The organism is Dactylosporangium sp. CA-139066 (assembly GCF_050936175.1).
Classification (GTDB): Bacteria; Actinomycetota; Actinomycetes; order Mycobacteriales; family Micromonosporaceae; genus Dactylosporangium.
This window is the reverse complement of the sequence record NZ_JBNJNH010000001.1, coordinates 6,810,151-7,031,258: the sequence shown is the minus strand read 5'-3', so window position 1 is coordinate 7,031,258 and position 221,108 is coordinate 6,810,151. Positions and strand designations below refer to the sequence as shown.

The 221,108-nt window shown below is 74.0% G+C and carries 214 protein-coding genes and 2 pseudogenes (2 of these 216 only partly in view); 114 read left to right on the top strand and 102 right to left on the bottom strand.

Features of this window, described 5'->3' with window-relative positions:
* From ACQEVU_RS32300 to ACQEVU_RS32290, 3 genes are all read left to right on the top strand, one after another.
* Positions 1-67 carry the 3' end of an NADP-dependent oxidoreductase gene (locus ACQEVU_RS32300; protein WP_433330223.1) on the top strand. It extends 1,058 nt beyond the left edge of the window, so the window shows 67 of its 1,125 coding nt (coding positions 1,059-1,125); the start codon falls outside the window, past its left edge; its stop codon occupies positions 65-67.
* Complete coding sequence (locus tag ACQEVU_RS32295) at positions 64-417, top strand: DUF1304 domain-containing protein (RefSeq protein ID WP_433330221.1); 354 nt, start codon at positions 64-66, stop codon at positions 415-417. Before ACQEVU_RS32300 ends, ACQEVU_RS32295 begins: the two co-directional genes overlap by 4 nt.
* 219 nt (positions 418-636) lie before the next feature.
* Complete coding sequence (locus ACQEVU_RS32290; protein WP_433330219.1) at positions 637-762, top strand: hypothetical protein; 126 nt, start codon at positions 637-639, stop codon at positions 760-762.
* Positions 763-793: 31 nt separating this feature from the next.
* On the opposite strand, the gene ACQEVU_RS32285 is transcribed toward ACQEVU_RS32290, so the two are convergent.
* The gene (locus tag ACQEVU_RS32285) at positions 794-1,888 is read right to left on the bottom strand and encodes a hypothetical protein (RefSeq protein WP_433330217.1); all 1,095 of its coding nucleotides are present in this window, start codon (positions 1,886-1,888) and stop codon (positions 794-796) included.
* A 323-nt stretch (positions 1,889-2,211) separates the two neighbouring features.
* Here ACQEVU_RS32285 and ACQEVU_RS32280 point away from each other — a divergent pair, with 323 nt between their 5' ends.
* Both ACQEVU_RS32280 and ACQEVU_RS32275 read left to right on the top strand, forming a co-directional pair.
* Entirely contained in the window at positions 2,212-4,938 is a 2,727-nt protein-coding gene (locus tag ACQEVU_RS32280) for a cellulose binding domain-containing protein (protein WP_433330215.1), read from the top strand.
* A 70-nt stretch (positions 4,939-5,008) separates the two neighbouring features.
* Positions 5,009-5,743, top strand: a complete 735-nt coding sequence (locus ACQEVU_RS32275; RefSeq protein WP_433330213.1) for a peptidylprolyl isomerase — start codon at positions 5,009-5,011, stop codon at positions 5,741-5,743.
* A 4-nt stretch (positions 5,744-5,747) separates the two neighbouring features.
* Here the strand turns inward: ACQEVU_RS32275 and ACQEVU_RS32270 are convergent, their stop codons facing one another.
* Positions 5,748-6,668, bottom strand: a complete 921-nt coding sequence (locus ACQEVU_RS32270) for a septum formation family protein (protein WP_433330211.1) — start codon at positions 6,666-6,668, stop codon at positions 5,748-5,750.
* A gap of 191 nt (positions 6,669-6,859) precedes the next feature.
* Entirely contained in the window at positions 6,860-7,756 is an 897-nt protein-coding gene (locus tag ACQEVU_RS32265; protein ID WP_433330209.1) for a hypothetical protein, read from the bottom strand.
* Between the two features lie 107 nt (positions 7,757-7,863).
* On the opposite strand from ACQEVU_RS32265, the gene ACQEVU_RS32260 reads away from it, so the two are divergent.
* Together ACQEVU_RS32260 and ACQEVU_RS32255 are read left to right on the top strand one after the other, a co-directional pair.
* Positions 7,864-8,025 carry a hypothetical protein gene (locus ACQEVU_RS32260; RefSeq protein ID WP_433330207.1) on the top strand — a complete coding sequence of 54 codons (162 nt, stop codon included), beginning with the start codon at positions 7,864-7,866 and terminating at the stop codon, positions 8,023-8,025.
* Positions 8,026-8,090: 65 nt separating this feature from the next.
* A complete protein-coding gene (locus ACQEVU_RS32255) occupies positions 8,091-8,741 on the top strand; it encodes a hypothetical protein (protein ID WP_433330205.1) in 651 nt (216 codons plus the stop codon).
* A 101-nt stretch (positions 8,742-8,842) separates the two neighbouring features.
* Here ACQEVU_RS32255 and ACQEVU_RS32250 read toward each other — a convergent pair whose 3' ends face one another.
* From ACQEVU_RS32250 to ACQEVU_RS32235, 4 genes are all read right to left on the bottom strand, one after another.
* Positions 8,843-11,218, bottom strand: coding sequence for an ABC transporter permease (locus ACQEVU_RS32250; RefSeq protein ID WP_433330203.1), 2,376 nt, complete (start codon positions 11,216-11,218; stop codon positions 8,843-8,845).
* A complete protein-coding gene (locus ACQEVU_RS32245) occupies positions 11,215-11,892 on the bottom strand; it encodes an ABC transporter ATP-binding protein (RefSeq protein ID WP_433330201.1) in 678 nt (225 codons plus the stop codon). Before ACQEVU_RS32245 ends, ACQEVU_RS32250 begins: the two co-directional genes overlap by 4 nt.
* Before the next feature lie 29 nt (positions 11,893-11,921).
* Positions 11,922-12,446: a PadR family transcriptional regulator gene (locus tag ACQEVU_RS32240; protein WP_433330199.1), complete on the bottom strand. Its 525-nt coding sequence runs from the start codon at positions 12,444-12,446 to the stop codon at positions 11,922-11,924.
* A gap of 65 nt (positions 12,447-12,511) precedes the next feature.
* Entirely contained in the window at positions 12,512-13,030 is a 519-nt protein-coding gene (locus ACQEVU_RS32235; protein ID WP_433330196.1) for an SRPBCC family protein, read from the bottom strand.
* A gap of 272 nt (positions 13,031-13,302) precedes the next feature.
* Here ACQEVU_RS32235 and ACQEVU_RS32230 point away from each other — a divergent pair, with 272 nt between their 5' ends.
* Entirely contained in the window at positions 13,303-15,150 is a 1,848-nt protein-coding gene (locus tag ACQEVU_RS32230) for a glycoside hydrolase family 9 protein (protein WP_433330194.1), read from the top strand.
* Here the strand turns inward: ACQEVU_RS32230 and ACQEVU_RS32225 are convergent.
* A complete protein-coding gene (locus ACQEVU_RS32225; RefSeq protein WP_433330192.1) occupies positions 15,147-16,091 on the bottom strand; it encodes a small ribosomal subunit Rsm22 family protein in 945 nt (314 codons plus the stop codon). The two genes, ACQEVU_RS32230 and ACQEVU_RS32225, sit on opposite strands and share 4 nt — an antisense overlap.
* Before the next feature lie 8 nt (positions 16,092-16,099).
* Positions 16,100-17,830: a GTP-binding protein gene (locus ACQEVU_RS32220; protein ID WP_433330190.1), complete on the bottom strand. Its 1,731-nt coding sequence runs from the start codon at positions 17,828-17,830 to the stop codon at positions 16,100-16,102.
* Positions 17,831-18,002: 172 nt separating this feature from the next.
* Here ACQEVU_RS32220 and ACQEVU_RS32215 point away from each other — a divergent pair, with 172 nt between their 5' ends.
* Positions 18,003-19,424 (top strand): WGR domain-containing protein, encoded by a 1,422-nt coding sequence (locus ACQEVU_RS32215; protein ID WP_433330188.1) that lies wholly within the window; start codon positions 18,003-18,005, stop codon positions 19,422-19,424.
* Between the two features lie 789 nt (positions 19,425-20,213).
* On the opposite strand, the gene ACQEVU_RS32210 is transcribed toward ACQEVU_RS32215, so the two are convergent.
* A complete protein-coding gene (locus ACQEVU_RS32210; protein WP_433330186.1) occupies positions 20,214-20,777 on the bottom strand; it encodes a hypothetical protein in 564 nt (187 codons plus the stop codon).
* A 9-nt stretch (positions 20,778-20,786) separates the two neighbouring features.
* Positions 20,787-21,002 carry a hypothetical protein gene (locus ACQEVU_RS32205; RefSeq protein WP_433330184.1) on the bottom strand — a complete coding sequence of 72 codons (216 nt, stop codon included), beginning with the start codon at positions 21,000-21,002 and terminating at the stop codon, positions 20,787-20,789.
* A gap of 62 nt (positions 21,003-21,064) precedes the next feature.
* On the opposite strand from ACQEVU_RS32205, the gene ACQEVU_RS32200 reads away from it, so the two are divergent.
* A complete protein-coding gene (locus tag ACQEVU_RS32200; protein ID WP_433330182.1) occupies positions 21,065-21,256 on the top strand; it encodes a hypothetical protein in 192 nt (63 codons plus the stop codon).
* 143 nt (positions 21,257-21,399) lie between these two features.
* On the opposite strand, the gene ACQEVU_RS32195 is transcribed toward ACQEVU_RS32200, so the two are convergent.
* Together ACQEVU_RS32195 and ACQEVU_RS32190 are read right to left on the bottom strand one after the other, a co-directional pair.
* Positions 21,400-22,551, bottom strand: coding sequence for an aromatic ring-hydroxylating oxygenase subunit alpha (locus ACQEVU_RS32195; RefSeq protein ID WP_433330180.1), 1,152 nt, complete (start codon positions 22,549-22,551; stop codon positions 21,400-21,402).
* A gap of 68 nt (positions 22,552-22,619) precedes the next feature.
* Positions 22,620-24,773 carry an MMPL family transporter gene (locus ACQEVU_RS32190; protein ID WP_433330178.1) on the bottom strand — a complete coding sequence of 718 codons (2,154 nt, stop codon included), beginning with the start codon at positions 24,771-24,773 and terminating at the stop codon, positions 22,620-22,622.
* Between the two features lie 95 nt (positions 24,774-24,868).
* Between ACQEVU_RS32190 and ACQEVU_RS32185 the strand changes: the two genes are divergently transcribed.
* From ACQEVU_RS32185 to ACQEVU_RS32175, 3 genes are all read left to right on the top strand, one after another.
* Positions 24,869-25,504, top strand: coding sequence for a TetR/AcrR family transcriptional regulator (locus ACQEVU_RS32185; protein WP_433330176.1), 636 nt, complete (start codon positions 24,869-24,871; stop codon positions 25,502-25,504).
* Positions 25,505-25,922: 418 nt separating this feature from the next.
* Positions 25,923-26,789: an alpha/beta hydrolase family protein gene (locus ACQEVU_RS32180; protein WP_433330174.1), complete on the top strand. Its 867-nt coding sequence runs from the start codon at positions 25,923-25,925 to the stop codon at positions 26,787-26,789.
* Between the two features lie 84 nt (positions 26,790-26,873).
* The gene (locus ACQEVU_RS32175; protein ID WP_433330172.1) at positions 26,874-27,068 is read left to right on the top strand and encodes a hypothetical protein; all 195 of its coding nucleotides are present in this window, start codon (positions 26,874-26,876) and stop codon (positions 27,066-27,068) included.
* 18 nt (positions 27,069-27,086) lie between these two features.
* Here the strand turns inward: ACQEVU_RS32175 and ACQEVU_RS32170 are convergent, their stop codons facing one another.
* On the bottom strand, positions 27,087-27,449 hold the full coding sequence (locus ACQEVU_RS32170; protein ID WP_433330170.1) for a DUF2203 domain-containing protein: 363 nt from the start codon (positions 27,447-27,449) through the stop codon (positions 27,087-27,089).
* Between the two features lie 184 nt (positions 27,450-27,633).
* Here ACQEVU_RS32170 and ACQEVU_RS32165 point away from each other — a divergent pair, with 184 nt between their 5' ends.
* Positions 27,634-27,960, top strand: coding sequence for an STAS domain-containing protein (locus ACQEVU_RS32165; protein ID WP_433330168.1), 327 nt, complete (start codon positions 27,634-27,636; stop codon positions 27,958-27,960).
* Positions 27,953-28,348 carry an ATP-binding protein gene (locus tag ACQEVU_RS32160; protein ID WP_433330166.1) on the top strand — a complete coding sequence of 132 codons (396 nt, stop codon included), beginning with the start codon at positions 27,953-27,955 and terminating at the stop codon, positions 28,346-28,348. Before ACQEVU_RS32165 ends, ACQEVU_RS32160 begins: the two co-directional genes overlap by 8 nt.
* Here ACQEVU_RS32160 and ACQEVU_RS32155 read toward each other — a convergent pair.
* The 6 genes from ACQEVU_RS32155 to ACQEVU_RS32130 all read right to left on the bottom strand — a co-directional run bounded on the left by ACQEVU_RS32155 (position 28,345) and on the right by ACQEVU_RS32130 (position 35,838).
* Complete coding sequence (locus ACQEVU_RS32155) at positions 28,345-29,853, bottom strand: PP2C family protein-serine/threonine phosphatase (RefSeq protein WP_433330164.1); 1,509 nt, start codon at positions 29,851-29,853, stop codon at positions 28,345-28,347. The genes ACQEVU_RS32160 and ACQEVU_RS32155 overlap by 4 nt on opposite strands.
* A gap of 49 nt (positions 29,854-29,902) precedes the next feature.
* The gene (locus ACQEVU_RS32150; protein ID WP_433330162.1) at positions 29,903-31,183 is read right to left on the bottom strand and encodes an extracellular catalytic domain type 1 short-chain-length polyhydroxyalkanoate depolymerase; all 1,281 of its coding nucleotides are present in this window, start codon (positions 31,181-31,183) and stop codon (positions 29,903-29,905) included.
* A 1-nt stretch (position 31,184) separates the two neighbouring features.
* The gene (locus tag ACQEVU_RS32145; protein WP_433330160.1) at positions 31,185-32,543 is read right to left on the bottom strand and encodes an endo-1,4-beta-xylanase; all 1,359 of its coding nucleotides are present in this window, start codon (positions 32,541-32,543) and stop codon (positions 31,185-31,187) included.
* A gap of 153 nt (positions 32,544-32,696) precedes the next feature.
* On the bottom strand, positions 32,697-33,536 hold the full coding sequence (locus ACQEVU_RS32140) for a carbohydrate ABC transporter permease (RefSeq protein WP_433330158.1): 840 nt from the start codon (positions 33,534-33,536) through the stop codon (positions 32,697-32,699).
* 5 nt (positions 33,537-33,541) lie between these two features.
* Positions 33,542-34,498, bottom strand: coding sequence for a carbohydrate ABC transporter permease (locus ACQEVU_RS32135; protein WP_433330156.1), 957 nt, complete (start codon positions 34,496-34,498; stop codon positions 33,542-33,544).
* Between the two features lie 20 nt (positions 34,499-34,518).
* Positions 34,519-35,838, bottom strand: a complete 1,320-nt coding sequence (locus ACQEVU_RS32130) for an ABC transporter substrate-binding protein (protein WP_433330154.1) — start codon at positions 35,836-35,838, stop codon at positions 34,519-34,521.
* Between the two features lie 153 nt (positions 35,839-35,991).
* Here ACQEVU_RS32130 and ACQEVU_RS32125 point away from each other — a divergent pair, with 153 nt between their 5' ends.
* On the top strand, positions 35,992-36,975 hold the full coding sequence (locus tag ACQEVU_RS32125; protein WP_433330152.1) for a LacI family DNA-binding transcriptional regulator: 984 nt from the start codon (positions 35,992-35,994) through the stop codon (positions 36,973-36,975).
* A gap of 128 nt (positions 36,976-37,103) precedes the next feature.
* On the top strand, positions 37,104-39,428 hold the full coding sequence (locus tag ACQEVU_RS32120) for a beta-glucosidase (RefSeq protein WP_433330149.1): 2,325 nt from the start codon (positions 37,104-37,106) through the stop codon (positions 39,426-39,428).
* Between the two features lie 521 nt (positions 39,429-39,949).
* Here the strand turns inward: ACQEVU_RS32120 and ACQEVU_RS32115 are convergent.
* Positions 39,950-41,068 (bottom strand): carboxylate-amine ligase, encoded by a 1,119-nt coding sequence (locus tag ACQEVU_RS32115; protein WP_433330147.1) that lies wholly within the window; start codon positions 41,066-41,068, stop codon positions 39,950-39,952.
* A gap of 578 nt (positions 41,069-41,646) precedes the next feature.
* On the opposite strand from ACQEVU_RS32115, the gene ACQEVU_RS32110 reads away from it, so the two are divergent.
* On the top strand, positions 41,647-42,483 hold the full coding sequence (locus ACQEVU_RS32110) for a class II glutamine amidotransferase (protein ID WP_433330145.1): 837 nt from the start codon (positions 41,647-41,649) through the stop codon (positions 42,481-42,483).
* Positions 42,484-42,810: 327 nt separating this feature from the next.
* Here ACQEVU_RS32110 and ACQEVU_RS32105 read toward each other — a convergent pair whose 3' ends face one another.
* Positions 42,811-43,785, bottom strand: coding sequence for a twin-arginine translocation signal domain-containing protein (locus ACQEVU_RS32105; protein WP_433330143.1), 975 nt, complete (start codon positions 43,783-43,785; stop codon positions 42,811-42,813).
* A gap of 147 nt (positions 43,786-43,932) precedes the next feature.
* Here ACQEVU_RS32105 and ACQEVU_RS32100 point away from each other — a divergent pair, with 147 nt between their 5' ends.
* Genes ACQEVU_RS32100 through ACQEVU_RS32075 form a run of 6 tightly spaced genes read left to right on the top strand, consistent with a single transcriptional unit; the run spans position 43,933 to position 50,764 of the window.
* Entirely contained in the window at positions 43,933-45,213 is a 1,281-nt protein-coding gene (locus ACQEVU_RS32100) for a LacI family DNA-binding transcriptional regulator (protein WP_433330141.1), read from the top strand.
* A complete protein-coding gene (locus ACQEVU_RS32095) occupies positions 45,214-46,818 on the top strand; it encodes an FAD-dependent oxidoreductase (protein WP_433330139.1) in 1,605 nt (534 codons plus the stop codon).
* Between the two features lie 25 nt (positions 46,819-46,843).
* Positions 46,844-48,103 carry an ABC transporter substrate-binding protein gene (locus ACQEVU_RS32090; RefSeq protein WP_433330137.1) on the top strand — a complete coding sequence of 420 codons (1,260 nt, stop codon included), beginning with the start codon at positions 46,844-46,846 and terminating at the stop codon, positions 48,101-48,103.
* Entirely contained in the window at positions 48,100-48,969 is an 870-nt protein-coding gene (locus tag ACQEVU_RS32085) for a carbohydrate ABC transporter permease (protein WP_433330135.1), read from the top strand. The genes ACQEVU_RS32090 and ACQEVU_RS32085 overlap by 4 nt, the downstream gene beginning before the upstream one ends.
* Entirely contained in the window at positions 48,959-49,789 is an 831-nt protein-coding gene (locus ACQEVU_RS32080) for a carbohydrate ABC transporter permease (protein ID WP_433330133.1), read from the top strand. Before ACQEVU_RS32085 ends, ACQEVU_RS32080 begins: the two co-directional genes overlap by 11 nt.
* Positions 49,790-49,795: 6 nt before the next feature.
* A complete protein-coding gene (locus ACQEVU_RS32075) occupies positions 49,796-50,764 on the top strand; it encodes an acetylxylan esterase (protein WP_433330131.1) in 969 nt (322 codons plus the stop codon).
* 130 nt (positions 50,765-50,894) lie between these two features.
* Here ACQEVU_RS32075 and ACQEVU_RS32070 read toward each other — a convergent pair whose 3' ends face one another.
* Entirely contained in the window at positions 50,895-51,329 is a 435-nt protein-coding gene (locus ACQEVU_RS32070) for a hypothetical protein (protein WP_433330129.1), read from the bottom strand.
* A 104-nt stretch (positions 51,330-51,433) separates the two neighbouring features.
* Between ACQEVU_RS32070 and ACQEVU_RS32065 the strand changes: the two genes are divergently transcribed.
* On the top strand, positions 51,434-52,579 hold the full coding sequence (locus tag ACQEVU_RS32065) for a serpin family protein (protein WP_433330127.1): 1,146 nt from the start codon (positions 51,434-51,436) through the stop codon (positions 52,577-52,579).
* A gap of 5 nt (positions 52,580-52,584) precedes the next feature.
* On the opposite strand, the gene ACQEVU_RS32060 is transcribed toward ACQEVU_RS32065, so the two are convergent.
* On the bottom strand, positions 52,585-54,210 hold the full coding sequence (locus ACQEVU_RS32060; protein WP_433330125.1) for a beta-1,3-glucanase family protein: 1,626 nt from the start codon (positions 54,208-54,210) through the stop codon (positions 52,585-52,587).
* A gap of 149 nt (positions 54,211-54,359) precedes the next feature.
* Between ACQEVU_RS32060 and ACQEVU_RS32055 the strand changes: the two genes are divergently transcribed.
* From ACQEVU_RS32055 to ACQEVU_RS32045, 3 genes are all read left to right on the top strand, one after another.
* Positions 54,360-55,280 carry a hypothetical protein gene (locus ACQEVU_RS32055; RefSeq protein ID WP_433330123.1) on the top strand — a complete coding sequence of 307 codons (921 nt, stop codon included), beginning with the start codon at positions 54,360-54,362 and terminating at the stop codon, positions 55,278-55,280.
* Positions 55,281-55,283: 3 nt separating this feature from the next.
* Positions 55,284-56,192 carry a hypothetical protein gene (locus ACQEVU_RS32050; RefSeq protein ID WP_433330121.1) on the top strand — a complete coding sequence of 303 codons (909 nt, stop codon included), beginning with the start codon at positions 55,284-55,286 and terminating at the stop codon, positions 56,190-56,192.
* A 367-nt stretch (positions 56,193-56,559) separates the two neighbouring features.
* Positions 56,560-57,078, top strand: a complete 519-nt coding sequence (locus tag ACQEVU_RS32045; RefSeq protein WP_433330119.1) for an N-acetyltransferase family protein — start codon at positions 56,560-56,562, stop codon at positions 57,076-57,078.
* A gap of 387 nt (positions 57,079-57,465) precedes the next feature.
* On the opposite strand, the gene ACQEVU_RS32040 is transcribed toward ACQEVU_RS32045, so the two are convergent.
* From ACQEVU_RS32040 to ACQEVU_RS32025, 4 genes are read right to left on the bottom strand one after another with little or no spacing between them, the layout of a single operon-like run.
* Entirely contained in the window at positions 57,466-58,479 is a 1,014-nt protein-coding gene (locus ACQEVU_RS32040; protein ID WP_433330117.1) for a LacI family DNA-binding transcriptional regulator, read from the bottom strand.
* A 20-nt stretch (positions 58,480-58,499) separates the two neighbouring features.
* Positions 58,500-59,330 (bottom strand): carbohydrate ABC transporter permease, encoded by an 831-nt coding sequence (locus ACQEVU_RS32035; RefSeq protein WP_433330115.1) that lies wholly within the window; start codon positions 59,328-59,330, stop codon positions 58,500-58,502.
* On the bottom strand, positions 59,327-60,244 hold the full coding sequence (locus tag ACQEVU_RS32030; RefSeq protein ID WP_433330113.1) for a carbohydrate ABC transporter permease: 918 nt from the start codon (positions 60,242-60,244) through the stop codon (positions 59,327-59,329). Before ACQEVU_RS32030 ends, ACQEVU_RS32035 begins: the two co-directional genes overlap by 4 nt.
* The gene (locus tag ACQEVU_RS32025; protein WP_433330111.1) at positions 60,241-61,542 is read right to left on the bottom strand and encodes an ABC transporter substrate-binding protein; all 1,302 of its coding nucleotides are present in this window, start codon (positions 61,540-61,542) and stop codon (positions 60,241-60,243) included. Before ACQEVU_RS32025 ends, ACQEVU_RS32030 begins: the two co-directional genes overlap by 4 nt.
* A gap of 150 nt (positions 61,543-61,692) precedes the next feature.
* On the opposite strand from ACQEVU_RS32025, the gene ACQEVU_RS32020 reads away from it, so the two are divergent.
* From ACQEVU_RS32020 to ACQEVU_RS32010, 3 genes are read left to right on the top strand one after another with little or no spacing between them, the layout of a single operon-like run.
* Positions 61,693-63,591: a beta-galactosidase gene (locus tag ACQEVU_RS32020; protein ID WP_433330109.1), complete on the top strand. Its 1,899-nt coding sequence runs from the start codon at positions 61,693-61,695 to the stop codon at positions 63,589-63,591.
* Position 63,592: 1 nt separating this feature from the next.
* Positions 63,593-64,159: a DeoR family transcriptional regulator gene (locus tag ACQEVU_RS32015; RefSeq protein ID WP_433330107.1), complete on the top strand. Its 567-nt coding sequence runs from the start codon at positions 63,593-63,595 to the stop codon at positions 64,157-64,159.
* Between the two features lie 47 nt (positions 64,160-64,206).
* Positions 64,207-64,749: a DUF4304 domain-containing protein gene (locus tag ACQEVU_RS32010; protein WP_433330105.1), complete on the top strand. Its 543-nt coding sequence runs from the start codon at positions 64,207-64,209 to the stop codon at positions 64,747-64,749.
* A 28-nt stretch (positions 64,750-64,777) separates the two neighbouring features.
* On the opposite strand, the gene ACQEVU_RS32005 is transcribed toward ACQEVU_RS32010, so the two are convergent.
* The 3 genes from ACQEVU_RS32005 to ACQEVU_RS31995 form a co-directional block, all read right to left on the bottom strand.
* The gene (locus ACQEVU_RS32005; RefSeq protein ID WP_433335162.1) at positions 64,778-65,881 is read right to left on the bottom strand and encodes a glycoside hydrolase family 53 protein; all 1,104 of its coding nucleotides are present in this window, start codon (positions 65,879-65,881) and stop codon (positions 64,778-64,780) included.
* 83 nt (positions 65,882-65,964) lie between these two features.
* Positions 65,965-66,132: a hypothetical protein gene (locus ACQEVU_RS32000; RefSeq protein ID WP_433330103.1), complete on the bottom strand. Its 168-nt coding sequence runs from the start codon at positions 66,130-66,132 to the stop codon at positions 65,965-65,967.
* A gap of 83 nt (positions 66,133-66,215) precedes the next feature.
* Complete coding sequence (locus ACQEVU_RS31995; RefSeq protein WP_433330101.1) at positions 66,216-67,034, bottom strand: tetratricopeptide repeat protein; 819 nt, start codon at positions 67,032-67,034, stop codon at positions 66,216-66,218.
* Between the two features lie 34 nt (positions 67,035-67,068).
* Between ACQEVU_RS31995 and ligA the strand changes: the two genes are divergently transcribed.
* Positions 67,069-69,162, top strand: coding sequence for an NAD-dependent DNA ligase LigA (ligA, locus tag ACQEVU_RS31990; RefSeq protein ID WP_433330099.1), 2,094 nt, complete (start codon positions 67,069-67,071; stop codon positions 69,160-69,162).
* 1,181 nt (positions 69,163-70,343) lie between these two features.
* Complete coding sequence (locus ACQEVU_RS31985; protein WP_433330097.1) at positions 70,344-71,957, top strand: methyl-accepting chemotaxis protein; 1,614 nt, start codon at positions 70,344-70,346, stop codon at positions 71,955-71,957.
* A gap of 137 nt (positions 71,958-72,094) precedes the next feature.
* On the opposite strand, the gene ACQEVU_RS31980 is transcribed toward ACQEVU_RS31985, so the two are convergent.
* The 3 genes from ACQEVU_RS31980 to ACQEVU_RS31970 form a co-directional block, all read right to left on the bottom strand.
* A complete protein-coding gene (locus ACQEVU_RS31980; RefSeq protein WP_433330095.1) occupies positions 72,095-73,567 on the bottom strand; it encodes an FAD-dependent monooxygenase in 1,473 nt (490 codons plus the stop codon).
* Complete coding sequence (locus tag ACQEVU_RS31975; RefSeq protein ID WP_433330092.1) at positions 73,564-74,145, bottom strand: PadR family transcriptional regulator; 582 nt, start codon at positions 74,143-74,145, stop codon at positions 73,564-73,566. Before ACQEVU_RS31975 ends, ACQEVU_RS31980 begins: the two co-directional genes overlap by 4 nt.
* A 113-nt stretch (positions 74,146-74,258) precedes the next feature.
* Positions 74,259-76,322, bottom strand: coding sequence for a DUF6541 family protein (locus tag ACQEVU_RS31970; RefSeq protein ID WP_433330090.1), 2,064 nt, complete (start codon positions 76,320-76,322; stop codon positions 74,259-74,261).
* A gap of 28 nt (positions 76,323-76,350) precedes the next feature.
* On the opposite strand from ACQEVU_RS31970, the gene ACQEVU_RS31965 reads away from it, so the two are divergent.
* Positions 76,351-77,010, top strand: a complete 660-nt coding sequence (locus ACQEVU_RS31965; protein WP_433335160.1) for a class I SAM-dependent methyltransferase — start codon at positions 76,351-76,353, stop codon at positions 77,008-77,010.
* Positions 77,011-77,217: 207 nt separating this feature from the next.
* Here the strand turns inward: ACQEVU_RS31965 and ACQEVU_RS31960 are convergent, their stop codons facing one another.
* Positions 77,218-78,117 (bottom strand): bifunctional helix-turn-helix transcriptional regulator/GNAT family N-acetyltransferase, encoded by a 900-nt coding sequence (locus tag ACQEVU_RS31960; RefSeq protein ID WP_433330088.1) that lies wholly within the window; start codon positions 78,115-78,117, stop codon positions 77,218-77,220.
* A 14-nt stretch (positions 78,118-78,131) separates the two neighbouring features.
* Complete coding sequence (locus tag ACQEVU_RS31955; protein ID WP_433330086.1) at positions 78,132-79,178, bottom strand: LLM class flavin-dependent oxidoreductase; 1,047 nt, start codon at positions 79,176-79,178, stop codon at positions 78,132-78,134.
* Between the two features lie 65 nt (positions 79,179-79,243).
* Here ACQEVU_RS31955 and ACQEVU_RS31950 point away from each other — a divergent pair, with 65 nt between their 5' ends.
* Entirely contained in the window at positions 79,244-79,402 is a 159-nt protein-coding gene (locus tag ACQEVU_RS31950) for a hypothetical protein (protein ID WP_433330084.1), read from the top strand.
* Positions 79,403-79,411: 9 nt separating this feature from the next.
* Here the strand turns inward: ACQEVU_RS31950 and ACQEVU_RS31945 are convergent, their stop codons facing one another.
* Positions 79,412-79,729: a winged helix-turn-helix transcriptional regulator gene (locus ACQEVU_RS31945; protein WP_433330082.1), complete on the bottom strand. Its 318-nt coding sequence runs from the start codon at positions 79,727-79,729 to the stop codon at positions 79,412-79,414.
* A gap of 87 nt (positions 79,730-79,816) precedes the next feature.
* Here ACQEVU_RS31945 and ACQEVU_RS31940 point away from each other — a divergent pair, with 87 nt between their 5' ends.
* Positions 79,817-80,203 carry a hypothetical protein gene (locus tag ACQEVU_RS31940; RefSeq protein ID WP_433330080.1) on the top strand — a complete coding sequence of 129 codons (387 nt, stop codon included), beginning with the start codon at positions 79,817-79,819 and terminating at the stop codon, positions 80,201-80,203.
* Positions 80,204-80,260: 57 nt separating this feature from the next.
* On the opposite strand, the gene ACQEVU_RS31935 is transcribed toward ACQEVU_RS31940, so the two are convergent.
* Positions 80,261-80,491, bottom strand: coding sequence for a hypothetical protein (locus ACQEVU_RS31935; protein WP_433330078.1), 231 nt, complete (start codon positions 80,489-80,491; stop codon positions 80,261-80,263).
* A gap of 291 nt (positions 80,492-80,782) precedes the next feature.
* Here ACQEVU_RS31935 and ACQEVU_RS31930 point away from each other — a divergent pair, with 291 nt between their 5' ends.
* The 5 genes from ACQEVU_RS31930 to ACQEVU_RS31910 all read left to right on the top strand — a co-directional run bounded on the left by ACQEVU_RS31930 (position 80,783) and on the right by ACQEVU_RS31910 (position 86,981).
* Positions 80,783-81,445, top strand: coding sequence for a zinc ribbon domain-containing protein (locus tag ACQEVU_RS31930; RefSeq protein ID WP_433330076.1), 663 nt, complete (start codon positions 80,783-80,785; stop codon positions 81,443-81,445).
* A 1-nt stretch (position 81,446) separates the two neighbouring features.
* Entirely contained in the window at positions 81,447-82,871 is a 1,425-nt protein-coding gene (locus ACQEVU_RS31925; RefSeq protein WP_433330074.1) for a hypothetical protein, read from the top strand.
* 75 nt (positions 82,872-82,946) lie between these two features.
* Complete coding sequence (locus tag ACQEVU_RS31920) at positions 82,947-84,521, top strand: glycoside hydrolase family 10 protein (protein WP_433330072.1); 1,575 nt, start codon at positions 82,947-82,949, stop codon at positions 84,519-84,521.
* A 125-nt stretch (positions 84,522-84,646) separates the two neighbouring features.
* The gene (locus ACQEVU_RS31915; RefSeq protein ID WP_433330070.1) at positions 84,647-86,050 is read left to right on the top strand and encodes an MFS transporter; all 1,404 of its coding nucleotides are present in this window, start codon (positions 84,647-84,649) and stop codon (positions 86,048-86,050) included.
* Positions 86,043-86,981, top strand: coding sequence for an RNA polymerase subunit sigma-70 (locus ACQEVU_RS31910; RefSeq protein WP_433330068.1), 939 nt, complete (start codon positions 86,043-86,045; stop codon positions 86,979-86,981). The genes ACQEVU_RS31915 and ACQEVU_RS31910 overlap by 8 nt, the downstream gene beginning before the upstream one ends.
* On the opposite strand, the gene ACQEVU_RS31905 is transcribed toward ACQEVU_RS31910, so the two are convergent.
* On the bottom strand, positions 86,971-87,408 hold the full coding sequence (locus ACQEVU_RS31905) for a hypothetical protein (protein WP_433330066.1): 438 nt from the start codon (positions 87,406-87,408) through the stop codon (positions 86,971-86,973). The genes ACQEVU_RS31910 and ACQEVU_RS31905 overlap by 11 nt on opposite strands.
* Positions 87,409-87,446: 38 nt before the next feature.
* Between ACQEVU_RS31905 and ACQEVU_RS31900 the strand changes: the two genes are divergently transcribed.
* Positions 87,447-88,721 (top strand): alpha-hydroxy-acid oxidizing protein, encoded by a 1,275-nt coding sequence (locus ACQEVU_RS31900; protein WP_433330065.1) that lies wholly within the window; start codon positions 87,447-87,449, stop codon positions 88,719-88,721.
* 493 nt (positions 88,722-89,214) lie between these two features.
* On the opposite strand, the gene ACQEVU_RS31895 is transcribed toward ACQEVU_RS31900, so the two are convergent.
* Positions 89,215-90,543 carry an NAD(P)H-binding protein gene (locus tag ACQEVU_RS31895; RefSeq protein ID WP_433330064.1) on the bottom strand — a complete coding sequence of 443 codons (1,329 nt, stop codon included), beginning with the start codon at positions 90,541-90,543 and terminating at the stop codon, positions 89,215-89,217.
* An 84-nt stretch (positions 90,544-90,627) separates the two neighbouring features.
* On the opposite strand from ACQEVU_RS31895, the gene ACQEVU_RS31890 reads away from it, so the two are divergent.
* Together ACQEVU_RS31890 and ACQEVU_RS31885 are read left to right on the top strand one after the other, a co-directional pair.
* Positions 90,628-91,149, top strand: a complete 522-nt coding sequence (locus tag ACQEVU_RS31890) for a DUF4232 domain-containing protein (protein ID WP_433335158.1) — start codon at positions 90,628-90,630, stop codon at positions 91,147-91,149.
* A 17-nt stretch (positions 91,150-91,166) separates the two neighbouring features.
* On the top strand, positions 91,167-91,508 hold the full coding sequence (locus tag ACQEVU_RS31885; RefSeq protein WP_433330062.1) for a hypothetical protein: 342 nt from the start codon (positions 91,167-91,169) through the stop codon (positions 91,506-91,508).
* Between the two features lie 10 nt (positions 91,509-91,518).
* Here the strand turns inward: ACQEVU_RS31885 and ACQEVU_RS31880 are convergent, their stop codons facing one another.
* The 3 genes from ACQEVU_RS31880 to ACQEVU_RS31870 all read right to left on the bottom strand — a co-directional run bounded on the left by ACQEVU_RS31880 (position 91,519) and on the right by ACQEVU_RS31870 (position 94,938).
* Positions 91,519-92,370 carry a helix-turn-helix transcriptional regulator gene (locus ACQEVU_RS31880; protein WP_433330060.1) on the bottom strand — a complete coding sequence of 284 codons (852 nt, stop codon included), beginning with the start codon at positions 92,368-92,370 and terminating at the stop codon, positions 91,519-91,521.
* 156 nt (positions 92,371-92,526) lie between these two features.
* Positions 92,527-94,449 carry a discoidin domain-containing protein gene (locus tag ACQEVU_RS31875; RefSeq protein WP_433330058.1) on the bottom strand — a complete coding sequence of 641 codons (1,923 nt, stop codon included), beginning with the start codon at positions 94,447-94,449 and terminating at the stop codon, positions 92,527-92,529.
* 213 nt (positions 94,450-94,662) lie between these two features.
* Entirely contained in the window at positions 94,663-94,938 is a 276-nt protein-coding gene (locus tag ACQEVU_RS31870; protein WP_433330056.1) for a hypothetical protein, read from the bottom strand.
* A 9-nt stretch (positions 94,939-94,947) separates the two neighbouring features.
* Here ACQEVU_RS31870 and ACQEVU_RS31865 point away from each other — a divergent pair, with 9 nt between their 5' ends.
* The 6 genes from ACQEVU_RS31865 to ACQEVU_RS31840 all read left to right on the top strand — a co-directional run bounded on the left by ACQEVU_RS31865 (position 94,948) and on the right by ACQEVU_RS31840 (position 99,701).
* Entirely contained in the window at positions 94,948-95,181 is a 234-nt protein-coding gene (locus tag ACQEVU_RS31865) for an SCO4848 family membrane protein (RefSeq protein ID WP_433330054.1), read from the top strand.
* Positions 95,181-95,930 (top strand): class I SAM-dependent methyltransferase, encoded by a 750-nt coding sequence (locus tag ACQEVU_RS31860; protein ID WP_433330052.1) that lies wholly within the window; start codon positions 95,181-95,183, stop codon positions 95,928-95,930. Before ACQEVU_RS31865 ends, ACQEVU_RS31860 begins: the two co-directional genes overlap by 1 nt.
* Positions 95,931-96,049: 119 nt before the next feature.
* Positions 96,050-97,456: a hypothetical protein gene (locus ACQEVU_RS31855; RefSeq protein ID WP_433330050.1), complete on the top strand. Its 1,407-nt coding sequence runs from the start codon at positions 96,050-96,052 to the stop codon at positions 97,454-97,456.
* On the top strand, positions 97,453-98,544 hold the full coding sequence (locus ACQEVU_RS31850; RefSeq protein ID WP_433330045.1) for an ARPP-2 domain-containing protein: 1,092 nt from the start codon (positions 97,453-97,455) through the stop codon (positions 98,542-98,544). The genes ACQEVU_RS31855 and ACQEVU_RS31850 overlap by 4 nt, the downstream gene beginning before the upstream one ends.
* Positions 98,545-98,818: 274 nt before the next feature.
* The gene (locus ACQEVU_RS31845) at positions 98,819-99,097 is read left to right on the top strand and encodes a GlsB/YeaQ/YmgE family stress response membrane protein (protein WP_433330043.1); all 279 of its coding nucleotides are present in this window, start codon (positions 98,819-98,821) and stop codon (positions 99,095-99,097) included.
* Positions 99,098-99,143: 46 nt separating this feature from the next.
* Positions 99,144-99,701, top strand: a complete 558-nt coding sequence (locus tag ACQEVU_RS31840; protein ID WP_433330041.1) for a GNAT family N-acetyltransferase — start codon at positions 99,144-99,146, stop codon at positions 99,699-99,701.
* A gap of 216 nt (positions 99,702-99,917) precedes the next feature.
* Here ACQEVU_RS31840 and ACQEVU_RS31835 read toward each other — a convergent pair whose 3' ends face one another.
* The 5 genes from ACQEVU_RS31835 to ACQEVU_RS31815 all read right to left on the bottom strand — a co-directional run bounded on the left by ACQEVU_RS31835 (position 99,918) and on the right by ACQEVU_RS31815 (position 104,890).
* Entirely contained in the window at positions 99,918-101,432 is a 1,515-nt protein-coding gene (locus tag ACQEVU_RS31835; protein ID WP_433330039.1) for a DNA polymerase ligase N-terminal domain-containing protein, read from the bottom strand.
* Positions 101,433-102,669: 1,237 nt separating this feature from the next.
* Positions 102,670-103,488 carry a YunG family protein gene (locus ACQEVU_RS31830; protein WP_433330037.1) on the bottom strand — a complete coding sequence of 273 codons (819 nt, stop codon included), beginning with the start codon at positions 103,486-103,488 and terminating at the stop codon, positions 102,670-102,672.
* A 160-nt stretch (positions 103,489-103,648) separates the two neighbouring features.
* Positions 103,649-103,942 (bottom strand): hypothetical protein, encoded by a 294-nt coding sequence (locus tag ACQEVU_RS31825; protein WP_433330035.1) that lies wholly within the window; start codon positions 103,940-103,942, stop codon positions 103,649-103,651.
* A 21-nt stretch (positions 103,943-103,963) separates the two neighbouring features.
* Positions 103,964-104,176 (bottom strand): PspC domain-containing protein, encoded by a 213-nt coding sequence (locus tag ACQEVU_RS31820; protein ID WP_433330033.1) that lies wholly within the window; start codon positions 104,174-104,176, stop codon positions 103,964-103,966.
* A 63-nt stretch (positions 104,177-104,239) separates the two neighbouring features.
* Positions 104,240-104,890 (bottom strand): class I SAM-dependent methyltransferase, encoded by a 651-nt coding sequence (locus ACQEVU_RS31815; protein ID WP_433330031.1) that lies wholly within the window; start codon positions 104,888-104,890, stop codon positions 104,240-104,242.
* Between the two features lie 38 nt (positions 104,891-104,928).
* Here ACQEVU_RS31815 and ACQEVU_RS31810 point away from each other — a divergent pair, with 38 nt between their 5' ends.
* Both ACQEVU_RS31810 and ACQEVU_RS31805 read left to right on the top strand, forming a co-directional pair.
* Positions 104,929-109,326, top strand: coding sequence for an Hsp70 family protein (locus ACQEVU_RS31810; RefSeq protein ID WP_433330029.1), 4,398 nt, complete (start codon positions 104,929-104,931; stop codon positions 109,324-109,326).
* 120 nt (positions 109,327-109,446) lie between these two features.
* Positions 109,447-110,781 (top strand): glutamate-cysteine ligase family protein, encoded by a 1,335-nt coding sequence (locus tag ACQEVU_RS31805; protein ID WP_433330027.1) that lies wholly within the window; start codon positions 109,447-109,449, stop codon positions 110,779-110,781.
* Between the two features lie 7 nt (positions 110,782-110,788).
* Here the strand turns inward: ACQEVU_RS31805 and ACQEVU_RS31800 are convergent, their stop codons facing one another.
* Positions 110,789-110,968, bottom strand: a complete 180-nt coding sequence (locus tag ACQEVU_RS31800; protein WP_433330025.1) for a hypothetical protein — start codon at positions 110,966-110,968, stop codon at positions 110,789-110,791.
* 105 nt (positions 110,969-111,073) lie between these two features.
* Between ACQEVU_RS31800 and ACQEVU_RS31795 the strand changes: the two genes are divergently transcribed.
* Together ACQEVU_RS31795 and ACQEVU_RS31790 are read left to right on the top strand one after the other, a co-directional pair.
* Entirely contained in the window at positions 111,074-112,966 is a 1,893-nt protein-coding gene (locus tag ACQEVU_RS31795; protein ID WP_433330023.1) for a SpoIIE family protein phosphatase, read from the top strand.
* Positions 112,963-113,874, top strand: a complete 912-nt coding sequence (locus tag ACQEVU_RS31790) for an aminoglycoside phosphotransferase family protein (RefSeq protein ID WP_433330021.1) — start codon at positions 112,963-112,965, stop codon at positions 113,872-113,874. The genes ACQEVU_RS31795 and ACQEVU_RS31790 overlap by 4 nt, the downstream gene beginning before the upstream one ends.
* A 380-nt stretch (positions 113,875-114,254) precedes the next feature.
* Here ACQEVU_RS31790 and ACQEVU_RS31785 read toward each other — a convergent pair whose 3' ends face one another.
* On the bottom strand, positions 114,255-115,136 hold the full coding sequence (locus tag ACQEVU_RS31785) for an NADP-dependent oxidoreductase (protein ID WP_433330019.1): 882 nt from the start codon (positions 115,134-115,136) through the stop codon (positions 114,255-114,257).
* 184 nt (positions 115,137-115,320) lie between these two features.
* Here ACQEVU_RS31785 and ACQEVU_RS31780 point away from each other — a divergent pair, with 184 nt between their 5' ends.
* The 6 genes from ACQEVU_RS31780 to ACQEVU_RS31755 all read left to right on the top strand — a co-directional run bounded on the left by ACQEVU_RS31780 (position 115,321) and on the right by ACQEVU_RS31755 (position 121,296).
* A complete protein-coding gene (locus ACQEVU_RS31780) occupies positions 115,321-116,343 on the top strand; it encodes an AraC family transcriptional regulator (RefSeq protein WP_433335156.1) in 1,023 nt (340 codons plus the stop codon).
* Between the two features lie 221 nt (positions 116,344-116,564).
* Complete coding sequence (locus ACQEVU_RS31775; RefSeq protein ID WP_433330017.1) at positions 116,565-116,768, top strand: heavy-metal-associated domain-containing protein; 204 nt, start codon at positions 116,565-116,567, stop codon at positions 116,766-116,768.
* Between the two features lie 277 nt (positions 116,769-117,045).
* Positions 117,046-118,128 carry a nucleotide disphospho-sugar-binding domain-containing protein gene (locus ACQEVU_RS31770; protein ID WP_433330015.1) on the top strand — a complete coding sequence of 361 codons (1,083 nt, stop codon included), beginning with the start codon at positions 117,046-117,048 and terminating at the stop codon, positions 118,126-118,128.
* Between the two features lie 39 nt (positions 118,129-118,167).
* Positions 118,168-119,274, top strand: a complete 1,107-nt coding sequence (locus tag ACQEVU_RS31765) for a DNA polymerase III subunit beta (protein ID WP_433330013.1) — start codon at positions 118,168-118,170, stop codon at positions 119,272-119,274.
* Positions 119,275-119,949: 675 nt separating this feature from the next.
* A complete protein-coding gene (locus ACQEVU_RS31760) occupies positions 119,950-120,162 on the top strand; it encodes a hypothetical protein (protein WP_433330011.1) in 213 nt (70 codons plus the stop codon).
* A 27-nt stretch (positions 120,163-120,189) separates the two neighbouring features.
* Positions 120,190-121,296, top strand: coding sequence for a hypothetical protein (locus ACQEVU_RS31755; RefSeq protein WP_433330009.1), 1,107 nt, complete (start codon positions 120,190-120,192; stop codon positions 121,294-121,296).
* On the opposite strand, the gene ACQEVU_RS31750 is transcribed toward ACQEVU_RS31755, so the two are convergent.
* Positions 121,297-122,541 carry an MFS transporter gene (locus tag ACQEVU_RS31750; protein WP_433330007.1) on the bottom strand — a complete coding sequence of 415 codons (1,245 nt, stop codon included), beginning with the start codon at positions 122,539-122,541 and terminating at the stop codon, positions 121,297-121,299. It lies immediately after the preceding gene.
* 42 nt (positions 122,542-122,583) lie between these two features.
* On the opposite strand from ACQEVU_RS31750, the gene ACQEVU_RS31745 reads away from it, so the two are divergent.
* Entirely contained in the window at positions 122,584-123,690 is a 1,107-nt protein-coding gene (locus ACQEVU_RS31745) for an ROK family protein (RefSeq protein ID WP_433330005.1), read from the top strand.
* Here the strand turns inward: ACQEVU_RS31745 and ACQEVU_RS31740 are convergent.
* Together ACQEVU_RS31740 and ACQEVU_RS31735 are read right to left on the bottom strand one after the other, a co-directional pair.
* The gene (locus tag ACQEVU_RS31740) at positions 123,664-123,993 is read right to left on the bottom strand and encodes an STAS domain-containing protein (protein WP_433330002.1); all 330 of its coding nucleotides are present in this window, start codon (positions 123,991-123,993) and stop codon (positions 123,664-123,666) included. The genes ACQEVU_RS31745 and ACQEVU_RS31740 overlap by 27 nt on opposite strands.
* 112 nt (positions 123,994-124,105) lie before the next feature.
* A complete protein-coding gene (locus tag ACQEVU_RS31735; protein WP_433330000.1) occupies positions 124,106-124,555 on the bottom strand; it encodes an ATP-binding protein in 450 nt (149 codons plus the stop codon).
* Positions 124,556-124,638: 83 nt separating this feature from the next.
* On the opposite strand from ACQEVU_RS31735, the gene ACQEVU_RS31730 reads away from it, so the two are divergent.
* Entirely contained in the window at positions 124,639-125,181 is a 543-nt protein-coding gene (locus ACQEVU_RS31730) for a DUF6939 family protein (RefSeq protein ID WP_433329998.1), read from the top strand.
* A gap of 540 nt (positions 125,182-125,721) precedes the next feature.
* On the opposite strand, the gene ACQEVU_RS31725 is transcribed toward ACQEVU_RS31730, so the two are convergent.
* Positions 125,722-126,387 (bottom strand): hypothetical protein, encoded by a 666-nt coding sequence (locus ACQEVU_RS31725; RefSeq protein WP_433329996.1) that lies wholly within the window; start codon positions 126,385-126,387, stop codon positions 125,722-125,724.
* Between the two features lie 25 nt (positions 126,388-126,412).
* On the opposite strand from ACQEVU_RS31725, the gene ACQEVU_RS31720 reads away from it, so the two are divergent.
* Positions 126,413-126,940 (top strand): YciI family protein, encoded by a 528-nt coding sequence (locus ACQEVU_RS31720; protein WP_433329994.1) that lies wholly within the window; start codon positions 126,413-126,415, stop codon positions 126,938-126,940.
* 193 nt (positions 126,941-127,133) lie between these two features.
* Here the strand turns inward: ACQEVU_RS31720 and ACQEVU_RS31715 are convergent, their stop codons facing one another.
* Positions 127,134-128,006: a fructosamine kinase family protein gene (locus ACQEVU_RS31715; protein WP_433329992.1), complete on the bottom strand. Its 873-nt coding sequence runs from the start codon at positions 128,004-128,006 to the stop codon at positions 127,134-127,136.
* Between the two features lie 76 nt (positions 128,007-128,082).
* Here ACQEVU_RS31715 and ACQEVU_RS31710 point away from each other — a divergent pair, with 76 nt between their 5' ends.
* Together ACQEVU_RS31710 and ACQEVU_RS31705 are read left to right on the top strand one after the other, a co-directional pair.
* A complete protein-coding gene (locus ACQEVU_RS31710) occupies positions 128,083-128,991 on the top strand; it encodes an SDR family oxidoreductase (RefSeq protein WP_433329990.1) in 909 nt (302 codons plus the stop codon).
* A 3-nt stretch (positions 128,992-128,994) separates the two neighbouring features.
* On the top strand, positions 128,995-129,969 hold the full coding sequence (locus tag ACQEVU_RS31705; RefSeq protein WP_433329988.1) for a helix-turn-helix transcriptional regulator: 975 nt from the start codon (positions 128,995-128,997) through the stop codon (positions 129,967-129,969).
* On the opposite strand, the gene ACQEVU_RS31700 is transcribed toward ACQEVU_RS31705, so the two are convergent.
* From ACQEVU_RS31700 to ACQEVU_RS31680, 5 genes are all read right to left on the bottom strand, one after another.
* Complete coding sequence (locus ACQEVU_RS31700) at positions 129,858-130,307, bottom strand: hypothetical protein (RefSeq protein WP_433329986.1); 450 nt, start codon at positions 130,305-130,307, stop codon at positions 129,858-129,860. The genes ACQEVU_RS31705 and ACQEVU_RS31700 overlap by 112 nt on opposite strands.
* A 51-nt stretch (positions 130,308-130,358) precedes the next feature.
* A complete protein-coding gene (locus tag ACQEVU_RS31695) occupies positions 130,359-131,099 on the bottom strand; it encodes a DUF4184 family protein (protein ID WP_433329984.1) in 741 nt (246 codons plus the stop codon).
* A 61-nt stretch (positions 131,100-131,160) separates the two neighbouring features.
* Positions 131,161-131,736 (bottom strand): hypothetical protein, encoded by a 576-nt coding sequence (locus tag ACQEVU_RS31690; protein WP_433329982.1) that lies wholly within the window; start codon positions 131,734-131,736, stop codon positions 131,161-131,163.
* A gap of 32 nt (positions 131,737-131,768) precedes the next feature.
* Positions 131,769-132,317, bottom strand: coding sequence for an FBP domain-containing protein (locus ACQEVU_RS31685; RefSeq protein WP_433329980.1), 549 nt, complete (start codon positions 132,315-132,317; stop codon positions 131,769-131,771).
* A gap of 41 nt (positions 132,318-132,358) precedes the next feature.
* Positions 132,359-132,481: a hypothetical protein gene (locus ACQEVU_RS31680; protein WP_433329978.1), complete on the bottom strand. Its 123-nt coding sequence runs from the start codon at positions 132,479-132,481 to the stop codon at positions 132,359-132,361.
* A gap of 64 nt (positions 132,482-132,545) precedes the next feature.
* Between ACQEVU_RS31680 and ACQEVU_RS31675 the strand changes: the two genes are divergently transcribed.
* From ACQEVU_RS31675 to ACQEVU_RS31665, 3 genes are all read left to right on the top strand, one after another.
* Complete coding sequence (locus tag ACQEVU_RS31675; RefSeq protein WP_433329976.1) at positions 132,546-133,100, top strand: helix-turn-helix domain-containing protein; 555 nt, start codon at positions 132,546-132,548, stop codon at positions 133,098-133,100.
* A 12-nt stretch (positions 133,101-133,112) separates the two neighbouring features.
* The gene (locus ACQEVU_RS31670) at positions 133,113-133,634 is read left to right on the top strand and encodes an N-acetyltransferase family protein (protein ID WP_433329974.1); all 522 of its coding nucleotides are present in this window, start codon (positions 133,113-133,115) and stop codon (positions 133,632-133,634) included.
* 197 nt (positions 133,635-133,831) lie between these two features.
* Positions 133,832-134,527 (top strand): dienelactone hydrolase family protein, encoded by a 696-nt coding sequence (locus tag ACQEVU_RS31665; RefSeq protein ID WP_433329972.1) that lies wholly within the window; start codon positions 133,832-133,834, stop codon positions 134,525-134,527.
* Between the two features lie 157 nt (positions 134,528-134,684).
* Here ACQEVU_RS31665 and ACQEVU_RS31660 read toward each other — a convergent pair whose 3' ends face one another.
* From ACQEVU_RS31660 to ACQEVU_RS31645, 4 genes are read right to left on the bottom strand one after another with little or no spacing between them, the layout of a single operon-like run.
* Entirely contained in the window at positions 134,685-135,242 is a 558-nt protein-coding gene (locus tag ACQEVU_RS31660; protein WP_433329970.1) for a hypothetical protein, read from the bottom strand.
* Positions 135,239-135,856: a DUF998 domain-containing protein gene (locus ACQEVU_RS31655; RefSeq protein WP_433329968.1), complete on the bottom strand. Its 618-nt coding sequence runs from the start codon at positions 135,854-135,856 to the stop codon at positions 135,239-135,241. The genes ACQEVU_RS31660 and ACQEVU_RS31655 overlap by 4 nt, the downstream gene beginning before the upstream one ends.
* A 55-nt stretch (positions 135,857-135,911) precedes the next feature.
* On the bottom strand, positions 135,912-136,934 hold the full coding sequence (locus ACQEVU_RS31650) for a serine hydrolase domain-containing protein (protein WP_433329966.1): 1,023 nt from the start codon (positions 136,932-136,934) through the stop codon (positions 135,912-135,914).
* The gene (locus tag ACQEVU_RS31645) at positions 136,886-138,064 is read right to left on the bottom strand and encodes an FAD-dependent monooxygenase (protein WP_433329964.1); all 1,179 of its coding nucleotides are present in this window, start codon (positions 138,062-138,064) and stop codon (positions 136,886-136,888) included. The genes ACQEVU_RS31650 and ACQEVU_RS31645 overlap by 49 nt, the downstream gene beginning before the upstream one ends.
* A gap of 199 nt (positions 138,065-138,263) precedes the next feature.
* On the opposite strand from ACQEVU_RS31645, the pseudogene ACQEVU_RS31640 reads away from it, so the two are divergent.
* The 7 genes and pseudogenes from ACQEVU_RS31640 to ACQEVU_RS31610 form a co-directional block, all read left to right on the top strand.
* Positions 138,264-139,364: pseudogene (locus ACQEVU_RS31640) on the top strand (lytic polysaccharide monooxygenase auxiliary activity family 9 protein); the annotation flags it as partial.
* Entirely contained in the window at positions 139,347-140,129 is a 783-nt protein-coding gene (locus ACQEVU_RS31635) for a hypothetical protein (RefSeq protein ID WP_433335154.1), read from the top strand. The pseudogene ACQEVU_RS31640 and the gene ACQEVU_RS31635, both read left to right, overlap by 18 nt.
* Positions 140,130-140,188: 59 nt before the next feature.
* A complete protein-coding gene (locus ACQEVU_RS31630; protein ID WP_433329962.1) occupies positions 140,189-143,578 on the top strand; it encodes a tetratricopeptide repeat protein in 3,390 nt (1,129 codons plus the stop codon).
* Positions 143,579-143,746: 168 nt separating this feature from the next.
* Positions 143,747-144,163: a hypothetical protein gene (locus tag ACQEVU_RS31625; RefSeq protein ID WP_433329960.1), complete on the top strand. Its 417-nt coding sequence runs from the start codon at positions 143,747-143,749 to the stop codon at positions 144,161-144,163.
* 5 nt (positions 144,164-144,168) lie between these two features.
* Positions 144,169-144,564: a hypothetical protein gene (locus ACQEVU_RS31620; RefSeq protein WP_433329958.1), complete on the top strand. Its 396-nt coding sequence runs from the start codon at positions 144,169-144,171 to the stop codon at positions 144,562-144,564.
* 85 nt (positions 144,565-144,649) lie between these two features.
* The gene (locus ACQEVU_RS31615; protein ID WP_433329956.1) at positions 144,650-144,994 is read left to right on the top strand and encodes a hypothetical protein; all 345 of its coding nucleotides are present in this window, start codon (positions 144,650-144,652) and stop codon (positions 144,992-144,994) included.
* A 74-nt stretch (positions 144,995-145,068) separates the two neighbouring features.
* Positions 145,069-145,386 carry a hypothetical protein gene (locus tag ACQEVU_RS31610; protein ID WP_433329954.1) on the top strand — a complete coding sequence of 106 codons (318 nt, stop codon included), beginning with the start codon at positions 145,069-145,071 and terminating at the stop codon, positions 145,384-145,386.
* Positions 145,387-145,444: 58 nt separating this feature from the next.
* Here the strand turns inward: ACQEVU_RS31610 and ACQEVU_RS31605 are convergent, their stop codons facing one another.
* On the bottom strand, positions 145,445-145,633 hold the full coding sequence (locus ACQEVU_RS31605) for a hypothetical protein (protein WP_433329952.1): 189 nt from the start codon (positions 145,631-145,633) through the stop codon (positions 145,445-145,447).
* A gap of 16 nt (positions 145,634-145,649) precedes the next feature.
* Between ACQEVU_RS31605 and ACQEVU_RS31600 the strand changes: the two genes are divergently transcribed.
* The 4 genes from ACQEVU_RS31600 to ACQEVU_RS31585 are packed head-to-tail and all read left to right on the top strand — an operon-like array spanning position 145,650 to position 148,138.
* Positions 145,650-146,129, top strand: a complete 480-nt coding sequence (locus ACQEVU_RS31600; RefSeq protein WP_433329950.1) for a hypothetical protein — start codon at positions 145,650-145,652, stop codon at positions 146,127-146,129.
* Positions 146,126-146,299, top strand: a complete 174-nt coding sequence (locus tag ACQEVU_RS31595; protein WP_433329948.1) for a hypothetical protein — start codon at positions 146,126-146,128, stop codon at positions 146,297-146,299. Before ACQEVU_RS31600 ends, ACQEVU_RS31595 begins: the two co-directional genes overlap by 4 nt.
* 5 nt (positions 146,300-146,304) lie before the next feature.
* Complete coding sequence (locus ACQEVU_RS31590; RefSeq protein WP_433329946.1) at positions 146,305-147,972, top strand: AMP-binding protein; 1,668 nt, start codon at positions 146,305-146,307, stop codon at positions 147,970-147,972.
* A gap of 10 nt (positions 147,973-147,982) precedes the next feature.
* Complete coding sequence (locus ACQEVU_RS31585) at positions 147,983-148,138, top strand: hypothetical protein (RefSeq protein WP_433329944.1); 156 nt, start codon at positions 147,983-147,985, stop codon at positions 148,136-148,138.
* Here ACQEVU_RS31585 and ACQEVU_RS31580 read toward each other — a convergent pair.
* Positions 148,128-148,742 (bottom strand): LysE family translocator, encoded by a 615-nt coding sequence (locus ACQEVU_RS31580; protein ID WP_433329942.1) that lies wholly within the window; start codon positions 148,740-148,742, stop codon positions 148,128-148,130. The genes ACQEVU_RS31585 and ACQEVU_RS31580 overlap by 11 nt on opposite strands.
* Before the next feature lie 81 nt (positions 148,743-148,823).
* Here ACQEVU_RS31580 and ACQEVU_RS31575 point away from each other — a divergent pair, with 81 nt between their 5' ends.
* Together ACQEVU_RS31575 and ACQEVU_RS31570 are read left to right on the top strand one after the other, a co-directional pair.
* Positions 148,824-149,276: an Lrp/AsnC family transcriptional regulator gene (locus ACQEVU_RS31575; RefSeq protein WP_433329940.1), complete on the top strand. Its 453-nt coding sequence runs from the start codon at positions 148,824-148,826 to the stop codon at positions 149,274-149,276.
* Positions 149,277-149,343: 67 nt separating this feature from the next.
* Positions 149,344-150,189 carry an SAM-dependent methyltransferase gene (locus tag ACQEVU_RS31570; RefSeq protein WP_433329938.1) on the top strand — a complete coding sequence of 282 codons (846 nt, stop codon included), beginning with the start codon at positions 149,344-149,346 and terminating at the stop codon, positions 150,187-150,189.
* Here the strand turns inward: ACQEVU_RS31570 and ACQEVU_RS31565 are convergent.
* Both ACQEVU_RS31565 and ACQEVU_RS31560 read right to left on the bottom strand, forming a co-directional pair.
* Positions 150,186-150,767, bottom strand: coding sequence for a GNAT family N-acetyltransferase (locus ACQEVU_RS31565; RefSeq protein ID WP_433329936.1), 582 nt, complete (start codon positions 150,765-150,767; stop codon positions 150,186-150,188). The two genes, ACQEVU_RS31570 and ACQEVU_RS31565, sit on opposite strands and share 4 nt — an antisense overlap.
* Before the next feature lie 45 nt (positions 150,768-150,812).
* The gene (locus tag ACQEVU_RS31560) at positions 150,813-151,340 is read right to left on the bottom strand and encodes an AAA family ATPase (RefSeq protein WP_433329934.1); all 528 of its coding nucleotides are present in this window, start codon (positions 151,338-151,340) and stop codon (positions 150,813-150,815) included.
* A gap of 30 nt (positions 151,341-151,370) precedes the next feature.
* Between ACQEVU_RS31560 and ACQEVU_RS31555 the strand changes: the two genes are divergently transcribed.
* Positions 151,371-152,234, top strand: a complete 864-nt coding sequence (locus ACQEVU_RS31555) for a ketopantoate reductase family protein (RefSeq protein ID WP_433329932.1) — start codon at positions 151,371-151,373, stop codon at positions 152,232-152,234.
* On the opposite strand, the gene ACQEVU_RS31550 is transcribed toward ACQEVU_RS31555, so the two are convergent.
* Complete coding sequence (locus ACQEVU_RS31550) at positions 152,154-153,404, bottom strand: MFS transporter (protein ID WP_433329930.1); 1,251 nt, start codon at positions 153,402-153,404, stop codon at positions 152,154-152,156. The genes ACQEVU_RS31555 and ACQEVU_RS31550 overlap by 81 nt on opposite strands.
* A 59-nt stretch (positions 153,405-153,463) precedes the next feature.
* On the opposite strand from ACQEVU_RS31550, the gene ACQEVU_RS31545 reads away from it, so the two are divergent.
* Positions 153,464-154,423 (top strand): ArsR/SmtB family transcription factor, encoded by a 960-nt coding sequence (locus ACQEVU_RS31545; protein ID WP_433329928.1) that lies wholly within the window; start codon positions 153,464-153,466, stop codon positions 154,421-154,423.
* Positions 154,424-154,857: 434 nt separating this feature from the next.
* Here ACQEVU_RS31545 and asnB read toward each other — a convergent pair whose 3' ends face one another.
* Complete coding sequence (gene asnB / locus ACQEVU_RS31540; RefSeq protein WP_433329926.1) at positions 154,858-156,729, bottom strand: asparagine synthase (glutamine-hydrolyzing); 1,872 nt, start codon at positions 156,727-156,729, stop codon at positions 154,858-154,860.
* A 104-nt stretch (positions 156,730-156,833) separates the two neighbouring features.
* Between asnB and ACQEVU_RS31535 the strand changes: the two genes are divergently transcribed.
* Together ACQEVU_RS31535 and ACQEVU_RS31530 are read left to right on the top strand one after the other, a co-directional pair.
* The gene (locus tag ACQEVU_RS31535) at positions 156,834-157,532 is read left to right on the top strand and encodes a response regulator transcription factor (protein WP_433329924.1); all 699 of its coding nucleotides are present in this window, start codon (positions 156,834-156,836) and stop codon (positions 157,530-157,532) included.
* Positions 157,529-159,214: a sensor histidine kinase gene (locus tag ACQEVU_RS31530; protein WP_433329922.1), complete on the top strand. Its 1,686-nt coding sequence runs from the start codon at positions 157,529-157,531 to the stop codon at positions 159,212-159,214. Before ACQEVU_RS31535 ends, ACQEVU_RS31530 begins: the two co-directional genes overlap by 4 nt.
* Before the next feature lie 187 nt (positions 159,215-159,401).
* On the opposite strand, the gene ACQEVU_RS31525 is transcribed toward ACQEVU_RS31530, so the two are convergent.
* The 4 genes from ACQEVU_RS31525 to ACQEVU_RS31510 all read right to left on the bottom strand — a co-directional run bounded on the left by ACQEVU_RS31525 (position 159,402) and on the right by ACQEVU_RS31510 (position 164,898).
* Positions 159,402-161,309 carry a potassium transporter Kup gene (locus tag ACQEVU_RS31525; RefSeq protein WP_433329920.1) on the bottom strand — a complete coding sequence of 636 codons (1,908 nt, stop codon included), beginning with the start codon at positions 161,307-161,309 and terminating at the stop codon, positions 159,402-159,404.
* A gap of 121 nt (positions 161,310-161,430) precedes the next feature.
* On the bottom strand, positions 161,431-161,568 hold the full coding sequence (locus tag ACQEVU_RS31520; protein ID WP_433329918.1) for a hypothetical protein: 138 nt from the start codon (positions 161,566-161,568) through the stop codon (positions 161,431-161,433).
* Between the two features lie 118 nt (positions 161,569-161,686).
* The gene (locus tag ACQEVU_RS31515) at positions 161,687-164,533 is read right to left on the bottom strand and encodes an AAA family ATPase (RefSeq protein ID WP_433329916.1); all 2,847 of its coding nucleotides are present in this window, start codon (positions 164,531-164,533) and stop codon (positions 161,687-161,689) included.
* Positions 164,534-164,592: 59 nt separating this feature from the next.
* Positions 164,593-164,898, bottom strand: coding sequence for an STAS domain-containing protein (locus tag ACQEVU_RS31510; protein WP_433329914.1), 306 nt, complete (start codon positions 164,896-164,898; stop codon positions 164,593-164,595).
* Between the two features lie 171 nt (positions 164,899-165,069).
* Between ACQEVU_RS31510 and ACQEVU_RS31505 the strand changes: the two genes are divergently transcribed.
* The 3 genes from ACQEVU_RS31505 to ACQEVU_RS31495 are packed head-to-tail and all read left to right on the top strand — an operon-like array spanning position 165,070 to position 167,635.
* Complete coding sequence (locus ACQEVU_RS31505) at positions 165,070-165,741, top strand: response regulator transcription factor (RefSeq protein ID WP_433329912.1); 672 nt, start codon at positions 165,070-165,072, stop codon at positions 165,739-165,741.
* Positions 165,738-167,090, top strand: coding sequence for an ATP-binding protein (locus ACQEVU_RS31500; RefSeq protein WP_433329910.1), 1,353 nt, complete (start codon positions 165,738-165,740; stop codon positions 167,088-167,090). Before ACQEVU_RS31505 ends, ACQEVU_RS31500 begins: the two co-directional genes overlap by 4 nt.
* Positions 167,087-167,635 (top strand): GerMN domain-containing protein, encoded by a 549-nt coding sequence (locus tag ACQEVU_RS31495; protein WP_433329908.1) that lies wholly within the window; start codon positions 167,087-167,089, stop codon positions 167,633-167,635. The genes ACQEVU_RS31500 and ACQEVU_RS31495 overlap by 4 nt, the downstream gene beginning before the upstream one ends.
* Positions 167,636-167,641: 6 nt before the next feature.
* Here the strand turns inward: ACQEVU_RS31495 and ACQEVU_RS31490 are convergent, their stop codons facing one another.
* Positions 167,642-168,073 (bottom strand): response regulator, encoded by a 432-nt coding sequence (locus ACQEVU_RS31490; RefSeq protein WP_433329906.1) that lies wholly within the window; start codon positions 168,071-168,073, stop codon positions 167,642-167,644.
* Positions 168,074-168,188: 115 nt separating this feature from the next.
* Between ACQEVU_RS31490 and ACQEVU_RS31485 the strand changes: the two genes are divergently transcribed.
* Positions 168,189-168,698, top strand: coding sequence for a MarR family winged helix-turn-helix transcriptional regulator (locus tag ACQEVU_RS31485; RefSeq protein WP_433329904.1), 510 nt, complete (start codon positions 168,189-168,191; stop codon positions 168,696-168,698).
* A gap of 69 nt (positions 168,699-168,767) precedes the next feature.
* Here the strand turns inward: ACQEVU_RS31485 and ACQEVU_RS31480 are convergent, their stop codons facing one another.
* From ACQEVU_RS31480 to ACQEVU_RS31470, 3 genes are all read right to left on the bottom strand, one after another.
* Complete coding sequence (locus ACQEVU_RS31480) at positions 168,768-169,703, bottom strand: DUF2267 domain-containing protein (RefSeq protein WP_433329902.1); 936 nt, start codon at positions 169,701-169,703, stop codon at positions 168,768-168,770.
* An 84-nt stretch (positions 169,704-169,787) separates the two neighbouring features.
* Positions 169,788-170,123 (bottom strand): S24 family peptidase, encoded by a 336-nt coding sequence (locus ACQEVU_RS31475; protein WP_433329900.1) that lies wholly within the window; start codon positions 170,121-170,123, stop codon positions 169,788-169,790.
* Positions 170,124-170,173: 50 nt separating this feature from the next.
* On the bottom strand, positions 170,174-171,481 hold the full coding sequence (locus ACQEVU_RS31470; protein WP_433329898.1) for a benzoate/H(+) symporter BenE family transporter: 1,308 nt from the start codon (positions 171,479-171,481) through the stop codon (positions 170,174-170,176).
* Positions 171,482-171,544: 63 nt separating this feature from the next.
* Here ACQEVU_RS31470 and ACQEVU_RS31465 point away from each other — a divergent pair, with 63 nt between their 5' ends.
* A complete protein-coding gene (locus ACQEVU_RS31465) occupies positions 171,545-172,105 on the top strand; it encodes a helix-turn-helix domain-containing protein (protein ID WP_433329896.1) in 561 nt (186 codons plus the stop codon).
* Here the strand turns inward: ACQEVU_RS31465 and ACQEVU_RS31460 are convergent.
* Complete coding sequence (locus ACQEVU_RS31460) at positions 172,102-172,578, bottom strand: NUDIX hydrolase (protein WP_433329894.1); 477 nt, start codon at positions 172,576-172,578, stop codon at positions 172,102-172,104. The two genes, ACQEVU_RS31465 and ACQEVU_RS31460, sit on opposite strands and share 4 nt — an antisense overlap.
* A 47-nt stretch (positions 172,579-172,625) precedes the next feature.
* On the opposite strand from ACQEVU_RS31460, the gene ACQEVU_RS31455 reads away from it, so the two are divergent.
* The 11 genes from ACQEVU_RS31455 (at position 172,626) to ACQEVU_RS31405 (ending at position 184,358) form a co-directional block, all read left to right on the top strand.
* Entirely contained in the window at positions 172,626-173,432 is an 807-nt protein-coding gene (locus ACQEVU_RS31455; protein ID WP_433329892.1) for a hypothetical protein, read from the top strand.
* Between the two features lie 78 nt (positions 173,433-173,510).
* The gene (locus ACQEVU_RS31450; protein WP_433329890.1) at positions 173,511-174,125 is read left to right on the top strand and encodes a chemotaxis protein CheW; all 615 of its coding nucleotides are present in this window, start codon (positions 173,511-173,513) and stop codon (positions 174,123-174,125) included.
* Complete coding sequence (locus tag ACQEVU_RS31445) at positions 174,112-175,485, top strand: CheR family methyltransferase (RefSeq protein ID WP_433329888.1); 1,374 nt, start codon at positions 174,112-174,114, stop codon at positions 175,483-175,485. Before ACQEVU_RS31450 ends, ACQEVU_RS31445 begins: the two co-directional genes overlap by 14 nt.
* Complete coding sequence (locus ACQEVU_RS31440) at positions 175,482-176,060, top strand: chemotaxis protein CheW (RefSeq protein WP_433329886.1); 579 nt, start codon at positions 175,482-175,484, stop codon at positions 176,058-176,060. Before ACQEVU_RS31445 ends, ACQEVU_RS31440 begins: the two co-directional genes overlap by 4 nt.
* A gap of 2 nt (positions 176,061-176,062) precedes the next feature.
* A complete protein-coding gene (locus ACQEVU_RS31435) occupies positions 176,063-177,538 on the top strand; it encodes a methyl-accepting chemotaxis protein (protein ID WP_433329884.1) in 1,476 nt (491 codons plus the stop codon).
* Positions 177,535-179,514 carry a hybrid sensor histidine kinase/response regulator gene (locus ACQEVU_RS31430; protein WP_433329882.1) on the top strand — a complete coding sequence of 660 codons (1,980 nt, stop codon included), beginning with the start codon at positions 177,535-177,537 and terminating at the stop codon, positions 179,512-179,514. Before ACQEVU_RS31435 ends, ACQEVU_RS31430 begins: the two co-directional genes overlap by 4 nt.
* The gene (gene cheB, locus ACQEVU_RS31425; protein ID WP_433329880.1) at positions 179,511-180,560 is read left to right on the top strand and encodes a chemotaxis-specific protein-glutamate methyltransferase CheB; all 1,050 of its coding nucleotides are present in this window, start codon (positions 179,511-179,513) and stop codon (positions 180,558-180,560) included. Before ACQEVU_RS31430 ends, cheB begins: the two co-directional genes overlap by 4 nt.
* Complete coding sequence (locus ACQEVU_RS31420; protein WP_433329878.1) at positions 180,542-182,455, top strand: response regulator; 1,914 nt, start codon at positions 180,542-180,544, stop codon at positions 182,453-182,455. The genes cheB and ACQEVU_RS31420 overlap by 19 nt, the downstream gene beginning before the upstream one ends.
* A 345-nt stretch (positions 182,456-182,800) precedes the next feature.
* Entirely contained in the window at positions 182,801-183,448 is a 648-nt protein-coding gene (locus tag ACQEVU_RS31415) for a hypothetical protein (RefSeq protein WP_433329876.1), read from the top strand.
* A gap of 102 nt (positions 183,449-183,550) precedes the next feature.
* The gene (locus ACQEVU_RS31410; protein WP_433329874.1) at positions 183,551-183,682 is read left to right on the top strand and encodes a hypothetical protein; all 132 of its coding nucleotides are present in this window, start codon (positions 183,551-183,553) and stop codon (positions 183,680-183,682) included.
* Between the two features lie 319 nt (positions 183,683-184,001).
* The gene (locus tag ACQEVU_RS31405; RefSeq protein WP_433329872.1) at positions 184,002-184,358 is read left to right on the top strand and encodes a hypothetical protein; all 357 of its coding nucleotides are present in this window, start codon (positions 184,002-184,004) and stop codon (positions 184,356-184,358) included.
* A 115-nt stretch (positions 184,359-184,473) separates the two neighbouring features.
* On the opposite strand, the gene ACQEVU_RS31400 is transcribed toward ACQEVU_RS31405, so the two are convergent.
* A complete protein-coding gene (locus ACQEVU_RS31400; RefSeq protein ID WP_433329870.1) occupies positions 184,474-187,074 on the bottom strand; it encodes a helix-turn-helix transcriptional regulator in 2,601 nt (866 codons plus the stop codon).
* A gap of 96 nt (positions 187,075-187,170) precedes the next feature.
* Here ACQEVU_RS31400 and ACQEVU_RS31395 point away from each other — a divergent pair, with 96 nt between their 5' ends.
* Positions 187,171-188,577, top strand: coding sequence for an MFS transporter (locus ACQEVU_RS31395; RefSeq protein WP_433329868.1), 1,407 nt, complete (start codon positions 187,171-187,173; stop codon positions 188,575-188,577).
* 278 nt (positions 188,578-188,855) lie between these two features.
* On the opposite strand, the gene ACQEVU_RS31390 is transcribed toward ACQEVU_RS31395, so the two are convergent.
* The 3 genes from ACQEVU_RS31390 to ACQEVU_RS31380 are packed head-to-tail and all read right to left on the bottom strand — an operon-like array spanning position 188,856 to position 190,337.
* Positions 188,856-189,038, bottom strand: a complete 183-nt coding sequence (locus tag ACQEVU_RS31390; protein WP_433329866.1) for an antitoxin — start codon at positions 189,036-189,038, stop codon at positions 188,856-188,858.
* Complete coding sequence (locus tag ACQEVU_RS31385; protein WP_433329864.1) at positions 189,035-189,670, bottom strand: pyridoxamine 5'-phosphate oxidase family protein; 636 nt, start codon at positions 189,668-189,670, stop codon at positions 189,035-189,037. The genes ACQEVU_RS31390 and ACQEVU_RS31385 overlap by 4 nt, the downstream gene beginning before the upstream one ends.
* A gap of 52 nt (positions 189,671-189,722) precedes the next feature.
* Positions 189,723-190,337 (bottom strand): TetR/AcrR family transcriptional regulator, encoded by a 615-nt coding sequence (locus tag ACQEVU_RS31380; protein WP_433329862.1) that lies wholly within the window; start codon positions 190,335-190,337, stop codon positions 189,723-189,725.
* Positions 190,338-190,413: 76 nt separating this feature from the next.
* Between ACQEVU_RS31380 and ACQEVU_RS31375 the strand changes: the two genes are divergently transcribed.
* The gene (locus tag ACQEVU_RS31375; RefSeq protein ID WP_433329860.1) at positions 190,414-191,505 is read left to right on the top strand and encodes an FAD-dependent oxidoreductase; all 1,092 of its coding nucleotides are present in this window, start codon (positions 190,414-190,416) and stop codon (positions 191,503-191,505) included.
* Between the two features lie 27 nt (positions 191,506-191,532).
* On the opposite strand, the gene ACQEVU_RS31370 is transcribed toward ACQEVU_RS31375, so the two are convergent.
* Entirely contained in the window at positions 191,533-193,425 is a 1,893-nt protein-coding gene (locus ACQEVU_RS31370) for a hypothetical protein (RefSeq protein ID WP_433329858.1), read from the bottom strand.
* A gap of 142 nt (positions 193,426-193,567) precedes the next feature.
* Positions 193,568-194,470: an aminoglycoside phosphotransferase family protein gene (locus ACQEVU_RS31365; protein WP_433329856.1), complete on the bottom strand. Its 903-nt coding sequence runs from the start codon at positions 194,468-194,470 to the stop codon at positions 193,568-193,570.
* A 166-nt stretch (positions 194,471-194,636) separates the two neighbouring features.
* Here ACQEVU_RS31365 and ACQEVU_RS31360 point away from each other — a divergent pair, with 166 nt between their 5' ends.
* From ACQEVU_RS31360 to ACQEVU_RS31345, 4 genes are all read left to right on the top strand, one after another.
* Entirely contained in the window at positions 194,637-195,329 is a 693-nt protein-coding gene (locus tag ACQEVU_RS31360; protein WP_433329854.1) for a DUF1775 domain-containing protein, read from the top strand.
* An 87-nt stretch (positions 195,330-195,416) separates the two neighbouring features.
* Positions 195,417-196,310, top strand: a complete 894-nt coding sequence (locus tag ACQEVU_RS31355) for an ABC transporter ATP-binding protein (protein WP_433329852.1) — start codon at positions 195,417-195,419, stop codon at positions 196,308-196,310.
* On the top strand, positions 196,307-197,029 hold the full coding sequence (locus ACQEVU_RS31350; RefSeq protein ID WP_433329850.1) for an ABC transporter permease: 723 nt from the start codon (positions 196,307-196,309) through the stop codon (positions 197,027-197,029). The genes ACQEVU_RS31355 and ACQEVU_RS31350 overlap by 4 nt, the downstream gene beginning before the upstream one ends.
* Before the next feature lie 20 nt (positions 197,030-197,049).
* Complete coding sequence (locus ACQEVU_RS31345) at positions 197,050-198,171, top strand: sensor histidine kinase (RefSeq protein WP_433329848.1); 1,122 nt, start codon at positions 197,050-197,052, stop codon at positions 198,169-198,171.
* Positions 198,172-198,209: 38 nt separating this feature from the next.
* Here the strand turns inward: ACQEVU_RS31345 and ACQEVU_RS31340 are convergent, their stop codons facing one another.
* The 6 genes from ACQEVU_RS31340 to ACQEVU_RS31315 form a co-directional block, all read right to left on the bottom strand.
* The gene (locus ACQEVU_RS31340) at positions 198,210-199,097 is read right to left on the bottom strand and encodes a hypothetical protein (RefSeq protein ID WP_433329846.1); all 888 of its coding nucleotides are present in this window, start codon (positions 199,095-199,097) and stop codon (positions 198,210-198,212) included.
* Positions 199,098-199,324: 227 nt separating this feature from the next.
* Positions 199,325-199,972, bottom strand: a complete 648-nt coding sequence (locus ACQEVU_RS31335) for a DUF998 domain-containing protein (protein WP_433329844.1) — start codon at positions 199,970-199,972, stop codon at positions 199,325-199,327.
* A gap of 84 nt (positions 199,973-200,056) precedes the next feature.
* Entirely contained in the window at positions 200,057-200,578 is a 522-nt protein-coding gene (locus tag ACQEVU_RS31330) for a GNAT family N-acetyltransferase (RefSeq protein WP_433329842.1), read from the bottom strand.
* Entirely contained in the window at positions 200,575-201,261 is a 687-nt protein-coding gene (locus ACQEVU_RS31325; RefSeq protein WP_433329840.1) for a HEAT repeat domain-containing protein, read from the bottom strand. The genes ACQEVU_RS31330 and ACQEVU_RS31325 overlap by 4 nt, the downstream gene beginning before the upstream one ends.
* A 17-nt stretch (positions 201,262-201,278) precedes the next feature.
* Positions 201,279-201,692 carry a VOC family protein gene (locus ACQEVU_RS31320; RefSeq protein WP_433329838.1) on the bottom strand — a complete coding sequence of 138 codons (414 nt, stop codon included), beginning with the start codon at positions 201,690-201,692 and terminating at the stop codon, positions 201,279-201,281.
* A 10-nt stretch (positions 201,693-201,702) separates the two neighbouring features.
* Positions 201,703-202,131 (bottom strand): helix-turn-helix domain-containing protein, encoded by a 429-nt coding sequence (locus ACQEVU_RS31315; RefSeq protein WP_433329836.1) that lies wholly within the window; start codon positions 202,129-202,131, stop codon positions 201,703-201,705.
* A 99-nt stretch (positions 202,132-202,230) separates the two neighbouring features.
* On the opposite strand from ACQEVU_RS31315, the gene ACQEVU_RS31310 reads away from it, so the two are divergent.
* Both ACQEVU_RS31310 and ACQEVU_RS31305 read left to right on the top strand, forming a co-directional pair.
* On the top strand, positions 202,231-203,139 hold the full coding sequence (locus tag ACQEVU_RS31310) for a polysaccharide deacetylase family protein (protein ID WP_433329834.1): 909 nt from the start codon (positions 202,231-202,233) through the stop codon (positions 203,137-203,139).
* A gap of 51 nt (positions 203,140-203,190) precedes the next feature.
* Positions 203,191-205,329, top strand: a complete 2,139-nt coding sequence (locus ACQEVU_RS31305) for a diguanylate cyclase domain-containing protein (RefSeq protein ID WP_433329832.1) — start codon at positions 203,191-203,193, stop codon at positions 205,327-205,329.
* Position 205,330: 1 nt separating this feature from the next.
* On the opposite strand, the gene ACQEVU_RS31300 is transcribed toward ACQEVU_RS31305, so the two are convergent.
* From ACQEVU_RS31300 to ACQEVU_RS31285, 4 genes and pseudogenes are all read right to left on the bottom strand, one after another.
* Positions 205,331-205,657 carry a substrate-binding domain-containing protein gene (locus ACQEVU_RS31300; RefSeq protein ID WP_433335152.1) on the bottom strand — a complete coding sequence of 109 codons (327 nt, stop codon included), beginning with the start codon at positions 205,655-205,657 and terminating at the stop codon, positions 205,331-205,333.
* Positions 205,658-205,666: 9 nt separating this feature from the next.
* A pseudogene (locus ACQEVU_RS31295) lies at positions 205,667-206,809 on the bottom strand (carbohydrate-binding protein); the annotation flags it as partial.
* Positions 206,810-206,824: 15 nt separating this feature from the next.
* Positions 206,825-207,817 (bottom strand): hypothetical protein, encoded by a 993-nt coding sequence (locus ACQEVU_RS31290; protein WP_433329830.1) that lies wholly within the window; start codon positions 207,815-207,817, stop codon positions 206,825-206,827.
* A 40-nt stretch (positions 207,818-207,857) separates the two neighbouring features.
* Positions 207,858-208,766 (bottom strand): alpha/beta fold hydrolase, encoded by a 909-nt coding sequence (locus ACQEVU_RS31285; RefSeq protein WP_433329828.1) that lies wholly within the window; start codon positions 208,764-208,766, stop codon positions 207,858-207,860.
* Positions 208,767-208,802: 36 nt separating this feature from the next.
* On the opposite strand from ACQEVU_RS31285, the gene ACQEVU_RS31280 reads away from it, so the two are divergent.
* The gene (locus ACQEVU_RS31280) at positions 208,803-209,342 is read left to right on the top strand and encodes a helix-turn-helix domain-containing protein (RefSeq protein WP_433329826.1); all 540 of its coding nucleotides are present in this window, start codon (positions 208,803-208,805) and stop codon (positions 209,340-209,342) included.
* A 10-nt stretch (positions 209,343-209,352) separates the two neighbouring features.
* Here the strand turns inward: ACQEVU_RS31280 and ACQEVU_RS31275 are convergent, their stop codons facing one another.
* Positions 209,353-209,496 carry a hypothetical protein gene (locus ACQEVU_RS31275; protein WP_433329824.1) on the bottom strand — a complete coding sequence of 48 codons (144 nt, stop codon included), beginning with the start codon at positions 209,494-209,496 and terminating at the stop codon, positions 209,353-209,355.
* On the opposite strand from ACQEVU_RS31275, the gene selD reads away from it, so the two are divergent.
* The 3 genes from selD to ACQEVU_RS31260 all read left to right on the top strand — a co-directional run bounded on the left by selD (position 209,486) and on the right by ACQEVU_RS31260 (position 211,425).
* Positions 209,486-210,493: a selenide, water dikinase SelD gene (gene selD / locus ACQEVU_RS31270; protein WP_433329822.1), complete on the top strand. Its 1,008-nt coding sequence runs from the start codon at positions 209,486-209,488 to the stop codon at positions 210,491-210,493. The two genes, ACQEVU_RS31275 and selD, sit on opposite strands and share 11 nt — an antisense overlap.
* A 102-nt stretch (positions 210,494-210,595) precedes the next feature.
* Complete coding sequence (locus tag ACQEVU_RS31265; protein ID WP_433329820.1) at positions 210,596-210,997, top strand: DUF2752 domain-containing protein; 402 nt, start codon at positions 210,596-210,598, stop codon at positions 210,995-210,997.
* 41 nt (positions 210,998-211,038) lie between these two features.
* On the top strand, positions 211,039-211,425 hold the full coding sequence (locus ACQEVU_RS31260) for an RDD family protein (protein ID WP_433329818.1): 387 nt from the start codon (positions 211,039-211,041) through the stop codon (positions 211,423-211,425).
* Between the two features lie 27 nt (positions 211,426-211,452).
* Here ACQEVU_RS31260 and nrfD read toward each other — a convergent pair whose 3' ends face one another.
* The 3 genes from nrfD to fdh are packed head-to-tail and all read right to left on the bottom strand — an operon-like array spanning position 211,453 to position 216,271.
* The gene (nrfD, locus tag ACQEVU_RS31255) at positions 211,453-212,316 is read right to left on the bottom strand and encodes an NrfD/PsrC family molybdoenzyme membrane anchor subunit (protein WP_433329816.1); all 864 of its coding nucleotides are present in this window, start codon (positions 212,314-212,316) and stop codon (positions 211,453-211,455) included.
* A complete protein-coding gene (locus tag ACQEVU_RS31250; RefSeq protein WP_433335150.1) occupies positions 212,313-213,062 on the bottom strand; it encodes a 4Fe-4S dicluster domain-containing protein in 750 nt (249 codons plus the stop codon). Before ACQEVU_RS31250 ends, nrfD begins: the two co-directional genes overlap by 4 nt.
* Before the next feature lie 26 nt (positions 213,063-213,088).
* Positions 213,089-216,271, bottom strand: a complete 3,183-nt coding sequence (gene fdh / locus ACQEVU_RS31245; RefSeq protein WP_433329814.1) for a formate dehydrogenase — start codon at positions 216,269-216,271, stop codon at positions 213,089-213,091.
* A 55-nt stretch (positions 216,272-216,326) separates the two neighbouring features.
* On the opposite strand from fdh, the gene ACQEVU_RS31240 reads away from it, so the two are divergent.
* Complete coding sequence (locus ACQEVU_RS31240) at positions 216,327-216,824, top strand: metallophosphoesterase family protein (protein ID WP_433335148.1); 498 nt, start codon at positions 216,327-216,329, stop codon at positions 216,822-216,824.
* Here ACQEVU_RS31240 and ACQEVU_RS31235 read toward each other — a convergent pair.
* From ACQEVU_RS31235 to ACQEVU_RS31225, 3 genes are all read right to left on the bottom strand, one after another.
* A complete protein-coding gene (locus tag ACQEVU_RS31235) occupies positions 216,790-219,621 on the bottom strand; it encodes an AfsR/SARP family transcriptional regulator (RefSeq protein WP_433329812.1) in 2,832 nt (943 codons plus the stop codon). The two genes, ACQEVU_RS31240 and ACQEVU_RS31235, sit on opposite strands and share 35 nt — an antisense overlap.
* An 88-nt stretch (positions 219,622-219,709) precedes the next feature.
* Positions 219,710-220,930 carry a sugar efflux transporter gene (locus ACQEVU_RS31230; protein WP_433329810.1) on the bottom strand — a complete coding sequence of 407 codons (1,221 nt, stop codon included), beginning with the start codon at positions 220,928-220,930 and terminating at the stop codon, positions 219,710-219,712.
* A 77-nt stretch (positions 220,931-221,007) separates the two neighbouring features.
* Positions 221,008-221,108: the 3' end of a DNA polymerase domain-containing protein gene (locus tag ACQEVU_RS31225; RefSeq protein ID WP_433329808.1), read on the bottom strand. 853 nt of this gene lie beyond the right edge of the window; only the last 101 of its 954 coding nucleotides appear in the window; its start codon lies beyond the right edge, outside the window; it ends in the stop codon at positions 221,008-221,010.

Here is a 221,108-nt window from a genome sequence, read left to right as displayed (position 1 = left end):
ATTGACCCACTTCGCCACCGGGCACAAGACCGGAAAGCTCCTGGTGCGGGTAGGCTCCGGCACGTGAAGATCGCCGCCGATGTCCTCGTCGCGCTCGTGGCCGCCCTGCACCTGTACTTCCTGGTGCTCGAGATGTTCCTCTGGACGGCTCCGCGCACGCGTGCGGCGTTCGGCACGACCGAGGACTTCGCCAACGCCAGCAAGGCGCTCGCCGCCAACCAGGGCCTGTATAACGGCTTCCTCGTCGCCGGGCTCGTCTACGGCCTGATCGCGTCGAGCCTGGCGTTCCAGGTGTTCTTCCTGATCTGCGTCATCGTCGCCGGCCTCTACGGCGCGGCGACCGCCAGCCGCCGGATCCTGCTGGTGCAGGCCCTCCCGGGCGCCGTGGCCCTGGCCGCGGTGCTCATCGCCCGCTGACCCGGGCCGTCAAGCCGGTCAACGTGGGCGGCCTCGCCGTCCGGCGGTGGTCGCGGGCGGTTGCGGTGCCCGGCCCGGTTCGCGGGCGGGTTGGACGCACGGATGACCCGGGCCGTCAAGCCCGCCGACGTCGGCGGCCGCGCGGTCCGGCGGTGGTCGCCGGGCGGTTGCGGTGCCCGGCCCGGTTCGCGGGCGGGGCGGGCGGGTAGGACGCACGGCATGCGCATCGGCAACGTGGAGGTGCGGCCGCTGGGCGGCGCGCTCGGCTGCCTCGTCATGGTCCTCGGCTCGCTGCTGCTGTCGGTGGTGTGCACGCTCGCCGTCAACCTGCTGCTGCGGCGCTGAGCGCCGCAGACGGGCTCGGGCGGCGGCGTCGTTACGACAGCTTGCGGAGGTCGATCGACCGCCACGACGTCGGCGACGCCGGGCGGTCGGCCCACCACACGACGCCGGCCCGGGCCGTGACGACGCCGACGCCCGGGCTCAGCACGCGGACCGCGGAGGTCGTCAGGTCGTACGAGACCAGGCGCACCTGGCCGGCGTTCAGCTCGGTGAACAGCTCGTAGCGGCCGGCGATCGCCGCGTCGACCGTGATCGCCGTCAGGTCGCCGGGGACGCGGCGGCGGGCGGAGCCGTCGGGGTGGCGCACGTCGTACAGGTGGCGGTCGCCGACGTCCACCATCGAGCGGCACCACTGCGGCGTGCACACGACCGTCTCGGCGGCGGCGCGGGTGACGGTGCGGCGCTCGCCGGTCTCGGGATTGGCCAGCACCAGCGGGGCCTGGTCGTCGACGCTCACCAGCCACGGCCACGCCGTGTGCCGGAAGCGGCCCTCGAACGGCGTCGTGGTCACCGCGCCGCCGCCGACCGGCACGCTGCGCAGCTCCGTGCGGGCCGAGTCGTCGGGCGGCGCGGCGATCCAGTGCACGCGGCCGCCGGCGACGACCAGGTCGTACTCCGAGTCGAAGAACACCACGGCGCCGGTGTCCGCGGTGAGCGAGGCCGGGGCGGCCGAGGCGTCCAGCGGGGCGCGCCACAGCCGGGTCTCGTAGCTGCCGCCGGGCAGGGCCCCGGACTCGGCCCAGTACACGAAGCCGTCGGCCGCGGTGAAGCCGAGGAACTGCGCGAAGCGGTCGCGCTGGACGCGGCGCAGCTCTCGCTCGCCGGCGGGGGAGCGCAGCACGAGCCGGTCCTCGGCGGCGGTGGAGGCGGTGCCGACCGACGTGGCGGCGTCGGCGTAGAACAGCGGCGTGTACTCGGTGCCGTCGGCCAGCCGGCCGGGCGTCGACACGGCGTCGGGCGGCGGCTGTGACGCGGCGGCGACCGCGGGCGTGGGCCCGGAGGCCGGCGGCGCTGACTCGACGACGGTGAGCAGCCAGGCGCCGGCGGCGAGGGCCACCGCCAGGGCGATCAGCGGCCGCGCCCGGCGCCAGGGGCCACGGGGCGCCGACGGTGGGCTCGCCGAAGTCACCGCAGCACGGTAGCCGGTGTTGAACACCGTTTCCAAACAGGCGGGCTCAGCGCGCGGCGGTGATGTCCGTCGCCAGGACCGCGGCCGATGCGGTGGTGCCGGTGATCACGCTGCGCAGCACGGGCAGGCCTCCAGGTCCGGGGCCCTTAACGTTGCCGGGCGGCGGGTGCGGGCCGGGTCGGGCACGGGTGCGGGGCCGTGAGAGTTTCACATTGTCGAAGCGCTTGACCAGCCCCCTAGCTGGGCGTCATTGACCCGGGACGGAGGCGGCTCACACCATCCGCGCTATGCGATTGAGCCCCCAGCAGCAACGAAACAGATCGATGAGGTTCGGCGCGTGTGCCGTGGCGGCCGTGGTGGTCGCGGCCATCGGCTTCGCCGTGCAGACCGCCGTGCGGCCCGCGGAGGCCGCTGCCGCCGACCCGTACGCGTTCAAGAACGTGCAGATCGAGGGTGGCGGCTTCGTGCCGGGCATCATCTTCAACCAGGCGCAGGCGAACCTGGTGTACGCGCGGACGGACATCGGCGGCGCGTACCGCCTCGACCCGACGACCAACCGCTGGATCCCCCTGCTGGACTGGGTCGGGCAGGACAACTGGGGCTACAACGGCGTGGTGAGCCTGGCCACGGACTCCGTCGACCCGAACAAGGTGTACGCGGCCGTCGGCATGTACACCAACTCCTGGGACCCGAACAACGGCGCCGTGCTGCGCTCCTCCGACAAGGGCGCGACCTGGCAGGCCACGGCGCTGCCGTTCAAGCTCGGCGGCAACATGCCCGGCCGGGGCATGGGCGAGCGCCTGGCGATCGACCCCAACAAGAACTCCATCCTGTACCTCGGCACGCCCAGCGGCAACGGCCTGTGGCGCAGCACCGACTCCGGCGTGACCTGGGCCAAGGTGACGTCGTTCCCGAACCCGGGCAACTACGTGCAGGACCCCAACGACGCCAACGGGTACCTGACCGACAACCAGGGCGTCGTCTGGGTGACCTTCGACAAGCGCACCGGCAGCGCCGGCAGCACGACGCAGACGATCTACGTGGGCGTGGCCGACAAGCAGAACACGGTGTACCGCAGCACCGACGGCGGCACCACGTGGTCCCGCCTGGCCGGGCAGCCGACCGGGTACATCGCCCACAAGGGCGTGCTCGACACGACCGGCGGCAACCTGTACATCGCCACGAGCGACACCGGCGGCCCGTACGACGGCGCCAAGGGCGAGGTCTGGAAGTACGCGACGGCCACCGGCACCTGGACGAACATCTCCCCCGTCCCGTCCAGCAGCAGCGACGACTACTTCGGCTACAGCGGCCTGACGGTCGACCGCCAGCACCCGAACACGATCATGGTCGCGACCCAGGTGTCGTGGTGGCCCGACGCGATCTTCTGGCGCAGCACCGACGGCGGCGCGACGTGGACCCGGATCTGGGACTGGACGAGCTACCCCAACCGCAGCTTCCGGTACAAGATGGACATCACCCGCTCGCCGTGGCTCAACTTCGGCACGAACCCCCAGCCGCCGGAGGTCACCCCGAAGCTGGGCTGGATGAACGAGTCCCTGGAGATCGACCCGTTCAACTCCAACCGGTTCATGTACGGCACCGGCGCCACGATCTACGGCAGCACCGACCTGACGACCTGGGACACCGGCGGCCAGATCACGATCAAGCCGATGGCCCCGGGCCTCGAGGAGACCGCCGTCCTCGACCTGATCAGCCCGCCGACCGGCGCCCCGCTCGTCTCGGCGCTCGGCGACATCGGCGGCTTCCGCCACACCAACCTCGACGCGGTGCCCTCGGCGATGTTCACTGGGCCGGTGTTCACGTCGACCACCAGCCTCGACTACGCCGAGCTCAACCCGAGCGTCATGGTCCGCGCCGGCAACTTCACCGACTCGGACCGGCCGGGCGACAGCCACGCCGCGTTCTCGACCGACGGGGGCGCGAACTGGTTCCAGGGCACCGAGCCGGGCGGCATCAACGAGGGCGGCACCATCGCCGCGAACGCCGACGGTTCCCGGTTCCTGTGGGCGCCGAAGAACAGCGCCGTGGTGTACTCCGTCGGCTTCGGCAACAGCTGGACGCAGGCCAGCGGCATCCCGCAGAACGCGATCGTCGAGTCCGACCGGGTCGACCCGAACACCTTCTACGGGTACTCCGGCGGCACCTTCTACGTCAGCCACAACGGCGGCGCCAGCTTCACCGCGGCCGCGACCGGCCTGCCGAGCACCGCGAAGTTCAAGGCGGTGGCCGGGGCGACCGGCGAGGTCTGGCTGGCCGGCGACACCGGCGGCCTGCTGCGCTCGACCAACGGCGGCACCTCGTTCGCCAAGGTCGCCGCGGTGACGGCGGCGCAGGCGGTCGGCTTCGGCAAGGCGGCACCGGGCCGCACGAACCCGGCGGTGTTCATCGTGGGGCAGGTCGACGCCAAGAAGGGCGTGTTCCGCTCCGACGACGCCGGCGCGACGTGGCTGCGCATCAACGACGACCAGCACCAGTACGGCAACATCGGCGAGGCGATCACGGGTGACCCGCGCATCTTCGGCCGCGTCTACCTCGGCACGAACGGCCGCGGCATCATCTACGGCGACCGCACCGGCCCGCTGCCGTCGTACTCGGCCTCGCCGTCGGCGTCCGTGTCGGTGTCCCCGTCCCGGTCGGTCTCCCCGTCCGTGTCGGTGTCGCCGTCGCGCTCGGCGTCCTCGTCGCCGCCGCCTCCGGCCGGCGGGTGCTCGGTGGCGTACAGCATCGCCGGGCAGTGGGGCGGCGCCTTCCAGGGCGGCGTGAAGATCACGAACAACTCGTCGACCGCGGTCAACGGGTGGTCGCTCAAGTGGACGTACGCCAACGGCCAGGTCGTCCAGCAGATCTGGGGCGGCGCCTACACGCAGAGCGGCGCGAACGTGACCGTCACGAACGTCGACTACACGAAGACCATCGCCGCCAATGGCGGTACCGTGGAGTTCGGCTTCATCGCCGGCTGGAACAACACCACGAACGCGAAGCCGACCGCGTTCACCCTCAACGGCACCGCCTGCTCCGTGAGCTGACGGTCACCGGCCACGGGCCCCCGCGACGCCAACCGCGGGGGCCCGTGCATCGCTGCACTACCGTGAGCGGGTGACCTTGCGCAAAGCCCTGAGCCTCCTGTCCGTGTTGCTCCTCGCCGGCTGCTCGGCGTCCGTTACCGCGGGCCCGGCCCACGGCCGGCCGCTCGCCGCCTCCGGCGCCCCGCGCCCCACCTCGCCGGCCGGCACCGGCGGCAGCGTCACGTGCAAGTACACGGCGCCCAGCGAGACGCCCGACCCGAGCGTCAAGGCCGCGACCAAGGACGTCGGCGTGCCGCCGGCCACGGCCCGGGCCCGCCAGGCGGTCATGCGCATCACGACGAACCTCGGCCCGATCGTCATCGACCTCGACGGCCGGCGCGCCCCCTGCGCCGTGGCCAGCTTCTTCTACCTCGCCGGCAAGCAGTTCTTCGACAACACCAAGTGCCACCGGCTCACCACCGGGGGCATCTGGGTGCTGCAGTGCGGCGACCCGTCCGCGAGCGGCTACGGCGGCCCCGCGTACAGCTACCTGGAGGAGAACCTCACCGACCCGTACCTGCGCGGCACGGTCGCCATCGCCAACACCGGCCAGCCGGGCTCCAGCGGCAGCCAGTTCTTCATCAACTACAAGGACAACACGAGCCTCGACCTGAACTACACGATGCTCGGCAAGGTCAGCACCGGCATGGACATCGTCGACAAGGTCGCGGCCGGCGGCGCCAACCCGACCGACCCGAGCTTCCCCAGCGACGGCACGCCGAAGGTCGAGGTCGACCTGCAGAAGGTCGAGGTCGTGTACAGCTGAGGCGTCAGGCCGGCAGCTTCCCGCCGCCGAGGCCCTTGATCGACGCCTTGACCAGGTGCTTGGTGGGCACCATCGCGTAGCAGCCGCTGGTCCGGTCGCCGGCGAACCACTGGGTCTCGTCGTCGAGGTAGGTGTAGTACAGCCAGATGTCGGTGCGGCGGTTGAACGCGTTCTCGGAAAGGCCGAGCCAGGCCGCGACGATCTGCAGGCACCGCGGGAACAGGTAGTCGGACTGCGCCTGCCACGACGGGTAGGCGCCGTCCGGCAGCGCGACCATCCCGGCGAACTCGCCGTCGTGCGGGGTCGCGCAGTCGACGCGCTCCTCGCCGGCGATGGACTTGTAGAACCCGTAGGAGTCGCTGCCGGAGCCGACCAGCCGCACGCAGCGCTTCGCGGCCGCGGTGTCGGCCTTCGCGAGCTCGCCCTTGAGGCTGCTCGTCCGCTCCAGCGCTCGGGCGCTGTAGTCGGTGCGCTCGAACTCGGCGAGGCCGCACACGTAGGTGCGGGCGCCACCGGCCCAGGCCGCGCTCGAGGGCCGCCCGACGTGGACGAAGAGCCAGCCGGTGTGCCAGTCGGCGCCGAGGTAGTCGCTGGCGGCCTTGCCGCAGTCGGCGTACGCGGCCTGCATCGGCTTGCTGCCCCAGCCCGGCACGGAGCTGTCGTCCGGGAACCGCCCGGTCTTGACGACCTCGAGCTTGTGTTTGCCGGTGCAGTCGGCCGGGGTGGTCTGGGGGTCGGCCTTGTCGTTGTACGCCACGATGCCGCCGGTCGTCAGGCACGAGCCGGTCGCGGGCACCCGCTCGGACGGCGAGGGCTGGGCGGCCCAACCGTTGGTCAGGTCGCCGTCGGTGCCGGCGGGCTTGGACAGCACTGAACAGCCGGCGAGCAGGGCAACGACGGCGGCGAGCAGGGCGATGCGGCGCACGGCGAGACTGTAGATCACCGGGTGCGCGCCGCGCTGTCCCGGTCGGCAGCGCGGCGAAGCCGCGCCGCTCGTCGGCCGTCGCGGCCGGGTGGCGTGCCGCGCGCTCGCCTACTCGGCCGGCGTCACGGCGCGCTCGGCGAAGCCGCGCCACTCGTCGGGCGTCGCGGCCGGGTGGCGTGCTGGGCGCTCGCCTACTCGGCCAGTGTCACGGCGAGTTGGGCGGCGCGCTCGGCGAAGCCGCGCCACTCGTCGGGCGTCGCGGCCAGGTAGCGCGCCGCGCGCCCCGGCGTCGACGGCCGCTGGGCCCACTCGTCCAGGCGCCCGGCCCGCACCGTGAACAGCACCAGCACCCCGCCGGCGTAGCCCGCGGCGCGCAGGTCCACCGGCTCCAGCGCCGACACCCGCTGCGGGCCGGTGAGCCAGTCGAGGGCCTCGAGCTCCTCCTGGATCTGCCCGGCCAGCTCGAACCGCAGCCCTTCGGCGGCCCGGTCGCGCACCGCCTCGAGGTCGGCCCGCGCCGCGGCGACCGCCCCCGGTTCGCGGGCGAGGATCGCCGCCACCGACGCGGCGAACCCGTCGCGGTCGGCCGCGGTCACCCCGAGCTTCTCGGCGAGGTCCCGCTCCGCGCCGCTCAGGCGCTTTCCGGTGTACGCCAGGGGCCTGATCCGGTGCAGCCCCGACACGGCCAGCCGGGTGCGGGCCCCGCCGAGATACGGCCCGAAGCACCCCGGTGTCGGCAGGTGGGAGATGCGCACCCCGGGCGTATCCGGCCCCGAGTCGAGTCCGATATGGACGGTGGACTCCTGCCCGCCGCGGGTCCGGTTCCAGCGCGGCTTGCGGCGCATGAGCAGGTTGTGCTCCAGCCACGCCGCCTCGTGCACGGAGTCGCAGGCCACGGCCTCGACGGCGCGCACCTGGGCCACCATGCGCCGCAGCCGCGGCCGGTCGCGCAGATCCGACCAGTACGACGCGACCCGCGCCCGCAGCTGCGTGGCCCGCCCGATGTACAGGATCCGCCCGGCGTCGTCCCGGAAGCGGTACACGCCCGGCACGGACGGCAGGCGGCGCACGGCCGCGGGCATCGACATTCCCGCAATTATGCGACAGCCGCCATTTCGGCCTCTATCACGCCCCGGCAAAGGTACTTTGGTCTTCGATAAGCCATGACTCGCACGGGGCAAGGTCAACAAGGTTCATGACTCTGAAAAAGACACTGACGTGGGCCGCCGCGGTCTTCGTCGTTTGGTTCGTGGCCTTCCGCCCGGACTCGGCCGCCAAGGTCGTCCGCGGCATAGCCGACCTGATCGGCCACGTCGGCACCGGGTTCGGCGATTTCTTCACGCGCCTGATCGCCTGACTGTTTTCCATTTCTCGAGTCCACGCCCGCTTTCCGCCCAGCGGGCGTGCCAATACTGTCGAGCGGTGCATTACTGCCAGCGCTGCGACGACCCGATCGTGATGTCCCCGGCCGGCGATCTGGCCGTCTGCCCGGACTGCGGCGCCACAGAACCGGCCCGCCGCCTGCCGCTGTTCGTCGTCACGGGCGCATCGGCCTCGGGCAAGACCGCGGTCTTCCCGCACCTGGTGGCCGCCCTGCCGACCTGCCTGGTCTTCGACGTCGACTGGCTGATCGGCCCGTTCGAGCGGGCCTGCGAGTACGGCGAGGTCGACTGGCCGGCCCTGCGCGACGCCTGGCTGACGGTCGCCCACGGCGCGGCCCAGAGCGCCCGCCCGACGGTCCTGCTGGGCCCCTTCACCGAGCCCCAGCTCGCCGACCTGCCGGGCCGCCGCTGGGTCACCGACCTGCACTTCGCGGCGCTGGACTGCACCGACGAGGTGCGCACGGCGCGGCTGGAGGTCCGCTCGCGCTGGCGGGAACGCGAGGTGGACCGCCACATCGCCTTCGCCGCCCATCTGCGCGCCACGGTCCCCACGATCGTCCGCACCGACGAGGGCACCCCGCAGGACGCCGCCCACCGGCTCGCGTCCTGGGTCGAGTCCCACCTGACCGCCCGGCGCCTCTCGCCTTCGGATTCGACCGCGACAATTTCGGACCAGGCCGCAACTTCATAAGCGCTCCGGCCGCATGTAGGGCCCGGCCGCGACGTTTCGGGTTCGGCGGCAGCTTCGGGCCCGGCCGCGCGGGGAAATTTCGCCGCCCGGGCCCGAGCGTGCTACTCGAAGCGCAGGCCCTCCGGCCGCATGAGGCGGAACAGCGCCGGCAGGCTCGCCGCCGTGACCAGCAGGACGACCGCCGCCGAGATGGCGCTGACCATCGCGACGCCCGGCCAGTCCAGGCGGACCTCGACCGCCACGATGCGCAGCAGCGCGGCGCCCAGGGCCGAGCCCAGCGCGGCGGCGACGATCAGGCCCAGGGCGATCGGCAGGGCCGTCTGCCACAGCACCGACAGGGCCATCGTGCCGCGGCGGGTGCCGAACGCGACCAGGGCGGCCAGCGTGCGGCGGCGCTCGCGCAGCTGCTCCAGGGTGCCGACCAGCAGGCTCAGGCCGACCAGGACCAGGATGACCGTGGCGCCGGCGTAGAGGCCGCGGCGGATGCTCGCGAACGTCTTGTCGGTCGTGTGCGAGGACAGGATGCTCACGTCGGCGGTCGGGCTCAGGCCCATGGCGGCGTTGCGCAACTGCTCGTCGGCATCGGGCGTGCGCGGGTCGAGGCCCACGAACGCGTAGACGCGCTGCTGGTCGCGGACCGCCGGGGCGCCGGCGGCGCCGGGGGTGAGCAGCAGGCCGTCGTGGTCCATGCCGTAGGGGTCGCGGTGCTCGCGGGCCGTTTTCAGGCCGCCCGGTACCGTCCACTCGACGAGGTCGTCGTCGTTGTTGCCCAGCGTGACCGTCTTGCCGGACATGCCGGTCGCGTCCTGGCCGGACATCTGCCGGTCGGCGAACGACGCCGGGTCGACCACGAACGCGTCACCGTCGGCGCAGCCGGGCAGGTCGGCCATGAGGCGCAGGGTCTCGCAGTCGGCGACCGCGACCTCGAAGCCGCGCTCCTGGTCGCCCTCGCCGACGTGTGCCCAGGTCGTGCGGTAGGAGTGCACGCTCGTCACGCCGGTCGTGCGGTGCAGCAGCGAGTCGATGTCGGCGGGGGTGCGGGCGGCGATCGCCGGCGACAGCGACACGGTCATGATCGCCTGTGCGCGGCTCACGTCCTGCCGGCTGGTGCGGACGCCCTCGTCCGAGGCGGCGGCGAACACCATCTGCAGCGCGATCGTGCCGGCCGCGGCGACCGCGACCGCGTTGACGGCCCGCATCGCGGCGTCGCTGTTGAGCTGCAGCCGGCGCACCGCGATCTGCCAGGACACCCCGCCGGCGGAGCCGAGGCGGGCGACCGCGCGGTCGAACAGCCACGGCAGCAGGGCGGCGGCGCCGAGCAGCAGCAGGACCATGCCGGACGTGGCCTGCCAGACGTTGAACCGTTGCGCCTTGTCGGCGAACAGCGGCACGAGCAGGGCGAAGCCGGCGACCGGGAACAGCAGCCGCCACCAGATCCGCCGGCGGGCCCGTGCGGTGGCCTTGCGGACCACGCCGAGCGGCTCGACCACGACCCGGCGCAGGGCCAGCAGCGTCATGGCGAGTGCGGCGAGCGGCACCGCGAGCACGATCAGCGCGGCCAGGAGCGGGGCCGGCCGGATGTCGGAGGCGAAGATGCTGATGCCGGCGAGCTCGAAGCGCTCGGCGAAGTGCCGGCCGGCCAGGAAGAAGACGCCGCCGATGAGCACGCCGGCCGCGGCGCTGACGACCGCCTCGCCGGCGGCGACGCGCCGGGTCATCCACGTGTCGGCGCCGACGAGCCGCACCGCGGCCAGCCGGCGGTCCCGCTGCTCGCTGCCGAAGCGGGTGGCCGCGGCGACGAACATGGCGACCGGCATGAGCAGCGCCACGAAGATGATCGTGACGAGCAGCAGCAGGACGGGCGAGAGCGGGTCGCCCTTGCTCGTCGAGCCGTAGGAGGCCACACGCATGACGCCCGGCTGGTCGATCGACAGGGTGTCGCGGGTGCCGTAGAAATACAGCTCGTTGGGGCCCGACAGGCCCTCCTTGCCGATGACGCCCGCGATCGGCTGCGGGAACCGCTGGCGCAGCAGGGCGCCGTCGGGCTGCTCGAACAGGTCGCGCAGCGCGGGGGAGACGACGATCGAGCCGTCCGGCGGGAGCGCGGGCACGCCCGGCGGCAGCGCGGGGTGGGCGCCCTCGGCCCGGATGAACCGGCCGTTGACCGCCCGGTCGTGGTAGGTGCTGTTGATCGGCATCGACAGCACGGTGCTGTCGCTCCTCGGCGGGGGCTCGCCGAAGCGCAGGTCGTCGCGGGCGTCGGTGCGGGTGTGCCGGCCGTCGAGGATGCCCGGGATGGCCACCGCGAGTAGCAGCACGGCCACGCCGAGCCCGACGCCGAGCGCCGTCAGGGCGGTGCGCAGCACGCCCTCGCGGCCGCCGCTGAGGGCCAGCTTCGCGCCGAGGCCGATCTCGGCCGTCCAGCGCCGCACCCGGCCGGGCCGGCCGTGCGGGCGGACCGCCGCGGGTGCCGTCATCGGGCCCGCTCCAGGTCGAGCGCCTTGCCGTCGCGCACGACGATCTCACGGTCGGAGTAGGCGGCGACGCGGGCCTCGTGCGTGACGAGCACGACGGCGGCGCCGCTGTCGCGGGCGGCCGCGGTGAACAGGCGCATGACCCGCTCGCCGTTGAGCGAGTCGAGCGCCCCCGTCGGCTCGTCGGCGAAGACCACGCGGGCGCCGGTGACCAGCGCCCGGGCGACGGCGACGCGCTGGCCCTGGCCGCCGGAGACCTCGCCGGGCCGCTTGCGCGACACGTCGTCGATCTCGAGGCGGGTCAGCCACTCGGCGGCCCGCCGCTCGGCGTCGCGGCGGCGCACGCCGTCCAGCCGCAGTGGCAGGGCGACGTTCTCGAGGCAGGTCAGCTCGGGCACGAGCTGGCCGAACTGGAACACGAACCCGAACTCGCCCCGGCGCAGGGCGCTGCGGCGGGCGTCGGACATGGCGGTGAGGTCCTGGTCGCGGTAGGACACCCGGCCCGAGTCCGGCCGGATGATCCCGGCCAGGCAGTGCAGCATGGTGGACTTGCCCGAGCCCGAGGGTCCCATGACGGCCACGATCTCGCCGGCCCCGACGGACATGGAGGCCCCGTCGAGCGCGGCCGTCGGCCCGAACGCCTTGTGTAGGTCGTCGGCGACCAGGATGGCGCTCATGCCAGCACCGCCGCTTCGCTCCGTGCCGCTCATGCGTTCACCAGCCCGGCGAGCTCGTCGAGGCGCGCGGCGGTGAGCTCCAGCCAGCGCAGGTCGGCCTCGAGATGGAACAGCGCGTGGTCGCAGATGAGCTGGTCGGACAGGTCGCCGGCGGTCTTGCGGCGGGTCAGCTCGCGCATCATGCGCAGGTGCTCGGCGCGCTGGGTGTCCAGCACGTCGGAGGCCGGGCGGCCGGTGGACAGGGCGAGCACGACCTTCATGTAGAGGGTGCTCTGCAGGTAGGGCTCCGGCTTCTCGGGCTGGGCCAGCCAGCGCTCGACGTCGGCCACGCCCGCGTCGGTGACCGCGTAGCGCTTGCGGTCGGGCCCCTCGGCCGACTCCTCGCTGTCGACGGTGACGAGGCCGTGCTTGAGCAGCCGGGACAGGGTCGCGTAGACCTGCCCGTAGGCGAGGGGGCGATCGGCGCCGAACCGCTCGTCGTAGGCCCGCTTCAGGTCGTAACCATGGCGGGGCCGGGCCTCAAGCAGCCCGAGAAACGCTTGACCGATGGGCATGCCGGGGACTCTACACGACAGGTATACGTGGTGTGTGTACCTGTCGTGTAGAGCACGGTGAGCTGCTAGATCTCCAGCGTCTTGCGGTACGTGGCCTCGAGGTCGGCCCAGCCGTAGTTCATGGCGTCCTGCCCGCGCACCGGCGGGTGCGGCGTGCCGTCGAGGTCGAGCTCCATGACCCGCACGCACTGGTGCCAGCCCGCCGCCAGCTTCGGGACGAAATCACGGTCGCCGGTGGTGTGCCACAGCGTGAGCCGCGTGGCCGCGCCGTCGGGCTCGAGCTCCCACCGCAGCCGGTCTTCTCCCCAGGTGTACTCCAGGACGCGCGGCTCCTCGGCCAGCAGCACCTCGGCCGCCATGGGCATCTCGGTCGCGCCGTCGATCATCGTCAGCGTGGCCGGCCCGGTGCGGTCCAGCCCGCGATCGGTGGTGAAGGGCGCCCACAGCGCCAGGCGCTCGGGCTCGGTGAGCATCCGCCAGACCCGCTCCGGCGGGTGGCGCAGGTCGCGCGCGAACCGCAGGGTCCAGCGCCCGCCCTCGGCGGCCGTGTACGCGACCTCGGCGGCCGGTCCGGGATCGAACATGACTCCTCCAATGCGTGATCGGCGGTCTTGACCCCACTGTATGCCTCATAGGGCATATACGCCCGCCCGGTGTACCAAACGAACTCCTGCGGTTGTAGGAGCGTTTGTGCCAATGGCGGCCCCCGTGTGTGGCCCGGGTCACAACCGGACCTTTATGTCCACTTTGTGCATTTGGTGGCCCGGTAGGTTCGCCGGGACGCGCCGTAATCACCCGGTAATCACCCGATTTGGCGCCGAACCCCCACCCCCGAACCCGACCGACGAGGAGTGCTGTGCGCCTGCCTGCCATTTCGCTTTCACGCAAAGCCCGCCTTGCCGCCGTCGCCGCGATCGTGGCGGTACCCGCGGTAGCCCTGCCGATCGTCTTCTCCGGAGACAAGGGCGCCCTGCCCGGCACCGGCGGAGCCGACAGCGCCTACGCGTTCCCGGCGACCCCGGACCACATCCCGGACACCCCGGTGCGCGTCAACCAGGTCGGCTACCTGCCCGACGGCCCGAAGCGCGCCACCGTGATCTCGGACTCGGCGCAGCCACTGCCGTGGCAGCTCAAGGACGACGCCGGCAAGGTCGTCGCGTCGGGCGAGTCGCAGCCCAAGGGCATGGACCCCAGCTCCGGGCAGAACACGCACGTCGTGGACTTCAGCTCGTACCGCGGCACCGGCCACACCTACACCCTCGAGGTCGACGGCAAGGCCAGCCTGCCCTTCGACCTCGACCCGAAGGCGTACAAGCAGCTCGGCATCGACGCGCTGTCCTTCTACTACCCGCAGCGCAGCGGCATCGCCATCGACGACAAGATCGCGCCCGGCTACGCCCGCAAGGCCGGCCACACCGCCGACACCCCGGGCGGCGGCGACACCAAGGTCCCGTGCCAGCCGGGCGTGTGCGACTACACCCTGGACGTCACCGGCGGCTGGTACGACGCCGGCGACCACGGCAAGTACGTCGTCAACGGCGGCATCTCGGTCGCCCAGCTCATGAGCTCCTATGAGCGCAACTCGAAGGCGGCCGAGGCGCGCCAGCTGCGCCTGCCCGAGCGCGGCGGCAAGACCCCGGACGTGCTCGACGAGGCGCGCTGGGAGCTCGATTTCCTGACGAAGATGCAGGTCCCGGCGGGCAAGCCGCTCGCCGGCATGGCGCACCACAAGGTCACCGACGCCGCCTGGACCGGCCTGCCGATGGACCCGGCGGCCGACACCCAGCAGCGGCAGCTGCACGCGCCGTCGACCGCGGCCACGCTGAACCTGGCCGCCGCGGCCGCGCAGGGCGCCCGGGTCTTCGAGCCCTTCGACAAGAAGTACGCCGAGCACCTGCTCGAGGTCGCCAAGACCGCGTACGCGGCGGCGCTTGAGCACCCGAAGATGTACGCGCCCGACTCCGACTCCACCGGCGGCGGCGCCTACGGCGACGGCGACGTGTCCGACGAGTTCTACTGGGCCGCGGCCGAGCTGTACATCACCACCGGCGACAAGCAGTACGGCACCGACGTGACGTCCTCGCCGGTGCACAAGGCCGACATCTTCAACCGCGCCTTCGACTGGCAGAACACCGCCGCGCTCGGCCGTCTCGACCTGGCCACGGTCGACAACAAGCTGGCCGACCGCGACCGGGTCCGCCAGAGCGTCGTCCAGGGCGCCGACGCGTTCCTCAAGACCATGGACGGCCAGGCCTACGGCCAGCCGTACGCGCCCAACGGCGGCTACGACTGGGGCTCCAACAGCCAGATCCTCAACAACCTGGCCGTCGTCGGCACCGCGTTCGACATCACCGGCAAGGCGAAGTACCGCGACGGCGTGCTGTCCGGCATGGACTACATCCTGGGCCGCAACGCGCTGAACCAGTCCTACGTCACCGGCTACGGCGAGAAGGCCTCGAAGAACCAGCACAGCCGCTGGTACGCCCACGAGCTCGACCCCAAGCTGCCGAACCCGCCGCGCGGCACCCTCGCCGGCGGCCCGAACTCGCAGCTGCAGGACGAGGTCGCGAGCGCGGCCCTGCAGGGGTGCAAGCCGCAGCTGTGCTACATGGACGACATCAAGTCGTGGTCGACGAACGAGCTGACCATCAACTGGAACGCCTCGCTCGCCTGGGTCTCGACCTTCGTGGCGGACAACGCCTAAAACGCCTCATCGGACTGGGGCGGCCACTGGCCGCCCCACTCCGCGTCCCGGGCCGCCTTGTACAGCGGACCCTCCCTTTTGGACACCAGTGCCGGGCCGACGGATCCGTCGGCCCGGCACAGCTGCATCGAGACGAGCCCCTTGCGGTACACCGGATGCCGCACGATCCGCCCCGCCGCCCCGCCGGGTTCCCGGGTGGCGGCGACGAAGGCGTACTTCTCGTCCTCGTAGCCGAGGCTCGCGTCCTTGAGCCGCCGGTGCAGCGCCGAGCGGTTCACCCGGGCGGCGAAGTGGCACCAGTCCCGCCCCTGCAGGCCGCACGCGAGCTGGTGCGGGCAGGGCGCCGCCACATGCCAGCCGTCGGCGATGAGCCGTTCGCGGGCGAGGAGGATTCGGCGGTACCCCGGGGGAGTCCCCGGCTCCACCAGCACCACGGCCCGGGCCGCGGCCGCGCTGGCCTGCGCCACGAGGTCGTGCTGGCCCTCCTCGTCGAGCTCGGTGAGCACGTACGACACCGTCACCAGGTCGGCCGCGGGCACCGGCTCGCCGAGCCGCCACTCCTGCCACGCGAAGCCCTCGCCCTTCGCGATGCGCTCGCCGAGCTTGAGCGCCTCCGGCACCTGGTCCAGCACGGTGACCGGGATGCGGCCGAAGACGTCGCGGGCCGCCCACGCCGCCGCGCCCGTGCCGCCGCCGAGGTCGGTCAGGCTCTGCGGCGCCAGGCCCTCGGGCAGCTGTCCGAGGGCCGCCGTGACCGCCGCGTGGGTGGCCGGCATGCGGTAGGCCGCGTATGCGGTGGCGTCGACCATGTTGCGCAGCAACGGTTCCGTGGCCGGCGCGCCGCCGCGGTAGTCGCCGATGAGCCTGCGCACCGAGTCGGCGAGGCGGGCCGGGGCGACGTCCTGAAGTACGACATCCAGGGCTTGTCGAAGATCAGGCATGGCGCCCATTATCCCTGCACCGGCCGGTAGCCCTCGTAGGCCGTCTCCATCGTGCCCTCGCCGTGCGTGAGGCCGGGCAGCGCCCGCTCCAGGGCCGTGATCCGCGCGGCCGGCAGCACGCCGCCGACGGTGAACCGCCCGCCGTCGACCTCCGGCGGCTCCGGGACCGCCCCGAAGCGCGGCAGGGCGCCGAGCGTCGCCGTCAGCGCGCCGGCCGGGCCCTCGATCGCGAAGCGGTGCATCGGCTCGCACACCACCGTCCCGGCCTCGGCGAGCGCCCGTTGCAGCAGCTCCGGCACCAGCCGCTTGAAGTCGCCGGCGGTGGTGTCCGGGGAGCTGTACCCGCAGCGGGTGACGGTCACGCGCGCGCCGACGACGTCCCAGCCGTGCCGGCCGCCGCGGGCGAAGGCGTCGCGCACGTACCGGCGCAGGGCCTCCTGGAAGGCGGCGGCGGTCTTGTAGACGTACATCGGGATGTGCTCGACCGGCACGGCGATGTGCACGTCGTCCTCGCCGGGTTCGAGCAGCAGCTCGAGCGTGGCCATGTGCGGGTTGCCGTCGCGCTGCATCGTGGCGCCCGCGCACGCCCGGCCGGCGGGGCGTTCCCGGTGGATCGTGACGGTCTCCCCGAAGATGACCTTGATCCGGTACTCCTCGGCGAGCGTGTCGCGGATGACCTCCTTCTGGACCTCGCCGTACAGCGACACCTTCAGCTGCCGGCTCTCCTCGTCCATCCGCAGGTTGATGAGCGGGTCCTGGGCCGCGAGCTCGCTCAGCGCCTCGTGCAGGTCGTGCCGCTGCCTCGCGTCCTGCGGCTCGACGGTCGTCTCCATGGTGGGTGGCGCGAATGCCGCCTTCGTTGCTGCCGTGTCGCCAATGGTGTCGCCGATCCTGATGTTTCGCGGCCCTTGGATGCGGCCGATCTCGCCGGCTTCGATGCGGGTCTTGTGGCCTCCGTCGATGGCGATGACCTTTTCGCCGTTGACGAGGTCGCGGACGCGGAGCGTTCCCCGGGTGATCCGGACGAATGCCGATCTATTGGCTATTTTGAATACGACGCCGCTGAGCGGGCCCTCCGTATCCGTTGCGGCCCTCGGCAGATGGGCGGCGATGCCGGCCGTCAGTTCGGCGATGCCCTCACCGGTGATGGCCGATCCGCGGTACGCCGGGCGGATCCGCGCCTGCGCCGTGAGCCTCGGCAGCACGCCGGGCGGGATCGAGGCGCCGGCGACGAAGGCGGCCAGGGCCTCGTCGTCGCGCTCCGCCAGGGCCTCGGCGGCGTCGCGCCACATCGGCACGGCGCCCGGGATCTGGCCGATCACGCGGTCGGGGTCGGCGCCCATGCGGTCGGTCTTGTTGACGAACACCAGCGCCGGCACGCGCAGCCGGTCGAGGGTGCGCAGCAGCACGCGGGTCTGCGCCTGCACGCCCTCCACCGCCGAGACGACCAGGACGGCCCCGTCGAGCACCCGCAGGGCGCGCTCGACCTCGGCGATGAAGTCCGGGTGGCCGGGCGTGTCGATGAGATTGACGGTGAGGCCGCCGATGCCGAACGTGGCGACGGCGGTCTTGATGGTGATGCCGCGGCGGCGCTCCAGCTCCAGCGTGTCGGTCTGGGTGCTGCCGGCGTCGACGCTGCCGAGGCGTTCGATGACGCCGGCGTCGAACAGGAGGCGCTCGGTGAGGCTGGTCTTACCGGCGTCGACGTGCGCGACGATGCCGAGATTGAGGATGTCCAAGACGTGTCGGGTCCTTCGCGGGCGAGATGGGCAGCGGCCGGGACGTGACACGTGCGCGCATGGCTCCTCCTCGACTTCGCGTCGGACTCTGCGGACTCTACCCGCGAATTTTTTGTCGTACCTCCTCATTACGCTGTCCGCGACCCCCTCAACGCCAGAAAGGTTCGGGCCGATGCCGCAGACGACGTATCTGGAACTGTCCGAGGACACCGGGAGCGCCCACAAGTTCTACGAGGTCACCATCGACGGTAATCAGATGACGATCCGCTACGGCCGCATCGGTGACGCCGGGCAGTCGAAGACGACGACCTACTCCGACGACGCGAAGGCGCAGGCCGACGCGGCGAAGAAGATCGGCGAGAAGGTGCGCAAGGGTTACGCGCCGGCCGTGCAGGGCCAGCGGGCGCCGCGCTCGGTGACCCGCCGCCAGATCGTCAGCCAGCGCTCGACGGCGAAGACGGCGCCGGTGCTGTGGAAGTACCGTTCGGGCGCGCCGGCGTTCGGCATCTTCATCGACGGCGACGTGTGCATGGTCGGCAACGAGTCCGGCACCATCACGGTCCTGCGCCACGACGCCACCGTCGAGCGGCAGTTCCAGCTCCCCGACGGCGTCAAGTGCATCGTCGCCGACGACGCCTGGATCTACGCCGGCTGCGACGACGGCAACGTCTACGACCTGTCGGGCAAGGTGCCGCGCCTGGCCTACGCCATCGCCCCCGACATCGACATCTACTGGCTCGACATCCACGACGGCATCCTCGGCGTCTCCGACGCCAAGGGCGGCGTGTGCAGCATCGACCACGAGGACGAGTTCCTGTGGCGCCAGCAGGGCCACGGCTCTGCCGGCTGGATGGTGCGCTGCGACGCCACCGCCGTGCACCACGGCCACAGCCGCGGCGTCACCAGCTACGACTGGCGCACCGGCGACGAGCTGTGGCACCAGGCGACCAACGGCGCGGTCCTCTTCGGCTGGCAGGAGTCGCAGTCGCTCTACGCCGGCATGTCCTCCAACGCGGTCCTGCAGTTCAGCAAGTCGGGCCGCCCCGGCGTGACGTACCGCTGCGACGACACCGTCTTCTCCTGCGCCACGGCCCCCGACGGCCGTTACGTCTTCGCCGGCGACCACCGCTCGTCGGTCTACTGCTTCGCCGCCGACGGCACCCGCCTGTGGAAGCTCGGCACGGGCTGCGGCAGCGCCTACTCGATGCAATACCACGACGAGAAGCTCTACATCGTCACCACCGACGGCTCCCTGGCCTGCATCGACGCCAGCGAGTCGGCCGTGCGCGCCGCCGAGCAGGGCGTCGTGCCCGACTTCGTCGACGTGAAGGCCCCGTCGCAGATGGCGCGCGTCGCCCCGTCCACCACCGTCGAGGTCGCCACCGACCCGTCGGAGGGCGTGGTCGTGGAGTGCGTCGCCGAAGGGTCGCGCCTGCGCATCCGCGTGGTCAGCGCCGGCTACCACTCGGACTGGCAGGTCCAGTTCCCGAAGGGCATCCGCGAGCCCGGCGCGCGGTACCTGGTCTCGGAGGTCCGCGAGGCGGCGCGGGGTGGTTTCTATCGCGCGCTGGGCGATGTGAAGCGGCTGGTCTGATCGTCGCGCGGCGTTGTTCGGGGGGTGGGCCGGGGCCGGGGGGCGGGCCGGGCCGGGGGGCCGCGCGCGCCCCTCTTGCCCGTTGTTTGGGCAGTGGTTACGGCCGCCGGCTGGCTTGCGCTTCGTTGCGGGGTAGTGGTCGGCGGGCGTGCCGTTTTGGCGGTGGGGTCCGGGCAGTGGGCGTGGTTGTTGGCTGGCTTGCGCTTCGTTGCGGGGCAGGGTCGGCGGGCGTGCCGTTGGTTGTGGCGTGAGCTTTGGGTAGTGGTTGCGGTCGTTGGCTGGGTTGCGCTTCGTTGCGGGTAGTGGTCGGCGGGCGTGCCGTTGGTTGTGGTGGCGTGGGCTTTGGGTAGTGGTTGCGGTCGTTGGCTGGGTTGCGCTCTCGTGCGGGGGGTAGCGGTCGGCGGTGCGCGGTTTCGCATGATCCGGGAGAGAAACATTGGCAAGTCCTCGTCAGTGGCGCGAGGGGCTCTTGCGTTGGTCGCGGATTGCGAATGCTCGTAGCAGCCACTTCAACACGCGGCCGCGGCCGAGGCTTCCGCGTGCCGTCCGGCCTCGTCGGGGGGACACCACGATTGCCCGACGACGCCGAGGCGAAGGGCGGCGTGGGCGAAGCGCGAGCGGAGGGCGCCGATGCATCTCGCGTCCCAGCGGTCCCGCAGCAACCACAGCGTGTCGTCGCGGCGGACGCCCGGGATGTTGTCCAGGCGCTGGAAGCGCAGCGAAACCCGCTGCGGCGCATCGGCGAAGGGTGCACGGGCGCAACGGGCGCAACGGGCGCAACGGGCGAGTCTACGGAGGCGGTCGTCTCGGCGGCCACGCGATTGTGAGGGCGGCGGCCGACGCGGTGAGCAACGCTACGCCCGCCCACAGGCCCCAGCCGGCGTCGGCCTCCAGGCCGTCGGCGTGGTACGCGTGCAGGTGGTCCCGCCGCGACCAGCCGTCGGCGATCTCGCGGGCGGCCTGCTCGGCCCGGCGGCGTGTGTCCTGCTCCGGCGGGTACTGGCCGAGCTCGCCCACGATCAGCTCGGCCCGCTCCGTCGTGGCCGGCCACGGCTCGGCCCGGCGGCGGCCGTCGATCACCAGGAATAGCGACGCGGCCAGGGCGGCCAGCACCAGCAGGTGCGCGACGCGCGGGACGCGGCCCAGCAGCAGGCGGCAGGCCAGCCAGGCCGCGACGGCCAGCGTGGCGACGGCGACGGCGGCGGTCCACCAGGTCGAGATGCTCCAGGCCGAGTACGCATACGTAACGTAGCGGTCGTCGACCCGTACGCGGACGCTCCACCACGGCAGGAAACCGCTCGCGGGGAGCAGCACGGCGGCGGCGCCGGCCGCGGCGACCTGCCTGGATTCCACTACACCAGGTTAGTGGATCATTACGCTCGGGGGAGTGGGGCGGCGTCCAATGCCTTGATGCAGGCAGGCGATGGCCAGGGCGCCGCCGTCCGAGCGCAGGGCGTCGCGGAGGATGCCGGTGCGCCGCACCAGGTCGCCGTCGGTGTCGCCCAGCTCGGCCGCGGCGCACGAGCACAGGCCCTCGGACTCGACGCTGGTGTGCAGCAGCAGTGTGCTGCGGCGCATGGTCGGGCACGGTAGCACCGGGATCTCGCGGGCACTTGCCCGCGGATGGTGTACTGGGCCACATGACTTGGGCGCGGCCGACCGGGATCTTCTTCCTCGTACTTGCGGTGCTCGCCGCCATCGCCGTGCGGGTCGAGATCGGGCAGGAGCACAGCTCCTGGCTGCTCACCGTCGTCTACGCCGTGCTGGGCGTGCTGGCGGCGCTGGTCGGGGCGGCGCTCATGCTGCTGGCGCGGCGCGCCGGCTCACGCTGACGAGGCGGCGACCTGCGCGGCGCGCCGGCTCACGCTGAGGAGCCGGCGACCAGCGCGGCGCGCCGGCTCACGCTGAGGAGCCGGCGACCTGCGCGGCGCGCCGGCTCACGCTGACGGCGCGGCGACCAGCGCGGCGCGCCGGCTCACGCTGACGAGGCGGCGACCAGCGCGGCGACCGGGTCGCGGTACGCGGCGGCGACGAGCGCGATCCACTGGTACACCGCGTCCTCGTTGTCGGCGAGCGGGCCGGGCACGTAGTGCGGCGAGGACAGGCCGCGCTGCACCGACTCGCAGGCCGCCCAGTCCTGCCGGTTGGTGAGGTCCCAGAAGTCGACCGCGTACGCGGGGTCGATGCCGGCGTCCGGGAAGTACCAGCTGCATTCGATGGCGGTGCGGTCGGGGGCGAGCGGCGTGAGCCTATGGGTCATGACGTAGTCGGGATGCGCCGAGATGAGGAGGTTCGGGAACAGGGCGACGTAGAGGATCGTGCGGGTCGGCGCGCCCTCGATGAACGTGCCGGGGCCGCGGCCGTCGAACGACATGGTCTCGGCGTGCTCGCGCAGGTCCATCGTGCCGCCGACCCACGCGCCCGGCAGCACCCAGTTGTCGCCCGACGTCGGGGGCGAGACGCGGCACAGCTCGGGGTGGATGAGCGGGCAGTGGTAGCACTCCTGGTAGTTCTCGACGATCGCCTTCCAGTTGGCGTGCACCGCATAGTCGTGGCGGGCGCCGAGCCGGAGGCTTCCGATGTTGTACGGCCTGAGCAGTCCGTCGAGCGCGCCGGTGTACGACTCGATGGGCGGTGCCGCGGGCCCGGCATTGACCAGCAGCCAGCCGTGCCAGGCGGCGACGGGCAGCTCGACCAGGCCGAGCTCGCCCGGGTCGAACGCGGCCGTCCCGGCCATGTGCGGGGCGGTGGTGAGGGAGCCGTCGAGGCGGTAGGCCCAGCCGTGGTACGGGCAGACGGCCGCCGGGCGGTCCGCGGTCTCGCCGTCGGCGAGCAGCTCGTGGCCGCGGTGCCGGCACACGTTGGCGAACGCGCGCGGGCCGTCGGCGCCGAAGGTGAGCAGGACGCCGACGTCGCCGGCGGTGACCGCGCGCTGGGTGCAGCCCGCGGACAGCTCGTCGAGGCGGCCGAGGCAGGTCCAGGCGCCGGCGAAGAGGTGGCGCCGCTCCCAGGCGAGCACGGCCGGGTCGGTGTAGGCGGCGGCCGGGAGGGTGCGCGACGAGCCGAACGGGCGCAGCGCCGGCTCGATACCGGCCGGGTCGAGCGGCGCCGCGGAAATCTCCGTCATGCCTAACGAGGATGCCCCCAACGGCACCCGCCGCGCCACTGCCGAGTGCGGTGGCGCGGCGGGTGGGATCAGGCCTCCTGCAACGCCACCGTCGCGTGCAGGCGGCGCAGGGGGCCGGGGGAGTACCAGTTGAGGCGCCCCAGAGTGTGCAGGATGGCCGGGACCAGGACCCCGCGGATCAGGGTGGCGTCCAGGATGATGGCCAGGCCGCTGCCGATGCCGAACATCTGCAGGAAGCTGACGGTGCTCGTGCCGAAGGCGAAGAAGCTCACCGCCAGCAGCGCGGCCGCCGCGGACACCGTGCGGCCGGTGCGGGCGAGGCCGGCCCGGACCGCGTCCGGCGTCGGCATCCCGCGCCGGTGCAGCTCGGCGATGCGGCCGATGAGGAACACCTCGTAGTCCATCGACAGGCCGAAGACGATGACGAACATGAGCACCGTCATCGCGGTGTCCATCGGGCGCGGGCTGATGCGCAGCCACGACGCGAGGTGGCCGTCCTGGAAGATCCAGGTGAGCACGCCCATCGTGGCGGACAGGCCGAGGACGTTGAGCACCAGCGCGCGCAGCGGCTGGATGATGCTGCCGGTGAACAGGAACAGCAGCACGAACGTCGCCAGGGCCACGATCGCGATGCCCAGCGGCAGCCGGGCGCCGATCGCCTGGGTGGTGTCGATGAACTGCGCGTCGACGCCGCCGGCGTAGGCGTCCGCGGGGGCCGGCGTCGCGCGCACCTCGCGGACGAGGCGCTGGGCGGCGTCCGACTTCGCGGCGAGGCGGCTGGCGAGCGTGAGGCGCTCGCCGTCGGGGCGGCCCAGGGCCGGCTTGCCGTCACCCGTGCGGTTGCCTCGGCTGTACGTCCCGGCGCTGCTCGTCACCGCCGCCGCATCGTCCAGTGTGGACAGCCGCCGGGCGTAGTCGGCCAGGCGGGCCGGCTCCACGGGGCCGGCGAGGACGATGTCGACGGAGGCCTGCTGGTTGCTCGGGAAGCCGGTGGCGATGCGGTCGGCGACCTGCCGGCCGGCGCTGCCGGGGCGCAGCACGCCCTCGTCGATCGTGCCGAACGTGACGCCGGTGAGCGGAGCGGCCGCGATGAGCAGGCCGGCGACGACGGGCAGGGCCGCCAGGGCCGGGCGGCGCATGACGGCGCCGGCGAGGCGGCCCCAGAACGGCGACTCCGCGCCCGGCCCGCCGGCGCGCCGCCACGGCAGCCGCCCGGCCTCGACCCGCCGGCCGAGGACGGCGAGCAGGGCGGGGGCGACGACGAGCGCGCCCAGCGCGGCGATGACCACGACGCCGATGCCGGCGTAGGCGAAGGAGCGCAGGAAGTACAGCGGAAACACCAGCAGCGCCGTGAGCGCCGTGGCGACCGTGGCCGCCGCGAACAGGATCGTGCGCCCCGCGGTGGCCACGGTGGTGGCGAGGGCCTCGGGTTCGGGCCGGCCGGCGGCGAGTTCCTCGCGGTACCGGCTCACCATGAGCAGCGCGTAGTCGATGCCGAGCCCGAGGCCGAGCGCGGTGGTGAGGTTGATGGCGAACACGGACACGTCGGTGACCGAGCCGAGCAGCGACAGCTCCGCGAACGTGCCGACGATCGCCACGCCGCCCACGGCCAGGGGCAGCAGGGCCGAGACGACGCTGCCGAAGACGATGATCAGCAGCAGGAGCGTCAGCGGTACGGCGATGGCCTCCGCGATCGCGAGGCTCGTGGCGACCTGGTCGTTGACGTCGACGTTGACCGCCGCCTGGCCCCCGGCCCGCACGGTCAGCGCCGGCCCGGCGGTCGCGTAGCGGTCGATGAGCGCCTGCGCGCGCTCGCGCCGCTGGGTGTCGTCGCCGTCGACGTGGGCGAGCACGAGCGCGTCGGCGCCGTCGCCGGAGCGCAGCTCGGGGGCGCCGGTACCCCAGTACGACACGACGTCGTGGACGCCGTCCTCCTTGGCCAGCGCGGCGGCGAGGTCGCGGCCGGCTCCGGCGGCGTCGGGCGAGTCGACCGAGCCGCCGGCGGCGTGGGCGAGCAGGACCAGGTTGGGCGAGCCGCCGAAGCGCTCGTCGATGAGGCGCTGGGCGGTCGAGGACTCCGAGGCGGGGTCGTCGAACCCGCCGCTCTGCAGCCGGCCGAAGACGCCGGCCCCGGCGACCCCCGCGCCGACGATGAACAGCAGGGCGACGATGAGCACGAGTCTTGCGTGGCGATGCATGAAGGAGCCGTACCGGTACAACATCGGCCTGTCCCCCTGTGGGATGTTGACGGTGTGAACTTAACGGTGTCAACATTGCACGAGATGTCAACAGTGTCAACATCCGGAAGGATGGGAGGGTGCCTTCCAGCAAGCTGAGCCGCCACTCGTACCACCACGGCGACCTCGCGAACGCGCTGACCGGCGCGGCGCTCGAGCTCGCCCGCTCCGGCGGCCCCGACGCCGTGGTCCTGCGCGAGGCGGCCCGCCAGATCGGCGTGTCGGCGACCGCGGCGTACCGCCACTTCACCTCCCGCGAGGACCTGATGCACGCGGTGAAGGACTGCGCGCTGACCGAGCTGGCCGAGCGCATGCAGCAGGAGCTGGACGCCGTGCCGTCCGACGTCGACAGCGCCGAGCAGCTGCGCCTGCGCCTGCGCGCGCTGGGGCGGGGCTACATCGGCTTCGCGCTGGAGCGGCCGGGCCTGTTCCGCACGGCGTTCGCGCACATGGAGAAGATGACGGACCGCCCGGGCATCGACCCGATGCAGACCCCGCCGTTCCGCATGCTCGTGGCAACGCTGGACGGCCTGGTGGAGTCGGGCCTGATCGACGGTTCGCGCCGGCCGTTCCTCGAGTTCGCCGCGTGGTCCGCGGTTCACGGGATGGCGGAGCTGCTGCTGGACGGGCCGATGAGCCACCTGCCCGCCGACCTGCAGCAGGCCGCGGTCTCCCGCGCCCTGGACGTGATCAACGCCGGCATCATGGCCCCCTGACGGCCGGGTGTTGGTGCGACAAGTCGGGCGCTCCGCGCCACGACTTGTCGGATTTATCCCCTGACAGGCGATAAATCGGGCACAAGCTGACGACGCGTGGCGGTGGGCGCCGCAGGCGACGGGTGGCGCGGCGCGGGTGGCGCGGCGCGGGTGGCGCGGCGCGGGTGGCGCGGCGCGGGTGGCGCGGCGCGGGTGGCGCGGCGCGGGTGGCGCGGCGCGGGTGGCGCGGCGCGGATGGCGCGGCGCGGATGGCGCGGCGCGGATGGCGCGGCGCGGATGGCGCGGCGCGGATGGCGCGGATGGCGCGGCGCGGCGGCTGGCGGTGAGAGACGGTGGGCGAGGGGCGGCGTGGAGCGGGAAGCGCAGGGGAGCAGACGACGGGACAGCGGGGAAGCGAATTGATCAATATGATCAGGCAATGCGGTTGACCTATCTCGCCCTCGCCGGAGTTCTCGCAGCCGGGCTGGTCGCGGGCTGCAGCAACAGCGACGGCGGTGCGGCCGGCAATGCATCCGCGAGCAAGGCGCCGGCGCCGGCCGTCAGCGAGCGCACGCTGCAGCTGGACAACGGGCCAGACCGGCCGCTGCCGACGCTCCTTGTCGCGCCCACTGCCGAAGGGCGGCATCCGGTCGTGGTGTTCAGCCACGGGCTGACCCGCAAGCCCGACGACTACATCAACCTGCTGCGGGTGTGGGCGGCCGCCGGCTTCATCGTCGTCGCCCCCGCGTTTCCGCACTCCGTGCGCGACGCCGCGAAGCTCGACGACCAGGACATCGTCAACCAGCCCGGCGACAACGCGGTGGTGCTGACCGCCGTGCTCGGCCTCGACACGAAGCAGGGCGACCCGCTCTTCGGGCGCATCGACGCGACCAAGGTGGCCGCGGCGGGGCACTCGCTCGGCGGCATGACCACGGTCGGCATGTTCACCAAGCATCGCGACGACCGGCTCAAGGCCGGCATCGTCCTGTCCGGCGGACAGTGGCCGTTCGGCGTGGGGTACACGGGCGCGCCGGCGCCGATCCTGTTCGTACACGGGCGGCTCGACGACGTGGTGAAGTTCGAGGGTTCCACCGAGGCGTACGATCCGCTGCCCTGGCCGAAGGCGCTGCTCGACCTGCCCAACGGCGACCACCTCGATCCCTATCTCGCCGACGGCGCCGAGTACGCCGCGGTGGCCAGGACGACGACGGACTTCCTGCGCTGGTCGCTGCTCGGCGACCAGGCCGCCCGCACGCGGCTGGACACCGACGCCGGGGACGCCGGCAAGCTCGACGACAAGCTGTAGCAGTGGCCGGGTGCCGCCACGGTGTGGTGCAATGGAGGTGACGCACAGTAACGAACGGCAGGGCGCGGCGGGTGGTGAACGACGATGCCTGGTTCGCACGAGGGGCTTTCGCCGGAGTGGGACCGGCGGCCCGACGACGCCGTCGAGGAGCTGGCCGGCCACGACGAGGACATGGTCCGCGCCGAGTTCGAGCGGATGACCCGTACGGCCTGGCCCGGCTCCTATCGCACGGCGCCGGCGACGGTGCCGGCCACGAGCGATCGCGAGCAGCGGGAGTAGGGGCCGTCGGCCGAAAGCTCAGGGCAGGGGGCGGCGGCCCGCGAAGCCGAGATCGACGCGGTGGTACCAGTCGATGCCCGCGTCGCCCTCGAGCCAGCACAGCAGCACGTCCTGGCCGCCGAGCGACGCCGGGAAGTCCAGCAGCAGCGGGGCCAGGCCCTTCAGGTGGGCGCCGGTCTGCTGTACCTCGGTGATGAGCTCGTCCAGCAGCGCCTCCGCCGCCTTCAGCTCGGGCATGCCGCCCAGCGGCGTCGGCGGGCCGCCCGGGCCCATGGCCGCGGCGAGCTCGGCGGCGTCGGCCCGCACGGCGACGAGCCGGTCGAGCGTCGGGCGGATCCGGGCCAGCTCGGCACGGGCCTGCGCGACCGTGAACAACGACATGCCGACAGGGTCCCACCGTCGCCGATGCGCATCGACGGCGGGTACATCCGTGCCGCTTATCCCCACAAACCGGACGGCCGTCGTGCACAGTCCGGGGACTTCGGCGGTACCTTGACAGTCAACGACGCCCGCGGATGCCATGATGTCTGCGTCGGCAACCAGGTGAGAGAGGGGCCGCGGTCGTATGGCGCGGTTCGAGGCGACGACGTCGGTCGACGGGCGGCGGGCGGACGTCGTGCTGTCCGGCGAGTGTGACCTGTCCGCCCGGGAGGACTGCATGGAGGCGCTCATGAGCGCGGTCCGGGCCGCGCCGGCCGTCGTGGTCGACCTTGCGGGGCTCACCTTCCTCGACTCCAGCGGCGTGCACGCCCTCGTGACCGCGCACCGGGCCGCCGTCGAGGGCGGCGGATGGCTCAGCGTGGTCAACGCGGGCGGGATGGTCGCCCACGTCCTGGACATCACCGGGGTGGGCGGGCTGCTGCGCGCGCAGGACGGCGCCCGCGATGGCTGAGACTCCCCCGGGCGAGCGCGCCGAGTCGATCATGTACAGGCTGGTGTCGGATCTGGCGGCGGTACGCACCTTCGTCACCGACCGTTCCATCGCGCTCGGCCTGTCGCCGGCCCGGGCCGACCTGCTGACCCTCGCCGTCAACGAGCTGGCGACCAACACGTTGCAGTACACCCAGGAGGGCGGTTCCGTCCGGCTCTGGTCCGAGTCCGGCCAGATCGTCTGCGACGTCGAGGACCAGGGGCCGATGCGCACGTTCGGGTCGGCCATGCCGCCGGCCGAGGCGGTGCGCGGGCGCGGCCTGGCGATCGTCGAGATGGTGTGCGACCACGTGGCGGCGTTCGCCAGCACCCGCGGCACGGTCGTGCGCATGCGCCTCGGGAAGGCCTAGAGCACCTGTACCGCCAGCGTGCAGGTGTCGTCGTCCGGGCTCGGGCGGTGCAGCCGGGCGCGCAGCTCGTCGAGCGGGTCGTCCGCCGCCGCGGCCGCGGTCAGGTCCGCCTTCACCGCGTCCAGGTGCGTGGCCGGGTCGACGAAGCGGCGCTCCACGAGGCCGTCGGTGTAGAACAGCACGATGTCGCCGGCCGAGAGCGCGACGGCCGACACCGGATACTCGGCGTCGCCGGCCGCGCCGAGCAGCAGGCCGGTCGGCGGCGGGAGCTCGGATGCCGTACCGCCTCGGGTCAGCAGCGGCGGCGCGTGCCCGCCCCGGGCCCACGACAGCGTGCGCGACGGCGGGTCGTAGACGCCGACGACGGCGGTGCCGGTCAGGCCGAGCTGCACGCAGAGGCGGTTCATGTGCCCGAGCAGCACGCCCGGGTCGCGCAGGCCGATCGAGAGCCACGCGACGAGCGAGAAGCGCAGGTGGGCCATGCCGTTGGCGGCGTCCAGCCCGTGCCCGGCCACGTCGCCGACGGCGAGCGCGACGAGCCCCTCCGGCAGCGTCTGCGCGTGGTACCAGTCGCCGCCGACCCGCAGGGCGCTCTCCGCCGGCAGGTAGCCGACGGCGGCGCGCAGGCCGGCGAGGGTGAACGGCTTGTGCGGTACCGGCTGGATCATCTGCTGCAGCTGGGCGGCCAGGCGGTGCTCGGCCAGGGCGGTGAGCTCGCGCGTGCGCAGCTGGTCGCTGAGCCGCTCGATCTCACCGCGCGAGTCCTCCCGCGCGGTGACGTCCTGCACGACGGCGTAGATCTTCAGCGGCGCGCCGTCCGGGTCGCGGGCGATGTCGGTCAGGATGCGCAGGTGCTTGGCGCCCCCGCCGATGCGGAAGCGGACCGTCGTGTCGGATGTGCCGCCGCTGTCGAGCAGCTGCCAGGACATCTCGGCCAGTGGCCGGTCCTCGGCCAGGACCGCCGCCGACTGCTCCGCGCGGCTCAGCGGGCCCAGGGCCGGGTCCCGCTCGAATATCCGGTACATCCCGGGCGACCACTCGCTGCGCCCGCTCACCAGGTCGTGCTCGACCCAGCCGAGGCTGCCCAGCTGCTCGGTGCGGTCCGACCGGCGGCGGGCCTCGTCGACCCGCGTCCACCACACCAGCAGCCCGTCGAGGACGCGGTGCACGGTGACCTCGAAGCTCGAGTCGGCCACGACGCCGGCCGTGCGCTGCGAGTAGCGGTAGTCGGTCATCGTCTCCGGGGCGCCCGACTGCAGGACGCGCACGTAGGCCTGCCACAGCGGATTGTCGACGATGGTGGGGTACAACTCGGAAAGCAGGCCGCCGACGCGCGCGGCGCCGCGGCCGAGGATGTCGGTGCTGTGCACGCTGGTGGCCTCGATCCGGAAGTCGGCGATCGCCCCGTCGGGGCCGCACACCGGGCGCAGCCAGCTGCAGCCGGCCGGCACCGCCGACAGGATCTCCCGCACGACCGCCGCAATCGCGTCGGCGCCCTCTGCCATGCCCGCAGCCTAACGGCACCGGGCGATCGCGGCGGTCGGGCGGGGCCGTTCAGCTCGCCGAGCAGGAGGGCGTCAGGCTACCGGCGGTGCCGGTGCCCTGGAAGCCCCACTCGGTGTACTGCCCGGCGTTGACGTGCCCGTTGTACGCCACGTTGCTCCAGTTGTTGCCGGAGCGCGTGACGTTCCAGGAGTTGGTGACGCTCACCCCGGCGGGCAGGGCCAGCGTCACGTTCCAGGCGTTGATCGCGGCCGAGCCGGCGGTGACCCGCACGGTCGCCACGAAGCCGCCCTGCCACTGGTTGACCGACACCGTCGCGGTGCAGGCGCCGCCGCCGGGGTTGCCCGGGTTGGAGGGCGACGCCGACGCCGACGGCGACGTGGACCGCGACGGCGAGGCCGACTGGGTCGGGCCGGTGCCGTTGAGGCCGAAGAACGCGATCGCCATCGCGGCCTGGCCGGCCAGCGGCAGGGAGTGCCCGACGCCGCTGATGCTGATCGCCTCGACGGGCGCCTGGGTGCCGGCGTTGCCGTAGCGGGTGCGGGTCCAGCCGGACTGCGGGGTGTCGGTGTACACCGGCGTCTGGCTGACGCCGAGCACGTTGGTCCACTGCTTGATCTCCTCGCCGAAGTTCGGGTAGGCGAGGGTCGTGTCGGTGGTGCCGTGCCAGAGCTGCATCCGCGGGCGGGCGCCGGTGTAGCCCGGGTAGGCGGCCCGGACCATGTCGCCCCACTGCTGCGGGGTGTAGATGCGCTGGCCGGAGGAGCACTGGCTGTTCCACGACGAGCCGTCGGTGGTCGCGAAGCAGCCGAACGGCACGCCCATGAACGCGGCGCCGGCCTTGAACACGTCCGGGTAGTCGCCGAGCAGGACGTTGGTCATCATGCCGCCGGAGGAGGCACCGGTGACGTACACCCGGCTCGGGTCGCCGTTGTAGTGCTGCTCGGCGTACGTGACCATGGACATGATGCCGACCGGGTCGCTGCCGCCGTTGTGCGTGAGCGCCTGCGGCGACGACACGTCGAAGCAGGAGCCGCTGCGGGTCGCCGACGGGTACACCACGATGAACCCGTAGCGGTCGGCCAGCGACGCGAACTCGGTGCCGGAGTAGAACGCCGGGCCCGAACCGGTGCAGTAGTGCACGGCGACGAGGATCGCCGGGCGGGCCTGCACGGTGTTGGGCACGTAGACGTACATGCGCAGGTTGCTCGGGTTGTTGCCGAACCCGGTGACCTCCGTCAGCGACGCGGCCGCGGCCGGCCGGGCGAGGACGAAGACGCTGGTGAGCGCGGCGGCCAGGGCGGCCGCGACGGCGAGCAGGCGGCGGCGCATGTCAGCTCCCCGAGCAGGTGGGCGTCAGGGTGCCGGCGGTGCCGTTGGCCTGGAAGCCCCATTCGGTGTACTGCCCGGCGTTCACGTGGCCGTTGTACGACACGTTGCTCCAGCTGTTGCCGGAGCGCGTGACGCTCCACGAGTTGGTGACCGTGGCCCCCGACGGCAGCGCCAGCGTCACCGTCCAGGCGTTGATGGCCGCGGAGCCGGCGGTCACCCGCACGGTCGCCACGAACCCGCCCTGCCACTGGTTGACCGACACGGTCGCGGTGCAGCTGCCACCGCCCGGGTTCGGCGGCGGGGAGGAGACCGGCGGCGTGGAGACGGGCGGGGTCGAGCCCGGCGGCGGCGAGGACGCGCTGCCGTTGAGGGCGTCGAGCGCCGCGTTGTACGCCTGCTTCTTGTTGCCGTTGTTGTCGAACAGCAGCGGGGTGTCGCCGCTGCGCCACGAGTCGCTGTCGCGGATGCCCCACACCGTGATGCCGGCGCAGCGGGACACGTTGAGGCACGCCTTCACCACGCTGGCGTAGGCGTTCGCCTGGGCGGTGCCGGAGCCGGCGATGTCGAGCTCGGTGATCTGCACCTCGACGCCGAGGTCGGCGAAGCGTTGCAGGTTGGCCTGGTAGTCCGACGGCAGCGGGGACGCGGAGTTGATGTGCGACTGGAAGCCGACGCAGTCGATCGGCACGCCGCGGGACTTGAAGTCCTGGACCATGTTGTACACCGCGGTGCTCTTCGCGTTGACGCCGTCGGTGTTGTAGTCGTTGTAGCAGAGCTTCGCGCCCGGGTCGGCGGCCCGCGCGGTCTTGAAGGCGACCTCGATCCAGTCGTTGCCGGTGCGCTGCAGGTTCGAGTCGCGCCGGCCGCCGCCACCGCCGTCGGCGAAGGCCTCGTTCACCACGTCCCAGGCGTAGATCTTGCCCTTGTAGTGGGTGGCGACGTTGGTGATGTGGTTGACCATCGCGTTGCGCAGCGCGGTGCCGGACAGGTTCTGCGCCCAGCCCGGCTGCTGCGAGTGCCAGGCCAGGGCGTGCCCGCGCATCCGCTGGCCGTGCGCGTTGGCGTGTGCGACGATCTGGTCCGCGCTCGAGTAGTTGAACTGCCCCTGGGACGGCTCGGTGGCGTCCCACTTCATTTCGTTCTCGGGCGTGATCATGTTGAACTCGCGGTCGAGAATGCCGCTGTAGGTGGCGTCGCTGAGCTTGTAGGCGGCGACGGCGGTACCGAAGTACCGCCCCTTCTCCGCCGCCGACGCCCCGAGTGTGGTGGCGGCGTCGGCGCTGCTCGCGAGGCCCACGATGGTGGCGATCGCGGCCGCACCGGCCAGCGCGATCGCACCGCGGGTCCTTGCTCTGTTCATGGCGGAAGACCTCTTTCGACGTTCGAAATCCGCTGCTCGCGGACCGCCTTCAGCATTCCTAAAAAGGGCCGCAAAAGACACGTCGAATCGGGTTTCGCCAGGTCGTGCGCGTTATCGAAACGTCATTTGCTGAAACTTACAGTGGCCAATATTTCAGCCCTTTACTGAACCGGTTAAGCCACCCACGATCCGTCGTTCGGCGAAAACGAAGAAGCCGATTGCGGGGATCATCGAGGCCGCCGTGTACGCCAGAATGCGGGCCGTGTCCTGGGAGTACTGCGTCTGGAAGGCCGCGACGCCCAGCGGCAGGGTGAAGTTCGACGGGTCGGACAGCACGAGCAGGGGCAGCTGGTAGGCGTTCCAGCTCGTGACGAACGCCAGGATGGCGACCGTGGTGAGCGCCGGACGGCTCAGCGGCAGCAGGATCCGCCAGAAGAAGCCCAGCTTCCCGGCGCCGTCCATGGCCGCCGCGTCCTCCAGTTCGCCGGGGATGGCGTGCATGAACGGGCGCAGGATGACGATGGTGATCGGCAGCGAGAACGCCGCCTGCGGCAGGGCCACGCCGATCGAGTGCTCGAGCAGGTTCAGCTGGCGCAGCAGCAGGTACAGCGGCAGCGCCGCCGCCGAGATCGGGAACAGCAGGCCGACCGTGAAGAGCGTGTACAGGCCCTCGCGGCCCTTGAAGGTGTACCGCGACAGCGCGAACGCCGCCATCGCACCGACCGCCACGGCGAGCGCGGTGGCCACGAGGGCGATGACCGCGCTGTTGCCCATCGCCCGCCAGAAGACCGACGAGGACAGCACCTCGGTGTAGTTGCTCAGCACCCATGGCTTGGGCCAGCCGGCCGGCGACGTGTTGATCTGGGCGTTGGTGCGGAACCCGCCGAGGATGGTGAACAGCAGCGGCACCACCGTGATCCCGACGACGAGGATCGCCGCCAGGTAGGTGAACGGGGTGCCGGCCGTCATGGAGGAAGAACTGCGCTTGGCCATGGATCTCACTCCACGATCCGGGTCAGAGCGCCCGCGGTGTCGCGGCGCAGGGCGAAGCGCTGGTAGATCAGCGCGAAGATGAAGCACACGATGAACAGCACGACGGACACGGCGCTGCCGTAGCCGAACTCGTAGCGGCTGAAGCCGTGGTCGAGCAGGTAGACCGCCATCGTGCTGGAGGCGCTCGCGGGGCCGCCCAGCGTCATGATCCAGACCAGGTCGAACAGCTGCAGCGAGCCGATGATGGACAGGAAGATCCAGATCCGGATCGTCGGGCCGAGCAGCGGCAGGATGATGCTGCGGGTCGTCTGCCACGAGGTCGCGCCGTCGGTCGCGGCGGCCTCACGCAGCTCCGCCGGGATGCTCTGCAGCCCGGCGAGCAGCAGGATGATGCCGAAGCCGAGGTACTTCCAGGTGATCACGACAAAGAGGGTGTAGAGCACCAGGTCGCCGTCGGCCAGCCACTGCTGGATCCACCCGCCGAGGCCGACGGCCTTGAAGATCTGGTCGACCAGCCCGTCCGGCTGCAGCATGAGCAGCCACACGACCGCGGTGATCGCCTCGGACAGCACGTACGGCGCGAACACCACCAGCCGCAGCGCGGCCCGCCCCCGAATCCGGCGATTGAGCAGCAGCGCGATCGCGATCGACAGCGGCAGCTGAATCACCACGGACAGCACGGCGATGATGATGTTGTGCAGCAGTGAGTGGAGGAAGACCTCGTCCTCGAGCACCCGCGAGTAGTTGCCGAACCCGAACCACGTCCGCGGGCTGAAGCCGGTCCACTTGTAGAAGCTGTAATAGACCGCCGCCGCGATGGGCAGCAGCACGAAGCCGACGAACAGCACCAGCGCCGGGGTCAGCAGGAGTGTCAGCTCCAGCCGCTTGCTCCGGCGCCCGCCCGGCCGCCGGGCCGGCCGCGACTCGTCGCGACCGGCCCGGGCCGATGGTGCCGCCGCCACGGCGGTACCACCTGACTGCATCACTTGTTCGCTACCGCCTTGGTGAACGCGTCGACGATGCCCTGCGGGGTGCCCTTACCGGCGAAGAAGTCCGCGATCGCGTCGTTCAGCGCCTGGCCGACGCTGGTGGGCAGCGCCTGGTCGAAGTACACCTGAATGTAAGGCGCCTTGTTCAGCGCCTCCTGCACCGTCTTGAGCGACGGGTCGGTGAGCGCGGAGATCGCCTGCGGGTTGGCCGGCAGGGTCGCCGTGTTGCTCTGCACCAGCTTGGTCTGCACCTCGGTGCTGGCCACGTACTTCAGGAAGTCGGCGCACGCCGGGCCGGCCTTGACGCTGCAGGAGAAGCCGTCGCCGCCGCCGAGCTGCGTGCCGGCGTCGCCCTTGCCGCCGTCGACCGACGGGAACGGGAACCAGCTGAGCTTGGACGCAAACTGCTTGTCCTCGGTCAGCGGGATCATCGTCGGCAGCTCCCAGTCGCCCTGCAGCTCCATCGCGGCCTTGCCGTTGGCGACAAGACCGGCCGAGCTGCCGGCGCCCTGCTGGGCCGGCGTGCCCAGGAACGCGTTCTGGAACGGGTTGGTGGCCAGGAACGCCTTGAGGTCCTCGCCGGCCTTGACCCAGCACGGGTCGTCCATCTTGAGGTTCTTCACGGTGTCCTGCACGGTCTGGGTCGAGCACTCGCGGATGGCGAAGTACGACCACCAGAACGCGTCGGGCCACTTGTCCTTGCTCCCGACCGAGATCGGCGTGATGTTCTTCGCCTTGAGCTTCGTCACGGCGTCGTTGAGCTCGGCCATCGTCTTCGGCGGCGCGCTGATGCCGGCCTGCTCGAACAGGTCCTTGCGGTACCAGAACCCGACGACGTGCAGGTCGTAGGGGATGCCGTACTGCTTGCCGTCGACCTGCCAGCCCTTCGCGGCCGCGCCGAGCTGGCTGATCCAGCTCGACGTCTGCGGGGTCATGTCCATGATCTTGCCGGACTGCACCTGCGTGGCCAGGGCGCCGCCGCCCCACTGCTGGAAGATGCTGGGCGGGTTCGGGGACTGCAGCGCCACCGAGATCTTGGTCTTCAGTGCCTCGTTCTGGGCCGGTTCGACCTTGAACGTGACGTTCGGGTGGTCCTTGTGGTACGCGTCGGCGATCGACTGCCAGACACCCAGGGCCGGGTCCTGGTTGCCGTTGTGCCACCACGTAAGGGTTACGGGTGCGTTGGCGTCGGAAGGGGCATTGTTGCTGCTGTCGTCTCCGCAAGCGGTCAGGGAGGGGAGCGCCACCGATAGCGCGATGGCGATCGCGGCCAGCCTCCGTGGGGTGCTCAGGCGGACGTTCAAAGTGATCATCTCCTGACGGGGGCGTGGGCGAGCTCACGGGCTCGGCCCTCGATGACCGCAGAGTCTCGTCCTTGGTTACGAGGATTGTCAATCGTTGTCGATAACGTTATCGGACGTTATTGTGCCCTCGTGAAGCCCAGCTCCCGAATCACGATCCGTGACGTGGCCGCAACGGCCGGCGTCTCGGTCGCGACGGTGTCCAAGGTCCTCAACGCCCGCTACGGCGTGTCCGCGGCCACCAGCGCGCACGTCCAAGCCGTGATCCGCGAGCTGGGCTACGAGGCCAGCCTGGTCGCGCAGAGCCTGCGCAACCACAAGACCAACGTGATCGGCATCCTGGTCGCCGACCTGGAGCCGTTCTCGACGGAGCTGCTCAAGGGCGCGGCCAAGGCGATCAAGGGCACCGGTTTCGAGCTGGTCGTGTACTCGGCCGGCGGGCGCACGTCCGACCACGCGGGCTGGGAGCAGCGCTACCTGTCGCGGCTGTCCGGCACCCTCGTGGACGGCGCGATCCTGGTGACCCCGACGGTGGTCGAGGTCGACTTCGGCCAGGCCGTCGTCGCCGTCGACCCGCACACGGGCCCGACCGGCCTGCCGACGGTCGACTCGGACAACCTGGCGGGCGCCCGCACCGGCGTGCGGCACCTGCTGGAGCTGGGGCATCGGCGGATCGCGCTGATCGGCGGCCGGCCCGACCTGGAGTCGGCGAAGCTGCGCGAGCAGGGCTACCGGGAGGAGCTTGCGGAGGCCGGGATCCCGGTCGATCCGCTGCTCATCCAGCCTGGTAACTACGACGCGGAGGACTCGGCCGCGGCGGCTCACCGGCTGCTCTCGCTGCCGTCCCGGCCCACGGCGCTCTTTGCCGCGAACGACATTTCGGCGATCGCGGCGATCGAGGTGGCCGGCGAGCTGGGCCTGCGCGTGCCGCAGGATCTCTCGGTGGTCGGTTTCGACAACGTGCCGGAGGCGGCGTTGGCCTCGCCGCCGCTGACCACGGTCGAGCAGCCCATTCACGAGATGGGGCATCGGGCCATCGACCTGCTCATCCAGCTGATCCACGGTGAGCAGACCCCCTCGACGCACATCCGGCTCTCCACTCGACTGGTGGTCCGCCAGTCGACGGCCGTGGTCGGGTCCGGCTCATGACCTCGCCATCATCCGGTCAGATTTTAACCTGATATATCCGAATTATCGGACATCGCGGCCGCGTGGCCGCGGTCCGAGGCTTGATCGATTGCTCATTGCTCGTTTTTGTTTGAACGGAGCGAATCAGCGTGACAGACAGCGGCGCCGCCGTACCCTGGCGGGATTCAAGCCTGCCCACCGGCGAACGGGTGGCGGACCTCATGGCCCGCATGTCGCTGCGCGAGAAAGTTGCGCAGATGTACGGCGCCTGGCTCAACGTCGACGATACCGCCGGCGAAGTCGCCCCGCACCAGAACGACCAGGCCCCCGACCCGATCGACTGGCCCGAGCTCATCCGCCACGGACTGGGCCAGGTCACCCGCGTCTACGGCTCCGCCCCGATCGAGCCGGCCGCCGGCGCGCGCCGGGTCGGCGACCTGCAGCGGCAGATCGTCGCCGCCGGCCGCTTCGGCATCCCGGCGATCGTGCACGAGGAGTGCCTGACCGGCCTCGCCGCGTGGAAGCTGCCGATCTTTCCCGCGCCGCTGTCGTGGGGCGCGAGCTTCGACCCGGCGCTGGTCGAGCGCATGGCCGCCAACATCGGCGACAGCATGCGCCGTCTCGGCATCCACCAGGGCCTCGCTCCGGTGGTCGACGTGGCCCGCGACCTGCGCTGGGGCCGCGTCGAGGAGACCATCGGCGAGGACCCGTACCTGGTCGGCACGATCGGCGCGGCCTACGTCCGCGGCCTGCAGTCCGCGGGCGTCATCGCGACCCTCAAGCATTTCGTGGGGTACTCCGCCTCGCGCGCCGGCCGCAACCTCGCCCCCGTGTCGATCGGCCCCCGCGAGCTCGCCGACGTGCTGCTGCCCCCGTTCGAAATGGCATTGCAGGCCGGCGCGCAATCCGTGATGAACAACTACAGCGACATCGACGGCGTCCCGGTGGCGGCGGACGCCTCGCTGCTCACGGATGTCCTGCGCGGCCGTCTGGGCTTCGACGGTACGGTCGTGTCGGACTACTTCGCCATCGCGTTCCTCGAGTCGCTGCACGGCGTCGCCGCCGACCGCGCCGAGGCGGCCGCGACCGCGTTGCGGGCCGGCATCGACGTCGAGCTGCCCGGCGTGAACTGCTTCGGCGGCCCCCTGCTCAAGGCCCTCGAGGCCGGCGACGTCGACGAGACGCTGATCGACCGCGCCGTCGAGCGGATCCTGCGCCAGAAGTGCGAGCTCGGCCTGCTCGACGCGTCGTGGCGCCCCGACCCCGAGTACCTGCGCGCGCCCGGCCCGCTCGCCGACCTCGACGACGCCGAGGCGCGTTCGCTGGCCCGGGCGCTGGCCGAGCGGGCCGTGGTGCTGCTGCGCAACGAGGAGGGCGCGCTGCCGCTGGCCCCCGGCACGCGCCTGGCCGTCGTCGGCCCCGGCGCCGGCACGCCCGATTCGCTGTTCGGCTGCTACTCCTTCCCGCGCCACGTCGGCGTACACCATCCGGGCCTGGAAATGGGCGTGGCCGCACCGTCCATCGTGGACGCGCTCGGCGCGGAGTTCGAGGTGGTGTACGAGCAGGGCGTCCCCGTCCTCGGCGGCGACGACGAGGGCATCGCCGCCGCCGCGCGGGCCGCCTCCGGTGCCGACGTGTGCGTGGCCGTGCTCGGCGACCTGGCCGGCCTGTTCGGCGCCGGCACCTCGGGGGAGGGCTGCGACGCCGGCGACCTGCGCCTGCCCGGCCGCCAGGAGGAACTGCTCGAGGCGCTGCTGGCGACCGGCACGCCGGTGGTTCTGGTGGTGCTCGCCGGCCGCCCGTACGAGCTGTCCCGCCAGATCGACCGCCTATCCGCCGCCGTCTGCGCCTTCTTCCCGGGCGAGGAGGGCGCCGCCGCCATCGCCGGCGTGCTGTCCGGCCGCGTCAACCCGTCGGGCCGCCTCCCGGTCGGCTTCCCCGCCGCGGGCGCGACGCAGCCGTCGACGTACCTGGCCGCGCCGCTGGGCCGCCGCAGCGAAGTGTCCACAGTGGACCCGACGCAGCTGTTCCCGTTCGGCCACGGCCTGTCCTACGCCGACGCCACCTGGGGCGAGGTCACGCTGCACTCGACGGACGGCTGGGCCACGGACGGCGAGGTCGAATTGACGGTACCGCTGACCAACGACACGACGCGCGACGTCAGCACGGTCATCCAGGTGTACGCCCACGACCCCGTCGCCTCGGTCGCCCGCCCGGTCCGCCAGCTGATCGCCGCCCCGCGCGTCGACCTGGCCCCGGGCGAGACCCGCACCGTGGTCGTGACCCTGCACGCCGACCTGCTGTCGTACACGGCCCGCGACGGCCGCCGCGTGGTGGAGCCGGGTGATGTGGAGCTGTTCGTGGGCCGGTCGAGCGCCGACACGCACACGGCGTTGCGAGTCCCGATGGTCGGCCCGCTCCGCGAGGTCGGCGCGTCCCGCCGCCTGCACCCCACCTACACCCTGCTGCCGTAATTTGCCTGCGCGCCTCGCAGCCGTACTTGCGCGGCGCCATTGCTCGATCCGGGTCAGGACTTCGGCGCCCTGACCCGGGTCGTCCTCTTCTTCCCGCGCCCAGCAATTCGTGCGCGCGACTTTTGCGCTGGCTCCGCGAGTCAGCACGATCGCCGCACGACGTCGGCGCCCCGGCCGGGATCGTTCTTCCCGCGTCCAGCATTCCTGTGCGTTCCCGCGTCCAGCGGTTAGGCGCTCCCCGCGCTCGGGGGTTCTGTGCGCTTTCCCGCGCCGGGCACTCCCGTCCGTGCTACGCGAGCCGGCCCGACCTCCGCACCGTGGTGGCCGGGGCTGGGGTCCCCGCTCTGTCACGCTGCGTGGTCCGATCTCTGCCCATCAGCCGGCGCCGACCCGTTTGTCCAGACTTGCTACCTTTTTGCTCAGGCGAGTGGCCGGAATTATTGATTACTGGATTGCTGATAATCGGTAATTCGGTAATCCAGCAAAACGGTGATCTTGCCGCCGGCGCGTGTCGTGGCTGGTCAGATGGCCCATGCTAGCGCCCGGGCGGTCGCCGGGCGGGGCGCGGTGTGCTCGGCCAGCGCGTTGACGAACGCGTCCGGCCGCGGGTCGCTCTGCAGCAGCGAGCGCTGCCGCTCGGCCCCCGTCCCGTGCCGGCACAGCCACCCGAGCCGGCTGTGCACCGCGACGGCGTCGCCGGACTCGCCCAGCGCCGGCGTGATCTTGCGCAGCAGCACCCGCAGCTGGTCCGCGATCGCGACCGGTGGCCTCCCGGGCGGCTGCGGCCCGCGCACGACCAGGCCGTGCCGCGCCGCCGCGGCCAGCCCGTCCTCGACCTCGGCGGCCGACATCGCGTCGACCGGCCGCGCGTACCGCACGTCCTCGATGAGCGTCGCCACGAGCGCCCGCACGATCCCGGCGAACACCACCGTGTCGGTCACGCTCAGGCAGGTGTCGGCGACCCGGATCTCGATCGTCGGGTACCGCCCCGACAGCCGCGCCAGCAGGTGCACCCCGCCGACGTCGAGCGCCGTGCCGTCGGCGATCAGCGCCTTGATCGCCCGGTCGTAGTCCTCGGCGTCGGCCCACACCTCGGGCGCGCGGAACGTCGGCCACTGCCGTCGCGCTTCGTAGCGGATGCTGCCGTACCCGCTGTCGGCCCCGTCCGCGTACGGCGAGTTCGCGGTGAGCGCGAGCAGCGGCGCGAGCCAGGGCCGCAGCCGGCCGAGCACCCCGACGGCCAGGTCGCGGTCCGCCACCCCGACATGCACGTGACATCCGCAGGTCCCGGCCGCGGCCAGGGTGGCGCTCGGATACCGGTCCGCGAGCTCGCGGTACCGCGGATCATCGGTGACCGCCTCGAGCGGCCCGCGCCGAAAAGGCGGCGCTCCCGCCGCGACCAGCAACGCCCCGGTCCTTTCCGCGGCGTTCGACGCGATCCATCGCAGCTCGGCCAGCTCGTCGTGCAATCGGTCAAGCCGCGTGTGCACACCGCTGACGGTCTCGAGCTGATACGCCGTGTACTCCGGCTTCACCCGCTCGTCGCCCTCGGTAACCCCGAGCACCCCGCCCGACACCGGCGCAACGGCGCCGTCGGGCTCAAGCAGCAGGAACTCCTCTTCCACTCCCACGGTGAGCATGGCCGCCTCCCCTCCACCACAAGAAACTGCGTCGACGGGTGAAGCGTCACCCCACGTCACGTCACCGCACGTCATCCAGCCCGGGTGACCGTCGCCACCCCGGGTAGGCCCGCCGCTGCAAGGGGTTACCGCAGCCCACCCGAATGGGATGATCGCGGCTCCGCGTGGCCACCCCATCGGCTGGCCCGGGCGCGCTCGTCTCCCGGAGCGAACGGGTAAAAGACGGAGGGGCCCGGGCGGCGGGCCCCGGGCGGCGGGCCCCGGGCGGCGGGCCCCGGGCGGCGGGCCCCGGGCGGCGGGCCCCGGGCGGCGGGCCCCGGGCGGCGGGCCCCGGGCGGCGGGGCGCCGGGCGAGCGGGAAGCGCACGCGGGTGGCCGGGCGTGCGGCCGGGGCGGCGGGCACGCGGGTGGCCGGGCGTGCGGCCGGGGGCGGGCGCGTGATCGGGGTGGCGGCGTCCGACCGGTGGACGCGCGGGTGGGCGGTGCGCGACCAGGACCGGCGGGCCGCACGGACGTCATCCCGGACGGGTGAGTGGTGGAGACCAACGAGGTGTCGACCATCGGGTGAGGAGGTGCGTGATGTGCCGATGGCTCGCGTATTCGGGGTCGCCGATCCTGCTCGAGGAGCTGCTGTACAAGCCCGAGCACTCGCTGATCGACCAGAGCATGCACGCGCGGCTCGGGGTGGGGACTACGAACGGTGACGGGTTCGGTGTCGGGTGGTACACGCCCGGTGGGCCGCTGCAGCCGACCCTGTTCCGGGGGACCGGGCCGGCGTGGGGGGACGAGAACCTTCGGGAGCTCGCGCGCTCCGTGCGGTCCGGATTGTTTTTGGCGCATATCCGGGCCAGTACTGGTACGCCGGTGCAGCAGACGAACTGCCACCCGTTCCGCTACGGACGGTGGCTGTGGCTGCACAACGGGCGAATCCGGGGGTACACGAACCTCAAGCGCACGCTCGCGTTCTCGGTCGATCCGGACCTGTTTCCGCAGATCCGCGGGTCCACCGACTCCGAGCTCATGTTCTTCCTGGCGCTCACGTTCGGGCTGGAGAGCGATCCGATCGGGGCCGTGGAGCGAATGGTCGGCTGCGTCGAGGATGCCGGGCGGGAGCACGGGATCGAAAACCCGATGCAGATGACGGTGGCGCTCACGGATGGTGATCGGCTGTGGGCGTTCCGGTACTCGAGCGAACGTAACAGCCGGTCACTGTTCTGTAGCACCGCGGTCGACACGCTGCGGGCGATGTACCCGGACAACCCGGCACTACAGCACGTGTCGGACGAGACGCGGATCGTGGTCTCCGAGCCGCTGGGCGGGCTGGTGGGGGCCTGGCAGCCGGTCGCCGAGTCCAGCTACGAACTGGTGAAGCCGGGCGTCGACGTCGTGGGGCCGTTCGAGCCGGCGGGCGTCTGAGCGCCTGACCCAACCTCGTGGGCGCCATTGCCGCGACACGGGTCAAGCCGGTTGCGGGCGTCACGGGTCGAGCCGGTTGCGGGCGTCACGGGTCGAGCCGGTTGCGGCGTCAGGGGTCGAGCCGGTTGCGGCGTCACGGGTCAAGCAAGTTGCGGGCGACACGGGTCAAGCCGGTTGCGGCGTCACGGGTCAAGCAAGTTGCGGGCGACACGGGTCAAGCCGGTTACAAGCGTCGCGGCGCGAGGGCGAGCTGCCCGCGGAGGGACGTGTTGGGCACACGTTCCGCCGCGGGCAGCCGTACCGAAACAGGGAAGCGGGGCGGCGCGGTCAGACGGCCCGAGCGACCGCGATCGTGGCGGACAACCGGGGGCCGGCCTCGTAGAACATGTACTCCACGCCGCCGTCGGTGCCGAACGACGGGGCCGCGCTGCGCCCGCTGTCCGGCGCGCCGGTCATCGCGTAATGGAAGACGCCCAGGTGGACCTCCCGGTCGAAGTTGTTGCCGACCTCCGTGAGGTACATGTCGCCGCCGTTGCCGTGGTAGACGACGTAGGTCGTACCGTTGCGGGTCAGCAGGTGTGCGCCCGAGATGTCGGTCTGGCCGTCGGCGCCCGGCGTGACCAGCGGGGTCGGGTCGAACTGCCAGCTCTTGGCGTCCGAGGACCAGCCCCAGAAGATCTTGCGGGTGCCGTTGGTGACGCCCATGAAGAGCATGACGTGCGTGTTGCCCAGGCCGGCGATCGGGTGCTCGAAGACTCTCGCGTACGACGTCTCCGTCGTTCCCGGGACCATCGATGTCGACAGCACCACGCCGTAGTAGGTGAAGTGCACGCCGTCCGTCGACCAGGCCATGCGGGTGGTGTTGTTCTCGCCGTGGAAGTACAGGTAAAACTTGCGGTTTGAAGGCACCCACAGCACGTGTTGGGACGACACGTGGCTGACCGAGTAGTGCGGCGACCACACGTTGGAGACGATCGGGTTCGCCGGGTACTCGGTGAAGGGGCCGGCCAGGGAGTTGCCGTACGCGAGGCATATGCCACCCGGGGCATTGTGCGGGGCGTAGTACAGGTAGTAGCGGGCCAGGCCGCCGGTGATTTTGTCGTACACCCCCCGGATGCACGGGAAGATCAACTCGTTGGTGGGGTTGTAGCGCAGTGCCGACTTGGCGAACGGCACGCCCAGGTACTTGTAGGTGGGGAAGCCGGCCGGCGCGGCGGACGCCGGGGACGGTAGCTGCAGGGCGCCGAGGGCGGTCGCGCCCGCCGTCGCGGCCACTCCCCGAAGAAGCTGGCGGCGATTCATGGATGGCAGTGTGTTCCGGCGGACATCCGCGGTCAAGGCGCTAATACGAATTATCAGCGGGAACCGGGGGACTTGACGAATCGGCCCGGCACCGGCCAGGATGGCCAACCATCGCAGGTAATGCGCATTAGCAGGATCGGAGCCGACGTGCCGGGAACACCGCGCCGCCTGACCCAGCGGGACATCGCCCGCATGACGGGCGTCAGCCAGGCCACCGTGTCGCTCGTGCTGAACGGGCGCTCGGACGGTGATGTCCGCATCGCGCCGGAGACGCGGGAGCGGGTGCTGCAGGCGATCCGCGACAGCGGGTACGTCGCCGACCCCATCGCCCGGCGGCTCGCCGCCCGCGACAACCGCATCATCGGCGTCTTCACCTACGAGCCGGTCTTCCCCGCCGGCAACAGCGACTTCTACCACCCGTTCCTGGTCGGCATCGAGGAGCGCGCCGAGGTCCTCGGCAGCGACCTGCTCCTGCTGACCAGCGCCCCGGTCATCGACGGGCGCCGGCGGATCTTCCACGACGGCAACCGGCTGCGGCTGGCCGACGGCTGCATCCTGCTCGGTCGATCGCTCGACCGTGCGGAGCTCGCCCGGCTGGTCGCCGAGGGCTTCCCGTTCGTGTCGGTCGGCCGGCGCGACGACGCCGGCGGACCCGTGCCGTACGTCGCGGCGGACTACGCCGGCGCGACGGCCGCGCTGGTGCGCCGGGCGGCCGAGCTCGGGCACACCCGGATGGCGTACCTCGGGCAGGGCGAAGGCCCCGAGTCGCACGCGGATCGCCGGTCCGGCTTCGACCGCGGCGTGGCCGCGGCGGGCGCGACCGGCCTGCACATCCCGTCCGGCGACCTGGATGCGGTGCTGGCCAGCGGCGCGACGGTCGTGTTCGCCGAGGAACACAGCGAGGGCGTCGCCCTGGCCGCCCGGCTGAGCGCATCAACGATCCCCACATATGACCCGTCAGGCGAAAAATCCGACATGTCGCGGCGCGGAGCGCCCGACATGTCGGCCACGCCGCAGGACGTCTCGCGGCGCGGAACGCCCGGCAATTCGGCCACGCCGCAGGACATCTCGCGGCGCGGAACGCCCGGCAATTCGGCCACGCCGCAGGACATCTCGCGGCGCGAAACGCCCGACATGCCGGCCACGCCGCACGACGTCTCGCGGCGCGGAGTGCCCGGCAATCCGGCCGCGCCGCAGGACATCCCGCGGCGCGAAACGCACGACATCTCCATCGTCACGCTCGGGCAGCCGACGAGGCACGTGAGCGACCCGACCGGCACCGAGTTCACCGGGTTCGCCATCCCGAGACGCGAAATGGGGGCGCAGGCCGTCGAGGTCCTCACCGCCCTCATCGACGGCACCAAAACCCAGCGCCAACGCCTGCTCCCCTGCGCGTTGGTCGAAGGCACAACCCTCAAAGAGAGATAAATGTACGAATTGAAAACCGACGTGCTCGTCGTCGGCGGGGGTCTGGGCGGCGTCGCCGCCGCGCTGGCGGCCCTGCGCAACGGCCGGAGCGTCGTGCTCACCGAGGAGTTCGACTGGCTGGGCGGACAGCTCACCAGCCAGGCCGTGCCCCCGGACGAGCACAGCTGGGTCGAGCGGTTCGGCGTGACCGCGTCCTACCGGGCGCTGCGCGACGGCATCCGCGACTACTACCGCCGCCACTACCCGCTCACCGCGGCCGCCCGCGCGTGGCGCGACCTGAACCCGGGGGCGGGCCACGTGAGCCGCCTCTGCCACGAGCCGCGGGTCGCGGTGGCGGTGATCGAGGAGATGCTTGCCCCGTACCGGTCGAGCGGGCGCCTGCGGGTCCTGCAGCCGTACGTCCCGTCGGCCGCCGGCACCGACGGCGACCGGGTCACCGGCGTGACGCTGCGCCACCGCGACGGCGGCGACGAGGTCCACGTGAGCGCCCCGTACGTGCTCGACGCGACGGAGACGGGCGACCTGCTGCCGCTGTCCGGCACCGAGTACGTCACCGGGTTCGAGTCGCAGGCCGACACCGGCGAGCCGAGCGCCCCGGCCGTCGCGCAGCCCGCGAACATGCAGGCGGTCTCGGTGTGCTTCGCGGTCGACCACGTCGACGGCGACCACACCATCGACCGGCCGGCGCGCTACGACTTCTGGCGCGACTACGCCCCGCCGTTCTGGGGCGGTCCGCTGCTGTCGTTCCGCGCCCCCAGCCCGCGCACGCTCCTGCCCACGGAGCGGGTGTTCGACCCCAACCCCGGCGACGACCCGCTGCTCGTCGACGCCGACCAGCGGCGCAACCCGGGCGATCACAACCTGTGGACGTTCCGGCGCATCGCCGCGCGCGGGCTGTTCGTCGACGGCGCGTACGACAGCGACATCTGCCTGGTCAACTGGCCGATGCTCGACTACTTCGAGCACCCGGTCATCGACGTGCCCGACGCGCAGGCCAACCTCGCGGCGGCGCGCGAGCAGGCCCGCTCGGTGCTGTACTGGCTGCAGACCGAGGCACCCCGGCCGGACGGCGGCACCGGGTTCCCCGGGCTGCGGCTGCGCGGCGACGTCACCGGCTCGCCCGACGGGCTCGCCCAGGCGCCGTACATCCGCGAGTCCCGGCGGATCCTCGCCGAGTACACGGTCGTCGAGCAGGACCTGGCGCTCGCCGTGCGCGGCGACAAGGGCGCCGTGAACTACCACGACAGCGTCGGCGTCGGGATGTACCGCATCGATCTGCACCCCTCGACGGGCGGCGACCACTACATCGACGTCGGGTGCTGCCCGTTCCAGATCCCGCTCGGCGCGCTCATCCCGCGGCGGATGGAGAACCTCCTGCCCGCCGGCAAGAACATCGGCACCACGCACATCACCAACGGCGCGTACCGCCTGCACCCGGTCGAGTGGAACGCCGGCGAGGCCGCCGGCGCGCTCGCCGCCTTCTGCCTGGACCGCGGCTGCACCCCCCGCGCGGTCCGCAATACCCCCGGCCTGCTCGCCGAGTTCCAGTCCCGCCTCGACCGCGACGGCCTCGAGCGGCACTGGCCCGACGTGACCGGCTACTGACACCCCCCGCATGAGGAGTCCCACCATGAAGTTCCGCATGGCGATAGCCGCCCTGTCAGTGTTCGCCCTCGCCGCGTGCGGCGACGGCGGGGCCAAGCCCGCCGCCGAGGACACCGGCCCGGTCGACCTGCGCATGACCGTGTGGTCGGCCAACGAGGCCCACCTCAAGCTGTTCAACGACATCGCGGCCGAGTACAAGACCGCGCACCCGAACGTCTCGGTCAAGTTCGACCCGCTGCCGTTCGACTCGTACAGCACCACGCTCACCACCCAGATCGCCGGCGGCAACGGCCCCGACCTGGCCTGGATCCTCGAGGACTCCGCGCCCGACTTCGTCGGCTCCGGCGCCCTCGTGCCCATCGACGGCAACCTCACCCAGGGCGACGACCTCGCGCCCGCCGCCACCAAGCTGTGGCAGAACGGCGGCAAGCTCTACGCCTACCCGTTCTCCACCTCGCCGTTCGGCATGTTCGTCAACACCGACCTGCTGAAGAAGGCCGGCCAGGACAACCCGGCCGACCTCGTCACCGCCGGCACCTGGACCTGGGACAAGGCCTTCGCCGAGGGTGCGGCGGTCAACGCGCAGACCGGCACGGCCGGCATCGTGGTGCGCGACTTCGACTACAAGACCTGGGGCAACCTCTCCGCGGTGTGGACCGGCTGGGGCGCCCAGGCCTGGAGCGCCGACGGCAAGACCTGCGGCTTCAACGCCCCGGAGATGGTCGACGCGATGACCGCGCTGCACAAGGCCATCTTCACCGACAAGGCGATGCCCGGCCCGGGCGTGGCCGCCGACTTCTTCGCCGGCCAGTCGGCGATGACGATCACCCAGATCTCGCGGGCCTCGCTGCTCAAGGACGCCAAGTTCGGCTGGGACCTGGTCCCGCTGCCGACCGGACCCAAGGGCAAGTACGCCGTCGTCGGCCAGGCCGGCCTCGGCGTGCTGAAGAAGGGCAAGCACGCGCAGACGGCCGCCGACTTCCTCGGCTTCTTCACCAACCCGGCCAACAGCGCCAAGCTCGCGCAGTACTTCCCGCCGGCCCGCAAGAGCCAGCTCAACGCCGAGACCATGGCCAAGACCAACCCGCTGCTCAAGCCCGCGCAGCTGCAGTCGGTCGTCATCGACGGCATCTCCGCGGGCGTGGTGAAGCCCAGCCACACCGGCTCGGCCGAGATCGCGCAGAACGTCCGCGCCTCCCTCGACCCGCTGTGGAAGCCCGACGCCAACGTGAAGAGCGTGCTGGACAACGTCTGCACCGGGCTGAAGCCACTGCTCAGCAAATGAAAAGGGAGAACCTGGCCGGCTACCTGTTCATCGCCCCTCAGCTGGCCGGCACGGTCGTCTTCGTGCTGGTACCGCTGGTGATGGTCGGGTGGTACAGCCTGCACGAGTGGAACGTCCTCGCCGACGAGTTCAACTTCGTCGGCGGGGACAACTACCGGCAGCTCGCGAACGACCCGAACCTGCCGAAGGTGCTCGCCGCCACCGGCCTGTTCTCGGCCGGGCTGCTGGTGCTCAACCTGAGCCTGGCGCTGCTGCTGGCCGTGCTGCTCAACCAGAAGTTGCGCGGCACGGTGGTCTTCCGCACGCTGTTCTTCTCGCCGGTCGTCGTGTCGATGGTGGCGTGGACGATCGTGTGGGGCTTCCTGCTGCAGGACAACGGCGGCGTCAACGGGCTGCTGCACGCCGCCGGCGGGCACGGGCCCAACTGGCTGCGGGGCGAGACGACGGCGATGATCTCGGTGATCGTCGTGCAGGTGGTGAAGAACGTGGGCCTGAACATGGTGCTGTTCCTCGCCGCGCTGCAGGGCGTGCCGGCCGGGCTCTACGAGGCGGCCAAGCTGGACGGGGCGAGCGCCTGGCGCTCGTTCCGCAGCATCACGCTGCCGATGATCAGCCCGACCGTCCTGCTCACCTCGATCATCACGGTGGTCGGGTCGCTGCAGGTCTTCGCCCAGATCGCCGTGCTGACGCAGGGCGGCCCGGGCACGTCGACCACGGTGCTCGTCTACTACCTGTACCAGCAGGCGTTCCAGTTCCATCACTTCGGCTACGGCGCCACCCTGTCACTGGTGCTGTTCGCGATCGTCCTGATCCTCACGACCGTGCAGTGGCAGATGCGCAAGCGGTGGGTGTTCCATGAGTCGTAAGGCCAAGACCGCTCTGTACGGGCTGCTGTGCGTCCTGGCGATCCCGTTCGTGTTCCCCACGTGGTGGATGGCCACCTCGTCGGTCAAGCCGGTCAGCGAGGTGTTCAAGTTCCCGCCGTCGCTGATCCCGACGCACGTGGACTTCTCGGCCTACCGTCACGTGTTCGAGGCGCAGCCGTTCGCCCAGCAGTACCTCAACAGCATGTACATCGCCATCGTGTGCACCATCGGCACGCTGGCGGTGTCCTCGCTGGCCGGCTACGCGTTCGCCCGCATCCGCTTCCGCGGGCAGAACGTGCTGTTCCTGGTGGTCCTCACCGGCCTGCTGGTGCCGAGCGAGGTGACGATCGTGCCGCTGTTCCAGATGTTCCAGCAGTGGCACATGATCGACACCCACTGGCCGCTGATCCTGGTGCCGATCTTCGGCGCGCCGAGCGTCCTGGCCACGTTCATCATGCGGCAGTTCTTCATCACGCTGCCGCCCGAGCTTGAGGAGGCCGGGCGGCTCGACGGGCTCGGCCGCTTCGGGCTGTTCCGGCGGGTGGCGCTGCCGCTGGCCCGCCCGGCCCTCGGCGCGGTGTCGATCTTCACGTTCCTGCACAGCTGGAACCTGTATCTTGAGCCGATCGTGTTCCTGTCCACCCCCTCGAAGTTCACGCTGCCGCAGGCGCTCACCCAGTTCGTCGACGCCTACGGCGGGCCCGCCTGGAACGTGCAGCTGTCGGCGGCGACGCTGACCGCGATCCCCGTCCTCGTCGTGTTCGTCGTGGCCCAGCGCCAGTTCATCGAGGGCCTTGCCCACACGGGCCTGAAAGGCTGAGCCGCCGTGCCGCTGTCCGACCTCACCTTCGAAGAGCTCGCCGCCTATCGCAGCACGGCGGTGGAGCCCGCCGGCTTCGACGCCTTCTGGGCCGGCGTCCTGGCGGGCCCGCCCGCCGCGGCGCCGGTCTTCGAGGAGGTGCCGACGAGCCTCAGGACGCTGCGGGTGTACGACGTGAGCCTGCCCGGCCACGAAGGCCAGACGGTGAAGGCGTGGTTCGTCGTGCCGGCCGGCGCCGAAGGCCCGCTGCCGTGCGTGGTGGAGTTCCCGGGGTACAACGGCGGCCGCGGCCTGCCGGAGGACTGCCTGCTCTACGCCTCGGCCGGCTACGCCCACCTGTTCGTGGACGTCCGCGGCCAGGGCAGCGGCTGGCGGCGCGGCGACACCGAGGACCTCGCGCCGGAGGGCGGCGGCCCGCAGCACCCCGGCTTCATGACGCGCGGCATCCTGGACCCGGCCAAGCACTTCTACCGCCGGGTCGTCACCGACGCGGTGCGGGCGGTGGCGGCGGCCCGCACCCACCCGCTGGTCGACCCGGCGCGGGTCGCGGTCACCGGCATCAGCCAGGGCGGCGGCCTGACCCTCGCGGTGGCGGGCCTGGTCCCCGACCTGGCCGCGGTCGCGCCGGACGTCCCGTTCCTGTGCGACATGCGCCGCGGCGCCGAGCGCGCCGCGACCGGCCCGTACCAGGAGGTCGCCGGCTACCTGAAGGTCCACCGCGACCGCGTCGAGCAGGTCTTCCACACCCTGTCCCACTTCGACGGCGTCCACTTCGCCCGCCGCGCAACGGCCCCGGCCCTGTTCAGCGCCGCGATGATGGACACGACGTGCCCGCCGTCGACGGTCTACGGCGCCTACCACAACTACGCCGGCCCGAAGCAGATCGAGGTGTACCACTTCAACGGCCACGAGGGCGGCGAGACCGTCCAGCACGCCGCCCGCCTGCGCTTCCTCGCCTCGGTCCTGCACCCGTAGCTCACCGGCCGGAACCCGACATGTCGGGCGCTGCGCGCCACGACATGTCGGACTTATGCCCCGTCGGGGTATATGCAGAGATCCCGCGGCCGGGTAGGTGACCCGGCCGCGGGTGGGGGGTGTCGCGGACCTACGCGACGTTCGTGATCAGGCGCTGGTCGTTGACGATGAAGTAGCCGACGGACGAGTCGTAGAACTCGCCGTGGGCCGTGGCGTCGGCGGTGCCGGGCCGGTACGGCGCCAGCGGGTTGCCGGCGACGGGAATCTGGACCTTCTGGGTGCCGCCCTGGCAGACGACGTCGAGGGTGCCCGTGTCGAAGGCGACCTCGAACGTGCCGAGCTTCTGCGTGACGGTGGTGCTGAGGTGGGCCTGCATGCCGGCGGGGCAGGCGAGGCTGAGGGTGACGGTGTCGGTGACGCCGCCGTCGGAGAGCTTCGCCTGCTTCGCGATCCGGATCGTCGGGTCGCCGCCGGCCTGGGCGCTGGCCGTGGCCGGGACGGCGAACGCAAGGGCCGTGCCGAGCGCGAGGATGCCGGCGCCGACGTATGCCTTCTTGAGGTGCATGGTGGGATCCTTCCCCGTTGTACATCTGCGGACGGGTATTGAGACGCCGGACCGTGCCGGCTGGTTGGACGGATCGTTGTCAGCTACCTGACTAGGCTTCGGTCATGACGGACTCCGCAGGACGCGCCTTCGAGAAGGCCGACGCGCTCACCGCCCGCTGGGCCGCCACGCTCGGCGACGGCGGCACCGTGCTGTCCGGCGCCGGGGCGTACGTGCTGCTGGGCCTGCTCGGGCCGTTCGCCGGCGGCGCGGCGCGCGACGAGCTGCTCGCCGTCGCGCCCGAGCCCCTGGACTTCCCGGACTCGCCCGCCGCCCGGCTGGCGGCCGCCGTCTGGTCGCGGGCCGAGGTGCCGCTGCGCGAGGCGTTCGAGGCCGCCGTACCGCCGCAGCGCCGCGGGAGGCTCACCGGCGACCCGGCCGTCGACCGGCCGGTCCTGGACTCGTGGGCGGCCGAGTGGACCGGCGGGCTGATCCCGGCGTTCCCGCTCGCGGTCGGCCCCGACACGCTCGTCATGCTGGCGAGCGCCCTGTCGGTGCGCACCGAGTGGGCGCATCCGTTCACCGACGGGCTCTCCGCGCCGGCGGACGGGCCGTGGGCGGGGCGGCACCTGGCCGGGCTGCGCCGCACCGACAGGGGCCCCGGCGCGCTGGAGCGCCTGCGGGTCGCCGGCACCGCGGCCGGGCCGCTCACACTGTTCACTGTGGACGGTGCCGAGGACGTCGACGTGGTGCTGGCCCTCGGCGGGCCGGGCGAGCCGGCCTCGGCGGTGCTGCCGGCGGCGATCGGGGCGCTGCGCGGCGCGCCGGCGCTGCCGCTCGAGGACGGGCCGGGGGTGCGGGTCGAGGAGTTCCAGGCGGCGCAGGACGCGCCCGAGTGCCGGGTGAGCACCGTGCGGTTCCGGGTCGAGGGCTCGCACGACCTGCTCGCGCATGCGGACGTCTTCGGCCTCGCGGCGGCGAGCGATCCGGACGTCGGTCACTTCCCGGGCGTGAGCCCGGTGGACCTCGCCGTGTCCGGGGCGCGCCAGGACGCCGTCGCCGAGTTCACCGCGCAGGGCTTCCGGGCGGCCGCGGTGACCGCGGTGGCGATGGCGCTGGCCGCCGCGGCACCGCCGATGCGGACGTTCCGCCAGCGCCGGGTGTACGCCGACTTCGACCGCCCGTTCGGGTTCCTGGCCGTGCACCGGCCGACCGGACTGGTTCTCGTCGCCGGCTGGGTGAGCGAGCCGGCGCCGTACCAGGAACCCTGAGAACGTCAGGCCAGCCGGAAGGACTGCGCCCCGGTCCCGTTACAGGTCCACTGCTGCAGCTGGACGCTGTCCGCCGTGGACGCGCTCGGCACGTCCAGGCACTTGCCGCTGTTGCGGCTCACGAAGTGGTAGTAGCCGCCGCCCTCGGAGACCGCCAGCCACTGCTGGTTGGCGCCGCCGCCGTACGCCCACAGCTGCACCAGCGCACCGTCCGCAGTGGACACACCGTTGACGTCCAGCACCTGGGCCGCGTTGTTGCGGTTGTTGATGCGCACGTAGCCGCTGTCGGTGCCCTGCTGCTGGAACTGCTGCGCGAACGTGGCGTTGCAGGTGTACTGCTGGATCGCCGTGCCGTTCGCCGTGCCCGACGAGCGCGCGTCGACGCACTTGCCGCTGTTCTTGTTGATGATGCTCGTCCACGTGGCCGGCGTGCCGCCGCCACCCGCGCCGAACGGGCTCAGGATGATCGAGGCCGAGCGCGGGTCGGAGTCGGTGACGAGGGACTCGAAGTGGCCGACGTCGTCGAACGGGAACGCGTACGCTCGGCCGTCCGCCATGTTGGCGTGGATGATCTTCGCGTACTGGTTGGTCGGGTTGTTCTTGTAGAAGCCGGCCGAGTTCAGGTCGGGCTGGGTGTCGACCGTGCCGAGCGTGCCGCGGTTGAGCGCGGCGCACAGCGTGCGCGAGATCGGCCCGACCACCTGGTCGTTCGGGGCCGGCAGGTTGCCGGCGCAGCCCCAGACGTCGGCCGAGCTCGGCTTGTTGAACGAGGCCACGACCGCGCCCGAGGCGTTGGTGAAGGTCATGGTGTTGCCGCTGGTCCGGCCGAAGTACTTCGTGTTCGGCTGGTCGGCGAACGGCACGACCGTCAGCGTCTTGGACGTGTAGGCGTTCCAGGCGCTGGTGATGTACGAGTCGAGGTACGTGGCGCTGAGCAGCCCCGCGCCCGCGGCCTTGCCGGGCGACAGGACCCGCAGCACGGTGCCGTCCGAGCGGGTGTACACCGTCCCGGCCCAGCCGGACTGGGCCTTGATCTGGTTGATGACGGTGTTGCGGCCGTCGTTGACCAGGTCGCCGGTGCGCTGGGTGGCGCCGCTGGCGCCGGTCACGGTGACCGCGTGCGGGACCGCGAACATGTCGACCTGGCTGCTGTTGATCCACAGGCCGGCGTCGTTGTACGTGAACTCGCTCCAGTCGAACAGGATGTTCTGGTTGGGGTCGCCGGCCGCCCAGGGGGCCGGCTGCACGAGGCCGTCGGGCGTGATGAAGAACTTCAGTTTGTCGCCGAACGAGAAGTACACCCGGCCGGAAAATCCGCGCGGGAACCGGATGGTGGTCGAGCCCCCGTTGCCGGGGCCGCCGATCGAGACGTCCGGGGCCGGCGCGGGCGGGATGGCGCCGCCGCTCCACGCGGTGAACGTGCCGGCGGAGTTGACGTACCCGAGCCGGCCGGACGACAGGTTGACGCCGAGGACGTACAGGTACACCGCGTCGCCGCGGCCGGTGTTGTTCGTGACGGTGACGGGCAGGATAGCGGGTCCGATCGCGTGGGCCGCCGGGGCGACCGCCGTGGCGGCGGCGGTCGCGGCGGCCGCGCTGATCAGCGCGAGCATGATGCGTCTGAGCTGCATCGCGGAGTGTCCTCCATTCCGAGGGCAAGAGAGAGCGCTCTCTGCGGCCAGGTACTGAGGGCGGGCATGGGTCGCTGAGAGCGCTCTCACGTTACCGATCGACGCACGTGCATGTCAATGGACGGTTAACAATCCTTATCGTTGGCGCCGTGTGGTTCGATCGGGGCGTGGAGCAGACGACGAGCTACACCGACCCGTGGAACCCGCAGCCCGCGCCGGTCGACGGCCTCGCCGGCGCGACGGTCATGCAGTGGCCGGTGATCGCCGCCGTCTGGCTGCTCGCCGCCTGGGCGCCCTACGGCATGCCCGGGTGGCGGGCGCGGTTCGCCCTCGACGACGACGCCGACTTCGACTTCGCCGACGCGGCCGAGGTGGACGACGTCGCCGCCCTGCTGCGCGACGCCGTCCCGGTCACCGACGAGCGCGGCGAGCGGCTGCGCGACTATCTCGCCGAGAAGCTCACCGGGCAGTACACCGAGCTGCGCCGCGTCCCGGGCGACGACCTCACGCTGGTGTTCCGCGACCAGGCCGAGGGCGCGCTGCGGCTCACCATCGCCACCGCGGGCGCGGTCGAGCCGCCACCGGCCATCGGCGCCGACGGCCCCGACGGCGGCCTGCGCACCCGGCTCGCGTGCGTCATGACGCTGCTGAGCGACATGCTGTGGGTCGACGACAGCAACCCGGTGACGTTCGCCGCGTCGATCCGCTCCAACACCGACGAGCGCAAGCCCGACCCCGAGCTGCAGTGGCGCCCGATCAGCGAGCAGGAGGCCTGGGAGGCACTGGAGAACACGGCCCGGGCGAGCCTGGACGAGCTCGCCGACGCCTACGACGCCTCGCCCGACGAGGACACCTGGCCGCCGCTTCCGGCCGGCCACATCGCCGCCCACCTGTGCCGCGACCTGCTCGGCACCCTCGTCGAACAGGTCCGCGTGACCCGGGTCGTCACCGCCGGCTACTGGCCGGACGTCTGGGCAGATGACGACGAGGAGACGATCTGCTCCATCGTGTTCGAGGGGTACCACCTGACCGCCGTCCTCGACATCGACTTCAGCCGATCCGAGGAGTGAGCCGTGCAACGCCTCACCAGCTACACCGAGTCCTGGAACCGCCGGCCGCTGCCCGGCCCGCTCGGCGCCGGCCCGCCGCCCACCGTCCCGCAGGCGGCCGTCATCTCGGCGCTGTGGCTGCTCGCCGCATGGTCGCCCGCCACCGCCCCCGGCTGGCGCGCGTCGTTCGCGCTCGACGACCCGTCGCAGTGGGGCACCGCCGAGCCCGTCCCGGACCCGGATCTGCTGCTGGCCGGACGGCTCCCGGCCGGCGATGCCAGGAGCCGGAGCCTGCAGCGGTACCTCGCCAGCGAGCTCGACAGCAAGTACGTCCAGCTGCGCCGTGCCCCTGCCCCCGGCGACGACCTCACGCTGCTGCTGCGCGACTGGAAGGACCGCACGCTGCGCCTGACCCTGTCGGCCGCGCCGAGCGTCGAGCCGCCCCCGCCGGACAGCCGCCTGCCCTGCCTGATGACGCTGCTGAGCGACCAGCTGTGGGTGAACAACAACAACCCGGTGACGTTCCGCGCCTTCCTCGCCGACCGCGACGGCCCGGTCGACCCGATCGACTGGTGGACGCGCACCCGCGAGGACGCGCCGCTCGAGGACGACGACGAGCCGGAGTTCGCCCCCATCGCCCCCGACGACCTGCGCTCCGCGCTGCTCAACGTGGCCCGCGGCGGCCTGACCGAGCTCGGCGCCGACTGGGACGGCACCGGCGACTACCCGGCGATCCCCGACGACCACATCGCCGCGTACCTGTGCCACGACCTCCTGGACACCCTCCTCGACCGCGTCCAGCCGGAGTCCCTGCACGGCACCGGCTTCCTGCCCGTCGACTTCGCCGACGAGGACATGGAGGCCGAGATCGGCACCGTCGTGCTCGCCGGCCCGCGCGAGGTGGCCGTCCTGGACATCGACGTCACCTGCTGAAGATTTTTCCAACCGCCGGCCGCCCTGCGGCGTCTCAATGGTCGTTGGGGCGGCCACGGGGGCGGTCGTGCCGGAAGCGATTCCGGCACGACCGGGGTCGCCGGGCCAGTGGTCGTGCGGTCACCGTGGGTTATGTGCTTGGAGATCGAGTAGGTGGCGGATGGTACGGTGAGGAAGACCGGAACGACCGCAGCCGGGGTGTGCGAACACGGGGTCGCTCGCTTGCCACGGCCACTCGCCTCGGTCACGCTCTCGACGCCGGCAACGACGGATTACGCGCGCGCAGCCTTCTCCGGTCGCGGGCGCACTCTGCCCGCTCGATGTAAGCGCGGTTCGGCGAGCACCTGCCGCGGCTTACGATTCGGCGGTGGGTTCCCCGCTGACCGTTCGCTCGGCCCGGGTCGAGGACGTCGCTCAGATGGCGCGTGTGCATGTTCGGTGCTGGCAGGAGACGTATCGGGGGCTGATGGCGGATGCGGTCCTTGACGATCCGGGTTTTCCGGCGGCCCGGGAGCGGCTCTGGACCGCCGTCCTGACCGACGAGCGATATCGCGGGAACCGGGCGGCCGTCGCCGAGCGGGAGGGCGAGCTGATCGGGATCGCGATGTCGGGTCCGCCGCTGGAGGCTGCGGTGGCGTGGGCGAGGCAGCTGTATGTGCTCTACGTGCACGCGGCCGACCACGGCACGGGTGCCGGGCGGGCGTTGTTGCAGGCCGTCATCGAGCCGGCGGAGTCGGTGGCGCTGTGGGTCGCCGATCCGAACCCTCGCGCGCAGGCGTTCTACCGCAGGCACGGCTTCGTCGCCGACGGGGCGGCCAAGGTCGAGGACGGCGTGCGGGAAATTCGCATGATCCGCGCCGTGCGGGCGCCGTCGCTCATGCCGTGAACGGCGGCCGATTGGCCCCAGCGCGGTGGCGTTCACTGCGGATGCGGGCGCGTTCGCGGCGTTGCGCGGGCAGGACCCGAGGTGGCGGGCGTTGGTGTTGCGCCGGCGCGGGATCGGCGTAGGTGGCGGGGTCAACGCCGGGGGCCCGCGGTGGCGTGTTCGCGGCGTTGCGCGGGCAGGACGCGAGGTGGCGGGCGTTGGTGTTGCGCCGGCGCGGGATCGGCGTAGGTGGCGGGGTCAACGCCGGGGGCCCGCGGTGGCGTGCTCGCGGCGTTGCGTGGCCAGGACGCGGGGTGGCGGGCGTTGGTGTTGCGCCGGCGCAATTGGCGGGTCAACGCCGGGGCCCACGGCTACGCCCCCGGCTTGGCCCCAGGAGGCGAACGCAGCCTAGGCGGACTCCCGCACGACGAGCTCCGTGGGGATGATGACCGCGGCCGGGCTCTCGCCGTCGATCAGCGACAGCAGCAGGCGGACCATCTCGGCGCCGATCCGCGGGTACGGCTGGCGGACCGTCGTCAGCGGCGGCTGGGTGTTCGTCGCGATCTGGCTGTCGTCGAAGCCGCCGATCGCGACGTCCTCCGGGACGCGGCGGCCGGCCCGGGTCAGCGCCGTCAGGGCGCCCGCCGCCATGAGGTCGGAGGCGACGAACACGGCGTCGAGGTCGGGGGCGCGCTCCAGCAGATACAGCATCGCGGCCTCGCCGCTCGCGCGGGTGTAGTCGCCGTGGGCGACCAGCTCCGGCGAGGACTCGGCCAGGGCCTCGCGGTAGCCGGCCAGGCGCTCGACGCCGCCGGAGGTGTCGAGCGGGCCCGTGATCGTGGCGATGCGGCGGCGGCCGGCCGAGCGCAGGTACGTGACCATCTGCCGGGCGCCGTCGCGGTCGTCGGCCGCCACGTACGCCACCTGGCGCTCGAAGCCCAGCGGCTTGCCGCACGCGACGACCGGCAGGCCGCGGGCCAGCAGTTCGGGGATGAGCGGGTTGCCGCTGTGCGTCGAGACGAGCAGCGCGCCGTCGACGTGGCCGCCGGTGAGGTACCGGCCGAGGCGCTTGCGGTCCTCCAGGCTGCTGGCCAGGGTCAGCAGCAGCGTGATGTCCTGCTTGGCCAGCGCCTGCGTGCAGCTGTGCAGCAGCACGTTGAAGTTCGGGTCCTCGAAGAGGCGCTCCTGCGGCTCGGACAGGATGAACGCCACCGACTGCGAGCGCTGCGTGACGAGGCTGCGGGCGTGCTGGTTGACCACGTAGCCGGTCTTGCGCATCGCGCGCTCGACCGCCTCCTGGGCGGCGTCGCTGACGTCGTGGCCGCCGTTGAGGACGCGCGAGACCGTGCCCCGCGACACCCCGGCCGCCGCCGCCACGTCGTTGATCGTGGGGCGGCGGCGGGCTTCGCGAGGCTTGGGCACCTCGACATTCTGCACGACGGTCAGCCCTTGACCGCGCCGGACAGCAGGTCGACGCGCCAGTACCGCTGCAGGGTGAGGAACAGCGCGACGAGCGGCGCGATGGACAGCAGGGCGCCGGTCACCACGAGGGTGTACAGCACGGGCGTGGTGTTGCCCTGCTTGAGCATCGTGTAGAGCCCGACCGTCACCGGGAACTTGTCGTCGGAGGTCAGCATGATGTACGGCAGCAGGAAGTTGTTCCAGATCGCCACGAACTGGAACAGGAACACCGTGACCAGCCCGGGGAGCATCGACGGTACGGCCACGCTGGCGAAGATGCGCACGTCACCGGCGCCGTCGGTGCGGGCCGCCTCCACGAGCGAGTCGGGGACCGCGGCGGCGGCGTAGATGCGGGCCAGGTAGATGCCGTACGGGCTGAGCACGCTCGGCAGCAGCACCGACCAGTAGGTGTCGGTCAGGTGGAAGCTCGCCAGCAGCAGGTACTGCGGGATCGCCAGCACCACGGCCGGCACCAGCACCCCGGCGAGCAGCACGTTGAACACCGCGTTGCGGCCCGGGAAGCGATACTTCGCCAGCGTGTACCCGCTGACCCCGGACACCGCGGTGGACAGCAGGGCGCCGACGCCGGCGTACAGGGCCGTGTTGAGGATCCACTGCCAGTAGATCCCGCTCTGGTACTGCGAAAGGTCCGCCAGGTTGTCGAACAGCGCCGTGCCCGGGGCGAGCGTGAACGTGCGGAACAGCTCGCCGTTGCTCTTCGTGGACGCGGTCACCACCCACACGATGGGCAGCAGGCAGTACGCGGCGCCGACCACGAGCACCACCGTCGGCACCACCGCGAAGCGCTTCACGTCTCGGCCCCGAACGCGCGGCGCTGCACCAGGCGCAGGAACCCGAACGACAGCACGAGCGTGGCCACGGCGAGCACCACGGAGGCGGCCGCCGCCAGGTGGATGTCGTCGCGGGCGAACGCGTCCTGGTAGATCTTCATCAGCGGGGTCCAGTTCGACGGGAGCGAGTTGGTCAGCGGGCGCAGCGTGGTCGGCTCGCTGAACACCTGCAGGGTCGCGATGAGCGAGAAGACGAACGTCATGATCAGCGCCGGGGTCAGCATCGGGATCTTGATGCGCCAGGCGATCTGCCACTCCGTCGCCCCGTCGATGCGGGCCGCCTCGTACAGCTCGCTCGGCACCGCCCGCAGGGCCGTGAACAGCACGACCATGTTGAAGCCGGTGCCGCCCCACAGCGCGATGTTGGCGACGGAGAAGTAGACGCTGGTCGGGCCGAGCAGGTCGAGCGGGTGCCCGCCGGCCTTCGTCAGCAGGTACTGGCCGGGGCCGACCGACGGCAGGTACATGAAGCCCCACATGAGGCTCGCGATGACCGCGGGCACGGCGTACGGCATGAAGATCGCGACCCGCGAGAACCGGCGGGCCCGGGCGCGGGGCGAGTCCAGCAGAAGCGCGAACAGCAGCGCCAGGCCCAGCATCGCCGGCACGAGCAGGCAGCCGTAGATCAGCACCCGCAGGGCGCTGTGCCAGAACTCGCCGTCGTCGAGCACCTGCCGGTAGTTGTCCAGGCCGGCGAAGTGCTCGGCGCGGGCGGCGGCGCCCAGGCCCAGGCCGCTGACCTGCACGCGGCGCAGCGACAGGTACACGGTGTACCCGATCGGCACGACCATGAACACCACGAACAGGGCGATGGCGGGGGAGAGGAAGGCGTACGGCACCCGGGCGGGCGCCGTACGCCGGGACCGTTGCCTCATCCGGAGACCTTGAAGCCGTTCTTCTTCAGGTCGTCCACCGTGGCCTGCTGCATCTGCGTGACCGCGCCGGTGAACGGCGCCTTGTCGGTGATCGCCTTGGCGAACGCGTCCTTGTACGTGGCGTACGTGACATTCACGTTCGGGCCCCAGGTGACCCCGGCGGCGGTACCGGCGATGGTCTGCGCCAGGGTGTAGAACTCGGGCTGGTTGCTGAAGAACGCCGGCGGCTTCGACAGCGCCCCGCCGGACTGCGCGGCGGTGGCGGCGGGGTAGATGCCGCCCTCGTTGATCAGGCCGGTCACCGCGGCGGTGTCGGTGTTGAGCCAGACGGCGAACTCGACGGCCTCCTTGACGTGCTTGGACTTGGCCGCGACGGCCGTCGACGAGCCGCCCCAGCTGCCGGTCTTGTGCTCGCCGGCGCTCCACTGCGGCAGCTCCGCGATGGCCCACTTGCCCGCGGTGTCGGGGGCGTTGCCGGACAGCACGCCCGGGCCCCAGACGGCGCTCGGCCAGGCGATGAGGGTGCCGTCGTTGAGGGCCTTGTTCCATTCCGGGGTGTACATCGGCTGCTTGTCGATGTCGCCGGAGGCCACGAGGCCGCCCCAGAAGTCGGCGACCTTCTTCGTCGCGTCGTCGTCGACCTTGACGCTCCAGGTGTCGCCGTTGACGCCGAACCACTTGGCCCCGGCCTGCTGGGACAGCCCGGCGAACCAGCCCGGGTCACCGGCCGAGAACGTGGTGAGGTACCGCTTCGGGTCCTTCTGGCGCACCTGCTTCGCCGTCTGCGCGAACTCGTCCCAGGTGGCCGGCACCTTGAGCCCGAGCTGGGCGAAGACGTCCTGGCGGTAGTACAGCATCATCGGGCCGGAGTCCTGCGGGACGGCGTAGACGGCGTCGGTGCCGAGCGTGATGGTGCTCCACACGCCGGGCGCGAACTTCGACTTGGCGTCGCCGGTGTACTTCGAGATGTCGCCGGCCGCCCCGTTGCTCACCAGGGTCGGCAGCGCCTGGTACTCGGCCTGGAAGAGGTCCGGCGGGTTGCCGGCCTTGTTGGCGGTGAGGACCTTGGTGACCTCCTCGTCGCCCTGCGCCTGCTTGCTGACCGTGACGTGCACGTCGGGGTGGGCGGCGTTCCACTGGGCGACGACCTTGTCGATGCCGGGCACCCAGGACCAGAAGGTCAGCTCGACCTTCCCGCCGGATGCGGACGAGGCGTCGTCGCCGGACGAGCAGGCCGCGCTGAGCAGCAGCGAGCCGCTCGTCGCGGCAATCAGGAGGGCGCGCATGGTGCGCTTCATGACTGTCTCCAACGGTGGGGGTGTGATGAGACCGTGAGCGCTCCCAGTTTTGGCTCGGTATTGCACGGTGTCAAGCCATAGCTATGCGTGTTATAGCTGCGTTACAGTGCGGACGAGTTTATGGGAACGTTCACGGTCAGGAGCACGGCGATGATTTTCTACGGCGGGGACTACACCCCGGAGCAGTGGCCCGAGGAGGTGTGGCCGCGCGACGTCGAGCTCATGCGCGAGGCCGGGGTCAACCTGGTGAGCCTCGGGATGTTCAACTGGGCGCTGCTGGAGCCGGAGCCCGGGGTGTACACCTTCGAATGGCTCGACCGGGTCCTCGAACTGCTGCACGGCGCCGATATCCGGGTCGACCTCGGCACCCCGAGCGCCGCGCCGCCGCCGTGGTTCGCCCGCCGCAACCCCGGCGCGCGGCTGGTCGACCGGGCCGGGCACGTGCTCGGCCAGGGCGGCCGGCAGAGCTTCTGCCCGAGCGCGCCCGAGTACGCCGCGGCCGCCGCCAACATCGCCGACCAGCTCGGCCGCCGCTACGGCGCCCACCCGGCGCTGGCGCTGTGGCACGTGCACAACGAGTTCGCCGGGGTCAACGCCCACTGCTACTGCGAGACGTGCGCGGCGGCGTTCCGCGACTGGCTGCGCGGGCGCCACGGCGACCTGGCCACGCTGAACGCGGCCTGGGGCACCGCGTTCTGGGGCCAGCGCTACGGCGACTGGGCCGAGATCGAGCCGCCGCGGCTCGCCCCGACCGCCGTCAACCCGGCGCAGCAGCTGGACTACCTGCGCTTCTGCTCCGACACGCACCTGGCCAACTACCGCCGCGAGCGCGACGTGCTGCGCGGGCACTCGCCGCGGGTGCCGATCACGACCAACTTCATGATCGCCAACTGCAAGTGGCTGGACTACTGGAAGTGGGCCGGCGAGGTCGACATCGTGGCCAACGACCACTACCTGGCCTCCGAGCGCGCCGACCGCCACGTCGAGCTGGCGATGTGCGCCGACCTGACGCGCAGCCTCGCCGGCGGCGCGCCCTGGCTGCTCATGGAGCACTCGACCAGCGCCGTGAACTGGCAGCCGCGCAACATCGCCAAGCGCCCGGGGGAGCTGGCCCGCAACAGCCTGGCCCACGTGGCCCGCGGCGCCGACGGCGTCATGTTCTTCCAGTGGCGGGCCTCCCGCTTCGGCGCCGAGAAGTTCCACTCGGCGATGCTGCCGCAGGCCGGCACCGGCACGCGGATCTGGCGCGAGGTGACCGAGCTCGGCGCCCGCCTGGCCGGCCTCGGCGAGCTGCGCGGCACCCGGGTCGCCGCCGACGTCGCCGTCGTGTGGGACTGGGAGGCGTGGTGGGCCCTGGAGCTGGAGTGGCGCCCGTCCGTGGACGTCACGTTCCGCGAGCGCGTCGAGGCGTACTACGCCCGGCTCTGGGAGGCCAACCTCACCGTCGACTTCGTCCATCCGGAGGCCGCGCTCGGGCGCTACCCGCTGGTCGTGGTGCCGTCGCTGTACCTGACCACGGCCGCTGCGGCCAAGAACTTCGACGCCTACGTGAGCGGCGGCGGCACCCTGGTCGTGTCGTACTTCTCCGGCATCGTCGACGCCAACGACACCGTGCCCGACGGGGCCTACCCGGGCGCGCTGCGCGAGCTGCTCGGCCTCACCGTCGAGGAGTTCCTGCCGCTGCCGGCCGGCTCGACCGTGACGCTGTCGGACGGGTCCACGGCGGATGTGTGGACCGAGGATGTACACCTGGCCGGCGCCCGCGCGGTCGTGTCCTATGTGGACGGGTCGCCCGCCATTACGCGCCACGAGCGCGGCAGCGGCGCCGCCTGGTACGTCTCGACCCGCCTGCACGACGAGTTCCTGGGCCGCCTGCTGCGGCGCGTCTGCGCCGAGGCCGGCCTGGCCCCGGCCGACCTGCCGTCCACTGTGGAGCTGGTGCGCCGGCCCCCGTTCGCCGTGGCCATCAACCACGGCGCCGAGCCCGTCCGCGTGCACGGGCGCGACGTCCCCGCCGGTGAGGTGCTCGTGTTCCGCGAGGAGGCCTGACATGATCATCGAGGTGCGCCGCGCCGAGATCCTGGCCGCCGCCCGCCAGCGCGGCGGCGTGGGCCTGCGGGAGCTGAGCCGCCGCTTCCACGTCTCGATCGCCACCATCCGCCGCGACCTGTCCGCCCTCGCCGAGCGCGGCCTGCTGCGCCGCGTCCACGGCGGCGCGGTCCCGCTCACGCCGGTGGTAGCGGCGGTGCCCCGCGAACCCGCGGGCGACTCGGTCGCGGCCGCCGCGGCCCTCGTCGAGCCGGGCATGGCGATCGGCGTGTCGGGCCGCCGGCGCGCCGCCGACCTGGCCGCCCAGGTCGGCGAGGTGCCCGGCCTGACGCTGGTCACGCCGATGCTGGCGGTGGCGCGGGCGGTCCGCGGCGACCGCGTGACGGTGGTGCTCATCGGCGGCGTGCGCACCCCGTCCGGCAGCCACGCCGGCCCGCTGGCCGAGCAGGCGCTGCTGGGCCTGCACCTGGACATCGCCTTCGTCGAGCCGGGCTCGCCCGGCGACATGCTGGCCGCCGCGACCGACGAGGCGATGCTGCGCCGGGCGGCCCGGCGAGTCTTCCTCTGACCTGCCGTTTTCCGACAAGTCGGGCATTTGTCGCCTAGTCTGCTGGTATGCCCGCGGACGTGCACCTCGCGTACAGTGACATGCTCTCCGGCCTGGTCGTGCCGCTGCTGATCGAGCGCGGCTTCGCCGGGCACGACGACCGTTTCCGGCGCGTCGCGGCGAACGGCGACACGGTCGCGCTGTCGTTCCAGCCGTCGCCGGTGACCTTCCCCGGCCAGCTCTCCTACTACGTCAACGTGGATGCGGCCACGGCGCGCTGGGTGCAGTACCGGGGGGAGCTCGGCCAGATCTTCGGCCGCGTCCAGCCCGGCCCCCGGTTCGCATTCCACCGGGGCAGCGACGACTGGAACCTGCGCTCGGCCGAGGCGGCGCCCGAGTACGGCGCGGAGATGCGCCGCGCGATCGACGAGGAGATCCTGCCAGGGCTGCAGATGCATCTCGCCCTGAACGCGGCGCTCGAGCGGGCCATCGCCAGCGGCAAGGCCGAGTCGGCGTTCGAGCGCCCGCCGGAGCTGCCCGGGATCATCAACCGGATGTCGTACCTCTCGCAGGACGACGAGTACGTCCAGTGGCTGCGGCGGACCGGCTGAGAGGCCGGCCCGCCGCGCCGCGGGTGCGCTACGCCTTCCAGGCCACGTTCGGGTTGATGTGGCCGGTCCAGTCGAACAGCGCCATGTTGTCCCACTGGTCGCCGGTGCCGTTCATGTTCGCCGGGTCCCAGCCGTTGCCCTGGATGGCGTACCAGGTCGGCTCCCAGTAGAAGACGCCGATCGCGCCGGCCGAGCGGGCCGTGTTCTGCACCGCGGTGAACTCGGCGCCCTGGCCCGCCCACGTCGCCGGGTAGCCCGAGCACGGGGCCGAGCCGCTGACCGAGTTGGCCTCGGAGTCGGCGTTGGCGGCCGTGAACGGGTACGCGGTCTCGGCCAGGATGACCGGCTTGCCGTAGCGGGTGCGCACGTCGGTGATGACCGAGGAGAGGTTCGCCAGCGTGCCGTGCCACATGCAGTAGTACGACAGGCCGGTGACGTCCCAGGTCACGCCCTTGGCCCTGATGCCGTCGTAGAACCAGCGGGCGTTGGCGTCGCTGTCGGCGTCCGCGGTGTGGATGATCACCTGGGTGCCGCTGTTGCAGGCCTTCGTCGCGTTGTACCCGGACTTGAGCAGCAGGCTCAGGTTGGTGAAGTCGTTGTTGACGACCTTCCCGTCGTTCCAGAGCATGCCGACGTTGATCTCGTTGCCGATCTGCACGCTGTCCGGGGTCGTGCCCTGCGCCTTCAGGGCGTTGCAGACCGAGAGCGTGTAGTTGTACACGTCGGTCTGCAGCGCCGAGATGTTGTGCGAGGACCAGGCGGCCGGCTTGTACTGCTTGCCGGGGTCGGCCCACGTGTCGGAGTAGTGGAAGTCGACCATGACCGACAGGCCCTTGGCCTTGGCCGCCTTGGCCTGGACCAGGACCTTGGCGAGGTTGTTGTACCCGCTCGCCGGGTTGTTCCAGATCCGCAGGCGTACGTAGTTGACGCCGATCCCCTTGAGGATGTCGAGGGGGTCGGCGGCGGTGCCGGCGGCGTTGTAGTACTTGGCGCCGAGGTCCAGGCTGCGCTGCAGCGACGACACGTCGGCGCCGCGCATGCTGATGGTGGCCGCGGCGGCGGGCGCGGCGTTCGCGACGGCGACGGCGGCGCCGAGCGCGGCCGCGCCCACCAGGGCGACGGCTTTGCGGATGCGGAGCACGGGCACTCCTTCGTTGGGGGTCTGTTCACCTTCGTTGTGAACGCTCCCAGTCTTTGGAATGCCGTGCTGCCTCGTCAATGCGGTGACAGATGTTGATTGAAAGTGGGATCGTTCACGGGGCGGTCCCGGTCGTCGGAGCGTGGAACTTCCCAGCCGTCGTCGAGCACCGGCGCGCCGGGGCGCGTGAGGAACCGCCGGCTCAGTTGGTAGACCCTGGTGGATCGGTAGTCGCGCTCGTCCATGCCGGAAACGCTAGGTGCGCGGGGCGGCGCGGCCATCCGTGGAATTACGGAACCGGCGGTACTGATGTTTCAGCGCGCCTGGTTCAGGGCCGCTCCAGGCCGAGCTGGGCCAGCCAGTCGTCGACGGGGTGGCCCAACTCGTCGGCGAGGTCCAGCCATTGCGCGGCGCGGTCGGGGTCCTCGTCCACGCCGCCGCCGGTGAGGTACATGACGCCCAGGGTCGCGGCGGCGCGGGCGTTGCCGGCGTCGGCCGCGCGCTCGTAGTAGGACACGGCCAGTTGCATGTCCTGCGGCGCGCCGTTGCCGGTCGCGTGCGCGGCGCCCATGTTGTACAGCGCCCGCGGCTGGCCGAGGTCCACGGCCCGCTGGAGCCACCGCCGGCCCTCGGCGTCGTCGCGCTCGACCCCGGTGCCGGTGGAGAACAGCACGTACAGCTCGAAGGCTGCGTCGCTGTCGCCGAGCCCGGCCGCGCGCAGGTGGTGCTCGACCGCCGCGCCGGGCCGGTCGAGCCACTGCTCGAGCAGCCCCACCTGGTACGCCGCCGGCGCGTCGGCCCGCGCGTGGGGGCGCAGCAGCTCGAGGGCCCGCTCGCGTACCGGCGCCGGCTCGTCGCGCGCGGCGCCGGCGAAGAGCATCGCGCCGTCGCGGTCGCCGAGCGCCGCGGCCGCCTCGAAGCAGCGCAGCGCGCTCTGCGGGCCGTCGTGCGGCGGCAGCCGGTCGCCGCTGACGCTGAGGTAGCACACCCCGAGCTCGCGCCACGCCCGGGCGCTGCCGCCCCGGCCGGCCTCCGTCAGCCCGGCCACCACGACCTCGGCCGTCTCCAGCGGCAGCAGCCCGAGCACCAGGTCGCCGCGGTTGATCTGCTGGGCCAGCCGGACGCACTCGTCCTCGTCCGCACGCATCTTTTTGTCGTACCCCCTGACTAAGCTCCCGGTCATGACTCAGCCGTTCGACACCGTTGCCGACTACCGCGCCGCCGTGGCGCAGGTTCGGGACGCCGCCGCCGCGTATTACTCCGGGCCCGATCTCGCCCTGGATGACGCGGACTACGACGCCCTCATGCATCGGATCGCGGCCACCGAGGAGGCGCACGCCGACTGGAAGGTCGAGGAGTCCCCGACCGAGGTCGTCGCGGCGGGTGGCGGGGTCGTCGGCGACGTCGTGCACAGTGAGCCGATGCTGAGCCTCGACAACGTATTCAACGAGGACACCCTACGCAAGTGGGCTCAGCGCCTCGAGAAGCTCATCGGCCGGCCCGTCGCCGGTTTCACCGTCGAGCCGAAGATCGACGGCCTCGCGATCGCCGCGCGCTACGAGGACGGCCGGCTCGTCCAGGTCGCCACCCGCGGCGACGGCCGGGCGGGGGAGGACGTCACCGGCCAGGCCCGCCGCGCCGCCGGTCTGCCCGAGCGGCTCGCCGACCCGGTCACGATCGAGGTCCGCGGCGAGGTCTTCATGACCGACGCCGACTTCGAGGTCGCCAACGGCATGCGCACCGCCACCGGCGAGCCGCCGTTCGCCCACCCGCGCAGCGCCGCCGCCGGGACGCTGCGCGCCCAGGACCGCACCTACGACGCCCCGCTGTCGTTCATCGCCTACGGCGTGCGCGGCCTCGGCGGTGCCGACGAACAGCGGGCGACACACTCCGAGGCCATGGCGGAGCTGACCCGCCTCGGCGTCTCCTCCACCGCCGGCATGCCGGTGTCGACCAGCATCGACGACCTCATCGCCGCCGTCGAGGCGCTCAACGCCGGCCGCGCCACCCTCGGCTACGGCATCGACGGCGCCGTCATCAAGGCCGACCAGCCCGCCGACCGCGACCTCGCCGGCTCCTCCAGCCGCGCCCCGCGCTGGGGCATCGCCTACAAGTTCCCGGCCGACACCCGCACCACCCGCCTCAAGGCCATCGAGGTCCAGGTCGGCCGCACCGGCGTCATCACCCCGGTCGCCGTCCTCGAGCCGGTCCAGATCACCGGCGTCACCGTCACCTCCGCCACCCTGCACAACTTCGACGACCTCGTGCGCCGCAACGTCCGCCCCGGCGACACCGTCTTCGTCCGCCGCGCCGGCGACGTCATCCCCGAGATCACCGGCGCCAAGCTCGACGAGCGCCCCGCCGACTCCGTCCCGTTCGAGCCCCCCGCCCGCTGCCCCCGCTGCGACGGCGAGATCGACCGCACCCAGAAGCGCTGGCGCTGCACCCGCGGCCGCGCCTGCGGCGCCCGCGAGGCCCTGTCCTACTACGCCGCCCGCGACTCCATGGACATCGAGGGCCTCGGCGGCAAGATCATCGACCTCGTCGTCGACGCCGGCCTCGTCACCGACCCCGCCGACCTCTACGACCTCGAGGTCGCGACCCTGGCCGCGTTCGACCGCATGGGCGAGGTCTCCGCCACCAAGCTCGTCACCGCCATCCAGTCCTCGAAGACCCAGCCCATGTCCCGCGTCCTGACCGGCCTCGGCGTCCGCATGACCGGCCGCTCGATGTCCCGCCGCCTGGCCACCCACTTCGGCTCGATGCCGGCCCTGCTCGCCGCGTCGGTCGCCGACCTGCAGGAGGTCGAGGGCGTCGGCCCGGAGCGCGCGGTGACGATCGCCGCCGAGCTGGTCGACCTCGAGCCCGTCATCGCCCGCCTGACGGCCCGCGGCGTCAACATGACCGAGCCGACCTACCGCCCCCGCCCGCCCGCCTCCTCGCCCTCCTCCTCCGACGGCTCCGCGCCCGACGCCGCCTCCGCCGACGGTCCCGACGCCGACGCGGCCTCCCTTGCCCCGCTGCCGCTGCAGAAGGAGGACGGCACCCCGATGACCGTCGTCGTGACCGGCTCGGTCCCCGGCCTGACCCGCAACGAGGGCAACGAGGCCGTCGAACGCCTCGGCGGCCGCTCGTCGGGCTCGGTCTCGAAGAAGACGGACCTGGTGGTGGTCGGGGAGGGCGCCGGCTCGAAGGCCGCGAAGGCCGAGGAACTCGGCATCCGCATCATGCCGGCCACCGAGTTCGCCGAACTCCTGCGCGCGGCCGCCGTGTAGCGCCTCCCGGTCTCGCTCGGCTCGGCCTCGCCTCTCGGGCCGCGGTGGTCTCGGGTCGCGGTGGTTCCGGGTCGCGGTGGTTCCGGGTCGCGGTGGTTCCGGGTCGCGGTGGTCTTCTCGGCCGCGGTCTTCTCGGCCGCGGTCTTCTCGGGCCGCGGGCCTCGGCCCAGCGGCAGTGCAGGTCCGCATGCGGCGGATGCACGCCCCGCCACGGCGGCACGCCAACCCTCGCGTTGGCGCGGGTGCCCGTCCTCGACGGCGCGCGGCCCGGTGGCGGTGGCGCGTGTGCCCGCCCGTGACTGCGCGGGGCCCGGCGGGTTGGCGCGGGTGCCCGCCCTTGACGGCGCGCAGCCCGGCGGCGTTGGCGCGTGGCCACACCGTCAGTTGCGCGTGAACCCATGGCGCGATGGGTGCGGCCGCGCCCTCGACAGTGCGGGAGCGCCGTGCGGGTGGCGTGCGGCCGCACCACGATGGCGCGCGAATCAACCGTGGCGCTGTGTGACCGCAGCCCGCCGACGCCCGGTTCGGGCGCCCGCTTGGTTCGGTTCGCGTTTGGCACTCCACTGTGACCTTCAGAGGTCTACGGCGCTGAATCGTCATCGATAGTTGGCGGTCCGGTCGTCGCAACTCCCAGCCGGCGCTCCAGCCGGGAACTTCTCGGTGAAGAGATCGGGGTCGAGGGTGTGCGCGTCCGGGGCGAACATCGCGGTGTAGTCCGGGTCCGGGGCAGTACAGGGTCCAGCGGCGGCCGCGACCGTCGACGACGAACAGCAGCCCCACGCGGCCGGGCGACGCCGGCGAGGACGGCGAGACGGCTGGCCTCCCGTCCAATGCAGCGGTGGGCGATCCTGCCGTGCCCGGCGACGGCGAGCGGGAACCGCGGGGAACGGCCCGAGTATTGCTCAGGTTGAGTGTTGCGGTGCCGAACCGGACCTTGTGAGCGCTGAGGTGGTTGCTTCGGTGGTGGCGGTGGCCGAGGCGACCGTGTAGGCCCGCACCCGCAGCCAGCACGCCGTCCAGGTTGCCGAGCAGCTCAACCGCTCCGGCGCCGAGCTCACCGATCTGGTCGGCGGCTTCGGGTACTGACCGCAAGCTCCCCGGTCGTTGCGTCGGAGGAGCTCCTCGCTGACCGCTCAACTGTTCACACCGCCGGGACCGGCGTTCGATCGGAGATTTTGGTGATGATGTTGCGGCGTTGGCGGGTGGCGACGCGGGTGGTACTGCTGGCCGGGTTGGCTCTGGTGGGGCTGCTCGTGCTGGCGGGCACGGCGATCGCGGGGCTTCAGCTGCAGCTGAAGGCCGGCGCCGAGGTGCAGGCCGCGATGCAGCTGGACCAGCGGGTGGCGGAGGCGAAGTTCCGCACGGCGGACGTGGCCGGGTGGCAGACCGGGTACGCGTTCGACTTCATCCGCGGCGTGCCCGACGCGCTGTCGGACTCCCAGGGGCAGCGCAAGGCGTTCCTGGACTCCTCGGCCGCGCTGCGCGCCGAGTACGCCGCCATCGCCGAGGCCGACCTTGACGGGCAGGACCGGGCGCTGCTGGAGAAGGCCCGGCAGGCGTTCGAGGAGTTCATGCGCATCGACGCGCAGATCATCGCCGGATACCGCACCGGCACACCGGACGCGGTCGCCGCGGCGAACGCGCTGGCCTCCGGTGCCTCCCTGGGCGCGTTCGGCACGGCGTCGACCGCGACCAGCGACCTCGCCGAACGCGTCACCGCCGACGGCATCACCGTGGCCCGGGACGCCGCCGCGGCCGTACGCACCGGCCGCAGCCTCCTGCTCGGCAGCGGACTGCTCGGCTTCGCCGTCCTGCTCGCCGCCGCGGTCGCAGTGATCCGCAGCATCACCGGCCCGCTGCGGGCGCTGCAGCAGCGCCTCACCGAGATCGCCGACGGCGACGGGGACCTGCGAACCCGCCTGACGGAGGACGGCCGCGACGAGTTGAGCAAGGTCGCGGCCACGTTCAACCGGTTCATCGGCGGGATCGCCGCCGCGATGCAGGCGGTCAGCGACGAGTCGCAGCGGCTCGGCCGCCGCTCCGAAGACCTCGACGCGATCTCGACCGCCCTGGCCGACTCCGCCGAGCAGACCAGCCGCCGCGCCACCGCGACGAGCACCTCAGCCGAGGCGATCTCCACCAACGTGCACTCCGTCGCCGCCGGCGCCGAACAGATGGGCGTGTCGATCGAAGAGATCGCCCGCAGCGCGGGCGAGGCCGCCACGGTCGCCGCCGACGCCGCCGGCCTGTCGTCGAAGGCGAGCGGCACCGTCGCCAAACTCGGCGACTCCAGCCGCCAGATCAGCGACATCGCCACGGTCATCAGCTCGATCGCCGAACAGACGAACCTCCTCGCCCTCAACGCGACCATCGAGGCCGCGCGCGCCGGGGAGCACGGCAAAGGCTTTGCCGTCGTCGCCGGCGAGGTCAAAGACCTCGCCGGCGAGACCGCCCGGGCCACCGCCGACATCCACCAGCGCATCGGCGTCATCCAGGCCGACACCACCGACGTCGTGCACGCCATCACCCGCATCAGCGACGTCATCGAACAGATCAACGCCCTGCAGACCACGATCGCCTCCGCGATCGAGGAACAGACCGCCACCACCGCCGACATGACCCGCCGCATCAACGACGTCGCCACCGCATCGGCCGGCATCACCACCGACGCCGCCGCCGTCAGCCACACCGCCGGGACCACCACCACCGGCGTCACCGCCGTCCGCGACGCCGCCACCGACCTCGCCACCGCCGCCACCGAACTACGCACCCTCGTCGGCCGCTTCCAGTTCTAACCGTGTTGCACCCGACGCGCGAGACCCGCCCGTACCACCAGAGCGGACTCTCCCAACTCGGCCGGATGGTGAGGCAGGGCGCGTGACCTGCCGGATGTATGCCCCGGCGGGCGGCGAATACCGTAGGGGCGAAACGCTCAGCGGTGCCGGGGGCCGTGCCAGTGGTGGAGGGCCGCCGGCAGGGTGTTGGCGGCGTCGTCAGAGTCGGCGTGCAGCCAGGCGGTGTGGCCGTCCGGCCTCAGGAGCAGCGCGCGGACGTCGGGGTGGGTGGGGCATGACGCTTCGATGATGGCGATCCGGTCCGACCAGGCCGCCGCCGTCTTCGCGATGGTGTGGTCGTCCGTCAGGTCCAGGAGTACGGCTCGGCCGGCAGTCAGGAGGGTGGCGACGTCCGTCGGGCCGGTCGGCGTTGTCAGCGGAAGGTTCGGGGCCAGGCGGCCCAGCCATGGGTGGGTGCCGCCGAAGGGCATGTCGTAGCGCGTGTCCAGGCCGACGATCGTCTCCGTGAAAGCGCGGTTGCCGGACGGGTGGGCGGCGACGCGGGTGAGCAGGTCCAGTAGCGGGCGGAGGCGGTCGTCGGCGTCGGCCAGCAGAGTTTGGGCCTGGGTGTTGGCCAGCACGTGGGCGCCGGCGGTGTGGCGTTCGGTGTGGTAGGTCGGCAGCAGGTGGGCGGGGGCCGTCCGGCGTACCGTGGCGGCCAGTTTCCAGCCCAGGTTGAACGCGTCGTCCAGGGCGATGTTCACGCCGATCGCGCCGGCCGGGGGGTGGATGTGGGCGGCGTCGCCGGCCAGGAGGACGCGGCCGCGCACGTACTGCGTGGCCTGGCGGGCCGCGTTGCCGAAGCGGGTCAGCCAGCGTGGCGAGTGCAGGCGCACGTGGCGGGCGAGCGCGTGGTCGACCGCGGCCTGCAGTACCGGCAAGGTGACCGGGGTGTCCCGATCGGCCGGGGGGTTCGGGTCGGCGGTGATCAGGCGCACGTAGCCGGGGCGGGGGATGACGAATACCGCGCCGCCGGGGCCGGTCGTCGGGCCGAAGGGGAGGGCGTCGGGCTCGGCGAGCTCTACGTCGCCGAGCAGTGAGAACTTGGTGGCGGGGGTGCCGGGGAAGTCGATGGCGGCCTGCTTGCGCACGGTGCTGCGGCCGCCGTCGCAGCCGGCCAGGTACTGGGCCCCGATCTGGTACACCCCGCCGAAGCCGTCGGCGATGGTCGCCGTGACGGCGTGCTCGTCCTGGGTCAGGGCGCGCAGCTCGTGGCCGCGGCGGATCTCGGCGCCCAGCTGGCGGGCGTGGGACTCCAGGAGCTCCTCGACGCGGGTCTGGGGGATGCCCAGCGAGTACGGGTGGCCGGTGTGCGTCCCGGGCAGGGTCAGCGTCACCGGCAGGCCGGCGAACGCGGCGTGGGGGACCTTCCAGCCCTCCTCGACCAGGCGGTCGGACAGGCCCCGGCGGGACAGCAGGTCCAGGGCGCGGGCGTTCAGGTTGAAGCCGCGGCAGAACGGCGGGCGCTCGGCGTTGCGCTCGATCACCACGGTGTCGATACCGGCCAGGCGGAGCTCGGCGGCGAGCAGGAGGCCGGCGGGGCCGGCGCCGATGACGAGTACCTCGGTCATGCGCCGGCCGCCGGCCAGGCGAGCGTGCCGTCGTGGATCTCGGCGATCGTCCGGCGGGTCCAGGTCAGTTCCGCCTCCCAGGCGTGCCGGGCGCACTCGACCTCGATCATGAACAGCCTCGGTACGGCACCCGAGCCGACCGTCTGCTCGAGTACGGCGTTCGTCTCGGCGATGCGACGGGTCAGGTTGGTGGCGCGGTCGGTCAGGGCGTCGGCGGCGCGGTCGGGGCCCAGCGCGCCGAGGTAGGAGACCGCGGCCATGAACTTCGGGTACTCCGCCACCGGGGTGCGGATCAGCTCGTCGATCCAGCCGACGAACTCGGTGCGGCCGAGGGCGGTCGTCGCGTACACGGTGCGCTCCGGGCGGTTGCCCTCCCGGGCCGTCTCGACCGGCTCGATCCAGGCGTGGCGGGCCAGGGACTCGACCGTGTCGTACAGCGAACCGGAGTTGACCTTGAAGCTGCTGTCCTTGTGGCGTTCGCGCAGGGTGGCCGCCATCTCGTACGGGTGCATGGGGCGCTCCTGGAGCAGGCCGAGGACGGCCAGGGCGAGGGTGTTCGAGATCGCGCGTCTGGGCATGCGAGTCGCCGGTTCCTATTAGTCGGATCCTGATAGTCGGATCCTACTATGAACCATGCACAAAGGGAGACGCGGGAGAGCCTTGCGCAAAGGGAGACGGTGCGCGCGGGGCGTCAGAACTTCCAGATCCAGACGTCCTGCACGTGCCGGCCGGGGCCGAAGAGCTGGTCGGCGGTCTGGTGGATGGCCTCGCTGTTGCCGTGCTGGTCGGGGAGTACCAGGAAATCGGCCTTCCAGTACGCCACGTCGGCGCGGGCCTGGGCCTGCTGGTCGGGGGTGATCTGCGGTACGGAGCCGTCCCCGGCCACCGCGTTGAGGATCTGCATCGTCGGGCGGCCGGCGGGGCCGAACATCGCGGCGCCCTTGGGGTCGTCGGGGTTGGGGGCCAGGAAGTAGCCGCCGGCGATGCGGAAGTCGAGGTCGGCCTGGGTGGCCCAGCGCATGCCGTCGAGCCCCTCCCACCAGCCCAGTGGCAGCGGGACCACCGTCGAGTGGGCCGGGATCGTCTCGCGCCAGGCGCCGCTGGAGAAGAAGATCGGCAGCGGGGAGCGCGGGTCGGCGGGCTGGGGCGTCGGGATGAGCGGGATCAGGGCGGTCACCACCGCGGCGGCCCACAGCCAGCGCGCGGCCGGCGTGGTCTCTTCCGGGTCCGGTCGCGTGTCTGTCTTCACGCCGACCGCGCCTTCCGAGCTTTCGGACATTGCGGGAGACTCGGACGTGTCCGTGAAAAGTGCCTCGCCGGTCTTGCGCGGCGCGCCGCTCGGGACGAGATCGCCGGGTGCGTCGTCGGGCACCGCGGCCGGTGCGGGCGCGGGGCTGGTGGTCGGGCCCATGACGTACCGGTCGACGAGCAGGGCCAGCATGATGCCGACCAGCGGCGTGATGACCAGGGCGAGGCGCGTCGGCACCACCGAGTCGAACAGCGGCAGCTTGTGCACCCAGAACCACGGGCCGCGGGTCTGGGTCTCCTCGCCCTTCCACTTGATCATCGTGCCGAGCGACAGGGCGGCGAAGACGGCGGCGGTGAACATGAGGGCGCGGGCGGCGCGCAGGTGGAACAGGGCGACGAACGTGGCCGCGAGCAGGCTGATCAGGGGCCAGCCGAAGAACGTGTTCTCCTCGGTCGGCCCGCCCATTTTGTCGATCTTGGCGAGATCGGGCGCGAAAATGGAACGGCGGCTGAACTCCGTGAACGACGCCCCGTCGGTGCTGAAGCCGTGCACAAACTCGGGCAATCCGTGATAGGCCTGCGGGCCGAAGAACTGGTGGTACAGCGGATAGGCGAGCAGCACGCCCGCGAACAGGGCGCCGACGCCGATCGCCGGCAGTGCCGTGCGCAGGACCTGCCGGTACTCGCGGGGGCGCAGGTATGCGACCAGGAATACCAGGAGGGCCACGGCGGTGAGGAAGAGGATCTCTTCGTTGAGGAAGCATTGGTACAGCACCAGGGCCCCCAGCACCAGCCCGCGCCGCAGCGTGGGGCCCGGACGGCCCAGGCGCAGCACGCTCCAGACGATGAAGGGGATCAAGAACTGTCCGGCGATGTTCGGGTGCCCGGTGCTCTGCGAGATCATCGATGGCGCGAACCCGCAGAAGAGTGCTCCGATGTACGCGGCCACCCGGGATGTGACAACATGCCGAGAAAGAATCAAATACCAAGCCGCCGCGGTTCCGGCGAGGGCGATGGTGTCGATGAGCACTAACGTGACGCCGGCGCCGAACAGTAACGTGATCGGAGCCAACGGTAGCGCCAGTCCGAGAACGGATGTGTTCGCCATGAGATTGATGCCCAGCGGCGCATTCAGTTGATCCGTGAAGAACGGGTTGTCACCGTGAGTGAACAGGCGTGCCGCATGCGTCAGCACCCACTCGAAGAAGACATGATCCTGGCCGTTGTCGGCAAACATCCGTCCCTGCGGATCTGCCCACAGGTGCTGCAGGACGGTCACCGCGGCGGCAACATAACTCAGCAGCACGACCGCCGTGGTGCGAGCCTCGGCGGCCTTGTCCCCGGAATTCACTGTGACACCATAGTTGCCGCTCGAAGTGCGGTGCAGGGGGTGGCGGGGGACAATCAACGCCGATACACTACGCCAGTTCTGCCAGACATGATCAGTATTCACGTAGGGGTGTAGAGTGCCGAATTCGGATGCGGCAATCCTCGGCGACCACGCCATCCAGTCGGAGGTGCTCGAGGGCCTGGCGATGGCGGTGAACCACCGGAAGTGGTTCGTGTCCTTCGCGACGCCATACCTCGGTGAGCATCCCGTCGAGGTCAGTGCCGGTCTCGGTGACTACGCCGCGGAGTGGCTCCGGCACACCTCGAAAATGACCCTGACCGAGGCATCCTCGGAGCGCATGGTCGCCCTGAAGGAGCGCTTCGCCGACAACCCGGGCGTCAGCGTGCGCGAGCTGCTGCTGCCCAGCGACGTCAAGGCCGACCACAGCGCGGCCATCTCCTACAACGTGCTCGAGCACATCGACGACGACATCGGCGGCCTGCGCACCATGCGCTCGCTGGTCCGTCCCGGCGGTTACGTGATCACCGTCGTGCCGGCGTTCCCGTTCGCGATGGGCCCGGCCGACATCGCCACCGGCCACGTGCGCCGCTACACGAAGAAGACGATGCGCGCGGCCCTCAACGCCGCCGACCTCGAGATCGTGAAGCTGCACTACGCCAACTCGCTCGGCCTCATCGGCTACTACGTGTCGACGTGCCTGCTCAAGCAGATGCCCGGCCCCGGCCCGATGGTGAAGTTCTACGACTCCACGGTGGCCCCGATGACGCGCTTGATGGAGCGCGCCTTCAACCCGCCGTTCGGCCAGTCGGTCATCTCGATCGCTCGCCGCCCGCTGGAGTCCTGAGCCACACGCGGCGTGATCCCCAGCGCCCGCGCGATCGCAACGTCCATCGATCCCCGCGAACCCGGAGACGGGTCCGCGGGGATCGGTTGCTGTTCGGGGTGGTCCGGCCAGGAATAGCGGGCACGGGGGCGGGTAGCTGCGGGCCGTGACGAAGCAGCCGGGCGAGGACTCCCGCCACCGCGTCAGCGTCGCCGCGCAGCCCTCAGTTCAAGATGAGCTGAGGGCCTTGGCGAACCAGTGGTCGGCGTAGTGCTCGTCGTTGTACGGCTCGATCTCGCGGTAGCCGGCGCCGCGGTACATCGCGATCGCCTCGGTCAGGCTGCGGTTGGTGTCGAGGCGGGCCTCGCGCCAGCCGCGCTCGGCGGCGTAGGCCTCCAGGGCGCCCAGCAGCCGCCGGCCGAGCCCGAGGCCGCGCACGTCCGCCGACACCCACACCCGCACGATCTCGGCCGCCCCGCCCGGGTGCAGCTTCACCGCGCCGCAGCCGACCGGCTCGGCGCCGAGCGTGGCCAGCAGCAGCACGCCGGCCGGCGGGGCGAGCTCCTCGTCGCGCACCGGCACGCTGAGCGCCGGGTCGAACCCGCCCGGGAACCGTGCGGCCAGGTCGCGGGCGTACGCGCGCACGCACGCCCGGGCGCGCGGGTCGGCCGGGGGGCACGGCTCCAGCAGTACCATCGACGCCACCAGCAGCCGCTCGACCTCCGCCATCGCGGCCACCAGGCGGGTCCGCCGCTCGGCGCCGAGCGGCTCGAGGATCGATGCGGCGAGCTCGTCGGAGCGGCGGTCGAGCTCCGCCCACTCCGCGCGCCCCGGCCCGGACAGCCGCGCCACCCGCACCCGCGCGTCGCCGCCCGCCGGACCGGCCGGCCCGACGGTGACCAGGCCGTCCGCCTCCAGGGTGCGCAGGAGCCGGCTGAGGTACCCCGAGTCGAGCCCCAGCCGCGCCCGCAGCGCCGCCACCTCGGCCCCGTCCGGGCCGATCTCCCACAGCAGCCGCGCCTGGCCGAGCGGCCGGCCCCGCGCCATGTACTCGTCGTCGAGCGCGCCCACGCGCTGCGTGACCGTCCGGTTGAACCGCCGCACCGCGGCCACGAGACCAGCGTCCATATACCTGACTTTAGTCAGGCAATCTCGTCCTGGCTAGCAGGCGCGGGCGTCGCCGCGGGGCTCCAGCCCAGCGCCGGGCCGAGCCGCTCGGCGATGTCGGTCAGGATCTGCACGTAGTCGGCGTGCTCGAACGTGAACGGCAGCGCGAACGCCACCTCGTCGATCTCGCGGTACGCGGCGTGGGCGTGCAGGCGCTCGGCGATCTGCTCGGCCGGCCCGACGAGGTCCGGCGCGAACAGCAGCCGCCCCGGCCCCTGCGGCGTCGCCGTGCGCGGCAGGCGCTTGGCGGCGTACTCGGCGTACTTCTCCCGCTGCGCCGCGCTCGCCGAGTCGGTCGGGACGACGACGAGGCCCTGCGAGACGCGGGCCCGCTCGCCGTCGGGGTGCGCGGCCCGGAACGCCCGCACGTGGGAGAGTTGGATCGCGGCGAAGTCCGGCGCCGGGTCGTCGGCGTCCTCGGCCTTCACGACGCTGCTGGTGAGCAGGTTCATGCGGTGCTCGCCGGCCCACTGGGCGGAGCGGAGGCTGCCCCCGCCGTACCACATCCGGTGCTGCAGGCCGGGGGAGTGCGGCTCGACGCGGCGCGAGAACACCTCGAAGCCCTCGACGCCCTCGAAGTCGCTGGCCGGCTCGCCGCGCACGAACGACAGCAGCCGCTCGACCCGGCCGTAGGAGAAGTCCTCGGCGTCGGCGGTGTCCGGGTACAGCGCGCCGCGGACCCGGTCGTAGTGCATCGGCGGCCCGACGCTGATGCCCGGGTTGAGCCGCCCGCCGGACAGCAGGTCGACGGTCGCCAGGTCCTCGGCCAGCCGCAGCGGGTTCTCCCAGCCCAGCGGCATCACCGCGGTGCCGAGCTCGATCCGACTGGTGCGCTGCGAGGCGGCGGCGAGCACGGTCAGCGGCGAGGAGATGCCGTGCTGCAGATGCCGGTGGCGCACCCACGCGCTGTCGAACCCGAGCCGCTCCCCGAGCGCGATCACGTCGAGGGTGGCGGCGTGCCCGGCCGCCGGGTCGTCCGGGTCGAACAGCCCGATGGTGAGGAACCCGAGTTTCCGCAGCATTGACGCTCCTGGTTTCGTCCGGACGGCGTGGGGGGTATTGACAGCACCGTTCGTACCCCCGACGAATGGAGCCTGCAATGTCGGCCCAGGCCGCGCTCTACATCCTCGCCATCATCCTGCTCGTCGTCGCCGCCCTGCCGGTGCCGACGCGCGCGCTGAACTTCGCCCTGCTCGGTGCCGCGTGCGCCCTGCTCGCCTACGCCTGGCCCGTCATCACCGGGTAGCCGCCGCGCTCAGGGCCTCGGCCGCCCGGACGCGTCGTACTCGGCCCGCGCCGCGTCGACGGTGCCCAGGTTGGCCGTGGCCCACCGCGACAGCGAGGCGAACAGCGGCCCGAGGCTGCGCCCGAGCTCGCTGATCTCGTACTCCACCCGCGGCGGAATCTCCGGCGTGTAGGTGCGCACGACCAGCCCGTCGCGCTCCAGCTGCCGCAGCCGCTGGGTGAGCACCTTCGCCGTGACGGTGCCGATGCGCCGCTCGAGCTCGCTGAAGCGCATCCGCCCGTGCTCGTGCAGCGTCCACAGGATCGGCGTGGTCCACCGGCTGAACACGATGTCGACGACGGGCGCGATGGGACACGCCAGCTCCGGTACGGTTACGTCGACGCCTGGGCGGAGTCGATCCGGACCGGCCGGACGGTGCACGCGCCGTTCGCGGACGTCGCCCTGCCGATCATCGACCCGGACGACATCGCCGCGGTCGCCGCCGCGGCCCTGCTCGACGAGCGTCACGCCGGGCGCACGTACACGCTGACCGGCCCCGAGCCGACCACCCCGCGCGAGCGGGCGGCGGCGATCGCCGCGGCCATCGGCGAGCCGGTCCGCTTCGTCGAGCAGACGCCGGAGTCGGCCCGCGCGCAGATGCTCGCGTTCATGCCCGAGCCCGTCGCGGACGGCACCCTGGCCATCCTCGGGCGGCCGCTGCCGGCCGAGCGCTCGGTGAGCCCCGACGTGGAGGCGGTCCTGGGCCGCAAGCCGTCGTCGTTCGCGGACTGGGCCGCCCGCAACGCGGCCGCATTCGCCTGACCCTGGTCACCGGCCTCGCCGTGTGCGGGCCGCTGCGGGGGCGGGTCCGGGTGGCGGTCAGTGCCGGGCGAGCCAGTCGGTGATGCGGGCGGTGAGCGCCGGGTCGATCGGCCGGCGCATGTCCTTGCGGTAGGTGCGCATGGTCGCCGGGCCGGGCTGGGCGCGCAGGATGTGGGAAAGGCCGGGGGCGCGCCACGTCTCGGCGCCGGCGGGGACGACCGCTACCTCGCCCGCGACGACGTCGACCTCGGCGCGGACCTCGTCGGCTACCGGCAGGCGGCGCTGCACCTCACCGACGAGGAGATGCGGGCGTTCCTGGCCGAGTTCGCCGCGCTCATGACCCGATGGATCGCCGTCGAACCCGGGCCCGAGCGGACCCGCCGGCTGATCACCAACGTCGTCATGCCCGGCGAGTGACCTGCGAAAAGGCCCGGACCGTGCAGTACCACGTCATGGTTTTGGCTGGTCACGCCGCCGATCAGGCGATGTCGTATGGCCGACTTGCCGATCATGCCGGCGTCGGGCAACCGGTACAAAAATGGTGAAGGCCGGTTCGCTCTCGATTGGGGTCAAGCGCCGATGGCTGGCATGGTGCCGTTCACCAACAACTACTCGGACCACTCCACGCGCGAGGGGTACCAGTTCGAGTTCAACTGCATGCGCTGCGGCAACGGGTACTCCTCGTCGTTCCAGCACTCGGTCACCGGCTTCGGCGGCCGCCTGCTGCGCATGGGCGGCGACCTGCTCGGCGGCGAGATCGGCTCCAAGGCCTCGCAGATCGGCTGGGACGCGGAGTGGATGCGCGACGGCGTGCGCGGCTCGACCCGCGACAAGGCCCTGGCCAAGGCCGCCGAGGAGATGCAGTCGCACTTCACCCAGTGCCACCGCTGCGGCCAGTGGGTCTGCCAGCAGGTCTGCTGGAACCACGAGCGCGGCCTGTGCACCACCTGCGCGCCCCGCCTCGACCAGGAGATCGCCGGCATGCAGGCGGCGGCCCAGGTCAACCAGCTGCACGACCGGATCCAGCAGGTCGACTGGACGCGCGACGTCAACTATCGCGACCAGGCGGTCGGGCGCTGCCCCTCGTGCATGAACGAGACCGGCGGCGGCAAGTTCTGCCAGCACTGCGGCACGCCCCTGGCCGCCGCACCGGCGCAGCAGCGGCGCTTCTGCGGCAACTGCGGCACACCGGCCCAGCCCGGCGCGATGTTCTGCGCCGAGTGCGGCCAGTCGACGGCCTGACGTGCGGTTCCGGCTCATCGCCGCCGGCGGTGCCCTGCTCGACGAGGGCGACGGCACCGCCGAGATGGCCGGCGGCGCGCTGGTCGTGACGCCGCAGCACGGCGCGGTCCTGCGGGTCGCGCCGGCCGACGTGGTCGAGATCGGCGAGCCCGAGCCGTACACGGTGCGCCTCGCCCTGTCCGACGGCGCCCGCCTCGAGCTCAGCGGGCTCGGCCGCATGCGCACCCAGCTGCTCGCCGAGCTCGGCGACGCGCGGGTCGCCGACACCGAGAAGGTGCTGCTGCTCGACGGCGTCGGCACGCCCGAGACGTTCCCGGGCGCCTTCGACGGGGCGCCGGCCGACCTGCGCCTCTACGACGACGCCCTGGTCATCGTGCCCGACGGGGGCCTCGCCGAGAAGCTGCCGTACGCGTTCATCCGGGGCGTGACGACCGACCAGTCCGGGTACACCATCCTCCTCGACGTCCCCGGGCGGCCCCCGGTGACGCTGGGGCGCCTGGCCCGGCGTACCGGCGAGTTCCTGGAACTGCTGCGGGCCCGTACCGGCGCCGCGGCCGGCCGCACCGCCCACTTCCTCGCCGCGCTCCTGCCGGGCCTCGGCCCGGTCGCGCTGCGCTCGGTCGCGGCGCTGCTGCGCGACGGCCGGGCGGCGGCCCGCACGGACCTGGAGGCGGTCGAGCCGAGCGTGTTCCCGGCGCTGCTCGACGCCGCGTGCGCCCCCGAGCGCGCCGAGGGAGCCCGGCGGCTCCTCACGTCCGGCACGGCGTGGCTCGGTTTCAAGCAGACGGTTTCGGTACAGCGGGAGGGCTCCGGCGCCTCCCCGTGGCGCGACTCGGCGCGGCCGCCGGTCCTCGACCACGACGGCCGGGCCGGCTCGTTCGCCTCCGGCCTGCCCGGGATGTTCGCGGCCGGCCTCGTGTCCGGCTTCGCGTCGGGCTTCGACGGCCCGTTCGAAACCTACGGCCCGACCCTCGCCTACGGCATGCTCGGCCTCGGGATGGGCGGGCTGCAGGGGGCGAGCGCCGGCGGCCCGCACCGCCCGCGCGAGGTGTTCCCGCACGAGCGCGTCACGCCGGCGTACACCGACTTCGACGCCCTGAACGAGACGGTCGACCCCGCCGTGCTGTCGTTCCTGCTCGTGCTGACGCCGTCGGGGCACCTGGTGTACGAGGTGCTCAACGCGCCCGACCACGCCACCTACGTCTTCACGTGCCGCGACGCCGACCAGGCGGCCCAGCTCAACCGGGCCCTCGACCTGCTGTCGTTCCGCGTCGAGGGCATCTACGCCGACGCATCCTCGGCCGGCTCGCGGTACCGCAAGACCGCCGAGCGCCTGCCCGCGCTGCGCGTGCTGCGCGAGCGCTTCGCGGCCCGGCTGATCCACACCGACGGCTGGTCGGCGAAACTCGGTGACATCATCGGCTGAGCATGTGTTGAAAGTTGCCAACCTTCGCGATTGAATAGGCGGAATCTTTCGTCATCGATGAAGGTGGCGTTCACCATGCCCGTTCGTGCCTGCCTTGCGGCCGCGGCAACCGCCCTGGCCCTGCTGACCGTGCCCGCCGCCTCGCCCGCGGCGGCGGCGCCCTCCTGCACCGTGGACCCGGCGACCCCGAAGCACCAGATGCGGGCGATGTGGATCGCCAGCGTCGTGAACATCGACTGGCCCAGCGCCCCCGGGAAGTCCCAGGCGCAGCTGCAGTCCGAGTACGACGGCTGGCTTGAGCTGGCCAGGTCGCTCAACTACAACGCCGTCATCGTGCAGGTCCGCCCGGCCGCCGACGCGTTCTGGCCGTCGCCGTACGAGCCGTGGTCGCAGTACCTGACCGGCGTCGCGGGCCAGGACCCCGGCTGGGATCCGCTCGCGTACCTGGTGCGCCGCGCCCACGAGGAGAACCTCGAGTTCCACGCGTGGTTCAACCCGTACCGCGCGAGCATGCCGGCCCCGGGCGGCGCCGGCACTGACCTGTCGAAGCTGCCGGAGAACAGCCCGCTGCGCGTCCACCCGGACTGGGCGGTGCCGTACGGCGGCCGCCTGTACTTCAACCCCGGCATCCCCGAGGCCCGCGCCTTCGCCGAGAACGCCATCATGGACGCGGTCACGAAGTACGACGTCGACGGCGTGCACTTCGACGACTACTTCTACCCGTACCCGGTGGCCGGCCAGGACTTCCCCGACGAGGCCACGTTCGCGCAGTACGGCGGCGCCTTCGCGGTCAAGGCCGACTGGCGCCGCGACAACATCGACCGGCTCATCCGGGAGATGGACACCCGCATCCACGCGGCCAAGCCGTGGGTCCGCTTCGGCGTGAGCCCCTTCGGCATCTGGCGCAACGCCGCCGCCGACCCCCTCGGTTCGGTCACGTTTGGCACGCAGTCCTACGACGCCAACTTCGCCGACACCCGGAAGTGGGTGAAGGAGGGCTGGATCGACTACATCGTGCCGCAGGTGTACTGGAACATCGGTTTCGCCGTCGCGGACTACGCCAAGCTCGTGCCGTGGTGGTCCTCCGTCGTCGCCGGGACGGACGTGCAGCTCTACATCGGCCAGGCCGACTACAAGGTCGCCACCGCCGGCCAGCCCGCGGCGTGGTTCGACCCCGGCGAGCTGTCGTCGCACCTGACGTTCAACCGGCAGTACCCGCAGGTCCAGGGCGACGTCCACTTCTCCGCGGTCCAGGTCCGCGCGAACCGCCTCGGCTCCGAAACCATCCTGGCCGCGCAGCACCACTCCCACCCGGCGTTCCCGCCGTCCTGGGGCCCGGCCCAGCCCCTGCTGTTCCCGGTCGTGACCTCGGCCCGCCGCACCCCGTCCGGCGTCGCGCTGCGCTGGCACCCGACCGCGAGCGGCGCCGGCCCGTTCGCCTCGGCGACGTCGTACGGCGTCTACCGCTTCGACGGCACCACCACCCCCGGCACCTGCGGCCTGGCCGACGCCTCGCACCTCGTGGCGACGGTCCGCGGGACCGAGTGGACGGACGCCTCGGCCGACCCGGCGCGCCACTACACGTACGTGGTGACGGCGCTGGACCGCCGCTGGCACGAGAGCCCGCCCAGCCCTCCGCGCCGGGTGTAGCCCTCGACGGGCGCCGCATCACCGCCGGGTCAGGGCGGTGATGCGGCGCACGGGCGCCCACGCCACGATGAGTTCCGGGCCCGTCCGCCGTCTACCCCGGTAAACGGCACGGAAGGGCTGGAACGATGGCAAGGCATTCGGCGGGGTGGGCCCTGGGGCTGACGTCCGCGGCGGGATTCATGGTGGCGCTGGACCAGCTGGTCGTCGCCACGGCGCTGACCGACATGCAGCGGGCGCTGCACGCGTCCCTCGCGACGCTGACGTGGACGGTCAACGCCTACGCGATCGTGTTCGCGGTACTGCTGCTGCCGGCGGCGGCCCTCGGGGACCGCTTCGGGCGGCGGCGCGTGCTCATCGCGGGCGTGGCGCTGTTCACGCTCGCCTCGGCGGCGTGCGGGCTCGCGCCCGGCGCCGGGACGCTCATCGCCGCGCGGGCCGTCCAGGGCGCGGGCGCGGCGCTCATCATGCCCCTGGCCATGGCGCTGCTGTCGCAGGCGTACCCGCCGGAGCGCCGGGCCGCGGCGCTCGGGCTGTTCGCCGCGCTGACCGGGCTGGCCGCCGTCGGCGGGCCGCTCATCGGCGGCGTCGTCGCCGACCACCTCGGCTGGGCGTGGATCTTCTGGCTGAACGTGCCGATCGGGCTGGTTGCCGTACCACTGCTGCGGTGGCGGATCGCCGAGTCGCACGGACCGCGACGGCGCCCCGACCCGGCCGGCTCCGTCCTGGCCGCCGCGGCGATCCTCGCCCTCGTGTGGGGCATCGTGCGCTCCCCGGCGCCCGGCTGGGAGCTCGGCGTGCTCGCGGGCCTGGCGCTCGGCGGGGTCTTCGTGTGGTGGGAGCTGCGCGTCGCCGAGCCGATGCTGGCGCTCACGCTGTTCCGGTCGCGGACGTTCGCGTTCGGCAACGTGGCCTCGCTGCTGCTGTACGCCACCCTGGTCGGCTCGGTCTTCTTCGTCTCCCAGTTCCTGCAGGTCTCCCTCGGGCTCACCCCGTCGCAGGCCGGCCTGCGGATGCTGCCGTGGACCGGGGCCGTGCTCGTCGTCGCGCCCCTGTCGGGCCGGCTCGTCGACCGCCGCGGCGGGCGGCTGCCGCTCGTCGGCGGGCTCGCCGCGCAGGCCGCCGGGCTGCTGTGGATCGCGTGGCAGGCGGCGCACGGCGGCGCGTACGGCACGTTCGTGGCCGCGCTCGCCGTCGCCGGGATCGGCGTGACCGCGGCGATGCCGGCCGCGCAGCACGCGGTGTTCAGCGCCGCCGGGCCGGCCGAGGTGGGCCGGGCCTCGGGCACCTTCGGCACGGTACGCCAGCTCGGCGGCGTCCTCGGCGTCGCGCTCATGGCGGCGGCGTTCTCGTCCGCGGCCGGCTCCGCCGCGGGGGAGCCCGCGTTCCGGGCGGGGCTGCCCGCCGCGCTCGCGCTCGCGGCGGCGCTGAGCGCGGTCGGCGCCGCGTGCGGGCTGTTCGCCTATCGGCGCCCCGCGCCGCGGCCGGCCACCGCTACCGTGGAGGACGTGGCGGTGCCGGAGCATGTCTGACTTCGTGGAGCTCACCGAGCCGCACCGGCGGGAGCTGTACCACCACTGCTACCGCATGCTCGGATCGGCGGCCGAGGCCGAGGACCTGGTGCAGGAGACCTACCTGCGGGCGTGGCGGGCCTACGCGGCGTTCGAGGGGCGCTCGTCGGTGCGCACGTGGCTGTACCGCATCGCCACCCGCGCCTGCCTCGACGCGCTCGACGGCCGCGGCCGGCGGGCCCTGCCGTCCGGCCTCGGCGGGCCCAGCGACGCCGACGGCCTCGACGGGCTCGGGACGCCGCTCGGGGAGCCGGTGTGGCTGCAGCCGGTGCCGACCGGCGGCGAGCTCGGCGACCCGGCCGCGGTCGCGCTGCTGCGGGCCCGGACCCGGCTGGCGCTCATCACCGCGCTGCACACGCTGTCGGCCCGGGAGCGCGCCGCGGTGATCCTGCGCGACGCGCTCGGCTGGAGCGCGGCCGAGGTCGCCGAGGCCCTGTCGACGAGCGTCGCGGCGGTCAACAGCGCCCTGCAGCGGGCCCGGGCGCGGCTGGCCGCCGGCCCGTCGGAAGACGAGGTCGTCGAGCCCGACGACCCGGCCGCCGGCGCGGCGCTGGACCGCTACATGACCGCGTTGCGCACCGCGGACCTCGACGGCCTCGTCGGCCTGCTGCGCGACGACGTGGTCCTGGAGATGCCGCCGGTGCCGACGTGGTTCTCGGGCCGCGACAAGGTGGTCGCGTTCCTGGAGGGCCGCATCTGCCGGCCGATGGGCTGGCGCCTCGAGCGCACTGAGGCCAACGGCCACCCGGCGGCCGCCGCGTGGATGGCGGATGAGGACGGGGTGCTGCGCCCGCACGGCGTGCACACGCTGACCGTGACCCGCACCGGGATCGCCCGCATCACCGTGTTCCGCGCCCCGGACCTGCTGGAACGGTTCGGCTTCACGCCATGAAGGCGCGGCGCAGGGCCTTGAGGATCTCGTCCGGCGCGAAGCGCTCGAGGGCGGCGGCCTCGGCCCGGCGCAGCGTCGCCCCCAGGGTCGCCGGCGGCGCGGTGCGCACCAGGGCGATGAGCCACGCCTCGAGCAGCGTCGGGTCGTCCGGCAGCGGCGGGTCGGCCGGCGGCGGGGGAGCCGGCTGCTCGCCGGTCGGCAGGGGCACGCCGCCCGAGCGGTACGCCGCCGGGGGCACGCCGACGCGGTACGGGTGCACGCACGTCGGGGTGCCGGTCGCCGCGTGCACGCGGTAGCCGCGGGCCGAGTCGTAGGGGTGCTCCCGGCCGGGCCGCTCGGCGACGTCGAACGCCCCGAGCGCGAGCGCCTGCGCCGGGCAGGCGACACAGGTCGCGTCCCGGATCTGCTCGGCGTCCGGCAGGCCCACGGCTCGACGGTACCGCGACCGGGGTACGGTGTGCGGCCATGACCGCCCGCATCGGCCCCGGCCGCGTCCGCCAGGGCATCGTGTACCGCGAGGGCACCCTCGGCCGCCGCCCGGCCGTGCCCACGGACGCCGCCGAGCTCGAGCGGCGGGCCCGCCGGCGGATGAGCGCGCGGGCGTGGGCGTACGTGGCCGGCGGCGCCGGCGAGGGCGCGACGATGCGCCGCAACCGGGAGGCGTTCGACCGCCACGCGATCGTGCCCCGCATGCTGCACGGCGTCGTCGAGCGCGACCTGTCGGCCGAGGTCCTCGGCACCGCGCTGCGCGCGCCGCTGCTGCTGGCCCCGGTCGGCGCCGGCGTCCTGGTGCGCCGCGACAGCGACGTGCTCATCGCGCAGGGCGCCGCCGCGGCCGGGGTGCCGTACATCTTCTCGAACCAGGGCTGCAGCCCGATGGAGCGCACGGCCGCCGCGATGGGCGACACGCCGTTCTGGTTCCAGCTCTACTGGTCGACCGACGAGCCCCTGGTCGACTCCCTGGTCGGCCGGGCCGAGGCGTGCGGCGCCCGCGCCATCGTCGTCACCGTCGACACGACGCTGCTCGGCTGGCGCCCCCGGGACCTCAACCTCGGCTCGCTGCCGTTCGCGCGGGGCCAGGGGATCGCGCAGTACACCTCGGATCCCCGGTTCATGGAGCTCGTCCGTGCGCGCGCGGCGGCTCCGCCCACGGGCCCGGCGCCGCGGGTGACCCTCGGCGCGGTGCGCTCGCTGCTGTCGATCGCCCGCGAGCACCCCGGCGGCCTGCTGGCGAACCTGCGCTCCCGCGAGCCGCGCGCGGCCGTCGAGACGTTCCTCGACATCTACTCCAACCCGGGCCTGGACTGGCATCGCCTGGCGACCCTGCGCGCCCGGACGTCGCTGCCGATCCTGGTCAAGGGCATCCTGCACCCGGACGACGCCCGGCGCGCCCTCGAGTCCGGCGTGGACGGCATCATCGTGTCGAACCACGGCGGCCGCCAGGTGGACCGGTCCGTCGCCTCGCTCGACGCCCTGGTGTCGATCCGGGCCGCGCTCGGCCCGTCCCCGACGCTGCTGCTGGACAGCGGCATCCGCACCGGCGCGGACGTGTTCGTGGCCCTGGCCCTGGGCGCGGATGCCTGCCTGCTGGGCCGCCCGCACATCTACGGCCTGGCGCTGGCCGGCGCCGACGGGGTGCGGCAGGTGGTGGAGAACGTGGTGGCGGAGCTGGACCTGACGATGGCCCTGACCGGTTCGGCTTCGGTGGCCGCCCTGGACTCGACGGTGCTGGCCCGCTGACCGGGGGCTTTCCCGACAAGTCGGGCGCTCCGCGCCACGACTTGTCGGATTTATACGGCGGCGGGCGATAAATCGCTGCAGAAATCGGCGAAACGGATATGCCTATCCGGCCTCCGAGTGCGGCGTGTCGTGTTCCCGGGCGCGCCGCGGCGCGGACAGGGGCCCGTGCGAGCGCATTTGCCGCGTGGCACGGGTGCGAGCCTGACTCGGCGCGGTGCGGCGTAGCAGCCGGGCCGGCGCACGGAGCGGGGATGCGCGGCGGCCGCGGCGCCTGCCGGGCGCGTCCACGGGGGTGGCGTGCCGGCGTGGCGGGCGGGGCGTGACGGGCGCGACGTGGCGGGCGGGGGCGCGCGGACACGACCATCGCCGGCCCGGTTGGGCTTGGACCCAGGGGCCGCAGCTGCGCTCGAGGCGACGAGCCTGCCGGGGCGGTGGGCCAGGCGATCGGCCGGGGCGGCCGGCCCGTGGCCGGCCGCCCGGAGGCAAGGCCGCGTCAGCCGGTCACAGGACGGCTGACGACGACGTCGGTGCGGCCGGAGAGCTCGCGATCGAGAGTCTGCTGGGCATCGTGCATCGCCTGCGCGTAGACCGGCTCGCTCAGCCGCCGCATCCCCACCTCGGGCGCGACGTCCTCGACCACCGTGCTGACCCACCAGATGTTCCCCCACGGATCCCGCACCCGGCCGCCCCGCTGCCCGAAGGCATGGGTCGCCGAAGCCGTCACCACCCGCGCGCCCGCCGCGACCGCGCGGGCGATCGCCGCGTCGGCGTCCGGGACGAAGACGCGCAGCAGCGACGGCGTGGCCGGCCAGTCCGGGCGGCGGTCGAACGCGAGCAGGACCGTGTCGCCCACCCGGATCTCGGCGTGGCCGATGGTGCCGTCCTCGAGCGGTACCCGGCCGAGCTCCACCCCGTCGAACACCGCGGTGACGAACCCCAGCAGCCCCGCCGTGTCGGGCGTGACGATCCACGGCGCGACGGTCGTGTAGCCGGCGGGGGCCGGGCCGGCGAAGGCGGAGCGATGGTCGCGGACCCACTCCGCGTACGGGCGGGCGGGGTGGCCGGTCAGCTCCGCCACCGCCGGCGTCACCTCCGCCGGCGCCCGCTCGGCCCGCTCCAGCAGCGACAGCAGCGCCGCGGCGAAGCCGGCGTCCATGAACGCCGACAGCTGGGCGAGGACCGCGGCCGGGTCCGCCGCCTCCGTCGACACCGGGTGGCCCAGGGCGGCGCCGATGGCCGCGACCTGGTCCGCCTGGGTCAGGGCGGCGGGGCCGGTCAGGGTGTACACGCGGCCGTCGTGGCCCGCGTCCGGGGTCAGGATCGCGGCCGCGGCCTCGGCGACGTCGAGCTCGTGCACCGCCGTGCTGCTCGCGGCCGGGTACGGGACGCGGACGACGGGGCCGTCGGCGAGCTGGTGGGCGTACGACAGGGAATTGATGGCGGGGAAGAGGATGCGCAGCGCCGTCCAGCGGTCGGTGGCCGCGGCGACGGCGCGCTCCAGGCCGGCATGGTAGGACGCGATGACGTCCGAGCCGGGGATCGCGCCCGAGGACAGCACCACGATGCGGCGGCCGGCGGCGCGCTGCAGCAGCGGGGCGGGGTCCAGGCCGTACGGGAGCACCAGCAGCAGCGCCTCCACGCCCTCCAGGGCCGGGTCCAGCGACGACGGGTCGGTCAGGTCGGCCCGCACGACCTCGACGCCGGCGGGCAGCCCGGCGGTGGACGGGTTGCGGGTCAGCGCGCGCACGGGCACGCCCCGCGCGGCGAGGGTCTCGACGGTCTGCCGGCCGAAGAAGGCGGTGGCGCCAACAACGAGGATCATGCCGGTGACGCTAACGGCAGATGCGGACAGCTTCGGGCCGCATTTATCCGGCATCGGTACCTCGGGCAAGATCGAGCCGTGAGGATGCGCAACTTGCTCGTATTGGCGGCCGTTGCCGGGCTTGCCGCATGTGCCCGGCCCGCGCAGGTGCCCGAAGGGGTGCGGCCGACCGCGGCGGCGTCCGCGTCGCCGCAGGAGCCGGCCTGCCCGGCGCCCGGGGTGCGGATCGAGGCCGACCGCGGGGACGCGGCACTGGGGTACCGCGAAATGTCCCTGCACATCACGAACTGCGGCGCCGGCCCGGTCCAGGTGCAGGGCCGGCCCGAGATCGCGGTGCTGGGCAGGGACCGCGAGACCCTCGACGTCGCCGTCGTGCCGAGCGTGCACCACACCGAGCCGGCGCACCCGGTCAGCCTCGCGCCGGGGCAGAGCACCACCGCGGTCATGTCGTGGCGCAACACCGTCACCGACTCGGACGTGGCGCCGGTGAGCGGGGTGTACCTCCAGGTGGCCCCGGCGCCGGGCGCGCCCTGGCAGCTGGTCCGGCCGCCGGCGCCCCTGGACCTCGGCAACACGGGTCGGCTGGAGGTGAGCGTGTGGTTATAGAGTAACGCATTGTGCTGATGTCGTACACGCACTACGCGTTCGTCGACGACGTGATGACCCTGACGCTCGCGGAGGGGCCCGGCGAGGCCGGCACCGTCCTGACCTTCATGCGGGCCACGTGGGACGACGACGGCAAGACCCACGAGGTGTGCAACGGCCGGCGCGAGTGTGTCGAGGCGGCGGTGCGCGAGTGGCGGATGACCGGCGGGCGGCTGGAGATCGACCTGCACGAGGTGCCCGCGGCGCGGCTCGGGATCGGTCCGCGGCTCGACCTGACCGTCGACGCCCCGCCGCAGCGCGTCGCCCGCGTCTACCGGGCGCTGGCCGACATCCTGCTGGACGTGCCAGAGACGCGGTAGGACGCCGGGTTCACCGGGAGTCGCTGAGGCTCTGGGTGCCCAGGACGATCGCGAGGGCGAGGCGTTCGGCGTCCTCGGTGCCGGGCTCGGCGGTGTACACCGTGATCCGCAGGTCGTCGATGGCCACGACGAGCGTGTCGCAGTCCAGCGTGATCCGCCCGACGGCGGGATGGTCGACGACCTTGCGCTTGGACGGGTCGGGCGGCGGTGGCGGGTCGTCGGAGTCCCACAGCTGCGCGAACCGCGGGCTGGCCGCCGCGAGCTCGCCGACGAGCCGGCGCAGCGCGTGGTCGGCCGGGTACCGCGACGCGGTCAGGCGCAGGTCGGCGACGAGCCGGTGCTCGTGGTCGGCCTGCTCCTGCGGGGTGTGCACGGTCCGGTTGCCGGACCCGACGAGGTTGCGCCACACGGCGTTGCGCTCGAGCCCGCGCCACGCGGTCGTCTCGCCCATGAGCGCGTCGTAGGGCGCGTTCGCCAGCACCAGGGTCCAGGTGGCGTCGTAGACGACGACCGGGGTGTACGCCAGCCGGTCCAGCAGCCGCTGCACGCTCGCCGTGACCCGCGACGGCACCACGTCGAGCCCGGGCGCGGCGTGCCCGGCGAGCCGGTAGAGCAGGTCGCGCTCGGCGCCGGACAGCCGCAGGGCCCGGGCCAGGGCCTCGACGACCTGCGCGGACGGCGCGGTGGCCCGACCCTGCTCGAGCCGGGTCAGGTAGTCGGCCGAGATGCCGGCGAGCCCGGCCAGCTCCTCCCGGCGCAGCCCGCTGGCCCGCCGGCGCCGCCCGGCCGGCAGCCCGACGGCGTCGGGCGCGACCCGGTCACGCCAGCGCCGGACGGTCCGCCCGAACTCCCACGACTCCACGCATTCCAGTCTGCGCGCCCGGCCCGCCGCTGTCCTGGCCCTGCCATGCCCACCATCGGGCGGCGGCCGGGGCCCGGGTGGTGCGGCCGCCGCGACGACGGCGGCCGCACCGGGGTTCGGTCAGGGCTGAGCGACCGGGCGGAACGAGCGTCGAGACTACGAGTACAGGCGGATGTCGGCGATGCTCCACCAGTTGCCGGCGGAGGCCGTCGACGTGATGCGCAGATAGCGCGCCCGGGTCGGCCGGATGTCCACGTTGGACAGTTGACCGGCCCCGGTGCCCTGGGCCACGTTGCTCCAGTGCGTGCCGTCGGCGCTGGTGGACAGCTGCCAGCCGCGGGCGTAGTCGCCGACGCTGGCGCCGCTGTCGATCGCGACCCGGCGGAACTGCTTCGCCGTGCCGAGGTCGACCTGCAGGTACTGCCCGGGCTCCTGCCCCGCGCCGCTCGACCAGCGGGTCGAGGCGTCCTCGTCGACGGCGAGGCCGGCGCCGGTGCCGACCGACGACGTGGCGGTCGCGCCGGCCGTCGACAGCAGGTGCAGGCCGTCGTCGAGCACCCGGCCGGCGGGCCAGGTGAACGTGGCGAGCGAACCGCCGGGCAGGGTGTAGTCGAACGAGTGGCCGCCGACCGCGACGGTGAAGGTCCGCGGCGCGTCGTTCTCGTTGTGGGCCACCAGGACCGTCGAGCCGTCCGGGTTGCGGAAGGCGACGTCGGTGACCTCGCCGTTCCAGGCGGGGTTGCCGAAGCTGGAGCTGGCGATGCGCACGGCGCCGGGCTTCACGAACCTGGCCAGGTGCCCGATCGTGTAGTACTCGGCGTTCGTGGTCCAGGAGCCGTCGGGCTGGACGGTGACCAGGCCGGTGCACGTGCCGCAGCCGCCCAGGTGGGGGCCGCCGGTCGAGTCCAGCGCGAGGTTCCACGTCACCACCGACTTGGCCCAGTTGCGGGGGACGCCGACGGTGAGGGTGCGGGCGTGCCACTTGAGGGTGTCGGTGAAGTACTGCGCCGGGGTGTCGTTCGGCCCGTGCGAGCCGGAGCACTCGGTGAACCAGATGCCCTTGTCCGGGTACGCGTTGTGCAGCGCGGTCATGGCGCTCGGGTCGCCGTAGTAGCAGTGGTACGCCGTGCCGGCCACCCAGCGCGACGCCGGCTCGGACAGCAGCCGGTACGGGTAGTCCGTCTCCGGGTCCTGCCCCGGCGGCGTGTTCGCCACGTCGTTGGGGTGCGTCGCCCAGTTGTGGTCGTAGCCGAGGATCTTCGTGCGGGGGCTGAGGACCCGCAGCAGCGGCCCGAGGATCTCGATGACCTTCGACGCCTGGGTGGTGTTGAGCCCCATGACCGGCCCGCCGCCGGCGTCGCGGTTCTGCGGCTCGTTCTGCACGGTGAGGTAGTCGACGGGCACGCCGGCCGCGGTGTACGCCAGCACGAACCGGGTCAGGTAGACGGCGTACGCGGCGTACACCTTCGGGTCGTCCTTGAGCTCCCCGCTGGCCAGGGAGCCGCTGGTCTTCATCCAGGCCGGCGGGCTCCACGGCGTCGCCATGATCTTCAGCTGCGGGTTGAGCCGCCGGGCCTCGCGCAGCAGCGGCAGCACCTGCGCCCGGTCGTGCTCGATGCTGAAGTGCGACAGGGTGAAGTCGCTCTGCCCGGCCGGCATGTCGTCGTACGTGTAGTGCTCGGCCGCCGCCGTGAAGTCCGACGCCCCGATCGGCTGGCGCAGGAAGCTCACGCCGGCCCCGCGCTCGGGGTCGAACAGCGCCCGCATCGCGTCGGCCCGCTGCTGCGGCGAGAGCCGGTAGAGCACACTGGCCGACGAGTCGGTGATCGAGGCGCCGAAGCCGTCCATGCTCTGGTACGTCCGGCTGGGATCGACGGTGATCGTCACCCCGCTGCTCGCGTTCGTCGTGAACGGCACCGCGGCCCGCTCGTGCATCAGCTCGGCCCGGTCGATCGTCGTCACCCAGACCCGCGCCGCCGGCGCCGCGCCGCCCTGTGCCTGCGCCTGTGCCGGCAGCCCGCCGAGCCCGAGCCCGACCGCTGCGCCGACCGCAACCAGCCGTACCACCCTACGTTGCATCGCATCGCTCCCTGCGGTTCGCGTATGTAACAGATGAAACAGAAATGTAACGGAGCGCTGCCCAGCACAGCATCGGTCCGGACCGCTTGTCAAGAGGCCAAGATCGATGATTCGGTACCGCGCACAAGCGCCGCCGTTACATCCGTTCCACGACCACGGGCAAGGGCCCGGCCGCTCGAACGCGGCCGGGCCCTCGATGGGTCCTGCGTGCGGTCAGTGATCCCCGGGCGGGAAGATCGCGGGCGTGCCGTGCTCGCCGCCGAGCCCCGGCCGCGCCAGGATGTGCGCGCGGCCCCGGGCGAACGCATCCGGCACGGTGGCGCCGGCGAACAGGCCCGTGTAGAAGCCGACGCTGAACTGGATCGCCGCCTCGTCGCCGATCGGGTACCGCATCCCGATGACGTGCCCGATCCGCGCCGCCGTGGCCCGCGCGAGGCGCTCGGAGTAGCACGCGTTGAGCACGACGCAGCGGATCGTCGAAGCGGGCATACTTCCCTGGTGGTGCTGTCGCGGAAGTGGTCGGTGTTCCTGGTCGTCGTCGGGGTGTGGAGCTGGGTCATCTGGCCCCGGTTCCTGCTCGCCATCTGGCGCGACGACCGTGCCTGGGGGCCCGGTGGCGGGCCGACCGCGTTCTTCTGGGTGCACGCCGTGCTCATCGCCGTCTCGCTCGCCATCGGCACCGCCGTCGCCGTGCTCGGGATCCGGGGCTGGCGCGCGGCCCGGACGCGCTGATGGAGACGGCCGACCGGGGCGTGCGCTCCGTCGAGGACCTGCTGCGGCTGCTCGACGGGCTGTTCGCGGACGGGGGCGACCGGTGGAGCGAGGCGGCGGCCGGCTGGTGGGACGACTTCTACGCCGACCGTGACCGGCCGGTGCCGTTCTTCGCCGACAAGCCCGACGAGAGCCTCGCCGGGTGGGTCGCCGACGGCACGATCCCGGCCGGGCGGGCCCTCGACCTCGGGTGCGGGCCGGGGCGCAACGCCGTGCACCTGGCCGGGCTCGGGTTCGCCGTCGACGCCGTCGACCTGTCGCCGGCCGCCGTCGCGTGGGGGCGCGACCGGGCCCGCGCGGCCGGGGTCGACGTGGACTTCCGGTGCGCCGACGCGTTCGGCGGCGGGATCAGCGGGCCGTACGACCTCGTCTACGACTCCGGCTGCTTCCATCACCTGCCGCCGCACCGGCGCATCAGCTACCTCGCGCTGCTCGAGCGGGTGCTCGCGCCCGGCGGGTGGTTCGGGCTCACGTGCTTCGCGGCCGGGGCGATGGGCAGCGAGACGCCCGACGCCGAGCTGTACCGCCGCGGGCGCCTCGAGGGCGGCCTGGCCTACAGCGCCGAGCAGCTGCGGCACATCTTCTCGTCGTACTCCCTCGTGCAGCTGCGCCGGGTGCGGGCCGACCCCGCGTACTTCGGCGAGGAGTTCCTCTGGACCGCCCTGTACCGAAAACCAGTGACGGGCGCCGGTATCCCGGCGGTAGCCTGACCGGGCCGGTCGCGGGACTGCGCGCGCGACTTCCGGAACCCGCCTCTGAAGCGATGCTTCGCAGCTCGCACGCCGAACTCCCCGACCGGCCTCTGTCTTTTCTGGGGAAGGGTGCGGCGGTGGCGGACCTGTCGGAGCTGGTGGCGTGCGAGGACGTCGTCATGTTCGTCAACGCCGCCGTCACCGCCACCGGGCAGCGCGAGTTCCACGCCGGCGCGGCCGGGCAGGCGCTGTCGCTGGCGTTCCTGCACGATTACGTGCGGACCAACTACCGCGAGCTCTACGCGGCCGCGCTCGCCCTGGACATCAACGACCACAACGCCGCCGCGATCGTGCTGGGGCTGCTGCGCACCGCGGGTGAGGTACCGCCGCCGCAGCGCCGGCTCGAGGGGCGCCTCATCGCGGCGCGGCTGGCGGCGATGGCGCCGCAGCGGGTGTACCGCATCCTGCGCACCCTGCGCGCCGAGGGCATCAACAACCGGCGGACCCGCGCCATCGTGCGGGACTGGGTCGCGGCCCGGCCCGACGTCGCCTTCGACGCCGTCAAGTACCGCCGCGGCCTCGCCTCCGCGGCCGCCCACGCCCACCTGCGGCTGCCCGGCGAGGTCGGCACGGTGCTGTTCGACTGGCGGCGGCCGAAGCGCTACGACACCCCGATCCTGGAGTCGTGGCGGCGCGCCCACTACGAGAAGGACGCGCTGTTCGACCTGCCGTACACCGTCGCCGAGGGCCTCGCCTCGACCCGCCGGGCGAGCCTGGGCCGCGAGGAGTTCCTGCGCGGCATCGCGCCCCGCCTGACCGAGCTCGAGCGGCTGCGGCTGCAGCGCTCCGGCGGCGCCGCCGTCGACGTGGCGCTGGAGCGCCAGCCGCTGACCCGGCTCGCCCTCTACGCGCTGTCCCTGCCCCGCCCGGAGCGGGCCCGCCGCCGCGAGGAGCTCACCGCCGCGCTGCGCGCCGCCGCCCGCCGCGCGGCCGGGCGCCGGGCCGGCACGTGGGGCGACGTCGCCGCCGTGCTCGACGACAGCTACTCGTCGTCGGGCTCGGCGGTGAAGCGCCGCCGGCCCCTGGCGGTCGCGCTCGCCACGCACTACCTGCTGGCCGAGCTGGCGCAGCGGTACCGTCCACTGTGGCTCAACCACCCGGGCGACCCGCTGCTGGTCCACCCGGCCGGGGCCACGCCGCTGGGGGAGCGGCTGCTCGACGCGCTCGAGCGGCGCCCCGAGCGGGTCGTCGTGGTCTCCGACGGCTGGGACAACGCCCCGCCCGGCCAGGCCGCCGAGGTGCTGCGGGTGTGGCGCCAGCGCCTCGACCCCGACGGGCGCACGTCGGTGGTGCACCTCAACCCGGTGTACGACGACGGCGCCTTCGACGTGCGCCGGCTCTCGCCGCTGGTGCCGAGCGTCGGCGTCCGCGACGCCGAGGACGCCCCCGCGCTCGTCGAGCTGGCCCGGTTCGCCACCGGCGCCGCCCCGTTCGCCGAGCTGCGCCTGAGCCTCATGGAGCGAGTGGAAGGGTTCCTGCGATGATCCCGGGCCTGCGCACCGGCCCCGCCCAGACGTGGGGTGCGGCCCGCCTGGTGCCGCTGCTGCGCGACGAGCCGATCACCGACCTGCGCCTGCACGCCCGGCTGAGCGGCGACGAGCTGTCCGTCGTGGAGCTCACGTCCCGCGAGGCCTACATCGCGTTCGTCCCGCACGCGTTCGTGGCCACGTGGAGCGCCGACGGCACCCCCGCCGCCGCCTACGGCACGCAGCTGCTCGACCCGCGCGAGCCCGGCCTGCCGAGGGTCGCCGGCCTGCGGTTCCGCCGCCGCATGGCCCGCCGCGAGGACCGCCACCGCCTGCGCTTCCTGCCGCTGCACCTGGCCATGGAGGGCTTCCTCGACCTGCAGTTCGACGGGCCGCCGATCGCGTGGCAGGAGTGGACCCGCGCCGCGGTGACCCGCGGTCTCTCCCCGCGGGTCGAGGAGGCCTACCGCGGCGCCGAGGTGGCCGGCCTCGAGGACGCGCTGCGCGTCTTCGAGATCCGCCCGGGCCAGTGCGGCGTCGCGCTGTACCTGGCCGACGCCCTCGCCGGCGTCTTCGTCGTGCCGCACCCGGAGGACTACCGCGCCCTGCACCCGACGCTGCTGCGCGACTTCTACGGCGAGCTGCTCTACCTCTACGCCCAGCTGTACCCGGAGGTCCCCGGCTTCGCCCAGCCGCTGGACGCCACGCGCGTGCACACCTTCGCCGACCTGCGCGCCGAGGTCTCCCGCGTCCGCTCCGAGTGGGCCCGCTTCCACGAGGACGTGATGCTGAGCGTGCGGGCGCTGCCGGCCCGGCCGGTGTACCGCATGGGCCGCTTCACGCTGTCGCGCTTCCTGCCGCCGTTCGACCCCGCGGTCGACAACCACATCGGCGAGTCCATCACGGACGAGGCGGGCACGGTCGCCTACCTCAAGACGTTCCGGCTCTCGGCGGCGCAGGCCCGCCGCGGCTTCCTGCTGTCGCGCCTGGCCGCCCACGACTGGAACCTCGACGAGACGGCGGCGGCGCTCGGCACCTCGCGGGCGGACCTGATCGGCCGCCTGGAGCGCGCCGGCTTCGGCTACCTGCTGCGCGCGCGGCGCTGAGCGGCCGGGTATGGCGCCGGCCGCGGGCCGTGGGTGCGGCCGGCGCCATACCGCCGTGTCGTGGCGTCCCCCGCGGCCAGTGGGGGAGGTCACCTGGGCTGCCGGTGAGCTTGTGCGATCGCGTGCTTCGCTTCCGGTACCACCAGTCTCGGCAGCCCGGACCCGGCGCGCCGCGAAATCGCGGCGAAGCCACCCGATCGATGCGGCGTTTGGCCGCGTGCCGGCAGGGGCATCAATACCTCGTCGAGAGAACGAGCGTTTCGAGGAGGAGCAAGTGACTGTCACCGGAATCATCACGGCGCTCATCGTCGGTCTGATCGTCGGTGCGCTGGGTCGGCTGGTGGTTCCCGGCCGACAGAACATGTCGATCCTGGTCACCATGGTCGTCGGCGTCGTCGCCGCACTGCTGGGCACCGTCGTGGCCCACGCGATCGGCATCTCCACCGACACCCCGGGCGTCGACTGGGGCGAGCTGCTGGTCCAGGTCGTGCTCGCGGCCGTCGGCGTGGCGATCGTCGCCGGCGTGAGCGGCCGCAGCCGCCGCGCACTGTAGAAAATCGACACACGCCTCGGCACCCCGGTCACGTACAGTGGCCGGGGTGCCGGCTGTTCCGTCTGACCCCGTCCCGATCGACCTGGGCGACCTCGTGCTCCGCGCCACGGCCGAGGCTGACGCGCCGGCCGTCCTCGCCGCGTTCGCCGACCCGCAGTTGCGCCTGTGGAACCCGCCTCCGCGGTACGACGACGACCCCGACGCCAACGTCCTGGCCTGGATCAGCGACCGGGCCGACTGGTCGACCGGCATCCGGGTCGCCTGGGCGGTCGCCGCGGCCGGCGGCGGCCCGCTGATCGGCTCGGTGTCGGTCCGCGTCGACGGCGCCCAGGCCAACGGCTCCATCGGCTACTGGACGGTCCCCGCCGCCCGCGGCCGCGGCGTCGCGAGCCGGGCCGTGCGGGCCGCCGCCCGCTTCGCGTTCGACGTGGTCGGCCTGCACCGCATCGAGCTGGCCCACGCGGTCGCCAACCCGCCGTCCTGCCGCGTCGCGCAGTCGGCGGGATTTGCCCTGGAGGGTGTACTGCGGGAGGCCTACACCTACGGCGACGGCACCCGCCAGGACGAGCACCTGCACGCCAAGCTGCGCACCGACCCCGACTAGGCCCTGGCCTGCCGATCATGTCGTGCCGAGACGAGGTCCAGATTTCGCCTGCGTGTGCCCCGCGGAAGCCTGGCTACCGGTGTTGTAACCCGGCTTTCGCGGGGTGAGCGCAGCGCCTTGGCTGGCCCGGCCCGGCGCAGCGCGCCGGGCCGGCCTTGGCGAGGAATCTGGGCCCGGCGCAGGCCGGCATGATCGGCAGGACAGGGCCTAAGCGGCCTACTGCAGTGGCGGCAGCCGCTGCGGCGCGTCCAGCACGCCGGCGAACAGGTCGCCGCGCTCGGCCAGCCGCGCCCCGATCGTGCGGATCGTGAACCCGTCCGGGCGCAGCGACGGGTCGTCGAGCTCGTCCCAGTCGATCGGCGCCGAGACCGGCGCGCCCGGCGCGGGCCGCGGGCTGTACGGGGCGACGAGCGTCTTGTTGACCGCGTTCTGGGTGAAGTCGAGGCGGGCCCGCCCGCCGCGCTCGGCCTTCTCCCACGCCCAGCTCACGAGGTCGGGCACGACGGCGCCGACCGAGCGCGACAGCCGCTCCACCCACGCCCGCGTCTGCGCGAACGTCGGCCCGGTCGCGATCGGCACCCAGATCTGGATGCCCCGCTGCCCGCTCACCTTGGCCCGCGCGGCGACCCCGAGGTGCTCGAACGCGGTGCGGTGCAGCCGGGCCAGCACGAGCAGGTCCTCCCAGCCGGTGTCGGCGCCCGGGTCGAGGTCGACGAGCGCGTACGTGGGGTGGTCCGGCCGCTCGGTCCGCGACGTCCACGGGTGCCACTCCAGGCCGCCGAAGTTCACCGCCCAGACCAGCGCCGCCGCCTCCGACGCCACGAGGTACTCGGTGCCCGACTCCGGCTCCCGCCACCGCTCGAGCCACTCCGGCGCGTGCGACGGCAGCGCCTTCTGCCAGAACCCCTTCGTGCCGGCCCCGTTCGGGTAACGGTGCAGGTTGAGGGCCCGCCCGGCCAGATAGGGCAGCACGGTCGGGGCGATGTCCATGGCGTACCGCAGGATCTCCCGCTTCGTGATCGCCGGTTCCCCGTCCCGTCCGGCGAACAGCGGCTTGTTCAGGTTGGTGACGCGCACGTCCCGCCCGAACACGTGCCACGTGCCCGACTCCTTGAACGCCTCCAGCTGCGCTCCGGCATCCGCCTCGACCTTCGCCTTCAGCGGCACCGCGGCGACGGCCGCCGGCCGGTCGGAGCGCCACATGAGGTCCGGGTCGTCGCGGACCTCGTCGCTGGAGCGTCCACTGAGGACCGACAGCGGCAGCGCGCCCGCGTCCCACCCGTCGACGGCGTACTCGTCGCGCTTGTGCATGAGCAGCCAGTCGTCCCCCCGCGTGCGGACGATGACGAACTTGCCGCGCAGCTTCTCGCCGTACAACTCCATGTGCAGTTCGCCCTTGGTGACGGCGGCGCGCGGGTCGTCGTCCTTGTAGGGCACCCAGGTCCCGGTGTCCCAGACGATGACGTCACCGCCGCCGTACGTCCCGCTCGGGATGACCCCCTCGAAGGCGACGTACTCCATCGGATGGTCCTCGACGTGGAACGCCCCCCGCCGGACCTTGGGGTCGAGCGACGGCCCCTTGGGCACGGCCCAGCTCACGAGGACCCCGTCGATCTCAACCCGGAAGTCGTAGTGCACCCGCCGCGCCCGGTGCAGCTGCACGACAAACCGCCGCTCCTGCATGGTGTGCCTTCGGCTCGCTTCGCTCGCGGCAGGGGAGCTTCGCTCCACCCGCCCTGTACCGTCTGCTCGCTCCGCTCCCGGCGGGGGAGGTCCGCTCCACCCGCCCTGTACCGTCTGCTCGCTTCGCTCGCGGCGGGGGAGCTTCGCTCCACCCGCCCTGTACCGTCTGCTCGCTTCGCTCCCGGCGGGGGAGCTTCGCTCCACCCGCACCCCCTCAAAACCTGCGGCGGCGCGCCCCGCCGTCGTGGTTGCCCGCCAGCGGCAACGTTACCCGCGACGGGGGTCTTGCGTGGCGCACGACGCCGGGCCGGCGACCGGGGAGACGCAGACCGGCGTGGACGAGGCGCTCCTGTCCGCGCGGCGCGACTCGGCGCCGGCGCGCTGACGGCCGGTCGTGGGTCGTGCCGGGCGTCTGCGATCGCGGCGGTGAGTGATCGCCGTGGCGGGCCGCCCTCGTCGCCGCCGCAGGGCAGCACGGCGACGGCACGGTGCGCGACAGCGGTGGACGCCAGCCGGCAGCGCCGGATCGGCGGACAGCTGCGCCACGCCCAGGCTGGAGCGGCCTTGCGGCGGCCGAAAGCACCGACGGTGGCAGGGCGCGCTGACGGCGGGGCGTGGGCCGGATGCGCCGGCACGTGGTGGTGGCTGCGGGGACGATCGCGGCGGCGCCGACGGCGAGGTACGTGACGGCGGCCGAGCGAGCCGGCGGCCGCATTCGTGATCGCGGCCGAGGAGGTGACACCGCCGCGCGGATAACGGGCCCCCGGTAAGCCGGCGGGCGCCGCGCACACGATGGCGCTGCGCGGGCTGCTGCAGACGCGCGGCGATGCGGTTACGCGCCTCATGGCGGCTGCGCGGCCGGGGTGTTCGGCACGCCCAATGGGCGCCGCGCAAACGATGGGCGTGGCGCAAGCGACCGCAGATCGCCACGTGATGCTGCTACGCGCCCGGCGGCGGCCGCGCGTCCGATGGCAGATGCGCGCCCACGATGGCGGCCGGCGAGCGATGACGGCCACGCGCGCAAAGTCGACGCGATGGCGACGGCCGGGGGCGGCCGCGCATACGGGGGCGGACACGCGAGCGACGCCAGATCGGCACGCGATGCGGCTATGCGCCCGGCGGCGGCCGCGCGTCCGATGGCAGATGCGCGCCCACGAGGGCGGCCGCGCGTGTGAAAGGTGGACGCGATGGAGGCGGCCGGGGGCGGCCGCGCAGGCGATGGTGGACGCGCGCGTGACGAGTGGACGCGGCGGCGGTGGGGGTGGCCGCGGCGGTGGAGGTGGTGTCATGCCGACGTGGCGCGGCGCGACGCTGCCTCGGCGCGGACCGGGCTTGCGCGGCTGCTGCGGATCAGCGCCTGCAACGCCACCGCCGACGTCGGGGACAGGTCGGTCGCGGACAGGTCGTCGGCCAGGATGCCGGCGTCGTCCAGGGCGGCGCGGCCCGCCAGGATGGTCACCTCGACGGCCGAGGTCCGGCCGGTCACGTCGGGCAGGGTGCCGTGCCAGTGCGGGTGCAAACGGTCCGTGTACTCCACCGCGGCCTCCTCCGCCAGGGCGCGGCGGGCGGCCTGCTCCGGCGAGGCGTCCGCGCTGATCTTGGCCGCCGGCAGGGCCCACTGTGAGGGCTCGAACCACGCGACGGGGGAGCGGCGGCGCAGCAGCACGGCGCCGCCGGGGTCGACCAGCAGGGCCAGGGCCAGGCGCAGGGGCGGGCCGGAAGGGGGCGCGGCGCGGCCCAGGGCCGACAGGACGCGGTGGCGCAGCAGGGCGTGCTGGCCGCGCAGGCGGGTCGGGGGGCCCTCCGGGACGTGGACGGGCTCGCCGCCGCCGACGATGAGCTCGCCGGGGCGGAACTGCTCGCGGGTCAGGTCGAGCTCCGAGCCGTCGGGTAAGCGGTTCCAGTAATGGTGGCCGGCCGGCTCGCCGCCGGCGGTGACGCGGGCTCTGATGAGGTCGCCGCCGAGGATTTCGCGCACGACCAGGGCGGTCGGGCCGCACTGGCCGCGGGCGGGGTTGCCCGGGTGCCAGTCGGCCAGGTCGGACGGGTCGCAGGTGTCGGGGCCCCAGCAGCGCAACAGGACGGGCAGCAGCATGCGCAACATGGGGCGCATCATGCCGCAGGGGTACGACAAAAATGGATCACCGCAGGTCAGGCCAGCAGGGCGAGCCTGCGGCGGGCGCGGGGTCGACCTCCGGGCCGAGGCCGCCGTTGGTCTCGGTGAAGACGCGCTTCTCGATGAGGCGGGCGCGCAGGTCAGGGGGTCAACCCTCGTGGTGCCAGTGCCGGAACAGGGCGAGCTTGCGGCGGGCGCGGGCGTCGACCTCCGGGCCGAGGCCGTTGGTCTCGGTGAAGAACGCGATCGCGGCCGTCAGGTCGCCGCACTCCTCGATGAGGCGGGCGCGCAGGTCGGTGCCGTCGTAGTACCGTTCCCGGCCCGAGGTGCCGATGAGCTTGGCCAGGATCTGGACCAGCTCGCCGGCCTCCTCGGCCAGCTTCGCCAGGCCCGGCCAGACGTCGGAGCCGATCTCGTACGGGCCCGCCGGTTGATCTTCCACCCGGGCCAGGGTAGCGGCGGGTCACACCTCGGACGGCATCAGGACCCACAGGATCGGGTACACCAGGATCTGGCTGCCGGGGATGACGAGCAGCGCGAGCACGAACAGCACCCGGGCGAGCCAGGGGTCGAGGCCGAAGCGCCGGCCGAGGCCCGCGCACACGCCGCCCAGCACCCGGCCGTGCAGCGGACGGACCAGACCCTGCCGGCGCATCGTGCCGTACACGGAATCCATGACGATCTCCTTCGTATCAGAACCTGATACGCCAAGCATCGGTCGCGAGAGACCCGAGCGGCATCAGGGATCAGCCCTGGGCGGTCCCTGAGCCGCGAACCGCTCGATGATGCCGAGGTTGAAGCGCTCGTGGCGCAGCATGACGAAGCCGCGCCGCACCGCCCACGTGTAGGGGCGGCGGCTGAAGTGCTCGCCCTGCAGCGGCACCGTCACCGCGTCGGCCAGGACCTGCAGGGCGAGCACCGGGGGTACCGTCGAGCGAACATGATCGGCGAGCAGCAGCAGGCCGCCGGGGCGCAGGACCCGGGCCATCTCGCCGAAGGCCGCCCGCGCGTCGGGGATCGCGCACAGGGCGAACGTGCACAGCACCGTGTCGAACGACGCGTCCGGCAGGTCCAGGGCCTGCGCGTCGCCCACGCGCAGGTCGGCCGCCAGCCCCAGCGACCCGGCGCGGCGCCGGGCGTGCTCCAGCATCGCGGGGCTCCACTCGACGCCCGTGAGGCGCACGCCGGGCGGGTAGTACGGCAGGTTGAGGCCGGTGCCGACGGCCACCTCGAGGGTGTCGCCGGTGGCCTGGCCGGCGAGCCACGGGCGGGTGTCGCGGAAGTACCGCCGTTCGGCGATGCCCATCCGCCGGTCGTAGTCGGGCGCGTGCCGGTCCCAGAAGCGCCGCAGCCGCGACTGCCGCCGGTCCGGTTCCCGGTTGGCAGGCATCGACCCATGGTATTGCCTGCGCACAATAGAGTGTGCGCATGCCGGTTGCCGACTGGTTGCCCGGCGGGCCGCGCCGCCTTCGCCGGAGCGTCGATGCGCTGCCCGCGCTGTTCGCCGCGGACCCCGGCGGGGAGCGGGCCGCGGCGGCGTACCGCGAAGCCGTGCGCCTCGCGCTGCCCGCCGACTCCGCGCTGGCCCGCGGGCTCGTGCGCGACTACGACGCCCGGGTGCCGGCCGCCCGCTACCCGTTCGGCGCCGCCGACGAGCCCTGGCTGCTCGAGCAGGCCGCCCGCGACGACCCCGACGCGCTGGGCGTCGTGTTCGACGTCGCCGCCCGCGCCGGGCTGGCCGGGCCGCAGCGTGCCGCCCGCGACCGGCTCCTGCCCATCCTCGGGCGCACCGGGGCCGCCGACGCCCTCGTCGGCTGGCTGCGCCGGCTCGACCGGGCCGGGCTGCTGGACCCGGCCGCGCACGCCGCGGCCCTGCGCGCGCACACCGCCCGCCGGCCGCTCGACGACGACGCCGCGCTGTGGCGCGCGTTCCTCTCCGAGATCCCGGAGCCGCGGCTGCCGGAGCTGTTCGAGGTGTACCGCATCCTGGGCCTCGGCGCGGACGCCGTCCGCCTCGCCGACTCGCCCGACCGGCGCGCCCGCGCCCTGGAGTGCTGCCTCGCCTCGGCGCGCCCCGCCGACGTGCGGGCCGGGCTGGAGCTGGCCGCACAGGCCAAGCCCGATGCGGTACCGCGGCTGCGCCAACGCCTCGGCGAGCTCCTGCTGGCCGCCCGCGACCACGAGGCCGCCCTCGCCGAGTTCCGCGCCGCGGGCCGCGACGACCTGGCCAGCGAGTGCCTGGAGGCGCTCGGCCGGCCGCTGGAGGCGCTCGCCGGCTGCCCGGCCGCGCGGCCCGACCGCCTCGCCCGGCTGGCCGGGCTGTGCCTGCCCGACGTCGACGCCCTCGTCGAGCAGGGCCGTCACGCCGATGCGATCCGGCTGGTCCGCACCGTGGCGGCGCACCTCGAGCGGGCCGCGCCGGCCACCGACGACGTCGCCGACCGGGTCGCCGACGCCGCCACCCGCCGCGCCGCCGTCCTCGTCGCCGGGCGCCGCCACCACCGCGCGGCCGGCGACCACGCCGCCTGGAGCCGCTTCGAGGAGGAGGCCGGCGAGCCCGCCGAGGCCGCCGCCCACGCGGAGCTGGCCGGCGACGCCTACCGCGCGCACCGGCTGTTCCGGCAGGCCGGGCGGTTCGGCGACGCCGACCGGGTGCTGCGCGACGACGGCAGCGCGGCCGGGGTCGAGGCCCGCGCCGAGGCCCGCGAGGCCGGCGGCGACCCGATCGGCGCCGCCCGCCTGTACCGCGCCGACGGCCGGCCCGACCGGGCCGCCGAGCTGTTCGAGCGGGCCGGCGACCTCGCCTCGGCCGCGGCGTGCCTGCGCGAGGCCCGCGGCGACGACGCCGTCGCCGACCCGCGGCTGGGCGCCTGGATGCGCCGCGCCGGCGCCGCCGACGAGCTGGCCCGGCTGTGCCTGGCCGCGGCCGGGCGCGAGGGCACGCCGGCCGGCGACCAGGCGGTCGAGGAGCTGCGCCGGCTGCAGCACGACACCACGCTGGACGCCGCGCTGCGGGCCGAGGTCGTCGCCGCCCTGGACCGCCGCGGGGCCGGGCGCCGCCGCGCGTTCGAGCAGCGGGTCCAGGCCTGGGTGGCGCAGGCCCGGTTCGAGACCGACGCGCGCTTCGCCGGCATCTGGGCCCTCGACCTCGGCACCACCACATGCGCGGCGGCCATCTACGACACCGCCACGGGCCGGGCGGTGCTGTGCCCCTGGAAGGGGCGCCCGCAGTACCCCTCGACGCTGAGCCTCGACAAGGACGGCAACGAGCTCGTCGGGCTCACCGGCGAGGAGGTGTTCGCGGGCTGGCTCACCGGCCACATCCAGGCGGCGAAGCGGCGCATGGGCACCGGCACCCGCTACCGGGTCCGGGGCCGCGAGTACCGCGCCGAGGAGATCGCCGCGCGCCTGATCGGCCACGGCCGGGGCCTCGTCGAGACCTACCTCGCCGAGCGGGTCCGCGAGCGGGTCGCCGACCTGGCCCGGGCCGAGCTCGGCGAGGTCGAGGACGACTGGCTCACCTGGACCGAGCGCCACCACGACCTGCGCCTGGAACGGCCGCGGGTGCTGGTGACGATCCCGGCGTACTTCCTCAACAACGCCAAGCGGGCCACCCGCGACGCCTGCCGCATCGCCGGGCTCGACCTCGTCCGGCTCATCCACGAGCCGACCGCCGCGTGCATGACCGCGGCCCGGGAACGGCGGCTGTCCGGGCGGATCGTCGTGGTCGACCTCGGCGCCGGCACGCTCGACGTCAGCTGCCTCGACGTCGACGACGGCGTCTACGACGTGCGGCAGGTCGCGGGCGACAACGCCTACGGCGGCAAGGACTTCGACGCGGTCATCAGCGCGGCTCTTGCGGTACAGCTGCGGGATCAGGGCATCGAGGTGCCCGAGCTCGGCACGGCGCGCCGCCGGCTCGAGGTCGCCGCGGAGTACCTCAAGGTCGCCCTGTCCGGCCAGCGCGACGCCGAGTACGTCCTGCGCGACCTCGCCGGCGGCCGCGACGCCCGCCTCGAGCTGGGCGCGCACCGCCTCGGCGAGCTGCTGGCCGAGCCCCTCGCCGCGCTGCGGCGCACCTGCGAGGAGTTCCGCGACAGCCTGCCCGGCCGGCCCGACCATCTCGTCCTCGTCGGCGGGCCGATGCTCTCGCCGCTGGTGCGCGGCGTGGTCGAGGAGGCGTTCGGCCTGGCCCGCACGCCGGTGCCCGACCCGCGCACCGCGGTCGCGACCGGCGCCGCGCTGCAGGCCGCCGTGCTGTCCGGGCAGCTCAAGGAGGTACTGCTGCTGGACGTGACCCCGCTGGCGCTCGGCCTGCGCATCGTCGACGACGCCGACCAGCCCGTGTTCTCCGAGCTCATCCCGGCCAACGCGCGCATCCCGACGCAGGCCCGCGACACGTACACCACCCGCAGCGACGACCAGACCGCGGTCGACATCGAGATCTACAACGGCGGCCTCGACGCCGCCGCGAAGGTCGGCCAGTTCCGCCTCGGCGACATCCCGCCCGCCCCGCGCGGCGCGCCGCAGATCGAGGTCACGTTCGCCATCGACGCCAGCTGCGTGCTCGAGGTGACCGCCCAGGACCTCGGCAGCGGCAACTCCCGCTCGATCCGCATCACCGACAGCACCGTGCTCTCGCCCGGCGAGATCGACGACATGGCCCGCCGACGGCAGCTGCAGGAGGACCTGCACGAGCTGCGCGGCGACCTCACCGGCCTGCTCGGCGCGGCCGGCGCGGCCGCCGAGGACGCCGCCGCGAGCTGGGGCGAGCTGCGCACCCGCATGGACGTGCACCGCCCCGGTGGCGCCGACCCGGCCACGGCGCGGCTCATCGAGGCCGCCTACGCCGACGCCCCCGAGGCCGGCCGGCAGCTGCCGCTGGAGACCGGCCCGCTCGCCGACCTCGCCGCCAACGCCCGCGCCCACCTGGCCCGCGACCCCGGCGCCGACCCGGCCGCCGCCCTCGCCGAGGGCCGCCACCTCGCCCGGGAGCTGCGCGGGCGCCTGCAGCGGCTGCAGGACCTGCTCGCCCGGATCGCCGCCTGGAACGCCGCGTTCGTGCGGGCCGCCACCGCCGCGGCCGCCGGCCTCGACCCGGACCGGACCCCGGCCGACGCCGAGGACGCCCGCCGCCTGCTCGCCGGGCTCGCCGCCGCCCACGACGCCGAGGCCTATGCCGCGGCGCTGCGAGCCAACGCGGCCCTGCTGGGCATCACCGTGCCGTCCGAGGCGGAAATTCCGGCAACGGTACTGCGGGTGCTCACCGACATCACCCTCACGCACCCGGAAGGTTCGCACGTGACCCGGCGGGGCTTCGCCGTGACGGGCTCCGGCGTCGTCACCAACCGCCAGTGGCTCGCCGCCGCCGGGCCCTCGGCGGTCATCGCCGGCGGCGCGCCCGTCACCGCGATCGAGCCCGCCGCCGGCGCCGCCGACGTGGCCCTGCTGCGCGTGGCGTCCCCGGTGGGCCAGGCTTTCCCGGTGGGCCAGGCTTTCCCGGTGGGCCAGGCTTTCCCGGTGGGCGAGGTGTCCCCGGCGGGCCTCGCGCTCGGCCCGGCCGGCCTCGTCCGCGTCGGCGACCGCGTCTGGGCCGCCGACGCCGGCGGCACCGTGGTCAGCGGCGTCGTCGACGGCCTCGAGACGTTCGCCGAGCAGGGCCTGCGCGTGCTGCGCACCGGCCTGCGGCTGACCGCCGCCGCGTCCGGCGGCCCGCTGGTCAACGACCTCGGCGAGGTCGTCGGCGTGCTCACCATCGCCGCCGCTCACGACGGCGGACCCGTCTACGCGGTCACCGCCGACGCCATTCCGGGCATCCACACCTGACCGTCCGGACCGGCCCACTTCGGACTCGGCGACGATTACGCTCCGGGGATCGCTCGGCTACTATGGGCACCTTCCGGCGGGCGACCGGGGCTCGAGGCCTGCCTATCGAGGGAGGCCCGCGTGGGCGAGTCGACAACGCTGCGGCGTCCCGATCTGCGCCGCGTCTTCCACGCGCCGGCCGGGCGCCGGGAGCGCGTCGGCATCGAGGTCGAGGTCGGTCTGGTCTGCCGCAACAACCTGCGCAACGCCACCTACCAGCAGGCCCTCGCGCTGCTCGACGGGCTCGTGCGCGGCCACGGCGCCAGCCCCGTCATGGACGGCGCGTTCACCATCGGCGCCGCGATGCCCGGCGGCGGCACGTTCACCCTGGAGACCGGGGGAGCCCTCGAGTACTCCTCGCCCACGTTCACCACCGTCGCCGCCGCGGTCGCCGACGTGCGCGAGAACATGCTCGCCGCCGCCGGCATCGGCGCCGCGCAGGGCATCGCGCTCACCACCGGCGGGATCGTGCCGTTCGCCGCCGCCGACGGCATCGCGTGGAACCCGAAGCCCCGGGTGCGGGTCATGCGCGAGTACTTCCGCGACCTCGGCCCCGACGGCGGCCACGCCGACGAGGTGATGGGCCTCATCCTGTCGGCGCAGACGTCGCTGGACTACGTCTCGCCCGGCGACCTCATGGACAAGCTGCGGCTGCTGGTGCGCGCCGCCCCGGTCGCGGCCGCGCTGTTCGTCAACTCGCCGGTCGCCGCCGGCGCGGACACCGGGGCGCTGTCGCGGCGGATGCAGTACTGGCGCCGCTTCGACCCCCGCCGCTGCGGCGTGCTCGGCGTGGCCCTTGACCCCGGCGCCGGCGTCGACGACCTCGTCGACTGGGCCGCCCGCCTGCCGATGATCTACCGGCGGGTCAACGGCTCGCACGTCGCCGCCCCGCGCATCCCGTTCCGGCAGGCGATCGAGGAGGGCTTCGGCGACGGGACGTACCCGACCGAGGACGACTGGGAGCTGCACCTGAGCCAGGTGTGGCCGCACGTGCGCGTCCGGCACACGCTGGAGACCCGGCTGTCGGACGCGCCGCCGTGGCCGTGGTTCGGGGCCGGCGCCGCGCTGTGGACCGGCCTGGCGTACGACCCGGTGGCCCGCGCCGCCGCCGGCGCCCTGCTCGGCGACCTCACCGCGGCCGAGCTCGACCGGGCCGCCGACGACGTCGCCGTCAAGGGCCTCAGCGCGTCGGTCGGCCCGCACTCGGCCCAGGAGCTGGCCCGCGAGCTGCTGCGCCTGGCCCGGCGGGGCCTGGCCGCCCGCGTCGCCGCGGGCCTCGAGCGCCCCGACACGACGCTGCTGCTCGAGCCGCTGGAGGAGGTGTGCGAGACGATGCACACGTTCGCCGACCGCACGCTGCTGGCCTGGCGCCGCGGCCCGGCGGAGTTCCTGCGCCACTTCAGCGTGCCGGCCTGAGCGCCCGTCAGTCGCCGAGGACCCGCAGCGTGATCGCCGCGAGCCCGCCGCGCTCCTCGCTGCCGTCGCGGGTGTGCTGCCAGCGGTAACGCGCCCGCAGCGCGTTGTTCGCGAAGTGCACCGTCCAGCCCGACGCCCGGTGCTCGGCCGCCGACGCCCCGCTCCCGTAGCCGGTTGCGGATCGCATTGCCGATGAACCCGGCCGCCTCCGGGTCGAGCGGGCCGTGCCCGACGGGCACCGGCGGCATCGCGAACAGGTCGGGCGAGCCGGGGATGGGCCCATGATGGCAGGATGATGCACGTGGACGCCGACCCGATTCGCTCAGCCATCGAGCAGGCGCCCTATATCCTCATCGTCTGCGAGGGCCCCGACCTCGTCGTCACCGGCCTCAACGCGGCGTCGCGCGCCCTATTCCCCGGCCGCGAGGTCCTCGGCCGCCCGCTCGGCGAGGCCCTGGCCGAGCTGGCCGGGCAGCAGTGGATCGACATGTACCAGCAGGTGTACCGCACCGGCGAACCCCTGGCCGGCCAGCAGTGGCGCGCCCACATCACGCTGCCGGACGGCTCGGTCCGGGAGCTCTTCGCCGACTTCAGCATCACACCGTGGCGCCACCCGGACGGGCGCATCCGCGGGGTCATCGGCGGCGGCACCGACGTCACCGAGATCGTCCAGGGCCGCCTGTCGGCCGAGCGCCACGCCGCCGACCTGCAGGTGCAGTACCGCCAGGCCCGCGACGTCGTCGACGCCCTCCAGCACGCCCTCCTGCCCCGCGGCCTGCCGCTGCTGCCCGGCGTGCGCATCGCCGCCAGCTACCTGCTGGCCGACGACGGCGCGGCCGCCGGCGGCGACTGGTTCGATGCGGTACCGCTGCCCGGCGCCCGCCTGGCCCTGGTCGTCGGCGACGTCGTGGGCCACGGCGTGGCCGCCGCCGGCGTCATGGGCCAGCTGCGGGCCGTGCTGCAGGACCGCCTCGACGGCGGCGACGGGCCCGCGGCCGCCCTGTCGGCCGCCGACGGCCTGGCCCGCCGCGTCCAGGGCGCCCGCGCCGCCACCGCCTGCATCGCCGTGCTGGACCTGTCGACGGGCGCCGTCGAGTACTGCACCGCCGGCCACCCGCCGCCCCTGGTCCTCTCCGCGGCCGGCGCGGCCCGCTTCCTGCCCGCCACGGGTGCCGCCCCGCTCGGCACCGGCGGCGCGTTCCCGGTCTCGGCCGCCCGGCTCGATCCGGGCGACGTCCTGCTGCTGTACAGCGACGGCATCATCGAGCGCCCCGCCCGCACGCCCGCGCAGGCCGCCGAGGAGCTCGCCCGCGTCGCCGCGGACGCGGTCGCCGGCCGGGCCCTGCATGCCCCCGAGGCCACCCCGCCCGAGCGCGCCTGCACCCAGACGGTCGAGCTGCTCGTGCGGGCCACCGGCCACACCGACGACATCACGCTGCTGGCCGCCCAGCTCGTCGCGCCGCTCGCCGGCCTGGACGCCGAGGTCCCCGCCGACCTGACGGTGCTGGCGGCGCTGCGCAAGACCTTCGGCGCGTGGCTGGCCGAGACCGGCGTCACCGACGAGGACGCCCTCGCCGTGCAGCACGCGGTCGGCGAGCTCGTCACCAACGCCGTCGAGCACTCCGTCCCCGACGCCCCGGTCGCCCTGCGGGCCCGCCTGACGCCCACCGGCGCGGTCGAGGTCACGGTGACCGGCCGCGGCGCCTGGCGCGAGCCGGACCGCGTCTCGGTCCGCGGCCGCGGCCTGGCCCTGTCCACCCAGCTCGTGGACGAGCTCCACATGGACCGATCCGGCAACGGTACGGTGGCGACGCTCCGCCACCGCGTCACCCGCCCCGCCGCCCTGCTCAACAGCGCCCGCGCCACGCCCCCGCGGCCCGCCGCCGCAATATTGTCCATCGTGGACGATCCGGCCCGCCCCGCCACGGCAGTGGTGTCCGGCCCGGTGGACGCGACGGGGGCGGAGCGGCTGGAGTACGAGCTGCTGTACCGCTCCCGCGGCGGCACCCTGCCGCTCACGGTCGACCTGTCGGCGGTCACGCACCTGGCCAGCGCCGGCGTCGCCGCCCTGCACGCCGTCGCCGCCCAGCACCGCACCCACGGCACGCCCCTGACCCTGCAGGCCCCGCCCGGCACCGCCGCCGCCCACGTCCTCACGCTGACCTTCGGGGGAGATCTTCCGTGATCACCGCCGCGCTGCGGCAGAACGTGACCGCGACCTGGGGCGAGGAGGGCGCCCGCTGGCTGGAGCGCCTGCCCGAGACGCTGTCGGAGATCTCCGCCCTATGGGACCTCGTCCCCGGCGAGCCGTTCGACCTGTCGTACCACTACGTCGCCCCCGCCACCCTGGCCGACGGCACCCCCGCGGTCCTCAAGCTCGGCGTACCGTCGGCCGGTTCCCTGGCCGAGGAGGCCCCCGCCCTGACGGCGTTCGCCGGCCGCGGCGCGGTCCGCCTGCTGCGTGCGGACCTTCCGCGCGGCGCCCTGCTGCTGGAGCGCGCCCTGCCCGGCCGCCGCGCCCGCGATGTCCCGGAGCCGGCCGCCACGTCGGCCGCCGTCGCGGTCATGCGCGTGCTGCACGTCCCTTCACCCCCGGTGCTGCCGGACGTCCTGGTCCAGGCCCGCGCCTTCGACGCCTACCTGGCCCGCTTCCCCGACGCCGACGGCCCGCTGCCACACGCGCACGTGACGACCGCCGCCGGCCTGATGCGGGAGCTGTGCGCCTCGTCCCCGTCGCGCGTCCTGCTGCACGGCGACCTGCACCACGACAACATCCTGGAGGCTTCGCGCTCCCCGTGGCTGGCGATCGACCCGCACGGCCTGACGGGCGACCCGGCGTACGAGATCGGCTCCTGGCTCTTCAACCCCACCCCAGCCAACCGCGACCCGTCGTTGACCGCCCTCGTCCCGTCGCGGCTCGAACAGTTCGCCGCTGAGCTGGGGTATCCGCTGGAGCGCTTGGTGGCGTGGGGCTTCGTGAAGTCGGTGCTGTCGGACGTGTGGACGGCCGAGTCGTGGGTGCGGGGCGCGACGTGGTCCCCGGTAAGCCGCGCCCACGACGTGGCGTCGCTGCTCTTGGCGCAACTGCCCTGACCCGGCCCGGTACGCGCCCGGCTTGCTCGTGAGCGTCCTGCGTGTTCTGCTTCGCGCGGTCTTCGCTTGGTGCGGGCTCCGGTGAGCGGGGCCGGCGCTCGTGCTGGACTCCCGTTCGTGCGGCCTTGGCTCGTGCCGGAGGATCTGGCTTGTGCGGCCTGGCCTCGTGCCGGATCTGGTTCGTGCGGGCTCAGCTCGTGCCGGATCCGGTTCGTGCGGGCTCAGCTCGTGCCGGATTCGGTTCGTGCGGGCTCAGCTCGTGCCGGCTTCGTTCGTGGCGGCTTCGATTCGTGGCGGCTTCGTTCGTTGCGGCTTTCGATAAGTCGGGCGCTCCGCGCCACGACTTATCGGATTTATACCCCGACAGGTCTTATGTCGGTTTAGTGCGGTTTGAGGATGGTCTTGCCGCGTAGCAGGCCGGCCTCGGCAGCGCGATGAACCGCGGCCAGCTCGCCGATCGGCCGCTCGGCCGCGACGTCGAGCCGCACCGTCCCCGCATCGACCAGTCGCACCAGCCCCGCCAGATCCTCGGCGTCGTCGCGCACCACGAACTGCACCGACTCGATGCCGGACCCGCCGGGCACCTCGACCTTGTTCGTCACGGAGACGATGCGCCCGTCGGGTTTGACGAGCCGTGCCAGATCGGATGGCTCCTCGAGCGGCACCAGGTTGATGACCACGTCGAACGTCCCGCCCGGCGCGCCCCGCCGGTAGTCGTGCACAGCGTGCGCCCCGAGCGCACGGACGGTAGTCGCGCTGCGCTCGCTGGCGGTGGCGGTGACGTGCGCCCCGGCGTAACGAGCCAGTTGCACCACGTAGCCCCCGATGCCGCCACCGGCCCCGTTCACCAGTACGGTCGCGCCCGCCACGATCCGCGCATGGTCGAACACGGCCTGCCATGCCGTGACCCCGGCCACGGGCAGCGCCGCCGCATGCGCCAGCGGCACGGCGACGGGCGCCCGCACGAGCCCGGACGGCTCCGCAACCACGAACTCGGCCGCCGCACCCCCATCGACCCGCCCGACGACCGCATCACCGTCCGCGAACCCGCCGCCACCGCCGACGACGGTCCCCGCAAGATCCCATCCGAAGGTGTACGGCAACCCGACCTCGAACACGCCCCGCAACCACCCGTTGCGAAGCCCGATCTCCGACGGGTTGAACGACGTCCCCGCCACGCGCACGAGCACCTGCCCGTCGCCCGCGGCCGGCACCTCGACGTCGTCGAGCCGCAGCACCGAAGCGTCCCCGTACGCATGCATCCGCATTGCTTTCACGCCGCCGAACCTACGCAGCGCAACGCACGCCCCCCATGCCTCACCGTCCCGCCTTCATGCGTGATCGTCTCGCACCGCCGGCTCCGGAACGTGTCGCGGCATTCGCACTGCGTCGATGATGCAAGCTCGATACCGGGGGACTCGTACGACGGAACGGAGCGTGGCGGCGGTGGATGTGCTCGGTGATGCGGTGGCGGTGATGCGCACCGGCCGCCCGGTCTCGGCCCGCCTGGCCTGGCGGTCCCCGTGGGGCCAGCGCTTCGCCACCGTGCCCGGCGCAGCCGGCATTCAGGTCGTCATGCGCGGCGAGTGCTGGCTGATCCCGGATTCCGGCCCACCCGTCCGCCTCTGCGCCGGCGACGTACTGCTCATGCCCCACGGTCGCGGCCACGCCCTCGCCGACTCGCCTTCCACCCCGCTGCGCCCATGCCCAGCACCGGTGTCTTCGCCGCCAGCACGGGCGTCTTCGTCCCAGGCACCGCCGTCTCCGCCCTCTTTGGCCATCTCCCCGCCGTCGGCGTCCTCGTTGGCCCGTGCGCTGCCGATCCCCGATCCGCTGTCGGACGCTGAGCCTGATGGCGTGGTGTTATGTGGCGCGTACGAGCTGCAACCCGACCGCGCCCATCCTCTCCTCGACGACCTGCCGGACCTGGTGCACCTGCGCGCACGCCCGCGGTTACGCCCGGTCATCGACCTGCTCGGCGCCGAGCTCGAACGCGGCGAGGGCAGCGCCGAGGTCGGCGTTTCCGCCCTGCTCGATCTGCTCTTCCTGCACGCGCTCCGGGCCTGGTTCGAAACCCTGGAGGAGTCGGGCGAGCCGGAAGCCGCTGGTGCGGCGGCGGGCACCGCGCTCACCGGCTGGCCCGCCGCGCTGCGGGATCCCGCGGTCGGCGCGGCCCTCAAGGCGATCCACCGCGAGCCGAACCGCCCCTGGACGGTCGCCGAACTCGCCGCGGTCGGCGGCCTGTCCCGCGCACCCTTCGCCCGCCGGTTCGCGACGCTCACCGGAAGGGCCCCGCTGTCGTACCTCACCTGGTGGCGCATGACCGTGGCCGCCCGGCTGCTGCGCGACTCCGATGCCCCGCTGCGTACGGTGGCGTACCGGGTCGGTTACGCCTCGGAGTTCGCATTCGCCGCCGCGTTCAAGCGCCGTTTCGGTGTCGCTCCGGGACGCTTCCGCCGCGCTGCGTAACGGACCGCTCGGTGTGCCGCCGGCAGTCGCACTGATCGACACCCGCCCCATCGCACCGGCCACCGGCGCACCAGCGGTGCTCGCGGAAACGGACGGACCTCGCAGCGCCGAACACAAATCGGTCAGTGATCTCCGTCGCCACCCTTGACGCAAATACCCCCAGGGGGTTTATCGTGATGTACCTTGGTACCCCCAGGGGGTAAGTCGAAGGGAGAGCGGCGATGCAGACGACATATTCGGTGACCGGCATGACGTGCGCACACTGCGTGAACGCGGTAAGCGAGGAACTCGGCCGTCTGGAAGGCGTGAGTGACGTCCAGGTCGACCTGCCGACTGGCGCGGTGACGGTGACCAGTGACCGCCCGCTCGACCCCGAAGCCGTACGCGCCGCCGTCGACGAGGCCGGCTACGCCGTCGCCGCCTGACCGCGGCTGACGGACGGCGACCGTCGCGCCACCGCCGTCGACGAGGCCGGCTACGCCGTCGCCGCCTGACCGCGGCTGACGGACGGCGACCGTCGCGCCACGCGTGCCTCGTGTTCGTCGTTCGCGTCGCGCACGCCGGGCGTCAACGTCGCCGCGGCATTGGCGCAGGCCGATCTCGGGCCGATGCTCGCGGGCGCGGCGATGGCATTGTCATCAGTATTCGTTGTGGCCAACAGTCTGGGGTTGCACTCCTTCCGTGCGGTGGCATCCTGATCGCATGCGGGTCCTGCTTGTCGCCGCACCACTCATCGGCCACGCGTTCCCATTCGTGCCGCTCGGCCGGGCGCTGCGCGACGCCGGTCACGAGGTACTCGTCGCGACCGGCGGCGAGGCGCTTTCCGTCGCCGACGCCGGCCTTTCCGTGCACGACATCGCCGGCTCCGTGTCGGTCGGTTCCGTTGCCGTACCGATCATGCTCCGGCATCCGCTCATCGCCCGCGCCGAAATGGCGGGCCGGGCCGGCACCCGCGGGGTCGGGCTGCTCTTCGGCGCGGTCAATTCCCGGCTTGTCGGACCGGCCGTCGAGCTCGCCCGTTCGTGGCATCCCGATTTGGTACTCCACGAGCCCCTCGCCGTCGCCGGTGCCCTGGCCGCGGCGGCCGTCGGCGTGCCCGCCGTGCTGCACGAGAACACATTGTTCGACGGCCGGACGCTGGTGCGCGAAACGCTGTCGCGGATGGGCGCCACCGTCCCGGAATTCGCCGGGGTCATCAGTTCGGCGCCGCCGAGCGTCCTGCCGGGCCGGGAATCAAGCCGGCCGATGCGTGCGGTGCCCTACGGAGGGTCCGGCCCGCTGCCCATTCTTCCCGAGAGCGGGCGGCCGCTGATCGCCGTCAGCCGCAGTACCGTTGCGGGGCCCGGACGCGACCGTCTCATGGAACGGGTCGCGGTCGCCGCGGCCGGCGTCGACGCCGATTTCCTGCTGATCCGGCCGGCGCGCCAGTTCGACGTCCCGCCGAACGTGTACACCGCCGGCTGGGTGCCCATTCCGGACCTCCTCGGCCGGTGCGCGGGAATCGTGCATCACGGCGGCGCGGGCACCACGCTCACCGCGTTGCACGCCGGTGTTCCGCAACTCGTCATCAACGGCGCCGGGGACCGCCGGCACAATGCCGGGCTGATCGCGGCGCGGGGCGCGGGCATCGCCGCCGACGAACCGGAAATCGACGCCGACGTATTGACGCGGCTCATCACGGAACCGGCGCTGGCCGAGGCGGCTGGTGCAGTACGGGATGAAATGGCGGCCATGCCCGCACCGGAGGCGCTCGTGCCGTGGCTGGCGTCGCTGCCCGGCCGCTGAGCCGATTTTTTGTCGTACCCCACCGCTAGGGTCCTCCCCATGACCCGCCTGCTCGACGCCACCGCCCCCGTCCGCCATCTCGCCGAGGCCGCCGCTCTCGCCGTTCGCCTGCTCACGGGCCGTTCGCCGCATCCCGTCCACTCCGCCGTGCTAATGCGCGGCGATGGGGAGGGTCTCGTGCTGTCGGCCACGGACGGCGCGCTCACCGTGCGGCTGCGCGTTCCGGCGACCGTCCACGAGCCGGGCGAGGCCCTCGTGTCGCGCCGCGGCCTGGCCGACACCCTGGCCGGGCTCGACCCGCCCGAAGCCAGGCTCACCGCGGAGGGCGGCCGCGTGGCGGTGCGGGTGCCGGGTGCCCGGTTCGCCCTGCCCGTGCTCGCCGACGCCTGGCCGCCGACCGCGGACCTGCCACCGGCGACCGGGCGTGCACCCGGCGCCGCGTTGCGCGCCGCCGCGGCCGCGGTGGCCGGCGCCGCCTCCCGTGAGCACGCCCTGCCGATCTTCACCGGCGTGCGGCTGCGCGCGGCTGCCGGCTCGCTGTCGATGCTCGCCACCGACCGCTACCGGCTCGCCGCGGCCACCGTCCCGGTCGAGGCCACGACGCCGTTCGACGCGCTGGTGCCCGCGGGCCTGCTGGCCAGGATCGCCCCGGTGCTCGGCCGCGCCGACACCGTCGTCCTGCACGCCGGCGGCGACCTGTTCGGCCTGTCCTGGCGCGGCGGCAGCGTGACCACGCCGACGCTCGGCGACGCGTTCCCGGACGCGCAGTTCGACCGCCTGCTCGACGTCGCGCCGGAGTGCGTGGTCGAGGTCGAGGCCGACGCGCTGGCCCACGCCGTGGACCGCGCCGCGGCCTACGCCGGTCAGCAGGGTCGCGTCACCCTGCAGTCGATCGAGGGCGCCGTGCTCGTGCGCGCCGCCGACCCGCTGCGCGGCGAGTCGGAGGAGACGGTGAAGGCCGCGGTGCGCTCCGGCCAGGCCACGCGCTCCTACCAGGCCCGGCTCCTCGGCGACGCATTGCGCGCCTTCGCCGGCGAACCTGTGCAGCTGCGCATCCAGCCCGCACTCCGCGCGACGGAGGTGACCACCGCGACCGCTGACCTGCGCTACCTGATCGTGCCGATGCGCCAGCCCGACCCGGCCTGACCCGCCCGGCGGCACAGGCCATTGGCATCTGCGCGGCCATCCGGGCCGGCCGCGTCGGCGTTCAGGCCTTGGTTGGCTACGGCCTCGTGGCGGCGGCGCTTGGCTGCTCTGGCGCCGGCTCACAGGTGCGGGCGTTGGGTCGCTGTCGGCGTTGGCGTTGCCGGTCGTGCCTGCGCGGTTGGCGCCCGGCCCGCGCCGGGGTCCGGGTCGCGCCGGGGTCTGGGTCGCGCCGGCGTCGGTGCCGGTGTCGTCGGTTCGCTCGCGTTGGCATGCAGGTTCGGGCTCGCATCTCGCCGTCGGTCGGGCTCAATGTCGTGCCGAGCGAGGGCGCCGGTCAGGGTTGCGGCAGGTGACGGCGTCGGGCACCGTCGTGCCGAGTGACTGCGTGGTCGGCGTGCGCGCTGGCGTCTGGCGTGCCTGGGATTGCGGTTGGCGTCGGCGGTCGGCTCGTGCGGGGGTGCATCACGCCCAGGCGAGGCCCCGCAGAGACGGTGCCGCAGAAACGCGTTGAGGGACGGGCGCGCGAACCGGGCGGCGGTCGCTGACGGGTCAGTAGGGCTGACGCGGAGCGCTGTCCGAGTGCCAGAGTGCGCGCGGGTGGAGACAGCAAACTACACGCATGTAGTTGTGGATCAAGCCTTTGTGCTGGTCAGGTGGCGGGCTAGCCTACGCTGCGTGAAGGTCATCGGCGCGATGCAGACGCCCGGCGGCGACTGGCGCGTCGAGGTGGTGCGGCATGCGAGCGGGTCGCGGTGGTACCGGCTGATCCACCACGACAACGTGGTCGACTTTCTGACGATCGGGCGGGTCGTGGAGCTGTTGGCGCAGGCCGGGGTGGACATGGGCGATCTCGCGGAGGTCGTGGTGCCGGCCGCGCGGGCCGGCTGACTCGACGCCCGGCGCTACCGTGAGCTGGTGGACGAACCGCACCACCCGCCGAGCTTCCTGACGCGTCTGCGAGCAGGGCTGGCCGGGGAGCGCGACACCGTCTACCTGGAGGCGCTGCGCTCGGCGGGGCGGGTCGCCTACGACGAGATGCTGAGCGCGGACGAGCTGCGCGAGCGGCTGCCGACCCTGTGGAACCTGCCGGCGGCGACGGCGAGCCAGCTGCTGGCCGCGTGGAACGCGTTCGTGCTGCAGACGCTCGGCGAGACGATCCTCGACGCCGACTACGCCGCGCAGCCGGGCACGGTCGGGTACGTGCCGGCCGTGACGTTCGACCAGGCGGCGTCGTGGCTCACCGCGGTCGGCGACTGGGTGTCGCGGGCGCGGCAGGCGCGGGCCAACCCGGAGTACGACCTGGCGATGCACACCGTGCTGCCGGCGCCGCTGCCGGCGTGGGCGGAGGTCGTCGCCTGCCCGCCGGAGCACCTGGCGGCCCTGCAGGCGGCGGTGGCGCCGCTGCGCGAACACGCCGAGGTCGCGTTGCACACGCTGGTCCGGCCGGGGGTGCCGCCGCAGTACGAGTCCGCCGTCAACCGGCTGCACCAGGACTCGGCGGCGGCCGCGGCGGCCGTGGAGTACGCGGCGGGGCTGCGCACCGGGCGCCACCATCCGGGGCTGCACGAGCTGATCGAGCAGAAGCTCAAGCGGGCGATCGAGCTGTGGTACCGCGTCGGCCAGCTCGCCTCGATGCCGGCGCTGCTCGACGGGCCGCGCTTCGACGTGTGGTGCATGACCGACCGTGCGACGCTGGCCCGATGGAAGCGCGACCCGCGGGCGCGGCAGGCGGTCATCGACATGTGGCGCCATGACCCGAACCCGTCGGCGACGCTGGCGATCCAGGCGCAGATCGAGGCGGGGCTGCGGACCGGCGACCTGTGGTACCACGTGCCGAGCCACGGCGACACCTGCTACTTCGAGCCGCCGTTCTCGCCGCTGTACGACGTGCGCCGCCCCGTGCGCATCGCCGGCCTGGCCCTGCGCGTGTCGACGCAGTTCGCGGTGCGCGGCGGCGTGAACCGCGGGCTGGTCCTGGGCCCGTTCCGGCCGACCCGCCAGGTGCGATACCGCCTGCGCTAGTCAGCCGACCCGGGCCAGCTCGGCGGCGGCCGGGGCGTTGCCGCGCCGCGACGCCCGCGAATCCAGGCCGAAGCTCGTCGCCGCCAGCGCCAGACCGGCCGCGCCGAGGGCGACGCCGACCCAGCTCGGCGCGACGTACCCCCAGCCGGCCGCGATGACCAGGCCGCCCAGCGCGGCGCCGAGGCTGTTGGCGATGTTCATCGCCGACTGGTTGACCGCGGCGCCCATCAGCTGCGCCCCGGGTGCCACGCCGATCAGGCGCGACTGCATCGCCGGGCCGAGGAACAGGCCGGCGGCGCCGATGAGGAAGGCGCCCACGAAGAGGGTGTACCGGTTGTGGGCGAGGGCCGCGAACACCGCCATGCTCGCGATGAACACGACGAACCCGGCCAGCATGCTGCGGCGCAGGTTGCGGTCGGAGGCCCAGCCGCCCAGCGCGTTGCCGACCGTCATGCCCAGGCCGACGGCGACGAGGACCCACGGCACGGCGCCCGCGCCCAGGTGCGCGACGTGCGTCGTGACCGGCGCGATGTAGCTGTCGATCGCGAAGAATCCGCCGAAGCCGACGGCCGCCGTCACCGCCACCAGCCACACCTGCGGATGGCGGAACGCGCGCAGCTCCGCGCGCGGCGAGCCGGCCGGGTCGGCGGGGGAGGACGGGACGGTGAGCGCGACGAATGCGAGCGTGACGGCGAACATGGCGGCGATGGCGAAGTAGGCGACCCGCCAGCCCGCGGCCTGCCCGAGCCGCGTGATGAGCGGCACGCCGACGACGTTGGCGGCGGTGAGGCCGCCGAGGACGGCCGCGAAACCCTTGGCCTGGTTGCCGGGGCCGATGATCGAGGCGGCGACGAGCCCGGCCGCGCCGAAGTAGGCGCCGTGGGGCAGTGCGGCGACGAAGCGCGCGACGAGGACCAGCCAGAAGCCAGGAGCAACCGCCGACGCAACGGTACCGCAGGTGAAGAGCCCCAGCAGCCCCACGACCAACGTCTTGCGGGGCAGGCGCGCGGTCACCGCCGCGATGGTGGGAGCGCCGACGACCACGCCCAGCGCGTACGCGGTGATCATCCAGCCGCCGTGCGCGACGGCCTTGGCGGGCGACTGGGCGTACAGCTGGGGGAGGAGATCTTCGGAGATGTCCGGCAGGAGGCCCATGGCCACGAACTCGGTCAGGCCGATGCCGAAGCCGCCGAGCGACAGGGCCAGCAGCGCGGTCCAGCGGCGAACCGCGGTGAGGTCCTCCATGGCGGCCAGTTTAGCAACGCTGTTGCGTTATAGGATGTGAATGTGGACACGCCCGGCGCCGGCCTCGGCTATCTGCGCGGGTACAACGACGCGCTCGTCGTCGGGCTGGCCCGCGCCACCCCGAGCTTCGACCGCTCATCGGTGGTCGCCGCGACCGGGCTCACCCCGCAGGCGGTGTCGAAGGTGCTCGCGCGGCTGGCCGGCGACGGGCTGATCGAGCCCGCCGGCGTGCGCCGCCAGGGCGTGGGCAAGCCGGCAACGATGTATCGGATCGTGCCCTCCAGCCGGTTCGCGATCGGGGTCCACGTCGCGCGCACCGGCGTCCGGCTCGTGCTCACCGACCTCGTCGGCGAGGTCCTCGCCGGCGCTCGGGAGCCCCTGCCGGCCGACTTCACGCCGGCCGAGCTGCTCGACCGCATCGATGCCGCGCGCGCCGGGCTGCTGCGCCGCGAGCCCGTCGACCCGGCGCGGATCGTGGGCATGGGCATCGGCATGGTCGGGCCCCTCGACCACGCCGGCGGCATCGTCCGGGACGCGCACCGGCTGCGGCACTGGCACGATGTTCCGCTGCGGGAACTCGCGCAGGAACGGCTGGCTCTTGCGGTACACCTGGACAAGGATGTGACCGCCGGAGTCACGGCGGAGGCCTGGCGCCGCGGCGCCGACTTCCGCGACGGCGCGCTCATCATGGTGGAGTCGGGCATCGGCGCCGGCCTGTGGCTGCGCGGCGCGGCCTACCGCGGCGCGCACACGAACGCCGGTGAGTTCGGCCACACCGTCCTGCAGTTCGACGGCCCGCGATGCGTGTGCGGGCGGCGCGGCTGCCTGGAGGTCCTGCACGACCGCGCCGTCGACGCCGGCGACGTGCCGCTCGCGGCCCGGCTGCTCGCCGCCGGGGTGGTCAACCTGTTGCAGACCACCGACGTCGGCCACATCGTGCTCGCCGGCGCGGACCTGCTGCGGCACCGGAAGGTCTATCTCGACGAGGTTTCCGCGGCCGTACGCCAGGAGGTGCCCCGCGCCGACTGGCTCACCGTCGACGTTTCCGTGTCGGCGCTGGGCGGCGACGTGATTGCGGCCGGGGCGGCGATGCAGGTGCTCAACGCCGCCTACGGCCGCCCGTCACTGCACGGCGGCCCCGGCCGGTGACGGGTGGATGGTGAACACCCGGTCCAGGCCCGTGATCTGGAAGATGCGCAGCAGCCGGGCGTGCGGGATCACCAGCTCGACGACCCCGCCGGACTCGGCCAGCCGCTTGTGCACGCTGATGAGCACGCCCAGCGTCGTCGAGTCGAGGAACCCGACGTCGGTGAGGTCGACAATCAGCGTCGACGCCCCGTCGTCGACGAGCTTGTGCAGGTAGGCGCGCAGCTCCGGGGCGGTCGCAACGTCCAGCTCCCCGCTCGCCGTGACCACGGCGCGCGGTCCGTCGACCGTCGAGTTGACCTGCATCGGCGTCCCGCCCCTTCACTTGGTGTCTTTTCACTATGGCAACGATTCGTACGATCGTCCGGGCAAGCATACGTCCGAACGGCCGATTACTCTCGTCCGGACGGTCACGCGTTCAGGGGGCCGGTTCCCACGTCAGGTGCTTGCTGAACCGGACCAGGGTCCCCGTGTCCTCGACCGAGACGACATCGAGCCGCTCGACCACGGCGGCGAGTACGTGCAGGCCACGCCCGCTCTCGCGCAGCTCGCCGGGCTCGGCCTCGGCCCCCTCGGCGTCCACGGCCGGCACCCGCGCCGGGTCGAAGCCGCCGCCGTCGTCGGTGACCTCGATCACGCACTCGCTGTCGTCCACCGTCACGTCGATGTGGTACCCGTTGGCGAGGCTCGCGTGAGACACGACGTTTCCGCATGCCTCGGTGAGGGCGAGCCGGATGTCGTCGCGGCATTCCTGGGTCACGCCGGCGCCCGCGAGGGCCCCGTCGAGGGTCCGCCGCGCATCGCGGACCAGCGCGGCGTCGCGCGGCAGCTCCAGCGAGAACTGCAGGCGCATGTCTTGCTGCGGCACATCTTCCTCCTTCGTCGCGACACCCGGCGTACCCACCACGCGCGCGGCGAAAACTGTCGTACCCGTCGGGCAAGATGCCGGGCATGGAGATTCGGGTCGCGCACCACCGCAGCCGGGCCGCGAAGACGGCCGCCACCACCGTCGTCGACGTGACCTCACGCGGTCCACACCCGTGGGTGCGTTTCAGCCCGTTCTATCCGCACGGCGGCATCCCGGTGCCCCTCAGCCCCGGTGAGAGCGGGACGTCGGTGGAGGCGATCTGGCAGGCCCTGAAGGTGTTCGAGACCGCCGACGTGGACCGCGCCCTGCTGTCCGCGACCCGCATGACGGGCCTGAAACGCACGGTGCGCCGCCACGGCCCGGTCCTCGGCCACCGCGCGGGCCTGACCGGCACCACCCTGCTGGACTACGAGTCGGCCCGCCGCCGCATCTACCTGCCCGCCTACCGTTTCGTCCTCGACCATCACCTCACGGCGGAGCTCGCCCAGCTGCGCACCCTGGCCGCGGCCGGCCCGGTGACCCTGCTCGACTACACGACCAACGGCGACGTCGCCGACCTGACCACGCCGCTGTCGCACGCCGCCCTGATCCGATTACACGTCCTCGACGAGTGGCCTCCGGGGTGACCTCGTCGCCGCTCGCAATCGCGGGGTCATGCCTGCCCGGGCGCGCGTGAAGCGCTGAAGCGGGCCGGTGGACCGCCCTCTGGCCCGCGGGGTGACCTCAGCCGCCGTCCGCAACCGGGCCGGGTCGTGCCTGCCGGGGCTTGGGCGAGGTGCTGACGTGGGCCGGCGGACCGCCCGTCCTGCGCCGCCTGACCGTTGCGGACGGTCCGCGGACGGCGTTGCGTCGCGCCGCCGTTGGGCCAGGACCACGCCAGGGTCGGAACCGTGCCGGGGACTGGCTCCGCCCCGGCCGGGGACTGCAGGGTCGGGGCGAGCCGCTGCTGTGCCGGCCGGCCTGATCGGGTCGTCGGCGCGCGGCGTACGGATTGGGGGCGGCGGCGCTACGGCGCGCGGCACGGGCCGTTGCCATGCTCCGCGTCGCCGTGCACGGCCGAGGTCTGCGGTGTGATGGTCCCCGGATGCTGAGCCGTCACCGAGACGTCGCGGATCGCGTGCGTCGCATTCAAGAAAGGGGAGACACATCGGCACGGGGAAATCCAACTAGCGGGGTTCGCGGTAGAGCTTGCCGGTGCCGTGCGGGCAGCGGCCCGAGTTGACGACCGTGTTGGTGGTGGCGTCCAGGATGATGAAGTTGTCGCCTTGGATGATGTTCAGCCGGCCGCCCGGGATCGGGGTGCCCGTGCAGAAGCTCGGCAGCGGCACGGTGCGGCCCTCGCTGAGCATCCGGGGCGCGCCCTGAGGGACGGCGGCGGCCAGGGCGAACACGGCGAGCAGCGCGACCCGGGCGGCTCGCCTCGGCTCGCGCGGGGCGGCGGCGCGGGCCGGCGCGGACGGCCGATCGAGGTCGATCACCACGTCGGGCCCGGCGAGGGCCGGGGCGGACGGGCGGTCAAGGTCGATCACCACGTCGGGCCCGGCGAGGGCCGGGGCGGACGGGCGGTCAGGGTCGACCACCGCGTCGGACGCGGCGAGGGCCGGGGCGGACGGGCGGTCAAGGTCGATCACCACGTCGCGCGGGGCGGCGGCGGAGGCCGTTGCGGACGGGCGGTCGAGGTCGATCACCGCGTCGGGCGGGGCGGTGGGGGCCGGCGCGGAGGGGCGGTCGAGGTCGATTACCACCTCGGGCGGGGCGGGGACAGCCGAAGGGGTCCCGGCGTCGGCGAACGGGGGGCCGGGGTCGTGCTCACCAGCATGGCGCGCGGACATCACTGCATATCGTAACCTCGGATCGATGTTCTACTTCGTGTACGGAGCGGATCGGCCCGGCAGCCTTGCGTTGCGGTACGAGCTCACCGAGGCGCACTGGGCGTACATGGACGGGTACGACGCGGCGTTGTACGCGCGGGGGCCCGTGCTCACCGCCGACCGTGAAGGCATCGCCGGGAGCCTGCACATCGTCGACGTGCCGTCCGACGAGGCGGCGCGGGCGTTCGCCGGCGAGGACCCGTACCGGCGCGGCGGGGTGTTCGAGCGCGTCGACGTGTACCGGTTCGAGGATCGGCTCGGGCGGTCCATGTGGGAGTTTCCCGGCGGGGACGGGGACCGGTTCCTCGTCATGGCGCTCGACGGGGAAGACGCGCCCGCCGTCGAGGAGGGGCTGGACCGCCTCATCGTGTACGGGACGCTGCGGCGGCTCGACGGCGGCGTCGCCGGGTCCGCGGCCTGCGTGCAGGGGCTCGACGCGGCGCTGCGCCTCGGCGGCGGGGCGGGGGCCGTCGTCCGGCCGTGGCGGTTCGGGGGGCGGCCGGCGCCGGGCTAGCGTGGGTGCAACGGGGACACGATCTCGCGCAGCAGCGCAGCAGCGCAGCAGCGCGGCGGCCGGCCGTGGCGGTTCGGCGGGCGGCCGGCGCCGGGCTAGCGTGGGTGCAACGGGGACACGATCTCGCGCAGCAGCGCGGCGGCCGGCCGTCGTCCGGCCGTGGCGGTGCGGCGGGCGGGCGGCCGGCGCCGGGCTAGCGGGGGCGGAACGGGGACACGATCTCGCGCAGCAGCGCGGCGGCGGACCCGTCGTCGTCGCCGTGGGCGATGGTGCTCAGCAGGTCGGCCAGGTGCAGCAGGCGCATGCGGTCGCGCCAGCCCGGTGGCGGGGGCGCCAGCTCCTCGTAGGCGTCGAAGCAGCGCTGCGACTCCGGCGGGCGGGGGGAGCACCACAGCATGCTGAGGTCCGTCTCCGGCCAGCCGAAGCAGACGGCCGGGTCGATCAGCGCGGGGGTGCCGTCCGCCGTGGACAGGACGTTGCCGGTGCGCAGGTCGCCGTGGGTGAGCGCCGGGGGCTGGGGCGGGAGCAGGTCCGGCAGGGCCCGGCAGAGGCGTTCCAGAGCTGTGCGGTCGTCCGCGGACAGGGCCGCCGCGACGCGGGGTTCGGCAAGCCAGCGCAGCAGGCGGCGTTCGGCGAAGAAGCGGTGGCCGTCCGTGTCCCAGGTGTTGTGCTGGGGCAGGCGGCCCAGCCAGCCGTCCTGGGGCCAGCCGAAGCGGCCCGCGGCGGTGTCCCTTGTGGACAGATGCAGCGTGGCCAGCATGCGGCCCAGCGCCTCCCAGAACTCGGGGGTCGCCCGGCGGGGGAACAGGCGGGAGAGGACGAGCAGGGCGGGGGTGGTGGCGTACACCTCGGGGACCGTGACGCCGCCCAGGTCGTGCAGCGCGCGCAGGCCCTCGGCCTCGGCCTCGAACCGGCCGGGGAGCGGGTCGGTCAGCGTCTTCGCGAAGACCGCCGAACCGTCCGTGAAGCGTACGACGCCGGACTGGGCGGCCGCGCCGCCCTCGGCCGCGGTCACCGCGACGACCGGCATCCCGGCCTCGCGGAGGCGGCGGCGCAGCAGGTCCATGCCGAAAATGTAGCCGCCGGAAGCTGAGAGAAAAGACCGACGTGACCTGTCAGGTTTTGCTGCGACGGTGGGCGGCATGAACGCAGCAGGTGGATCACTCAAGGGCAAGGTGGCGCTCGTCGCGGGGGCCACGCGCGGGGCCGGGCGGCAGATCGCCGTGCAGCTCGGGGCGGCGGGGGCGACCGTGTACTGCACGGGGCGCACCACCCGGCGGCAGGCCTCGGAGATGGGGCGGCCGGAGACGATCGAGGAGACCGCGGAGCTCGTCACCGCGGCCGGCGGGGTCGGCATCGCGATCGGGGCCGACCATCTCCAGCCGGAGCAGGTGCGCGCGGTGGTGGCCCGCATCGATGCCGAGCAGCAGCGGCTCGACGTGCTCGTCAACGACATCTGGGGGGCCGAGTCGCTGTTCAGCTGGGACAAGCGGCTGTGGGAGGACGACCTCGACGTCGGGCTGCACATCCTGCGGCTGGCCGTCGACACCCACATCATCACCAGCCACGCCGCGCTGCCGCTGCTGGTGCGGGAGCCGGGCGGGCTCGTGGTCGAGGTGACCGACGGCACGGCGGAGTACAACGCCTCGCGGTACCGCGTCTCGTTCTTCTACGACCTCGCCAAGGCATCGGTGCTGCGCATGGCGTTCGCGCTCGCCGAGGAGCTCAAGAGCGCCGGCGGGACGGCGGTGTCGCTCACGCCCGGGTTCCTGCGCTCCGAGATGATGCTCGAGCACTTCGGGGTCACCGAGGCGACGTGGCGGGACGGGGCGGCGAAGGATCCGCACTTCGCGGTGTCGGAGACGCCGGTGTACATCGGGCGCGCCGTCGCCGCCCTCGCCGCCGACCCGGACAAGGCGCGCTGGAACGGGGCCTCGCTGAGCAGTGGCGGGCTGGCGCGGGAGTACGGGTTCACCGACGCCGACGGCAGCCGGCCCGACTGGTGGGGCTATGAGGCCGGCGGCATGAAGGACCCCGAGCGTTACCGTTAGCCGGTGCGTGTCTCGCGGCTGATCTCGCTGGTGCTGCTGCTGCAGTCCGGCGGCACCCGCACGGCCGCGGAGCTCGCCGAGCAGCTCGAGGTCTCCGAGCGGACCATCTACCGCGACGTCCTGGCCCTGTCGGCGGCGGGCGTGCCCGTCTACGCCGAGCAGGGCCGGGCCGGCGGGTACCGGCTGCTCGACGGGTACCGCACCCGGCTCAACGGGCTCAGCCGGGCCGAGGCCGAGGCGCTGTTCCTGTCCGGGCTGCCCGGGCCGGCGCGGGACATGGGGCTCGGCGAGGCCCTGGCGGCGGCGCAGCTGAAGGTCGCCGCGGCGCTGCCGGACCCGCTGCGGGAGGCCTCGGCGCGGGCGCGGCAGCGTTTCCATCTCGATGCGCCGGGCTGGTTCCGCGACGCCGCGCCGCCGCCGCTGCTCGGCGAGCTCGCCCGGGCCGTGTGGGAGGACCGGGTGGTGACCCTGGCCTACGAGGGGCGGGGCGGCGCGGTGAGCCGCACCGTCGAGCCGCGCGGGCTGGTCCTCAAGAACGGGGTGTGGTACCTCGTGGGCCGCGTCGGCGCCGCCCCGCGCACCTACCGCGTCGACCGCGTCCGGGCGGCGACGGCGACGGGGGAGCACTTCGGCCGCGACGACGGCTTCGACCTCGCCGCGTTCTGGACGGAGCGGGCGGCGGAGTTCGAGCGGGCCGTCCTGGCCGACACGGTCACCGTGCGGCTCAGCCCGGGCGGGCTGCGGCTGCTGCGCTTCGCCGTGGAAGCCGTCGCCTTCCGGGCCGCGACCGAGGGGGCAGCGTCTCAGCCGCCGGACGCCGACGGCTGGGTCACCGTCGAGCTTCCGGTGGAGTCGGTCGCCGTCGCCTACACCCAGCTGCTGGCCCTCGGGCCCGACGCCGAGGTCCTGGCGCCGCCGCAGCTGCGGGAGATGCTCGCCGCGGCGGCCGAGCGCACCGCCGCGCTGTACCGGCGCTGATACGACAGCGCGGCCACCGCGAGCGCCCAGCCGTAGCCGCCGGCGGCGAGGGCGCCCGCGCTCACGGCGCCGTGCAGCATGAGGCTGCCCGTGCCGTACAGGGCCAGGACTCCCGCCGACAGCCACACCGACGACAGCCACACGGCCGACAGCGGCGCAGTCGCCGTGGCCGGCCGGATCAGCGTCACCATCAGCGCCCACGCGGCGAGCGCCGCGGCCAGGACGGTCGCGGTGCCGTACCACGGCAGCCGGAACCCCTCCGCCACCAACGGCAGGACCGACAGACACCCCGCGTAGGCGTACCAGCGCACGATCTTCGATGCTTCCGTCACCGCCATGGTGCTCAGCCTGCGCCGCTCGCTTGTGACGCGGCTGAGGAAACCTGTGAATCACTCAGGGAGACGGCGGCCGCGGCGGCGAGCAGTCCCAGGCACCCCACCTCCAGCAGGCGCACGATCACCGCCTGCGGCGCGAGGAACCACGCCAGGAACGGCTGGACGGCCACGCCCGGCAGCCACACGGCTGCGGCGACGCTCCAGAACACGCGCGGCCGGGCGGGCTTTCGCGGTACACCCGCGGCGTCCTGCAGAAGCCAGTGGGGTCCGTCCGATGTGGATGGCCGCGGCGAGCACGGCGAGGCCGCCGAGGACCGAGGATCCGTAGTGCAGCACGCGCCACCACGGCTGCCCGGCGAACGCCTCCGCGTCGAGGAAGGTGAGCGACGCGGTACCGCGGGTGGCGTTGGCCCCGTGCGTGACGAGGTCCCACAGCCGGTGCGACAGCGCGCCGAGCCAGGCGCTCAGCGCGGTGACGGCGAGCCGGTGCCGGCGCACGGCCAGGGCGGCGTAGTCCGGCAGGGCGAACGGGCGCAGGACCCGCCAGTCCGGCAGGTTCGCGACGACGGCGGGCGCGGCGGCCCGGGTGAGGAGGGAAAGCAGGACCGTCACCGGCCCGCAGAACAGCACCAGCCCGGTCCAGGTGTGGGCGTTGTAGTTGAGGTACGGCGACAGCGAGTACGGGAAGTCGGGCGCGGCCGAGCCGATGACGAGCGCGACCCCGTCGAACCATCGGCGCCGCGCGAACTTCAGCGGCAGGACCGCGGCGGCGTGCGACGGGAACGTCAGTGGCATGCCCGCAGTCTTGCCGTACCACCGCGGAACATGGCTCCCGGGCGCGAAACCTTCACGGGATCTACCCAAACAGCCCCGCCGCGAGGTCGACCAGGGCCGAGCCGGCCACGGCGCCGGCGATGCGTTCGCGCGGCTCGGCGAAGCGCCAGTCGATGACGGCGACGGTGGGGTCGGCGGGGTCGACGCGCACGGGCACGCGCACGCCCGGCGCCATGAAGGGCACCAGCGGCAGCGGTACCACCTGACGCACGCGGGCGTTGACGGTGCCCCGGCCGGGCAGGTCGACGGCGAGGTCGATCCGGCTCGCGCCGCGCTCGTCGGGGTCGTTGGACAGGCCGGTGATCGCGGTGATGACGGCGCGGGCCGGCGCCCCCTCGCGCAGCACGCGCCGCAGCCGGGCGAGCCGCCGCGCCCCGACGACGAGCAGCGGCAGCCCGATGCCGGCGAGGATCGGCACGAACGCGGCGGTGACGGCGAGGGTGATCCAGTCGTCGGTGGACGGCGTCGCGGGCAGCGACACCCACACGAGGGCGGTGGCGCCGGCCATGACGAGGGCGACGGGGGTGAGGATGGTGCCGGTGAGCCGGGCGATGCCGGCCCCGGTCTGCAGCGCCGGAAGGCGGTTCGGGTTCTCCATGGCATCGAGCATCGGCGAACCCCGGCCCCGCGTCAGTCGTGCAGGTTCGACCCGGGCTGTGGTGTTGGCACCACGAGCGTCGCGTCGCCGACGAGCCGGTCCAGGAAAGCCGACAGTTTGCCCCGCAGCCGCTCGGCCTGCTCCTCGATGGTGAGCGTCTCGTCCAGCCGCCCGCCCGCGCCCGGCTTCTTCAGGCCGCGCAGGTACAGCGAGCAGGCGAGGTCGGCGCAGAGGTACACGCCCACGGAGTCGCCGTTGCGGCCCGCCTTGCCCGCGCGGCGCCCGGTCATGAGGGTGACGCCGCGGCCCGGGTGCGTGGTGAGGCAGAACGAGCACATGCCGCGGTGCTGGAAGCCGCGCCCGCGCTGCTCGGCGACGCGCATGGAGACGGCCATGAGCACGCCGCCGTGCCCGGCCGCCAGGTAGGCCCGGTCCGGGGCGCCCGGGTCGCGCCACCCGAGGAAGTCGAGGCTGGGCCACGGCTGGTCGGACAGGTCGCGGGGCACGTGGGCGCGGGCCGCCTCCCCGCGGGAGCAGTTGATGAAGGCGGCGCGGATGTCGTGTTCGGTCAGCGGTTCCACGCCGTCGACGGTACGACTCCCTAATGGGTTTAGGGAAGCGATTAAAGATGTTCGGAGAAGAAGGCGGTGATGCGGCGCCGCGCGTCGGCCGCCGAGGCCTCGTGCGGCCCGTAGCGCAGGATCGGTTTGGCCCCGTGCGCGGTACCGATCGACACCTCGGTCATGCCGGTGATGCGGCCACGCAACTCACATGGATTGCCATCCCGGATCTGGGATATCCTCCCGGATGTGGGAATCGATGATCGGCTCGCGGCCCGGCTCTCCCAGCTGCGCATCGAGCGCGGCTGGTCGCTGGAGGAGCTGGCCCGGCGCGCCGACGTGAGCCGTTCGACGCTGTCCCGGCTGGAGCGCGGCGAGATCAGCCCGACGGCGGCGCTGCTCGGCAAGCTGTGCGCCGCGCACGGCCGCCCGATGTCGCGCCTGCTCGCCGAGGTCGAGCCGGCGCCGCCCCAACTCGTGACGGCCGACCGCCAGCCGGTGTGGCGCGACGCGTCGACGGGTTTCGTGCGCCGCTCGGTGTCGCCGCCCCACCCCGGCCTGCGCGGCGAGGTCGTCGAGGCGGTGCTCGCCGCCGGCGCCGACATCCCCTACGACGCGCCGCCGGTCGACGGGCTCGAGCATCACCTGTGGGTGCTGTCCGGCGCCCTGTCCCTGACCGTGGGCGGGACGACGTTCGCGCTCGGGGTGGGGGACTGCCTGCGGTACCAGCTGTGGGGCCCGTCGCGGTTCGTCAACCCCGGCCCCGGCGACGCGCGCTACGTCCTGCTCATCGTCCTGCCCTGAAGGGACCCGGCCTTGCCCACCATCACGCGCCTCACCCCTCCGGCATTCCCCGCGCACGTCGACAACCTGGCCGAGGTCCTGGCCGACGCCGTCCGCGCGGGCGCCTCGGTCGGCTTCCGCACCCCGTTCGCCACCGCCGACGCGGCCGCCTGGTGGCGCACCCGCCGGCCGGCGGTCGAGGACGGCACCCTCGTGGTCTGGACGGCGTCGGACGCCACCGGCGTGGTCGGCACGGTGAGCCTGTCGCTGGAGTCGAAGCCGAACGGCCGCCACCGCGCCGAGGTGGTGAAGCTGATGGTGCACAGCCGCTCCCGCGGCCGCGGCCTGGGCCGGGCCCTGCTGACGACGGCCGAGCAGGCGGCCGCATCCGCCGGCGCGACACTGCTGCTGCTGGACACGGCGACGGGCTCGCCGGCGGAGCGCCTGTACGAGTCGGCCGGCTGGACCAGGTACGGCATCGTCCCCGGCTACGCCACGGACCCCTCGGGCCGCCCGGAGCCTTGTAGCTTCTTCTACAAGCAGTTAGGCGTTTGAACGCTGGGTAGCCGGATTCGGCGGCGATTTGGTCGGGGCCACTAAGCTGAGTGCTAGCAGAAACCGGAAGCCGCGGCGGCCCGTTCGCGGTGTTGCGGGACAACGACGACGTGAGACGGCGGCAGTGCGACGCCGGACAAGCAGCGCCGAGACGAACGCGCGCGCATAGCAGGCACGGGTTGGGGTAGGGCCGGAGCATGCCGAAGGTGCCGTCCGCCGGAGTACTCCTCGACGCCGATCTGACCGTGCCGGCGCACGCCAAGGGCGTGGTGCTGTTCGCCCACGGCAGTGGCAGTTCCCGGCTCAGCCCACGCAACCGGCTCGTCGCCGAACGGCTCAACGCCGCCGGCCTGGCCACGGTGCTGACCGACCTGCTCACCGCCGAGGAGGAGGAGCACGACGCCCTCACCGGGGAGCTGCGGTTCGACATCGGACTGCTCGCCGGCCGGCTGACCGGGGTGGCCGACTGGATCGCCGCGGAGGCGGCGCTCGCCGCGCTGCCGCTCGGCCTGTTCGGGGCCAGCACGGGCGCCGCGGCGGCGCTGATGACCGCCGCCGCCCGGCCCCGGCAGGTGCGCGCCGTGGTCTCCCGCGGCGGGCGGCCGGACCTCGCCGGGGCCGCGCTCACCGAGACCGAGGCGCCGGTGCTGCTCATCGTCGGCGAGCGCGACGAACGGGTGCTGGAGCTGAACCGGGCGGCCGCCGGGGACCTCGCCGTGTCGTCCGTGTGGGTCGTCGGCGGCGCCACCCACCTGTTCGAGGAGCCGGGGGCGCTGGAGGAGGTCGCCGGGGCGGCCGCGGACTGGTTCGACCAGCACCTCGCGGGCGAGGGCCTGAAGCTGGGCAAGCACAACGCCTCGGGCCGCGGCCCGGGCGGCGGGGCCCGCCGCTGAGCGGAGGCCCGCCAGCAGAAAACGGGCCCGGGAACACGGTCGCGGCTCGCCGCTGAGCACGGGGCCGTCAGCGGAAACGGGCCCGGGAAAACGGTCGCGGCGCGCCGGTGAGTGGGGCCAGCCAGCGGTGGCAGGCCCCGAAGACCGTTGCGGTGGTTCAGGCCGCGCGGCGGGCCGCTGAGCGCGGGCCCGCCAGTGGCAGCAGGCCCGCGAACACCGTCGCGGCGGCCAGCGGGATCAGGTCGAGGTTGATCGGGATCAGCAGGAATCCGAGCAGGACCACGACCGGGCTCCACGCCGGCAGCCGGTGGGCGCGGACCAGCTGCACGAGCAGGACCAGCAGGCCGACCTCGAACAGGGCCGGCCCGATGTTCTGCAGCGCGTCCGGCAGCGGGGCGGCCTCGGCGAACGAGCGGAACAGGTCGCCGGTGATCACCCACAGGAACGCCGCCATGCCGGCCAGGGCGGCGACCGTGGCGAGGTTGGCCGCCAGGCGGTTGCCGAAGTCGCGCCACGGCAGCATGCGGCGCACGCCGACCGCCATCGCGCCGAACAGTGCGATCGCGGCGAAGAACATGACGTGGCCCGCGTTCCACAGCAGGCCGCCCTTGTCATGGTGGCCGTCCAGGCCGTCGATGAGGCGCAGGGCGCCGTAGCCGAACAGGAGCACCGGCGCGGCCACCGCGGCCGTGCGCACGAGGGGCGATGTGGTCATGCATCGAGCTTTGTCGCCGCCCCCGCCGCGGGCATCAGGGCAGAACCCGGACGGTACCCGTAGGTGCGCCGCAGCAGGATCCCTGACGTCGCCGAGATCCAGCCCCACGCGAGCGCCACACCCACGAACAGGGTGAGCGCGCCGGCCCGGCCGCCGGTCATCGCCCACAGCAGCAGGGCGGCGAAGGCGATCGCGGCGATGCGGCCGGTGCGGGCCCAGCGGGGCGGGAAGTGCCGGGCCAGGACGAAGCACAGGGCGATCATCGAGAAGAACGACAGGCTGCCGCCGACGTTGTGCACGATCGCCTGCCGGCTCATCGTGGTCGCGGAGTCGAGGCGGAACGCGGCGGCGATCAGCAGGCCGGCGCCGATCAGGACCAGCAGGCGCGGCGCCCACGGGGTAAGGCCGCGCAAGCCGTACGCGGCGGCGATGGACAGCAGGCCGGTGACGGCGAAGCTGGAGATCTGGATCCAGCCGAGGTCGCCGTTGGACAGCATGCTGACCGGTTGACGGGTCAGGTCGAAGCCGTCGCGGGTGAGGGCCTGGGCGAGCGCGACGACGACGAACAGCGGCGCGGCCAGGGCGCCGGCGGCCAGTGCGGCACGAGCGGACATGGTGGGTGATCCCTTCGAGGCGTCAAGAACCCTTGCACTGACGCGTCGAAGAGGGTCAGGCCGTTTCGACCGGGGGCGCCGGGAAATGTTCGGCGATCGCGGCGAGCAGGTCGGCGGTCCAGGCGGCGAACGGGGCCCGGTCGCCGCGGACCGGGTGCACGCGGTTGGACAGCACCACCACGCCGTAGCCGCGGGCCGGCTCGAACCAGATCCGGTTGCCGACGAAGCCGGAGGCGCCGAACCCGTCGGCGCCGGCCCGCGGGCCGCCGATGCCCCGGGTCGGGTACAGCCACCAGCCGGCCGCGAACCGCTCCCCGGCGCCGTTCTCGGCCAGGCACGGCGGCGGCGGGCCCAGCAGCGGCCGGGCGGCGGCGGTCACGAGGGCGAGGGTGCCGAAGGCGCCGGCGTGCCCGGCCGCCCCGCCCATCGCCGAGGCGTTCTCGTCGTGCACCTCGCCGACGATTAGCCGCCCCCGCCACGGGCACCGCTCGGTCGCCACGGCGGGCTCCAGCGGCGCGCCCGTCGCGAACCGCAGGCCCGTGCGGCGGGCGGCGAGCGCGGGCAGCGACGCACCGGTGAGGTCCTCCACGAGGGCGCCGAGGATGATGTACCCGAGGTCGCTGTACGCCGCCTCGGCCCGCGACGGCGCCGTGTCGAGGGCCGCGTCCACGATCGCCGCGCCGCGCCGGGTGCGGTAGAACGGGGCGTCCGGCGGCAGGCCCGAGCGGTGGGCGAGCAGGTCGTCGATCGTCGCCCTGCCCGCCGGGCGGCCCGCCGCCCGTGGCCACAGCTGCGCGATGGGTGCGTCCCGCCGTACCGCCAAGGACAGCACTTCCGGCAGCGTCACCAGGACCTTCGTCAGGCTGGCGAGGTCCCACCAGCAGTCGGCGGTGGCGGGCCGGCCGGTCGTCAGGTCGGCGACGCCGTGGACGACCTCGGCGAGCACCCGTTCCCGGTCGAAGACGGCGACCGCCACCGCCGGCATCGGCGCGCGCCGCGCCCGGCCGGTGACCAGATCGGCGAGCGGCGTTACAGCGACTCCTGGATGTCCGCGAACACGTTGTAGCCGTGGATCCACGCCACGTTGTCGGGCAGCGAGACGAGGCGGGCGTTGCGCTCGTCGGTCGCCGGGCCGTCGGGCAGCTGGAAGCAGGCGGCGTTCCCGCGCGACCCCATCTGGATCTTACGGGTGCGGGCCTTGCGCAGGTGCTCGTACCGCTGCAGCGCCTCGGCCGGCGTCAGCGACTCCATGGCCAGGTAGGTGGCCAGGGCGCCCGCGTCCTCGATGGCCTGGTTGCTGCCCTGCCCGGCGTGCGGCAGCATCGGGTGCGCCGCGTCGCCCAGCAGGGTCACCCGCTCGGTGCTCCACCGGCGCAGCGGCTCGCGGTCGTAGAGGGCCCAGCGGCCCGTCTCCTCGACGTTGCCGAGCATCGTCGTCACCGTGTCGTTCCAGCCCTCGAACGCGGCGACGGCCTCGGCCGGCTCCGACTTTGACGACCACGACTCCAGGGTCCACTCCGGGTCGGGCACGTACGCCACGAAGTTGATCAGCTCGCCGCCGCGCACCGGGTACACCACCAGGTGCCGGTTGGGGCCGAGGAAGAACGTCAGGCCGAACTTGTCGCCGCCGGGCACCTTGTCGACCGGCACCAGGCCGCGGAAGCAGCTCATCGCCGAGAAGACGGCCTCGTCGGGGCCGGTCACGTGGTGGCGCACGGCCGAGCGCAGCCCGTCGGCGCCGACGACCAGGTCGGCCTCGGCCTTGGTGCCGTCGGCGAACTCGATCTCCACGCCGTCCGGGGACTCGTGCACGGCGGCGGCGCGCCGGCCCAGGTGCGGGGTGCCGTCGAAGCCGGCGAGCAGGACCTGGTGCAGGTCGGCGCGGTGGGCGCCGAGGAACGGGCCGCCGAAGCGCTGGTCGTACCAGTCGCCCATCGGGTGCTCGTAGAAGATGTCGCCGCTGCGCCAGTGGTGGAACTCGATGCGCTGCAGGTTGCTGGACACGTCGCGCACGGCCTGGCCCAGGCCGAGGGAGTCCAGCACGATCATGCCGTTGCCGCCGACGGACACCCCGGCGCCGATCTCGGACAGCTCGCTCGCCTGGTCGTACACCTCGACCTCGAAACCCTTGGCCTGTAAGGCGATGGCGGCGGTGAGGCCGCCGATGCCGGACCCGACGACGGCGATGCGAAGGGGCTGCGGACCCATACGAACTCCCGGGAAGCGAGGGACGAAACGCGACGGAAGCCTATCGATCCGGCACGAGGGTGCCTAGCGCCCGGTGATGAATCTTTCATCGCATTTGCCTGTACCCGGGCGCGGATGCGCGCGCAACGTTGTCAATCCGCTGGTCAGCGGCCTTCAATCCGCACCAGTGACAGTTGTCGATGCTGACAGGAGAGCGAGGATGAGCCCTAGACAAAGGCTCGCGCTGTGGTTCGCCGCGGCGCTGGCCGGCGCCGGCGCCGTGGTGGCGATGGCGACCCCGGCGTCGGCGCACGGCGCCATGATGGTGCCGGGCAGCCGCACGTACCTGTGCTGGAAGGACGGCCTGACCGCCAACGGCCAGATCGTGCCCAAGAACCCCGCGTGCGCCGCCGCCGTCGCGCAGAGCGGACCGAATTCGCTGTACAACTGGTTCGCGGAGCTGCGCTCGGACGGCGCCGGGCGCACCGCCGGGTTCATCCCCGACGGCAAGCTGTGCAGCGCCGCGGCGACCGTGTACGACTTCTCGGGCTTCGACCTGGCCCGCAACGACTGGCCGCTGACGCACCTGACGTCGGGCGCCACGATGGAGTTCGACTACAGCAACTGGGCGGCGCACCCGGGCACGTTCTCGCTGTACGTGACGAAGGACGGCTTCGACCCGACCAAGCCCATGGCCTGGTCGGACCTCGAGTCGACGCCGTTCCTGCAGGTCACCAACCCGCCGATGGTCGGCTCGCCGGGCACCGCCGACGGGCACTACTACTGGTCCGGGAAGCTGCCCACCGCCAAGTCGGGCCGGCACCTGATCTACTCGGTGTGGGCCCGCTCGGACAGCACGGAGACCTTCTACGGCTGCTCGGACGTGATGTTCGACGGCGGCCACGGCGAGGTGACCGGCGTCGGCACCGGCACCGGCGGCGGCCCGTCGACGTCGCCGGGCACGTCCACGTCGCCGAGCGCGTCGACGTCTCCGTCCTCGCCGGGCAACCCCGGCGGCGGTGGCGGCGGCTGCACGGCCACCTACTCGATCACGAGCTCCTGGCAGGGCGGGTTCCAGGCCGACATCAAGGTGAGCAACCCGGGCACCGCCCCGATCACCGGCTGGACCGTCGGCTGGAACTACGGCGGCGGCCAGACCGTCAGCCAGGCCTGGAACGCCACCGTCACCCAGAGCGGCACCGCGGTCACGGCGAAGAACGTGACCTGGAACGGCACCGTGCCGGGCGGCGGCAGCACCAACTTCGGCCTGCTCGGCACCGGCTCGGCGGGCACCGCGCCCGCCCTGACCTGCACGGCCGCCGGCGGCACGACGCCGCCGTCGAGCCCGCCGCCGACGACGCCGAACACCAGCCCGAGCCCGAGCACCAGCGTCCCGCCGCCGGCCGGGTGCACGACCGCGGCGTTCTGCGACGGCTTCGAGAGCCAGACGGGCTCGACGGTGTCCGGGGCGTGGCAGCTGTCGTACCGCGACTGCCAGGGCAGCGGCACGGCCACTGTGGACAGTTCGGTCGCGCACAGCGGCAGCAAGTCGGTGCGCATCGACGGCAAGGCCGGGTACTGCAACCACGTGCTCGTGAAGCCGGCCAAGGATCTCAGCGGCCTGGGTTCTGTGTGGTACGCCAGGTTCTACGTCCGCCACACCACCGCCCTGCCGGCGGCGCACGTGGCGTTCGCGGCCCTGCACGACAACTCCGACGGCAAGGACCTGCGCATGGGCGGCCAGAACAGCGCCCTGCAGTGGAACCGCGAGTCCGACGACGCGACCCTGCCCGCGCAGAGCCCGACCGGCGTCGCCCAGAGCCGCCCGCTGTCCACGAACGCGTGGAACTGCGTGGAGTTCATGGTCGACGGCCGCGGCCTGCTGACCACGTGGCTCAACGGCAGCCAGATCCCGGGCCTCACGGTCGACGGCACCCCGACGGCGGACATCGACCAGCAGTGGCTGTCCCGCTCCTGGCGCCCGCAGGTGACCGACCTGCGCCTGGGCTGGGAGAGCTACGGCGTCGGCGACGACACCCTGTGGTTCGACGACGTCGCGGTCGGCAGCTCGCGCGTCGGCTGCTGACGATTCCCCCGGGTCCCGCTCCGTGCGGGGCGGGACCCGGCCGTCCGTCAGAGAACGGCGTGACGCAGAGCGAGCGCGGTGCGGCCCTGGACGTGACGCTGACGGTCGCCGGCGACGAGGTCCGCCTGACCGGGGCCGGCGTCGACGTCGCCGTGGCGCACCAGGGCGTGCAGCAGGGCCTGCGCAACGCGCTGTACGACGTGCGCCGCGAACGCACCCGGGCCGGCACCCTCACCCTTCGCGACGTGACCCCGGAGGACGGCGCCGAGCCCGGCCTGATGTCGCTGCGCCGGGCGGGCCGCCTGGTCGCGGACTCGTTCCTGCCCGCCCCGGTCGCCGCGGCCCTGCGCGGGCTGCTCGAGCGGGCGGTGCGCGACCACGTGGCGCTGCGGGTCGCGCTCGACGCCCCGGGCCTGGCCCGCCTGCCGTGGGAGGCGCTCCCGGACCCGGCGACGGGCGGGCCGCTGGCGTTGCATCCGCGGGTGCACATGTACCGCCGCTCGTCCGGCCGCAGCCCGTCGCGCCTGCCCGGCCCGCTGCGCATCGTCGTGGCGATCGCCTCCCCGGACTCGGGCGGCGGCCCGCTGCTGGACTACGAGCAGGAGCTGCGTGCGGTACTGCGGGCCGTGCACGGCGCCCGCCGCAGCCAGGCCCGCGTCGAGGTGGTCCAGTTCGCGACCACGGCGGCGATCCGCGCCGCCCTGCAGGCCGACGGCGGCGTCCACGTCCTGCACATCTCGGCGCACGGCGCCCCCGGGGTGCTCCTGCTCGAGGACGCCGAGGGCGGGGTCCGGAAGGTGACCGCGGAGCAGCTGCTCGACGAGGCGGTCCCGAGCGGCCGGATGCCCCCGGTCATCTCCCTCGCCGCCTGCTACACCGACGTCGAGGGCGAGCAGGAGGGCGCGTCGTTCGCGGCCCGTCTGGCCCAGCACGGCGCGTGCGCGGTGATCGGCACGCAGACGTCGGTGACCGACCGCTACGCCACGCTGCTGTTCGCCCGCATCTACGGCGAGCTGGCCGCGGATCCGCGCACCGACGTCGTGGCCGCGGTGGCCGATGCGCGACGGGCGGTACAACGGGAGCTGCTGCAGGCGTCGGACCCGCTGCAGCGGCGCCTGGCCGGCCTGGACGAGTGGGGCGTCGTCACGGTCCTGGCGAACGGCCCCGAGGTCTCGGTGATCGACCCCGGCCGGCCGCCGGTGCCGGCCCCGGTGCAGCGCTCGCCGGTGTGGGGCGCCGTGCAGGCCCGCCCGGTCGGCCAGTTCGTCGGCCGGCGCCGCCTGCAGCGCGAGCTCCCGGCGATCCTGGACGGTGACCGCCACTCGGCCCTGCTGCTGCACGGCATCGGCGGGATCGGCAAGACCACCCTGGCCGCCGAGGTCCTGCACCGCACGACGACGAGCGACCCGGCCTGGCGGGTGGCGACGCTGTTCGGCGCGGTGACGGTCGACGGCCTGCTGTCGGCGGTGGCGTCGGTCGCGGGCCGCGAGCTGATCCGCCGCCAGGCCGCCGGAGGCCCGCAGATGGCCGCGGTCCAGGCCGCCGCCCGCGTCGACCTGCCGTGGCCGGACCGCTTCGCCCTGCTGCGCGAGGACGTCCTCGGCGACGTGCCGATCCTGGTCGTGCTCGACAACTTCGAGGACAACCTGCTGCCCGGCGACGGCTGGCCGATCGCCGACGACGCCCTGGCCGAGCTGCTCGCGACCTGGGCGGCCAGCCCGGGCCTGAGCCGCCTCCTGCTGACGTCCCGCCACCCGGTCACGTTCCCGCCGGCCGTGCGCGGCCGCGTCTTCGTCCAGCCGGTCGGCCCGCTGTCGGCCGCGGAGACCGGCAAGCTGCTGTGGTCGCTGCCGCATGTGGACCGCCACAGCGGCGAGGACGGCGTCGAGCGGGTGTGGCGGCTGGTCGGCGGCCATCCGCGGTCGCTGGAGTACCTGGACGCGCTGCTGGACCAGGGCAACGCCCGCTTCGACGACGTGACCGACCGCCTCACCCGCGCCGTGACCGCCAGGCTGGGCGGCGAACGCGCCGCCGGTTGGCTGGCCCGGGAGCGGACCCTGGACGTCGCGCTCGCCGACGCCGTCACCCTGATCGCCGACGACGTGCTGCTGGCCGAGCACCTCGCCCGCCTCGAACCGGTCCCGGACGCGGTCGAGACCCTCGCCGCCATCAGCGTCTACCGCCGCCCCGTGCCGGTTCCCGCCCTGGGCAGCGACGACCTGGAGCCGGTGCTGCGCGTCCTGACCGCGAGCAGCCTCATCCACCACGACCCGGACGCCGGCACGGTGTTCATGCACCGCTGGACCGCGACGGAGCTCCACCGCCACTGGGCCTCCGCGGCCGACAGGATAGAGGGCGCGCACCGGGCCGCGGCCGAGTACTGGTGGCGGCGGGCAGCGACACTCGCGCAGGACCGACGGGCCGACGTCGACGACCTGCTCGAGGCGCGGTACCACCAGCTGGCGGCTGGCGACTGGGGCGCGGCCGCCAGCACGACCGAGGCCATCTGCGCGCAGCTGCACGAGTGGGGCGCCTGGGACCGGGAGACCGGCCTCATCCACGACACTCTGCGGTGGCTGCCCGAGGACTCGCCCCGCCAGCCGACCTGGGCCTATCAGCTCGGCGAGCTGGCCCAGATGCGCGGTGACTATCCGGAGGCCGAACGTCGCTACCAGCAGTCGCTCGCCCAGTTCGAAGTCCTCGGCGACGACGCGGGGGTTTCCGTCGCGCTGCACGGCCTCGGCGCGCTCGCGCACGAACGCGGCGACCACGAGCAGGCCGAGGAGCTGTACCGGCGCTCGCTGGCAATCGACGAGCCCCGCGGCGACGAGCGTGCCCGAGCCGTGAGCCTGCACCAGCTGGGCGTGCTCGCCCGGGACCGCGGCAACGACGACGAGGCCGAACGCCGCCATCGGGAGGCGCTGGCCATCTGCGAACGCCTCGGCGACGAATCGGGCGTGGCGATGTCCGCGCATCAGCTCGGCATGCTCGCGCATGATCGCGGCGACTTCGACGAGGCGGACCGCCGATATCAGCAGGCCCTGGCCGTCTTCGAACCGCTCGGTCAGGAGGCCGCCGTGGCGAGGACCGTGCATCAGCTCGGCATGCTCGCGCAGGACCGCGGCCTCTTATCCGAGGCCGAGCGCCGGTACCACCAGTCGATCGCCATCAAGGAACGCCTCGGCGATCAGGCGGGCCTCGCCGGCACCATCAGCCAGCTCGGTTTCCTGCAGACCGCCGGCGGCCATCCTGGCGAGGCCGTCGCGTACCACCTGCAGGCCCTCGGCATCCGGCTCGCGATCGGCGTGCCTCATGCCGTCATCGACGTGCGAGCGCTCAAGGCCGTCCGGACTCAGCTGGGTGCCGCGGCCTTCGCCGGCATCGCGCGGCGCTACATCGACGACGAGGCGCTCGGCAGCCTAGTGGCACTGTTCGATGTCATCGCATAGTGGCGGTGGGGGAAGTCCGGCGAGCGTGTCGAGGCAGTTGTGGGCGTGATCCAGCGCACGGCTGCGCTTTCGTGACACGGCAGCGATCAGTTTCCTGACGCCGGGCGGTGAGACGGGTCCCTAACGTCACTGAGCGTCAAACCACGACTGAGGGAGCAGTGGTACACGATGGGCCTGTTCAAGCAGATGAAGGACCTCCGCAACGTCGCCGCCCAGGCGCCGGACATGGTCGCGCAGGCGCAGCAGACCGCGGCCGCCGCGCAGGCGTACGCCGCGCAGCAGCAGGCGGCCTACGGCATGACCGGGTACAACGCGGCCAACGCGTTCGGCGCGCCGGTCGCGACCGGGATCGCCGCCGACGACCCGCGGCTGGCGCCGATCGCCGGGGTGGACCTCGCGATGTACGCCCGCATCTCCAAGGCCGCCTCGCAGGAGGGCCTCAACGCCGACGGGCTCGTCGCGAAGGCGCAGTCGTTCGGTATCGCGGCCGACGCCTGGCAGGAGGCGGCGGCCGGCTGGCCGGCCCGCATGCGCGGCGACACGCAGCTCGCGGTCCACTACGGCAACCTGTTCGGCCAGGTCTGAGCCCGATGGGTCTCTTCGGCGACCTGCGCCGCCTGCAGAAGCAGGCGAACGAGATCTCCGCGAACTACGACCCCGGCGCGCAGATGCGCGCCGGCATGGCCCAGATGCAGCAGCTGCAGCAGAGCATGCAGGCGCAGACCGCCGACCTGGAGCTGCTGCGGACCGGCACGCCCGGCACGGCGACCATCATCGGGCTGGCCGACACCGGCGCCCGGGTGAACATGCAGCCGATGGTCCGCCTCGACCTGCTCGTGGAGGTGGGGGAGCGGCCGCCGTACCCGGTCAGCCGCGAGGTCCTGCTGCCGCTCGGCGCCTCCGCGCAGGCCGGCGTCGGGCAGCGGGTGCGGGTCATGGTGCACCCGCAGCAGGCGGACCGCGTCCTGGTCCAGTGGGGCACGTGACGGTCACGCCGCACAGGTGACGACGGGTCATGCGGGGCTCGGCAAGGGTTGGCTCAACACCCAGGACCGACTGAGGGAGAGTTCCGTGACCAGTGCCACCGCCGAGCGCCAGGAGACGACCGAGCGCGAGATGGGCATCGAACACCCGCTGCTGCTCGCCGCGCTCATGTCGCGGCGCGAAGAGGGTGAGAGCATCTTCGAGCACCCGCTGCTCATCGCCGCGCTGGCCAAGCGCCGCCAGGAGGAGGGCGAAAGCATCTTCGAGCACCCGCTCATGCTCGCCGCGCTCGCCCGCCGGCGCTCGCGCCGCAGCAGCGGCATCGAGCACCCGCTCCTGATGGCGATGCTCATGCGCCGCCGCGAAGAGGAGAGCGAGAGCTCGATGATCGAGCACCCGCTGCTGCTCGCGGCCATGCTCGGCCGCCGCTGACCCCACCGACCCGGTCCGCCCCGCCGCCACTTCCGCGGTGGCGGGTCGGACCGCCCTACCCACGGAGCAGCCAGATGGCGAACGAGCCCGACGAATCGTTTACCCACCAGATCGACGACCTGATCCTCGACATCCTCAACGACGCGGCGCGCCCGGCCGGCTTCGACAGCCCCGCCGGCCTCGTGCCGCGGGCGAAGCCCGGCGCGCCGCTGCTGGAGCGGGTCCTCATCGCCGAGGTCCTCGCCGGCAGCCTTGCCGACGCGCTCGCGCCCGCACTCGCCGCCGCCATCGCCCCGCGAATTCTGCACCTCATGGAGGGCGGCGAGTCGAGCGAGTCGCAACCGAAGCGCCCGCCCGCGCGGGCCGGGGCGAGAAAGGCCGACTCGAAATAACGTCCGGCGCGGATGCGCTGCGACGCGAAATCGCGTCACGATCGTTGAACCCCGCGTGCTACGTGCTCGCAACATCGCCGTGGCCGCACTGCTGGCCGCCGCCGCCGTGCTCGCCGGCCTCGCCGCGCACACGGCCCGCCCCGGCGCCGGTCCGCTGTCGGCGCGGGAGCGCCTGCTGCTGCTCGCCGAGGCCGCCGGGCCGCCCCGGCCTGAGCGTCGCCGTCGACCCGGCGACCGGCGCCGTCACCGGGCCGTACAGCCAGGTGCACCTGCGACGATGGGTCGGGCCGACCCCGATCGACAGCGAGCGCTGGCGGGCGCCCGACGGCTCCGGCCGCGTGGCCGCGCGCCGCCAGGGCGCGACCGTGCGGACCGACTACCCGCCGGGGAGCCTGCGGCTGCCGTTCGGCGAGCCGTTCCCGGACACCGCGGCCGGCCTGCGCGCCGCGCTGCCGGGCGCGCCGGCCGCCGCCGCGACCGCGCTGCTCGACGCGATCGGGATCCGGTACCTCACGCCGGCCGAACGCGCCGCCGTCCTGCGCGTCATCGCCGGCCTGCCCGGCCTGACGTTCACCGGCGGCGGGCCGCACGGCCTGAGCTTCGCCCTCGACGGCCCCGGCCTGAGCGTCGCCGTCGACCCGGCGACCGGCGCCGTCACCGGCTGGCGCTACGGCGATGCCGAGCGCGTGGAGGTCCTCGACTCGCGGAGGGTGCCGGCCCCTCCGCTAATAACCGACGGGTGAACCCGCGACGCAGCGCGATCGACCACGTCCTCGCCCTCATCGCCGGCGTCGCCGGCCTGACCCCGGACGCGGTGCGCGCCTGGGCGGTCGAGCCGCACCCGGCGCTGACCGGCGGCCCCCTGCCGTGGCAGCGGCGTCTGGCGGGGGCGCTGGAGCGCGGCCTACGCTGACGGGCATGTCGTTCGAGGCGTTCAAGGCGGCCCGCGACCTGCTGCTGGCCACCCGGGAGGACTACGTGGCCGCGACCGCCCAGTTCCGCTGGCCGCAGCTCGGCGCGTTCAACTGGGCCCTGGACTGGTTCGACCGGGTCGCCGCCGGCAACGACGCGCCCGCGCTGTGGATCGTCGAGGAGGACGGCTCCGAGCAGCGGTTCTCCTGGGCGCAGATGTCGCAGCGCTCCAACCGGCTCGCCAACTGGCTGCGCGCGCAGGGCGTCGGCCGCGGCGACCGCATCGTGCTCATGCTCGGCAACCAGGTCGAGCTGTGGGACACGATCCTCGCCGCGATGAAGCTCGGCGCGGTGATCATCCCGGCGACGCCGCTGCTCGGCCCGGCCGACGCCCGCGACCGGGTGCTGCGCGGCGGCGCGAGGCACGTCATCGCCTCCGCGGCCGCCGCCGCCAAGTTCGACGGCATCGACCCGGCCGTGACCCGCATCGCGGTCGGCGGCGACGCCGAGGGCTGGTTGCCGTACACCCTGAGCGGCGACGCATCGTTCACCCCGGACGGGCCGACCGACGCCGCCGACACGCTGCTGCTGTACTTCACCTCCGGCACCACGGCCCGCCCGAAGCTCGTCGAGCACACCCACGCCTCCTACCCCGCCGGGCACCTGTCCACGATGTACTGGATCGGCCTGCAGCCCGGCGACGTGCACCTCAACATCTCCTCGCCCGGCTGGGCCAAGCACGCCTGGAGCAACGTCTTCGCACCGTGGAACGCGCAGGCGTGCGTGTTCATCTACAACTACACGCGCTTCGACGCGGCCGCCCTGATGCGGCAGATGCAGCGCTGCGGCGTGACGAGCTTCTGCGCCCCGCCGACGGTGTGGCGGATGCTCATCCAGTCCGACCTGACCCAGCTCGCCACCCCGCCGCGGCTGGCGGTCGGCGCCGGCGAGCCGCTCAACCCGGAGGTCATCGAGCAGGTCCAGCGGGCGTGGGGCGTGACGATCCGCGACGGCTTCGGCCAGACCGAGACCACGGTGCAGATCGCCAACCCGCCCGGCCAGCCGGTCAAGCCCGGCTCGATGGGCCGCCCGGTCCCCGGCTACACCGTCGCCCTCATCGACACCACGACGGGCGAGCCGGCCGACGAGGGCGAGATCTGCCTGGACCTGGCGCACCGCCCGCTGGGCCTGATGGCCGGCTACCACGGCGACGAGGAGCGCACCGCCGAGGCGATGGCCGGCGGGTACTACCACACCGGCGACATCGGCGCCCGCGACGCCGGCGGCTACATCACCTACGTCGGCCGCGCCGACGACGTGTTCAAGGCCTCCGACTACCGCATCTCCCCGTTCGAGCTCGAGAGCGTCCTCATCGAGCACGAGGCGGTCGTCGAGGCCGCGGTCGTGCCCTCGCCGGACCCGGTCCGCCTCGCGGTGCCGAAGGCCTACGTCGTCCTGGCCGCCGGCTGGCCCGCGACCGAGGAGACGGCCCGGGCCATCTTCGCCCACTGCCGCGCCCACCTGTCGCCGTTCCAGCGCGTGCGCCGCCTCGAGTTCGCCGAGCTGCCGAAGACCATCTCCGGCAAGATCCGCCGGGTCGAGCTGCGCGCGCAGGAGCGCGCCAAGCACCCCGACGCTCAGTCCCGCCCCGAGGGCGAGTTCTGGGACGCCTGACCCGCGAGTGATGCGCATGGTCCGGCTCTCCACGTCGTACCGCCGGCGCCCTCGACGACGCCTCGGCGCCCGGGCCGAGATCGTCCGGGGGGCGAGCCACGACGTCCCGCTGCACGCGCCGGAGCTGGTGATCGACCGCGTCCTCGGCTCCGGCGTCAGCCGATGAGCCGGTCGGCGAGCAGGACGCCGCCGAGCAGCAGCATCGCGGCGCCCGCCGTCCGGCTCACCGCGACGGTGGCGCGCGGGCGCCGCGCCAGCAGCGTCCGCGCGGCGGTGCCCAGGGCGGCATAGAACACCGCGCACGTCGCCGTGAACGTCAGGCCCAGCGCGGCGACCTGCGCCGCCACCGGCCACGACGCGGCGGGATCGGTGAACTGGGGCAGCAGCGCCACGAACATGAGCAGGCCCTTCGGGTTCAGCGCGCTCACGCCCACGCCGCGGCGGAACAGCGGCCACGTGCCGGACGCGCTCGCCGCGGCCGGTGCCGTACCGCCGCGGGACAGCAGGGTCGACGCGCCGTGCCACATCAGGTACGCGCCGCCGGCCACGCTCAGCGCCGTCAGCGCCGCCGGGGAGCCCGCGACCAGGGCGCCGACGCCGGCCGCCACCACCGCCGTCACCGCGCAGTAGCCGGCGGTCAGGCCGGCCACCGCGGGCAGCACCGCGCCGGCCCGGGCGCCGGCGGCCAGGGTGAACGCCCAGTCGGCGCCGGGCACGGCGATCAGCAGGGCGGCGAGGAGCCAGAACGCCGCCAGCGCGCTCGGGGACATGGGCGCAACATATCGACGATCACGCGAAAAGTGCTGCCAAACCTTGGCTCCCGGCCGGCCCGGCGTGGAAGTATTTTGCGCGTGGACGCCATAGACCGGAAGATGCTTGCGGTACTGCAGGAGGAGGGCCGCCTCACCGTCACCGAACTCGCGGCCCGGGTCGGGCTGAGCGTGTCGCCGTGCCACCGGCGGCTGCGGGAGCTCGAGCGCGACGGCACCATCCGCGGCTACCGGGCCGTCGTCGACGCCGACGCGGTCGGGCTGAAGTTCCAGGCGCTGGTCTTCGTCACGATGCGGCAGGAGGACCGCGAGACGCTGCTGGGGTTCGAGGCCGCCGTCGCGCGGATCCCCAACGTGGTGCAGGCGCAGCGGCTCTTCGGCGACCCCGACTACCTGCTGCGCATCGTCACCGCCGACCTCGCCGGCTACCAGCAGCTCGAGGACGACGTCCTGGCGGTGCTGCCGGGCATCCAGCGGCTCAACTCGACCCTCGTCATGAAGCACGTCGTGGCCGACCGGCCGCTGCCGGCGTAGGGCCGCGTGCGGTTATGATCCGAACCGGACGGGGAGCCCAGTCGGAACAAACGTGCGGAGAGCGGACATGTCTTCTGGCGCCGAGTGGATGAAGGCCAGGCCCGCGCCCGGCCACGAGCCGATCGACCTGCAGACCGACCGGCCCCACCCGGCCCGGGTCTACGACTACCTGCTCGGCGGCAAGGACAACTTCCCGACCGACCGGGCCGCGGCCGAGCAGGGGCTGAAGGCCAACCCGGCCAGCCGCATCCCGCCCCGGGAGAACCGCAACTTCCTGCGGCGCGTGGTCGAGTACCTCGCCGCCGAGGAGGGCGTGCGGCAGTTCCTCGACATCGGCACCGGCATCCCGACCTCGCCGAACGTGCACGAGGTCGCGCAGGCCGTCGCCCCCGAGTCCCGGATCGTGTACGTCGACAACGACCCGATCGTCCTGGCGCACGCCCGGGCGCTGCTGACCAGCAAGCCCGAGGGCCGCACCGAGTACGTCGACGCCGACCTGCGCGACGTCGAGCGCATCCTCGACTCGCCGCAGCTGCGCTCCGCGATCGACCTCGACCAGCCCGTCGCCCTGCTGCTCATCGCGATCATGCACTTCGTCGGGGACGCCGACCAGCCGTACGACATCGTGCGCCGGCTCGTCGACGCGCTGCCCTCCGGCAGCTACCTCGCCCTGTCGCACCTGACCGGCGACTTCGACGCGGCCGCGTGGGAGCGGGTCGCGGCGATCTACGCCAAGCAGGGCGTCACCATGCAGGTGCGCCCGCACGACGACATCGCCCGCTTCTTCGACGGCCTGGAGCTGCTCGAGCCGGGCCTGCCGATCGTCACGAAGTGGCGCCCGGACGCCGACGTCGACCCCGACGCCACCGACACCCAGGTCGCCGTCTACGGCGGCGTGGCCCGCAAGCCCTAGTCGGTGTCCAGGTCCGCCCGGATCAGCGAGTAGACGGCCATGTCGGCCCGGGTCCCGTCCCGGGCCGGCACCACGCTGCGCAGCACGCCCTCAAACCGGAACCCCGCCGCCTCGGCGACCCGCCGCGACGCCGTGTTGCGGGTGTCGGCCTGCAAATGGATGCGTTCCAGGCCGCACTCGGCCAGCGCCCAGCGGGCGACCTCCGCGGCCCCCTCGGCCGCGTAGCCGCGCCCCCGCGACCACGGCGACGTCCAGTAGTGGATCTCCGCGGTGCGGGAGACCCAGTCGGCGCCGAACAGCTGCACATGCCCGGCCAGGCGCCCGCCGCCGCGGGGCTGCAGCGCGAACCCGACGCCCTTGCCGTCGATGCGCCGCTGTTCCATGCCGCCGGTACACCAGGACACGGCCGTCGGCAGGTCCGCGCCCGCGTACGGGTACCCGACCGGGGCGCTGCCGATGAACGCCGGGTCCTGCCAGGCCAGGTGCACGTCCGGGGCGTCGGCGGCGGCGAACGGCCGCAGCAGCAGCCGCGCGGTCGTCAGGACCGTGCGGGGAAACACCTCGGCGACGTGAACCATCTTCGAAACATATCCGCTCCCGTCCTGCCTCGCTGACGGCCCTGGTCAGCCGCTTCCGGCCAGGAACGCGGCGACCTGCGCCACCCGATCCTCAAGACTCCCCGGCGGTACCTCGACCAGCTCGTAGCCGAGCCCGCGGTACACGTCGGCGTGGATGCGCTCGAAGCGCTCCGATTCGGCGAGGCTGATCCGGCGGGCGGCGGTCGGCACGATGAACCCCATGAGCCGCACGAACAGCACCCGCCGCTCGTAGGTGCCCTCCCGCGCGATGCGCGCCGCCTCGGCCGCCAGGGCCGCGGTCGGGGGCAGTCCACTGTAGACGGCCAGCGCCAGGGTGCAGACCGGCGAGCGGTCGAACACCTGCACCGGCCCCCGCGCGGCCAGCTGCCGCTGCCGCTGCACGGCGACGATCCGGTCGAGGAACGCCGGCCCGTCGGCCTCCAGCTGCGGTGTCGCGCCGATGACGTCGGTGGCGGCCTCGTCCACCACGACGTGCCCGGCCGCGCGCAGCGCGAGGGCGATGCTGGTCTTGCCGGCGCCGGGCGCGCCGGTGAGTACGATCCTGCGGGTCATGGCCGCCTCCGAAGCGGATAGGTTGACGGTATGGCGAAGATTGCGATCGTCGGCCCCGGCGGCGTCGGCGGCCTCCTCGGCGGGGTGCTGACCCGCACCGGCCACGACGTCGTCTACGTCGCCCGCCCCGAGACCGCGGCCGCGCTCGGCCGGCGCGGCATGAGCGTGCACAGCGTGCAGTTCGGGGATTTCACGGTGCCGGCGCGGGCGGTGGAGTCGCTGGATGCCCCGGCCGACGTGGTCGTGGTGGCGACGAAGGCGACGACCCTCGATGAGGCCCTGCAGCGGGTGCCGGAGTCGGCGGCCGGGATCTTCCTGCCGCTGCTCAACGGCGTCGAGCACATGGCGGTCCTGCGGGGCCGCTACCCGGCGGCGCGGGTCGTCGCGGGCTCCATCCGCATCGAGTCGACCCGGGTGAGCGCCGGCCGGATCGAGCACACCAGCCCGTTCTCCGGCATCGATGTGGCCGGTGACGGCGCCGCCGAGGTGGCCGCGCTGCTGACCGGCGCGGGCTTCGACGTCAGTGTACGCGACTGCGAGGCCGCTGTCCTGTGGGACAAGCTGGCGCTGCTGGCGCCCCTCGCCCTCATCACGACCGCGACCCGGGCGAGCATCGGCACGGCCCGCGAGATGCGCCGCGACGACCTCGTCGAGATGGTGTCGGAGGTGGCGGCCGTCGCCCGCGCGAGCGGCACCGAGATCGAGGCGCCGGCGATTCTCGCCATCCTCGACCAGGTCCCGGCGCCGATGAAGTCCTCGATGCTGCGCGACGCCGAGGCCGGCCGCCCCCTGGAGCTCGACGCGATCGGCGGCTCAGTGCTGCACGCCGGCGCCCGCCTCGGCATACCCACCCCGGCCACCGCCCGCGTCGTCGCCGAGCTGCGCGGGCGCTAGCCGGACCGGGCCCCGGCCGCGGCGCATCGCCGGCGCGAGCAGCGCCGTCACCAGGATCGACGCGGCGGCCATCACGCCCATCGCCCGGCCCGGCGCCATGACCTGCGCCACCGTGCCGGCCAGGGTCGCGCCGACGGCCTGCATGGTGTACATCCCGGCGGCGTGCAGGCCCAGCGAGTGCCCGCGCAGCTCGTCGGGGACCAGCTCGACGAGCCGGTCCTGCAGCAGCAGGCTCTGGCAGTACCCGACGGAGGCCACCGCCACCAGCACGAGCGCCGCCGGCAGCGGCGGCACCGCGGCGAACGCCAGGTAGGGCGCGGCGAGCAGCAGCTGCACCGGGGTGGTGAGCGGCCGGCGCCAGCGGGCCGGCAGGAACCGCCCGGCCAGGACGTCGCCGGCGAGCATGCCCAGCGCCCCGGCGACGAACAGGGCGCCGGCGGCGCGGCCGGAGAACGGCACGAACAGCGCCTCGCAGCCGACGATGAGCCCGTTGGGCACCCACAGGCCGAGGTAGACGGCGCGGCGGGCCGGCGAGGACAGCAGGGTGCGGTTGCCCTCCCAGGTGGCCCGCACCGACGCCCGGCCCGTCGCCCGCGGCGCCCGCCGGGTGAGGCCGAAACGGGCGACCAGGGCGCCCAGCAGGGACAGGGCGGCGCCACCCAGCAGTACCGCACCCGGAGCGAAGGCGGCCAGCAGCGCACCGCCGGCCGCGAACCCCGCGATCTGCATCAGCCCGACGGACATGTTCAGCAGGGAACGGCCCAGCAGGTACCCGCCGGCGGGCAGGATCTCGGCGAGCAGCCCGAACCGCACGCCGCCGCCGACCGACGCGGCCAGCCCCTGCAGCAGCACCAGGCCGAGCACGGCGCCGACCGGCAGCCCGGGCGCGGCCATCGCGGCGGTGGTGAGGGCGGTGAACGCGGCCAGCCCGGACAGCGCCGCCCGCGGCGGGATCCGGTCGGCCAGCGACAGCAGCGTCGTCGCCCCGATCACCTGCGCGAACGACGAGCCGAACAGGCTCAGCGCGCTCAGCAGCGCCGACCCCGTCGCCCCGTAGACGAGCGTGGCGAGCGCGATGCCGCTCACCGTCCCGGCCGCGACCTGCGCCGACACGGTCGCGAACAGCGCGGGGAACTCCGGGGTGGCGAACAGCTCGCGGTAGGTGCGCATGCCCCGCAGTCTGCGGCTGCGGCTTTCGCCGACGATAGAGTTTCGGTTGGAGGCGAAACATGGGCGTGTGGCGGATCGACGCGGACGTGCTGGCCGGCAGCCGGTTCGCCGTGTCGGCGATGATCGAGACCGTCGGCTGCCTCGCCTCCGTCACCGGCCAGCACCGCGTCTCACCGACGCAGCGGGAGTGGCAGCGCGAGCACCTGCCGGCGTGGCGGGCCCGCTGGGCCGCCGACCCGTTCGCCCTGCCGTTCCTGCGCGACGCGATCCGCCCCGGCTGGCTCGCCGACTTCATCGTCCGCCCGCCCCTCTCGCCGTCGCCGCAGTTCGCCGACGACCTCGCCCGCGTCGCCGCCACCACCGACGAGCAGGCCCGCCGCGACATCCTCGAGTCGATGGACCGCCCGCTCGCCCCGGTGCTGCTCGAGGACGGCCTGGTCGCCCGGACCGTCGAGCTGCTCGACTGGACGTGGCGGCACTGCGTGCGCCCCGGCTGGCCCCGCCTGCGCCGCGTGTTCGAGGCCGACATCGTCGCCCGCAGCGGCCGGCTCAGCACCGGCGGCTGGGCGGCCGTGCTCAACGGCATGCGCCCCGGCATGCGCTGGCTCGGCGACGGCCGGCTGCAGATCAACGCCTACGACTACCCGCCGCGGGACGTGACCGGCAGCCGGCTGCTGTTCGTCCCGGCCACGTCGGGCCGCGGCTGGGTGAGCTGGGAGGAGCCCGGAGACGTGCACGCGATCATCTATCCGTGCACCGGCTGGCTGGCGCAGGACCCGGATGTCGTACCCCCGGACGCCCTCGCCCGCCTCATCGGCCCGGCCCGGGCCCGGATCCTCACGCTGCTCGGCGAGCCGAAGAGCACCACGCAGCTGGTCGCCCTGACCGGCCAGACCCTCGGCTCGGCCGGCGGGCACCTGCGGGTCCTGCGCGACGCCGGCCTGGCCGCCCGCCGCCGCGCGGGCCGCTCGGTGCTGTATTACCGCACCGCGCTCGGCGACGCGTTCTTTCATGTTTAGCCGGGGGAGCTCCGCTCCACCCGGACCCCCTCAAGACCCGCAGCGGTGTCCCCGGGCGGCGAAGGGGCCCTCTGGGCTCGTTCCCACGTTGATCGGGCCAGCCTCGCGTGGTCGCCTGTGCGAGCGTCGCCGTGCGGCTGGTGCGGCCCGGCGCCGCGGTCGTCCGAGCCGGGTGCCGTGCTCCGCCGGTGTCCCATCGCACGCGGGATGTCCGGCCAGAGGCCGGCTACCACCAGCCCTGGCATTCGGCCCAACCGTGGAGCGTCGCGGCCCGACTCGATGCGCCGCAGCACGTCGCGGGTCTGGCGCAGCGGCACGCCGGGCGGCAGGGCCGGGTTGGCCGGCCCGTGCACACCGGCCAGCGCCGGCCCGGGACGTGCGCCGGCGGCTCGGGGCGTGCGCCGGGTGGGCGGGTAGCGCTGAAGACCCGCTCGTCAACAGGGTGTGCGGCCGCGGGTCTCGTGGGCGGGGCGGGCAGGGGCGGCGTGCTGCTGGGTGTACCACAGGCAGAACATCAGCACCGTCCAGACCTTGCGGGAATGGTCCGCCGTGCCGCGGCGGTGGGCGGCCAGCAGCCGCTGGACGTGGGCGATGTCGATGAGGTGGTCCACCGCCGCGCCGGCCAGGACGTCCGCGGCCCACTCGCCGATCGGGCCGCGCAGCCAGACCCGCGTCGGGGTCGGGAAGCCGAGCTTGCGGCGCGTCACCACCGCGTCGGGGACCAGGCCGCGGACGGCCTCGCGCAGCGCGTGCTTCGTGGCGTGCGGGCTCAGCTTCAGCTCCGCCGGCAGCGACGCGGCGGCGGCGAAGACCGCGCGGTCCAGGAACGGCACGCGCAGCTCGAGGGAGTGGGCCATCGACATGCGGTCGGCCTTCGTCAGGATGTCGCCGGGCAGCCAGGTGTGCAGGTCGACGTACTGCATCGTGCTCACCTCGTCGAGGCCCTCCGCGGCGCGGAACAGCGGGGCCGTCACCGTGGTGTGCGCCTCGGCCGGGCCGCGCATCAGGCGGGCCTTCTCCTGCGGGCCGAAGATGCGCGCGTTGCCGTAGTACCGCTCGCCGATCGGCGTCGTCGCCCGCTGCAGGAAGCTCTTGCCGCGCACGCCCTCCGGCAGCACGCCGGCGACGGCGCGCAGGCCGCGGCGCAGCGGGTCGGGCAGGCCGGCGACGGCGGCGAGCGCGGACGGCTCGCGGTAGATCTCGTATCCGGCGAACAGCTCGTCGGCGCCCTCGCCGGACAGCACCACGGTCACGTCCCGGGCGGCGGTGCGGCACAGGAAGTACAGCGGCACGACCGCCGGGTCGGCGACCGGGTCGTCCAGGTGCCACACGATGCGCGGCAGCGCCTCGATGACGTCCTCGTCGCGCACCAGCGTCGCGGTCAGGTCGACCCCCAGCGCCGCGGCCGTCTCGCTCGCCGCCTCGATCTCGCTGTACCGCGGGTCGTCGAACCCGGCCGTGTACACGCGGATGCCGGGGTGGCGCTCCCGGGCGAGCGCGACGACGGCGGTCGAGTCCACGCCGCTGGACAGGAACGCCCCGAGCGGTACCTCGGACTGCAGGTGGGCGTGCACGCTGTCGCGCAGCGCAGCGCGCACCGCGGCGATCGCGTCGGCGGCGGGGCGCTGCGCGGGGCGCAGCACCGGCTCGAAGTACCGCCGGATCTGCGGCTCCTGGCCGGGGCGGCAGGTGAGCGCGTGCCCCGCGGGGAGCCGGCGCACGGCCGGATGCAGGGTCGCGGGCTCCGGGACGTACTGCAGCGTCAGATAATGCGACAGCTCGGCCGCCCCGATCCGCGCCGCCCCGCCGGCGAACGGCAGCAGCGCCTTCTTCTCGCTGGCCAGGTACAGCCCGTCCGGGGTCCGCAGGTGGTACAGCGGCTTGATCCCGAACGGGTCCCGGATCGCGTGCAGGGTGCCGCTCGCCGCGTCCCACAGCACCGCCGCGAACATGCCGCGCAGCCGGTGCACCGCCGACGGGCCCCAGTGGTGCAGCGCCGCGGCGAGTACCTCCGCCTCCCCCTCGGTGGCGAAGACCGCGCCGTGCTCGGCGGCGAGCTGGGCCCGCAGCTGCCGGTAGTTGTAGAGCTCGCCGTTGAACGCGACGGTCCAGTGGCGGTACCGCCCCGGCTGGCGGCTGCGGGCCCGGTCGATGATCGCCAGGCGGGTGAAGCCGAACACGACGCCGCCGTCGGCCACCATCGCCGTCTCGTCGGGCCCGCGGTGGTGCAGCCGTTCCAGCGCGGCGGCGAGGGCCGGGCGGTCCGCCGTACCGTCGGCGCTGAGAAACACCAGGAGTCCACACATGGCGGCGAAGGTAGGAACCGCCGGGTTGGGATCCGATGAAGAAGTCGTTGCCGGATCGAAACCCGAAACGGATTTCGCAGGTTCCTCACATTCGGCGGGTCACAATGGCCGGGATGAGCGCACGCATCCTGGTCGCCGACGACGACCCGAAGCAGGCCGAGCTGATCCGGCTGTACCTCGAGCGGGACGGTCACAGCGTGCTCACGGTCCACAACGGCCGGGCCGCGCTGGAGCAGTGCCGCTCCCGCAAACCGGACCTGCTCGTCCTCGACGTCATGATGCCGCACGTCGACGGCCTCGACGTGTGCCGGATCGTGCGCGCCGAGTCCAGCGTCGCGATCCTGCTCGTCACCGCCCGCTCCACCGAGGACGACCTGCTGCTCGGCCTGGACCTCGGCGCCGACGACTACATGACGAAGCCGGTCAGCCCGCGCGAGCTGGCCGCCCGGGTCCGCGCGCTGCTGCGCCGCTCCGGCATCGGCAGCCCCGGCCACCAGCGCGTCCTCGCCGTCGGGGACCTGGTCGTGGACGCCGGCCGGTTCGAGGTCCGCGTCGGCGGCGAGCCGGTCGTGCTCACCGCGAAGGAGTTCGGCATCCTGGAGCTGCTGGCCGGCGAGCCCGGCCGCGTGTTCACCCGCGGCGAGATCATCAACCGGGTGTTCGGCTTCGAGCGCGACGTGTCCGAGCGCACCGTCGACGCGCACGTGGTGAACCTGCGGCGCAAGATCGAGGCCGAGCCGGTGCAGCCGCGGTACGTCCAGACGGTGTACGGCCGCGGCTACCGCCTGGCTGAGCAGCCGTGAGCTTCCGGGCCCGGATCTTCGTGCTGATCCTGGTCGTGGCGCTGGCCGCGATCGGCGCCACGGCGTGGCTGAGCTTCCGGCTGACGGCGCGGCAGATCGCCGACTCGCAGCGTCAGGCGACCCAGCACGTCACCGACATCGCGGAGTCGGTCCGCTCCTACGCGCGCCGCCACGGCTCCTGGGCCGGCATCGACGGCAAGGTGCGGCAGCTGTCCGACGCCAATAACCAGCGGATCCGCCTGGTCAACCTGTACGGCGAGGTGACCGTCGACAGCGACAACCTGCGCGGCAAGGCGGCCCGGCCGGTGGTGAGCCCGCCGGCGCTCATCGACCCCCGCCCGACGCTGCGCCTGGAGGCGAGCGGCGGGAAGGCCGAGGCGCTCGTCGTCGCGGAGCTGTCGCAGTACCGGATCGCGACCGTCACCGCGCGCTGCCGCACCGAGCAGTTTCTCGACGTCGCGGCGGTGACCCCCGACGCGTACGGCATCCCGGTGCCCGACAGCGTCCCGCCCGGCATCGACGGCGGCTGCCCGCAGCAGGCCGCGCGCGAGCAGCAGAACGCCGGCGACGGCGACTGGGCGGCGGTCACCGGGTGCCGCGCCGTGCAGGCGTACCAGCGCTGCCTCGCCGAGGCCTTCGGCGACCGGGCGTCGGGCTTCGCCCCCGAGCCGCTGCAGCTGTTCCTGGGCGCCGTCGACGACGATGCCGTACGCCTGGTCGCGCGCCCCACGCTGCTCTCCCTCGGCGGCGTGCTGGTCCTGGCCCTGCTCGGCACCGCGTTCGTGGCCCGGCACGTGAGCCGCCCGCTGCGCTCGCTCACGGCCGCGTCGCGCCGCCTGGCCGACGGTCACCTCGACGCACGCGTGCCGGCCGGCGGCCGCGACGAGGTCGGCCAGCTCTCGGCGTCGTTCAACCGGATGGCCGCGGCGCTGGAGGAGTCGGAACAGGCCCAGCGCCGCCTGGTCGCCGGCGTGGCCCACGAGCTGCGGACGCCGCTTTCGAACCTTTTGGGGTATCTGGAGGCATTGCAGGACGGTCTGGTGGCGCCGTCGCGCGAGCTGTTCGGCTCGCTGCACGAGGAGGTGCTGCTGCAGCGGCGCATCCTGGACGACCTGCAGGATCTGACGCTGGCCGAGGCGGGGCACCTGGCGTACCGCCGCACGGACTTCGACCTCGCCGAGCTGGTCGAGGTCAGCCGGGTCGCGCACCTGGCCGTCGCGGAGGCCGCGGGCGTGCGCCTGGCCGCGGAGGCGGTCGGCCCGCTCCCGGTCCACGGCGACCAGGACCGCCTGCGCCAGGTCCTGGGCAACCTGGTGACGAACGCGTTGCGCTACACCGACCCGGACGGCGACGTGGTGCTGCGCGCGTTCCCGTCGTCGGGCCGCGCGGTGGTCGAGGTCCACGACACGGGCTGCGGCATCGCGGCGGCGGACCTGCCGTATGTGTTCCAGCGCTTCTGGCGCGCGGACCCGGCGCGCGACCGGGAGACGGGCGGCAGCGGGCTGGGGCTGACGATCGCCCGGCAGATCGTGCTCGACCACGCCGGGACGATCGAGGCGGAGAGCGAGCTCGGCATCGGCACCACCTTTCGGGCGACGTTTCCTCTGACTGTGCCGGCTTTTCCTCTGACTGTGCCGGCTGAAGCGCGAGGCGGGCCGAGCCCGAGAGCCGGCCGGAGCTAGAGATCGCCCGCGGGCGCGCGTTGTGCGGCCTCGTCGTTGCAGCGGCCGGCCGGCGCCGCCGGAGTCGTCACCTCAACGTCGCGAGGTCACGCGGCAACCACGTGAACGCTCGGCGGCGGTGCGCTCCGCTTCGATTTCCACCGTACAGGACCGCACCTAATCGACCTTGGCGGCAGTAACCGCGCGATTACACCTCGATGTGTGAGCCCATGATGACCGTGCGGTCGCGGGGGAGGCCGAAATGCTCCGCGGCGTCCGCGGTGATGTACGACGTGGCGATGAACAGGCGCTTGCGCCACGCCGCCATCGTCGGGCGGTCGCCGCGACGCAACTCGATCTTCGACAGGAAGTACGAGGCGTGCTCCAGGGCGGGCTCCGCGCCCTCCGTCTTCGACGGCTCGAGCAGGCGCAGCGTGGCGGGGAGGTCCGGGGTGTCCATGTAGCCGAAGCGGACCGTGACGTGGACGATGCCGTCGTCGGCGTAGCCCAGGTCGTCGACGGTGATCCGGTCCTCGGTCGCGACGCGGGGGACCGGCAGCGTCTCCAGGGACATGATGAGGACGTGCTCGTGGCGTACGTGGTTGTGCTCCACGTTGGCGCGCATCGCCAGGGGCGCCGTCTCCTTGCCGCGGTTCAGGAACACCGCGGTGCCGGGCACGATGCGGGTCAGGGACGGGTCGGCGCGCAGGCGTTCGATGAACTCGCGCAGCGAGCCCTCCTTGGTGGCGCGCTCCGCCGTGACGATCTCGCGGCCCTTCTGCCACGTCGTCATGACCGTGAACGCCGTCAGGCCGATCAGCAGCGGCAGCCAGGCGCCGTGGATGAGCTTCGTCAGGTTGGCGGCGAAGAAGAGCAGGTCGACGAGCAGGAGCACGGACGCGCCGCCGGCCAGCAGCCAGCGCGGGGTGTGCCATTTACGGCGGGCGATGTAGAAGAACATCAGGGTGGTGATCGAGATGGTACCGGTGACCGCCATGCCGAAGGCGAACGCCAGCGCCGCCGAGCTGCGGAAGGCGAAGACGAGGGTCAGGACGGAGACCATCAGCAGCCAGTTGATCCACGGTACGTAGATCTGGCCGATCTGCGACTCCGACGTGTGCGCGACGCGCAGGCGCGGCAGGTACCCGAGCTGCGCGGCCTGCGACGCCACCGAGTACGCGCCGGTGATCACGGCCTGCGAGGCGATGACGGTCGCGGCCGTGGCGATCAGGACCAGGGGCAGGCGCAGCCAGTCCGGGACGAGCAGGAAGAACGGGCCGGCGACGTTGGCCGGGTTGTCGAGGATCAGGGCGCCCTGGCCGAAGTACGACAGGGTGCAGGCGGGCAGGACGAGCCACAGCCAGGCGCGGGTGATGGAGCGGCGGCCGAAGTGGCCCATGTCGGCGTACAGCGCCTCGGCCCCGGTGACGGCGAGCACGACGGCGGCGAGGGAGAAGAACGCGATGCCGAAGTGGCCGGCGAGGAAGCCGACGGCGTACGTGGGGGACAGGGCTCTCAGGATCGCCGGGTGCCGTGTGATGCCGACGGCGCCGCACGCGCCGATGGTGGCGAACCACAGGATCATCACGGGGCCGAAGACGCGGCCGACGGCGGCGGTGCCGCGGCGCTGGACGAGGAACAGCGCGATGATGATGACCGCGGTGATGGGCACGACGAGCTCGGCGAAGGACGGCTGGACGAGCTTGAGGCCCTCGACGGCGGACAGGACCGAGATCGCCGGGGTGATCATGCTGTCGCCGAAGAACAGGGCGGCGCCGAAGATGCCCAGGCCGGCCAGGACCGCCGCGACGCGGCCGCCGCCCTGGCCGCCCCAGCGGCGCAGCAGGGTGATGAGGGCCATGATGCCGCCCTCGCCGTCGTTGTCGGCCCGCATCGCCAGGAGCACGTACGTCACCGTGACGATGATCATCACGGACCAGAAGACGAGGGAGACGACGCCGTACACGTTGTTGGCGTTGACCGGGACCGGGTGCGGGTCCTCGGGGTTGAAGACGGTCTGCAGCGTGTAGATGGGGCTGGTGCCGATGTCGCCGAACACGACGCCGAGCGCCCCGACCACGAGTCCCAGGCTGACCGACTCCTGCCGTCCGCTCACGCCGACACCTCCGCTTCGCTGCGGTGCCGGCGCGAGGAGAAGCCACCGCTCACGGCCGTCCTTCCCACGCTGCAACGTCCCCGGCGGACAGTACCCGCCGGGGACGTTGCGAACAGCGTGATCAGCCGGACACGAACGCGCGGACCTCGGCCAGGACGAGGGTGTCGGTGAGGTACGTCGTGGCGGCGTTGACCTGGGCGGCCGGGGCGGCGAAGACCAGCGCCGCGCAGGCCAGCAGGAGTGCGAGAACCCGGCGCATGGGACCTCCTCGATCTCGGGGGAACGGCTCGGCGGAAGCCGTGCATCGAAGCGTGCCGATCATGGTCCCGGTCGCGCATCGGCGAAATCGCCGGTGCGCCCGCCGGCGTCGCCGCGCGTCAGGACATGACGCGGGCCAGCTCCGTGCGGGAGCGCACCCCGAGGCGCACGAAGATGTTGCGCAGGTGGTGATCGACGGTCCGCGGGCTGACGAACAGCGCGGCGGCGACCTCGCGGTTGGTGGCCCCGCCGGCGACGAGCCGCGCGATGCGGTCCTGCTGGGCGGTCAGCCCGGCCCGCCCGTCCGGTTCGGCGCCGGGCGCGTGGTCGCCGGCGGCGCGCAGCTCGGCGGCCGCCCGCTGCGCCCACGGCACGGCCCCGAACTGCTCGAACGTCGCCAGGGCGCCCCGCAGGTGCTCCCGCGCCGCGGCGGGGCGGCGACGGCGGCGCAGCTCCTCGCCGTACAGCAGCGCCGTGCGGGCCCGGGCGAACGCCGAGTCCCCGGCCAGGTGCAGCCGCAGCGCCTCCCGGAAGTGCGCGTCGGCCTCGTCGTCGCCGGCGGCGAGCAGGCCGTGGCAGCGTTCGGACAGCGCCAGCCAGGTCGGGTTGGCGGTGCTGAGCGCCCACCGGTCGTAGGCCTGCAGGACCGTCCGCGCGGGCCCGGCATCACCGCACCGCACGACGCACTCCACGAGCGTGGGAATTGCCGGCACCTGTACCCCCAGATGCCCCCGTCCCACCGCGGTCCGCATGACGCCCCACAGCCGCCCGGCCGCGTCGGCGTGCCGCCCCTCGGCGACGTCGACGAGGCTCGCCGCCCACACGCACATCGCGCGGGCCTGGCTGTCGATGTCGGCTCCGGCCCGCGCCCGGCACCGCCGGATCCACCCCCGGCAGCCGCCGGCGTCGCCGAGCATCCCGGCGATGACGGCGAGCAGCCCGCAGCAGTTGTCGGCGACGGCGTCCTGCGCGGTGGCGGCCGCGAGCCGCAGCCCCTCGGCGGCACCGGCCCCGGCGAGGTCGAGGTCCCCGAGCGCCAGTGCGGCGGTGGCGGCGACCTCCAGCGCGAGCGTCTCGACGGCCCGGTCCCCGACCCCGCGCGCGAGCCGGGCCGCCCGCGCCGCGAGCCGGTGCGCGACCTCGTCCTGCCCGGCGATGATCCCGGCCCACGCCGCCCGCACGAGCGCCGCCGGCTCGTCGACGGCCCCGGCCAGCTCCAGCACCCGGCGCAGCGCCGGCCCCGCCCGCTCCGGCCGCCCTCCGAACCCGGCGGCCAGCCCTTCGAAGCGCGCGAGCGCCATCTCCTCGGCCGGGCCCGCGGGGTGCAGCCGCAGCGCCCGGGCGGCGACCTCGGGGAAGAGGTCGTGCCGCCCGGCCGCGCACACCGCCTCGCCGGCGAGCTCGAACGCCCGCAGCGCCCGCCGCCCGGTCAGCCCCGCGGCCGCCGCCAGCAGCGTGTGCCGCGCGTCGGCCGAGGCGCCGGTACGCAGCTCGATCTCCCCGAGCAGCAGTTCGCGTTCGGCGTGCAGCGGTGGCGGTACCGCCGCGGTGAACACCCCCCGCAACAGCAGCCGGGCCCGATGCGGCTCGCCCCCGCGCCACGCCAGCCGCGCGGCCTCCAGCGTCCGCTCGGCGGCCCGGGCGGGCGCGGTGGTCAGCGCGGCGGCCCGCCGCAGCGCCTCGGCGGCCGGGCCGGGCGGTGCGCCGCCGGCCGCGGCGGCGAGCCGGTCGGCCAGCCCGTCGTCGAACCCGTCGGCGACGGCGGCCAGGTGCAGCGCCGCGCCGGCGCCGCCCAGGGCGGCCAGCCGGCGGTGGGCGGCGTGGCGCTCGGCCAGGGTGGCCTCGGCGTACACGACGTGGGCGAGCAGCGGCGGCCCGAACCGGACCCAGCCGTCCTCGACGTGGATGAGCTCGGCGCGTTCGGCCGGGCCGAGGTCGGCCGGCGGGTGTCCGGCGGCCAGCAGCAGCGCGGCGCGGCAGCCGGCCGGGGCGCCCGGCCCGGCGGTCAGGGCCTCGGCGGCGGCGAGGACGAGGGCCGAACGGGCCGGGGCCGGCAGGGTGCGCAGGATCGCCCGGTACTCCCGGCGCAGCGGCCCGTCCCGCGGCGGCGCGGCCGGCGGGGCCGCGTCGCCGCGGCGCTGGTCGCCGTCAAGGGCACCGGCGAGCTCGATCAGGGCGCGCGGGCTGCCGGCGGCCAGGCCGGCGAGGACCCCGGCGACGTCGCCGGCCAGGTCCGGTACGGCGTCGGCGAGCACGTCCCGGCTCGCCCGCAGGTCCAGGGGCGCGAGCCGGCGGCGCGGGAGCCCGGCGAGGGCCGCCTCGGCCGGGGCGCAGCCGGGCCCGTCCCGCAGGGCGAACAGCACCGCGATCGGCTCCCCGCCGAGCCGCCGCGCGGCCAGGGCGAGGGCGTCGAGGGAGGCCCGGTCGAGCGCGTGCGCGTCGTCGACGAGGCAGGCGACGGGGCCGACGGCGGCGGTCGCCCGCAGCGCCCCGAGCACCGCGAGCCCGGCCGCGAGCCGGCCGCCGGGCGCCCCGTCCGGCCCCGCGCCGCGCTCCGGCCCCGCGCCGCGCTCCGCCCCCGCGCCGCGCTCTGGCCCCGCGCCGCGCTCTGGCCCGGCGCCGCGCTCCGGCCCGGCGAGGGGCCGGTGGATGGCGGCCGGATAGGGCACGCGCCGGTTGTCCGGGGCCGAGGCGAGCAGGCGGTGCAGCCCGGCGAACGGCAGCGCCGACTCGGCCGGGCAGCCGGTGACCGCAAGCACCGTGATGCCGTCGCCCGCCTCGCGATCGCCGGAGCATCCGGACGAGGCGGCCGCCAGCAGGGCGGTCTTGCCGATGCCGGCGGGGCCGCTCACGACGAGGGCGGCTCCGCGCCCCGCCGCGGCCTCGGCGAGCACGGCGGCGAGCGCGGCCAGGTCGGCGTCGCGGCCCCGCAGGCAGACTTTCTGCACGGTCGATGCATCAACCATGCCGCCGATTGTTACGCGTCAGTAACGCGCAGGGGAAGTGGGAAGGGACGAACGGCGCGTCACTGCACGTGCAGGACGTGCTCCACGCGGGCCAGGCGCAGCGTGCGGGCGATGCGCGGGCCCGGCGAGCGCAGGCTCAGGCGGCCGCCCGCGGACCACATGCGGCGGTGCACGTCCAGGAGCATCCCGATCGCCGCCGCGTCCACGAACGGGCACTGCGCCAGGTCGACCACGAGGACCGAGGGCTGCAGCGAGGCGGCCTCGTGCAGCAGGGCGGAGAAGCGCGGTACCGAGGAGGCGTCGAGCTCCTCTGTGATCACGATCTCGATCGTCGCGGCCGTCGGGCCGGCCGTCCCCCCGTGCATGGTGGTTCTCCCGTCGCCGCGGCGCGGACGCGGAGCGTTCCTGGCGCCTTATCGCTAGGGTTCGGCGCCGATGTGGCGACAGGTGCCCGGAAGTGTGACGGTTGTATGACTTCCGGCCGGAGGGGCCGGCCGGGTGGTTGCCGGACCCCGGCGGGCGGCATGATGCGTCCTATGGCAGGCGTGCTGGTGATCGAGGACGACGACCGGATCCGCCTCTCGCTGGCCCTCGCGCTGGAGGACGAGGGCTACGCGGTGCGGGGCGCGGCGAGCGCGGAGGAGGGGCTCCTCGCGCAGCGGGACCAGCCCGCCGACACGGTACTGGTGGACCTCATGCTGCCGGGCGTCGACGGGTTCGAGTGCATCCGGCAGCTGCGCCGCGGCGACGACGTGCCGATCGTGGTCATCAGCGCCCGCGACGACACCCACGACATCGTCGCCGCGCTCGAGGCCGGCGCCGACGACTACCTGGTCAAGCCGGTCGCGGTCAAGGAGCTCTCGGCGCGGCTGCGGGCCCTGCGCCGGCGCGGGCGCACCGTACAGGCGCTGACCAGCATGGTGTTCGGCGACATGGAGATCCTGCCGGACGCGGGCGAGGTGCGCATCGGCGGCGAGCCCGTGGCCGTGACCCGCACCGAGTTCCGGCTGCTGTGTGAGCTGGCCGAGCACCCGGGGCAGGTGCTCAGCCGCCAGCAGCTGCTGCAGCGGGTGTGGGAGTACGAGATCGGCGACGAACGGCTCGTCGACGTCCACGTCGGGCGGCTGCGGCAGAAGATCGAGCAGGACTCCAAGCAGCCGCGGTACCTCGTGACCGTGCGCGGCATGGGGTACAAGCTGCAGAAATGATGCGCTGGAGGGCGGGGCTGCGCACCCGGGTGGTCGCCGGGTTCGCTGCGGGTGCGCTGACGCTGTCGGCGTCGATGGCCCTGGTGTCCTACGAGGTGACCCGCACCTATCTCATCGCCGGGCGGGAGCGTTCGGCGGTGCGCTCGGCGACGTTCGACGCGCGGGTCGTCTCCGCCGGGCTGAGCGCCGAGCACCCCGACATCGCCGGGATGCTGCGCTCCCTCGACACCGGCGGCAACCGGCGGGTGCTCGTGTTCCACCTCGGCCAGTGGTACTCGCGCAACGCCGACACCGGGGCGTCGGATGCGGTACCGCAGAGCCTGCAACGCCTCGTGAGCGACACCGGGCAGGGCATCCAGCGCGTGGCGGTCGACGGCTCGCCGGCCGTCGTCGTGGGGCTGCTGCTGACCCCGGCGAGCGCGCTGTACGTCATCGACTACCTCGGCGAGCTCGACCAGTCCCTGCGCACCCTCGGCTGGCTGCTCGCCCTCGCCGCCGCCGTGGTCGCCGCGGCCGGGGCGGGCGTCGGCTGGTACGCCACCCGCTACGTCCTGCGCCCCCTGCGCTCCGTCGCCGACGCCGCGCAGGGCATCACCGCCGGCGACCTCAGCGCCCGCCTCGACCCGGCCACCGACCCCGACCTGGCCCGGCTGTCGACGTCGTTCAACGAGATGGTCGACCAGCTGTCCCGGCGCATCGAGCGGGACCGCCGCTTCGCCGCCGACGTCAGCCACGAGCTGCGCTCGCCCCTGCAGACCCTGGCCGCCTCCGCCAGCGTCCTGGAGCGGCGCCGCGACGCCCTCGACGAGCGCACCGCGACCGCGGCCGGGCTCGTCGTGGCGGAGCTGGCCCGGTTCCAGTCGCTCGTCGACGACCTGCTCGAGCTCTCCCGCGGCGACCTGCCGGCCCAGCTCGCCCCCGTCGACGTCGGCGATCTCGCCCGCCGCGCGGTGCAGCGGCGCAACCTGCCGCCAGACATCGTCGACTGCCCCGCGGAGACCCGGTGGACCGTCGACCGGCGCCGCCTCGAGCAGGTGCTCGTCAACCTGATCGACAACGCCGTCACCCACGGCGGGGGGCCGATCGCGGTGCGGGTGCGCTCCGACGGGCCCGACGGCGTCATCGAGGTCGACGACGAGGGCCCCGGCGTCGCGCCCGGGGACCGCGACGTGATCTTCGACCGGTTCGTCCGCGGCCGCTCCTCCGGCGCCCGCGGCAACGACGCCGGCACCGGGCTCGGCCTGTCGCTCGTCGCCCAGCACGTCGCCGCGCACGGGGGCCGGGTGCTGGTGCTGGACCGGCCGGGCGGCGGGGCGCGCTTCCGCATCGAGCTGCCGGGCGTACGGTGAGGCGGCTCGCCCCGTTCGCCGTGGTCGCGCTGCTCGCGGCCGGCTGCGGCGTGCAGACCGACCCGGAGCCCCGCCCGATCGAGCCGTCGGTGACGATCGGCTCCTACGAGGGCCCGATGGCCCCCGTCTCGCCCGGGACCGCGATCGAGCGGCTGTACCTCGTGCAGGGCAACCAGCTTGTCGCCGTCGACCGCCGGGTGGACGCCGTGCCCTCGCCGGAGCGCCAGCTCGCCGAGCTCGCCGCCGGGCCGACGCCCGAGGAGCGCGACCGCGGGCTGGACAGCGCGCTGGTCGGGACCGCGTTCATCACCGGGGTACAGCTGCACAACGGCACCGCGATCGTCGGGCTCGCCGGCGACAGCTCGATCCGCAACGACGAGATCCTCGCGTACGGCCAGATCGTCTGCACGCTCGCCGCCCGGGCCGATGTCGTGGCGGTGCGCTTCACGCAGGAGGGGCGGCCGATGGAGGTGCCGCGGGCCGACGGCGCCCTGACGTCGCAGATGCTCACCGACACCGACTACCGCAACCTGATCCGGACCTGACCATCGTCAGTCGGTGAGGCGGTCGACGACGATGCTGAACTGGTCGACGCCGCGGATCAGCCCGGCCAGCTGCGCGAAGTCGACGGGCTTGCGGAAGTAGAACTCGCTGGGCACGCCGAAGTCGCGCAGCATCTGCTCCTCCAGCGGCGAGCTGGTCAGCACGACCACCGTCAGGTCGGCCAGCCGCCGGTTGCCCAGGACCCGGTCGAGCACGACCCGGCCGTCCACGCCGGGCAGGTTGAGGTCGAGCAGCAGGATGTCCGGCGTGGGCGCGTCGGCGTAGGCGCCGCGGCGCTCCAGGAAGTCGATCGCCTCGAGGCCGTCGCCGATGACCGTCAGCGGGTTGCGCAGCCGGTGCTCGCGGAACTCGTCAATCGTGTAGGCAACATCGCCGGCATCGTCCTCCACCAGCAGGATGTGGGCCAGGCCGAGGCTCATTGGCTCCCCATTATTTGCATCTGTGCAATGGTACCGGGATACCGTAACGCAAGCCGCCGCGACGGGACCAGAGTGACGGGTGCCCGCCGGCCGCACGCCGTGCAACGATTTCCGGATGACAACCGAGCCGCTCGTCGAGGCGCTGCTTGCCGTGAGCCGCAGCATGGTCGCGCTCGCCGCGCGCAACCTGGCGACGCTCGGCGCCGACGTGACGCTGGCGCAGTACCGCACGCTGGTGATGCTGGCCGGCGGCGGTCCGCAGCGCAGCGCGGTGCTGGCCAAGGAGCTCGGCGTGGCGCCGTCCACGCTGACCCGCATGTGCGACCGCCTCGTGCGCAAGGAGCTCGTGCGGCGCTTCCACCGCTACCGCGACCGCCGCTCCATCTGGCTCGGCCTCACCCCCGAGGGCCGCGACCTGGTCGGCATGGTGATGAGCGCCCGCCGCCGCGAGCTCGAGGAGCTCGTGAAGGCCGGCGACCTGCGCGCCGCCGGCGCGGACCTGGACCTGCTCGACGCCTTCGTCCGTGCCTGCGGCGAGCTGCCCGACGACGAGTGGTGGGGCAACTGGCGGGTGTCGGCCGACCCGGTCGACGGCGCCCACCCGATGCGCCCCTCACGCTCCTGACCTGCGGCCGCGGCCGGGGCGCGATCGGGTCGCCGCCGGCCGGCCGATGCCTTCCTCTGCCTTCCTCGCTCACCTGATCCGCGGCCCCGGCGCGGTCAGCCGGGGCACGACCGGCTCGTAGCCGGCCGGCAGCTCCGCCACGCAGTCGCGGAACTCGTCCGGGGCGGTGACGTCGCGCAGCACCGACAGGACCGCCCGGGTGTGCGCGGCGGCGTCGTCGCCGGTCGCCTCCGGCCCCTCCCGCACCGCGACCTCGTCGAGCAGGTCGGCGAGGTCGGTGCGGGCCGTCCCGCCCCGCCCGCGCTCGACGCCGCGCAGCAGCGGCGGGTGCAGGGGCGGCGGCACGTACGCGCGCAGCTCCTCGATCCGGGCCTCCGGCATCCGCAGGGCGAGCGCCTCCAGGACCGCCTCGGTGGCGACGGCGGCCCGGTCCCGCTCCAGGTGCGCCCGCTCGGCGACGAGCCCCGCGAACTCGCCGGCGGTCAGCGGCCCCGCGTACTCCCGCGGCGGCTCCAGCGGCCCCGGCGCCGCGCCGCCCGCCGCGGCCGGCTGCGCCGCTCTCGGCGCCGGGACCGTCCCGCCCGGCGCGGGCCCGCCCCCGAGCACCGGCCCGTCCGGCGCGGCGTCCAGCAGCGGCGCGTAGTCCTTGGGCAGCTGCTCCGCCGTGGCGCGGAACGCCTCGTCGCCGCCGGCCGCGCGCAGCGCCGCGAACACGGCCCGGGCCCGCGCCGCCGCCTCCTCGCGGGTGGCGTCGTCCTCGCGCTGCGCGATCTCGTCGAGGAACGCCTCGACGCTCATGCGGTGCGCGCGCCCCCGCCCGAGCACGACGCCGCGCTCGAGCGCCGGCGCCAGCTCGGCCGGCACGCTGTCGCGCAGCTCCTCGGCGTGCCCCCGCCCGATCCGCATCGCGAGGGTCTCCAGGACGGCGTCCGCGCTGCGCTGCGCCTGGCGCGGGTCGAGCCCGCCGTGCCGCGCGACGATGCCGATGAAGGTCTCGTGGTCCATGCCCGCCCCCAGGGGTTTCGGCGGTCATTTCCGGATTTTTCCACCGTACGCCGGGCCGCCTGCGCCACCAATGCGCCGGATCGGCTAGCGGGTCTTGCCGGCGGTACGCGGGCGGGGCACCCCGTCGACCGCCGTGCACAGCCCGTAGACGCGGGCGTGGCCGGTCCACCCGTTGACGTGGCCGCGGTTGTTGCTGATCTGCACGCGGCGGTTGGCGTGGTCGACGGCGGAGACGAGGTGGACGTACACGGTGCCGGCGACCCGGGCCAGGACGATGTCGCCGGGCTCGACCGCGGCCGGGTCGGCGGGGGCGACGGTGACCAGGGCGCGGCTGCGGATGAGCGGCGTCATCGAGTTGCCGGTCGGGCGGAACTGCACCGTCGCGCCGCCGGCGACCCGGGCCGCCATGAGATCGAGCATCCCCATTGTGGTTGCAGCGTCGCGCGGACCGCCCCTCTCGCGCGACCCATTTACGACCGCGCCGCCGCGGCCTCGGTCTCGTCGTTGTCGTTCGGCGTGGTGGCCGGCGGGGTCGCGGTCGGCCCGGTGGTGGAGGCGGTGGCGGAAGTGGATGCGGCGGCCGGCGGTGTGACCGACGCGGCGGCAGGCGTGGGCTCCACGGCGGTAGTGGGCGGGCGGCGGCGGTGCAGGAGCAGGGCGGTCAGGCCGCCGGCGACGAGGCCCCAGAACGCGGAGCCGATGCCGAGGATCGTGGTGCCGGAGGCGGTGACCACGAACGTCACGACGGCCGCCTCGCGGCCCTCCGGCTCGGTGACCGCGGACGCCAGGGACGAGCCGAGGGCCGGCAGCAGGGCGAGGCCGGCGACCGCGACGACGAGCAGCGGCGGGGAGAGCAGGACCAGGGCCATCGCCAGGGACGCGCCGAGGCCGAGGGTCAGCTGGCCGGCGCCGAGGGCCACGGTGGCGACCCAGCGGCGGCGCGGGTCGGGGTGGGTGTCGGGGCCGGCGGTCAGGGCGGCGGTGATCGCGGCCAGGTTGACCGCGTGGCCGCCGAACGGGGCGGCGACGGCGCTGGCCACGCCGGTGGCGACGAGAAGGGGGCGCAGGGGCGGCTGGTAGCCGTACGTCGCCATGACCGCCATCCCGGGCACGTTCTGCGCGGCCATGGTGACCAGGAACAGCGGCACCGCGATGCTCACCACCACCGACAGGTTCAGGGTCGGCGCGGTCAGCGCGGCGGCGGGGCGCAGCGCGGCGCCGGACAGGCCGCCGCCGGGGCCGTGCACGGCGATGGCGGCGACGGCGGCGAGCAGCGCGCCGGGGACGGCCCACTGGCGGGCGAAGCGGAACAGCACCGCCCACGCGAGGACGACGGGGGTGGCCAGGAGCGGCAGGTCGATCATCGCGCGTACCGGGGCGGTGCACAGGCTCAGGATCACCCCGGCCAGCATGGCGCCGGCGATCGGTCGCGGGATGGCGGCGATCGCGCGGGCGAGGCCGGGGATCAGGCCGGCGGCGACCATGAGCGCGGCGGCGACCAGGAATGCGCCGGCGGCCGCCGGGAAGCCGCCCGGCACGTGGCCGGTGGCGACCAGCAGCGCCGCGCCCGGGGTCGACCACGCGATCGAGATCGGCATCCGGTACCGCAGGCCGAGGCCGATCGCCGTGGCCGCGATGGCGAGGCACAGGGCGAGCAGGCCGGAGGCGGCCTGGGCGGGGGTGGCGCCGACGGCGCGCAGGCCGGCGAGCACGACGGTGAAGGAGCTGGCGTAGCCGACGATCGCGCTGACGAGCCCGGCGAGGATCGGGGGGAGCATGCCGCGGTACCGCATGAGCGCCTCTCGTCGATCGTTCCGTAAACGGAACGCCACAATAGCCGGGTGGACGGTGCCGGGACAAGCGCGGGCGAGCCGGCGACGGTCGGGGAGCGGCTGCGGCGGCTGCGCGAGTCGCGCGGGGTGTCGCTGTCGGCCCTCGCCCGCGCGGCCGGCATCGGGAAGGCGACGCTGTCCGGGCTGGAGCACGGGACCCGCAACCCCACCCTCGAGACGTTGTACGCGGTGGCGGGGGCACTGGGGGTACCGCTGACGGCTCTGGTCCTTGCCCCCGGGGATCCGCCGGGGGCCGCCGCGGACGTGCGCGGGGCGGCGGTCACGGCGACGCTGCTCGAGGTCCTCACCGAGCCGGGGGCGACGTTCGAGCTGTTCTGGATGCGGGTACGGCCCGGGGTCGTCCAGCACTCGCCTCCGCACGCGCCCGGGGTGACCGAGCACATCACCGTGCACCAGGGGGTGCTGCGGGCCGGGCCGTCGGAGGCGCCGCTGGTGGCGCGGGCGGGGGAGCACGTGACGTTCCGCGCGGACGGGCCGCACCTGTACGCCGCCGCGGGGCCCGAGGAGGTCGTGGCGAACCTGCTGATCCGCTCGCCGCGGACGGACTAGGCCGACCAGGGGCCGGGGCCGTCGGGGGCGGTCAGCGCGGCTATGACGGACGCCAGCTCCGGCGGCTCGAGGCGGTCGGGCAGCGCGGCGAGGCCGGCCGGGTCGAACCAGCGGTGCCCGTCGAGGTTCTGCTGCTCGTCGGGGAGCAGGCCGGCCCGGGTCAGGGCGGGCCGCTCGGCGGCGAAGCGGGCCAGGAAGAAGGGCTCGGGCCCGACGTACCGCGCGCCGTTCCACCGCACGTCGCGCTCCACGTCGACGCGCCGCCCGGCCACGATCGCCGCCGGGTCGAGCCCGGTCTCCTCGCCGAGCTCGCGGCGCGCGGCCTCCAGCGGCGTCTCGCCGGGGTCGATCCCGCCGCCGGGCGGCTCCCACAGCGTCGAGCCGTCGGCCGGATCCCGCCAGTGCAGCAGCAGGACCCGTCCCGCCGCGTCGAGGCACACGACCCGCACCGCCGGCCGGCTCTTCGTCTCCACGGACCCGACCTTATCCGGTACCCCGGCGGCCCGTACGCTTCCCGTAAGTGGCCCTCCTGTTGAAGCTGCTCCTCGCGCCGCTGCTCGTCGCCGGCTCGTCCCTCGCGGGCCGCCGCTGGGGCCCGCCGGTCGCCGGGGTCCTCGTCGCGCTGCCGATCGTCGCGGGCCCGATCCTGCTCATCACGTGCCTCGAGCACGGCCCGGCGTTCGGTTCGCGGGCCGCCGGGTCGGCGCTGCTCGGCCTGGTCTCCCTCGCCCTGTTCGTCGTCGTCTTCGGCCACGCCGCCCGGCGGCTGCGCTGGCCCGCCGCCCTGGCCGTGTCGTGGGCGGCGTGCCTGGCCGCCGACGTCGCCCTGGCCCGCGTCACCGTGCCCCCGCTGGTGGCGGCGCCGCTGGTCCTCGTCGCGGCGTGGCTCGCCGCGCGCGGCCTGCCCCGCGCCGATCCCGCGCGGGTCCCGTCCGGTGCGGCCCGGCCGCCGTGGTGGGACCTGCCGGGCCGGGCCGTCGCGACCGGCGCCCTGGTGCTCACCGTCACCGGTGCGGCGTCGGCGATCGGGCCGGCCGCGACCGGGGTGCTCGCGCCGTTCCCGATCGCCACGAGCGTCGTGGCCGCGTTCGCGCTCGCCCACGACGGCCCCGAGGGCGCGGTGCGGATGCTGCGCGGGGTACCGGGCGGCCTCGTCGGGTTCGCGGTCTTCTGCCTGCTGGTGGCGGTGCTGGTGGCGCGGCTGGGGACGTACCCGGCGTTCGCCGTCGCGCTCGGCGCCACCCTCGCCGTGCAGCTGGTCGCGCTGCGCGCGGCCCGCGTGCATCGACCGGCGGCAGCGGCGCCCGAAACCGGACCCCTGCGGTAGCCGCAAAACGATCATTTGCCGCGTTTGGCGGCATATCCTGTTGCGCGGGTGATCTTCAGGCGGGGCGGGGTGACGCGGATGCAGGATCAGCTCATCTTCGGCGTGGGACGACTGCTGTGCGCGTTGCCGGTCGCCGACATCGTGGAGACCGTGCGGCCGCTGCCCGTGGAGCCGGTCGCCGCGGGCGACGGCGGCGGGGCGGTGCTCGGCGTCGCGGTGATCCGCGGCGAGGCCGTCCCGGTCGTGGACACCGCCCGGCTGCTCGGCGACCCGGGCGCCGCGCCGACGCGCTTCATCACGGCCTCGACCCCGCGCGGGACGGTCGCCTTCGCCGCCGGCGACGTGGTCGGCGTGCGCCCCCTCGCGCCGCCCGACTCGGCGGTGGCGGCGGCGCCGGGCGCCCTGGTTGCCGCGGTCGGCGTCCTGGAGGGCCGCCCTCTGCTGTTCCTCCGTTCCGATGGTGACCTCGCCTTTCCCCAGCGCCCGCCCGGGCAAACCATGCAGATGCCGCACGGCGCGAAATATGCGCACATGTCCGAAAAGTCTGGCGCCTGCGCCGGACTTTTCGGGAGTGCGGCCGGAGTGGCTCCGGACGGAACGGGCCTCTCCGGTTCGGCCGTTGCCGGCCCGGACGCTGCGGGGTCGGGCACGGCGGGCGGCGCGGAAGTGGGTCGGTTCCGTGCGGGGGCGTGACGGGGGCGGGGTCGAGCGGCTGCGGCGGCTGCTGGCCGAGCGGCTCGGCATGGCGTTCGACGACAAGAAGGACTCGCTGCTCGCCGAGATCCTCCAGCAGCGCGCCACCCAGCACGGGCTCACCGACCGCGGGTACCTCGACCGGCTCGCCACCGCGTGGACCGCCGAGCTGTCCGCGCTCGCCGAGGCCCTCACCGTCAACGAAACGTACTTCTTCCGCAACGTCGAGCAGTTCCGCGTGCTCGCCGACGTCGCGCTGCCCGAGCGGGTCCGGCGGCGCGGCGCCGGGGAGCGCATCGAGATGCTGTCCGTGGGGTGCTCCACCGGCGAGGAGGCGTACTCCCTCGCCATGGTCGCGGCCCAGCGGGTGCCCGAGGCGTGCGACACCGCGATCGTCGGGCTCGACGTCAACCGGGGGGCGCTGCGAAAGGCGATGGCCGGGCGGTACTCGCTGTGGTCGCTGCGCGAGACGCCCGAGGCGGCCCGGCAGCGGTGGTTCCGGCCGGCCGGCGACGGCGTCGAGATCGACCCGAAGCTGCGCGGGCGGGTCCGGTTCGTCGAGCACAACGTGGCCAGGGACGATCCGGTGCTGTTCGCGCCGGCGACGTACGACGTCGTGTTCTGCCGCAACCTGCTCATGTACCTGACCCCGGACACCGCCCGGGCCGTCGTCGACCGGGTCACGCGGGCGCTCGTGCCCGGCGGGTTCCTGTTCCTCGGGCACACCGACACCCTCGGCAGCCGGCCCGCGGGGCTCAGCGTGCACCACTCGCACGAGACGTTCTACTACCGGCGCGAAGCCGGGCCGGTCCGGGTCGCGGCCGAGCCGCCGCCGCGGCTGGCCACCGAGAAGCCGGTGACCCGGCCGCGGCCCCGGGAGCGGGCGCTGCGGCTGGTGCAGGAGGAGCGCTTCGGCGAGGCCCTGCAGGTGCTCGACGCGATCGCCGGGGCCGAGGCCGACCGGCCCGACACCTGGCTCGTGCGCGGCTGCGTCCTGGCCCACCTCGGCGACACCGGGCGGGCGGCGCAGCTGTGCCGGCAGCTGCTCGAACGCGACGCGCTGTCCCCCGACGCCCACCAGCTGCTCGCCGACTGCTGCGAGGGCGACGAGAACCACGCCGCCGCCCAGCAGCACCACCGCATCGCCGCGCAGCTCGACCCCGGGTTCGCGATGCCACGGCTGCGGCTCGGGCTGCTCGCCCGGCGCCTCGGCGACCGGCGCGCCGCCGAGGCCGACCTCGACCGGGCGGTACAGCTGCTGCGGCACGAAAGCGACGAGCGGATCGCGCTGTTCGGCGGCGGGTTCGGGCGCACCGCCCTCATCGCGCTGTGCCGGGCCGAGCTGGCGGCCGTGTCATGACCGCCGTCGCGGCGCCGTGGGCCGGCGTCGACCTGCAGGCGCGCCTCGCCGCGCTGCGCACCGACTTCGACCGCTCCTTCGCCGACCCGCCCCGGGCCGAGGTCGCCGGCCACGACGACCTGCTCGCCATCCGGGCCGGCGGCGTCCGGTACGCGCTGCGCCTGCCGCAGGCGGCCGGGCTGTTCCCGGACCGGCCGGTGACCCGCCTGCCCGGCCCGCTCCCGGCGCTGCTGGGGGTCGCGGGCTTCCGCGGGGCGATCGTGCCCGTGTACGACCTGGCCGCCGTGCTCGGCACCCGCGGTACCGCCGCCGGATCATCGGCATCGGGAACCGTCGCCCGGTGGCTCGTCCTGGCCGCCGGCAACCCGCCGGTCGCCCTGGCCTTCGAGGCCCTCGACGGCCACCTGCGAGTGCCCCGCGACGGGCTCGTCGAGGAGCCCGCCGGCCACGGCCCGCACGGCTGCCTGCGCGGCATCGTCCCGCTGCCCGACGGCGCCCGCCCCATCGTCGACGTGCCGGCCGTGCGGGCCGCCGTCCAGGCCGCGGCGGGGCCGGCCGCGGGTGAGGAGCGTTGAACATGGCACGGCAGTGGACGTTCGGGCGGCGCCTCGTCATCAGCTTCACCATGGCGGCGGTGCTCACCGTCCTGACCGGCGTGGTGAGCGTCATCGCGCTGACGTGGGTGAAGAGCCGCAAGGACGACGTCATCGACGTCGGCGTCAACGGGCTCGTCGCCGTTGCGCAGCTGCGGGTCGCGGTCGAGGCCAAGAGCAGCGCCGGGCGGGCGTTCCTGCTCACCGGGGACCAGAACTACACCCGGCTCACGGCCGCCGCCCGGCAGGAGTTCGCCGACGCCGCCGGCCGCGTGCGCGCCACCCTCCGCACCGCCGCGGAGCGCGACCTGCTCGACCGGGCCGTCGCCGGCGAGCAGCGCCACCAGGAGGCGCTGCAGGCGATCTTCGACGACCGGCAGCGGCCCGGGGCCGACCTGAACGCGGTCAGCACCACGTTCGAGAACAGCGTCGCGCCGCTGCGCGACGCCCTGGACCGCGAGATCGGCGCCCTCACCACGCTGCTGGAGCGGGACCTGCGCGACGAGCAGGGCTCCGCCTCGACCCTCGCCGCCGTCGCGATCGGCCTCGTCGTCGGCATGTCCCTGCTCGGCATCGGCTTCAAGGTCGTCACCGGGCTGAGGCTCAGCCGGGCCCTGGCCCGCCAGGTCGCCGGTACCGTCGGGCACATCCGCAGCTCCTCGGCCCAGCTCGAGGCGTCCGCCGGGCAGCAGGCCACCGGCGCTCGGGAGCAGGCGACCGCGATGAACGAGATCACCACGACGATCGAGGAACTGCTCATCACGTCCCGGCAGATCGCCGAGGGCGCCCAGCGGGTCGCGAAGATCGCCGAGGAGACCGCGTCCGCCGCCGGGTCCGGCGACTCCACCATCGAGGAGGCGCGCGCGTCGATCGCCGCGATCCGCCGCCAGGTCGACCTCATCGTGCAGCACATGCTGGAGCTCGGGCAGCGCTCGCAGCAGATCGGCGGCGTCGTCGACCTCGTCTCCGAGCTCGCCGAGCAGACCAACATCCTGGCCATCAACGCCACCATCGAGGCCTCCGGCGCCGGCGAGTGGGGCCGCCGCTTCGCCGTCGTCGCCGACGAGATCCGCAAGCTCGCCGACCGCACCGCCGGCTCGGCCAAGGAGATCCGGGCCCTCATCGAGGACGTGCGCGGCGCCGTGAACACCACCGTCATGGCCACCGAGACCGGCGCCAAGGCCGTCGACGCCGGCACCCGGCAGTTCAACGCCGTCACCGCCTCGTTCCAGCAGATCGCCGACCTCGTCGCCAGCACCACCGAGTCGGCCCGCGAGATCGAGCTGTCGACGAAGCAGCAGACGACCGCGGTCGAGCAGGTCAACGTGGCGGTCACCGACACCGCGCGGGTGACGCAGGAGAGCGAGTCCAGCGCGGTGCAGACCCGCCAGACCGCCGCCCACCTCACCGGCCTGTCCTCGTCGCTGCTGCGACTGGTGAGCGCGGACAGCGGGTCATGAGCGACAAGGACCCGCTGCGGTACTTCCGCATCGAGGCCCGGGAGCTCGTCGAGCAGCTCGGCCAGGGCGTGCTGGACCTGCAGACCGGCGAGGTCGGCGAGGCCGTCGCCCGGCTGCTGCGCCACGCGCACACCCTCAAGGGCGCCGCCCGGGTGGTACGCCAGGCCGGCCTCGCCGATGCCGCGCACGCGCTCGAGGAGATGCTCGTGCCGTACCGCGACGGCGCCGAGCCCGTCCCCCCGCCCGTCGTCGCCGACCTGCTGCGCCGCACCGACGCGATGACCGCCCTCGTCGCCGCGCTGCAGTCGTCCGCCGAGCCGGCCGTACAGCCCGAACCCGGGCCCGAACCGGAGCGCGGCTCCGACGTCGACGACCTGCTCGAGGCCGTCAACGAGGCCCACGCCCGCTTCGCGCTGCTGCGCGGGCAGGCCGCCGGCGTCGAACGCCTCGCCGAGCGCCTGCGCGGCGCCACCGGCGAACCGGCCGCCGCGGACCTGACCGCCCTCGGCCGGCGCCTCACCGAGACCGTCGAACAGGTCGAACGGGAGCTCGACGACATCCGCGGCCGCGCCGAACGCCTGCGGCTCGTGCCCGCCGCCACCGTTCTGGCCGCCCTGCACCGCGCCGTCTACGACGTGGCCAGCACCGAGGGCAAGGCGGTGCGGTTCGAGGGCAACGGCGGCGAGCTGCGCCTCGACCCGCACGTGCTCACCCAGGCCGGCAACGCCCTGCTGCACGTCGTGCGCAACGCGGTCAGCCACGGCGTGGAGCCCGAGGCCGAGCGGGTCGCGGCCGGCAAGCCCGCGCAGGGCCGGGTCAGCGTCGACGTGCGCCGCCGCGGCCGCTTCGCCGCGTTCCGCTGCCGCGACGACGGGCGCGGCTTCGACCTCGAGGCGGTACGCCGCCAGGCCGAGCGGCGCGGCCTCGTCCCCGCCGGCGCCGAGGCCGACGTGCGCGAGCTCATGCGGCTGCTGCTGCAGGGCGGCATCTCCACCTCCGAGCGGGTCACCGGCGTCTCCGGCCGCGGCATCGGCCTCGACGCCGTCCGTGACGTCGCCGAGCGCCTCGGCGGCGACGTGTCGGTGCGCACCGAGCCGGGCCGCGGTACCGAGGTGGAGCTCGTCGTCCCGCTCGCCCTCGTCTCGCTGTCCGGCCTCGTCGTGCAGGCCGGCGGCGTCCTCCTCGCGCTGCCCCTGGACGCGGTGCGCACCTGCGTGCGGCTGCCCGCCGTCGAGGCCGCCGCCGCGGCCGCGGCCGGCGCGTTCGCCCACGACGGGCGGGTCCTGCCGTTCCTGCCCCTCGCCGACGTCCTGCCCGCCGGCCCTCCGCCGGCCGGCGCCGGCGGTTCGGGTTCGGGCGTCGCCGTCGTCCTCGACGCCGGGGCGCGCACCATCGCCGCCGGCGCCGACCGCCTGCTCGGCACGTCCACCCTCGTCGTGCGTCCCTTGCCCGACCTCGCCCCGGCCACCGCGGTCGTCGGCGGGGTGTCGATGGACGCCGAGGGCAACCCGCGCATCGTGCTCGACCCGGCCGGCCTCGCCGCGGCCGCCGCCGGCACCCGCCCCACCGGCGCCGCGGTCCCGCTCGCCGACGCGGTCCCGCCCGACCCGATCCTGGTCGTCGACGACTCCCTGACCACCCGCATGCTGGAGCGCAGCATCCTCGAGTCGGCCGGGTACCGGGTCGAGGTCGCCGCCTCCGCCGAGGAGGCCCTGGAGCGCGTACGCCACCGCCGCTACGCGCTGTTCCTCGTCGACATCGACATGCCCGGCATCGACGGGTTCACCTTCGTCGAGCGGACCCGCGCGGACCCGGACCTGCGCGACGTGCCCGCGATCCTCGTCAGCTCCCGCGGCTCGGCCGAGGACCGCCGCCGCGGCCTCGACGCCGGCGCCGCCGCCTACATCGTCAAGAGCGAGTTCGACCAGGAGGAGCTCCTCGGGCACATCCGCGACCTGGCCGGTGCGCCGGCATGATCCGGGTGCTCGTCGTGGAGGACTCCGCCACGGTACGCCACCTGCTCCGCGAAGCGCTGACGCCCGCGGCCGGCTTCGAGATCGTCGGCGAGGCCGTCGACGGCGCCGCGGCCGTCGACCTGTGCCGCCGGCTGCGCCCCGACGTCATCACCATGGACGTGGTCCTGCCCGTCATGTCCGGCCTCGCCGCCACCGAGCGCATCATGGCCGACGCCCCGACCCCGATCCTGGTGGTGTGCTCGGCCGACCGGCGGGAGCTGTTCACCACGTACGACGCCCTCGCCGCCGGCGCCGTCGACGTCCTGGAGAAGCCGCGCGGCGACGCCTCCGACGACACCTGGCCGCAGCGGCTGCGCACCGCGGTGAAGGTCGTCTCCCGCATCCGGGTCGTCACCCGCCGCCGCCCCGAGCCGGCCGCCCCCGCCGCCGCGCCCGCCCCGGCCGCCACCGCCGTGCGGGCCGTCGTCGTCGGCGCCTCCACCGGCGGCCCCGGCGCCATCGTGCGGCTGCTGCGGGCCCTGCCGGCCGGATTTGCGGTGCCGCTGCTGTACGTGCAGCACCTCGCGGCCAACGAGTCGTTCGCGCAGGCGTTCGCCGGCTGGCTGGCCGAGCAGACCGGGCACCTCGTCGGCTACGCCCGCGGCGGCGAGGCGCTCACCTCGCTCGCCGGCCGGGTCACGATGGCCCCGCCGGACCGGCACCTGGTGCTGCGCGCCGGGCACCTGCAGCTCAGCGCCGCCGAGCCGCGCCACTCGTGCCGGCCCGCCGTCGACACCCTGTTCGAGGCCGCCGCCGTGGACCTCGGCCGGCACGCCGCCGGGTGCCTGCTCACCGGCATGGGCCGCGACGGCGCCGCCGGGCTGCTCGCCATGCGCCGGGCCGGGGCCGTCACCTTCGCGCAGGACGCGGCGAGCTGCGTGGTGTACGGGATGCCGAAGGAGGCCGTGTCGCTCGGCGCCGCCGCGGAGACCCTGCCGCCCGAGCAGATCGGCGCCCGCCTGGCGGCCCTGGCGAACGGAGGTGTCGCATGGCGAACACCGTTCTGATCGTCGACGACAGCCTCACGGTCCGCATGGACCTGCACGAGGCGTTCGAGGACGACGGCTTCCGCACCGTGCTGTGCGCCGGCAGCGCCGAAGCCCTCGCCGCGTTCGAGGCCGAGCAGTTCGACGTCGCCGTCCTCGACGTGCGCCTGCCCGACGGCGACGGCGTCGAGCTGCTGCGCCGCCTGCGCGCCCACCCCCGCCACGGCGACGCGGTCGTGCTGCTGCTGTCCACCGAGGCCGAGGTACACGAGCGGCTGCGCGGCCTGCGCACCGGCGCCGACGACTACGTCGGCAAGCCCTACGACGCCCCCGTGGTCGTCGCCCGCGCCCGCGAGCTGCTGCGCCACGCCCCCGACAGCGACCGCCGCCACATCCTCGTCATCGACGACAGCCGCACGTTCCGCGAACTGCTGCGCCAGACGCTGACCGGCGCCGGGTACGAGGTGACGGCCGCGGCCAGCGGCGAGGAGGGCCTGCGCGTCGCCGCCGCCCGCCCGCCGGACGCGCTGATCGTCGACGGCGTCCTGCCCGGCATCGACGGCGCCACCGTCATCCGCCGCGTCCGCCTCGACGCCGCCCTGCGCAACGTCCCCTGCCTGCTGCTGACGGCCTCCGACGACTACACCACCGAGCTGCAGATCCTCGACGCCGGCGCGGACGCGTTCGTGCGCAAGCAGGAGGACCTCGCGGTCGTGCTGGCCAAGCTCGCCGCCGTGCTGCGCAAGAGCGCCACCGCCCTGCCGCTGCCCGACGCCGGCGGCGCCCGGCCCGCCCAGGTGCTGCTCGTCGACGCCGACAGCGACTACCTGGAGACGATGACCGGCCTGCTGCACGAGGACGGGTACGAGGCCATCCTCGCCCGGTGCGCCGACGACGCCCTGGCGCTGCTGGCGGTACAGCCGGCGGACTGCACGGTCATCGACCTGCACCTGCCGGAGATCGACGGCCGCGACCTGTGCGACCGCATCCGCGCCGTCCCCGGCCTGCGCGACATGCCGGTCATCATCGTCGGCCGCGACGACGCCCTCCTCACGTGCCTGGCCGCCGGCGCCGACGACTACGTGCGCCGCGCCGACGGCCCCGGCACCCTGCGCGCCCACGTGCGCGCCCACCTGCGCCGCCAGACCCTGCACGAGCAGAACCGCCGCATCCGCGACGAGCTGGTGCGCCGCGAGATGGAGGCCGCCGAGGAGCGCGCCGCCCGCCGCTTCGCCGAGGCCCGCGCCGAACTGGTCGAGGAGCTGGAGTGGCGCAACCGCGAGCTGGAGGCGTTCAGCGGCTCGGTCTCGCACGACCTGCGCTCCCCGCTGCAGACCATCCTGAGCTACAGCGAGCTGCTCGCCGAGGAGGCGACGGGCGAGACGGCGAAACACCTGCGCCGCATCTACGGCGCCGCCGGCCGCATGAACGCGCTGATCGACGCTCTGCTGCAGCTGGCCCGCGCCAACCGCGGCCAGATCCAGCGCGCGGACGTCGACCTGACCGCCCTGGCCGAGGACGTCGTCGAGGAGCTGCGCCAGCGCGACCCGTCCCGCGACGTCCAGGTCACGATCGCGCCCGGGATGACGGCCGCGTGCGACGGCGACCTGATCCGCGCCGTGTTCGCCAACGTCGTCGGCAACGCCTGGAAGTTCACGACCCGGACGCCGTCCCCATCCATCGACATCGGCCACCGCGACGGCGTCTTCCACGTCCGCGACAACGGCGCCGGCTTCCCGTCGGACCGCGCCGACCAGCTGTTCCGCCCGTTCGGCCGCCTGCACGACGCCACGGAGTTCCCCGGCACCGGCATAGGGTTGACCACGGTCCAGCGCATCATCGACCGCCACGGCGGCCGCGTGTGGGCCGAAAGCTCCCCCGGCCACGGCGCGACGTTCTTCTTCACGGTAACGTGACGGTGACGGCGCGCATTGAGGCCCATGATCGGTTAGGTCGGCGGGTGTAAGGTCGCAGGGGACCGGAAGCGCGATCGGCCGAACTCGCATCCACGTCCTCGACTCGCTGCACGACACCCGGCCCGCGGTCGGCCCGGCTCGCCTCTCACGCGCGTGCGTCTCCTGGAGGTCCCCGGGGCGCCCGGAATCCCGGGCCCGCGTGACGACCACAGCGGCGGTAGCCTATGGACAGCGCGGGACACCTGGGACCGCCGGGGCGAGGCGCCGCACGCGTGGTGTGAAGGGTTGGTGCAGGACGGCCCGGCGGGGCGGCGCGCACGGGCGTGGGGCGGGATCATCGTGGGCATGCAGCGGACCGCGCTCGTGGCGCTCGCCACCGGAGTCGTGCTCGGGGTCGCCTCGTTCTCGGCCGACCTCGCCGGCGGGGCGCTCGGCGTCGCGCTGCAGTTCGTGGCCAGCACCGGGTTCGCGTGGGGGTGTGCGGCCTTCGCGGCCGCCGTGCTCGCGCGGACGCGGGGCGGGGCCGTCGCGGCGGCCGTCGGGGTGCTGTGCGCCGCGACCGCCTGCTACTACGGGCTCAACTTCGCCACCGGGCGCTGGCGCGTCAACGGGCTGGGGCCCGTGGTGACCGCGGCCGCGTACTGGACGGTGCTGTCGATCATCGGCGGGGCCGCGCTCGGGGGGCTCGCGCACCTCGTGCGCACCGCGCGGGCGACCCGGGCGGCGGCCGCCGGCGGGGTGGTGTGCGGGCTGCTGTCGGGCGCCGGGATCGACATCGTGCTGACGCTGCTCGCCGTCGGGGACCACGGGCGGGAGCGGCTGGCGGCGGGGCTGCTGCAGGCGGTGCTCGGGGTGGGCGTGGCGACCTGGGCGTACGCGCGGCGGCCGGGCGCGCGGGCCTGGGCGCGCTACGCCGTGGCGGCCGGGGTCGCCTGCGTTGCGGGCGCGCTGGCCTGGGGAGCCGTCGAAGCGGTGCCGGTCGCCGGGTTCTGAGCCCGCCACGCCGTCGCGGCCGGGGTCGCCTGCGTCGCGGGCGCGCTGGCCCGGGGAGCCGTCGAAGCGGTGCCGGTCGCCGGGTTCTGAGCCCGCTACGCCGTGGCGGCCGGGGTCGCCTGCGTCGCGGGCGCGCCGGCCCGGGGAGCCGTCGAAGCGGTGCTGCGTGAGCACGGCGGCAGCCGCGCCGCCGTGCTCACGCAGAGCGCGCTGCAGGTGCTCGCCGGGTTCTGAGCGTGCTACGCCGTCGCCTGCGTCGCGGGCGCGCAGGCCTGGAGGGCCGCCGAAGCGGTGCCGGTCGCCGGGCTCTGAGCGCGCACGACGGCGGCGCGAGATGCAGCCTCACGGGACAACGAACGCATCGACCAGTACCGTGTCGCCCGCGCAACCCAATCAGGCGCCCGGCGGATGGCCGCCCCCGCAACGCGGCCCCGCCCCGGCACCCGGGTTCGCGCCGCCCCATGCAACCACGCAGTGGGCGGCTCCACAACTCCAGCCGCCGAAGGCGCGCCGCGATGGGCGTGGGGCGCTCATCATCATCCTGCTCGTATGCGTGGGCGTGCCGGGCGCCATCGGGGCGGTGTACCTCACGAAGATCGGGCTCGCGTGCGCCGTCGTGACGGGCCCGACCGCCAAGCAGTTCGCCGGCGGCGTGCCCGGCGAGCCGACCACCGGCGCGTGGACGACCGGCTGCAACTGGACCATGGGCGGCGACTTCCGCTTCACCGTCGAGCACAAGCGCGGGTTCCGCGACAGCATCGACGAGGCCACCCGGTGGTACGGCTCGGTGCAGAACGAGGCGGCCCAGCGACGTTCCACGGCGAGGACACGTGGGGCCCGGGCGACGTGGCCTACCTGGCGTGCGCGTCCAAGATGGCGGCGTCGGGCAAGACCCGGGCCGACACGCTGACGCTGGTCGCGCGGACCGGCAACGTGGTCATCCGGGTCGCGTACACCAAGGTCGTGCCGACCGTCACGAAGTCGACCTACACCGAGGTGACCGACGCGGCCCGCGCATTCGCTGGTCAGGACAGGGAGAGCGCGGCGAGGTCGGCGCGGGCGCCGACGCCGAGCTTCGGGTACGCCTTGTACAGGTGGTAGGCGACCGTCTTCGGGCTCAGGAACAGCTGCGCCGCGATGTCCTTGTTCGACAGGCCCTGCGCGGCCAGCCGCGCGATCTGCAGCTCCTGCGGCGTCAGCCGGGCCGCGGCCGGCTCGGCGTGCGGCGGCGACGATGACGCCGGCAGGCCCGTGGCCGTGAGCTCCGCCCGGGCCCGGGCCGACCAGGGGCGGGCGCCGAGGCGGTCGAACGCGTCGAGGGCGGCCTGCAGCACGGGGCGGGCGTCGGCCTTGCGGCGGGCGCGGCGCAGCCACTCGCCGTAGAGCAGCTCGGTCCGCGCCCGCTCGAACGGCCGCGCCGGCAGCTTCAGCGCCAGCCGGTACTCGTGCTCGTCCCCGCCCAGCAGCGCCCGGCACCGGTGCACGAGCGCCTGCGCCCAGCCCTGGCCGGTGCGCTCGGCGAAGGCCTCGAGGCGGGCCGCGGCCGGGGCGACGTCGGCGACGGAACCCGCCCGCACGGACGCCTCGATGAGGTCGGGGATGCAGCGGTGCGCGACGACGTGGTGCGCGTACGGCTGGGACTGCAGGGCGAGCAGCCGCGGTACGGCCGACTCGGGCCGGCCCTGGCCCAGGTCCAGCAGCGCCAGGGCCCACTGCGCCCACGCGTGGCCGGCGGCCGGGGCACCGGGGGCCGCCGCGGCGTCGGCCGTGGCGGCGTGCGCGCGGCAGGCACCCTCGTCGCCGGCAAGAGCGGCAAGCGTCGCGTGTACCGCGGACAGCTGGCTCACCCACAGCGGCTGCCCGCCCCCGGCGGCGATGGCGAGGCCCTCGGCGGCGCTGACCGCGGCGTCGCGGTGGCGGCCCTCGAACAGCTCCGCCTCGGCGACGAAGAACAGCAGCGTCGGCAGCAGCCCGGCGAGCCCCTCGCCGCGGCACCGGTCGGCGAGGGCGGCCGCGAGGGCGTGCGCCTCGGCGTCCTGGCCGGCGACGAACCCGAACCCGCACAGCTCGACGAAGTCCCGCGGGTTGAGGGCCGGGTCGAGCGCGGGCATGGGCAGAGGGCGGGACCGCACGGCGGCGACCTCGTAGCGGGCGACGGGGTCGTCGAGCCGGGCGAGCCGGTCGAGGCACTCGCCGAGGTGGGGTTCGCCGAGGTACCACGCCGGGTGCACGGCATGCAGCAGCGCCCGCCCCGCGGTGTCAGGGGCGAGGCCGGCGGCGGCGGTCAGCAGCTCGTACGCGTTGCTGTAGTTGCCCTGCCAGAACCACGCCTGCCCCTCGACCCAGCCGACCCGGCCGAGGAACGCGGGGTCGCCGTCGAGGGCGGCGGCCCGCTCGGCGTGCCGGACGGCGGCCGCGGCGTCGCCGGCGAGCAGCGCGTTCTCGGCGGCGAGCAGCAGCCGGCGGGCCTGGTCGGGCGGGGCCGCGCTGAGCTGGGCGGCGCGCTCGTAGGCGGCCGCGGCGGCGCCGTACCCGCTGCGGTCGCGGGCCTGCCGGGCGGTGTCCTCCAGCGCCGCGGCGACGTCGTCGTCGGGGCCGGTGGCGGCCGCGGCGCGGTGCCAGGCGCGGCGGTCGGCCGAGCCGGGGCCGGTGAGGGCGGCGGCGAGCGCCCGGTGTACGGCGACCCGCTGGGCGAACGGCGCCCCGTGGTAGACGGCGGCCCGCACGAGCGGGTGACGGAACCGCAGCGCCCCGCCGGTGACCTCGACGAGCCGGGCCTGCTCGGCGGGGCGCAGGTCCTCGACGGTGCGCCCGGCGGCGCGCAGCACGACGTCGAGGTCGCCGGTGTCCTCGGCCGCGGCGGCGAGCAGTACCGCCCGGGTCGGCTCGGGCAGGCCGGCGACCTGGCCGGAGAACGCGGCGACGAGCCGATCGCTCAGCGCCGCGCCGGGGTGCGGTGCGGCCGCGGGGGAGGCGGCGCGGGGCAACTCGATGAGGGCGAGGGGGTTGCCCCGCGCCTCGGCGAGGATGCGCCGCCGCACGCCGGGTTCGAGGCCGTCCTCCACGAGCCGGGCGGCGTCGGCGTCGGCGAGCCCGGAGACGTACACCTCGGGCAGGCCGGGCGCGGCGAACTCCCCGTCGCGGGCGGCCAGGACCAGGGCGACGCCCTCGCCGCCGAGGCGCCGCGCGGCGAACAGCAGCGCGTCCGCGGACACCGAGTCCAGCCACTGGGCGTCGTCGACGAGGCACAGCACCGGGCCGTCGCCGGCCGCCTCGGCCAGCAGCGACAGCACGCCGAAGCCGACGAGGAGCCGGTCGGCGGCGCCGGCCGGGCCGAGGCCGAACGCGCCGGCGAGGGCGGCCCGCTGCGGGGCCGGGAGCGACCCGAGGCGGGGCAGGACGGGGCGCAGCAGCTGGCTCAGGCCGGCGAAGGGCAGGTCGGCCTCGAACTCGACGCCGCCGCCGCGCAGCACCAGGGCCGCGTCGAGGCCGGCGGCCCAGTCCAGCAGCGCGGTCTTGCCGATGCCGGGGCCGCCGCGCAGGACCAGGGCGCCGCCGGAGCCGTCGCGGGCCGCGTCCAGCAGTTCGCGCAGCCGCGCCTGTTCCGCCTCCCGCCCGTACAGCACGCATCGACCCTACAGGCCCGCACCGATTACCTAAGCGATGCCGATTCCGCCCGGTCCGCGGCTGCGTAGCGTCGTCGGCGTCGAAGGAGGAACCCCATGACCAGCACCGCAGGTCCGCTTCCGCGCCTCGCGCGAGCGATCGCCGCCCCGCCGGCCGCCGCCCCGGCGGCGCCGCACGCACCCCGCGGCGTCCTGCCCGCCCTGCTCACCGTGACGTTCATGACCGCGCTGGACTTCTTCATCGTCAACGTGGCGATGCCGGCGATCCAGCTCGACCTGCGGGCCGGGCCGGCCGCCCTGCAGTGGGTCGTGGCCGGGTTCGGCCTGGCCCTCGCGGCCGGCCTGATCACCGGCGGCCGGCTCGGCGACATCTACGGCCGCCGGCGGGTGCTCGGCGCCGGCCTGGTCCTGTTCACCGCGGCGTCGGTGCTGTGCGGGGTGGCGCCGGTCGCGTGGGCGCTCGTCGCCGGGCGGGTGCTGCAGGGCGCCGGCGCGGCGCTGATCATGCCGCAGACCCTGGCCGTGCTGCGCACCGCGGTGCCGGCGCCGGCGCAGCCGAAGGCGTTCGCGCGCTACGGCCTGACGCTCGGCCTCGGCGCGGTGTTCGGCCAGGTCGTCGGCGGCCTGCTCATCCGGGCCGACCTGTTCGGCCTCGACTGGCGGCTGTGCTTCCTCATCAACCTGCCGATCGGCGTGGCCGCCCTCGTCATGCTGCGCGCGGTGCCCGAGTCGCGCGGCGGCGGCTCGCGCCTCGACCTGGCCGGGGGCGCCCTGGTGACGTCGGCGCTCGTCGCGCTCGTGCTGCCGCTGATCCAGGGGCCGCAGCAGGGCTGGCCGCGGTGGACGTGGGCGTGCCTGGGCCTGGCCGCCGTGCTGTTCGCGGCGTTCGTGTTCTCGCAGCGGTACCGCACGGGCGCGCTCGTCGACCTGGCGATGTTCCGCCGGCGGGCGTTCAGCACCGCACTCGTGGCGGTACAGGCGTTCTGGATGGGCCAGGCGTCGTTCTTCCTCGTCCTGGCGCTGTACCTGCAGGCCGGCCGGGGGCTGTCGGCGCTGGCGTCGGGGGCGGTGTTCATGGCGGTCGGCGGCGGGTACCTGCTCACGTCGACGAACGCGCACCGCATCGCCGCGCGGATGGGCCGCCACGCGGTCACGGCCGGCGCGCTGGTGATGGCCGCGGGCCTGGGCGCGATGGCGGCGGCGGCCGCGCACCCGATCGGCTGGCTGCTGCCGGGCCTGGCCCTGGAGGGGGTCGGGATGGGCATGGCCCTGGCCCCGCTGACGACGGTGGCGCTGCAGAACGTGGCACCGGAGCAGGCGGGCGCGGCGTCGGGGGTGCTGGCGACGGTGAACCAGACCGGCAACGCGCTCGGCGTGGCGCTCATCGGGATCGTGTTCTACCGGGCGGCGACGATCACCGCCGGGTTTCAGGCCAGCGTGCTCGCGCTGGTCGCCCTCGAGGTGGTCCTCGCGCTGCTGATCCAGCTGCTGCCGCGGCGCTGAGCCGGGCTCAGCCCTGCCCCGGTGCCGGTTCGCCGGCGCCGGGGCCGTTCCGTGCGGCCCGCCCGCGCTCGTGCTCGTCGTTGAGCCGCTCGGCGGCGGCGTGGATGGCGTGCAGGTCCGTCTCGTCGCCCTTGAGGGCGGCGGACCACGGCGTAGGCCATCACGTCGATGTCCTCGGGGTTGACCGGCGGCCGCCACCGCCGCTGGAAGGGGCCCAGCGCGGAGGCGGCGCGGATCATCTCGTCCTCGGTCGGCTCGTACACGCGACCCAGTGTCGGCTACGGCTGGGTGTCCCCGTCGCCCGTGCGCTCCTGGGCCATGTCGACGCCCTTGTCGATGTGCTCGGTGTATTTGCCGCCGGTCTTGTCGTCGACGACGTCGCCGATCTTCTCCAGCGCCTGGTCCACCTTGTCGTCGTGCTGGTCGGCCAGATCCTTGACCTTGTCGAAGAAGCTGTTCATCGCCTCACCGTACCCGCAACCGCCGTGGCTTCCCCGGACGCGGCGCCGAAGAAGTCGCCCCCCTTGCGGCGCAGGTCGTCGGTGCCCCAGGCCCGCTCTTCGGCGGTCACCTTGCGCAGCCGCGGGATGTGCTTGGCGCAGTGGATGTACGCCTCCTCGACGTGGACGTTCACCCAGCGCTCCGGCCGCCGGCCCGGCACGGTGTCGCCGGGCAGGTGCGGGAACTCGCGGCGCATCTGCGCGTCGGTGGCGAGCGTGGCGTGGCCGTTGACGTGCAGGCCGATGACGTCCTGGAAGAAGTCCACGAACAGCAGGCCGACGTTGGGGTTCTCCAGGATGTTGCCGACGCTGGCCATGACGCCGTTGCCGCGGTACTCCGGCCACGTGACCCGCCCGGGCGACAGCACGGCGACGAAGCCGGCCGGGCCGGCCCGGAACGTGCAGTCGGCGTGGCCGAGCGCGTCGGCGGTCGACACGAACATCATCTCCTGCCGGCCGACGAACGCGATCATCCGGTCGTTGAGCGCGGGCAGCACCTGCTGGCGGTAGAAGCGCTCGGCGCGCTCCACCGTTCCCGCGCGCTCCTGCATGAGCCGTTCCCCGGCCGACCCGGGTCCGAAGTCGCCTGCCATCGGGGCAGGGTGGCACGCGATCATGCCCCACCTGTCGCACAGCGTGTGCGAGTTATGCCGTGCCGTGTGCGCCCGGGTGGACCCAGGGGCGCAGCGCGACGGCGGTGGCGCGCTCGACGGCGCGCTGCACGTCGGCCGGCTCCTGCGGCGCGGCGGTGTCCAGCAGCGCCTGCAGCGCGCCGGTGACCGCGCCGACGAACGCGCCGACCAGGGCGGCCGCGGTGACGAGGTCGAGCTCGCCGGGGAACGCCGCGGCCAGGTGCTTGGCGATCTCCTGCTGGGCGTCGAGCTGCATCTGCAGCGCCCGGCCGCGCACCGCCGGCACCTGGCGGATGAGCCGCATCCGCAGCGCGGCGAGCCGGCCGGTCAGGTCGTCGCTGTCGTCGCCGACCTGCCGCAGGGCGCGCAGCAGCACCTCGGCCGGCCCGTCCTGCGGCCCGCGGGCCTCGATCTCGCGCACCGCGGCGCGCAGGCGCACGTCGGACTCGGGGAAGAGCACGTCCTCCTTCGTGGCGAAGTACCCGAAGAAGGTCCGCGTCCCGATCTCCGCTGCGGCGGCGATGTCGGCGATCGTCGTCTGCTCGTAGCCGTCGCGCTCGATCAGCTCGACCGCCGCCGCGACGATCGCCTCCCGGGTGCGCCGGCGCTTCAGCTCTCGCAACGACATGGGGTACAGCATATCGCACTGAATGTGATTTCGCAGTCATTGCAAAGTTGCACTCAGTGCGGATACCTTGGCCGGCATGACGAGTTCGGTCCTCATCTCCGGCGCCGGCGTGGCCGGCACCACCGCCGCCTACTGGCTGGCCCGGCACGGCTTCGACGTCACCGTCGTGGAGCGGGCGACCGGCCGGCGCTCCAGCGGCAACCCGGTCGACGTGCGCGGCCCCGCGCTGCCCGTGGCCGAGGCCATGGGCGTGACGGCGGCCCTGCGCGAGCGCGCCACCCACGTGGACGCGCTGCGGGTCATCGGGCGGGGCGGCCGTACCGTCGCGCGGCTGCCCATGCAGAGCAAGCCCGGCGCCGTCGAGATCCCCCGCGCCGACCTCGCCGCCGTCCTGCACGACGCGGCCCGCGACACCGCCGACTTCCGCTTCGACGACAGCATCGTGGCCCTGCAGCCGGACGCGGCCGGCGTCGACGTCACCTTCGACCGCGCCGCCCCCCGGCGCTTCGACCTGGTCATCGGCGCCGACGGCCTGCACTCGGCGGTGCGCCGCCTGGCGTTCGGCCCCGAACGCGACCTGGTCTCCCACCTCGGCGTGTGGGTCGCGAGCCGGCCGCTGGGCGAGGCGCCGGAGGATCCGCGGCACGTGCTGCTGTACAACGAGCCCGGCCGCCTGGTCTCGATCCACCCGTCGCGCGGCGAGGCCCTGATCGCGTTCATCTTCCGCGGCCCGGCGATCCCCGGCCTCGACCACCGCGACACCGAGCGCCACCGCGGCATCGTCGCCGACGCCTATGCCGGCGCCGGCTGGCAGGTGCCGGCGCTGCTGGCGAAGCTCCCGGGCGCCGACCTGTACTTCGACAGCGTCAGCCGCGTCCACCTGCCCGAGTGGACCCACGACCGCGTCACCCTCGTCGGCGACGCCGCGTCGTGCGTGTCGCTGTTCGGCGACGGCTCGAGCCTGGCGATGGCCGGCGCCCACACCCTCGCCTCGGCGGTGGCGGCCGACGGCATCGACGCGGGCCTGCGCCGCTACGAGGCCGAGCACCGCGCCCGCACCGACGCGAAGGTCCGCTCGGCGGGCCGCTCGGCCGCGCTGGTGGTCCCGCGCACCCGCATCGGCCTGGCCACCCGCAACGCCACGGCCCGCCTGATGAGCCGCCGTTAGCCTGCCGTGCGCGCCGGCGCGGGTGCGTCAGATGGTGGGTTCGTGCGCGTCGAGCCGGAACGCCTGCTCCGGGACGACGGGCGAGGCCTTGCGCCCGCCGAGTGCGTGCCGGGCGGCGAGGAGCCGCAGCAGGTGGGTGATCTCGACCTCCGGCACGCCGGCCCGCGCGCAGGCCCGGCGCAGCGTGTCGCCGAGGAGATGCTGGCCCGTCCGGACCGCGTCGATGCGCCGCCCGAACCCGAGCAGGGCCGCCAGGACGTACTCCCGCCGCAACGGCCAGGCGGCGGCATCGCCGGGTCCGTCGGCGGCCGCCGCGCTGGTCGCCGCGAAGGGGCCGGCCAGGGCGGCCCGCCACCGGCGCAGCCGCAGGGCGATGCTCGTGCCCGCCACGGCGAGCCCGGCGAGGACCGCGGCGGTGGCGGCGGGCGCGGTGACGTGGTCGTCGGCGAGGCGCCCGAAGGCGAGCACGACGAGGGCGGCGAACACGGCCCCGCCGGCCGCCCGGGGCAGCGCGGCCACCACGATCGGCGCCTCCGTGTCCGGCGGCCGCACCCCGGACAGCGTGAACAGCAGCGGCGCGGTGTGCGGCGGCCACGCCCAGGGGCGGGCCAGGACGTCGTCGAGCAGCCGGCCGTACGCCGACCCGCGCGTCATCCGGAACCCCTGCCACCGCCCCGCGCTCAGCCCGCCGGCCTCCCCGTCGGGCTCGGCCAGCAGCGCCCGGGCGACGCCGGGCTGCAGCTGGGCGCGGTAGGCGAGGGCGGTCTCCCACGGCGGGTACACCGCGCGCCGGCGCAGCACCGCCCGCACCACCTCCGGGTCGTCGGCGGCGCGGGCGACGGCGTCGAGGTCCAGCGGGTCGGCGGTCCGCTCGGCGGCCGCGATCGCCGCCGCCGGGTCGCGCCGGGCCAGCAGCGTCAGCGGCGCCGCCCCGGCCCGCCCGGTCGCCGCCATCCGCAGCAGCACGGCGTCGCCCGACGGCGCCTCGGCGTCCCCGCCGGCCTCGTCCTGCCCGTGCGCGCCGCCGTCGAGCACGTCGAGGGCCGACAGCAGCCGCGACACCCAGGTGGCGTCCCGCGCCGCGGTCACGGTGCCGGCGAGGACCTCGATCTCGCCGCGGGCGGCCCGGCGCACCCCGTCGTCGTCGCACACCCCGGCGACGAGCGCGGCCCGGAACAGCAGCCGCCGGTCGCCGAGCGCGGCGAGGTCGTCGATGATGCGCCAGCGCAGCTCCTGCGCGGCGCCGGTGCAGGCGGCGACGGCCGCGGCGAGCAGCCCCGCGGGCCACGGCCGCTGCGTGCGCAGCCGCCCGGCGAGCGCGTCCCACGCCGCCTCCCCGACGGGCGCGACCGCCGCGCTCCCGGCCGCGTCGTCCACGGCGGGGAGCTGCTCCGGCAGTACCACCGCGGGAATGTGAAAACCGGGGACCGGCTCGGCGTGGGACAGCGTGACGATCGTCGAGGCCGGGGCCAGGCGGGTCAGCGGCCCGACGACCCCGGCGACGGCCGCCCGGACGGCGCCGCCCGCGGTGTCGAGGCCGTCGAGGAGCAGCAGGTACCCGTGGTCGGTGGCCTCGCCGGTCACCGCCCGCAGCAGCTCGTCGGCGGTGACCGGCCCGTCGGCGGCCAGGCCGGCGAGGTTGAGCAGGACCGGGCGCTGGGCGTCGCGGGGATCGGCGGCGGCCCGGCGCCACGCGGCCTCGTGCAGCCACGGCAGGGGCCCGGGGCCGGTGGCGCCCGGCGCGGTGAGCAGCCAGAGGCGTTCGCCGCGCCGGTCGAGCAGCGCGGCCGGGTCCACCCGGGCGCCGTCGGGGCCGATCAGCGCCGGCGGCCCGGGCGCGCCGGGGTGTGCGGCTGGGCGTTCGGCGGCGTGCCGGCGCAGCGTGCGCTCCGCCGCGCGCCGCATCCGGTTCGCGGGCATCGGCGTCGAGGCTCCGAACGATGGGGGACGAGGGCACCACCATCGTTTCGCCCCGCGGTCACCCTCCGTACGCGTTTGCTTCGCCGTCCATCGTTCGGGGGGTCGCCCATCCGTGGCACCACGCCCGCCGAAGGGTCCGGGCTCACCAGGGGCGCAGGGCGGAGATGCGGTCGGCGGCGGCGAGCATGTCGCGGGCCACGGGCTGCAGGGCGATCTCGTGCAGCAGCAGGCCGGTCGAGACGCGCTCGGCCACGCCCCACTCCCAGATCGCCCGCTCCGAGCGGCCGGTGCGGGCCGCCAGCCAGCGGGAGCGCTCGTGGGGGTCGCCGTCCAGCAGGTCCTCGGGGTCCTCGCGCATGAGGACCCCCAGGTCGTACTCGGGCTCGGCGAGCAGGCCGTCGGGGTCGACGAGGCGGAAGCCGCCCTCCGGGGTGCACAGGGCGTTCCACTGGTGGACGTCGCCGTGCACGAGGACCGCCCGCTCGTCGTCGTGGGCCGCCGCCCGGCGTTCGCAGCAGGCCAGGGCGTGCTCGACGGTGCGCTCGGCGCACGGGCGGCCCGTGCGCTCCCACGCGGCCGTGATGAAGCCGGCCAGCCACGCCGCCTTCGCCCGGCCCGTCGGCAGGCCGGCGTCCGGGGCGGGGCGCCACACGCGGGCGGCGGCGTCCGTCAGGATCTCCAGGCGGCGGGGGAGCGGCTCGCCGAGATCCGACAGCGCCGGCCCGAGCCGCTCCAGGAGCAGGGCCCGGCGGTCCGGGTCGGCGCGCAGCAGGCGGGCGCAGCCGTCGCCGCCGGCCAGGCGCAGGACCGTCGCCTCGTGGCGGGCGTGGTCGCCGGGGCGCTCGATGTGCAGCTTCAGCACCGCCGGCGTGCCGTCGGCGGTGACGGCCTCGGTGACGAGGGCCTCGGTGCCGCCGTCGTACACCCGGCCGCACCGGATCCCCCAGTCGCGCTCGAGGTCCTCGACCAGGGCGGGCAGGGCCGTCAGCCAGGCGTGAGCGCCGGCGGCGCGGGCCTTCGCGCGTACCACCTCGGGGACGATCATCCGCCCAGCTTCTCAGGGGCCGGCTTGCGCGCCGGCGCTGCCTCCGGCGAGCCTCACCGTGCGCGTCACGCCGCCGGCGGTAGGGGGCGGGCAACATCGCGGGAACTTTTCGTCACCGCGCCCCGACTACCCCGAGTCGCCGTCGTCTGCGAGAGGATCACGTCTCGTGCTGATTCGCCGTACCGTTGCATCGGGGTTCACCGTCGCGGCCGTGACCGCGGCCGTCCTGCTGGCCACCGCGGGCCCCGCCGCCGCCCATGTCGAGATCAAGGCCGACAAGGCGCAGGCCGGCGCGACCGACGTGACGATCACGTTCAATGCCGAGAACGAGTCGTCGAAGGCGTCGATCGTGTCGCTCGAGGTCGCGCTGCCGGCGGGGATCGCGCCGGGCGACGTCACCTACGTCTCGGGGCCCACCGGCTGGTCGCTGGCGCCGACGGCGAGCGGCTACAAGGTCTCCGGGCCGGCCCTCGCCGCGAAGCGGGACGCCGAGTACGCGGTGAAGGTCGCGAAGCTGCCCGACGCCAAGACCGTGTCGTTCAAGACCCTCGTCAACTACAGCGACGGCAAGGTCGACCGGTGGATCGACATCCCCGACGGCGGCGCCGAGCCGGACAACCCGGCCCCGACGCTCACCCTCGCCCCGGCCGCCGCGGCGCCGTCCTCGGCCGCGCCGAGCGCACCGGCCACGTCCGCCGCCGCCCCGACGACCGCGCCGGCCGCCACCACGGCCACGGCCGGCGCGTCCGGCGGCGACGGCGGGGGCTCGTCGCTGCCGTGGATCCTCGGGCTGGTCGTGGTCGTCGTCGCGGTCGCCGGCGGGATCGTCTTCTGGCGCACCCGCCGCCCGCCTGCGTAACGCATGGCGCTGACATGACATCTGTCATGGGGGTGCGGGTGACGCGATGCAGCCCGATCGGCGTCGATTCCCGGCCATCCTGAGGGCATGACGAACGAAGCAGTCCAGCTGACCGGCCTCACGAAGCGGTTCGGTGAGGTCACCGCCGTGGACGGGCTGGACCTCACGATCCGCCGGGGTGAGGTCGTCGCGCTGCTCGGCCCGAACGGGGCGGGCAAGTCGACCACCATCGACATGCTGCTGGGCCTGCAGCGCCCGGACGCCGGCGACGTGCGCCTCTACGGCGAGGCGCCGGCCAAGGCGATCGCCCGCGGCTCGGTCGGCGCCCTCATGCAGAGCGGCGGCCTGCTGCCGGACCTCACGGCCGAGGAGACGGTACGCCTCGCCGCCGCCCTGCAGCGCAACCCCCGCCCCGTCGGGGAGGTGCTCGAGCGGGCCGGCGTCGCCGAGTTCGCCCGCCAGCGCGTCGCCGGGCTCTCCGGCGGCCAGCAGCAGCGGATCCGCTTCGCGATGGCGCTCGTCGTCAACCCCGACCTGCTCGTGCTCGACGAGCCGACCACCGGCATGGACGTCGAGACCCGCCGCGCCTTCTGGGCCTCCATGCGCGAGGAGACGGCGCAGGGCCGCACGGTCCTGTTCGCCACGCACTACCTCGAGGAGGCCGACGACTACGCCGACCGGATCGTGCTGCTGCGCGCCGGCCGCGTCATCGCCGACGGCAGCGGCGCCCAGATCAAGGCCGCCGTCTCCGGCCGCACCATCCGCGCCACGCTGCCCGGCGCCGACCTCAACGGCCTGGCCGCGCTGCCCGGCGTCGAGCGCGTCGAGTCCCGCGGCGACATGGTCCTGCTGCACTGCGACGACTCCGACGCCGCGCTGCGCGCGCTGCTGGGCGCCACCGACGCTCGTGACGTCGAGGTCACCAGCCGCAACCTCGAAGACGCCTTCATCGCCCTCACCGCCGCCGGGAGCATCCAGTGAACGTCACCTACATGCGGCTCGAGGCCGTCCGCCTGTTCCGCAACAAGCGCGTCGTCATCTTCTCGACGCTGATGCCCGCGCTGCTCACCCTCATCATCGGCGGCGTGTCCGTCGGCGGGGACCCGGACGCGAAGAAGTACGTCATGGTCAGCATGGCCCTGTTCGGCGCCATGACGGCCGCGATCTCCAGCGGCGGCACCATCGCCGTCGAGCGCGGCCTGGGCTGGAACCGCACGCTGCGGCTCACGCCGCTGTCCCCGGCCACCTACGTGCTCAACAAGGTGCTGCTCGCCCTGCTCGTCGGCGTGCTGCCGGTGCTCATCACGTTCGTCATCGGCGCCGCCGGCCTGCACGTGCGGCTGACCGCGGCCGAGTGGGTGCTGTGCTTCGTCGGAGCGTGGCTGTCGTCGCTGCCGTTCGCGGCGCTGGGGGTCGTCATCGGGTACCTCGCCAAGCCCGACAGCGTCCAGCAGGTCTCCGCGCTGATCAACCTGACCCTCGCCGCGTTCGGCGGCCTGTGGGTGCCGGTGAACCTCATGCCGGACACGCTGCAGTACATCGCCAAGCTCACCCCGTCCTACTGGACCGGGCAGGTCGCCCGCAGCCCGCTGGACCACGGCCACATCGACGGCCAGGCCATCGCGGTGCTCGCCGGCTGGACGGTCGCCCTCGCGTTCGTCGCCCTGCGGCGCTTCCGCGTGGACACCGCCCGGGCCTGACGTCGGCTACGGTGTTCGGCATGTCGTCGCGGCGGCCCGCCAACCCGCCCCGGGCCCGGTTCTTCTGGGCCTGGGCGGCGGTCTGGCTGTTCTACATGGCCGGCCCGATCAGCGACGCGTGGCACCGCCCGGAGATCTGGCAGCGCGCCGTCGGCCTCGCCGCCGCGGCCGCCTTCTGCATCATCTACGTGGTCGGGTTCCTGTCGGTGCGCGCGCAGCTGCGCGCCACCGGCCGCCTGCAGAGCATGACCCGGGCCCTGACCCGCCTCGGCGTCCTCACCGCGCTCGCGGCGGTGCTGACCGTCATCGTCGGCGAGTCGGGGCTGACCGCGCTGGTGTACATCGCCGTCACGGCCGTGTTCACCCTGCCGCCCCCGCACGCCTGGGGCACCGTGCTCGCCGCCGCGGCCGCCGCGTTCGTCCTGCCGCGCACCGTCCCCGGCTGGGACGGCGGCATCGACCTCACCTTCGCCATCATGGTCGCGGCCCTGGCGGTGTGGGGCGTGACCCGGGTCGTGCAGCGCAACGCCCAGCTCGCCGAGGCCCGCGAGGAGATCACCCGCCTGGCGATCGCCGACGAGCGCAACCGCTTCGCCCGCGACATGCACGACCTGCTCGGCCACTCGCTCACCGTCGTGGCCGTCAAGAGCGAGCTCGCGGGCCGGCTCGTGCAGCTCGCCCCGGAGCGCGCCGAGGCCGAGCTCGCCGACATCCAGCGGCTCGTGCGCGAGGCCCTCGCCGACGTGCGGGCCGCCGTCGCCGGCTACCGCGAGATGTCCCTGGCCACGGAGCTCGCCTCGGCCCGCAGCGCCCTGGACGCGGCCGGCATCGAGGCCGACGTGCCGGTCACCGGCGAGGCGGTCGACCCCGACCGGCAGGAGCTGTTCGCGTGGGTGGTCCGCGAGGGCGTCACCAACGTGGTCCGGCACAGCGACGCCAAGCACTGCTGGGTCCGGCTGGACCGCTCCGCCGTCGAGATCCTCGACGACGGCCGCGGCCCTTCCGGCGACGCGATGGGCGCCGGCCAGGGCCACGGGCTCGGCGGCCTGCAGGAGCGCCTCGACGCGGCGGGCTGCGCCCTGACGGTCGGGCGCCGGGAGGGCGGCGGCTTCCTGCTGCGCGCGGCCCTCCCCGCCCGCTGAGCGGCGCGCCAGCGCCTGACATATCCGGTCGCCCGGGGCTATGCCGGCGTCACCGGGATTGCCGTGCCGTAGCGGACCTCCAGGACGACCCGGTCGCCCAGTGGCTCCGGGAGCTCGACCGATGCCGACCGCTGGTAGCCGATGTCCGCGCAGCCGTAGTGCCCGGCCTCGCCGGGCGGGGGCTCGTACTGGCGTTCGTCGATGAGTACGACCACCGCGACGTCCGAGGTGAGGACCCCGGGCGTGTAGTCGACGCCGCACGGGGTGCTGGCGGGGCCCTGGGCGCCGGTGAAGTACACCGTCAGTGTCCGGCCCTGGATCGTCGCGCGCTCGGCCGACACGCCGGCCGGCGGGTTGTTCGGGTCGTGCGGGCCGGGCGGCGGCGTGGTCGAGTCGACGGCGACGCGCCAGATCTTGGCGGCGCTGCCCCGCACCGTGTACTGCCACACCGGCACCGTGGCCGGGCCGCGGCTCGTGGTCAGGGTGGTTGTGGCGAGGGTGGCGCCGGTGACCGGGATCGGCGGGCAGGAGTCGGCGCACTTGCCGCTGCCGTCGGCCCGGAGGCGGTCGAGGGCCTGCGCGGCGGTGAGCAGGCCGGCCGGGCGGCGCCGGCCGTCCTGCCACACGATCTCGCCGGGCGGCGGGGGCGCGGACGGCAGCTCGCCGGTCACCTCGACGGCGCCGGCGAGCAGGGACTCCTTGAAGTCGGTGCCGGGCTCCCAGTCGCCGGCCTGGCCGGTCTGGGCGGCGGCGGGCACGAACGGCGGGCCGTCGCCGGCCGCCGCGGCCCAGCGGTCCAGCGCGGCGCGGGCCTGGGCGAGCTGGGCGGCGTGGGCGTCGCGCGCGGGCGGCTGGCCGGCGCCGGGGCGGGCGCAGGCGGCGAGCAGCACGAGCGGCAGCAGGAGCGGCACGAGCGGTCGGCGCACCCGGTCACCATCCCACGGGGCGCGCCGGTCCCGCTGCCCCGCGTGGCTGAGCGGCGGGGCACAAGCGGCGCGAGCCGGTCACCATTCCACGGGTGCACCGGCCCTGCTGTCCCGCGTGGCTCGGCGGCCGGGGGCGGGCGCCGGCGGCAAGCAGCACCAGCGGCAGCCGGAGCGGCACGAGCGGTCGGCGCACGCGGGGTGCGCCGGTCCCGTTGTCCCGTGGTGGCTCAGCGGCCGGGGAGGCTGCGGTACAGCCCGACCGACACCACCGCGAGCCAGGCGAAGATGACGACCACCGCGGCGACGAAGCCGAGCGTCAGCCAGGGCGCCTGGTTGCCGGAGGCGATGCCGGCGAACCCGACGAGGAACAGGGTGCCGCTGGCGCGGGAGTAGGCGGCGAGGCCGCGCGGCTGGTGGCGGGCCAGGACGTACGTGGCGGCGATGACGCACAGGAAGCCGATCCCGCCGGCGGTGAGGTGGCCGATGCCGTGCCAGCTCACGGTGCCGGGGCCGGCGGGGGTGCCGGCCGGGAAGCCCATCGCCGGGTCGGCCCGCAGCGCGCCGGCGGCGATCATGGTGGCGCCGAAGACGCCGACCAGGCGGGCGGTCCAGGGGCTCTGCGGCACCGCGCGGGCCAGGCCGGCCGCGGCGGCGATGATCATCAGGCCGGAGAGCACGAAGTTGGTGATCTGGATCCAGCCGAGCGAGCCGTTGGACAGCAGGCTCCAGGCGTGCTTCGTGATGTCGAAGCCGTCGCGGGTCAGGGCCTGGGCGAGGCTCACGGCGATGTAGAACGGGCCGGCCAGCACGCCGTAGCCCAGCAGCGAGCGGGTGACGCGGTTGGCGCGGATCTCGTCGGACACGGTGGCGGTCATCGCGGTTCCTTCGGGTCGGTGGGTGCCGTCACCCGTGCCTCGAACGGCGCCGGCCGGATCCGACATGCCGCGCCGAGAAAATTCCTACCAGACGTCGCCGGACCGGAAGTCGCAGGTCAGGACGCCCTCGAGCGGTACGGCGGCGACCGGCAGGACGTAGGTGCTGCCGTCGTCGCGGGGGGTCGGGCGCGCGCCCTTCGGGGTGAGGACCGCGGTGGTGCCGGGCCAGCGGACCCAGCCGCGGCGGGCGTAGAGGCCGGCGGCGGCCGCGGCCGCGGACAGGGCCCCGATGTCGTACGCGGCCCGGATGATCCGCTCGACCTCGTCCATGATCGCGGTGGCGTACCCGAGCCGCTGGTGGTCCGGGTGTACGGCGACCGCCTCCACATATCCGGCCCGCAGCGGGACGCCGTCGGCGAGCAGAGACCGCTGGACGACGGCGGCGTGCCCGATGATCCGCCCGCCGGCCTCGGCGAGCACGTGCAGGCCGCCGAGCGCGTGGGCCAGGTCGTGCTCGTCGAACCGGTCGCCGAACGCGGCCCGCAGCATCGTCGGCAGCTGGGCGCGCTCGCCGGCGCTCAGGTCGGCGGTGTGGACGGTCCTCATCGCATCCTCGCCTTCCCGCGGTTCTCGCGCGCGATCCACGCGACGTCGGGGTCGGCGAGCGCGGCGTACCGCTCGAAGACCGGCATCCCGGCGGCGCGGTCGGCGGCGACGGCGACGCTCCAGCAGTACCCGAGGGCCTTGCGCAGCGCCCGGACGTCCTCGTCGCGGCGGGTCGCGGCCGGGCGGGCGGCGAACGCCCCGGTGACCGTCGCGCAGGCGGCGACCGCCTCGGCCGCCGCGCCGGGGGGCCTGAGCAGCCGGGGCTCGCACAGGCCGGCGACCGCGGCCCGCTGCACGAGCGGGTGCGGGTCGCCGGCCCAGTCGCGCACGAGCGCGTACAGGCGCGGGGGGTCGGCGTCGCCGAGGCGCTGCAGGGCCATGGCGACGCCCTCGCGGACCCGCCAGCGCCCGTCGGTGGCGTAGCGGCGCAGCCGGTCGGCGGTGCCCGGCGTGCCCTCGGCGAGCAGCCGGCCCAGGCCGATCACGCCGCACAGCACCAGGTACTCCTCGCCGGTGTCGAGCAGCGCGTCGACGGTCTCCGGCGCGGCGACGTCGGCGGCGGCCTGCGCCAGCTCCAGGTCGGCCCGCGGGCCGGGCAGGCCGCTGCCGTCGAGCAGGTGGGCCGGCCAGGCCGGCGGGGGGAGCTCCCGCAGTACCGCGGCATGGTCTTGACGTCGCCCCATGCCCGGCACCCTATCGGTTAGGCCTGGAACTCGCGGGGTTCGACGAGCACGAGCCAGTTGCCGCTGTTGTCGCGGATGACGGCCTCCACGCCGTACGGGCGATCCTCGGGCTCCTGGACGAACACGACGCCCTTCGCGACCAGCTCGGCGTGGGTCTTGCGGCAGTCGTCGACGCGCAGGCCGAGCCCGCCCATGCCGCCCTTCTCCAGCTGGCGGCGCACGAACGCGGCCGCCTCGTCGTCCAGCGGCGGGCCCGGGGTCATGAGGGTCACCTCGAGCTCCGGCTGGCTCGGGTGGCGGATCGTGACCCAGCGGAACTCACCCATCGTGACGTCGCTGGCGGCCTCGAAGCCGAGCACGTCGACGTAGAAGTCGCGGGCCTTGTCCTGGTCGAGCACGTACGTGGTGATCAGCGAGATGTTCGTAATCATGCCGCCGACGTTACTGCTCGTGACCCCGGCCGCCTTCTCCGAAATTGCGCACGACGCCGGCCATGAACAGCCAGCACCCCGGGATGTGGGGCGCGCCGGCGGCGGCCCAGCGGTTGCGGTACGCCACCGGGCTCTCCCCGACGATCCGCGTGAACTTCGCCGAGAACGAGCCGAGGCTGGTGAAGCCGACCGCCATGCACACCTCGGTGACGGTCAGGTTGGCGGTGCGCAGCAGGTCCTGGGCCCGTTCGATGCGCCGGCGGGTCAGATAGCGCATCGGTGTCTCGCCGTACGCATCCTCGAAACAGCGGATGAAGTGGTACTTCGAGACGGCGGCCACGCCCGCGACCGTGTCCAGGTCCAGTGGCGCGCTGTAGTGGCGGTCGATGTGGTCGCGCGCTCGGCGCAGGTGGGGCAGCAGGTCGACCGGCACGGTCACGCGACCCACTGTAGTTGGTGGACGGGGCTGCCGGATCCGCCCGCCGTTCGATAGCGTGGCCCCACTGACGTTGACCGCCGGGGATGGGGAGCTGTAGCAGTGCTCGGCAACAGGCGCGTGATGGCCCGCGTCGCCGCGATCGTGGCGCTCGTGTTCGGTGCCGTCGCGTGCGCGGGTGACGAACCGCGTTCGGCCGCTCAACCCGGCGTGACCGCCGCCCGCTCGGCCGCCGCGCAGTCCGCGCTGCCGGTGTCGGCGCTGCCCTCGCCGACCGCGTCGCCGTCGGCGAGCCCGGCGGCGCCGCCGTCCCCGTCGAGCCCGCCGAGCAGCCCGCCGGCGACCACGAAGACGCTCGAGGACGGCTTCAAGATCCGCCCGCCCGCCGACGGCCACGGCCCGGCGGGGTCGGTCATCCGCACGCCCGGCACGGAGGTCGCGCTGACCTTCGACGACGGCCCCGACCCGATCAACACGCCCGCGCTGCTGCAGATCCTGCGCGAGAACAACGTGAAGGCGACGTTCTGCATGGTCGGCTTCCGCGTGCGCGACCGCCCCGACCTGGTGCGCCAGATCTACGCCGACGGCCACACCCTGTGCAACCACTCGTGGCAGCACCTGACGGACCTGGCCAAGCGCGACCCGTCGTACATCGACTGGGACCTGCGCCACACCAACGACATGATCCACGCCGCGGTCGGCGCCGACGCCCCGATCAAGTACTTCCGCGCGCCGGGCGGCAACTTCACGCCGTCGCTGGTCGCGAAGGCGCAGGAGCTCGGCATGTCGTCGATCTACTGGGACGTCGACCCGCGCGACTGGGACCACCAGCCCGACCGGAACCACTCCGCGCACATCGCCCGCGTGATCTCGCAGATCAAGGCGCAGATCCGCCAGGGCTCGATCGTGCTGTCCCACGACAACGGCCAGCCGGACACCATCGTGGCGTACCGCACCCTCGTCCCCTGGCTCAAGCAGCACTTCACCCTGGAGTGCCTGCCCACGGCGTAGCGCTCAGCTACAGCGGCCGGCGGCCGATGTCGGCGGCGGAGGTGAGCGGACATGGGCGACGGTCGCGTCATCGGTGTGCTGTCCCCGTTCGTCGGCGGGCTGTACTACGGGCGCCTGCTGGCCGGCGTCAGCGACGCGGCGGCCCGCCGGGGCCTGCGCACCATCGCGGTCCAGACCCTTGACGCCGCCGCCGACGTGGCGGTCAACGGCGGCAACCCGGCGTTCGCCGAGCCGGCCGCGTGGCGGCAGGCGGGCGGGTTCGTGGTGCTGACCGACGCGGTGACGCCGCAGTACCTCATGCGGCTGCGCGCGGCCGGCAAGCCCGTGGTCCTCGTCGGGCACGAGGTGCCCGGCGTGCCCTGCCCGGCGGTGCTCGCCGAGAACAGCCCCGGCATCCGCGACGTGGTCGCCCACCTGGTCGGCCACGGCCACCGGCGGATCGCGTTCACCGGGTACCTGGCCGCGACCGACGTCGCCGAGCGCTACGACGCGTACCGGGCCGCGCTGGCCGGGCACGGCATCGGGGCCGACCCGGCGCTGTTCCTGCCCGCGCGGGACAACCTCGAGAGCGGCATCACCTGGACCCCGGGCGACTGGCGCCGGGCGGGGTCCCCGACCGCGCTGGTCGCGGCGACCGACCGCAACGCCATCGGCGCGCAGCGGGTGCTGGCCGCGGCCGGGCTGCGCTGCCCCGACGACTACGCGCTGACCGGCTTCGACAACATCGACGTCGCCGCGTTCCTGCGCCCGAGCCTGACCACCGCCGCGCAGCCGCTCGCCGCGATGAGCGACCGCGCCGTGGTCCTGCTGCTGCGGGCGATCGACGGCGAGGCGCTCGAGCCCGGGCCGGAGCGCCTGCCGGCCGCGCTGGTCGCCCGGACCTCGTGCGGCTGCACGGAGTCGGCCGTCACGCTGCCGCCCAGCGCCGCGACCGACGCGGCCGGCCGGCTCGCGGAGCGGTTCGCCGCGGCGGTGCCGTCCACCGTGATCGACCAGGACCACGCCGCCGCGGTGGCGGCGCGGGCGGCGACGGCGACCGTCGAGGCGCTCGGCCGGGTCGCGCACGGCGACCAGGGCGGCCTCGCGGCGGCCGGCGACGCGCTCGAGGCGCTGTACGAGGTGCACCCGGTGCCGGAGCGGCTGCGGCTGATCTGCCGGGCGGTCCAGGAGTACGCCGAGGCCGCCCCCGTCGCCGCCGCGGACGCCGGCCGGCGGGTGGATCGCGGCGCGCAGGAGCTCATGATGCTTCTCGGCCGGCTCAACAGCCGGGTCATGTTCGCCGGCGGCTGGCACCTGCGCTCCCTCATCAGCACCCAGTACACGCTGAACATGGCGCTGCTGTACGGCCGGGACCGCGACCCGCGGGACCCGTCGTGGCTGGCGGCGACCCCGGCGGCGGCCGCGGCGGTCGCCCTGCGCGGGCCGGACGGGCAGCTGCACCGCTCGCCGGGCTGGCGGCGCCGGCCCGGCCCGCCGATCCCGGCCGGCCCGACCACGGTCGAGGCGTTCCCGCCCGCCGAGCTCATCGCCGCCGCCGTGCCCGGCGAGACGGTGTTCGTGGTCCCGGCGAAGATCCGCGGCAGCGACCGGGGCTGGCTCGCGGTCGTCGACACCGTCGAGTGCGCCGTTGAGGACGGCCGGGAGCTGGCCAACCAGTGCGCGGCGCTGCTCACCGTCGCCCTCGACCTGCGCGAGCAGGAGGAGCGGCTGCGCCGCAGCGCGCTGTCCGACCGCCTCACCGCCCTGCCGAACCGGGAGTCGTTCCAGGCCACGCTCGACGCGGCGGTGGAGCAGGCGCAGGCCGGGGGGCCGCCGTTCACCGTGCTCTTCCTCGACCTCGACGGCTTCAAGGCGGTCAACGACGGCCTCGGCCACGCGGCCGGGGACGAGCTGCTGGTCCGGGTCGCGCAGCGGCTGCGCGCCGGCCTGCGCGCCACCGACGTGGCCGCCCGGTTCGGCGGCGACGAGTTCGTCGTCCTGCTGCCCGGCGTCGCCGCCGGGCCCGACCTCGACGAGATCGTCGAGCGGCTGCAGGCCGCCGTCCGGGCCCCGTTCGCCATCGGCGGCCGGCAGGTGCGCATCGGCGTCAGCATCGGCGCCACCGGCAGCGACCGGCACGGCACCGCCGAGGCGCTGCTGCGGGAGGCGGACGAGGCCATGTACCGCGTGAAGGCGGCCGGGCGGCCGTAGCCTAGCCGCCGACGCGGACCGCCCGCGGGCCGGTCGAGCCGCGGGCCACCAGCACCGGCGGGACCTGCGAGCGAAGCGGCGCCGCCGGTGGGTCGTGCAGCTGCGGCAGCAGCGCGGCGGCGGCGTGGCGGCCGAGCCCGGCCCAGTCGGGCCGCACGAACGTCAGCGCCGGCCCGGCGAACGCGCCGAGGCCCGTGTCGTCGAACGCGGCGACGGACACGTTGTCCGGCACGTCGAGGCCGCGGGCGCGGGCGGCCCGCAGCACGCCGGTGGCCGCGCGGGCGTCGGCGCACGCGACGGCGGTGGGCGGCTCGGCCCGGCCGAACAGCTCGCCGTATCAGTGGGCGAAGGTCAGCCAGTTGAGGTTGACGAAGTCGTTCGGCTGGCCGCTGGTGAAGGTCAGGTAGACGGTGTGCGTGCCCGTGACGGCGGAGATGTTGGTCGGCACGGTCCGCCAGGTCTGCCAGCCGCCGGTGTTGGCGATGGCGAAGCTGCCGACCGGCGTCGCGGACGGGCTGTCGAGGCGTACCTCGACGAGCCCGCTGGCGCCGCCGGCGACGCCGGAGGCCACGCGGCCGGAGAACTGGCGGGCGGGCGTGGAGCCGAAGTTGACGCCGTCGAAGCGCAGCCAGTCGCCGTTGGCGATGTAGGCGACGTCCTGGCCGCCGCCGGTGTCCGTGGTGGTCTCGAGCTGGGTGCCGCTCTGGGCGTTGTACGACTCGGCCTGGATCGTGCCGTAGGCGTCCCGGCCCCCGCCGGAGCCACCCGTGCCGGTGCTGGTCGGCGTGGGCGTCGTCGTGCCGCCGGAGCCGCCGCCCTTGGTGTAGACGGCGACGTAGTCGACCAGCATGGGCCGGCCGGAGACGGTCGAGGAGGTCGGGGTGGCGTAGCCGGCCACGGCGTTCGGGAACGACCCGCCCATGGCGACGTTGAGCAGCAGGAAGTACCCGTTGGCCAGCTGCGACCAGGAGGAGCCGACCTGGTTCTGGTTGACGCTGTGGAACTGCACGCCGTCGACGTACCAGCGCAGCACCTGCGGGCTGACGCTGGCGTCCCACTCGAACGTGTAGGTGTGGAAGTTGCCGGTGCAGGCCGAGCCCGGGCACGCGTGGGTGCTGCCGAGGCCGGTGGTCTCGTTGCACGGGCCGCCCGGGTTGACGCCGCAGTGCAGGGTGCCCCAGACCTGGTTGGCGCCGTTGACGTTCTCCATGACGTCGAGCTCGCCGATGCCGGGCCAGTTCTGGTAGTTGCCGCGGTACGCCGCGCCGAGGGCCCAGAACGCCGGCCAGTACCCGGCCCCGGCCGCGCCGGTCGCGTCGGGCATCTGCAGGCGGCTCTCGATGCGCATCAGGCCGCCGGTCGGCGGCTTGAAGTTGCTGCGCTGGGTCTCGATGCGGGCCGAGGTCCAGTTGCCGGAGCCGTCGCGGATCGGGGTGATGCGCAGGTTCCCGGAGCCGTCGAGGGCGATGTTCTGCGTGCTGGTCCCGGCCGGGGCTCAGCTGCCGTCGGGAAAGCCGCCGCGGTGGGTGACGAGCGGATGGTGCGGCAGCGCCCCGAGCGGATCGGCGAGGAACGCGGCCGTCTGCGCCCGGTACGGCGGATGGTTGCGCCACCCGGCCTCGGGCGGCCGGACGGCCTCGGCCGCCCCCTCGACGACGGGCATCAGCGCGTTGGTCAGCGCCTCGGCCGGCCGCCGCGCCTCGACCCGCGCCATCCGCGCGTGATAGTTGCGCGCCGCGACCTCGCCGCGCGCCGTGAGCCAGACGAGCGCCGAGGGCCCCTTCCCGTCGGCGTCGGCCAGCCCGTGGCGCAGCAGCATCGCCACCGACTGCGCCGCGGCCTCCTTGGCGATCCCGGCCCGCAGCGGCACCTCCCGCGGCCGCAGCGGGCCGCCGCCGAGCACCCGCAGCGCGTTGGCGGCCACGCCGAGCGGCAGCCGGGCCTCCGCCTCGTACTCGCCGGTGATCTCCAGCAGTACCCGCGACAGCAGCGCCGCGAGGTCGGCCCGCTCGTGGTCGGCCCGCCGCCCGGCGGGCGGGCCGGTGTGCCGGGTGGGCCCGGCGACCGGCAGGTACCGCGGCAGCAGCGGCGAGGCGAGCGGCTCGAGCACCCGCCGCAGCCCGTCGCCGAACTGCCGCTCCCACCGGTCCTCGGCCTCGGCGCACAGCGGCCGGAACAGCGCGTCGGCCCGCAGCCCGTGGCGGGTCGGGTGGACCATCCCGCCGGCGACGCGGACGTAGCCCCACCGCTGCAGGCCGGGCAGGTTGGTGAGCGCGGCCAGGTCGCCGACGTCGGCCTGGGCCACGCCGCCGGCCGGCACGTACCGCAGGAAGTTCGACCACATCGCCAGCGACACGAGCCACGGGCCCTCGGCCCCGCGCGCCGGCCCGCGCGTGGTGCGGTGCGGCATCCGCGCCTCGAACGCGTTGTCCACCTCGATCGTGAACGCCACCAGCGCCTGCGACAGCAGCCGCGACACGAGCATCACGCCATCGAACCTACGCCCGCGCCGGCGCGAAGCAACGCACCTAGACGTATGTACCGGTTTGAGTGGTGCAGCGCCGCAGCAGGTCGCGCAGGGCGTCCAGGACCGCGCCGGGCTGCTGGACGTGGAAGTACTGGTGCGACGCCCCCGGGACCAGCCGGTGCGAGCCGCCGGGGACCGACGCGGCGATCGATGCGTGCAGCGCGTGGATGCCGGCGTGGGCGCGCTCCAGCAGCTCCGGCGGCAGGTGCTGGACCCACACCGGGTTGCGGTCGGCGGCCGAGAGCACGATGAGCGGCACGGGCGGCAGCGGGCCGCCGGCGGCGAGTTCGGCGTACACCTCGTCCTCCAGGTTGCGGCCCTCCGCGATGCCGGTGCGCCACGTCTGCAGGCGGTGCTCGACGAGGCCGGCGCGCACGTCGCCGGGCCAGTCCGCGTAGAGGCGCAGCAGGGCCGCGCGGGAGGCGTCGAGCTGCTCGGCGGTCAGGTCGGGCAGCGAGTCCCAGGAGGGCTTCATCCGCTCGTTCATCGCGACGACCTCCGGCGGCAGGAAGCGCAGGATGTCCTCGTGGCCGGGGTCGATGAACAGCAGCGCGGCGACGTCGGCCGGGAACAGCTGGGCGAAGCGGCGGGCGTAGACGGCGCCGATGGAGTGGCCGGCCAGCACGTACGGGCCGTCGATCCCGGCCGCCCGCAGCGCCTCGCGCAGCTCGCCGGCGACCGCCGCGGCGGTGCGGGGCAGCGGGACCGGGTCGCTCCAGCCGGTGCCGCCCCGGTCGTAGGTGACCGCCGTGGTCAGGGCGGCCGCCCCGCGCAGCACGTTGTCGTACTCCAGGCCGATGAGCCCGGCGCCGGGCAGGAACACGACCGGCGGGCCGCCCGAACCCTCCCGGTAGAGGGCGATGCGCCGGCCGCCGGCCTCGACCGTGGTACCCCGTGGCATTGTTCTCATGCTTGCGAACATTAGCAGGTGTGCGAACATTGGCCAATGGACCCCGTCGAGCTGCTGCTGCACCCGGTGCGGCTGCGCATCGTGCACGCCCTGTCCGGCGGGCGGTCGCTGACGACCCAGCAGCTGTGCGAGCGGATCCCGGACGCGTCGAAGGCGACGGTGTACCGCCACGTGGCCCTGCTCGCCGAGGCCGGCGTCCTGGAGGAGTCGGCCCAGCAGCGGGTGCGCGGGTTCGTGGAGCGGCAGTACCGGCTCCGCCCGGCGCGGGCCGCCGTCAGCGCCGAGCGGGCCGCGGCGGCGACGATCGAGGAGCACCGGCGGGCGTTCGCGGCCGCGATGGCGGCGCTGCTGGCCGAGTACGGCACCTACCTCGACGACCCCGGCGCGGACCCGGCGCGGGATCAGGTCGGCTACCGCCAGCACGCGGTGTGGCTCACCGATGCCGAGCGCGACGAGCTGATCGCGGGCCTGCGCGCCGCGATCGTGCCGCACCTCGGGCACGAGCCGGCCCCGGACCGGAGCCAGTACCTGCTGAGCCCCATCCTGTTCCCGATGGAGCGCCATCGCGCGGACTGATCGCCGCGCGCTACCGCGCGGACAGGTCGCGCAGCCGGTCGCGGCTGGCGCGGGCGACGCGGGCGGGCACGCCGAGCGCGTCGAGCAGCTGCGCCGCCGCAAGGATGGTCGTTGACAATCCGGTCGGCCGGCGACCCGATAGATTGGGGCCCATGACGGAGACGGTCCGGCTCACCGGCTACGCCCATGGCGGCGGCTGCGCCTGCAAGATCCCGCCCGGCGAGCTCGAGGCCGTCGTCGCCGGCCTCACCGGCGACCGGGCCCCCGACGGGCCGGGCGACCTCCTCGTCGGGCTCGACGACGGCGACGACGCCGCCGTGGTCCGCCTGTCCGGGGGCACCGCCGTCGTCGCCACCGCCGACTTCTTCACCCCCGTCGTCGACGACGCCTACGACTGGGGCCGCATCGCCGCCGCCAACGCCCTGTCCGACGTCTATGCGATGGGCGGCCGGCCCGTCGTCGCCGTCAACCTTCTCGCCTGGCCGCGCGACCTGCTGCCGATGGAGCTGGCCGCCGAGGTCCTGCGGGGCGGGCTCGACGTCGCCCGCGAGGCGGGCTGCCACGTTGCCGGCGGGCACTCCGTCGACGACCCCGAGCCGAAGTACGGCATGGCGGTCACCGGCATCGCCGACCCGGACCGGCTGCTGCGCAACGACCGCGGCCGCGCCGGCCTGCCGCTCACGCTCACCAAGCCCCTCGGCATCGGCGTGCTCAACAGCCGGCACAAGGCCACCGGGGAGGCGTTCCCGCACGCCGTCGCCGCCATGACCACGCTGAACCGGGCCGCGTCCGAGGCGGCTCTCGCGGCCGGCGCCGAGTGCGCCACCGACGTCACCGGCTTCGGCCTGCTCGGCCACCTGCACAAGCTCGCGCGGGCCAGCGGGGTCACCGCCGTCGTCGATGCCGCCGCCGTGCCCTACCTCGACGGCGCCCGCCGGGCCCTCGCCGACGGGTACGTCAGCGGCGGCACCCGCCGCAACCTCGACTGGGTCCGCCCGCACCTCGACGCCGGCGCCGCCACCGAGGACGAGCTGCTGCTCCTCGCCGACGCCCAGACCTCCGGCGGCCTCCTCGTCGCGGGCGAGCTTCCCGGCCATCCCGTCATCGGCGAGCTCGTCCCGGACACCGGCCGGACCCTGAAGATCCGCTAGTCGGCCTGAGTTTCCTCTCAGGTTCGTACGTTCGGCCGATCCGAAGTGACGACCGTCTCAGCCTAAGATCACCACTCGTCTGTCGAGCAACGGGGTCCTCAGGTGCGCAGAGAGTACTCGATACCGGAGCGCCTGGGCGGCTTCGGTGTTGCGGTCGCGGGTGCGGCCTCGGTCTGGCCGGCGTTCACCGCCGGCACGGGCCTCGGCCTGCCGTGCCCGCTGCGCTGGGCGACCGGCATTCCGTGCCCGGGCTGCGGGCTCACCACCGCAGCCGTGGACCTCGCGCACGGCCGCTTCCTGGCCTCGCTCGGCGACAACCCCGCGGCCATGGCCCTCGCGATCCTCACGGTCGTGATGGTTCCGCTGATCGTCCTGCGTCACCTCGGGCTGGTCGCCGCTCCGGCACCCTGGTCCGCCCGGGCGCGCCGCCGGACGTACGTGGCCGCGGCTGCCGCCGCGGTGGCGAGTTGGGTCTTTCAGCTCCACCGGTTCGGGTTCCTCTGAACCGTCACATGTTCCAACGCTCCTGAGGAGAAATACCCCCGATGAACTACGCAAACTGGATCCAGCGCGTCGGCGCGTACATCGTCGACATCATCCCCTTCGCCGTCATCGCCGGCATCGGCGGCGCCGTCGACAGCAACCAGGGCGCCGTGTTCTGGATCTTCTACCTGATCGGCATCGTGTACCTGGCGTTCAACCGCTGGTACCTCGGTGGCCAGGGCGCCAGCATCGGCAAGAAGGCCCTGGGCCTTCGCCTCATCGCCGAGCAGACCGGGCAGCCGCTCGGCATGGGCATGGCCTTCCTGCGCGACCTGTGCCACTTCGTCGACAGCATCATCTGCTACATCGGCTGGCTGTTCCCGCTGTGGGACGCCAAGCGCCAGACGATCGCCGACAAGATCGTCAAGTCGGTCGTGCTGAAGGGCTGACCGGCCCGGCGAGCCGCGGCGGGGCGCTCAGCCCCGCTGCGGCTCGACCACGTACTTCGGATCCTCCGTCGAGGCGACGCCCGCCTCGAACACCCCGAACCGGGTGGCGAGCGAGCCCGCGAGCAGCGCCGCCCCCGACAGCGCGGACAGCACCCGGCTGCGCCGCCCGAGCAGCGCCCCGGCCGCCCCGGCGACGTTCAGCGTCCGCGCCGCCCGCAGCAGCCGCCCCGCCCTGCCCGTGCGGTACGGCTCGCTCTCCAGCCCCGGCCGCGTCTCGATCCGGCGCGTCGCCGCCAGTTCCAGCGCGACGCCGGCCACCGCCAGGGTGCGCGCCGGCCCGCCCTCGCCCGGCGGGGCCGCGATGAGCCCGACCGCCGCGCCGCTGGCCAGGGCGCTGCCCGCGAACGCGAACGGCAGCTCGTCCCCGGCCGTGTGCCACGACGGCGCCGCCGTGTCCGCGACCAGCACCGCCGTGTAGGTGGCCAGCCCGGGCGCGAGCGCGGCCGCGCCGATCCCGGCGAGGCGCCCGGCCCGCCCGGTCCAGCCGCGGGGCCGCGCCTCGGCCGCCGCCGCGAGGCCCGCGGCGCCGCCGAACGCGCTCAGCAGCCACGTGCCGACGGACATCGGCGACGTCGGCTTCGCCACCCGCAGCATGTGGTGGAAGCGCTCGGGCCGGCCGAGGTCGTTGATGAGGAAGTAGGTGCTGACGCCGAGGGCGCCGAGCGCGGCCAGCCGGGCCGCCCGCCGGGTCCGCGGCCGCCCGGTCAGGTCGGCGCCCGCCGCGAGCAGGGCGCTGCCGGCCGCCAGCCCGCCGGTGAAGAAGTACGCCGGGATGTCCTTCTCCCACACCGGCTTCTTCAGGATCGGCCGGCCGTAGTACGAGCGGGTCACGGCCGCCGCCCCAAGAACGACACCGCCACCGCGGCGGCCATCGTCAGCGCGGCCAGCCCGGCCCGCTTCCACATCCGCGGCAGGTCGCGCGTGGTGGCGACCGGCTTCGGCGGCAGCCCGTACACCTCCGGCTCGTCGAGCAGCAGGAAGAACGCGCCCTGCCCGCCGACGCCGTCGCCGGGGTCGTGGCCGTACAGCCGCGCCTCGGGCCGGTCCAGGGCCTCCAGCCGGGCCTGCGCCCGCTCCCGCAGCTCGTCGAGGGGCCCGTACTGGATCGACTCGGTGGGGCAGGCGGTCGCGCACGCCGGCTGCAGCCCGTCGCCGATGCGGTCGTAGCACAGGGTGCACTTCCAGACCCGCCCGTCGCCCTCGCGGCGGCCGATGACCCCGTACGGGCAGGCGGAGACGCAGTACCCGCAGCCGTTGCAGATGTCGGCCTGCACGACGACGGTGTCGAACTCGGTGCGCAGCAGCGAGCCGGTCGGGCACACGTCGAGGCAGGCGGCGTGCGTGCAGTGCTTGCACACGTCGGAGGCCATCAGCCAGCGCAGGTCGCCGGAGCCGTCGCCGGCCGGCTGCTCGATGAAGGCGACGTGCCGCCACGAGTTGGCGTCGAGCTGGCCGGTGTTGTCGAAGCTCATGCCGAGCAGGTCCATCCCGTCGGCCGGCACGTCGTTCCACTCCTTGCAGGCGACCTCGCACGCCTTGCACCCGATGCAGATGCTCGTGTCCGTGAAGAAGCCCATCCGCTGCACGTCATGGCGCTGCGCGGTCACAGCCCTGCCCTCCGGTTGTAGTCGTCGACCAGGGCGCGCAGCGCCGCGCCGCGCGGGCGCCGGCCGGGCCGTACGTCGCAGGTGCCGACCTTGCTCTCCTGGATGAGCACGTTGGGGTCCAGGACGATGCCGACGAGGTCGTTCGCCGAGTCGCCGGTCGTCAGCCCGGAGCCGCCCCAGTGGTACGGCAGCCACACCTGATGCACCGGCCGCCCGTCGATGCGCAGCGGCCGCAGCCGCGACGTCACCATGACCCGGGCCTCGATCGCCGAGCGGCTGGTGACGACGTGCGCCCACCCGAGGTGCTCCAGCCCCCGCTCGGCGGCGAGGGCCGGCGACACCTCGACGAACATCGCCGGCTGCAGCTCCGACAGGTACTCGAGGTGGCGGCTCATCCCGCCCGCCGTGTGATGCTCGGTGAGCCGGCTGACGGTGAACACGAACGGGAACACGTCGCTCTGCGACGGGTTCATCGGGTTCTCGGAGCGCTGGTAGCGCTTGCGGGTCGGGTTGGCCTGCTGCCGGTACAGCGGGTTGGCCACCGGCGACTCGGCCGGCTCGTAGTGCGTCGGCATCGGCCCGTCGACGAGCCCGCTGGGCGCGAACAGCCAGCCCTTCCCGTCGCCCTGCATGACGAACGGGTCGTCCCCGGCGATCCCGGCCGGTCCGGCGGCGCCGGGCTCCGGTCGGTAGGTCGGCGGCTTCGTCTTCTCGAAGTCGGGCACGTCCGGCCCGGTCCACTCGCCCTTGTCCGGATCCCAGTACACGTAGCGCTTGCGCTCGCTCCACGGGCGCCCGTCCGGGTCGGCGGAGGCGCGGTTGTACAGCATCCGGCGGTTCATCGGCCACGCCCAGCCCCACTCCAGGCCGAGCGGGTCGGCCGGCGAGGCCGGTGTGCGCCGGGCCGCCTGGTTGACGCCGTCGGCGTAGACGCCGGAGTAGATCCAGCAGCCGCAGGCCGTCGACCCGTCGTCCTTGAGCTCGGCGAAGCCCGACACCGGCGCGCCGGTGGACACGTCGAAGCCGTTGATCTCCCGCAGTACCGACTCCGCCGACGGCTCGTCGTGCACGCCGTGCGTGGGGTAGTCCCACGCCAGGTCCCGCACCGCCCGGTCCCGCGGTAGGGTCGAGCCGGCCAGCCGGTCCTTGACCAGCCGGCCGAGATGGTAGAAGAACCACAGCTCGGAGCGGCAGTCGCCGGGCGGGTCGACGGCCTTGTGCCGCCACTGCAGCAGCCGCTGGGTCTGGGTGAACGTGCCCTCCTTCTCCACGTGGGAGGCGGCGGGGAGCAGGAACACCTCGGTCGCGCACTCCTCGGGCACGATCTCGCCGGTCTCGATCTCGGGCGCGTCGCGCCAGAAGGTGGCGCTCTCGATCTCGTACAGGTCGCGCACCACGAGCCACTCGAGGCGGGCCATGGCCAGGCGCTGGGCGCGGCCGTGCGCGGAGCCGACGGCCGGGTTCTGCCCGAGCAGGAAGTAGCCCTTGACCTTGCCGTCGAGCATGTTGAGGACCTGCTGGTAGGTGCCGTGGTCGCCGGTCATCCGCGGCAGGTACCCGAAGCCGAAGTCGTTGGCCTCGGTGGCGGCGTCGCCGAAGTACGCCTTGAGCAGGCTCACCGCGAACGCGCGCGCGTTGCCCCAGAAGCCCTTCTGCCCCGGGTGGCGGATCGAGTCGACCCACTCGCCGAACGTGTCGTGCTTGCCGGCCGACGGCATCGGCAGATACCCCGGCAGCAGGTTGAACAGCGTCGGGATGTCGGTGGAGCCCTGGATCGAGGCGTGCCCGCGCAGCGCCATGATGCCGCCGCCGGGCCGGCCCATGTTGCCCAGCAGGAGCTGGATGATGGCGCCCGTGCGGATGTACTGCACCCCGACCGAGTGCTGCGTCCAGCCGACCGAGTAGACCAGCGCGGTCGTGCGTTCCCGCCCCGAGTTGCGCGTCCAGGCGTCGCAGACCCGCGCGAAGTCCTCCGGCGGCACGCCGCACGCCTGCTGCACCATTTCCGGGGTGTACCGCGAGAAGTGCCGCTTCAGGATCTGGTACACGCAGCGAGGGTGCTGCAGCGTCTCGTCCCGCTGCACCTCGCCCGGCACCGGCGCGCCGTGCGACTCGTGCAGCATCGCCGCCGCGGTCTCCCGCGTCTCGTGCCCGTGTTCGGTCTCGTACTCGTGCCCCTCGTACCGCCACGACGACGGGTCGTAGGCGTTGGTGTCGGGGTCGAACCCGGAGAACAGCCCGTCGAGGTCCTCGGTGTCGCGGAAGTCCTCGCCGACGATCGTGGCCGCGTTGGTGTAGGCCACGACGTACTCGCGGAAGTCCAGCTCGTTGCTCAGGATGTGGTTGACCACACCCCCGAGGAACGCGATGTCCGACCCGGCCCGGATCGGCACGAACTGGTCGGCGAGCGCGCTGGTGCGCGTGAACCGTGGATCGACGTGGATCACCGTCGCCCCGCGGGCCTTGGCCTCCATCACCCACTGGAAGCCGACCGGGTGCGCCTCGGCCATGTTCGACCCCTGGATCACGATGCAGTCAGCGTTGGCCAGGTCCTGCTGGAATCCGGTGGCCCCGCCGCGCCCGAAGCTGGTCCCCAGACCGGGGACGGTGGCGGAGTGTCAAATGCGCGCCTGGTTCTCGATCTGCAGCGCGCCGATCGCCGTGAACAGCTTCTTGATGAGGTAGTTCTCTTCGTTGTCGAGCGTCGCCCCGCCGAGGCTGGCGATCCCGAGCGTCCGGTTGAGCGCCCGCCCGTCCTCGTCGGTGTCCTGCCACGTCTGCTCGCGCGCGGCCACGACCCGGTCGGCGATCATCTCCATCGCCCGGTCGAGATCCAGCTCCTCCCACTGCGTCGCATACGGCCGCCGGTACTTCACCTTGGTCGCCCGCAGCGGGCTGGTCACGAGGCTCTTGCTGGCCGAGCCCTTCGGGCACAGCCGCCCGCGCGAGATCGGGCTGTCGGGGTCGCCCTCGATCTGGATGACCCGCCCGTCCTTGACGAACACCTGCTGCCCGCACCCGACGGCGCAGTAGGGACAGACGGACCTGGCCACCGAGTCGGCCCGCACGGTCCGCGCCGCCAGTGCATCGGTCCGCGCCGACCGCACCGCGTCGCCCCGTCCGGTCCGGTCCGGCCCGGTCAGCTGCCGGTACACCGGCCACCGCCGCAGCCATTCCATGCCGCCGACTCTACCGCCCGCCTAGGCTGGCCGCATGGAGGCCGAGGGACGACCGATGCGGGTGATGTTGCTGTCCGACACCCACGTCCCGCCCCGCGCCCGCGACCTGCCGCCCGAGGTCTGGGCCGCGGCCGAGGCCGCCGACGTGGTGATCCACGCCGGCGACTGGGTGGACGTGGCGCTCCTGGACGCCATGGAGTCGCGCTGCGCCCGCCTCATCGGCGTGTACGGCAACAACGACGGCCCCGCCCTGCGCGCCCGCCTCCCGGAGGTCGCCGAGGCGGTCCTGGCCGGCGTGCGCGTGGCCGTGATCCACGAGACGGGCCCGGCGACGGGCCGCGAACGCCGCTGCGCCGCCCGCTTCCCGTCCCAAACCTTGCTCGTGTTCGGCCACTCCCACATCCCGTGGGACACCGTGGCCCCCGGCGGCCTGCGCCTGCTCAACCCCGGCTCCCCGACGGACCGCCGCCGCCAGCCGCACGCCACGTACATGACCGCCGAGCTGTACGACGGCCGGATCAACGAGGTGCGGCTGCACCGCCTGCCGCGGTGAGTCGGGACAGCTCCGCGGTGAGGCGGGCGCGGACCTCGGCGGCGTCCGGGCGGTCGATCGTGCCGAGCAGGGTCAGGGCCAGGCGCCACTGGTCGCGCGCGGCCGTGTGGCGGCCCGCCGCGCGCAGGGACTCGCCCAGGTGGATGAGGATGTCGACCTCGTTGTAGCGGTCGCCGGAGGCCCGGGACAGGGCCAGGCCCTCCTCGTAACAGGCGACCGCCTCGTCGTGGCGGGCCAGGTGGTGCAGGGCGTGGCCCATGCTGTCCAGGGTGTTCGCCGCGCGGGCCGCGGCGCCGATGCGGCGCAGCAGGGCGAGCGCCTCGCGGCTGTGGGCGAGGCTCAGCTCGTGGTCGCCGAGCAGGCCGTAGGTCCAGCCGACCGAGTTGAGCCCCTCGGCCTCGCCCAGCTCGTCGCCGGCGGCGCGGTACAGGGACAGGGCCTGCTGGTTGTGGTGCAGGGCCTCGCGGTGGCGGCCCTTCATGGTGAGGGAGTGGGCGCGGTTGAGGTGGGTATGGGCCTGGCCGACGAGGTTGCCGGTCCGGGCGAAGAGCTCCAGGGCCCGCTCGCAGTGGGCGGCGGTCTCCTCGTCGCGGCCGAGGCGGCCGTAGGCGCGCACGAGCGCGCGGTGGGCCTCGGCCTGGCGGGGGAGGTCGCCGGTCTCGACCGCCGCGCGCAGGGCCGCCTGCTGGGTGGCGACCCACTCGTGGCAGTGGCCCTGGCGGGCGAAGTACGCGGTCGCCGCCCACGCCAGCTGGCCCGTCTGCACCGGGAAGCCGGGCACCTGGGCCGCCGCGACGAGGCCGGCGCGCTCGGCGGCGAACCAGGCCAGGGCGGCCTCGGAGGAGTCCGGGGGCAGCACGAGCGCGCCCGCGACCGGCGGGCCGAGGTCGAGCGGGGCGCGGTGCGGGGTGAGGCGCATCGCGGCCGCGTGGGCCGTGTGGGCGTAGTGGTCGAGGAGGCGGTGCCGGGCGGGGCGGGCTTCGCCGGGCTCGGCCAGCTCGGTGGCGTACGCGCGCAGGAGGTCGTGCCGGGTGTACCGGCCGGGGGCGTGGTCGGTGAGGAGGTTGGCGTTGGTGAGCTCGGCCAGCAGCGGCAGGGCCTCGTCGAGGGCGGCGCCGGCCAGGCTCGCCGCGGCGGGGGCGGACACGTCGGGGCCGGGGTGCAGCCCGAGCAGGCGGAAGAGGCGGGCGGCGGCGGGGGTCAGGCCGCGGTACGACCACGAGAACACGGCCCGCACGTCCGCCGGCAGGTCGGGCTCGGCGAGCGCGTCGAGGCCGCCGCCGGCCTCGCGCAGCTCGGCGGCGAACGCGCCGAGGGCGACCCGCGGGCTGACGGCGGCGCGGGCGGCGACGATGGCCAGGGCGAGGGGCAGGCCGGCGCACCCGGCGAGGATCTCGCCGACGGCGCCGGGCTCGGCGGCCACCCGGTCCTCGCCGAGGCGGTGGGCGAGCAGCCGGCGGGCCTCGTCGCGGTCGAGCACGTCGAGCAGGAGCGGGCGGGCGCCCTCCAGGGCGACGAGGCCGGCCATGCGGTTGCGGCTGGTGACGAGCACGAGGCAGCCGGGGGCGCCGGGCAGCAGGGCGCGGACCTGCTCGGAGTCGCGGGCGTTGTCGAGCATGACGAGCATGCGGCGGCCGGCCATGAGGCTGCGGTAGAGCGCGGCCTGGCCGTCGAGGTCGGCCGGGATGCGGGCGGCCGGCACGCCGAGCGCGTCGAGGAACCCGCGGACGGCCTCGGCCGGGCTGGTGGCGGCGCCGGCGGGGTCGAAGCCGCGCAGGTTGACGTACAGCTGGCCGTCGGGGAAGTGCGCGGCCCGCCGGTGCGCCCAGTGCAGCGCGAGGGCGGTCTTGCCGACGCCGGCCATGCCGGACACGGCGGTGACGACGACGGCGGTCGCCTGCACGCCGGCCCGGCCGATGACGGCGTCGAGGCGGGCGAGCTCCTCGTCGCGGCCGGTGAACCCGGGCACGTCCATCGGCAGCTGGGCCGGGGCGTCCGCGCGGGCGGCGGCGGGCTCGGGGCGCTCGGCGTCGTCGAGCAGGGGCCACAGGGCGTCGCCGTCGTCGGCGAGGATCGCCCGGTGCAGGCCGCGCAGGCGGGGGCCGGGGTCGACGCCGAGCTGCTCGCCGAGGACCGTGCGGGCCCGCTCGTACGCCTCGAGCGCCGCCGCCGGGTGCCCGGAGCGCCACAGCGCGGCGACGAGCAGCAGCCAGCCGGTCTCGCGCAGCGGCTCGGCCAGGGTCTGGCGGCGCATCTCGGCGGCGACCTCGTCGGGGCGGCCGAGGCGCAGGCGGGCCCGGGCGTGGCGCTCCAGGACGGCCAGGCGCCGCTCGTGCCACTCGGCGCGGGCCGCGTCGAGCTCCGGGCCGGTCGGCAGGCCCTCGAACGCGCCGCCGCGCCACGTGGACAGCGCCGTGGCCCAGTGCTGGGCCGCGGCGGCCGGCTCGCCGGCGCCCCAGGCGGCGTCGCCGCGGCCGGCCCGCTCGGCGAAGCGGTGCACGTCGATCGAGTCCGGGTCGATGCGCAGCCGGTACGCGCCGTCGCGCCGCTCCAGGGCGCAGCCGTCGCCGGCCACCGCGCGGCGCAGGCGGCTGAGGTAGGTGGTGACGTTGGCGCCCGCCGAGCTCGGCACGGCGCCCGGCCACAGCTCCTCGACCACCCGGGCGGCCGTCACCTGGCGGTTGGCGTGCAACAGCAGCAGGGCCAGGACGGTGCGCTGCTTCGGCGTGCCGAGCTCGAGCGCGACGTCGCCGCGGCGGACCTCGAGCGGGCCGAGCACCCGGACGTCGAGCTTCATCGGACCCTTTGTACCGGACGTATCGAGTTCTTATCGAGCGGGTTCGTACAGTCCCCGTACCACTCACCGGCCGGGCCGGGGCCCGTGCCTACGGGGAGGTGCCGGCGGCGCGCGGTGCCAGGCGCGGGCCCCGCGCCGTCGCGAGCAGCAGCGCGAGGCCGGCGGTGCACAGCAGGGCGCCGGCCGCGTACGCGTACCGGTACCCGAGCTCGGCGGCGAGGCCGAGCAGCGGGCCGGCGAGGATCGCGGCGGCCGGGAAGGCGTTGCCGGCCAGGGTCGCGGCCCGGCCGGGCTCGCCGGGCAGCAGCTCCTGCACGTAGGAGATGCCGAGGCCCTGCACGGCGGCGATGAAGCTCGCGTTGAGCAGCTGCAGCGCGGCGACCTGCCAGCTGTGCGCGGCCAGCGCGACGAGCGCGTAGTAGACGGCGCCGAGGGCGCTGCCCAGGATGATCAGCCGGCCCAGCGGGAAGCGGGTCGACAGGGCGCCGAAGCCCAGCATGAGGGGGATCTCCAGGGCGGCGCACAGGCCGAGCACCAGGCCGGCGTCGCGGACCGCGGCGTGCAGCACGTGCCCGAGGTACAGCGACATCGCCTGCACCCCGAGCACCCCGGCGGCCTGCATGAGGGCCAGCGCGACCACGGTCAGCAGCACCTTGGCGCCCGCGCGCCCGGCCGGGGGCCGCTCGACGTGGGCCGGTGGCGAGACCTCGTCGAGGCGCAGCAGCACGATGACGGCGGCCACGGCGTACATGAAGGCGGCGGTGAGGTACAACACCCGGAAACCGCCGGCCTGCAGCAGCAGCGCGGCGACGGGCGGGCCGGCCACCCACGCGATCGAGAACAGCATCCGCAGGGTGCTGATCGCCATCGCCGCGCGCGTGGAGGCGCGCTGCGACAGCACCTCGCGGGCGTAGGCGAACGACTGCGGGAACAGCGCGCCGCTGATCGCGGTCACGGTGACCGTGAGGGCGAACAGCACCCAGTACTCGCGCACGAACGCGGTGGCGACGGACCCGGCGCAGCCGGCCAGGGCCGCCGTGAGCAGCAGCCGGCGGCGGATCGGGCGGCGGTCGGAGAGCCGGCCGAGCACCGAGGAGGAGGCGATGCCGGCGAGGGGTCCGGCGACGAGGTACGCGCCGACCCGGACCGGGCCGGCGTGCACCTCGGTGCTGAGGAACAGCGACAGGAAGGGGCCGACGACCGCGGTCGACAGCCCGACGAAGAAGAACATGACGCCGAGGGGCACGAGGGTGCGCCCGGCCCGGCCGGCGACGCCGGCCGGCGACGCGACGCTAATGCCCGAAACCACGTACGGACCTTACGCGATCGCCGGGGAGCGCTCTCCGTTTGTCGTCCGGAAGTTCGATACGTCACTCGCCGCGCGCGTCAGGCCTCCGCGCGTCTGGCCCGGGCGCGCCGCTTGCCCTCGTGCATGGCCTGGACCCGCGGCACCGGAATCGTGTGCCCCTCGGCGACGAGGTCCGCGG

What these genes read in the sequence shown, in the direction of transcription:
- ACQEVU_RS32060 (WP_433330125.1), bottom strand. Translation starts at nt 54,210, where the DNA reads ATGCAGCTCAGACGCATCATGCTCGCGCTGATCAGCGCGGCCGCCGCG.
- ACQEVU_RS32000 (WP_433330103.1), bottom strand. Translation starts at nt 66,132, where the DNA reads ATGGACGAGCGCGACTACCGATCCACCAGGGTCTACCAACTGAGCCGG.
- ACQEVU_RS32130 (WP_433330154.1), bottom strand. Translation starts at nt 35,838, where the DNA reads ATGATCACTTTGAACGTCCGCCTGAGCACCCCACGGAGGCTGGCCGCG.
- ACQEVU_RS31435 (WP_433329884.1), top strand. Translation starts at nt 176,063, where the DNA reads ATGGCACGGCAGTGGACGTTCGGGCGGCGCCTCGTCATCAGCTTCACC.
- ACQEVU_RS31885 (WP_433330062.1), top strand. Translation starts at nt 91,167, where the DNA reads ATGTCGTACACGCACTACGCGTTCGTCGACGACGTGATGACCCTGACG.
- ACQEVU_RS31280 (WP_433329826.1), top strand. Translation starts at nt 208,803, where the DNA reads ATGGACCCCGTCGAGCTGCTGCTGCACCCGGTGCGGCTGCGCATCGTG.
- ACQEVU_RS32170 (WP_433330170.1), bottom strand. Translation starts at nt 27,449, where the DNA reads ATGTCGTTGTTCACGGTCGCGCAGGCCCGTGCCGAGCTGGCCCGGATC.
- ACQEVU_RS31450 (WP_433329890.1), top strand. Translation starts at nt 173,511, where the DNA reads ATGCAGGATCAGCTCATCTTCGGCGTGGGACGACTGCTGTGCGCGTTG.
- ACQEVU_RS32290 (WP_433330219.1), top strand. Translation starts at nt 637, where the DNA reads ATGCGCATCGGCAACGTGGAGGTGCGGCCGCTGGGCGGCGCGCTCGGC.
- ACQEVU_RS32200 (WP_433330182.1), top strand. Translation starts at nt 21,065, where the DNA reads ATGACTTGGGCGCGGCCGACCGGGATCTTCTTCCTCGTACTTGCGGTG.
- ACQEVU_RS31500 (WP_433329910.1), top strand. Translation starts at nt 165,738, where the DNA reads ATGATGCGCTGGAGGGCGGGGCTGCGCACCCGGGTGGTCGCCGGGTTC.
- ACQEVU_RS31275 (WP_433329824.1), bottom strand. Translation starts at nt 209,496, where the DNA reads ATGGGCCCCAATCTATCGGGTCGCCGGCCGACCGGATTGTCAACGACC.
- ACQEVU_RS31440 (WP_433329886.1), top strand. Translation starts at nt 175,482, where the DNA reads ATGACCGCCGTCGCGGCGCCGTGGGCCGGCGTCGACCTGCAGGCGCGC.
- ACQEVU_RS31345 (WP_433329848.1), top strand. Translation starts at nt 197,050, where the DNA reads ATGTCGTCGCGGCGGCCCGCCAACCCGCCCCGGGCCCGGTTCTTCTGG.
- ACQEVU_RS32190 (WP_433330178.1), bottom strand. Translation starts at nt 24,773, where the DNA reads ATGTTGTACCGGTACGGCTCCTTCATGCATCGCCACGCAAGACTCGTG.
- ACQEVU_RS32010 (WP_433330105.1), top strand. Translation starts at nt 64,207, where the DNA reads ATGCCCGCGGACGTGCACCTCGCGTACAGTGACATGCTCTCCGGCCTG.
- cheB (WP_433329880.1), top strand. Translation starts at nt 179,511, where the DNA reads ATGATCCGGGTGCTCGTCGTGGAGGACTCCGCCACGGTACGCCACCTG.
- ACQEVU_RS31890 (WP_433335158.1), top strand. Translation starts at nt 90,628, where the DNA reads ATGCGCAACTTGCTCGTATTGGCGGCCGTTGCCGGGCTTGCCGCATGT.
- ACQEVU_RS32280 (WP_433330215.1), top strand. Translation starts at nt 2,212, where the DNA reads ATGAGGTTCGGCGCGTGTGCCGTGGCGGCCGTGGTGGTCGCGGCCATC.
- ACQEVU_RS31330 (WP_433329842.1), bottom strand. Translation starts at nt 200,578, where the DNA reads ATGAGGACCGTCCACACCGCCGACCTGAGCGCCGGCGAGCGCGCCCAG.
- ACQEVU_RS31930 (WP_433330076.1), top strand. Translation starts at nt 80,783, where the DNA reads ATGGCTGGCATGGTGCCGTTCACCAACAACTACTCGGACCACTCCACG.
- ACQEVU_RS32155 (WP_433330164.1), bottom strand. Translation starts at nt 29,853, where the DNA reads ATGGCAGAGGGCGCCGACGCGATTGCGGCGGTCGTGCGGGAGATCCTG.
- ACQEVU_RS31690 (WP_433329982.1), bottom strand. Translation starts at nt 131,736, where the DNA reads ATGGAGAACCCGAACCGCCTTCCGGCGCTGCAGACCGGGGCCGGCATC.
- ACQEVU_RS32105 (WP_433330143.1), bottom strand. Translation starts at nt 43,785, where the DNA reads ATGAATCGCCGCCAGCTTCTTCGGGGAGTGGCCGCGACGGCGGGCGCG.
- ACQEVU_RS31920 (WP_433330072.1), top strand. Translation starts at nt 82,947, where the DNA reads ATGCCCGTTCGTGCCTGCCTTGCGGCCGCGGCAACCGCCCTGGCCCTG.
- ACQEVU_RS31480 (WP_433329902.1), bottom strand. Translation starts at nt 169,703, where the DNA reads ATGGACCACGAGACCTTCATCGGCATCGTCGCGCGGCACGGCGGGCTC.
- ACQEVU_RS31305 (WP_433329832.1), top strand. Translation starts at nt 203,191, where the DNA reads ATGGGCGACGGTCGCGTCATCGGTGTGCTGTCCCCGTTCGTCGGCGGG.
- ACQEVU_RS32180 (WP_433330174.1), top strand. Translation starts at nt 25,923, where the DNA reads ATGCGGTTGACCTATCTCGCCCTCGCCGGAGTTCTCGCAGCCGGGCTG.
- ACQEVU_RS31700 (WP_433329986.1), bottom strand. Translation starts at nt 130,307, where the DNA reads ATGGCGGTGACGGAAGCATCGAAGATCGTGCGCTGGTACGCCTACGCG.
- asnB (WP_433329926.1), bottom strand. Translation starts at nt 156,729, where the DNA reads ATGTGTGGACTCCTGGTGTTTCTCAGCGCCGACGGTACGGCGGACCGC.
- ACQEVU_RS31365 (WP_433329856.1), bottom strand. Translation starts at nt 194,470, where the DNA reads ATGATCGTCCCCGAGGTGGTACGCGCGAAGGCCCGCGCCGCCGGCGCT.
- ACQEVU_RS31515 (WP_433329916.1), bottom strand. Translation starts at nt 164,533, where the DNA reads ATGGTTGATGCATCGACCGTGCAGAAAGTCTGCCTGCGGGGCCGCGAC.
- ACQEVU_RS31535 (WP_433329924.1), top strand. Translation starts at nt 156,834, where the DNA reads ATGGCCGGGATGAGCGCACGCATCCTGGTCGCCGACGACGACCCGAAG.
- ACQEVU_RS31895 (WP_433330064.1), bottom strand. Translation starts at nt 90,543, where the DNA reads ATGATCCTCGTTGTTGGCGCCACCGCCTTCTTCGGCCGGCAGACCGTC.
- ACQEVU_RS32065 (WP_433330127.1), top strand. Translation starts at nt 51,434, where the DNA reads ATGACGGACTCCGCAGGACGCGCCTTCGAGAAGGCCGACGCGCTCACC.
- ACQEVU_RS32265 (WP_433330209.1), bottom strand. Translation starts at nt 7,756, where the DNA reads ATGTCGATGCCCGCGGCCGTGCGCCGCCTGCCGTCCGTGCCGGGCGTG.
- ACQEVU_RS31505 (WP_433329912.1), top strand. Translation starts at nt 165,070, where the DNA reads ATGGCAGGCGTGCTGGTGATCGAGGACGACGACCGGATCCGCCTCTCG.
- ACQEVU_RS31900 (WP_433330065.1), top strand. Translation starts at nt 87,447, where the DNA reads ATGACCGCCCGCATCGGCCCCGGCCGCGTCCGCCAGGGCATCGTGTAC.
- ACQEVU_RS32030 (WP_433330113.1), bottom strand. Translation starts at nt 60,244, where the DNA reads ATGAGGCAACGGTCCCGGCGTACGGCGCCCGCCCGGGTGCCGTACGCC.
- ACQEVU_RS31585 (WP_433329944.1), top strand. Translation starts at nt 147,983, where the DNA reads ATGCGCATGGTCCGGCTCTCCACGTCGTACCGCCGGCGCCCTCGACGA.
- ACQEVU_RS31285 (WP_433329828.1), bottom strand. Translation starts at nt 208,766, where the DNA reads ATGAGAACAATGCCACGGGGTACCACGGTCGAGGCCGGCGGCCGGCGC.
- ACQEVU_RS32150 (WP_433330162.1), bottom strand. Translation starts at nt 31,183, where the DNA reads ATGCGCCGCCGCCTGCTCGCCGTCGCGGCCGCCCTGGCCGCCGCGCTC.
- ACQEVU_RS32080 (WP_433330133.1), top strand. Translation starts at nt 48,959, where the DNA reads ATGAGTCGTAAGGCCAAGACCGCTCTGTACGGGCTGCTGTGCGTCCTG.
- ACQEVU_RS31555 (WP_433329932.1), top strand. Translation starts at nt 151,371, where the DNA reads ATGGCGAAGATTGCGATCGTCGGCCCCGGCGGCGTCGGCGGCCTCCTC.
- ACQEVU_RS31710 (WP_433329990.1), top strand. Translation starts at nt 128,083, where the DNA reads ATGAACGCAGCAGGTGGATCACTCAAGGGCAAGGTGGCGCTCGTCGCG.
- ACQEVU_RS31875 (WP_433330058.1), bottom strand. Translation starts at nt 94,449, where the DNA reads ATGCAACGTAGGGTGGTACGGCTGGTTGCGGTCGGCGCAGCGGTCGGG.
- ACQEVU_RS31975 (WP_433330092.1), bottom strand. Translation starts at nt 74,145, where the DNA reads ATGCCCAGACGCGCGATCTCGAACACCCTCGCCCTGGCCGTCCTCGGC.
- ACQEVU_RS31565 (WP_433329936.1), bottom strand. Translation starts at nt 150,767, where the DNA reads ATGGTTCACGTCGCCGAGGTGTTTCCCCGCACGGTCCTGACGACCGCG.
- ACQEVU_RS32205 (WP_433330184.1), bottom strand. Translation starts at nt 21,002, where the DNA reads ATGCGCCGCAGCACACTGCTGCTGCACACCAGCGTCGAGTCCGAGGGC.
- ACQEVU_RS31355 (WP_433329852.1), top strand. Translation starts at nt 195,417, where the DNA reads ATGACGAACGAAGCAGTCCAGCTGACCGGCCTCACGAAGCGGTTCGGT.
- ACQEVU_RS31985 (WP_433330097.1), top strand. Translation starts at nt 70,344, where the DNA reads ATGATGTTGCGGCGTTGGCGGGTGGCGACGCGGGTGGTACTGCTGGCC.
- ACQEVU_RS31815 (WP_433330031.1), bottom strand. Translation starts at nt 104,890, where the DNA reads ATGCCTGCCAACCGGGAACCGGACCGGCGGCAGTCGCGGCTGCGGCGC.
- ACQEVU_RS31470 (WP_433329898.1), bottom strand. Translation starts at nt 171,481, where the DNA reads ATGCTCCCCCCGATCCTCGCCGGGCTCGTCAGCGCGATCGTCGGCTAC.
- ACQEVU_RS32020 (WP_433330109.1), top strand. Translation starts at nt 61,693, where the DNA reads ATGATTTTCTACGGCGGGGACTACACCCCGGAGCAGTGGCCCGAGGAG.
- ACQEVU_RS32160 (WP_433330166.1), top strand. Translation starts at nt 27,953, where the DNA reads ATGGCTGAGACTCCCCCGGGCGAGCGCGCCGAGTCGATCATGTACAGG.
- ACQEVU_RS31250 (WP_433335150.1), bottom strand. Translation starts at nt 213,062, where the DNA reads ATGGGCTTCTTCACGGACACGAGCATCTGCATCGGGTGCAAGGCGTGC.
- ACQEVU_RS31610 (WP_433329954.1), top strand. Translation starts at nt 145,069, where the DNA reads ATGGCGAACGAGCCCGACGAATCGTTTACCCACCAGATCGACGACCTG.
- ACQEVU_RS31970 (WP_433330090.1), bottom strand. Translation starts at nt 76,322, where the DNA reads ATGGCGTGGTCGCCGAGGATTGCCGCATCCGAATTCGGCACTCTACAC.
- ACQEVU_RS31850 (WP_433330045.1), top strand. Translation starts at nt 97,453, where the DNA reads ATGATCCCGGGCCTGCGCACCGGCCCCGCCCAGACGTGGGGTGCGGCC.
- ACQEVU_RS31545 (WP_433329928.1), top strand. Translation starts at nt 153,464, where the DNA reads ATGGGCGTGTGGCGGATCGACGCGGACGTGCTGGCCGGCAGCCGGTTC.
- ACQEVU_RS31375 (WP_433329860.1), top strand. Translation starts at nt 190,414, where the DNA reads ATGACGAGTTCGGTCCTCATCTCCGGCGCCGGCGTGGCCGGCACCACC.
- ACQEVU_RS31510 (WP_433329914.1), bottom strand. Translation starts at nt 164,898, where the DNA reads ATGCACGGGGGGACGGCCGGCCCGACGGCCGCGACGATCGAGATCGTG.
- ACQEVU_RS31830 (WP_433330037.1), bottom strand. Translation starts at nt 103,488, where the DNA reads ATGTTGCGCATGCTGCTGCCCGTCCTGTTGCGCTGCTGGGGCCCCGAC.
- ACQEVU_RS32245 (WP_433330201.1), bottom strand. Translation starts at nt 11,892, where the DNA reads ATGAGCGCCATCCTGGTCGCCGACGACCTACACAAGGCGTTCGGGCCG.
- ACQEVU_RS31860 (WP_433330052.1), top strand. Translation starts at nt 95,181, where the DNA reads ATGGAGACGGCCGACCGGGGCGTGCGCTCCGTCGAGGACCTGCTGCGG.
- ACQEVU_RS32015 (WP_433330107.1), top strand. Translation starts at nt 63,593, where the DNA reads ATGATCATCGAGGTGCGCCGCGCCGAGATCCTGGCCGCCGCCCGCCAG.
- ACQEVU_RS31475 (WP_433329900.1), bottom strand. Translation starts at nt 170,123, where the DNA reads ATGCTCGATCTCATGGCGGCCCGGGTCGCCGGCGGCGCGACGGTGCAG.
- ACQEVU_RS31430 (WP_433329882.1), top strand. Translation starts at nt 177,535, where the DNA reads ATGAGCGACAAGGACCCGCTGCGGTACTTCCGCATCGAGGCCCGGGAG.
- ACQEVU_RS31620 (WP_433329958.1), top strand. Translation starts at nt 144,169, where the DNA reads ATGGGTCTCTTCGGCGACCTGCGCCGCCTGCAGAAGCAGGCGAACGAG.
- ACQEVU_RS31770 (WP_433330015.1), top strand. Translation starts at nt 117,046, where the DNA reads ATGCGGGTCCTGCTTGTCGCCGCACCACTCATCGGCCACGCGTTCCCA.
- ACQEVU_RS31655 (WP_433329968.1), bottom strand. Translation starts at nt 135,856, where the DNA reads ATGTCCGCTCGTGCCGCACTGGCCGCCGGCGCCCTGGCCGCGCCGCTG.
- ACQEVU_RS31870 (WP_433330056.1), bottom strand. Translation starts at nt 94,938, where the DNA reads ATGCCCGCTTCGACGATCCGCTGCGTCGTGCTCAACGCGTGCTACTCC.
- ACQEVU_RS32250 (WP_433330203.1), bottom strand. Translation starts at nt 11,218, where the DNA reads ATGACGGCACCCGCGGCGGTCCGCCCGCACGGCCGGCCCGGCCGGGTG.
- ACQEVU_RS31750 (WP_433330007.1), bottom strand. Translation starts at nt 122,541, where the DNA reads ATGGAGGACCTCACCGCGGTTCGCCGCTGGACCGCGCTGCTGGCCCTG.
- ACQEVU_RS31965 (WP_433335160.1), top strand. Translation starts at nt 76,351, where the DNA reads ATGGCGGTGAACCACCGGAAGTGGTTCGTGTCCTTCGCGACGCCATAC.
- ACQEVU_RS32115 (WP_433330147.1), bottom strand. Translation starts at nt 41,068, where the DNA reads ATGCTCACCGTGGGAGTGGAAGAGGAGTTCCTGCTGCTTGAGCCCGAC.
- ACQEVU_RS32110 (WP_433330145.1), top strand. Translation starts at nt 41,647, where the DNA reads ATGTGCCGATGGCTCGCGTATTCGGGGTCGCCGATCCTGCTCGAGGAG.
- ACQEVU_RS31590 (WP_433329946.1), top strand. Translation starts at nt 146,305, where the DNA reads ATGTCGTTCGAGGCGTTCAAGGCGGCCCGCGACCTGCTGCTGGCCACC.
- ACQEVU_RS32025 (WP_433330111.1), bottom strand. Translation starts at nt 61,542, where the DNA reads ATGAAGCGCACCATGCGCGCCCTCCTGATTGCCGCGACGAGCGGCTCG.
- ACQEVU_RS32260 (WP_433330207.1), top strand. Translation starts at nt 7,864, where the DNA reads ATGACTCTGAAAAAGACACTGACGTGGGCCGCCGCGGTCTTCGTCGTT.
- ACQEVU_RS32090 (WP_433330137.1), top strand. Translation starts at nt 46,844, where the DNA reads ATGAAGTTCCGCATGGCGATAGCCGCCCTGTCAGTGTTCGCCCTCGCC.
- ACQEVU_RS31570 (WP_433329938.1), top strand. Translation starts at nt 149,344, where the DNA reads ATGTCTTCTGGCGCCGAGTGGATGAAGGCCAGGCCCGCGCCCGGCCAC.
- ACQEVU_RS32070 (WP_433330129.1), bottom strand. Translation starts at nt 51,329, where the DNA reads ATGCACCTCAAGAAGGCATACGTCGGCGCCGGCATCCTCGCGCTCGGC.
- ACQEVU_RS32240 (WP_433330199.1), bottom strand. Translation starts at nt 12,446, where the DNA reads ATGCCCATCGGTCAAGCGTTTCTCGGGCTGCTTGAGGCCCGGCCCCGC.
- ACQEVU_RS32175 (WP_433330172.1), top strand. Translation starts at nt 26,874, where the DNA reads ATGCCTGGTTCGCACGAGGGGCTTTCGCCGGAGTGGGACCGGCGGCCC.
- ACQEVU_RS32165 (WP_433330168.1), top strand. Translation starts at nt 27,634, where the DNA reads ATGGCGCGGTTCGAGGCGACGACGTCGGTCGACGGGCGGCGGGCGGAC.
- ACQEVU_RS31625 (WP_433329960.1), top strand. Translation starts at nt 143,747, where the DNA reads ATGGGCCTGTTCAAGCAGATGAAGGACCTCCGCAACGTCGCCGCCCAG.
- ACQEVU_RS31560 (WP_433329934.1), bottom strand. Translation starts at nt 151,340, where the DNA reads ATGACCCGCAGGATCGTACTCACCGGCGCGCCCGGCGCCGGCAAGACC.
- ACQEVU_RS32145 (WP_433330160.1), bottom strand. Translation starts at nt 32,543, where the DNA reads ATGAACAGAGCAAGGACCCGCGGTGCGATCGCGCTGGCCGGTGCGGCC.
- ACQEVU_RS31645 (WP_433329964.1), bottom strand. Translation starts at nt 138,064, where the DNA reads ATGGGTCCGCAGCCCCTTCGCATCGCCGTCGTCGGGTCCGGCATCGGC.
- ACQEVU_RS31810 (WP_433330029.1), top strand. Translation starts at nt 104,929, where the DNA reads ATGCCGGTTGCCGACTGGTTGCCCGGCGGGCCGCGCCGCCTTCGCCGG.
- ACQEVU_RS31235 (WP_433329812.1), bottom strand. Translation starts at nt 219,621, where the DNA reads ATGAAGCTCGACGTCCGGGTGCTCGGCCCGCTCGAGGTCCGCCGCGGC.
- ACQEVU_RS31550 (WP_433329930.1), bottom strand. Translation starts at nt 153,404, where the DNA reads ATGCGCACCTACCGCGAGCTGTTCGCCACCCCGGAGTTCCCCGCGCTG.
- ACQEVU_RS31485 (WP_433329904.1), top strand. Translation starts at nt 168,189, where the DNA reads ATGACAACCGAGCCGCTCGTCGAGGCGCTGCTTGCCGTGAGCCGCAGC.
- ACQEVU_RS31390 (WP_433329866.1), bottom strand. Translation starts at nt 189,038, where the DNA reads ATGAACAGCTTCTTCGACAAGGTCAAGGATCTGGCCGACCAGCACGAC.
- ACQEVU_RS31415 (WP_433329876.1), top strand. Translation starts at nt 182,801, where the DNA reads ATGCAGCGGACCGCGCTCGTGGCGCTCGCCACCGGAGTCGTGCTCGGG.
- ACQEVU_RS31795 (WP_433330023.1), top strand. Translation starts at nt 111,074, where the DNA reads ATGATGCACGTGGACGCCGACCCGATTCGCTCAGCCATCGAGCAGGCG.
- ACQEVU_RS31520 (WP_433329918.1), bottom strand. Translation starts at nt 161,568, where the DNA reads ATGCGCCGGGTTCTCGCACTCCTGCTGGCCTGCGCGGCGCTGGTCTTC.
- ACQEVU_RS31730 (WP_433329998.1), top strand. Translation starts at nt 124,639, where the DNA reads ATGGAGATTCGGGTCGCGCACCACCGCAGCCGGGCCGCGAAGACGGCC.
- ACQEVU_RS32095 (WP_433330139.1), top strand. Translation starts at nt 45,214, where the DNA reads ATGTACGAATTGAAAACCGACGTGCTCGTCGTCGGCGGGGGTCTGGGC.
- ACQEVU_RS31325 (WP_433329840.1), bottom strand. Translation starts at nt 201,261, where the DNA reads ATGGGGCGACGTCAAGACCATGCCGCGGTACTGCGGGAGCTCCCCCCG.
- ACQEVU_RS31915 (WP_433330070.1), top strand. Translation starts at nt 84,647, where the DNA reads ATGGCAAGGCATTCGGCGGGGTGGGCCCTGGGGCTGACGTCCGCGGCG.
- ACQEVU_RS31765 (WP_433330013.1), top strand. Translation starts at nt 118,168, where the DNA reads ATGACCCGCCTGCTCGACGCCACCGCCCCCGTCCGCCATCTCGCCGAG.
- ACQEVU_RS31960 (WP_433330088.1), bottom strand. Translation starts at nt 78,117, where the DNA reads ATGGACGCTGGTCTCGTGGCCGCGGTGCGGCGGTTCAACCGGACGGTC.
- ACQEVU_RS31955 (WP_433330086.1), bottom strand. Translation starts at nt 79,178, where the DNA reads ATGCTGCGGAAACTCGGGTTCCTCACCATCGGGCTGTTCGACCCGGAC.
- ACQEVU_RS31740 (WP_433330002.1), bottom strand. Translation starts at nt 123,993, where the DNA reads ATGCAGGTCAACTCGACGGTCGACGGACCGCGCGCCGTGGTCACGGCG.
- ACQEVU_RS31370 (WP_433329858.1), bottom strand. Translation starts at nt 193,425, where the DNA reads ATGCCCGCGAACCGGATGCGGCGCGCGGCGGAGCGCACGCTGCGCCGG.
- ACQEVU_RS31980 (WP_433330095.1), bottom strand. Translation starts at nt 73,567, where the DNA reads ATGACCGAGGTACTCGTCATCGGCGCCGGCCCCGCCGGCCTCCTGCTC.
- ACQEVU_RS31720 (WP_433329994.1), top strand. Translation starts at nt 126,413, where the DNA reads ATGTTCTACTTCGTGTACGGAGCGGATCGGCCCGGCAGCCTTGCGTTG.
- ACQEVU_RS31995 (WP_433330101.1), bottom strand. Translation starts at nt 67,034, where the DNA reads ATGCGTGCGGACGAGGACGAGTGCGTCCGGCTGGCCCAGCAGATCAAC.
- ACQEVU_RS31580 (WP_433329942.1), bottom strand. Translation starts at nt 148,742, where the DNA reads ATGTCCCCGAGCGCGCTGGCGGCGTTCTGGCTCCTCGCCGCCCTGCTG.
- ACQEVU_RS32215 (WP_433330188.1), top strand. Translation starts at nt 18,003, where the DNA reads ATGCCGCAGACGACGTATCTGGAACTGTCCGAGGACACCGGGAGCGCC.
- ACQEVU_RS31385 (WP_433329864.1), bottom strand. Translation starts at nt 189,670, where the DNA reads ATGGCAGGCGACTTCGGACCCGGGTCGGCCGGGGAACGGCTCATGCAG.
- ACQEVU_RS31725 (WP_433329996.1), bottom strand. Translation starts at nt 126,387, where the DNA reads ATGTCCGCGCGCCATGCTGGTGAGCACGACCCCGGCCCCCCGTTCGCC.
- ACQEVU_RS31950 (WP_433330084.1), top strand. Translation starts at nt 79,244, where the DNA reads ATGGAGCCTGCAATGTCGGCCCAGGCCGCGCTCTACATCCTCGCCATC.
- ACQEVU_RS31260 (WP_433329818.1), top strand. Translation starts at nt 211,039, where the DNA reads ATGAACTACGCAAACTGGATCCAGCGCGTCGGCGCGTACATCGTCGAC.
- ACQEVU_RS32140 (WP_433330158.1), bottom strand. Translation starts at nt 33,536, where the DNA reads ATGGCCAAGCGCAGTTCTTCCTCCATGACGGCCGGCACCCCGTTCACC.
- ligA (WP_433330099.1), top strand. Translation starts at nt 67,069, where the DNA reads ATGACTCAGCCGTTCGACACCGTTGCCGACTACCGCGCCGCCGTGGCG.
- ACQEVU_RS31665 (WP_433329972.1), top strand. Translation starts at nt 133,832, where the DNA reads ATGCCGAAGGTGCCGTCCGCCGGAGTACTCCTCGACGCCGATCTGACC.
- ACQEVU_RS31240 (WP_433335148.1), top strand. Translation starts at nt 216,327, where the DNA reads ATGCGGGTGATGTTGCTGTCCGACACCCACGTCCCGCCCCGCGCCCGC.
- ACQEVU_RS31380 (WP_433329862.1), bottom strand. Translation starts at nt 190,337, where the DNA reads ATGTCGTTGCGAGAGCTGAAGCGCCGGCGCACCCGGGAGGCGATCGTC.
- ACQEVU_RS31910 (WP_433330068.1), top strand. Translation starts at nt 86,043, where the DNA reads ATGTCTGACTTCGTGGAGCTCACCGAGCCGCACCGGCGGGAGCTGTAC.
- ACQEVU_RS31695 (WP_433329984.1), bottom strand. Translation starts at nt 131,099, where the DNA reads ATGCCACTGACGTTCCCGTCGCACGCCGCCGCGGTCCTGCCGCTGAAG.
- ACQEVU_RS31775 (WP_433330017.1), top strand. Translation starts at nt 116,565, where the DNA reads ATGCAGACGACATATTCGGTGACCGGCATGACGTGCGCACACTGCGTG.
- ACQEVU_RS31320 (WP_433329838.1), bottom strand. Translation starts at nt 201,692, where the DNA reads ATGATTACGAACATCTCGCTGATCACCACGTACGTGCTCGACCAGGAC.
- ACQEVU_RS32235 (WP_433330196.1), bottom strand. Translation starts at nt 13,030, where the DNA reads ATGTTCGATCCCGGACCGGCCGCCGAGGTCGCGTACACGGCCGCCGAG.
- ACQEVU_RS31800 (WP_433330025.1), bottom strand. Translation starts at nt 110,968, where the DNA reads ATGCGATCCGCAACCGGCTACGGGAGCGGGGCGTCGGCGGCCGAGCAC.
- ACQEVU_RS32195 (WP_433330180.1), bottom strand. Translation starts at nt 22,551, where the DNA reads ATGACGGAGATTTCCGCGGCGCCGCTCGACCCGGCCGGTATCGAGCCG.
- ACQEVU_RS31660 (WP_433329970.1), bottom strand. Translation starts at nt 135,242, where the DNA reads ATGACCACATCGCCCCTCGTGCGCACGGCCGCGGTGGCCGCGCCGGTG.
- ACQEVU_RS31395 (WP_433329868.1), top strand. Translation starts at nt 187,171, where the DNA reads ATGACCAGCACCGCAGGTCCGCTTCCGCGCCTCGCGCGAGCGATCGCC.
- ACQEVU_RS32085 (WP_433330135.1), top strand. Translation starts at nt 48,100, where the DNA reads ATGAAAAGGGAGAACCTGGCCGGCTACCTGTTCATCGCCCCTCAGCTG.
- ACQEVU_RS31680 (WP_433329978.1), bottom strand. Translation starts at nt 132,481, where the DNA reads ATGACCGAGGTGTCGATCGGTACCGCGCACGGGGCCAAACCGATCCTG.
- ACQEVU_RS31820 (WP_433330033.1), bottom strand. Translation starts at nt 104,176, where the DNA reads ATGGATTCCGTGTACGGCACGATGCGCCGGCAGGGTCTGGTCCGTCCG.
- ACQEVU_RS32225 (WP_433330192.1), bottom strand. Translation starts at nt 16,091, where the DNA reads ATGCCTGATCTTCGACAAGCCCTGGATGTCGTACTTCAGGACGTCGCC.
- ACQEVU_RS31785 (WP_433330019.1), bottom strand. Translation starts at nt 115,136, where the DNA reads ATGCATGCGTACGGGGACGCTTCGGTGCTGCGGCTCGACGACGTCGAG.
- ACQEVU_RS31715 (WP_433329992.1), bottom strand. Translation starts at nt 128,006, where the DNA reads ATGGACCTGCTGCGCCGCCGCCTCCGCGAGGCCGGGATGCCGGTCGTC.
- ACQEVU_RS31335 (WP_433329844.1), bottom strand. Translation starts at nt 199,972, where the DNA reads ATGACCGCCACCGTGTCCGACGAGATCCGCGCCAACCGCGTCACCCGC.
- ACQEVU_RS31490 (WP_433329906.1), bottom strand. Translation starts at nt 168,073, where the DNA reads ATGAGCCTCGGCCTGGCCCACATCCTGCTGGTGGAGGACGATGCCGGC.
- ACQEVU_RS31420 (WP_433329878.1), top strand. Translation starts at nt 180,542, where the DNA reads ATGGCGAACACCGTTCTGATCGTCGACGACAGCCTCACGGTCCGCATG.